This is a genomic window from Nonomuraea sp. NPDC049269, assembly GCF_043197155.1.
Lineage (GTDB): Bacteria > Actinomycetota > Actinomycetes > Streptosporangiales > Streptosporangiaceae > Nonomuraea.
In genome coordinates this window covers 395,996-615,647 of record NZ_JBICSO010000010.1, presented here as the reverse complement: position 1 = coordinate 615,647, position 219,652 = coordinate 395,996, and the positions used below count along the sequence as shown (strand labels likewise).

Annotated in this window: 227 protein-coding genes and 7 pseudogenes (1 of these 234 only partly in view); 120 read left to right on the top strand and 114 right to left on the bottom strand. The window is 69.8% G+C overall.

Features of this window, described 5'->3' with window-relative positions; all coding sequences use genetic code 11:
- From ACGFNP_RS49325 to ACGFNP_RS49310, 4 genes are all read right to left on the bottom strand, one after another.
- A protein-coding gene (locus tag ACGFNP_RS49325; RefSeq protein WP_393330094.1) for a CBS domain-containing protein crosses the window boundary here: on the bottom strand, positions 1 to 491 show its 5' portion. The gene continues 106 nt to the left of window position 1, outside the view; the window shows 491 of its 597 coding nt (coding positions 1–491); the start codon lies at positions 489 to 491; its stop codon lies off the left edge, out of view.
- Between the two features lie 2 nt (positions 492 to 493).
- Complete coding sequence (locus tag ACGFNP_RS49320; RefSeq protein WP_393330091.1) at positions 494 to 1,177, bottom strand: CBS domain-containing protein; 684 nt, start codon at positions 1,175 to 1,177, stop codon at positions 494 to 496.
- A gap of 143 nt (positions 1,178 to 1,320) precedes the next feature.
- Positions 1,321 to 1,962: a response regulator transcription factor gene (locus ACGFNP_RS49315; RefSeq protein WP_358327877.1), complete on the bottom strand. Its 642-nt coding sequence runs from the start codon at positions 1,960 to 1,962 to the stop codon at positions 1,321 to 1,323.
- A 116-nt stretch (positions 1,963 to 2,078) separates the two neighbouring features.
- A complete protein-coding gene (locus ACGFNP_RS49310) occupies positions 2,079 to 2,531 on the bottom strand; it encodes a MarR family winged helix-turn-helix transcriptional regulator (RefSeq protein WP_393330088.1) in 453 nt (150 codons plus the stop codon).
- Positions 2,532 to 2,641: 110 nt separating this feature from the next.
- Here ACGFNP_RS49310 and ACGFNP_RS49305 point away from each other — a divergent pair, with 110 nt between their 5' ends.
- Positions 2,642 to 3,517: an NAD(P)H-binding protein gene (locus ACGFNP_RS49305; protein ID WP_393330085.1), complete on the top strand. Its 876-nt coding sequence runs from the start codon at positions 2,642 to 2,644 to the stop codon at positions 3,515 to 3,517.
- A gap of 6 nt (positions 3,518 to 3,523) precedes the next feature.
- Here ACGFNP_RS49305 and ACGFNP_RS49300 read toward each other — a convergent pair whose 3' ends face one another.
- On the bottom strand, positions 3,524 to 3,703 hold the full coding sequence (locus ACGFNP_RS49300) for a hypothetical protein (protein ID WP_393330082.1): 180 nt from the start codon (positions 3,701 to 3,703) through the stop codon (positions 3,524 to 3,526).
- Between the two features lie 425 nt (positions 3,704 to 4,128).
- On the opposite strand from ACGFNP_RS49300, the gene ACGFNP_RS49295 reads away from it, so the two are divergent.
- Positions 4,129 to 4,830: a universal stress protein gene (locus ACGFNP_RS49295; protein ID WP_393330080.1), complete on the top strand. Its 702-nt coding sequence runs from the start codon at positions 4,129 to 4,131 to the stop codon at positions 4,828 to 4,830.
- Positions 4,831 to 4,884: 54 nt separating this feature from the next.
- Here ACGFNP_RS49295 and ACGFNP_RS49290 read toward each other — a convergent pair whose 3' ends face one another.
- Positions 4,885 to 5,874 (bottom strand): BtrH N-terminal domain-containing protein, encoded by a 990-nt coding sequence (locus tag ACGFNP_RS49290; RefSeq protein WP_393330078.1) that lies wholly within the window; start codon positions 5,872 to 5,874, stop codon positions 4,885 to 4,887.
- Positions 5,875 to 6,099: 225 nt separating this feature from the next.
- Here ACGFNP_RS49290 and ACGFNP_RS49285 point away from each other — a divergent pair, with 225 nt between their 5' ends.
- Together ACGFNP_RS49285 and ACGFNP_RS49280 are read left to right on the top strand one after the other, a co-directional pair.
- Positions 6,100 to 6,750: a glycosyltransferase family 2 protein gene (locus ACGFNP_RS49285; RefSeq protein WP_393330075.1), complete on the top strand. Its 651-nt coding sequence runs from the start codon at positions 6,100 to 6,102 to the stop codon at positions 6,748 to 6,750.
- Between the two features lie 53 nt (positions 6,751 to 6,803).
- The gene (locus ACGFNP_RS49280; protein WP_393330072.1) at positions 6,804 to 7,466 is read left to right on the top strand and encodes a TetR/AcrR family transcriptional regulator; all 663 of its coding nucleotides are present in this window, start codon (positions 6,804 to 6,806) and stop codon (positions 7,464 to 7,466) included.
- 9 nt (positions 7,467 to 7,475) lie between these two features.
- On the opposite strand, the gene ACGFNP_RS49275 is transcribed toward ACGFNP_RS49280, so the two are convergent.
- Complete coding sequence (locus ACGFNP_RS49275; RefSeq protein WP_393330071.1) at positions 7,476 to 8,186, bottom strand: TetR/AcrR family transcriptional regulator; 711 nt, start codon at positions 8,184 to 8,186, stop codon at positions 7,476 to 7,478.
- A gap of 71 nt (positions 8,187 to 8,257) precedes the next feature.
- Between ACGFNP_RS49275 and ACGFNP_RS49270 the strand changes: the two genes are divergently transcribed.
- The 4 genes from ACGFNP_RS49270 to ACGFNP_RS49255 all read left to right on the top strand — a co-directional run bounded on the left by ACGFNP_RS49270 (position 8,258) and on the right by ACGFNP_RS49255 (position 11,642).
- Positions 8,258 to 8,959, top strand: coding sequence for a hypothetical protein (locus ACGFNP_RS49270; protein WP_358327857.1), 702 nt, complete (start codon positions 8,258 to 8,260; stop codon positions 8,957 to 8,959).
- A 435-nt stretch (positions 8,960 to 9,394) separates the two neighbouring features.
- Positions 9,395 to 9,832, top strand: a complete 438-nt coding sequence (locus tag ACGFNP_RS49265) for a hypothetical protein (RefSeq protein WP_358327855.1) — start codon at positions 9,395 to 9,397, stop codon at positions 9,830 to 9,832.
- Complete coding sequence (locus ACGFNP_RS49260) at positions 9,829 to 10,986, top strand: histidine kinase (RefSeq protein ID WP_358327853.1); 1,158 nt, start codon at positions 9,829 to 9,831, stop codon at positions 10,984 to 10,986. The genes ACGFNP_RS49265 and ACGFNP_RS49260 overlap by 4 nt, the downstream gene beginning before the upstream one ends.
- Positions 10,983 to 11,642 carry a response regulator transcription factor gene (locus ACGFNP_RS49255; RefSeq protein WP_358327851.1) on the top strand — a complete coding sequence of 220 codons (660 nt, stop codon included), beginning with the start codon at positions 10,983 to 10,985 and terminating at the stop codon, positions 11,640 to 11,642. The genes ACGFNP_RS49260 and ACGFNP_RS49255 overlap by 4 nt, the downstream gene beginning before the upstream one ends.
- Positions 11,643 to 11,648: 6 nt before the next feature.
- Here ACGFNP_RS49255 and ACGFNP_RS49250 read toward each other — a convergent pair whose 3' ends face one another.
- Positions 11,649 to 12,035, bottom strand: a complete 387-nt coding sequence (locus ACGFNP_RS49250; protein WP_358327849.1) for a PPOX class F420-dependent oxidoreductase — start codon at positions 12,033 to 12,035, stop codon at positions 11,649 to 11,651.
- 46 nt (positions 12,036 to 12,081) lie between these two features.
- Positions 12,082 to 12,675, bottom strand: a complete 594-nt coding sequence (locus ACGFNP_RS49245) for a dihydrofolate reductase family protein (RefSeq protein ID WP_393330067.1) — start codon at positions 12,673 to 12,675, stop codon at positions 12,082 to 12,084.
- 90 nt (positions 12,676 to 12,765) lie between these two features.
- On the opposite strand from ACGFNP_RS49245, the gene ACGFNP_RS49240 reads away from it, so the two are divergent.
- Entirely contained in the window at positions 12,766 to 13,218 is a 453-nt protein-coding gene (locus ACGFNP_RS49240) for a helix-turn-helix domain-containing protein (RefSeq protein WP_358327845.1), read from the top strand.
- 265 nt (positions 13,219 to 13,483) lie between these two features.
- Here the strand turns inward: ACGFNP_RS49240 and ACGFNP_RS49235 are convergent.
- The 4 genes and pseudogenes from ACGFNP_RS49235 to ACGFNP_RS49220 form a co-directional block, all read right to left on the bottom strand.
- Positions 13,484 to 13,753: pseudogene (locus ACGFNP_RS49235) on the bottom strand (hypothetical protein); the annotation flags it as partial.
- Positions 13,754 to 13,789: 36 nt separating this feature from the next.
- The gene (locus tag ACGFNP_RS49230; protein WP_393330066.1) at positions 13,790 to 14,359 is read right to left on the bottom strand and encodes a hypothetical protein; all 570 of its coding nucleotides are present in this window, start codon (positions 14,357 to 14,359) and stop codon (positions 13,790 to 13,792) included.
- Positions 14,360 to 15,086: 727 nt separating this feature from the next.
- Positions 15,087 to 16,676 (bottom strand): ABC transporter permease, encoded by a 1,590-nt coding sequence (locus tag ACGFNP_RS49225; RefSeq protein WP_393330064.1) that lies wholly within the window; start codon positions 16,674 to 16,676, stop codon positions 15,087 to 15,089.
- Entirely contained in the window at positions 16,673 to 17,566 is an 894-nt protein-coding gene (locus ACGFNP_RS49220; protein WP_358327839.1) for an ABC transporter ATP-binding protein, read from the bottom strand. The genes ACGFNP_RS49225 and ACGFNP_RS49220 overlap by 4 nt, the downstream gene beginning before the upstream one ends.
- Before the next feature lie 229 nt (positions 17,567 to 17,795).
- Between ACGFNP_RS49220 and ACGFNP_RS49215 the strand changes: the two genes are divergently transcribed.
- Positions 17,796 to 18,452: a CBS domain-containing protein gene (locus ACGFNP_RS49215; protein ID WP_393330061.1), complete on the top strand. Its 657-nt coding sequence runs from the start codon at positions 17,796 to 17,798 to the stop codon at positions 18,450 to 18,452.
- 119 nt (positions 18,453 to 18,571) lie between these two features.
- Here ACGFNP_RS49215 and ACGFNP_RS49210 read toward each other — a convergent pair whose 3' ends face one another.
- The 3 genes from ACGFNP_RS49210 to ACGFNP_RS49200 all read right to left on the bottom strand — a co-directional run bounded on the left by ACGFNP_RS49210 (position 18,572) and on the right by ACGFNP_RS49200 (position 20,714).
- Positions 18,572 to 19,000, bottom strand: a complete 429-nt coding sequence (locus tag ACGFNP_RS49210) for a YybH family protein (protein WP_393330059.1) — start codon at positions 18,998 to 19,000, stop codon at positions 18,572 to 18,574.
- Positions 19,001 to 19,077: 77 nt separating this feature from the next.
- Positions 19,078 to 19,686: an NAD(P)H:quinone oxidoreductase gene (wrbA, locus tag ACGFNP_RS49205; protein WP_393330058.1), complete on the bottom strand. Its 609-nt coding sequence runs from the start codon at positions 19,684 to 19,686 to the stop codon at positions 19,078 to 19,080.
- A 197-nt stretch (positions 19,687 to 19,883) separates the two neighbouring features.
- Positions 19,884 to 20,714, bottom strand: coding sequence for a helix-turn-helix domain-containing protein (locus tag ACGFNP_RS49200; protein ID WP_393330056.1), 831 nt, complete (start codon positions 20,712 to 20,714; stop codon positions 19,884 to 19,886).
- A 77-nt stretch (positions 20,715 to 20,791) separates the two neighbouring features.
- Here ACGFNP_RS49200 and ACGFNP_RS49195 point away from each other — a divergent pair, with 77 nt between their 5' ends.
- From ACGFNP_RS49195 to ACGFNP_RS49185, 3 genes and pseudogenes are all read left to right on the top strand, one after another.
- Positions 20,792 to 21,661 (top strand): alpha/beta hydrolase, encoded by an 870-nt coding sequence (locus ACGFNP_RS49195; RefSeq protein WP_393330054.1) that lies wholly within the window; start codon positions 20,792 to 20,794, stop codon positions 21,659 to 21,661.
- Between the two features lie 54 nt (positions 21,662 to 21,715).
- A pseudogene (locus ACGFNP_RS49190) lies at positions 21,716 to 21,991 on the top strand (carboxylesterase family protein); the annotation flags it as partial.
- A 3-nt stretch (positions 21,992 to 21,994) separates the two neighbouring features.
- Positions 21,995 to 22,438, top strand: a complete 444-nt coding sequence (locus tag ACGFNP_RS49185; protein WP_393330151.1) for a carboxylesterase family protein — start codon at positions 21,995 to 21,997, stop codon at positions 22,436 to 22,438.
- Positions 22,439 to 22,482: 44 nt separating this feature from the next.
- Here the strand turns inward: ACGFNP_RS49185 and ACGFNP_RS49180 are convergent, their stop codons facing one another.
- From ACGFNP_RS49180 to ACGFNP_RS49155, 6 genes are all read right to left on the bottom strand, one after another.
- Complete coding sequence (locus ACGFNP_RS49180; RefSeq protein WP_358327907.1) at positions 22,483 to 22,647, bottom strand: VOC family protein; 165 nt, start codon at positions 22,645 to 22,647, stop codon at positions 22,483 to 22,485.
- 114 nt (positions 22,648 to 22,761) lie between these two features.
- Positions 22,762 to 24,186: an ankyrin repeat domain-containing protein gene (locus ACGFNP_RS49175; protein WP_393330052.1), complete on the bottom strand. Its 1,425-nt coding sequence runs from the start codon at positions 24,184 to 24,186 to the stop codon at positions 22,762 to 22,764.
- Positions 24,187 to 24,345: 159 nt separating this feature from the next.
- Positions 24,346 to 25,005, bottom strand: coding sequence for a hypothetical protein (locus tag ACGFNP_RS49170; RefSeq protein ID WP_393330050.1), 660 nt, complete (start codon positions 25,003 to 25,005; stop codon positions 24,346 to 24,348).
- A 130-nt stretch (positions 25,006 to 25,135) separates the two neighbouring features.
- The gene (locus ACGFNP_RS49165) at positions 25,136 to 25,273 is read right to left on the bottom strand and encodes a hypothetical protein (RefSeq protein WP_358327824.1); all 138 of its coding nucleotides are present in this window, start codon (positions 25,271 to 25,273) and stop codon (positions 25,136 to 25,138) included.
- Entirely contained in the window at positions 25,270 to 26,775 is a 1,506-nt protein-coding gene (locus ACGFNP_RS49160) for an MFS transporter (protein WP_393330048.1), read from the bottom strand. Before ACGFNP_RS49160 ends, ACGFNP_RS49165 begins: the two co-directional genes overlap by 4 nt.
- Positions 26,776 to 27,036: 261 nt before the next feature.
- A complete protein-coding gene (locus tag ACGFNP_RS49155) occupies positions 27,037 to 27,552 on the bottom strand; it encodes a MarR family transcriptional regulator (protein ID WP_358327820.1) in 516 nt (171 codons plus the stop codon).
- Positions 27,553 to 27,649: 97 nt separating this feature from the next.
- Between ACGFNP_RS49155 and ACGFNP_RS49150 the strand changes: the two genes are divergently transcribed.
- Positions 27,650 to 28,102, top strand: coding sequence for a PPOX class F420-dependent oxidoreductase (locus ACGFNP_RS49150; RefSeq protein WP_393330046.1), 453 nt, complete (start codon positions 27,650 to 27,652; stop codon positions 28,100 to 28,102).
- A gap of 81 nt (positions 28,103 to 28,183) precedes the next feature.
- Here ACGFNP_RS49150 and npdG read toward each other — a convergent pair whose 3' ends face one another.
- From npdG to ACGFNP_RS49135, 3 genes are read right to left on the bottom strand one after another with little or no spacing between them, the layout of a single operon-like run.
- A complete protein-coding gene (gene npdG, locus ACGFNP_RS49145; RefSeq protein ID WP_358327816.1) occupies positions 28,184 to 28,837 on the bottom strand; it encodes an NADPH-dependent F420 reductase in 654 nt (217 codons plus the stop codon).
- A gap of 31 nt (positions 28,838 to 28,868) precedes the next feature.
- Positions 28,869 to 29,495, bottom strand: a complete 627-nt coding sequence (cofC, locus tag ACGFNP_RS49140; protein WP_393330044.1) for a 2-phospho-L-lactate guanylyltransferase — start codon at positions 29,493 to 29,495, stop codon at positions 28,869 to 28,871.
- A gap of 6 nt (positions 29,496 to 29,501) precedes the next feature.
- Positions 29,502 to 32,090, bottom strand: coding sequence for a bifunctional FO biosynthesis protein CofGH (locus ACGFNP_RS49135; RefSeq protein ID WP_393330043.1), 2,589 nt, complete (start codon positions 32,088 to 32,090; stop codon positions 29,502 to 29,504).
- A 128-nt stretch (positions 32,091 to 32,218) separates the two neighbouring features.
- Here ACGFNP_RS49135 and ACGFNP_RS49130 point away from each other — a divergent pair, with 128 nt between their 5' ends.
- From ACGFNP_RS49130 to ACGFNP_RS49115, 4 genes are all read left to right on the top strand, one after another.
- Positions 32,219 to 32,860, top strand: a complete 642-nt coding sequence (locus tag ACGFNP_RS49130) for an NADPH-dependent FMN reductase (protein WP_393330041.1) — start codon at positions 32,219 to 32,221, stop codon at positions 32,858 to 32,860.
- A gap of 142 nt (positions 32,861 to 33,002) precedes the next feature.
- On the top strand, positions 33,003 to 33,155 hold the full coding sequence (locus tag ACGFNP_RS49125) for a nitroreductase/quinone reductase family protein (protein ID WP_358327806.1): 153 nt from the start codon (positions 33,003 to 33,005) through the stop codon (positions 33,153 to 33,155).
- A 28-nt stretch (positions 33,156 to 33,183) separates the two neighbouring features.
- Positions 33,184 to 33,348 (top strand): FCD domain-containing protein, encoded by a 165-nt coding sequence (locus ACGFNP_RS49120; protein ID WP_393330039.1) that lies wholly within the window; start codon positions 33,184 to 33,186, stop codon positions 33,346 to 33,348.
- Between the two features lie 42 nt (positions 33,349 to 33,390).
- Positions 33,391 to 36,054 (top strand): caspase family protein, encoded by a 2,664-nt coding sequence (locus ACGFNP_RS49115; RefSeq protein ID WP_393330037.1) that lies wholly within the window; start codon positions 33,391 to 33,393, stop codon positions 36,052 to 36,054.
- A 4-nt stretch (positions 36,055 to 36,058) separates the two neighbouring features.
- Here the strand turns inward: ACGFNP_RS49115 and ACGFNP_RS49110 are convergent, their stop codons facing one another.
- Complete coding sequence (locus ACGFNP_RS49110; RefSeq protein WP_358327800.1) at positions 36,059 to 36,259, bottom strand: Lrp/AsnC ligand binding domain-containing protein; 201 nt, start codon at positions 36,257 to 36,259, stop codon at positions 36,059 to 36,061.
- Between the two features lie 96 nt (positions 36,260 to 36,355).
- Here ACGFNP_RS49110 and ACGFNP_RS49105 point away from each other — a divergent pair, with 96 nt between their 5' ends.
- From ACGFNP_RS49105 to ACGFNP_RS49090, 4 genes are all read left to right on the top strand, one after another.
- Positions 36,356 to 36,592 carry a hypothetical protein gene (locus ACGFNP_RS49105; protein WP_358327798.1) on the top strand — a complete coding sequence of 79 codons (237 nt, stop codon included), beginning with the start codon at positions 36,356 to 36,358 and terminating at the stop codon, positions 36,590 to 36,592.
- A gap of 6 nt (positions 36,593 to 36,598) precedes the next feature.
- A complete protein-coding gene (locus tag ACGFNP_RS49100) occupies positions 36,599 to 36,925 on the top strand; it encodes an AzlD domain-containing protein (RefSeq protein ID WP_393330035.1) in 327 nt (108 codons plus the stop codon).
- Positions 36,926 to 37,012: 87 nt separating this feature from the next.
- On the top strand, positions 37,013 to 39,286 hold the full coding sequence (locus ACGFNP_RS49095) for a hypothetical protein (RefSeq protein ID WP_393330033.1): 2,274 nt from the start codon (positions 37,013 to 37,015) through the stop codon (positions 39,284 to 39,286).
- A 123-nt stretch (positions 39,287 to 39,409) separates the two neighbouring features.
- Positions 39,410 to 40,204 carry a type II CAAX prenyl endopeptidase Rce1 family protein gene (locus tag ACGFNP_RS49090; RefSeq protein ID WP_393330031.1) on the top strand — a complete coding sequence of 265 codons (795 nt, stop codon included), beginning with the start codon at positions 39,410 to 39,412 and terminating at the stop codon, positions 40,202 to 40,204.
- Here the strand turns inward: ACGFNP_RS49090 and ACGFNP_RS49085 are convergent.
- The 3 genes from ACGFNP_RS49085 to ACGFNP_RS49075 all read right to left on the bottom strand — a co-directional run bounded on the left by ACGFNP_RS49085 (position 40,170) and on the right by ACGFNP_RS49075 (position 42,605).
- Complete coding sequence (locus tag ACGFNP_RS49085) at positions 40,170 to 40,856, bottom strand: response regulator (protein ID WP_393330029.1); 687 nt, start codon at positions 40,854 to 40,856, stop codon at positions 40,170 to 40,172. The genes ACGFNP_RS49090 and ACGFNP_RS49085 overlap by 35 nt on opposite strands.
- Complete coding sequence (locus ACGFNP_RS49080; protein WP_393330028.1) at positions 40,853 to 41,500, bottom strand: sensor histidine kinase; 648 nt, start codon at positions 41,498 to 41,500, stop codon at positions 40,853 to 40,855. The genes ACGFNP_RS49085 and ACGFNP_RS49080 overlap by 4 nt, the downstream gene beginning before the upstream one ends.
- Positions 41,501 to 41,588: 88 nt before the next feature.
- Complete coding sequence (locus ACGFNP_RS49075; protein ID WP_393330026.1) at positions 41,589 to 42,605, bottom strand: LacI family DNA-binding transcriptional regulator; 1,017 nt, start codon at positions 42,603 to 42,605, stop codon at positions 41,589 to 41,591.
- 182 nt (positions 42,606 to 42,787) lie between these two features.
- Between ACGFNP_RS49075 and ACGFNP_RS49070 the strand changes: the two genes are divergently transcribed.
- From ACGFNP_RS49070 to ACGFNP_RS49055, 4 genes are read left to right on the top strand one after another with little or no spacing between them, the layout of a single operon-like run.
- Positions 42,788 to 44,068, top strand: coding sequence for an extracellular solute-binding protein (locus ACGFNP_RS49070; protein ID WP_393330024.1), 1,281 nt, complete (start codon positions 42,788 to 42,790; stop codon positions 44,066 to 44,068).
- A gap of 4 nt (positions 44,069 to 44,072) precedes the next feature.
- The gene (locus ACGFNP_RS49065; RefSeq protein ID WP_358327784.1) at positions 44,073 to 44,969 is read left to right on the top strand and encodes a sugar ABC transporter permease; all 897 of its coding nucleotides are present in this window, start codon (positions 44,073 to 44,075) and stop codon (positions 44,967 to 44,969) included.
- Positions 44,966 to 45,772, top strand: a complete 807-nt coding sequence (locus ACGFNP_RS49060) for a carbohydrate ABC transporter permease (RefSeq protein ID WP_358327782.1) — start codon at positions 44,966 to 44,968, stop codon at positions 45,770 to 45,772. Before ACGFNP_RS49065 ends, ACGFNP_RS49060 begins: the two co-directional genes overlap by 4 nt.
- Before the next feature lie 15 nt (positions 45,773 to 45,787).
- Positions 45,788 to 47,464, top strand: a complete 1,677-nt coding sequence (locus ACGFNP_RS49055) for an amylo-alpha-1,6-glucosidase (protein ID WP_393330022.1) — start codon at positions 45,788 to 45,790, stop codon at positions 47,462 to 47,464.
- Positions 47,465 to 47,643: 179 nt separating this feature from the next.
- Here ACGFNP_RS49055 and ACGFNP_RS49050 read toward each other — a convergent pair whose 3' ends face one another.
- Genes ACGFNP_RS49050 through ACGFNP_RS49030 form a run of 5 tightly spaced genes read right to left on the bottom strand, consistent with a single transcriptional unit; the run spans position 47,644 to position 52,342 of the window.
- Positions 47,644 to 48,717, bottom strand: coding sequence for an adenosine deaminase (locus tag ACGFNP_RS49050; RefSeq protein WP_393330020.1), 1,074 nt, complete (start codon positions 48,715 to 48,717; stop codon positions 47,644 to 47,646).
- Positions 48,714 to 49,766, bottom strand: coding sequence for a polyamine ABC transporter substrate-binding protein (locus ACGFNP_RS49045; RefSeq protein WP_358327776.1), 1,053 nt, complete (start codon positions 49,764 to 49,766; stop codon positions 48,714 to 48,716). The genes ACGFNP_RS49050 and ACGFNP_RS49045 overlap by 4 nt, the downstream gene beginning before the upstream one ends.
- Before the next feature lie 43 nt (positions 49,767 to 49,809).
- A complete protein-coding gene (locus ACGFNP_RS49040) occupies positions 49,810 to 50,787 on the bottom strand; it encodes an ABC transporter ATP-binding protein (protein ID WP_393330018.1) in 978 nt (325 codons plus the stop codon).
- The gene (locus tag ACGFNP_RS49035) at positions 50,784 to 51,575 is read right to left on the bottom strand and encodes an ABC transporter permease (RefSeq protein WP_393330016.1); all 792 of its coding nucleotides are present in this window, start codon (positions 51,573 to 51,575) and stop codon (positions 50,784 to 50,786) included. The genes ACGFNP_RS49040 and ACGFNP_RS49035 overlap by 4 nt, the downstream gene beginning before the upstream one ends.
- A complete protein-coding gene (locus ACGFNP_RS49030; protein WP_358327770.1) occupies positions 51,572 to 52,342 on the bottom strand; it encodes an ABC transporter permease in 771 nt (256 codons plus the stop codon). Before ACGFNP_RS49030 ends, ACGFNP_RS49035 begins: the two co-directional genes overlap by 4 nt.
- 189 nt (positions 52,343 to 52,531) lie before the next feature.
- On the opposite strand from ACGFNP_RS49030, the gene ACGFNP_RS49025 reads away from it, so the two are divergent.
- Positions 52,532 to 53,473 (top strand): LacI family DNA-binding transcriptional regulator, encoded by a 942-nt coding sequence (locus tag ACGFNP_RS49025; RefSeq protein WP_358327768.1) that lies wholly within the window; start codon positions 52,532 to 52,534, stop codon positions 53,471 to 53,473.
- Here ACGFNP_RS49025 and ACGFNP_RS49020 read toward each other — a convergent pair.
- Complete coding sequence (locus tag ACGFNP_RS49020; protein WP_358327766.1) at positions 53,466 to 54,062, bottom strand: XRE family transcriptional regulator; 597 nt, start codon at positions 54,060 to 54,062, stop codon at positions 53,466 to 53,468. The genes ACGFNP_RS49025 and ACGFNP_RS49020 overlap by 8 nt on opposite strands.
- Before the next feature lie 91 nt (positions 54,063 to 54,153).
- Here ACGFNP_RS49020 and ACGFNP_RS49015 point away from each other — a divergent pair, with 91 nt between their 5' ends.
- Positions 54,154 to 54,768: a class I SAM-dependent methyltransferase gene (locus ACGFNP_RS49015; RefSeq protein ID WP_393330013.1), complete on the top strand. Its 615-nt coding sequence runs from the start codon at positions 54,154 to 54,156 to the stop codon at positions 54,766 to 54,768.
- A 9-nt stretch (positions 54,769 to 54,777) separates the two neighbouring features.
- Complete coding sequence (locus ACGFNP_RS49010) at positions 54,778 to 56,307, top strand: MFS transporter (RefSeq protein WP_393330011.1); 1,530 nt, start codon at positions 54,778 to 54,780, stop codon at positions 56,305 to 56,307.
- A 16-nt stretch (positions 56,308 to 56,323) separates the two neighbouring features.
- On the opposite strand, the gene ACGFNP_RS49005 is transcribed toward ACGFNP_RS49010, so the two are convergent.
- The gene (locus ACGFNP_RS49005) at positions 56,324 to 57,043 is read right to left on the bottom strand and encodes a VOC family protein (RefSeq protein WP_393330009.1); all 720 of its coding nucleotides are present in this window, start codon (positions 57,041 to 57,043) and stop codon (positions 56,324 to 56,326) included.
- Between the two features lie 152 nt (positions 57,044 to 57,195).
- Entirely contained in the window at positions 57,196 to 59,385 is a 2,190-nt protein-coding gene (locus ACGFNP_RS49000) for an ATP-binding protein (RefSeq protein WP_393330007.1), read from the bottom strand.
- A gap of 163 nt (positions 59,386 to 59,548) precedes the next feature.
- Here ACGFNP_RS49000 and ACGFNP_RS48995 point away from each other — a divergent pair, with 163 nt between their 5' ends.
- Together ACGFNP_RS48995 and ACGFNP_RS48990 are read left to right on the top strand one after the other, a co-directional pair.
- A complete protein-coding gene (locus ACGFNP_RS48995; protein ID WP_358327756.1) occupies positions 59,549 to 60,688 on the top strand; it encodes a hypothetical protein in 1,140 nt (379 codons plus the stop codon).
- A 31-nt stretch (positions 60,689 to 60,719) separates the two neighbouring features.
- Complete coding sequence (locus tag ACGFNP_RS48990; protein WP_393330006.1) at positions 60,720 to 61,217, top strand: hypothetical protein; 498 nt, start codon at positions 60,720 to 60,722, stop codon at positions 61,215 to 61,217.
- Positions 61,218 to 61,316: 99 nt separating this feature from the next.
- Here ACGFNP_RS48990 and rox read toward each other — a convergent pair whose 3' ends face one another.
- Together rox and ACGFNP_RS48980 are read right to left on the bottom strand one after the other, a co-directional pair.
- On the bottom strand, positions 61,317 to 62,741 hold the full coding sequence (gene rox / locus ACGFNP_RS48985; protein ID WP_393330004.1) for a rifampin monooxygenase: 1,425 nt from the start codon (positions 62,739 to 62,741) through the stop codon (positions 61,317 to 61,319).
- A gap of 179 nt (positions 62,742 to 62,920) precedes the next feature.
- Positions 62,921 to 63,793, bottom strand: coding sequence for a cytochrome P450 (locus ACGFNP_RS48980; protein WP_393330002.1), 873 nt, complete (start codon positions 63,791 to 63,793; stop codon positions 62,921 to 62,923).
- Between the two features lie 138 nt (positions 63,794 to 63,931).
- Between ACGFNP_RS48980 and ACGFNP_RS48975 the strand changes: the two genes are divergently transcribed.
- Positions 63,932 to 64,582, top strand: a complete 651-nt coding sequence (locus ACGFNP_RS48975) for a TetR family transcriptional regulator (protein WP_393330000.1) — start codon at positions 63,932 to 63,934, stop codon at positions 64,580 to 64,582.
- Between the two features lie 38 nt (positions 64,583 to 64,620).
- On the opposite strand, the gene ACGFNP_RS48970 is transcribed toward ACGFNP_RS48975, so the two are convergent.
- On the bottom strand, positions 64,621 to 65,670 hold the full coding sequence (locus ACGFNP_RS48970) for a LacI family DNA-binding transcriptional regulator (protein ID WP_358327748.1): 1,050 nt from the start codon (positions 65,668 to 65,670) through the stop codon (positions 64,621 to 64,623).
- A 147-nt stretch (positions 65,671 to 65,817) separates the two neighbouring features.
- Between ACGFNP_RS48970 and ACGFNP_RS48965 the strand changes: the two genes are divergently transcribed.
- The 4 genes from ACGFNP_RS48965 (at position 65,818) to ACGFNP_RS48950 (ending at position 70,240) form a co-directional block, all read left to right on the top strand.
- Positions 65,818 to 67,179: a hypothetical protein gene (locus ACGFNP_RS48965; RefSeq protein WP_358327746.1), complete on the top strand. Its 1,362-nt coding sequence runs from the start codon at positions 65,818 to 65,820 to the stop codon at positions 67,177 to 67,179.
- An 8-nt stretch (positions 67,180 to 67,187) separates the two neighbouring features.
- Entirely contained in the window at positions 67,188 to 68,114 is a 927-nt protein-coding gene (locus tag ACGFNP_RS48960) for a sugar ABC transporter permease (RefSeq protein WP_358327744.1), read from the top strand.
- Positions 68,111 to 68,935: a carbohydrate ABC transporter permease gene (locus ACGFNP_RS48955; protein ID WP_393329997.1), complete on the top strand. Its 825-nt coding sequence runs from the start codon at positions 68,111 to 68,113 to the stop codon at positions 68,933 to 68,935. Before ACGFNP_RS48960 ends, ACGFNP_RS48955 begins: the two co-directional genes overlap by 4 nt.
- Positions 68,936 to 69,082: 147 nt before the next feature.
- Positions 69,083 to 70,240 carry a glycoside hydrolase family 68 protein gene (locus tag ACGFNP_RS48950; RefSeq protein WP_393329995.1) on the top strand — a complete coding sequence of 386 codons (1,158 nt, stop codon included), beginning with the start codon at positions 69,083 to 69,085 and terminating at the stop codon, positions 70,238 to 70,240.
- Between the two features lie 441 nt (positions 70,241 to 70,681).
- Here ACGFNP_RS48950 and ACGFNP_RS48945 read toward each other — a convergent pair whose 3' ends face one another.
- Positions 70,682 to 71,368, bottom strand: a complete 687-nt coding sequence (locus ACGFNP_RS48945; RefSeq protein WP_393329994.1) for a hypothetical protein — start codon at positions 71,366 to 71,368, stop codon at positions 70,682 to 70,684.
- Positions 71,369 to 71,757: 389 nt separating this feature from the next.
- On the opposite strand from ACGFNP_RS48945, the gene ACGFNP_RS48940 reads away from it, so the two are divergent.
- A complete protein-coding gene (locus ACGFNP_RS48940) occupies positions 71,758 to 72,870 on the top strand; it encodes a CapA family protein (RefSeq protein WP_358327736.1) in 1,113 nt (370 codons plus the stop codon).
- 2 nt (positions 72,871 to 72,872) lie between these two features.
- A complete protein-coding gene (locus ACGFNP_RS48935) occupies positions 72,873 to 73,526 on the top strand; it encodes a protein-L-isoaspartate O-methyltransferase (protein WP_358327734.1) in 654 nt (217 codons plus the stop codon).
- Positions 73,527 to 73,546: 20 nt separating this feature from the next.
- On the opposite strand, the gene ACGFNP_RS48930 is transcribed toward ACGFNP_RS48935, so the two are convergent.
- The gene (locus tag ACGFNP_RS48930) at positions 73,547 to 74,371 is read right to left on the bottom strand and encodes a TetR/AcrR family transcriptional regulator (RefSeq protein WP_393329993.1); all 825 of its coding nucleotides are present in this window, start codon (positions 74,369 to 74,371) and stop codon (positions 73,547 to 73,549) included.
- An 87-nt stretch (positions 74,372 to 74,458) separates the two neighbouring features.
- Here ACGFNP_RS48930 and ACGFNP_RS48925 point away from each other — a divergent pair, with 87 nt between their 5' ends.
- A complete protein-coding gene (locus ACGFNP_RS48925; protein WP_393329992.1) occupies positions 74,459 to 75,619 on the top strand; it encodes an FAD-dependent oxidoreductase in 1,161 nt (386 codons plus the stop codon).
- Between the two features lie 39 nt (positions 75,620 to 75,658).
- Here the strand turns inward: ACGFNP_RS48925 and ACGFNP_RS48920 are convergent, their stop codons facing one another.
- Together ACGFNP_RS48920 and ACGFNP_RS48915 are read right to left on the bottom strand one after the other, a co-directional pair.
- Positions 75,659 to 76,546, bottom strand: coding sequence for an aminoglycoside phosphotransferase family protein (locus ACGFNP_RS48920; RefSeq protein ID WP_393329990.1), 888 nt, complete (start codon positions 76,544 to 76,546; stop codon positions 75,659 to 75,661).
- A 121-nt stretch (positions 76,547 to 76,667) separates the two neighbouring features.
- A complete protein-coding gene (locus tag ACGFNP_RS48915) occupies positions 76,668 to 77,147 on the bottom strand; it encodes a MarR family winged helix-turn-helix transcriptional regulator (protein ID WP_393329989.1) in 480 nt (159 codons plus the stop codon).
- A 107-nt stretch (positions 77,148 to 77,254) separates the two neighbouring features.
- On the opposite strand from ACGFNP_RS48915, the gene ACGFNP_RS48910 reads away from it, so the two are divergent.
- A complete protein-coding gene (locus tag ACGFNP_RS48910; protein ID WP_393330148.1) occupies positions 77,255 to 78,346 on the top strand; it encodes an epoxide hydrolase family protein in 1,092 nt (363 codons plus the stop codon).
- A 92-nt stretch (positions 78,347 to 78,438) separates the two neighbouring features.
- Here ACGFNP_RS48910 and ACGFNP_RS48905 read toward each other — a convergent pair whose 3' ends face one another.
- Entirely contained in the window at positions 78,439 to 80,019 is a 1,581-nt protein-coding gene (locus ACGFNP_RS48905) for a multicopper oxidase family protein (protein ID WP_393329987.1), read from the bottom strand.
- Positions 80,012 to 80,425 (bottom strand): hypothetical protein, encoded by a 414-nt coding sequence (locus ACGFNP_RS48900; protein ID WP_358327723.1) that lies wholly within the window; start codon positions 80,423 to 80,425, stop codon positions 80,012 to 80,014. The genes ACGFNP_RS48905 and ACGFNP_RS48900 overlap by 8 nt, the downstream gene beginning before the upstream one ends.
- A gap of 62 nt (positions 80,426 to 80,487) precedes the next feature.
- Here ACGFNP_RS48900 and ACGFNP_RS48895 point away from each other — a divergent pair, with 62 nt between their 5' ends.
- Together ACGFNP_RS48895 and ACGFNP_RS48890 are read left to right on the top strand one after the other, a co-directional pair.
- The gene (locus ACGFNP_RS48895; protein ID WP_358327721.1) at positions 80,488 to 80,730 is read left to right on the top strand and encodes a hypothetical protein; all 243 of its coding nucleotides are present in this window, start codon (positions 80,488 to 80,490) and stop codon (positions 80,728 to 80,730) included.
- Between the two features lie 90 nt (positions 80,731 to 80,820).
- Positions 80,821 to 81,255 carry an ester cyclase gene (locus tag ACGFNP_RS48890; protein WP_358327719.1) on the top strand — a complete coding sequence of 145 codons (435 nt, stop codon included), beginning with the start codon at positions 80,821 to 80,823 and terminating at the stop codon, positions 81,253 to 81,255.
- Between the two features lie 169 nt (positions 81,256 to 81,424).
- Here ACGFNP_RS48890 and ACGFNP_RS48885 read toward each other — a convergent pair whose 3' ends face one another.
- From ACGFNP_RS48885 to ACGFNP_RS48860, 6 genes are read right to left on the bottom strand one after another with little or no spacing between them, the layout of a single operon-like run.
- Positions 81,425 to 84,304, bottom strand: coding sequence for a discoidin domain-containing protein (locus ACGFNP_RS48885; RefSeq protein WP_393329985.1), 2,880 nt, complete (start codon positions 84,302 to 84,304; stop codon positions 81,425 to 81,427).
- A gap of 28 nt (positions 84,305 to 84,332) precedes the next feature.
- The gene (locus ACGFNP_RS48880) at positions 84,333 to 85,556 is read right to left on the bottom strand and encodes an ABC transporter substrate-binding protein (RefSeq protein ID WP_393329983.1); all 1,224 of its coding nucleotides are present in this window, start codon (positions 85,554 to 85,556) and stop codon (positions 84,333 to 84,335) included.
- Positions 85,553 to 86,365 carry a carbohydrate ABC transporter permease gene (locus tag ACGFNP_RS48875; RefSeq protein ID WP_393329981.1) on the bottom strand — a complete coding sequence of 271 codons (813 nt, stop codon included), beginning with the start codon at positions 86,363 to 86,365 and terminating at the stop codon, positions 85,553 to 85,555. Before ACGFNP_RS48875 ends, ACGFNP_RS48880 begins: the two co-directional genes overlap by 4 nt.
- On the bottom strand, positions 86,362 to 87,324 hold the full coding sequence (locus ACGFNP_RS48870; protein ID WP_358327714.1) for a sugar ABC transporter permease: 963 nt from the start codon (positions 87,322 to 87,324) through the stop codon (positions 86,362 to 86,364). The genes ACGFNP_RS48875 and ACGFNP_RS48870 overlap by 4 nt, the downstream gene beginning before the upstream one ends.
- Positions 87,318 to 88,310 carry a Gfo/Idh/MocA family protein gene (locus ACGFNP_RS48865; protein ID WP_393329980.1) on the bottom strand — a complete coding sequence of 331 codons (993 nt, stop codon included), beginning with the start codon at positions 88,308 to 88,310 and terminating at the stop codon, positions 87,318 to 87,320. Before ACGFNP_RS48865 ends, ACGFNP_RS48870 begins: the two co-directional genes overlap by 7 nt.
- On the bottom strand, positions 88,307 to 89,056 hold the full coding sequence (locus tag ACGFNP_RS48860; RefSeq protein WP_358327712.1) for a ThuA domain-containing protein: 750 nt from the start codon (positions 89,054 to 89,056) through the stop codon (positions 88,307 to 88,309). The genes ACGFNP_RS48865 and ACGFNP_RS48860 overlap by 4 nt, the downstream gene beginning before the upstream one ends.
- A gap of 289 nt (positions 89,057 to 89,345) precedes the next feature.
- Here ACGFNP_RS48860 and ACGFNP_RS48855 point away from each other — a divergent pair, with 289 nt between their 5' ends.
- The 3 genes from ACGFNP_RS48855 to ACGFNP_RS48845 all read left to right on the top strand — a co-directional run bounded on the left by ACGFNP_RS48855 (position 89,346) and on the right by ACGFNP_RS48845 (position 92,176).
- Positions 89,346 to 90,542, top strand: coding sequence for an ROK family protein (locus ACGFNP_RS48855; RefSeq protein WP_393329978.1), 1,197 nt, complete (start codon positions 89,346 to 89,348; stop codon positions 90,540 to 90,542).
- A 178-nt stretch (positions 90,543 to 90,720) separates the two neighbouring features.
- Positions 90,721 to 91,692: a hypothetical protein gene (locus ACGFNP_RS48850; RefSeq protein ID WP_393329976.1), complete on the top strand. Its 972-nt coding sequence runs from the start codon at positions 90,721 to 90,723 to the stop codon at positions 91,690 to 91,692.
- Positions 91,693 to 91,702: 10 nt separating this feature from the next.
- Positions 91,703 to 92,176: a hypothetical protein gene (locus ACGFNP_RS48845; protein ID WP_393329974.1), complete on the top strand. Its 474-nt coding sequence runs from the start codon at positions 91,703 to 91,705 to the stop codon at positions 92,174 to 92,176.
- Positions 92,177 to 92,484: 308 nt separating this feature from the next.
- Here ACGFNP_RS48845 and ACGFNP_RS48840 read toward each other — a convergent pair whose 3' ends face one another.
- Positions 92,485 to 93,729, bottom strand: a complete 1,245-nt coding sequence (locus tag ACGFNP_RS48840; protein WP_393329972.1) for an MFS transporter — start codon at positions 93,727 to 93,729, stop codon at positions 92,485 to 92,487.
- Positions 93,730 to 93,862: 133 nt separating this feature from the next.
- Between ACGFNP_RS48840 and ACGFNP_RS48835 the strand changes: the two genes are divergently transcribed.
- The 4 genes from ACGFNP_RS48835 to ACGFNP_RS48820 all read left to right on the top strand — a co-directional run bounded on the left by ACGFNP_RS48835 (position 93,863) and on the right by ACGFNP_RS48820 (position 96,988).
- A complete protein-coding gene (locus ACGFNP_RS48835) occupies positions 93,863 to 94,798 on the top strand; it encodes a LysR family transcriptional regulator (protein WP_393329971.1) in 936 nt (311 codons plus the stop codon).
- Between the two features lie 353 nt (positions 94,799 to 95,151).
- On the top strand, positions 95,152 to 95,526 hold the full coding sequence (locus tag ACGFNP_RS48830) for an SDR family NAD(P)-dependent oxidoreductase (protein ID WP_393330146.1): 375 nt from the start codon (positions 95,152 to 95,154) through the stop codon (positions 95,524 to 95,526).
- A gap of 49 nt (positions 95,527 to 95,575) precedes the next feature.
- Positions 95,576 to 95,983 (top strand): ABC transporter substrate-binding protein, encoded by a 408-nt coding sequence (locus tag ACGFNP_RS48825; protein WP_393329970.1) that lies wholly within the window; start codon positions 95,576 to 95,578, stop codon positions 95,981 to 95,983.
- Between the two features lie 36 nt (positions 95,984 to 96,019).
- A complete protein-coding gene (locus tag ACGFNP_RS48820) occupies positions 96,020 to 96,988 on the top strand; it encodes a TolB family protein (protein ID WP_393329969.1) in 969 nt (322 codons plus the stop codon).
- A gap of 18 nt (positions 96,989 to 97,006) precedes the next feature.
- Here the strand turns inward: ACGFNP_RS48820 and ACGFNP_RS48815 are convergent, their stop codons facing one another.
- A complete protein-coding gene (locus ACGFNP_RS48815; protein WP_358327701.1) occupies positions 97,007 to 97,246 on the bottom strand; it encodes a hypothetical protein in 240 nt (79 codons plus the stop codon).
- Positions 97,243 to 97,539 (bottom strand): type II toxin-antitoxin system Phd/YefM family antitoxin, encoded by a 297-nt coding sequence (locus ACGFNP_RS48810; RefSeq protein ID WP_358327699.1) that lies wholly within the window; start codon positions 97,537 to 97,539, stop codon positions 97,243 to 97,245. The genes ACGFNP_RS48815 and ACGFNP_RS48810 overlap by 4 nt, the downstream gene beginning before the upstream one ends.
- A gap of 251 nt (positions 97,540 to 97,790) precedes the next feature.
- On the opposite strand from ACGFNP_RS48810, the gene ACGFNP_RS48805 reads away from it, so the two are divergent.
- Positions 97,791 to 99,182: an MFS transporter gene (locus tag ACGFNP_RS48805; RefSeq protein WP_393329968.1), complete on the top strand. Its 1,392-nt coding sequence runs from the start codon at positions 97,791 to 97,793 to the stop codon at positions 99,180 to 99,182.
- Between the two features lie 17 nt (positions 99,183 to 99,199).
- Here ACGFNP_RS48805 and ACGFNP_RS48800 read toward each other — a convergent pair whose 3' ends face one another.
- A complete protein-coding gene (locus ACGFNP_RS48800; RefSeq protein ID WP_393329966.1) occupies positions 99,200 to 100,150 on the bottom strand; it encodes a helix-turn-helix domain-containing protein in 951 nt (316 codons plus the stop codon).
- Between the two features lie 125 nt (positions 100,151 to 100,275).
- On the opposite strand from ACGFNP_RS48800, the gene ACGFNP_RS48795 reads away from it, so the two are divergent.
- The gene (locus ACGFNP_RS48795; protein WP_393329965.1) at positions 100,276 to 102,006 is read left to right on the top strand and encodes a serine hydrolase; all 1,731 of its coding nucleotides are present in this window, start codon (positions 100,276 to 100,278) and stop codon (positions 102,004 to 102,006) included.
- A gap of 93 nt (positions 102,007 to 102,099) precedes the next feature.
- Here ACGFNP_RS48795 and ACGFNP_RS48790 read toward each other — a convergent pair whose 3' ends face one another.
- From ACGFNP_RS48790 to ACGFNP_RS48775, 4 genes are read right to left on the bottom strand one after another with little or no spacing between them, the layout of a single operon-like run.
- Positions 102,100 to 103,104, bottom strand: coding sequence for a HEAT repeat domain-containing protein (locus ACGFNP_RS48790; RefSeq protein WP_393329964.1), 1,005 nt, complete (start codon positions 103,102 to 103,104; stop codon positions 102,100 to 102,102).
- Between the two features lie 6 nt (positions 103,105 to 103,110).
- Positions 103,111 to 103,761, bottom strand: a complete 651-nt coding sequence (locus ACGFNP_RS48785) for a HEAT repeat domain-containing protein (RefSeq protein ID WP_393329963.1) — start codon at positions 103,759 to 103,761, stop codon at positions 103,111 to 103,113.
- 48 nt (positions 103,762 to 103,809) lie between these two features.
- Positions 103,810 to 104,457, bottom strand: coding sequence for a hypothetical protein (locus tag ACGFNP_RS48780; protein ID WP_393329961.1), 648 nt, complete (start codon positions 104,455 to 104,457; stop codon positions 103,810 to 103,812).
- Positions 104,458 to 104,466: 9 nt separating this feature from the next.
- A complete protein-coding gene (locus ACGFNP_RS48775) occupies positions 104,467 to 105,483 on the bottom strand; it encodes an Lrp/AsnC family transcriptional regulator (protein ID WP_358327685.1) in 1,017 nt (338 codons plus the stop codon).
- Positions 105,484 to 105,641: 158 nt separating this feature from the next.
- On the opposite strand from ACGFNP_RS48775, the gene ACGFNP_RS48770 reads away from it, so the two are divergent.
- From ACGFNP_RS48770 to ACGFNP_RS48760, 3 genes are read left to right on the top strand one after another with little or no spacing between them, the layout of a single operon-like run.
- Positions 105,642 to 106,913, top strand: a complete 1,272-nt coding sequence (locus tag ACGFNP_RS48770) for an amidohydrolase family protein (RefSeq protein WP_393329959.1) — start codon at positions 105,642 to 105,644, stop codon at positions 106,911 to 106,913.
- Positions 106,910 to 107,797 (top strand): sugar phosphate isomerase/epimerase, encoded by an 888-nt coding sequence (locus ACGFNP_RS48765; RefSeq protein WP_358327681.1) that lies wholly within the window; start codon positions 106,910 to 106,912, stop codon positions 107,795 to 107,797. Before ACGFNP_RS48770 ends, ACGFNP_RS48765 begins: the two co-directional genes overlap by 4 nt.
- 32 nt (positions 107,798 to 107,829) lie before the next feature.
- Positions 107,830 to 108,441 (top strand): response regulator transcription factor, encoded by a 612-nt coding sequence (locus tag ACGFNP_RS48760; RefSeq protein WP_393329957.1) that lies wholly within the window; start codon positions 107,830 to 107,832, stop codon positions 108,439 to 108,441.
- A gap of 31 nt (positions 108,442 to 108,472) precedes the next feature.
- Here the strand turns inward: ACGFNP_RS48760 and ACGFNP_RS48755 are convergent, their stop codons facing one another.
- Together ACGFNP_RS48755 and ACGFNP_RS48750 are read right to left on the bottom strand one after the other, a co-directional pair.
- Positions 108,473 to 108,970: a flavin reductase gene (locus ACGFNP_RS48755; protein WP_393329955.1), complete on the bottom strand. Its 498-nt coding sequence runs from the start codon at positions 108,968 to 108,970 to the stop codon at positions 108,473 to 108,475.
- A gap of 96 nt (positions 108,971 to 109,066) precedes the next feature.
- Positions 109,067 to 110,563 carry an ATP-binding protein gene (locus tag ACGFNP_RS48750; RefSeq protein ID WP_393329953.1) on the bottom strand — a complete coding sequence of 499 codons (1,497 nt, stop codon included), beginning with the start codon at positions 110,561 to 110,563 and terminating at the stop codon, positions 109,067 to 109,069.
- A 135-nt stretch (positions 110,564 to 110,698) separates the two neighbouring features.
- Between ACGFNP_RS48750 and ACGFNP_RS48745 the strand changes: the two genes are divergently transcribed.
- Positions 110,699 to 111,862 (top strand): acyl-CoA dehydrogenase family protein, encoded by a 1,164-nt coding sequence (locus ACGFNP_RS48745; protein ID WP_358327674.1) that lies wholly within the window; start codon positions 110,699 to 110,701, stop codon positions 111,860 to 111,862.
- A 27-nt stretch (positions 111,863 to 111,889) separates the two neighbouring features.
- Here ACGFNP_RS48745 and ACGFNP_RS48740 read toward each other — a convergent pair whose 3' ends face one another.
- Positions 111,890 to 112,648, bottom strand: a complete 759-nt coding sequence (locus ACGFNP_RS48740; RefSeq protein ID WP_393329951.1) for a class I SAM-dependent methyltransferase — start codon at positions 112,646 to 112,648, stop codon at positions 111,890 to 111,892.
- 194 nt (positions 112,649 to 112,842) lie between these two features.
- Here ACGFNP_RS48740 and ACGFNP_RS48735 point away from each other — a divergent pair, with 194 nt between their 5' ends.
- The 3 genes from ACGFNP_RS48735 to ACGFNP_RS48725 are packed head-to-tail and all read left to right on the top strand — an operon-like array spanning position 112,843 to position 116,431.
- Positions 112,843 to 114,033: an NAD(P)/FAD-dependent oxidoreductase gene (locus ACGFNP_RS48735; RefSeq protein WP_393329949.1), complete on the top strand. Its 1,191-nt coding sequence runs from the start codon at positions 112,843 to 112,845 to the stop codon at positions 114,031 to 114,033.
- A complete protein-coding gene (sigJ, locus tag ACGFNP_RS48730) occupies positions 114,030 to 114,920 on the top strand; it encodes an RNA polymerase sigma factor SigJ (RefSeq protein ID WP_393329947.1) in 891 nt (296 codons plus the stop codon). The genes ACGFNP_RS48735 and sigJ overlap by 4 nt, the downstream gene beginning before the upstream one ends.
- 26 nt (positions 114,921 to 114,946) lie before the next feature.
- Positions 114,947 to 116,431 carry an FAD-dependent monooxygenase gene (locus ACGFNP_RS48725; RefSeq protein ID WP_393329945.1) on the top strand — a complete coding sequence of 495 codons (1,485 nt, stop codon included), beginning with the start codon at positions 114,947 to 114,949 and terminating at the stop codon, positions 116,429 to 116,431.
- A 108-nt stretch (positions 116,432 to 116,539) separates the two neighbouring features.
- Here ACGFNP_RS48725 and ACGFNP_RS48720 read toward each other — a convergent pair whose 3' ends face one another.
- Positions 116,540 to 117,250 carry a class I SAM-dependent methyltransferase gene (locus ACGFNP_RS48720; RefSeq protein WP_393329944.1) on the bottom strand — a complete coding sequence of 237 codons (711 nt, stop codon included), beginning with the start codon at positions 117,248 to 117,250 and terminating at the stop codon, positions 116,540 to 116,542.
- A 229-nt stretch (positions 117,251 to 117,479) separates the two neighbouring features.
- On the opposite strand from ACGFNP_RS48720, the gene ACGFNP_RS48715 reads away from it, so the two are divergent.
- From ACGFNP_RS48715 to ACGFNP_RS48705, 3 genes are read left to right on the top strand one after another with little or no spacing between them, the layout of a single operon-like run.
- Complete coding sequence (locus ACGFNP_RS48715) at positions 117,480 to 118,268, top strand: hypothetical protein (protein WP_393329942.1); 789 nt, start codon at positions 117,480 to 117,482, stop codon at positions 118,266 to 118,268.
- Positions 118,269 to 118,312: 44 nt separating this feature from the next.
- Entirely contained in the window at positions 118,313 to 119,446 is a 1,134-nt protein-coding gene (locus ACGFNP_RS48710; RefSeq protein ID WP_393329941.1) for a histidine kinase, read from the top strand.
- Entirely contained in the window at positions 119,443 to 120,099 is a 657-nt protein-coding gene (locus ACGFNP_RS48705; RefSeq protein WP_358327656.1) for a response regulator transcription factor, read from the top strand. Before ACGFNP_RS48710 ends, ACGFNP_RS48705 begins: the two co-directional genes overlap by 4 nt.
- A 36-nt stretch (positions 120,100 to 120,135) precedes the next feature.
- Here the strand turns inward: ACGFNP_RS48705 and ACGFNP_RS48700 are convergent, their stop codons facing one another.
- Positions 120,136 to 120,540 carry a DUF1048 domain-containing protein gene (locus ACGFNP_RS48700; RefSeq protein ID WP_393329938.1) on the bottom strand — a complete coding sequence of 135 codons (405 nt, stop codon included), beginning with the start codon at positions 120,538 to 120,540 and terminating at the stop codon, positions 120,136 to 120,138.
- A gap of 2 nt (positions 120,541 to 120,542) precedes the next feature.
- Complete coding sequence (locus tag ACGFNP_RS48695; protein ID WP_393329936.1) at positions 120,543 to 120,872, bottom strand: PadR family transcriptional regulator; 330 nt, start codon at positions 120,870 to 120,872, stop codon at positions 120,543 to 120,545.
- A 404-nt stretch (positions 120,873 to 121,276) separates the two neighbouring features.
- Between ACGFNP_RS48695 and ACGFNP_RS48690 the strand changes: the two genes are divergently transcribed.
- From ACGFNP_RS48690 to ACGFNP_RS48675, 4 genes are all read left to right on the top strand, one after another.
- The gene (locus ACGFNP_RS48690) at positions 121,277 to 121,789 is read left to right on the top strand and encodes a flavin reductase family protein (RefSeq protein WP_358327650.1); all 513 of its coding nucleotides are present in this window, start codon (positions 121,277 to 121,279) and stop codon (positions 121,787 to 121,789) included.
- Between the two features lie 14 nt (positions 121,790 to 121,803).
- The gene (locus tag ACGFNP_RS48685; RefSeq protein ID WP_393329934.1) at positions 121,804 to 122,715 is read left to right on the top strand and encodes a glutathione S-transferase C-terminal domain-containing protein; all 912 of its coding nucleotides are present in this window, start codon (positions 121,804 to 121,806) and stop codon (positions 122,713 to 122,715) included.
- A gap of 61 nt (positions 122,716 to 122,776) precedes the next feature.
- Entirely contained in the window at positions 122,777 to 123,397 is a 621-nt protein-coding gene (locus ACGFNP_RS48680; protein ID WP_393329932.1) for a VOC family protein, read from the top strand.
- A 16-nt stretch (positions 123,398 to 123,413) separates the two neighbouring features.
- On the top strand, positions 123,414 to 123,950 hold the full coding sequence (locus tag ACGFNP_RS48675) for an OsmC family protein (protein ID WP_393329930.1): 537 nt from the start codon (positions 123,414 to 123,416) through the stop codon (positions 123,948 to 123,950).
- Positions 123,951 to 123,961: 11 nt separating this feature from the next.
- Here the strand turns inward: ACGFNP_RS48675 and ACGFNP_RS48670 are convergent, their stop codons facing one another.
- The 6 genes from ACGFNP_RS48670 to ACGFNP_RS48645 all read right to left on the bottom strand — a co-directional run bounded on the left by ACGFNP_RS48670 (position 123,962) and on the right by ACGFNP_RS48645 (position 129,381).
- A complete protein-coding gene (locus ACGFNP_RS48670; protein ID WP_393329928.1) occupies positions 123,962 to 124,708 on the bottom strand; it encodes an ABC transporter ATP-binding protein in 747 nt (248 codons plus the stop codon).
- Entirely contained in the window at positions 124,705 to 125,496 is a 792-nt protein-coding gene (locus tag ACGFNP_RS48665) for an ABC transporter ATP-binding protein (protein WP_358327640.1), read from the bottom strand. Before ACGFNP_RS48665 ends, ACGFNP_RS48670 begins: the two co-directional genes overlap by 4 nt.
- The gene (locus ACGFNP_RS48660) at positions 125,493 to 126,287 is read right to left on the bottom strand and encodes an ABC transporter permease (RefSeq protein ID WP_358327638.1); all 795 of its coding nucleotides are present in this window, start codon (positions 126,285 to 126,287) and stop codon (positions 125,493 to 125,495) included. Before ACGFNP_RS48660 ends, ACGFNP_RS48665 begins: the two co-directional genes overlap by 4 nt.
- On the bottom strand, positions 126,284 to 127,243 hold the full coding sequence (locus ACGFNP_RS48655) for an ABC transporter permease (protein WP_358327635.1): 960 nt from the start codon (positions 127,241 to 127,243) through the stop codon (positions 126,284 to 126,286). Before ACGFNP_RS48655 ends, ACGFNP_RS48660 begins: the two co-directional genes overlap by 4 nt.
- On the bottom strand, positions 127,243 to 128,748 hold the full coding sequence (locus ACGFNP_RS48650; RefSeq protein WP_393329925.1) for an ABC transporter substrate-binding protein: 1,506 nt from the start codon (positions 128,746 to 128,748) through the stop codon (positions 127,243 to 127,245). The genes ACGFNP_RS48655 and ACGFNP_RS48650 overlap by 1 nt, the downstream gene beginning before the upstream one ends.
- Positions 128,749 to 128,850: 102 nt before the next feature.
- Positions 128,851 to 129,381, bottom strand: a complete 531-nt coding sequence (locus ACGFNP_RS48645) for an LUD domain-containing protein (protein ID WP_393329923.1) — start codon at positions 129,379 to 129,381, stop codon at positions 128,851 to 128,853.
- Between ACGFNP_RS48645 and ACGFNP_RS48640 the strand changes: the two are divergent.
- The 4 genes and pseudogenes from ACGFNP_RS48640 to ACGFNP_RS48625 form a co-directional block, all read left to right on the top strand.
- A pseudogene (locus tag ACGFNP_RS48640) lies at positions 129,263 to 129,586 on the top strand (ATP-binding cassette domain-containing protein); the annotation flags it as partial. The gene ACGFNP_RS48645 and the pseudogene ACGFNP_RS48640 overlap by 119 nt on opposite strands.
- A 694-nt stretch (positions 129,587 to 130,280) precedes the next feature.
- Positions 130,281 to 130,361 carry a putative leader peptide gene (locus ACGFNP_RS48635; protein ID WP_358327897.1) on the top strand — a complete coding sequence of 27 codons (81 nt, stop codon included), beginning with the start codon at positions 130,281 to 130,283 and terminating at the stop codon, positions 130,359 to 130,361.
- A 144-nt stretch (positions 130,362 to 130,505) separates the two neighbouring features.
- Positions 130,506 to 132,179: an FAD/NAD(P)-binding protein gene (locus ACGFNP_RS48630; RefSeq protein ID WP_393329922.1), complete on the top strand. Its 1,674-nt coding sequence runs from the start codon at positions 130,506 to 130,508 to the stop codon at positions 132,177 to 132,179.
- Positions 132,176 to 133,600 (top strand): MFS transporter, encoded by a 1,425-nt coding sequence (locus tag ACGFNP_RS48625; RefSeq protein WP_358327628.1) that lies wholly within the window; start codon positions 132,176 to 132,178, stop codon positions 133,598 to 133,600. Before ACGFNP_RS48630 ends, ACGFNP_RS48625 begins: the two co-directional genes overlap by 4 nt.
- Before the next feature lie 13 nt (positions 133,601 to 133,613).
- Here ACGFNP_RS48625 and ACGFNP_RS48620 read toward each other — a convergent pair whose 3' ends face one another.
- The 9 genes from ACGFNP_RS48620 to ACGFNP_RS48580 all read right to left on the bottom strand — a co-directional run bounded on the left by ACGFNP_RS48620 (position 133,614) and on the right by ACGFNP_RS48580 (position 141,457).
- Complete coding sequence (locus ACGFNP_RS48620; protein ID WP_393329920.1) at positions 133,614 to 134,633, bottom strand: LLM class flavin-dependent oxidoreductase; 1,020 nt, start codon at positions 134,631 to 134,633, stop codon at positions 133,614 to 133,616.
- 32 nt (positions 134,634 to 134,665) lie between these two features.
- Positions 134,666 to 135,532 (bottom strand): ABC transporter substrate-binding protein, encoded by an 867-nt coding sequence (locus tag ACGFNP_RS48615; protein ID WP_393329918.1) that lies wholly within the window; start codon positions 135,530 to 135,532, stop codon positions 134,666 to 134,668.
- Entirely contained in the window at positions 135,529 to 136,632 is a 1,104-nt protein-coding gene (locus ACGFNP_RS48610; protein WP_393329917.1) for an LLM class flavin-dependent oxidoreductase, read from the bottom strand. Before ACGFNP_RS48610 ends, ACGFNP_RS48615 begins: the two co-directional genes overlap by 4 nt.
- A complete protein-coding gene (locus ACGFNP_RS48605; protein ID WP_393329916.1) occupies positions 136,622 to 137,413 on the bottom strand; it encodes an LLM class flavin-dependent oxidoreductase in 792 nt (263 codons plus the stop codon). The genes ACGFNP_RS48610 and ACGFNP_RS48605 overlap by 11 nt, the downstream gene beginning before the upstream one ends.
- Positions 137,413 to 137,910: an NADPH-dependent FMN reductase gene (gene ssuE / locus ACGFNP_RS48600; RefSeq protein WP_393329915.1), complete on the bottom strand. Its 498-nt coding sequence runs from the start codon at positions 137,908 to 137,910 to the stop codon at positions 137,413 to 137,415. Before ssuE ends, ACGFNP_RS48605 begins: the two co-directional genes overlap by 1 nt.
- Before the next feature lie 68 nt (positions 137,911 to 137,978).
- Positions 137,979 to 138,689: an ABC transporter ATP-binding protein gene (locus tag ACGFNP_RS48595; RefSeq protein WP_393329914.1), complete on the bottom strand. Its 711-nt coding sequence runs from the start codon at positions 138,687 to 138,689 to the stop codon at positions 137,979 to 137,981.
- Positions 138,686 to 139,507: an ABC transporter permease gene (locus tag ACGFNP_RS48590; RefSeq protein ID WP_393329912.1), complete on the bottom strand. Its 822-nt coding sequence runs from the start codon at positions 139,505 to 139,507 to the stop codon at positions 138,686 to 138,688. Before ACGFNP_RS48590 ends, ACGFNP_RS48595 begins: the two co-directional genes overlap by 4 nt.
- Complete coding sequence (locus tag ACGFNP_RS48585) at positions 139,504 to 140,490, bottom strand: ABC transporter substrate-binding protein (RefSeq protein ID WP_358327612.1); 987 nt, start codon at positions 140,488 to 140,490, stop codon at positions 139,504 to 139,506. Before ACGFNP_RS48585 ends, ACGFNP_RS48590 begins: the two co-directional genes overlap by 4 nt.
- Entirely contained in the window at positions 140,483 to 141,457 is a 975-nt protein-coding gene (locus tag ACGFNP_RS48580; RefSeq protein ID WP_358327610.1) for an ABC transporter substrate-binding protein, read from the bottom strand. The genes ACGFNP_RS48585 and ACGFNP_RS48580 overlap by 8 nt, the downstream gene beginning before the upstream one ends.
- A gap of 126 nt (positions 141,458 to 141,583) precedes the next feature.
- On the opposite strand from ACGFNP_RS48580, the gene ACGFNP_RS48575 reads away from it, so the two are divergent.
- On the top strand, positions 141,584 to 142,357 hold the full coding sequence (locus ACGFNP_RS48575) for an IclR family transcriptional regulator (RefSeq protein WP_393329910.1): 774 nt from the start codon (positions 141,584 to 141,586) through the stop codon (positions 142,355 to 142,357).
- A gap of 7 nt (positions 142,358 to 142,364) precedes the next feature.
- On the opposite strand, the gene ACGFNP_RS48570 is transcribed toward ACGFNP_RS48575, so the two are convergent.
- A complete protein-coding gene (locus tag ACGFNP_RS48570; RefSeq protein WP_393329908.1) occupies positions 142,365 to 142,874 on the bottom strand; it encodes a TetR/AcrR family transcriptional regulator in 510 nt (169 codons plus the stop codon).
- Here ACGFNP_RS48570 and ACGFNP_RS48565 point away from each other — a divergent pair.
- The 3 genes from ACGFNP_RS48565 (at position 142,843) to ACGFNP_RS48555 (ending at position 145,673) form a co-directional block, all read left to right on the top strand.
- On the top strand, positions 142,843 to 143,727 hold the full coding sequence (locus tag ACGFNP_RS48565; RefSeq protein ID WP_358327604.1) for an SDR family oxidoreductase: 885 nt from the start codon (positions 142,843 to 142,845) through the stop codon (positions 143,725 to 143,727). The two genes, ACGFNP_RS48570 and ACGFNP_RS48565, sit on opposite strands and share 32 nt — an antisense overlap.
- A gap of 87 nt (positions 143,728 to 143,814) precedes the next feature.
- Positions 143,815 to 144,927 (top strand): LLM class flavin-dependent oxidoreductase, encoded by a 1,113-nt coding sequence (locus ACGFNP_RS48560; RefSeq protein ID WP_358327602.1) that lies wholly within the window; start codon positions 143,815 to 143,817, stop codon positions 144,925 to 144,927.
- Complete coding sequence (locus tag ACGFNP_RS48555; RefSeq protein WP_393329905.1) at positions 144,924 to 145,673, top strand: GNAT family N-acetyltransferase; 750 nt, start codon at positions 144,924 to 144,926, stop codon at positions 145,671 to 145,673. Before ACGFNP_RS48560 ends, ACGFNP_RS48555 begins: the two co-directional genes overlap by 4 nt.
- Here the strand turns inward: ACGFNP_RS48555 and ACGFNP_RS48550 are convergent.
- Complete coding sequence (locus tag ACGFNP_RS48550) at positions 145,630 to 146,688, bottom strand: LLM class flavin-dependent oxidoreductase (RefSeq protein WP_393329903.1); 1,059 nt, start codon at positions 146,686 to 146,688, stop codon at positions 145,630 to 145,632. The genes ACGFNP_RS48555 and ACGFNP_RS48550 overlap by 44 nt on opposite strands.
- A gap of 191 nt (positions 146,689 to 146,879) precedes the next feature.
- Between ACGFNP_RS48550 and ACGFNP_RS48545 the strand changes: the two genes are divergently transcribed.
- Genes ACGFNP_RS48545 through ACGFNP_RS48495 form a run of 11 tightly spaced genes read left to right on the top strand, consistent with a single transcriptional unit; the run spans position 146,880 to position 159,914 of the window.
- Entirely contained in the window at positions 146,880 to 148,595 is a 1,716-nt protein-coding gene (locus ACGFNP_RS48545) for an ABC transporter substrate-binding protein (RefSeq protein ID WP_393329902.1), read from the top strand.
- On the top strand, positions 148,574 to 149,536 hold the full coding sequence (locus ACGFNP_RS48540; protein WP_393329900.1) for an ABC transporter permease: 963 nt from the start codon (positions 148,574 to 148,576) through the stop codon (positions 149,534 to 149,536). Before ACGFNP_RS48545 ends, ACGFNP_RS48540 begins: the two co-directional genes overlap by 22 nt.
- 11 nt (positions 149,537 to 149,547) lie before the next feature.
- Positions 149,548 to 150,405, top strand: a complete 858-nt coding sequence (locus ACGFNP_RS48535; protein WP_393329899.1) for an ABC transporter permease — start codon at positions 149,548 to 149,550, stop codon at positions 150,403 to 150,405.
- Positions 150,402 to 152,045: a dipeptide ABC transporter ATP-binding protein gene (locus ACGFNP_RS48530; protein ID WP_393329898.1), complete on the top strand. Its 1,644-nt coding sequence runs from the start codon at positions 150,402 to 150,404 to the stop codon at positions 152,043 to 152,045. The genes ACGFNP_RS48535 and ACGFNP_RS48530 overlap by 4 nt, the downstream gene beginning before the upstream one ends.
- A 23-nt stretch (positions 152,046 to 152,068) precedes the next feature.
- Positions 152,069 to 153,298 carry an LLM class flavin-dependent oxidoreductase gene (locus ACGFNP_RS48525; RefSeq protein ID WP_358327588.1) on the top strand — a complete coding sequence of 410 codons (1,230 nt, stop codon included), beginning with the start codon at positions 152,069 to 152,071 and terminating at the stop codon, positions 153,296 to 153,298.
- Positions 153,295 to 154,257 (top strand): hypothetical protein, encoded by a 963-nt coding sequence (locus ACGFNP_RS48520; RefSeq protein WP_358327586.1) that lies wholly within the window; start codon positions 153,295 to 153,297, stop codon positions 154,255 to 154,257. The genes ACGFNP_RS48525 and ACGFNP_RS48520 overlap by 4 nt, the downstream gene beginning before the upstream one ends.
- Positions 154,254 to 155,444, top strand: coding sequence for an acyl-CoA dehydrogenase family protein (locus ACGFNP_RS48515; protein ID WP_393329897.1), 1,191 nt, complete (start codon positions 154,254 to 154,256; stop codon positions 155,442 to 155,444). The genes ACGFNP_RS48520 and ACGFNP_RS48515 overlap by 4 nt, the downstream gene beginning before the upstream one ends.
- An 11-nt stretch (positions 155,445 to 155,455) precedes the next feature.
- Entirely contained in the window at positions 155,456 to 156,481 is a 1,026-nt protein-coding gene (locus tag ACGFNP_RS48510; protein WP_358327582.1) for an aldo/keto reductase, read from the top strand.
- The gene (locus ACGFNP_RS48505; RefSeq protein WP_393329896.1) at positions 156,478 to 157,470 is read left to right on the top strand and encodes an aldo/keto reductase; all 993 of its coding nucleotides are present in this window, start codon (positions 156,478 to 156,480) and stop codon (positions 157,468 to 157,470) included. The genes ACGFNP_RS48510 and ACGFNP_RS48505 overlap by 4 nt, the downstream gene beginning before the upstream one ends.
- A gap of 1 nt (position 157,471) precedes the next feature.
- Complete coding sequence (locus tag ACGFNP_RS48500) at positions 157,472 to 158,533, top strand: LLM class flavin-dependent oxidoreductase (RefSeq protein ID WP_393329894.1); 1,062 nt, start codon at positions 157,472 to 157,474, stop codon at positions 158,531 to 158,533.
- A gap of 43 nt (positions 158,534 to 158,576) precedes the next feature.
- On the top strand, positions 158,577 to 159,914 hold the full coding sequence (locus ACGFNP_RS48495; protein ID WP_393329892.1) for a lanthionine synthetase LanC family protein: 1,338 nt from the start codon (positions 158,577 to 158,579) through the stop codon (positions 159,912 to 159,914).
- 6 nt (positions 159,915 to 159,920) lie between these two features.
- Here the strand turns inward: ACGFNP_RS48495 and ACGFNP_RS48490 are convergent, their stop codons facing one another.
- The 3 genes from ACGFNP_RS48490 to ACGFNP_RS48480 all read right to left on the bottom strand — a co-directional run bounded on the left by ACGFNP_RS48490 (position 159,921) and on the right by ACGFNP_RS48480 (position 162,150).
- Positions 159,921 to 160,847, bottom strand: coding sequence for an NBR1-Ig-like domain-containing protein (locus ACGFNP_RS48490; RefSeq protein WP_393329890.1), 927 nt, complete (start codon positions 160,845 to 160,847; stop codon positions 159,921 to 159,923).
- 169 nt (positions 160,848 to 161,016) lie between these two features.
- On the bottom strand, positions 161,017 to 161,532 hold the full coding sequence (locus tag ACGFNP_RS48485) for a hypothetical protein (protein WP_393329888.1): 516 nt from the start codon (positions 161,530 to 161,532) through the stop codon (positions 161,017 to 161,019).
- A 96-nt stretch (positions 161,533 to 161,628) separates the two neighbouring features.
- The gene (locus tag ACGFNP_RS48480) at positions 161,629 to 162,150 is read right to left on the bottom strand and encodes a hypothetical protein (RefSeq protein WP_393329886.1); all 522 of its coding nucleotides are present in this window, start codon (positions 162,148 to 162,150) and stop codon (positions 161,629 to 161,631) included.
- 408 nt (positions 162,151 to 162,558) lie between these two features.
- On the opposite strand from ACGFNP_RS48480, the gene trpB reads away from it, so the two are divergent.
- Genes trpB through ACGFNP_RS48465 form a run of 3 tightly spaced genes read left to right on the top strand, consistent with a single transcriptional unit; the run spans position 162,559 to position 165,313 of the window.
- The gene (gene trpB / locus ACGFNP_RS48475; protein ID WP_358327568.1) at positions 162,559 to 163,764 is read left to right on the top strand and encodes a tryptophan synthase subunit beta; all 1,206 of its coding nucleotides are present in this window, start codon (positions 162,559 to 162,561) and stop codon (positions 163,762 to 163,764) included.
- Positions 163,761 to 164,561: a tryptophan synthase subunit alpha gene (gene trpA / locus ACGFNP_RS48470; protein WP_358327566.1), complete on the top strand. Its 801-nt coding sequence runs from the start codon at positions 163,761 to 163,763 to the stop codon at positions 164,559 to 164,561. The genes trpB and trpA overlap by 4 nt, the downstream gene beginning before the upstream one ends.
- Positions 164,558 to 165,313 (top strand): GntR family transcriptional regulator, encoded by a 756-nt coding sequence (locus tag ACGFNP_RS48465; RefSeq protein ID WP_358327565.1) that lies wholly within the window; start codon positions 164,558 to 164,560, stop codon positions 165,311 to 165,313. Before trpA ends, ACGFNP_RS48465 begins: the two co-directional genes overlap by 4 nt.
- A gap of 51 nt (positions 165,314 to 165,364) precedes the next feature.
- Here the strand turns inward: ACGFNP_RS48465 and ACGFNP_RS48460 are convergent, their stop codons facing one another.
- The 3 genes and pseudogenes from ACGFNP_RS48460 to ACGFNP_RS48450 form a co-directional block, all read right to left on the bottom strand.
- Positions 165,365 to 166,357, bottom strand: coding sequence for a hypothetical protein (locus ACGFNP_RS48460; protein ID WP_393329884.1), 993 nt, complete (start codon positions 166,355 to 166,357; stop codon positions 165,365 to 165,367).
- Positions 166,358 to 166,361: 4 nt separating this feature from the next.
- Positions 166,362 to 166,859 carry a SigE family RNA polymerase sigma factor gene (locus tag ACGFNP_RS48455; protein ID WP_393329882.1) on the bottom strand — a complete coding sequence of 166 codons (498 nt, stop codon included), beginning with the start codon at positions 166,857 to 166,859 and terminating at the stop codon, positions 166,362 to 166,364.
- Between the two features lie 959 nt (positions 166,860 to 167,818).
- Positions 167,819 to 168,772 (bottom strand): annotated as a pseudogene (locus tag ACGFNP_RS48450) (LysR family transcriptional regulator).
- A gap of 109 nt (positions 168,773 to 168,881) precedes the next feature.
- Between ACGFNP_RS48450 and ACGFNP_RS48445 the strand changes: the two are divergent.
- Positions 168,882 to 169,505 (top strand): LysE family translocator, encoded by a 624-nt coding sequence (locus tag ACGFNP_RS48445; RefSeq protein WP_358327558.1) that lies wholly within the window; start codon positions 168,882 to 168,884, stop codon positions 169,503 to 169,505.
- 200 nt (positions 169,506 to 169,705) lie between these two features.
- Here the strand turns inward: ACGFNP_RS48445 and ACGFNP_RS48440 are convergent, their stop codons facing one another.
- Positions 169,706 to 170,524 (bottom strand): MBL fold metallo-hydrolase, encoded by an 819-nt coding sequence (locus tag ACGFNP_RS48440; protein WP_358327556.1) that lies wholly within the window; start codon positions 170,522 to 170,524, stop codon positions 169,706 to 169,708.
- A gap of 102 nt (positions 170,525 to 170,626) precedes the next feature.
- Here ACGFNP_RS48440 and ACGFNP_RS48435 point away from each other — a divergent pair, with 102 nt between their 5' ends.
- Positions 170,627 to 171,238: an XRE family transcriptional regulator gene (locus ACGFNP_RS48435; protein ID WP_358327554.1), complete on the top strand. Its 612-nt coding sequence runs from the start codon at positions 170,627 to 170,629 to the stop codon at positions 171,236 to 171,238.
- A gap of 132 nt (positions 171,239 to 171,370) precedes the next feature.
- Here the strand turns inward: ACGFNP_RS48435 and ACGFNP_RS48430 are convergent, their stop codons facing one another.
- Genes ACGFNP_RS48430 through ACGFNP_RS48420 form a run of 3 tightly spaced genes read right to left on the bottom strand, consistent with a single transcriptional unit; the run spans position 171,371 to position 173,837 of the window.
- Positions 171,371 to 172,681 carry an FAD-binding protein gene (locus tag ACGFNP_RS48430; protein ID WP_393329879.1) on the bottom strand — a complete coding sequence of 437 codons (1,311 nt, stop codon included), beginning with the start codon at positions 172,679 to 172,681 and terminating at the stop codon, positions 171,371 to 171,373.
- A 52-nt stretch (positions 172,682 to 172,733) separates the two neighbouring features.
- Positions 172,734 to 173,162, bottom strand: coding sequence for a DUF4267 domain-containing protein (locus ACGFNP_RS48425; protein ID WP_393329877.1), 429 nt, complete (start codon positions 173,160 to 173,162; stop codon positions 172,734 to 172,736).
- A 36-nt stretch (positions 173,163 to 173,198) separates the two neighbouring features.
- Positions 173,199 to 173,837 carry a hemerythrin domain-containing protein gene (locus tag ACGFNP_RS48420; protein WP_358327548.1) on the bottom strand — a complete coding sequence of 213 codons (639 nt, stop codon included), beginning with the start codon at positions 173,835 to 173,837 and terminating at the stop codon, positions 173,199 to 173,201.
- 87 nt (positions 173,838 to 173,924) lie between these two features.
- On the opposite strand from ACGFNP_RS48420, the gene ACGFNP_RS48415 reads away from it, so the two are divergent.
- Positions 173,925 to 177,167: a BTAD domain-containing putative transcriptional regulator gene (locus tag ACGFNP_RS48415; protein ID WP_393329875.1), complete on the top strand. Its 3,243-nt coding sequence runs from the start codon at positions 173,925 to 173,927 to the stop codon at positions 177,165 to 177,167.
- A gap of 77 nt (positions 177,168 to 177,244) precedes the next feature.
- Positions 177,245 to 177,634 (top strand): hypothetical protein, encoded by a 390-nt coding sequence (locus tag ACGFNP_RS48410; protein WP_393329874.1) that lies wholly within the window; start codon positions 177,245 to 177,247, stop codon positions 177,632 to 177,634.
- A 277-nt stretch (positions 177,635 to 177,911) separates the two neighbouring features.
- Here ACGFNP_RS48410 and ACGFNP_RS48405 read toward each other — a convergent pair whose 3' ends face one another.
- From ACGFNP_RS48405 to ACGFNP_RS48390, 4 genes are all read right to left on the bottom strand, one after another.
- A complete protein-coding gene (locus ACGFNP_RS48405; RefSeq protein WP_393329872.1) occupies positions 177,912 to 178,649 on the bottom strand; it encodes a class I SAM-dependent methyltransferase in 738 nt (245 codons plus the stop codon).
- Positions 178,650 to 179,284: 635 nt separating this feature from the next.
- On the bottom strand, positions 179,285 to 180,682 hold the full coding sequence (locus ACGFNP_RS48400; protein ID WP_393329870.1) for an MFS transporter: 1,398 nt from the start codon (positions 180,680 to 180,682) through the stop codon (positions 179,285 to 179,287).
- A gap of 311 nt (positions 180,683 to 180,993) precedes the next feature.
- Complete coding sequence (locus ACGFNP_RS48395; protein ID WP_393329868.1) at positions 180,994 to 181,830, bottom strand: LLM class flavin-dependent oxidoreductase; 837 nt, start codon at positions 181,828 to 181,830, stop codon at positions 180,994 to 180,996.
- A 406-nt stretch (positions 181,831 to 182,236) separates the two neighbouring features.
- Complete coding sequence (locus ACGFNP_RS48390) at positions 182,237 to 182,845, bottom strand: TetR/AcrR family transcriptional regulator (protein ID WP_358327536.1); 609 nt, start codon at positions 182,843 to 182,845, stop codon at positions 182,237 to 182,239.
- 217 nt (positions 182,846 to 183,062) lie between these two features.
- On the opposite strand from ACGFNP_RS48390, the gene ACGFNP_RS48385 reads away from it, so the two are divergent.
- From ACGFNP_RS48385 to boxB, 5 genes are all read left to right on the top strand, one after another.
- A complete protein-coding gene (locus ACGFNP_RS48385; protein WP_393329866.1) occupies positions 183,063 to 183,623 on the top strand; it encodes a hypothetical protein in 561 nt (186 codons plus the stop codon).
- Between the two features lies 1 nt (position 183,624).
- Positions 183,625 to 183,762, top strand: a complete 138-nt coding sequence (locus ACGFNP_RS48380; RefSeq protein ID WP_358327532.1) for a hypothetical protein — start codon at positions 183,625 to 183,627, stop codon at positions 183,760 to 183,762.
- Positions 183,763 to 183,906: 144 nt separating this feature from the next.
- On the top strand, positions 183,907 to 184,791 hold the full coding sequence (locus ACGFNP_RS48375; RefSeq protein ID WP_358327530.1) for a 3-hydroxyacyl-CoA dehydrogenase family protein: 885 nt from the start codon (positions 183,907 to 183,909) through the stop codon (positions 184,789 to 184,791).
- On the top strand, positions 184,791 to 186,338 hold the full coding sequence (gene paaZ / locus ACGFNP_RS48370; protein WP_358327528.1) for a phenylacetic acid degradation bifunctional protein PaaZ: 1,548 nt from the start codon (positions 184,791 to 184,793) through the stop codon (positions 186,336 to 186,338). Before ACGFNP_RS48375 ends, paaZ begins: the two co-directional genes overlap by 1 nt.
- A 2-nt stretch (positions 186,339 to 186,340) precedes the next feature.
- A complete protein-coding gene (gene boxB, locus ACGFNP_RS48365; RefSeq protein ID WP_393329863.1) occupies positions 186,341 to 187,819 on the top strand; it encodes a benzoyl-CoA 2,3-epoxidase subunit BoxB in 1,479 nt (492 codons plus the stop codon).
- On the opposite strand, the gene ACGFNP_RS48360 is transcribed toward boxB, so the two are convergent.
- Entirely contained in the window at positions 187,816 to 188,697 is an 882-nt protein-coding gene (locus ACGFNP_RS48360) for a PaaX family transcriptional regulator C-terminal domain-containing protein (protein WP_358327524.1), read from the bottom strand. The genes boxB and ACGFNP_RS48360 overlap by 4 nt on opposite strands.
- Before the next feature lie 161 nt (positions 188,698 to 188,858).
- Here ACGFNP_RS48360 and boxC point away from each other — a divergent pair, with 161 nt between their 5' ends.
- Genes boxC through ACGFNP_RS48325 form a run of 7 tightly spaced genes read left to right on the top strand, consistent with a single transcriptional unit; the run spans position 188,859 to position 195,365 of the window.
- A complete protein-coding gene (boxC, locus tag ACGFNP_RS48355) occupies positions 188,859 to 190,541 on the top strand; it encodes a 2,3-epoxybenzoyl-CoA dihydrolase (protein WP_393329861.1) in 1,683 nt (560 codons plus the stop codon).
- A 3-nt stretch (positions 190,542 to 190,544) separates the two neighbouring features.
- Positions 190,545 to 192,101 (top strand): benzoate-CoA ligase family protein, encoded by a 1,557-nt coding sequence (locus ACGFNP_RS48350; RefSeq protein ID WP_393329859.1) that lies wholly within the window; start codon positions 190,545 to 190,547, stop codon positions 192,099 to 192,101.
- Positions 192,094 to 193,071 (top strand): NAD(P)/FAD-dependent oxidoreductase, encoded by a 978-nt coding sequence (locus ACGFNP_RS48345; RefSeq protein WP_393329857.1) that lies wholly within the window; start codon positions 192,094 to 192,096, stop codon positions 193,069 to 193,071. Before ACGFNP_RS48350 ends, ACGFNP_RS48345 begins: the two co-directional genes overlap by 8 nt.
- 16 nt (positions 193,072 to 193,087) lie before the next feature.
- The gene (gene fdxA, locus ACGFNP_RS48340; protein WP_214633959.1) at positions 193,088 to 193,420 is read left to right on the top strand and encodes a ferredoxin; all 333 of its coding nucleotides are present in this window, start codon (positions 193,088 to 193,090) and stop codon (positions 193,418 to 193,420) included.
- A complete protein-coding gene (locus ACGFNP_RS48335) occupies positions 193,417 to 194,286 on the top strand; it encodes an amidohydrolase family protein (RefSeq protein ID WP_393329855.1) in 870 nt (289 codons plus the stop codon). The genes fdxA and ACGFNP_RS48335 overlap by 4 nt, the downstream gene beginning before the upstream one ends.
- Before the next feature lie 3 nt (positions 194,287 to 194,289).
- A complete protein-coding gene (locus tag ACGFNP_RS48330; protein ID WP_393329853.1) occupies positions 194,290 to 194,817 on the top strand; it encodes a gamma carbonic anhydrase family protein in 528 nt (175 codons plus the stop codon).
- 11 nt (positions 194,818 to 194,828) lie between these two features.
- Entirely contained in the window at positions 194,829 to 195,365 is a 537-nt protein-coding gene (locus ACGFNP_RS48325; RefSeq protein WP_393329851.1) for a DUF6158 family protein, read from the top strand.
- An 18-nt stretch (positions 195,366 to 195,383) separates the two neighbouring features.
- Here the strand turns inward: ACGFNP_RS48325 and ACGFNP_RS48320 are convergent, their stop codons facing one another.
- The 3 genes from ACGFNP_RS48320 to ACGFNP_RS48310 all read right to left on the bottom strand — a co-directional run bounded on the left by ACGFNP_RS48320 (position 195,384) and on the right by ACGFNP_RS48310 (position 196,678).
- A complete protein-coding gene (locus ACGFNP_RS48320) occupies positions 195,384 to 196,118 on the bottom strand; it encodes an enoyl-CoA hydratase/isomerase family protein (protein WP_393329849.1) in 735 nt (244 codons plus the stop codon).
- Between the two features lie 94 nt (positions 196,119 to 196,212).
- Positions 196,213 to 196,407, bottom strand: a complete 195-nt coding sequence (locus tag ACGFNP_RS48315) for a hypothetical protein (protein WP_358327507.1) — start codon at positions 196,405 to 196,407, stop codon at positions 196,213 to 196,215.
- A 130-nt stretch (positions 196,408 to 196,537) separates the two neighbouring features.
- Positions 196,538 to 196,678 carry a hypothetical protein gene (locus tag ACGFNP_RS48310; protein ID WP_393329847.1) on the bottom strand — a complete coding sequence of 47 codons (141 nt, stop codon included), beginning with the start codon at positions 196,676 to 196,678 and terminating at the stop codon, positions 196,538 to 196,540.
- A 203-nt stretch (positions 196,679 to 196,881) separates the two neighbouring features.
- Here ACGFNP_RS48310 and ACGFNP_RS48305 point away from each other — a divergent pair, with 203 nt between their 5' ends.
- From ACGFNP_RS48305 to ACGFNP_RS48280, 6 genes are all read left to right on the top strand, one after another.
- Positions 196,882 to 197,202 carry a hypothetical protein gene (locus ACGFNP_RS48305; RefSeq protein ID WP_393329845.1) on the top strand — a complete coding sequence of 107 codons (321 nt, stop codon included), beginning with the start codon at positions 196,882 to 196,884 and terminating at the stop codon, positions 197,200 to 197,202.
- Positions 197,203 to 197,235: 33 nt separating this feature from the next.
- Positions 197,236 to 197,691 (top strand): GbsR/MarR family transcriptional regulator, encoded by a 456-nt coding sequence (locus ACGFNP_RS48300; RefSeq protein ID WP_393329843.1) that lies wholly within the window; start codon positions 197,236 to 197,238, stop codon positions 197,689 to 197,691.
- 12 nt (positions 197,692 to 197,703) lie between these two features.
- The gene (locus ACGFNP_RS48295) at positions 197,704 to 198,516 is read left to right on the top strand and encodes a class I SAM-dependent methyltransferase (RefSeq protein WP_393329841.1); all 813 of its coding nucleotides are present in this window, start codon (positions 197,704 to 197,706) and stop codon (positions 198,514 to 198,516) included.
- 417 nt (positions 198,517 to 198,933) lie between these two features.
- The gene (locus ACGFNP_RS48290; RefSeq protein ID WP_393329839.1) at positions 198,934 to 199,200 is read left to right on the top strand and encodes a hypothetical protein; all 267 of its coding nucleotides are present in this window, start codon (positions 198,934 to 198,936) and stop codon (positions 199,198 to 199,200) included.
- 326 nt (positions 199,201 to 199,526) lie between these two features.
- Complete coding sequence (locus ACGFNP_RS48285; protein ID WP_393330143.1) at positions 199,527 to 200,090, top strand: DUF3887 domain-containing protein; 564 nt, start codon at positions 199,527 to 199,529, stop codon at positions 200,088 to 200,090.
- Positions 200,091 to 200,143: 53 nt separating this feature from the next.
- Positions 200,144 to 201,049, top strand: a complete 906-nt coding sequence (locus ACGFNP_RS48280) for a CPBP family intramembrane glutamic endopeptidase (RefSeq protein ID WP_195897281.1) — start codon at positions 200,144 to 200,146, stop codon at positions 201,047 to 201,049.
- Between the two features lie 375 nt (positions 201,050 to 201,424).
- Here the strand turns inward: ACGFNP_RS48280 and ACGFNP_RS48275 are convergent, their stop codons facing one another.
- Complete coding sequence (locus ACGFNP_RS48275; protein WP_393329837.1) at positions 201,425 to 202,339, bottom strand: DUF4158 domain-containing protein; 915 nt, start codon at positions 202,337 to 202,339, stop codon at positions 201,425 to 201,427.
- Between the two features lie 8 nt (positions 202,340 to 202,347).
- Positions 202,348 to 202,467, bottom strand: a pseudogene (locus tag ACGFNP_RS48270) (hypothetical protein); the annotation flags it as partial.
- Between the two features lie 192 nt (positions 202,468 to 202,659).
- On the opposite strand from ACGFNP_RS48270, the gene ACGFNP_RS48265 reads away from it, so the two are divergent.
- Complete coding sequence (locus tag ACGFNP_RS48265) at positions 202,660 to 202,983, top strand: hypothetical protein (protein ID WP_393329835.1); 324 nt, start codon at positions 202,660 to 202,662, stop codon at positions 202,981 to 202,983.
- 401 nt (positions 202,984 to 203,384) lie between these two features.
- Here ACGFNP_RS48265 and ACGFNP_RS48260 read toward each other — a convergent pair whose 3' ends face one another.
- Together ACGFNP_RS48260 and ACGFNP_RS48255 are read right to left on the bottom strand one after the other, a co-directional pair.
- A complete protein-coding gene (locus tag ACGFNP_RS48260) occupies positions 203,385 to 203,513 on the bottom strand; it encodes a hypothetical protein (protein WP_393330158.1) in 129 nt (42 codons plus the stop codon).
- Positions 203,514 to 203,590: 77 nt separating this feature from the next.
- A pseudogene (locus ACGFNP_RS48255) lies at positions 203,591 to 203,770 on the bottom strand (GntR family transcriptional regulator); the annotation flags it as partial.
- Positions 203,771 to 204,032: 262 nt separating this feature from the next.
- Between ACGFNP_RS48255 and ACGFNP_RS48250 the strand changes: the two are divergent.
- Entirely contained in the window at positions 204,033 to 204,155 is a 123-nt protein-coding gene (locus ACGFNP_RS48250) for a hypothetical protein (RefSeq protein WP_393329833.1), read from the top strand.
- Here ACGFNP_RS48250 and ACGFNP_RS48245 read toward each other — a convergent pair.
- Both ACGFNP_RS48245 and ACGFNP_RS48240 read right to left on the bottom strand, forming a co-directional pair.
- Complete coding sequence (locus tag ACGFNP_RS48245; RefSeq protein WP_393329831.1) at positions 204,143 to 204,553, bottom strand: DUF1801 domain-containing protein; 411 nt, start codon at positions 204,551 to 204,553, stop codon at positions 204,143 to 204,145. The two genes, ACGFNP_RS48250 and ACGFNP_RS48245, sit on opposite strands and share 13 nt — an antisense overlap.
- The gene (locus tag ACGFNP_RS48240) at positions 204,550 to 204,942 is read right to left on the bottom strand and encodes a DUF1761 domain-containing protein (protein ID WP_393329830.1); all 393 of its coding nucleotides are present in this window, start codon (positions 204,940 to 204,942) and stop codon (positions 204,550 to 204,552) included. The genes ACGFNP_RS48245 and ACGFNP_RS48240 overlap by 4 nt, the downstream gene beginning before the upstream one ends.
- A gap of 85 nt (positions 204,943 to 205,027) precedes the next feature.
- Between ACGFNP_RS48240 and ACGFNP_RS48235 the strand changes: the two genes are divergently transcribed.
- A complete protein-coding gene (locus ACGFNP_RS48235) occupies positions 205,028 to 205,663 on the top strand; it encodes a TetR/AcrR family transcriptional regulator (RefSeq protein WP_358327486.1) in 636 nt (211 codons plus the stop codon).
- Positions 205,664 to 205,735: 72 nt separating this feature from the next.
- Positions 205,736 to 206,161: pseudogene (locus tag ACGFNP_RS48230) on the top strand (SDR family oxidoreductase); the annotation flags it as partial.
- A 304-nt stretch (positions 206,162 to 206,465) separates the two neighbouring features.
- Here ACGFNP_RS48230 and ACGFNP_RS48225 read toward each other — a convergent pair.
- The 3 genes from ACGFNP_RS48225 to ACGFNP_RS48215 form a co-directional block, all read right to left on the bottom strand.
- On the bottom strand, positions 206,466 to 207,185 hold the full coding sequence (locus ACGFNP_RS48225; protein ID WP_358327484.1) for a hypothetical protein: 720 nt from the start codon (positions 207,183 to 207,185) through the stop codon (positions 206,466 to 206,468).
- Entirely contained in the window at positions 207,178 to 207,714 is a 537-nt protein-coding gene (locus tag ACGFNP_RS48220; RefSeq protein ID WP_358327482.1) for an RNA polymerase sigma factor, read from the bottom strand. Before ACGFNP_RS48220 ends, ACGFNP_RS48225 begins: the two co-directional genes overlap by 8 nt.
- 383 nt (positions 207,715 to 208,097) lie before the next feature.
- Entirely contained in the window at positions 208,098 to 208,595 is a 498-nt protein-coding gene (locus ACGFNP_RS48215; protein WP_393329828.1) for a hypothetical protein, read from the bottom strand.
- On the opposite strand from ACGFNP_RS48215, the gene ACGFNP_RS48210 reads away from it, so the two are divergent.
- The 3 genes from ACGFNP_RS48210 to ACGFNP_RS48200 are packed head-to-tail and all read left to right on the top strand — an operon-like array spanning position 208,594 to position 210,388.
- Entirely contained in the window at positions 208,594 to 208,851 is a 258-nt protein-coding gene (locus ACGFNP_RS48210; protein WP_393329826.1) for a DUF4158 domain-containing protein, read from the top strand. The genes ACGFNP_RS48215 and ACGFNP_RS48210 overlap by 2 nt on opposite strands.
- Positions 208,848 to 209,102: a hypothetical protein gene (locus ACGFNP_RS48205; protein WP_393329824.1), complete on the top strand. Its 255-nt coding sequence runs from the start codon at positions 208,848 to 208,850 to the stop codon at positions 209,100 to 209,102. The genes ACGFNP_RS48210 and ACGFNP_RS48205 overlap by 4 nt, the downstream gene beginning before the upstream one ends.
- Positions 209,103 to 209,137: 35 nt before the next feature.
- Positions 209,138 to 210,388: an acyltransferase family protein gene (locus ACGFNP_RS48200; protein WP_393329822.1), complete on the top strand. Its 1,251-nt coding sequence runs from the start codon at positions 209,138 to 209,140 to the stop codon at positions 210,386 to 210,388.
- A gap of 52 nt (positions 210,389 to 210,440) precedes the next feature.
- Here ACGFNP_RS48200 and ACGFNP_RS48195 read toward each other — a convergent pair whose 3' ends face one another.
- Positions 210,441 to 210,905 carry a tetratricopeptide repeat protein gene (locus tag ACGFNP_RS48195; RefSeq protein ID WP_393329820.1) on the bottom strand — a complete coding sequence of 155 codons (465 nt, stop codon included), beginning with the start codon at positions 210,903 to 210,905 and terminating at the stop codon, positions 210,441 to 210,443.
- 449 nt (positions 210,906 to 211,354) lie between these two features.
- Positions 211,355 to 211,543: a hypothetical protein gene (locus ACGFNP_RS48190; protein WP_358327470.1), complete on the bottom strand. Its 189-nt coding sequence runs from the start codon at positions 211,541 to 211,543 to the stop codon at positions 211,355 to 211,357.
- A gap of 137 nt (positions 211,544 to 211,680) precedes the next feature.
- Between ACGFNP_RS48190 and ACGFNP_RS48185 the strand changes: the two genes are divergently transcribed.
- Together ACGFNP_RS48185 and ACGFNP_RS48180 are read left to right on the top strand one after the other, a co-directional pair.
- Positions 211,681 to 211,812, top strand: coding sequence for a hypothetical protein (locus tag ACGFNP_RS48185; RefSeq protein ID WP_393329818.1), 132 nt, complete (start codon positions 211,681 to 211,683; stop codon positions 211,810 to 211,812).
- A 105-nt stretch (positions 211,813 to 211,917) separates the two neighbouring features.
- Positions 211,918 to 213,165 carry a tetratricopeptide repeat protein gene (locus ACGFNP_RS48180; protein WP_393329816.1) on the top strand — a complete coding sequence of 416 codons (1,248 nt, stop codon included), beginning with the start codon at positions 211,918 to 211,920 and terminating at the stop codon, positions 213,163 to 213,165.
- Between the two features lie 466 nt (positions 213,166 to 213,631).
- Here ACGFNP_RS48180 and ACGFNP_RS48175 read toward each other — a convergent pair whose 3' ends face one another.
- The gene (locus ACGFNP_RS48175) at positions 213,632 to 214,786 is read right to left on the bottom strand and encodes a macrolide family glycosyltransferase (RefSeq protein ID WP_393329814.1); all 1,155 of its coding nucleotides are present in this window, start codon (positions 214,784 to 214,786) and stop codon (positions 213,632 to 213,634) included.
- Positions 214,787 to 214,815: 29 nt separating this feature from the next.
- A complete protein-coding gene (locus ACGFNP_RS48170; RefSeq protein WP_358327463.1) occupies positions 214,816 to 216,279 on the bottom strand; it encodes an MFS transporter in 1,464 nt (487 codons plus the stop codon).
- A 171-nt stretch (positions 216,280 to 216,450) separates the two neighbouring features.
- Here ACGFNP_RS48170 and ACGFNP_RS48165 point away from each other — a divergent pair, with 171 nt between their 5' ends.
- Positions 216,451 to 216,909: a TetR family transcriptional regulator gene (locus ACGFNP_RS48165; RefSeq protein ID WP_358327461.1), complete on the top strand. Its 459-nt coding sequence runs from the start codon at positions 216,451 to 216,453 to the stop codon at positions 216,907 to 216,909.
- A gap of 408 nt (positions 216,910 to 217,317) precedes the next feature.
- On the top strand, positions 217,318 to 218,874 hold the full coding sequence (locus ACGFNP_RS48160) for an amidase (protein ID WP_393329811.1): 1,557 nt from the start codon (positions 217,318 to 217,320) through the stop codon (positions 218,872 to 218,874).
- The last annotated feature ends 778 nt before the right edge of the window (positions 218,875 to 219,652 follow it).

Genomic DNA, 219,652 nt, shown 5'->3' with positions numbered 1-219,652 from the left:
TCGTGGACGGTGACGTCCCAGCTGGGGCCGAAGGGGTAGTGCTCGCGCAGCGCGGCGATCACGTCCTGCCGCAGTTGCTCGTCAGGGCGGGCGAGCATGGCCAGCAGGTCGCGGCGGCTGACCATGCCCACGATCCGGTCCCCCTGGACGACGGGCAGGCTCTTGATCCGCTTGCCGACCATGAGGTCGATGGCCTTGGTGACGTCGGTGGTCTCGGTCACCGTGACGGCCTCGCGGGTCATGACCTCCATGACCCGGCGGGGCGGTGGTTCGGCAGCCGGGCCGACGGGTCGTACCGAGGCGCGGGGGTCGGGGTCGAACTCGCCGCGCAGCAGGTCGAGCTCGCTGACCACGCCGACGAGCCGGTCAGCGTCGTCCACGACGGGGGCGGCGGTGATGTCATGGCCGTGCAGCGTCCGGATGGCCTGCCGTACCGGGTCGGTGCGGCGGACGGTGATGGGCGGGCTGCTCATGACCTCGCGCACGAGCATGGCTATCGGGCCTCCCACGTGGAGTCGTCGTGCTTCCAGGTGAGCTCGTCGATGACGTCGACCACACCGTCGACCCGGCCGGCCATCCGTACGGCGATCGCGGTCTCGGTCTTGCGGTCCATCTGGCCGCTCAAGGTCACCACGCCCTGGCGTACCTGGACGGTGACGCCGGAGGTGTCCACCCACAGCCCCCGGTCGAGGACGTCCTCGCGCACCTCGGCGGCGATGTCGTCGTCGCCGCGCAGGAACACCTTGATCAGGTCGCGGCGGCTCACGATGCCCGCCAGATGGCCGTCCGCATCGACGACCGCGAGCCGCTTGACGTCGTGGGCGTCCATCAGCCGGGCGGCCGAGACGGCCGAGGCCTCGGGCGAGACGGTGATCGGCGGGCTCGTCATCAGCTCACCCGCGGTGTCACCAGTGGCCTTCTTCCCGCCTTTGGGGTGACGCAGCCGGGCGCGCAGCGGCGGCCGGTAGCCCTCACGGTAGAACTGCTCGCGGAACTCCTCCTTACGCAGCAGGTCGGCCTCCGACACCATGCCGACGACGTGGCCGCCCTCGTCGACCACCGGGACGGCGCTGATGCCGCCGGCGATCAAGGTCTCGGCGATGTCCTTGAACGGGGTCTTCGCGGTAACCGTGATGACCTTGGCGGTCATCACGTCGGCGACGGTCCTGCGCTTCACGGGTCAGCCCTTCTCGTCTGCTGCTGTCATACCTTCATCACAGCCCCGCAGCTGGGCGCCTGGTAGGGCCGGAAGTCCCGAACGGGGTGGTCGTTGGTCAGCGCAGGCGGAGCAGCAGACAGTTGCCGGCCGAGCCGCTCCCCTCATTCCCGCCGATCCGCCCGCAAGCGTGCCGAGAGCGCCGCGGCCTGGGTACGGCGCTGCATGTCGAGCTTGGACAGCAGGTTGGACACGTAGTTCTTGACCGTCTTCTCGGCCAGGAACATGCGCTCGCCGATCTGCCGGTTGGTCAGCCCTTCACCGATCAGGTCCAGGATGTGCCGCTCCTGCTCCGACAGCGCCGCCAGCGGGTCCTTCCTGGCGGCGTGCTCCCGTAGCCGCTGCAGCATCGCCGCCGTGGTCTGCGGATCGAGCAGCGACTGCCCCGAGGCGACCGTACGCACGGCGCCCACCAGGTCGGAGCCGTGGATCTGCTTGAGCACGTACCCGGACGCGCCCGCCATCACCGCGTCGAACAACGCGTCGTCGTCGGCGAAGGACGTCAGCATCAGGCACGCCAGCTCCGGCAGCCTGGAGCGGGCCTCGCGGCACACGTCCACGCCATTGCCGTCGGGCAGCCGCACGTCCAGCACCGCCACGTCCGGCTTGAGCGCCGGAATGCGGGCGATCGCCGACTCCGCCGTCCCGGCCTCGCCGATCACCTCGATGTCCTCTTCGGAGCCCAGCAGGGCGGCCACGCCCCGCCGTACCACCTCATGGTCGTCGACGAGAAACACACGAATCATGCTTTGACGCTAACCGGCCGCGGCCAGCACAGAAAAGGGGCGAAAGTCCCTAAGCGGATTCGCCGGTCCAGCCGCCGCGGGCGAAGTCAGGAGCTCGGCGGCTGCGGGATGGTGCGTCAGGTGGCCGGGTCGCGCTGATCACCGGGGGTGTCGAGCAGGGCGTTCGCCGAGCGATGGATCTTCCTCAGCGCGCTGAGGAGATGTTCGCGTTCGGCCTCGGTGAGGTCGGCGGTGACCTTCTCTTCGAGGAACTGCCGTTCCTTCTCGATGGGTGCTTGCAGGGCGCGCCCGGCGTCGGTGAGCCACAGCCGGACCAGACGGTTGTCCCGGTCGTCGCGGCGCCTGGTGAGCAGGCCGGCCGCGGTCATCCGGGTGGCCGCCTTGACCACGTTGGGGGTGGTGACGTTCAGTGCGGCGGCGACCTCGCCCGGGGTGCGGCCGTCCTGCCGCCACAGCACCGCGAGCAGGTGATCTTGTCCCAGGTGCAGCCCATGGCGCCGCACAGCCGCGTCGGCCGCCGCCCGCAGCACCTTCGACGCCTTGCTGTGCATGTCCAGGAATTCGGGCACGTCGAGGCCTCCGGTGATGTCGCGAACGCAGCATGGAGCGATTGACAGCAAATCGTGAACCGGTTAGCGTTCTCCTCGATCACTAACCGGTACACGATCTAGGGGTCCTCATGATACTGGTCACCGGCGCCACTGGGAATGTCGGCCGCGAGCTCGTCCGCCAGCTGGACGAGACCGGCGCTCCCTTCCGCATCCTGATCCGCGACCCGGCCCGCGCCGCCTCATTGCCCGAGCGGGCCGAACGGGTCGTGGCGGACCTGAACGACCCGGCGACGCTGCCGCCCGCCTTCGCCGGAGTCGACCGGCTGTTCCTGCTCACCCCCGGCATCGGCCTCGACCACACCCGGCACGCCGTCGCCGCCGCCCAGTCCGCGGGGGTGCGCCACATCGTGCACCTGTCCTCGTTCAACGTGCTCGGCGACCCCATGCCCGCCATGGGTCGCTGGCACCACGAACGCGAGCAGGCCATCCGAGCGTCCGGCGTCCCGGCTACCTTCCTGCGACCCGGCGGCTTCATGACCAACGCCTTCGACTGGCTGCCCACCATCCGCCAGGCGGGCTATGTCCTCGATCCGGTCGGCCCCGGCCGATACGCGCCGATCGATCCCGCTGACATCGCCGCCGTCGCCGCCCTGGCTCTTTCCGAGGACGGCCACGCGGGCCAGGAATACGTCGTCACCGGCGAGGAGCTGTTCACCATCGCCGAACAGGTCAAGATCCTCGCTGCGGCGGCCGGCCGGGATCTCGCGATCCGGGAGGTGGCCACCGCGGAGGAGGCCGTCGCCTCCCGATTCCCCAACGGGGCACCCCCGGCGCTGGCCGAGGCCATCATCGAGGGGTTCCACCTCATGCGGGCCGACACCGCCGGGTTCCGTACCGACACCGTGGAGCGCCTGCTCCAGCGCAAGCCCCGCACCTTCGCCGCCTGGTGCGCACGCAACGCCGACGCCTTCCGGACCACCGGCTACGGGGGCGAGAGGGGATAGGGTGCCTCAGTCGCCAGGAGCCAGGCTGGCCGAGGTGCGGTGAAGGTTCTCCACGGCTCGGACGAGTGAGAGGTTCGCGGCGGTCAGCGTGCGGACCAGCTCCTCCAGCTTGTCAACCCGCCTCTTCAGCGACAGCAACTCGACTTCGAGCACCGACGACTCCATGATCATTCGCCCGCCGATCATGATCGACTCACCTCCAAGAAAACAGTTCAAGCACATGGTGGGTGTCTGCGGAGGCCGCGCGACAGCGACGAACGTCCCCGGTCGGCAGGACCAAAGACACTGACCGCGCAGGACCGGTGGGCGGATGTTCCGGCGCTGGCGGTGCTGTTCTACGGGGGCTTCGGCTCACGCGCGCCCGGCGAAACAGGGCCGATCGCCCTTGAGGGGAGGGACTTCGGCCTCTAGGGCGGGGGCAGTCCCAGGCGTGTCCTGAAGGTGTGGGAATCGGAACCACACAAGGAGGCTGTGATGAACCTGCCAGAGCGTAGGGACATCAGAGGACTACGTCGCCGACGGCCGGTACGTGCTGCGCGCTGAGCTGCCCGGGATCGACCCCGACAAGGATGGGTGACGGCACCGCCGCCGTCTGGGAGGAGGCAACTGCCATGAACCACATCGTCCTCGGCTACGACGGCTCGGACTTCTCCGTACAGGCCCTGGACTGGGCGCTGGACGAGGCCGAGCTCAGAAAGCTTCCGCTGACCATCGCCCACGCCTGGCAGTGGCCGTACGGCGAAGCCGACGAGGAGGCCAAGGACCATCTGCGTAAGGCAGCCGATCACGTGCTGTGGCACGGCGCCGACTGCGCCCGCTCGACCAGCTCGGTCCTCGGCATCGAGACTGACCTGTACGAGGGCCCGGCGGCACAGCGGCTCGTCGAACTGTCCAGCGGCGCCGCCCTCGTCGTGGTCGGCTCGCGAGGGCTGCACGGGTTGCCCGGGGCCCTCGTGGGGTCGGTGGCCCGATATGTTGCCGCGCATGCCGAGTGCCCGGTGATCGTGGTACGCGGACCAGGGCCGCTGCCCGCCCTCGCGCATCCAGGGCCGATCGTGGTCGCCGACAAGGAGCCGACCGCCTCAGTCCTGGAGTTCGCCGCCGATGAGGCGGACATGCGCCGGCTCGCCCTGGTTACCACCGCCGAGCCCGGGGCCTGGCAGGAGAGCCATCCGAGCGTCGTCCCCATGGTTCAGGAGGGGCACAAGACACCGACGCTCATCGTGGCGGGTCGCAAGCGGGCCGACCACCTCGGAACGATCGCCCCGCTCCTCCAGCACGCCCCGTCCCCGGTCGCCGTAGTGGGAGCCTAGGACTTCTCCTGCGGCCGGCCCGGGCGGCTTCCGAAAGCCGTCTGTACCTGGGTCTCACTCTTCCAGGCGGTTCAGTGCCTGCATGGCCTCGTACTCAATGCGTGAAAGATCGCTGAGCATGGTGCCTGCCTGCACGAGGCACTGCGGATCGCCCGATTCACCGGCCTTTGTGATCAGTGCTGCGGCTGCCGTCCACAGGCTGGCTGCCTCGCCGTACAGTTCGTGGCCGGTGCGCAGGTGGCTGCTGTCGAGCAGCTCGATGCATTCGGCGAGGAAGTCGCGGTAGAGGTTGCGGAACAGGGCGCCGCCGGTGCCGGCCTTCTCCATCAGGAGGGCGGCCTGCGGCAGGTCCCGTCGCGGGTTGTCAGTGCGCTGGAGCCAGGTGCGTACCAGCTTGGCGGCCTTGTCGATGCCTCGGTGGCCGAGGTTGGCGATGGGCGGGTTGAGGAAGGCCTCGGCGCAGGCGGTGATGGCGGGAATGATCCGGCTCCGTGGGTCGGGCAGGTTCCTCGGAACGGTGAGGGTGAAGGAGCGGTGCTTGGCGGTCATCGGGCCGCGCGCGGCCCGGGCCTGGGCGAGGCTGGCCAGGCTGGTGGATACCGCTCCGCCTTGCTGGTCGGTGTCCACCAGGTGGGCGTCGTGGTCGTCATAGCCGTACATAGCGACGAAATGACCGCCGAAGTGCACCTTCGACCCGAAGTAGTCCAGGTAGTAGCTGTCGAGTTGCAGTCCGACGGGGTGGCCGGCGTCGATGGGGGCTACTGCGTTCTCCCATGCCTTGCGGGGCGAGCTGGTTTCCTGGACCAGGAGTTCCAGCTTGAGGCTGGTGGCCAGGTTTCTGGTGAGGTCGAAAGGCCTGACCCGTCCGCCGAGGAAGGGGAAGTCCATGTTCTTGCTGTCCCAGTAGATGAAGGACAGGCCGGAGCCGAGGCCGAAGAGCATGGGCTCGGACAGATCGAGCCCTTGGTGCCGCAGCAGCACTCCCAGCGTTGTCGTCTCGCAGTGCTGCGTACCGCGGACATCGATGTCTGGTGCCGTGGTCATGCCATGCTCTCCTGAACGGGGAGGATCATCCGGGTCATCTGCACGCCATCATGGTGGACTCTCCCACTGTGGGAGAGTCCAACCCCGTACCTCGGCGTCCGTTCAGGGGCAGGCCGAGCGTATGTGCGACCAGGCCCCGCCGGGCCCTGGGAACTGGCGATTTCCCTGAAGGCACGTGACCCTCTCATGGGGATCGAGCGCGTCCTGTGGCTCTAGCGTCGATCTATGAAGCTCGATGTGGTGCTGCCCTGCCTGAACGAGGAGGCGGCCCTGCCCTGGGTGCTCGGGCGTATGCCGGACGGCTTCCATCCGATCGTGGTCGACAACGGCTCGACCGATGGATCCGCCCGGGTCGCCGCCAAGCTTGGTGCCACGGTGGTGATCGAGCCGCGGCGCGGGTTCGGTGCCGCCTGCCATGCCGGGCTGATGGCCGCGACCACGGATGTGGTCTGCTTCATGGACGCCGACGCGTCACTGGACCCCGGACAGTTGCCGCTGGTGGCGGGGCCTGTCCTGGGCGGTGAGGCGGAGTTGGTCCTCGGCCGTCGCATTCTCGGCCCCGGAGTGTCGTGGCCGACGCATGCCCGGATCGGCAACGCCCTGCTGGCCAGGAGGCTGCGGCGCCGGACCGGCGCCCTCCTGCACGATCTCGGGCCGATGCGGGCGTGCCGGCGCGCCGACCTGCTGGCGCTGAGACTGGCCGACCGGCGCGGCGGCTATCCCCTGGAGATGGTCCTGCGCGCGGCCTCCGCGGGCTGGCGGATAGGCGAGGTCGAGGTGAACCACCTGGCCCGGGCAGGCCGGTCGAAGATGACCGGCACCGTGCGCGGCACGCTGCGGGCCATCGGCGACATGCGCCGCGTCCTGGCCGGCTGAGAGAGAGCCGGCTCAACGGAATGCGGCCACCGCGACCGGCTGCCACTTCCGCCATGTGGCCAGCCGTTCCTCGTACTCGGCCGCGACAGGCTCGTAAGAAGCGGCAGACCCGTGAACGGATCCAGACTTCGGCGCTGGAGCTCTTCACGTCGCACGGCTACCGCAACGCGACCATCGCGGCGATCGCCGAACACGCGGACGTCGCGACACGGACCGTCACGCTGCACTTCCCCACCAAGGAAGACCTGCTGTTCGCGGACGACCCGTTCGCCCCGGAATCATTGGCCGCCCGCCTCGACACCCGTCCCGGCGCCGCTCTCGACGCCGTCGGCGAGTGGATGCGCGACACGATGCGCGCCCTCGACGAGCGCGACGCCGACCAGGGTCGCAAGCCCGGCGAGACCTGGTCCCTCCGCGTCAAGCGCGCCACTCTGATAGCCGGGGACGAGGACCTCCGCGGTAGCGCCCGCGCGAGCTACTACGAACTGGAACGCCTGATCGCCGCCGCCATCGGCGAGGACCTGGGCCTGCCGCCCACCGCGCTGGCCCCGCGCCTGACCGCGTACACCGTGGTGGGCGGCCTGCGCGAGCTGTACATGACCCACGAGGCCCACCACCGCGACATCGCTACCGAGGAACTTCTTCCCCTGGTCGACCGCGTACTCGACGTCGCCCGCGCGGGCCTGGCCGAGCTCGCGGCTCGACGCGGCCCCTGACGCGAATGGTCACCTCAGCCGGGCTTCGATGGCGTCCAGCAGCGCGGCCAGGCCGAACTCGAACTCCTCGTGGCTGCCCATGCGGGACAGCTCGTCGGCATGGGCGACCAGGATGGGGTACCGGTCAGGGTCCAAGCCCTCGTAGAGTCTGCGGCGCAGCCGTTGCTCCATCGGGCTCGCGGTGTCCACGCCCAGGTTGAACTGCACCGAGCCGACCACGAAGGTGGCGAACGCCGACGCCGTCGCGTAGGCCTCCCGGACGCTCAGCCCGATGTCGATGAACTGCCCGAGCGAGTGCTCCATCCCGCTCAGTGAGCTCGGGCTCAGGCGTTCGGTGCCGCGCAGGAACGGGACCAGCCCCGGATGCGCGAGCAGGAAATCGCGGAACGAGTGCGCCTGCCATTCCACGGACTGCCGCCAGCCCAGATCCTCCGGCGGCGGATGCAGGCCCTGCCCCACGGCCCGATCCATGGCGAGGACCATGAGTTCGTCCCGGCTGGTGACGTGCCGATACAGCGACGCCTGACTGCACCGGAGCTGCTGGGCGAGACGGCGCATGGTCAGCGCCTCCGCGCCTTCGGTGTCCAGCACGGACAGCGCGGTGTCGGCGATCAGATCGAGTGACAGCATCCGCCGACGCCGCGGGCGATCGTCGGCGTTCTCGGTCCGGGCCAGCCACCAGGCTGCCGTGCCTGCCCGGATCGGCGTGGCGTCATCCATGCGTACCTATCCCTTGACTACGGCGCACTGCCCCAGGCAGTCCATGACACCTACTACTTGAGGAAGGGCCGATGGAAATCAGCGCAGCCGTGGTCAGCTCGTTCGACCACCCGCCCCGCTACGAGTCGTACGATCTTCCCGCACCCGGCACCGAGGACGAGGTGGTCCTCGACGTGCTCGCGGTCGGGCTGCACCCTCGGGTGCGCACCGGAGCCTCCGGCCGGCACTACACCAGCACCGGCAAGCTGCCGATGGTCCCCGGCGTGGACGGCGTCGGCCGGCTCCCGGACGGCCGCCTGGTCTACTTCGTGGCCGACGACGAGCTGACCGGGCTGTCCACCCTGCTGCTTGACGAGGCCGAGCGCCGCAGGATGCGCCGCGGCCGTGAGGCGCGACAGCTCGACCTCGGATACCCCCAGTCACCGCTCAACGGCCCCGGCGACCTGTCCGGGTACCGGGCGCCCGACGCGCCGCTCACCGGCGCTGGTGAGCAGTCCGTGCGGCTGTTCCAGCTGCTGGCCGGTCCGCAGTGGACGCTGATCGGGTACGAGGTATCGGGCGCTCTGGAGCCGCGCGCCGGAGTGCGCATCCACACCACGGGAGTCCGCGGCGACATCGTGGACCGCGCCGGCCACCTGCGGGACGCGTACGACCTGTCACCCGGCGACTGGGTCCTGATCCGGCCGGACGGATACGTCGCCCTGGTCACCGCCGATCGCACCACCGTCGAGTCCTACCTGGACCAGGCCGGGTTACACCGGCCGCAAAGCTGAGGGGAGGCGCCCCGATGTCCGTCGACTACACCGCACCGCACGGTGATACCCCGACGACGGATCAGGACCTGGTTCTGCACGGTCTGGATTCCGCGGCGCACTGCTCACTCCATCTTCGTGCGCTCCAAGCGCGGCCGCGGCTTCTGCGTCGTTACCCCGGCGGGGTTCGAGAAGTTCTTCGAGGAGCCCGGGCATGCCGACGCGCCGGACCTGCGACCCGTCGGTCGAGGAGTTGCTGGCCGGCTCCCAGGCGATGGGTTCGTGGCGTCGCGACCACGCCGGCTGCCCGGCTGACGGCCGGAGCGGTCGAGCACAGTGTCCCCCGTGCGAGCTACCCGCAGGTGTCCACCGTGTGGTGACGATCGCGGGCCGCCGGATCCGTAGCGTTCGAGGCGGTCGCGGCGCTCCGGTCGCGGATCTGACGGAGGATTCTTCATGAGACTCGTGTGGCAGCTCCTGGCCGTCGCCGCGGTCGCCTTCATCGGCGGCCAGGGCGTCGCCGCGATGCGGGGGAACCCGTGGCTCACGCTCGCCCTCGGCGTCTTGACGGCCGTGCTCGCGGTGCTCGTCCACGGGTGGGTGGTGCGGCGGACCGAGCACCGCCCGGTCACGGAGGTGGCCCGGAAGGGCGCCGGGACCGCGATCACCCGGGGGGTGCTCATCGGCGTCGCGTTGTTCGGGGCCGTCACCGTGAACATCTACTTCCTCGGGTACGACAAGGTGCACGGCCCGGGCTCACGTCTGTTCGGCTGCATGCTCGCCGCCGCCTACGTCGCCACCCGCAACCTGTGGGTGCGGATCGGCGTGCACGTCGGCCGGCGCGGCAATGTGGTGCCCCGCTGCCGGCACGCCGCCACTACACTCTCCCGGTGATCGCTTTGGCGCGGGTCCCGGAGCTGTGGCGCCGCATTGACGTCACGCTCCGATACCTTCTGGCCGGACTGCTGCTCTTTGCCGCATCGCTCATGCCGGCGTTCCAGACCTACGGGACGCAGCTCGGCGGCCTGCCCGCCCGCCCGTATGACGTGCTCGCCGTCGTGGCCGTCGCGCTGCAGTGCCTCCCGCTCGCCGGGCTGGGGCGGTGGCCGGTCAGCTGTCTCGCCCTGGTGTCGCTCGGCTTCGCCGTCGACCAGCTCCGCGGCTACCACTCGCTCGCGGGCACCGCGCTGGCCATCGCGCTGCTGGGCGTGGGCTACCGTCTGGAACGGCACCGGCGCGCCACGGCGCTGGCCTTCTCCGCAGCTTACGTGCCGCTGGCGGTCGCGCTTTTCCTGCTCGGTTCGGGCGCCGAATCGCCGGGTGGATTCGTGCTGTTCTACCTATGCCTGGTCCTCGCGTGGGGCATCGGGGCGTGGCTGCGCTCCGTCCGGGCCGCGGAGGCCGAACGCCGCCGTCGCGTCGCCGAGGACACCCGCGCCGCCGAACGTACCCGTATCGCCCGCGAGCTCCACGACGTCGTGACCCACCATGTGACGGCGATGGTCGTGCAGGCCGAGGCGGCCCGCTATCTGACCGCCGCGCCCGATCGCCTCGACCAGACCCTGACCGCCGTCACCGACACCGGCCGGCGGGCCATCACCGACCTGCGGCACCTGCTCGACCTGCTCAACCCCGACCACGGCACCGAGGCCAGAACGCCGCCCATCGGCAGACTGCTCACCCTCGTCGAGCAGACGCGTCAGGCCGGGCAGCCGGTGGACTTCACCGAGGAGGGCACGCCCGCGGAGTTGACTGGCAGCGCCGACCTCGTGGCCTACCGGGTCGTGCAGGAGGCCCTGACGAACGCTCTCAAGTACGCCCACGGCAGCCGTACCTCGGTGCGGGTGCGCCACGGCGAAAAGGAGATCACCGTGGAGGTCAGCACGGACGGTTCCGGCTCGAAGGCCGGGTCCCCCGGCGGGGGCGGGAAGGGCCTGGCCGGTCTCCGCGAACGGGTCGACGTTCTGGGCGGCGACTTCAGCGCGGATCGGCGGACGGGCGGCGGTTTCGTCGTGCGGGCGCGCATCCCCGCGGGAAGCCCGTCGTGACCGCGCCGATCCGCGTCCTGATCTGCGACGACCAGGCGCTGATCCGCACCGGGTTCGCAACGATCATCGACGCGCAGCCCGATCTTGAGGCGGTCGGCGAGTGCGGGGACGGGCAGGCCGCGGTCGACCTCGCCGGCCGGCTGCGCCCGGACGTGGTGGTGATGGACGTCCGCATGCCCGTGCTCGACGGCATCGAGGCGACCCGCCTCCTGGCCGGTGCCGAGGTGGCGCAGCCCGTCAAGGTGCTCGTGGTGACGACGTTCAACCTGGACAAGTACGTGTACGAGGCGCTGCGCGCGGGGGCGAGCGGGTTCCTGCTCAAGGACGCCCCACCGGCGCAGCTGCTGAACGGCATCCGTACCGTCGCCTCCGGCGCCGCGCTGCTGGCACCCGAGGTGACGCGGCAGCTCGTCGGCAGGTACGCGGCGCGGATCCGTCCCGCCGAGGGCACACCGGACGACGTCGCCCTGACCCCGCGCGAACTGGAGGTGCTGCGCCTCATGGCCGACGGCAGGTCCAACAGCGAGATCGCCGCGACGCTGGTGATCAGCCAGGAGACCGTCAAGACGTACGTGTCGCGCATCCTCACCAAGCTCGACCTGCGGGACCGCGTGCAGGCGGTGGTCTACGCCTACCGCAGGGGCCTGGTGACCTGAGACGTCTCAGCCCATGCTCTGTCGATCGAGCTCGATGAGCGCGACGTGCCGCTCGGCGTCGCGGGAGTAGGGGCCGCCGATGTACTTCGCGGCGATCCGGTCGACGATCTCCCAGGCGGCGTCGCCCTCGACCCACTCGACGACCCTGCCGTGGAGGATGACCGGCTGGAACGGGTTGTCGACCGGCGTCAGGGAGACCGCGACCCGCGGGTCGCGCCGCAGGTTGCGCGCCTTGAGGGTATGCGGGCCGGTGAGGATCACGACGTGGTCGCCCTCCGTGCCGATCCAGACGGGAACGGAGTGGGGAGCCCCGTCGGGGAGGATGGTGGCGAGGTGGGCGATCGAGGTGCCGTCGAGAACGCGGCGGATGTCGGGGTTGAGCATCGGGATCATCTCCTGGGATGAAGTCTGTGCTGGGTGGGTTTGTAGGTGATGGGGGTCAGCGCTCGACCGCGTAGCGGAGATGGGTGACGCCCGGTGCCGGGACGGCTTCGACCAGGCGCAGGCGTACGTGCTCGGGCAGAGTCTGGAAGAAGGGGCGGCCGCCGCCGAGCAGGATCGGCACCTGGTGGAGGATCACCTCGTCGACCAGCCCCGCCTTCAGGGCCTCGGTCGCGACGCCGCCGCCCATGAGGCCGACGTCCTTGCCATCGGCGGTCTCGCGCGCCGCCGCGACGGCGTCCTCGATGCCGGTGGTGACCAGGGTCTGCCGCTCGGTCATCTCCGGCGCCGCCCGATGGCTGAGGACGAACAGCCGGGCCTTCGGGTGTGGGCTGCCGCCTCCGAAGTGGTCGGAGTCCTCATAGGTGTTGCGCCCCGCCACGATCGCACCCACGCGTCCGGCGAGGGCGTCGAAGACGCGGGCACTGGGCTCGCTCAGCCGGAACCCGTCGAACACCTGACTGGGCGTGTCGCCATCGAAGTACCAGTCGAACAGCATCGTTCCGTCGCCCAGCCCGCGCCCGGCGCCCGGGTCGCGACCGGTGAGGTAACCGTCGACCGACACCGCGTGGGCGCTGATGACCTTGCTCATCTACGTGATCCTTTCGGAGTTCCTTGAGGAGACTCCGTTACCGTAACACTGGAAGTTCCGTAAGGGAACCCCAATGGGTAGACTGGTCTCATGCAACGCACGAAGTTCGGGGACATGGCCTGCTCCATCGCGCGCACCCTCGACGTGATCGGAGAGCCGTGGTCGCCGCTGATCCTGCGTGACGTATGGGTGGGCCTGAGTCGCTTCGACCAGCTCCAGGCCGACCTCGGGATCTCGCGCAAGGTGCTGACCGAGCGGCTCAACCACCTCGTCGACCAGGGCGTCCTTGAGCGCCATCCGTACGACAACCGGCCGCGCTACGAGTACCGCCTGACGGAGAAGGGTGCCGAGCTCGTCGACCTGCTCATGGTCATGACCGGCTGGGGGGACAAGTGGCTCGCCGGCGAGGCCGGCCCGCCCGTGCTCTACCGCCATCACGCCTGCGGCGAGATCAGCCACGTCGACCTGCGCTGCGCCCACTGCGGCGAGCCGATGCACGCGAGCGACATCGACCCGCTACCAGGCCCAGGCGCAGCCGCGTGATCGAGAGGGCGTGAACCATGCAGATCATCAAAAAGCCCAGCTTGCCCACCGGGCTGCGCCGCAGGCTGTGGCGGCTCCCCATCCGGCTGTACCGGCCAATCTAGGGCTGGGCCCGCTGCTGGGGCGCCGGATCGTGCTGCTCGCCCACATCGGCCGCGTCTCCGGCCGGCGGCGCCAGGCCGTCAGCGAGGTCATCAACGCGGAGAGCACGGCTACGTGGCCGCCTCCGGATTCGGGCCGAAGGCCGACTGGTACCAGAACATCATCAACTACCGCCGGTTGAAGTTGGTGGTTTGCTCTCACGGTCCCGTCTGGCTGGGGGGAGGCCGGTAGCGTGTGGCTGGTTGATGGCGGCCCAGCCCGCTGCGCCGTGTGTGGCGATGTTGCGGGCTGCGATGTGGTCGGCGTGCCCAGCGAGGCCACACCGGGTGCAGAGGAACCGGCCCCGCGCCGGCTGGTTCGCCCTGGCCACTCCGGACAGGCCTGCGACGTGTAGGCGGGGGTCGACCAGCAGAAACGCGACCCCGGCGCGGGCGGCTTTGTAGCGGGTGAACGCGGTCTGCTGGGGTCATCATCCGGTGCTCACGCCCGGACAGGCGGCGCAGCACTCGCCGCGCCGCCGACGTTCCCTTCTTCTGCAGGCGGCGGCGTTGCCGGTGCCGCCGCTCCCGCAGCGTGCGGACGTGGCCGTTGCCGCCGATTGGTCCAGCCAGGGCGGGACCAGGCAGTGCTGCGCCGTCGCAGGTGACCGCCAGGTTCGCCACCCCTTGATCCACCCCCCCACAAAGCCACCGACCGGCTCACGCACCGCCGGCTTGGGGAGAGTGAGGGTGACCTGGAGCAGCCACACCCCGCGCCGGCAGATCAGATCGGCTTCCCCCATCGGCAGCGTGTCGATGGCTTTGAGGTCTTCTGGCCGACCCGCATAGGGGACGGTGACGCGGCCGGTGGGAGTCCACAGCGACACCGTGCGGGCGTCGCGATTCCAGCTCATCAGCCGGGCGTCGTAGGGGACGGCGCCGTGCGGCCGGAAGATGTGACCCCGTTTCTTGCTGGCGCGCCGGTTGGCGTAGGCACCGGCGACCCGGGCGATCGCCCGCACCGCCGCCTGCGCACCCAGCCCGGCCACCTGCGCCCGCACCGCGTAATAGGCCAGCCAGGTGCAGCTCCATCACAGTGAACGTACGGTACTGCCAGGCCAGCCGGGACACGACGGTGGCCGCCTCATTACACAACAGCACGGCTGCGGCCAGCGCGTTGGCTTGGGCCGGGGCGGGTGTGAGCCGCAGTTGCACGACGCTGGGCAGGCCGTGGCGTTTGGTGGCGGAGCGGCGGATTGCCATCAAGCGTACCTCCTGTCACAGCGTCCTCACCCACCGCACGCATTACCGAGTGTGACCAAGGCTTTCCATACTGTTTTTGTAAGGAGGGGTGGCGCTTCCTCCCGACCCTGAAAGGACCAGGTCTCCGCACACAATTCAGGAAGACCCCGACGTCACCATCCAGACCGCTCGCCCAGACCCTCCAGGTGACCGCCACCCCGCTCCCCGCCGACGAAGGCGCGGAAATCATTGTTCGGTACGCGCCCCCGTCACCCGGCAGCCGCCCGCCAGCCGTACAAGATCATGGGCTTCGAGTCAACGGCAGCGTGGATCCCAGAGACGAGACCTGACACAGTCCCGTCTCGGCAGCGAAGAGCGCAGGTGCTGGTGACGGCGGTGCCGGGGATGTGGTGGCCAGGGGCGCCTCGGCGGTCGACTGCGTGGCGGCACGGTGATCACGCGCATCGGTCCTCGGGGAGCCGGAACAGTCAAGCATGAGCGTCAGAAGAGCGGCCATCGGCACACGGCAGCGCATCTCCCGACAAGTCAGTTACCGGCCAGGTCACGCCGCTGGAAGGCGGCGACACCGGCCAGGACGAGCGCCATCGCGACGGCGGTCAACCAGAGCAGCGGCGCCGCGCTCACCTCGCCGCCGGGCACCTGGGGGAGGTGGGCGAAGGGCGACAGGTTCCTGATCCAGTCATCGAGCTGGAGCAGCTCGCCGAGCTGGCCGAGCAGGGCGAAGGCCACCAGAGCCGCCCAGGCCAGGGCGGTGAGCCGGGGCAGTAGGCCGAACAACAGCATCGCGATCCCGGCCAGCACCCACGCCGCGGGCACCTGGACCCAGGCCGCGCCCAGCAGCCGGGGGACCTGCTCGCCGACCTCGCCCGTTCGCACGCCGTGAGCCAGCCCGGCCGCCAGGCCGCCGGCCGTGATGACGAGCGGAGTGCCGCCCACAGCGATGACCAGGTGGCTGAGCGTCCACCGCCAGCGGGGCACGGCCGCCGCCAGCACGGGCTCGGCGCGTGCGCCGGCCTCTTCGCCCTGCAACCGCAGCGTGGCCTGTACGGCGAAACCGCCCACGGCCAGGCCGAGCAGCCCCATCACGGCGGCCAGGAAGGTGTCCACCAGCGCCCCCGCGCCGCCGAGCCGCTGCAGGATCGCGGCGAGCTGAGGGTTGTCGTTGACGATGTCGCCCACGCTCTGGGCCAGCGAGCCGAACATGGCTCCGGCGATCGCGAACCCGATCATCCAGCCCAGCAGCCCGCCCCGCTGCAACCGCCACGCCAGCGCCGGCGCACCGGCCAGGCTCGGCGCGGCGTCCGACGGGCCCAGCCGGGGCGGCAGCAGTCCGGCGCCCACATCTCGCCGCCTGGCCAGTAGCGCGGCCAGCCCGACCAGGATGAGTCCGGCCAGCGCCAGCAGGCCGGCCACCCACCAGCGTTCGCCGGCGAAAGCTCGTACCCGCTGAGCCCAGCCCAACGGCGACAGCCACGCCAGCGCCTCGACACCGGCGGCGTCACCCGAAGCCCGCAGCAGGTAGGCCAGGCCGAGTACCGAGACGGCCAGGCCGTTGGCGGTGCGGGCGTGCTCGGTCACCTGCGCGGCCACCACGGCGATGCCGGTGAACACCCACCCGGTCCCGCCCACCGCGAGCCCGAACCCGAGCGCGCCCGAGCCGGGAAGTCCCTGGCCGGTCAGCGCCACGGTGAGGAGGAGCGCGAGGAGGAGGTTGGCGCCACCTGCCACGAGCACCGCGGCCGCCGGGATCGCGTGGCGGCCGACCGCGCAGGCCCCGATCAGCTCGGCGCGGCCGGTTTCCTCCTCCGCGCGGGTGTGCCTGGTCACCACCATGATGCTCATCAAGGCGGCCAGGCTGGTGGCGAGGGTGGTCGCACGCCAGGCGGTCAGACCACCCACCGATGTCGCGTCGAAGACCGGGCCGGTGAGCGCCTGCAGCGCGGGGGTCGAGCCGATGGTGACGCCCAGGGCGAGACGTTGTGCCATGCCGGGGTAGAGCTCGCCGATCGCCGAGGCGGTGGCCGCGATGGCACCTGTGATCACCACGATCCAGACCGGCAGGAGCAGGCGGTCACGGCGCAACGCCAGCCGTACCAGCGCGAACGTGCCCGTCATGACGTGCTCTGATAGTGCCGCAGGAACAGCTCTTCCAGGGTGGGCGGCTGGCAGGTGAGGCTGCGTACGCCCGCGTCGGTGAGCAGTCGCAGCGCGCCGCCGAGCCGGGCCGCCTCGACCTCGAAGCGCACGCGGGAGCCGCTGACGGCCAGCTCGTGCACGCCCGCCAGCTCGGCCAGGCCGTCGGGGATCCGGTCGAGCTCGGCGGTGATGGAGCTGCGGGTCAGGTGGCGTAACTGCGCCAGGGTGCCGCTCTCGACGGCTCGGCCGTCGCGGACGATGGTGACCCGGTCGCACAGGGCCTCGACCTCGGACAAGATGTGGCTGGACAGCAGCACCGTACGGCCGTTGCCGCGCTCCTCGGTGACGCACTGGCGGAAGGCGGCCTCCATCAGCGGGTCGAGCCCGGCGGTCGGCTCGTCCAGCAGCAGTAGTTCCACATCGGAGGCCAGGGCCGCGACGAGGGCCACCTTCTGCCGGTTGCCTTTGGAGTAGGCGCGGCCCTTCTTGGTCGGGTCGAGGTCGAAGAGCTCCAGCAGCGCCTTCTTGCGCCGCTGGTCGAGCCCGCCGCGCAGGCGCCCGAGCAGGTCGATGGCCTCGCCGCCGGACAGCGTCGGCCAGAGCACGACGTCGCCGGGTACGTAGGCCAGGCGCCGGTGCAGCTCGACCGCGTCGCGCCATGGGTTGCCACCGAGGAGTTCGGCGTGGCCGGAGCCGGCCCGCAGCAGGCCGAGCAGGATGCGCAGGGTGGTGGTCTTGCCCGCGCCGTTCGGGCCGAGGAAGCCGTGGACCTCGCCCGTGTCCACGGTGAGATCGAGCCCGTCCAGGGCGCGCACGCGCCCGAAGGACTTGGTCAGCCCGCTGATGAGGATGGCAGGTTCGCCCCGCATGGGCGCCTCCTTGAAGCCGGTCCGATATGACGTTGCCGACCAGGCTTCCCGGCGCTCCAGGATCGACGGTAACAGCACCGACCCCTCCACACCAGACCCACCAAACTGGCGCGAGCCGAGGGTTTCTGCCGAACCGGGACCAAAGACTCGGCGACGAGGGACGTTCGCCCCATGCCGCTCATGTCGCCCGAAGAGCATCGTTGCGGGGGAGAGGTGAGAGGAGACCGCCATGTCCATCAAGGTCAGGGACGTCATGAGGAACGTCGCCATCGCGGTTCTGGAGGACGCGTCGTTCGCCGAGATCGTACGCACGATGCGGCGATACGCCGTCGGAGCGGTCAGTGTGGTCGACGCCGATTGCCGGCCTCTGGGGGTCGTCTCCGAAGACGATCTGCTGCTCAAGGAGGTGAACCCGGCACGGCACGGCGTCTCGATCTTCGAGAGCCGCAAGCGGCGCGAGGAGCACGAGAAGGCAGCCGCGGTCACCGCCTCCGCGCTCATGAGCACGCCCGCGATCACCGTGACCCCGGGAGCCCCGGTACGCGACGCGGCGCGGTCGATGCACGAGAGGCGGATCAAGCAGCTGCCGGTGATCGACGCGGTCTCCGGGCGCATCATCGGCACCCTGCACCAGTCGGACGTGCTGCGTGTCTTCACCCGGTCCGCGGGTCAGTTGGAGAGCGAGGTCAAAGCGGTGCTCGGTGACCTGACACCGGTGTCCGTCAGCGTCTCCGGCGGAGTGGTGACGATCAGCGGCCGGGTGGCGCGCGGTTCCCAGGCCGCTCGGCTGGTGGAGGAGATCCGCCGGGTGGAGGGCGTGATCGACGTCGTCTCGGAGCTCACCTACGACAAAGCCGACCTCCTCATCGTCCCGCCGCTCTTGTAGGCGCCGGGGTCCAGCCGTCCAGCCCGGGGTCGAGGCGGCCGTCACCGAGCGTCGTGGTGACGGCGGTCGTGCCCTGGGGCGCCGCAACCAGCGCGGCACCCCAAAACGATCAGACCGGCTCACATCCCCGGCGGAAACCAGGCTTGGAGGTTCTGAGGGTTGATCGGCACCGAGATATGTTCGTGCGTGATCAACCACTGGTCATTTGATCGTCGGCAACAAACGGTCGATCGTACCCATATCGCGCTCTGGAGCCCGTTCTTCCGCGTTCCGCTGTCCAGATGAAGCATGTGCGCGAACGCGACATCTGCGCTGGTCACAACGGTAAGGTCGTGCGTTTCCAGGCCAATGGGGCCGTCGTATTCATCGAACCACCGCACAAAGTTGCCACGGACTTCATCGGATCCCGCGAACTGGAGCGGGGGAACGACATCGTAATAAACGATGTCGGCAGAATAATGTGACATGAGTCGATCAATGTCCTTTGTCTGACAGGCAGCGACTCGGCTCTCCAAGAACGCCCTGACCTCGGCATCGTTCGTCGTCATCGCATCCTCCGTTCAAGAAATCTGACCGCGACCAGCTCACCTGGCGACGGCCCTCGTGGTCGGTGTTCCGTGCTGGATCAGGCGGCGCGGCCGGCCTTGAGCGCGGCCGCGGTGTCGACGACGCGGCGGGCCTGGTGACGGGCCGCCTGCAAGATCACCTCGCTGGGCGGGCCGTCGCCGACCACGTGGGAGGTGCCGTAGGGGTTGCCTGACTGGAACTGGATGGGGTCGGTGTAGCCGGGCGGCACGATGATGCCGCCCCAGTGGTAGAAGGTGTTGCCCAGCGCCAGGAGGGTGGATTCCTGTCCGCCGTGGGCGGTGTTGGAGGCGGCGAACGCCGAGTACACCTTGTCCGCGAGCTTGCCCTGGAACCACAGGGGACCGGTGGTGTCGATGAACGCCCTGAGCTGGTTGGCCGGGTTGCCGAACCGGGTGGGAGTGCCGAACAGCACCGCGTCGGCCCACTCCAGGTCGTCGTGGCCGGCCTCGGCGATGTCGGCGGTGTCCCGCAGGTGCCCGGCCCACTCCGCCCTGGCGTTGACCGCTTCCGGCGGGGCCGTTTCGGCGACCTTGCGCAGTCGGACGTCGGCGCCGGCCTTCTCCGCGCCCTCGGCGAGGGCTTGCGCCAAGGCATGCACGGTGCCTGTCGCACTGTAGTAAATGATCGCGACCTTCACGGGTTCCATGATCGGTTTCCTTCTTTCGCGTGCGGTTCGTCGGTACGACGACACAGCCGTGCGAAATGTGAGGCGACGCGCCGACCGGGTACCGCGCGCTCCCCGGCAAACGCGACAGGGAACCGCCGCCACCGTGCCCCTCGCCGTCGCGTCAGGACCTCGGAAGGTCAGGCGCGGCGATCAGGTGCAGATCCTTGACAGGGTGTTCAGTGACCGGCCCATGCGATGTCGTCAACTGCCAGAAACGGCTCGCCGGCCACGTTCGCGGGGGTCACTCCGGTGAACGCCACGACGTCCCGATGCAGGTGGGACTGGTCGGTGTAGCCGCCGTCGGCCGCGACCCTGGCCACGCCTTCACCCGCGACCAGGCGGTGGGCGGCATGGTCGAAGCGGACCAGCTTCACGGCGCGCTTGGGCGGCAGGCCGAGCTGCGACCGGAACCGGGACCACAGCCGCTTACGGCTCCATCCGACCTCGCCCGCGAGTCCGTCGACCCGGACCAGGCCGCGGTCGCCGACGATCCGGTCCCAGGCCCAAGCCACCTCCGGGTCTACCGGCGGCCCCGCCTCGTACCGGCGGGCGAGGAGCGCGTCCGTCAACGCGAAGCGGTCCTGCCACGACGAGACCTCGCCCAGCCGCTCACGGATCCGTGCCGCCTCCCGGCCCCACAGGTCGTCGAGGGCCACCACGGCACCGTCGAGGTCGGCGGGGGAGGCGCCCAGCACCGCGCGTGCGATCACCGGGGACAGACGCACCTGCACGCACTCGACATTCTCCCCCCGCGCCCAGACCGCGCCGCCGGCCCCGATCCCGGGCCCGGCGACGACACTTCCCCGCTGCTGCCGCCCGGCGGCATAGTCGACGACGGGCGAACCGGTGCCGAACTCCAGCAGCAGTGTCACGGCCGGATGCGGGACCATCCGAAGCGCGTCCAGGTCACGGACGCGGAACCCGGCCATGGTGACACCGGCCACCCGGCTGGGCCGCTGCGGGCGCGCGACATCCCACACAGCCCCACCGTGCACGAACGTTCGCACCGCCCCATGCTACGCGAGCCGACCGAGGGGAACATTTGTCCAATCCACCACCGCGCACCGGCGGCGACAGTGGGCTCATGACCATTTCTGACAGCGGACCGCACGTGAAAGACGCCACCGAGGGTACGACCCTGTCCCTGGACGACGGCGACATCTTCGTGTGCCAGGACGGCCCCCGCGACGCCCCCGCACTGCTGCTCATCCACGGGTCCGCGTCCTCGGCCCGCTCGTGGGACGCGCTGGTTCCGCTGCTGACCAGATCCCATCGCGTCATCCGGATCGACCTGCTCGGGCACGGCCGGTCGGCCAAACCGGCCGACCGTAGCTACGCGACCCCGGACCAGGGACACCGGGTCGGCGTGGCCCTGGACCGGCTCGGCGTCGAGCACGCGACGGTCGTCGGCCATTCCAGCGGCGGAGTGGTCGCCACCGCCCTCGCCGAACAGCGATCCGACCTCGTGACCGCGCTCGCGCTCATCAACACCGGACCCAGCCTGGGCGCCTTCATCCCCTCGGCGGCCGCCGCGATCGACCCCGCGCAGTGGCCGCCGACCGACGAGCAGCTCCGCCAGTTCGCGAGCACCGGTTTCAGCCGCGCGGGCTACCAGATCCCGCAGGAGCTCCTGGACGAGGTGCGCGCCATGACCTTCCACTCGCTCACCGCGACGATGCAGGCCACCGTCGGCTACCTTCAGGAGCAGGCGCTCCCGGATCGGCTGATGACCCTCGGCAAGCCGCTACTGGTGATCTTCGGCGAGGACGACCGCAGATGGCGATCCTCATCCGCCGCCGACTACCGCACCGTGCCGGGCGCGAACATCGAGTTGCTGCCCGGTCTCGGACACTCACCCATACTCGAGGATCCGCCGCGCACCGCCGAACTCCTCCTGGCCTTCGCCGCGATCCACGCCACCAGGTCGGCGGGACACCCGGCGGACGGCGGATGACGTCGGGCCGGCAGTACGTACCCCTCCCAAAACAGGTCCAGCGAACATCGCACAGGAGCCACCAGCTACGGCCCGACGGCGCCCAAGGGCGACTACCCGCCCCAGTACGCCCCGCTCTTCCCAGAAGTGGTGATCCCCGGCGAGGACTTCCTGAACCTCAACGTCTGGACACCCGACCCGGACACGACCGGGTTGCCGGTGCTGGTCTGGATTCACGGCGGCTCGTTCACCAACGGATCCGGGTCGGTCGGCGAGTACGACGGCAGCGCGTTCGCGCGTGACGGCGTCGTATGCGTGACCATCAACTACCGGCTGGCCGCCGATGGCTAGTCGCTGGCCGCCTACCGCGCCAACCGGCCGGGAGCCGGTCCGGGCGACCTGCTGGCCGCCGTCGTCACCGACTGGTTCTACGCCGTCCCGTCGATCCGGATCGCCGAAGCCCGCGCTCGTCAGGGGACGGCGAACACCTGGACCTACCGGTTCGACCACCCCGATCCCGAGGAGAACAACCGGCTGGGCGCGTGCCATGGCGCGGAAGTGCCGTACGTGTTCGGCACCATCGGCCGCGATGACGTCCGGCCGCGCCTGGGCGCCGCGCCGTCGCAGGCCGTCTCCGACCAGGCGCACAAGGTGTGGGTGGACTTCATCACCCGCGGCGACCCGGGATGGCCGGCCTACGACACCAGCCGCCGCGCCACCGGCCTGATCTCCGATCACATCACCGTCGTCGACGACCCGGCGGCGGCCGAGCGCACCTGCTGGGACCGCATCCGGTAACGGTACGCTCGTCGCGACCAGGTCGTGTGAACGGAACCGCAGGCTCAGCGAAGCTCGCCGGTGATGATCCACAGGTGGCCGAAGGGGTCACGGATGCGGCCCGAGCGCTTGCCGTAGGGCCGGTTCTCGATCGGCACGACCACCTCGGCGCCGTGGGCGATCATGCGTTCGCCGACCGCGTCCGGGTCGTCCACCTCGATCTCGAGCAGGACCGCGGAGCCGCCGAGATCACTCGGTGAGAGCCACCCCCACGGTGACGGGCGCCGACGGGGTCTTGAACATCTGGGAACGACCCGCGCCCGGCAGAGTCAGCCAGCCGGTCGCTACTGACTCAAGAGCTCCGCCACCTCCGCCTGGCCGGCGGACTGGGCCCACTCCAGCGGCGTGGCATCGTAATCGTGATCGCGTAGTGACCGGTCAGCTCCCAGCTCCAACAGCGCTCGTACCATCGGCAGGTGACCTGCCCGCGCCGCCTTGTGCAACGCCGCCGACGGAAGGCGTGCGTTCACGTCGAAGCCCAGCGCGCAGGCCAGCCGTACGGCAGGCACCCGGCCGTACTCCGCTGCCTTGATGAGCAGGTCCCGCCGTTTTGTCAGCAGGCGCCGGACCAGTGTGCGGTCGCCGCTCATCAGGCGTTCGAGCTCCCCGCGATCCCCTCGCATGACAGCCGCTTCCACGACATCCAGCCCACGTAGCGTGCCGGAGGCCTCCGCGTCGGCCAGGATCCGCGCGACCTCCGTATGCCCGCCCAGCAATGCCAGCTCCAGGGCCGTGTGCCCGCCGAAGGACGGGTGCCCGTCGCCCTTGGCGTCGGCGGGCGCGCCGTGCGCGAGCAGGCACCGTATCCGGCTTGCCCGGCCACGCGACGCGGCGGTCAGCAGCGTGTTCTTCAGCATGCGGGCCGGCGAGTCCTGCACCTGGCCCAGCCTGGCCCGCCAAGGCCCGCCGCCCCCGCGGCCGAGCCCGAACTCGAGCAGCAACTCCAGATAGCCGGTGTCATCACCCAGGAGTCCGCGGTTGTACAGGGCCTTGCCGTCGTTGGCGTCCGCCCCCGCCCTCAGCAGCACCCGGGCCAGCTCCAGGTCCCGCGGGTGCGGCGGTTGCCCCAGCTCTCCTCCGCCCAGCGCCCCGGCCAACGCGGTGAACGGCGGCGCCAGCCCTTCAGGCAGGTAGCCGGCATTCGGATCGGCGCCCGCCGTCAGCAGGACCAGCGCCGTCCCCACGGCGTCGGCCTGCGTCACCCGTGAACAGGTCAGGTACAGCAGCGGCTGCCAGCCGAACGGGCCGCCGTGTGCCCGGGCCGACGCGGGATCGGCCGCCACCGCGCGTGCCACCCCGGCGGCGTCGCCGACCGCCGCCATCGTCCACACCGACGCGTCGCCTGTCTGCGGATGGGCGGCCAGCAGCCGCGCCGCGGCCTCGGTGCTCGCGGGTGCGTGGTAGGTCAGGCAGGCCAGCCGCAAGAACTCAGTCGCGGAGTCGGCCGACGGGCCCACCTCGTGTGGCCGGCGCGCGAACTCGCCCACCATCGCCAAGTGCGCGCGCAGCTGCGGCCAGCTCGTGAAGCCGTACTTGCGGGCCACCACCAGTTGGGCGCCGGCCAACCGCAGTTCGGACAGCTCTCCTGGATACCACCCGCCCGCCGTCGCGAGCGCGCGGATCTCGCCCGTACGTACGCCGCGCAGCAGTTGCTTGGCCTCGTTCTTCAGGTGGTCGAGACTGGGGTTTTCGGGCAGACGGTTGGTCACGAAGACCTCCCTTTCGGATATGCCCGACGTCCGCATCTTCGGGCCGAAAAGGAGGAATGACGCAAGAAACGTACTGAGGATCGAGTGGGCTGAGCCCTTCCCGCGGACCGGTCGCGCCCCGAAACGCGAACCTGAGGGTAACCCAATCGCCGCCTGCTTTCAAAGGGTTCTAACCCCGCACGGCCAGGCATTCGGCGCGCAGCCACTCGGTGGGCGTACACCCGGCCATGGCCCGCCACTCCCGGGTGAGGTGCGCCTGATCGGCGAATCCCGGCCGAGCAGCTGAGCGGCCTCCTGCACTCGGGTGGTCCCGGACGGGGCCGCGAGCGTGGTCCGCAGTTTGTCGTGATTGGCCGGTTCGCGGTGCCGGGCCAGGCCGGTGAGCAGGGAGTGTTCGACGAGGGCGCGACGTTGCGGCCAGAACCGGCAGGCCGTCAGACGCTCGGGCAGGTCCGCCATCGCCGGGACGACGTCGGCGAGGTCGGCGATGTGCCCGGCCAGCGCCGACGCCGGGACTCCCAGCAGCGCGCCGGCACCCATCGGGCTGAGCGTCAACCACACGCCGCGCGTACACCCTTCTTGCCGCAGCTCAGCCGCGTTCAGATGGAGCCCGGCCACAACAGCCCGGAGCCGTCTGCGCGAGCCGGGCCGCCCGACCCACGCGATCTCGAGCGAGTCCTCCTCGGGGATCGTGATCGACACCGTGGAGGAGGGAAGCCCGCGATGAACGCCGGCCGAGCCGGGCCCAAGATCGTACGCATCCAGCCTCGCCACGAACGGCGCCAGGGCGGCGGACAGTTGATCGGCAGGCGCGCTCACCCTGTCACAGTATGGGGGCTGGGAGTGCTTGCGCAGGATGGTCACGACCGGGTCAGAGTGATCGCCAAGACCGGGCAGATCTGCTCGGCCTCACGAACATCATCGTGCGTTCGCGGGGCCGGGCTCTCGTTCAGCAGCACGACGATGCGCGGATCGCGGCCAATTGCCGCGAAACCGGCGCCTGCTCGCTGCGGCGGCTCAGCTCCGGCGGCGGATCGAACGGGCATCCCGCCGCACGGGCCATCGGGAACGACAAGGTGTCCGTCATGACATCTCCTTCGCATCGAACACGGTCACGGTGCGCGCTGATACAGAACGGCTACGGCTCGCCGCTCGCGCGGTGAAGGCGCCGACCGCGCAGATGATCGCGAATCCGAACAGCGTGTAGCGGGCCGAGTCGAGCATCGAGCGGCCGCCTAGGTTGACCAGGACGCCGGCGACCGCCGTACCGAACGCGATCGACAAGCTCGTCACCGTGGCGATCGCGGCGGCCGCCCGCCGTCCCTCCTCCGGATCCTGGGTGCTGGACATCACCGCGACGGCCAGGTGCGGATAGGCCAGCCCGATGCCGGCACCCGCGACGAACAACACCGGCACCCAGACGACCACCAGCCAGACCGGCGCGTCCTGGCGCTGCAGCAGCCCCTGAACGAGGAAGCCGAGCGCCAGCAGCAGCGGCCCGATGATCCGCAACCGGCGAATCGTCCGCTCCTTGACCGCCGACGAGCTGACCAACTGGGTCGACGACCACCCCAGCGAGATCGCCGCCCCGAAGAACCCGGCCACGACCGGGGCCAGCCCGCCCAACCGCTGACCGAACAGCGGCACGAACGACTCCACCGCCACGCCGAAGGCCAGCAGCGCCAGTGTCAGATACACCCATTTCAACGGCGAACCCGGCTGGTAGGTCGTACGCGGGAAGACTCGCACCTCGCTCCGCCGCTCATGGACGACGAATCCGGCCACCAGCAGCAGCGCCACCACGATGCCGGACGCGATGGCCATGGCGCCGGGCAGCACCCCCGCCAGACTGACCGCCGCCGTGGCCGCGGTGACCAGTAGCAGCGACACAAGCGGGACGGGTGCCCGTGCATCGCCGCGTTCGCCACGCGGCAGCACCCGCGGGACGAACAGGCCGCACACCGCCGCGATCACCGCCATCGCCACGAACGCCGGCCGCCACGCGCCGAACTGAGCGAACAGGCCGCCAAGCGCCGGACCGACGAAGTTGCCGACGCCGTACATCGCCGACATCAGCGCATTGCCGCGCGCCCACAGCCGCTCCGGCAGAGCCGACCGAACGGCGGCGAAGCCTAACCCGGACAGCAGCCCCGCCCCCAACCCCTGGACGGCGCGGCCGACCAGCAGCAGCGGCATCACCGGACTCACCGCGCAGGCCAGCGAGCCCACCAGGAACGCGCCGAAGCCGAGCAGGTAGGCACCCACGTTGCCCCAGCGGCCCGAGAGCTGACTGACCAGCATCGTCGCGACCACCATGGCGACCAGGTAGATCGTCATGTTCCACGCGTAGAAGCCGCTGCCGCCGATGTCGGCCACCACGGTCGGCAGCAGGCTGGAGGCCAGATAGATGTTGACCGCGCCGACCAGCACCCCGACGGCCGGCACGATCGCCGCGCCGGCATGCTCCGGGCCCAGCAACTCCCGCCACGACGCCGTCACCGCCGTCCGCTTGCCGGACGCGGCGCGCCGTTCCGCGAGGTCGGGCCCGCCCGCGATGGCGGTCGCTTCGTTGTTGTCATGAACACTCATGACGTCAAGCCTGTCGTTGAACAAGTCCCGGAGACTTCTGGCCTTCTGCCACAGGACGGCCGACGAAAAGTCTCAAACCGGGGTGGAATCCCGCCTTGCTCGCCTCCCAAGCACTCGGGCCGGTCATGTCAGTCGAGCAGGGAGACAAGCGCGGTCATAGCCCTCGGCCATGTGGGACGCGCCCTCGACGTGGCGGGCCAGAGTGTGGGCGATCTCGCCGTCACGCCGCAAGGCCGCGTAGAACGGCCGGAACGCTCGTAGTCAGCACGTGTCCGAGAGGGACGATGTCCTGCACCTGGTGATGATCTCGGCCGTGGTGCTGCGGAACAGTTCGCGGTCGTGGGGTGTGAGCTGCGAGGTGAGACGGCCCAGTTCCGTGCTCACCTCGGTGTGGAAGGCGATCGCCGCCTGGCGGCCGGCGTCGGTCAGCGTCACCCGCACCGCGCGCCGGTCGCCGGGTACCGATGATCGCTGGGCGAGGCCGCGCCGTTCGGCACGGTTCATGAGGCCGGTGAGCGCGGCCTTCTCCACGCCGAAGCAGCGGGCGAGTTCGGCCATGCCTCTGGGGCCGCCGAGCAGGACGCACAGGAGCTTGGCCTGGACGGGGGTCAGATCGTGGCGTTCGGAGATGCGTGTGTAGATGCCCTGTACCAGCCCGGTGAGCTGCACCAGCCCGGTGACGACGTCCATCTGCGCGTCGTGCGCGCCATCCGTGATTACGCACCCCTGCTCGGCGACCACCGCCGTGGCCACCATCGCTTGCGCCGTCTCATCCACGGCACTACGGTACAGTACGCATATAGTTAATGGAGCATACAGTCTGTGGTGTTAACTTTCGCCGCCGTGCGCGGATCATCACATGAGGAGGCCCCAGGTGTCTTTCAACGAAGAAGAGCTCGCCTACCTGCGATCCCAGCGACTGGTCCGGCTCGCCACCGTCTCGGCCGACGATCAGCCGGACGTGGTGCCGGTGGGGTTCGAGTTCGACGGCACGTACCTGTACGTGGGCGGCTTCGATCCAGACAAGACGCGGAAATTCCGCAACGTGCGGGACGGGAACACCAAGGTCGCGCTCGTCATCGACGACCTGCCGTCGGCGGATCCGTGGACGCCGCGCTACCTGCGGATCTACGGCGACGCCGAACTCGTCGAACGCCCTGGCCAGTTCGGGCCCGCGTCCTACATGCGGATCACCCCCGCCGTGTCGTGGAGCTTCAACCTGGAGGGGCTGCCGTTCACCCATGACAGCGAGGTCCACGTCCAGCGCACCGTGCATCAAGCCCCGGGCGCGCAGCCGGACAACTCCGGTGCGGGCCACCCATCGTAAAAAGCCGACGTTCGCCACCGTCTCGCCGAGCGGCACGGCGCTCGTGAACCGACGCTCGGTGAGACGGTGGCGGCGGGATCATCACACGTCGGTGATGCGGATTCCCGCGTGTGCCTTGTGGCGGCGGTTGATCGCGATCAGGTTGGCGGTCAGCGCCTCCACCTGGTGGGCGTTGCGCAGCCGCCCGCCGTACACGCCCCGCATGCCCGGCACCGCGTCGGCCAGCGCGCGCACCAGGTCGGTGGCCTCGCGATCGTCGCCCAGCACGAGCACGTCGGTGCGCAGTTCGGGGATCGACAGGTCGGCGAGGTGCACCGCCGACACGTGGTGGAACGCGGCCGTCACCCGGGACTCCGGCAGCAGCTTCTCGGCCTGCTGAGCGGCGCTCCCCTCCTCGACGGGGAGCGCGAACGGGCCCTGCTTGTCGAAGCCGAGCGGGTTCACGCAGTCGATGACGATCTTGCCGGCGAGCTGGTCCCGCAGCGAGGCCAGCAGCTCACCGTGGCCCTCCCATGGCACCGCTACGAGCACCACGTCCGCCATGGCGGCCGTGTCCTGGTTGTCCATGCCGGTCACGCCGTCACCCAGTTCGGCGGCGGCCGCCTCGGCGCGCTCGGCACTTCGCGAGCCGATGATCACCTTGATGCCGGCCGCGGCCCAGCGCAGTGCGAGGCCCTTTCCCTGTGGGCCGGTGCCGCCGAGCACGCCCACGGTCACACCTGTCACGTCGATCAACGTTTCCTCCTGTGGTTAATCGGTCATTCGCTCATCCGCTGGATGCGGCGGTCGTACGGGCGAGGGTGAACTTGCCGAGTCCGATTCCGGCCGCGACGGCGAGATCGGACTCGGTGTCCACGTCGCAGCGCAGTGACGCCAGCGATCCGCCGACCCGCACGGCGCCGGTGGCGACGTGCGCGTCGGCGGAGCGCCGGCCGAAGCGCGGGCGGAGCGGCTCCCCGGGTGCGGCCAGCAGCAGCGTGGTCCCGGTGCCCGGCCGGTCCGCACAGTACGCCCGCCGCCCGGCGGCCTCCTCGATCGCCGCGGACAGGTCCGCCGGGCGTAGCGCGGGCAGATCGGCCTGCAGCGCGCCGACCGTGCTGTTCGGCGCGCACAGGTACTCCGCGGCGAACGCCAGGGCCGCGTTCAGGCCGGGAAGGCCGCGTTCGTCGACGCACTCCACGCCGGTGCCGGCCAGTGCCGCCGGGATCCGCTCGTCCTCGCAGACCACGAGGACCCGCCGCACCCCGCCGGCCTGCGCGGCCGCTGTCACGGTGTCCAGCAGCAGCGCCAGCACGAGATCGGCGTGCTCGGACGCCGGCACGGCGCCGCGCAGCCGCGACTTCGCCCGGTCCAGTCTCTTGATCGGGACGACCAGGTCCACTTCATACCCCACCCGAAGTCACCCCCTGACCAGCGGTAGCAGGTTCGGCCGCCAAACGCCGTCGTGCTCGCGGCCCGCCGCCAGGCGTTCCGCGGAGACCTCGCCGTACGTGGTCGTTCGCTGGCGGGCCGGGCGGCCGGCGGCGTGCGCCAGGGCCGTGAGGTCGGCGATCGTCTTGTAGCTGCCGTTCTCCGAGCCCGCCATGCGGCTGATGGTCTCCTCCATCAGCGTGCCGCCCAGGTCGTTCACGCCGCCGCGGAGCACGTCGACCACCCCCGCCGGGCCCAGTTTCACCCAACTCGTCTGGATGTTCGGGATCCGGCCGTGCAGCAGCAGCCGGGCCAGGGCGTGCACGGCCCGGTTCTCCACGTGCGTGGGGCCTGGGCGGGCGATGCCGGCCAGGTAGAGCGGTGCGTTCGTGTGGACGAAGGGCAGCAGCACGAACTCGGTGAACCCACCCGTTCGCGCCTGGAGGTCTCTGATCAGCTTGATGTGGGCCACCCAGTGCGCCGGGTTGTCGACGTGGCCGTACATCATCGTCGACGTCGTCGGGAGGCCCAGCTCGTGGGCCGTGGTCACGACCTCGATCCAGGACGCCGTCGGAAGCTTGCCCTTGGTCAGGATCCAGCGGACGTCGTCGTCGAGGATCTCGGCCGCGGTGCCGGGCAGGGAGTCCACCCCGGCCTCCTTCGCCGCGGTCAGCCAGTCGCGAATGGAGAGGTTGGTGCGCGATGCGCCGTTCACCACCTCCATGGGGGAGAAGGCGTGCACGTGCAGCCCCGGCGCGCGCTTCTTCACCTCGGCGGCGAGGTCGAAATACGCCGTTCCGGGCAGGTCGGGGTGGATGCCGCCCTGCATGCACACCTCGGTCGCGCCGACCGACCACGCCTGCTCCGCCCGCTGCCCGACCTGCTCCAGCGACAGCGTGTACGCGTCGCTGTCCGTGCGCCTCTGCGCGAACGCGCAGAACCGGCAGCCGGTGTAGCAGACGTTGGTGAAGTTGATGTTCCGCGTGACCACATAGGTCACCTCGTCGCCGACGGTGCTCCTGCGGACGTCGTCGGCCAGCGCGGCGAGCGCCGAGATCTCGGGGCCCTCGCCGGCCGACAGCAGCATGAGGCTGTCCTCGTCGGACAGGCCACTCGGGTCGGACTCGGCACGCAGCAGCGCGGCGGAGAACTCCCGGCGAATCCCGCCTGCCGGGCCGGACGACCTCGCGGACGGCATCGCCGCCACCTGGTTCCGCAGGGTCTCCCAGTCCCCGTACACGGAGTCGAAGTCGTCTCGCCGATCCGACGTGCGGCCTTCGGTGTCGATCGACGCGTTCAGGTCGGTCCGCCCGGACGAGATCAGCGCGACCTCCGGCTCCTGCCACGGCAGCCCGACCGGCCGGACGTCCGGCGCGGCCAGACCTGTTGCCGGGTCGGCGAGCGCGGCGACGTGCGCGGCGACCCGTGGATCCAGCCACGGCTCCCCGCGAAGCACGTACTCCGGGTAGATCGGCAGCCGCTCCGCGAGCGAGAATCCCGCCCGCGCGGTGTGCTCGGCCAGCGTCTCCTCCTGCGGCCACGGCCGCTCGGGGTTCACGTGGTCGGGCGTCAGCGGCGACACCCCGCCCCAGTCGTCGATCCCCGCCCGCAGCAGCAGCTCGAACTCGCCGGCGATCAGGTTCGGTGGCGCCTGGATGCGCATCTTCGGCCCCAGCACCAGGCGGGCGACCGCGACCGTCGCGGCGAGCTCGTCGAGCGTGGCGTCGGCCAGGCCGGCCATCGCGGTGTCGGGCTTGGCGCGGAAGTTCTGCACGATGACTTCCTGGATGCCGCCGTACCGCCGGGCCACGTCGCGGATCGCGAACAGGGAGTCGACCCGCTCGGCGAGGGTCTCGCCGATGCCGATCAGGATCCCGGTGGTGAACGGCACCGAGCTGCGCCCGGCGTCCTCGAGCACGCGCAGCCGGACGGCCGGCTCCTTGTCGGGCGAGCCGTAGTGCGGGCCGCCCTTCTCCGACCACAGCCGGGTCGCGGTCGTCTCCAGCATCATGCCCATCGACGCCGACACCGGCTTGAGCCGCTGGAAGTCGGTCCAGGTCAGCACACCTGGGTTGAGGTGCGGCAGTACCCCGGTCTCCTCCAGCACCTTGATCGACATCGCCCGCACGTAGGAGAGCGTGTCCGGGTAACCGGCCTCTTCGAGCCACTCGCGGGCCGCGGTCCATCTGTCCTCCGGCCGGTCGCCGAGCGTGAACAGGACCTCCTTGCAGCCCAGCTCGGCGCCCCGCCGGACGATGTCGAGCACCTCGTCCTCGCTGAGGAACGCCGCCGGCGTCCGCCCAGGGACCGTGGCGAACGTGCAGTAATGGCAGCGGTCCCGGCAGAGCTTGGTCAGCGGCACGAACACGCTGCGGGAATAGGTGATCACCCCTGGCCGGCCCGCCTCGATGAGCCCGGCGTCGCGCACCCGGGACGCGGCGGCCAGCAACTGCTCCAGCTGGTCACCGCGGGCGTGCAGCAGCGTCTCGGCCTCGGTCCTGTCGAGGGTGACGCCGTCCCTGGCTCGACGCAGCGCCCGGCGGACGGCCGACTCGCCGGGCACGATACCCGGGCTCACAGCCACCCCTCCTGCTCGGTCCGCATGCCGTTGTCGGTGGACAAGCTCATGAATCTCCCCTGTGCGAATATAGTTAATGACATGTACAGTATGCGTCGATAACAATAGCGCTCACGAGAGAGCACCACATGCCGAAACTTCTTGTCATCGTCGGAAGCACGCGCCCCACCCGGGCGGCGGACCGTGTCCTGCCCTGGGTCCTGTCGCGGGTCCGTGCGCACGGCGGCTTCGAGGTCGAGCTCGCCGATCTGCGGGACTGGCCGCTGCCGATCTTCGCCGAGCACATGGGGACGATCGGCGACCTGAGCGACCCGACGTACTCCGAGCCGATCGTGCGGGCCTGGAACCAGAAGGTGAAGCAGGCCGACGCCTTCGTCGTCATCACCCCGGAGTACAACCACAGTGTTCCCGGCGGGCTGAAGAACGCCATCGACAGCGTGTGGATGTCGTTCGGGTTCCGCAACAAGCCGGTGGCGGCCGTCGGCTACAGCGGTGGCGTCGGGGGAGGGATCCGCGCGATCGAGCATCTGGCGCACATGTTCGTCGAGGCCGAGGCCGTTCCGCTGCGCAACACCGTGGTGATCCCGTACGTGCAGGCGGCCTTCGACGACCAGGACGAGCCGGTCAGCGCCGCGACGGACATCAGCCTGCAGATCACGCTCGACGACCTGGCCTGGTGGTCCTCCGTGCTGAACCAGGCCCGCACCGAAGGAGAGCTGATCCCCGGCGTCATCCGGGCCCGAGCCGCGATGGCCGCCGCCCAGGCATAGGAGGAAGCGACATGAGCTTCAACACACGTGCGGGAACGCGCGGCGCTCAAGGCGGATCCGCCGCAAGGGGGGCGGCACATTCCTGGGTTTCAATGCCCTGGTCCTGACGACCATCGGTGCCAAGAGCGGACTGAAGATAGCCGTGGTCGCCGAGCAGCTGCACGGGGTCGAGCGCGCGGACGCCTGGCAGCAGATCGTGGGCGCCGCGCCCCGCTTCGCCCAATATCAGGTAAAGACCGACCGGGAACTGCCGATCGTCCGCCTGGTTCCCCGATCCGGTCAGAGCACCGCGTGAACGCCGTATCCGGCGGGCACCAGCCGACGTGACCGTCGACCTCGACGACTTCCTCGAGGCCGATCGCGCGTTCCACACGGTGCTGGTGAAAGTCGCGGCGAATCCGATCCTGGACTCGGTGTACGGCTCTCTGCGCGACCGGCAGGGCCCCCAGAGCGCGGGAGGTGACGCCATCGAGATGAATCCCGGTTAGGCTCCACTCGACGCAGCCCGGATCCTTCCCTTGGGAGCTGCCATGGCGGGTGGGACGAACCAGCTCAATCTATGGGTGGTCGACGATTCGGCGGAGCCGCAGGAGCTGGATGAGCTGACCGCCACGCTCCGCGCCGAACTGCTCGACCTGGATGTCGTGGTCGGCCTCTCCCAGGCGGGCGCGACGCCGGAAGGCAGCAAGGCGATCCTGTCCTTCGCCATCGGCGGCCTGACGGTCGCGCTGGCGGGCACCGAGTTGCTCGGCGCCCTCGTGGACGCGGTGACCGCCTGGCTGACGCGGCACCGGGATCGTTCGGTGAAGATGAGCCTCGACGGCGACCTGCTCGAGGTGACGGGCGTGGCCTCGCCGGATCAGCGCCGGCTGATCGATGCGTGGCTGGCCCGCCGCCGTTCGCCGCAGGAGCTCACCGAGGCCACGCCCCGCGGCGGCCGGCGGGTGGCGCTGATCGTGGCCTGCGACGACTACCGCGACTCGGGGCTGCGCAAGCTGCGCGCGCCCGCCATGGACGCCGACGCGCTGACCCGGGTGCTGGGCGATCCGGCGATCGGCGATTTCGAGGTACGTACGCTGGTCAACGAGCCCACACCCGTCGTCACCGAGGCGATCGAGGGCTTCTTCGCCGACCGCGCCCCCGATGACCTGCTCCTGCTGCACTTTTCCGGGCACGGTGTGAAGGACGACAGTGGGCAGCTGTACTTCGCGACCTCCAGCACCAAGCTCAACCTGCTCGCCGCGACGGCGATCTCGGCCGGCTTCGTCAACCAGGCGATGAGCCGCAGCCGCTGCCGCCGCATCGTCCTGCTGCTCGACTGCTGTTACGCGGGTGCCTTCGCGCGCGGCGCGATGCCGCGGGCCGGGTTCAGTACGCACGTCGAGGACCAGTTCGGCGGCCGCGGTCGCATCGTCATCACCGCGTCCAACGCGCTGGAATACGCCTTCGACGGCATTGACCTGGCCGATGACCAGCAGCCCACTCCGTCCGTGTTCACCGGTGTGCTCGTCGAAGGGTTGGAGACCGGCGAGGCCGACCTCAATCAGGACGGGTACGTGGGCATCAACGAACTGTACGACTTCGTCTACGAACGGGTGCGAACGATCACCCCCAAGCAGACGCCGGGCAAGTGGACGTTCGAGGTACAAGGCGATCTGATCGTCGCCCGGCGCGCCCGCCCGGTCGAGCGGCCCAGCGAACTGCCCGCCGAGCTGCGCGAAACGCTCCATCATCCGCTTCCCACAGTGCGCGCCGCCATTGTCGGGGATCTGGAACGCCTGCTGCGCGGCCCACATGCGGGGCTCGCCCTGGCCGCGCGGATCGCCCTGCGGGAACTGGCCGACGACGACAGCCGCATGGTCTCCGCCGCCGCTGCCCAAGCTTTCGCCGGACTGGAAACCACCGCTCAACCCACCCTCCCCGCCGAGCCCGAACCTGCCGTTAAGCCCGAACCTGCCGTTAAGCCCAAACCCACGGCCGAGCCTGTCACCGAGTCCCAGCCCGCCTCTGCCACACCGGTCCAGCCTTCTACCCCGCCTCAAGCGACCAGCCCAGCTCAGCAGCCCGACACTCCGAAGGCACCTGCCATCACAGGTTCGATCGGCGTGACATGGCGGCGCTGGCGGTTACGGACCCGGATCGCCCTCCTGGCGGGGCTGGCAATGGCTGTGGCAGCGGCGGCCATCACCACCGTGATCATGAACGGATCAAAACACGACAGCGACAGCGGCAGCAGCAGGGGCGAGGCGCCGATGACGTCGGTGGCGTTCAGCCCGGATGGCAAGACCGTCGCGATGGCGAGCTACCTCAGAAGCGAGGTCTGGCTACGCGACGCGTCAACCGGAGCCGCCCTGTCCACGCTCACCTCCTCCGGCAACACCAATGGCCTCTACGGCCTGACCTTCAGCCCGGACGGCAAGAAGATCGCCGCGAGCCGCGGCGACAACTCGATCCACCTCTGGGACGCCCGCACCGGCGAATCGATCACCGATCTCACCGGTCACACCGAGGGCCCGCTGGTCAACGGCAGTCGTGCCAGTGTCGTCCGAGCCCTCGCCTTCAGCCCGGACGGCAAGACCCTCGCCAGCGGCGGCATCGATCAGACCATCCGCCTCTGGGACGTGGCAGGCGGCCGTACCCGAACCGTGATCACCGGTCACACGGGTGAGGTGTCGGCGCTGGCCTTCACACCCGACGGCAAGACCCTGGCCAGCGCCAGTGAGGACAGGACCATCGGCCTGTGGAACCCGGCGAACGGCCATGCCAGGAGCACCCTCACCGGCGCCCAGGACGGCATCCACTACCTGGCCATCAGCTCGGACGGGAAGACCCTGGCCGGCTCAAGCGGCGTCGCGTACACCATCCAGCTCTGGGACCTGACGACCCGTACCAGCAAGGACCTCAAGCCCGGACACACCGACGGGGTCGGCCCGCTGGCGTTCAGCCCGGACGGCACGACGCTGGCCACCGGCAGCTTCGACACGACGATCGTGCTGACGGATGTCGCCACCACGCGCCCGATCGGCACACTGACCGGACACAACGGTCAGATCGCCGCCCTGGCCTTCAGCCCGGACGGCAGGTCCTTGGTCAGCGGCTCCTTCGACGGTACGGCGCGCCTCTGGGATGTCGCGACCCGTCGCTCCCTCGCCACCATGGCCGTTTTGCCCACCCCGACCAGCTCCAGCAGCTGAGCGGTCAATCTTTGATGCGTTTCATGGTGAGATGGGAGTCGACGCGGGAGACCGCGGGCAGCGGCAGGATCTGCCGGCTGAGGAAGGCCTCGTAGGCGATCGGGTCGGCGACCGCCACCCGGATGTAGTAGTCCGGACGGCTGAACATGCGCCTGAACTCCACGACCTCCTCCAGCGCCGCGACCCGGGACTCGAAGTCCTCCACGGTCTGCAGGTCGTTGACCGCGATCCACCGAGAGGACCACCTCCAGAGAACGGCCCAGGGCCGCGGGGCCTGGACTTCGCCCTGACCGCCCTGTCTGTGGTCCTGACGATCGACGCCTGGCGCGCCCAGCGGGATCTGCCCGCCCCCCTGCTGGCCGCGGCCGGCTTCGCCGTCGCCGTGCTCCTGACTCCCGGGCAGGTGCTGCCGACCGCGATGGCCCTGTTCACCGCGGGCCTGCTGATCCGCTACGCCTCCGGCCGCCGCCGTCGCAGTGCCGCACCCGATCACATCCGCCCTGCGCTCCCCGCCGCCGTCTCAGTCAGGGAAGGGTGAACACCCATGCCCAGCCCGCTCTACCTGGCCGCCGCCGTGGCCGTCAGCGCCGGCGTCACCTGGGGTCTGCGCGCCCTGCCGTTCGCCGTCCTGACCCCGCTGCGCCGCTCGGCCGTCCTGCGCTACCTCGCCTGCCAGATGCCCACCGGCATCATGCTGATCCTCACCTTGTACTCCCTGCGCGCGGTCCGCCCCGCCGGGCCGGCCGTCGTGCCCGCCGCCCTGGCCCTGGCCGTCGCGATCGGGCTGCACCTGAAAACCCGCAACGCCGTGATCAGCGTCCTGGGCGCGACCGCCGTGCACGCGGTGCTGTCCGCCCTCTGGCAGATCTGACGGGCGGCACTTGATCATTTCGGTGGTGGCTCGCTAGGGTTGGGCGCCTTTGCCTGATCCCCTCCACTCGTGCCCAAGGGTGTTCCCATGCGCCGTTACCGTTTCGGCAGAATCGCCGCGCTGTTCGCCGCCATCTATGTGGTCGCGGTCGTCCTGTCCGGCGTCCTCGCGCTGGCCACCGGCGACCCCGCGCTGCTCCGCGAGATCGTCACCGGCGGGTGGGACACGGACTTCATGCCCTACACCTGGTGGGTGGAGCTCCTCATGGTCGCGGGCGGAATCCTGCAGGGCTGGGCCTACTGGCAGGTGCTGCGCGGGCGGCCGATCGGCGCGGCGGCGGTCAACGAGAGGCCCGTCCGGTTGTTACGGGCGGCCATGTACCTCAGCGTCGCCTGCACGCTGCTGTATCGGCTGCCGATCCCGTACCAGTGGTGGTTCGGCCTGCCTTCCGACCTGCTCCAGGTCGCCATCGTCGGGCTGTTCTTCGTGGTACTCGCCGGGAGCCTGCCTCGATGGCTGCGGCTGCTCGGGCTCGTGGCGGGGCTGGCGAACGCCGCCATGGGCCTGGCCGCCACTTTCGCCTACGGCCTCGGCCAGTACGACATCGTGCCGTTCGTCTCTCCGTACCGGCTCGGCAACGTCGTCTACCTGCTGTGGCTGGTGCCGGTCCTGGCCGGCCAGGCCAGAGACACGCGCTGGACCCGAGGCACCGTGCGGATGGGCGGGGCCGCGGCGGCGCTGTCGCTGCTGTCGTCGGGTGGCAGTTCGATCGTCTCATTCGGCGGTTCCGGCGTTGACTACGATCTGTTGCTGCTCATGGTCCTGAGCATCCTGGGTGTCCTCGGGACGGTGTGGCAGGCCCGCTCCGCCCACGACCTGGGCGGCCCGATCCCCGTGCCGTCCCCGGCGCCTCCGGTCCAGGTCGCACCCGCGCGGGCGTGGCCCCTCGCCGCCGTGGCCGTGGTGCTCCCGGTGATCCCCGCGGCCGTCAACCTCGCGGACGGCATGCCCGTGTGGATCGGCCCCAGGGGCGCGGTCGACGACCTGTTCCACGGGCACGTGAGCTACCCGGCGACGGTGCTCTGGGTCGCCGTGGACCTGCTCGTCGGGGTCGGCGCCCCGGCCGTACTGGTCCTGGTCGCGGTCGTACGCAGGACCAGGCGGTTGCTGCGTGCCACGATGCTGCTCCTGGCCCTCGCCGCGGCGGCGGGGGTCGTCACCGCGCTCACCACGAAGTCCGAGGCGGACTGGCGGATCATCCCCGACATGACCGAGGAGCGGCTGGCCCTGTACCCGGACGGGCTGTTCGAGCCGGACGAGAAGGGCGACATCCTCTTCGGACTCTCCCCGCTGTGGTACAGCCTCGCGCTCGCCGCCTCCGCCTTCGTCCTGCTCGCCCTGTACGGCGCCCCGCCCGCCGCCCGCCTGCGCCACCACGTGCTCGTGACGGCCCTGGCCACCTCCGTGGTCCTGTGCTTCCTGCCGGCCGCCGACCAGTCACGCGGCCCGATCACCACGGCCGCGAGCTGTTCACCGCCCGAACCCTGGGAGAACGGAGTGGCCGAGGAGGAGCCCGCGCCGCTGACCGGTGTACGCGCCTTCATCTGCGCGGTACGTCAGCACAACGCCTTCGATTTCGCCGCCACCACGCCCGACCAGGTGCTGCTCGCCCACGGCCGTCGCCTGTGCGCCGCCTACACCCGCGACGACCCGCGCGAACTGGCCCGGCTGCAGGACACGGAAGGGGAGAACGTCCGTGACCTGAGCTGGGTGCTCGCCGGGATCTGCCCGGCCGCGAACGCGAAGGTCACGGCTGAAGCGGCCGCCGAGGATCGCGAATTCGACGAGACGATGGCCGAGGAGCGCCGCAAATGCGACGCCACCCCGAGTCACCGCCCCCTCATCAAGCCCGCCAAGGCGATCCGCCTCAAGGAGCCGGAGTGGCCCGAGGTGGGGCTGGACCTGTACGACGAATTCGCCGGCGAGGGCAAGAGCACGACAGCCGGCCCGGTCACCGCCGAGCCCGGCAGGGTGACGGTGAGCACGGATTCCGACCTGCACGTCTGTGTCACGCTGGAGACCTACCCGCGCCGCCCACCGGTCGAGACCAAGGGCTGGCAGGATGTGGTCGAGGTCGGCTACGCCAACCAGAGCGGCGAGATGAGCTTCATGGACGGCCTGAGCGGCACCGTCCTGCCCGACCTGTCGCTCAACGGCCGCAAGGGGCACTACCGGATCCGCGTGCACTTCGCCTGGTCTCCCTGGAAGGGCGAGAAGTACGGCACCCAGCGGCTGCTGATCATGGCGTACCCGGGACCGGGCGACCAGGTCACCACCTATCGCAAACCGCCGAAGCGCTGAATGCTGCTGGAGTACTAGTCCCAGGAGGGGAGAGCCGGACGAAGTACGGACCGTGGGTGGATGGCGGCGGGCGCGCGTTCTTGAACACTGGGCCAGGCCAATTCCCTGAAAGAAGGTCTGTCCGTGTTCGAACAGCTCTCCGATCGCACTTCGTCGATCGTTTTCATCGTCCTGACGCTCACGATCTCTCTGGGCACCGCCAACATCGCCGGAGGGCTCATCCTCGCCGTATCGCCGTTGCTCGTCGTGCTGGCGATGCTGCTCGTCATCACGCGAGAGGGCTATTCCCGGCCGGGGTGGCGCCGACTCGGCATGGGGCGGCTCGGCCTGCGGACCTGGCCGCTCGCGGTCGCCACCACCGCCGGCGTCTGCCTGCTCGCCACCGCGGGCGCCGTCGTGCTCGGCTTCGGCCGGTTCTCCGCGCCGCAGGGCGACTGGCCGCAGTCGGTGATCGCTCTGTCCATCACCGGGCCGATCCTGGCGTTCGCCGAGGAGATCGGCTGGCGGGGCTACCTGCAGCCACGGCTCGCGTTCTTGGGCGAGCGCTCGGCGATGCTGGTCGTCGGGCTGGTCTGGATCGCCTGGCACCTGCCGTACATCCTGCTCACGCCGTACTACCACAGCGAAGGGACCCGCAGCCTGGTGCTGCTGCTGTTCGGTGGCTCGGTGATCGCGTTCTCGTTCCTCTTCGGGTACCTGCGCGTCCTGTCCGGCAGCGTGTGGCCGGTCGTGCTGGCCCACTTCGCGCACAACGCCACTTTCGCCCTGCTGCTGGAGTACGCGGTCTCGACCGAGCAGCCTGTGGTGGTGCGTGAATACCTGGCTGGTGACACCGGGTTGTTCGTGCTCGCCGGCACGGCGGCCTGCGCCCTCGCGATCGGGATCAGTCGGTCAGTCCCTGTGCCTGCGCGAGGATGACCGCTTGCACCCGGTCACGTAGCTCGAGCTTGCGCAGCACCGAGCCGAGATGCGTCTTGACGGTCGATTCGGCCAGCTGCAGCCGCGCGGCGATCTCCGCGTTGGTGAGTCCCAGGCCGACCGAGGCGAGGATCTCGCGTTCGCGGGTGGTGAGACGCCCCAGCCTGGACTCGGCGGCGGGCGAGTGCTCGGCGGATGTGGTCACCGGCGGCGCGAGGACGAACGAGTCGATCAGGCGGCGTACGAGCCTCGGCGCGACAGGCGCCTCCCCGGCGGCGGCGGCCCGGATCGCCGCCAGCAGTTCCGCCGCGCCCGCGTCCTTGAGCAGGTAGCCGGCCGCGCCCGCTCGAAGGGCGGCGATGAGCAGCTCGTCGTCGTCGAACGTCGTCAGCATGACGACGTGTGGCGGGTCGGGTGTGGCCAGCAGCCGCCGGGTGGTCTCCACACCATCGAGACCTGGCATGCGAACGTCCATCAGGACGACGTCCGCACGGTGCTCGGGCCGCCGCAGGGCGTCGAGGGCCGTCTGCCCGTCGCCGGCCGATCCGACGACCCGCAGATCCGGGGTGGCGTCGAGGATCATCGCGAATCCGGTGCGTACCAGCTCCTGGTCGTCCACCAAGAAGACGCGGATGAGGTGCTGGGGAGTCATGGACTGGCGAGGCTCACAGGGCGCAGCGCGGGGACGGGGATCGTGGCGTCGACCACGAATCCGCGGCCAGGGCGTGGGCCCGCCTCCAGTGCTCCGCCCATGGCGCGCAAGCGCTCGCGCATTCCGTCGAGACCGTAGCCAGGTGGGGAGGCGGTCGCGTCGGCGCGACGGCTGCTGACGCCGTCGTCCTCGGCTCGAACCATGATCCCCCCTTGTGTCCTGGCGACGGTCACGTGCGCTGTGGCGTGCGGGCCGGCGTGCTTCAACACGTTCGTCAGTGCTTCCCGTACGACACGGAGCACAGTGAACCGTATCGCGGAGGGAACGTCGTCGAACACGGCCGGCTCGGCCTCCACATCCACGGCGAGTCCCGTCGCCCGTACCGAGTCCACGAGCTGCCGGAGCTCGGTGATCCCTAGCCGGGCCCCGTGCGGCTCGTCCGTCCCGTCGGCGTCGCGGAGCACCTCGATGACGCCACGCACCTCGGCCAGGGCCGACCGCGCGGTACGCCCGATGGTGGCGAAGACGCTTCCCGCGTCCCCGCGGTCCCAGGGCCGCGCGTGCTCGGCGGCGTACTCGGCACCGTCCGCCTGCACGATCACCACGGTGAGACAGCGTGCCCGCCGGGACGAGGGTTCAGCCATGCGCCTTTCCCGTTTCGGGAGAGTTGGGGGATGTCGAATCGATTCGACCTGGACGATAGGCGTCTCCTCGTCCGATGGTCAAGAGCCGTCAGGCGCGTGGCCGGGCGGGCCCGGTCGTGCCGCGGAGCGAGATCGGCGGGGCGGCCAGGAGGTGGCGGTGCGGGGTGCCGGGGTCGGCGATGCGCTGGATGAGCAGCTCGACGGCGCGGGCGCCCATCTCGTTCGCGGGTACGTCGGCGGCGGTCAGCGGGGGGTGCAGGCTCTCGGCCCAGTGCTGGGCGGCGACGCCGGCGATGGAGAAGTTCCCGGGCACGGTCAGGCCCGCTTCGTCCAGTGCGCGGTACATGCCGAAGACCGCCGCCTCGTTGATGGTGGCGATGGCGGTCAACTCCGGGTGCTCGTCGAGGAGTTGCCGAAGGCAGGACTGTCCGGCCTGGGCGTCGTCGCCGCAGCAGACCCGCACACCGTTCAGCCCGCGTTCGGCGACGGCCCGGTCGAAGCCGGCCTGCGCGCGGTGGCCGGGGCCGTACCCGGCGGCGACCAGTTCGGCGCTGCGATTGACCAGCGCCACCTGCCGGTGGCCGAGGTCGGCCAGGTGGTGGACGCATTTGGCGATGAGCGTCTCGTAGTCGATGTCCACCCAGGACATGTCCTCCGGGCGGCGGGTACGGCCGATGCCGACGAACGGCAGACCACTCCGCAGCAGCCGGGCGACCCGGTCGTCCTCCAGCCGGATCTCCATGAGGATGACGCCGTCCACGCGCCGGCCGGTGACGACGCGCTCGAAGGAGCGGTCGTGCTCGCCGCCCGAAGGTGACAGCAGAACGTCCAGGTCGGCGCGGGCGGCGGCGTCGACCACGCTGGCCACGAAGCCGAGCTGCATGTCGGTCAGGCGCTGGCTGGCCGGCGGGATGACCAGGCCGATGGTACGGGTGCGGCCCTCCTTCAGCGCCCTGGCGGCGGCGTTGGGCCGGTAGCCCAGCTCGTCGATGACCGTCTGGATGCGGCGCTTGGTCTCCTCCGACACCGGGCGCTTGCCGGTGAGCGCGTAGGAGACGGTGCTGCGCGACACGCCGGCCCGCTTGGCGATCTCTCCGATGTTCACCCGTGCTCCTCATCCGATCCGCCGGTCGGCGACCATCGTAGGTCGAATCGGTTCATGACGTGGTGCTCCGTGCCGCGGATGTGCCGCCTCGCACATCCCCATTGACTCGCGCGATGGAGCAGGCCTATGTTCGGTCGAACCGATTCGGCGAATCGATTCGACTTCGTTCGGAGGTCAGCTCAATGAGATCAGCGGCAAGGAGCCGGCGTGCGGCCGGCGTGGGTCTGGCGGTCCTGGCCGCCCTGGGCGGGCCGGTCGCCTGCTCGTCATCGTCCGGCGGCGTCGGCAGCGGTGCTTCGACGAGCGCGAGCCAGGCCGCCGGGGCCGGGACCTACACGATCTGGGACCCGTACCCGCAGTACGACAAGAGCTCGGAGTGGGTGAAGCTGCTGGACAAGTGCGGTAGCGACGCCGGGGTGAAGGTGGAGCGCACCGGTTACGACACCAGCGACCTGACGAACAAGGCGCTGCTGGCGGCCCAGCAGGGCAACTCGCCGGACGTGCTGATCGTGGACAATCCGGTGGTCTCCACGCTGGCCGAGGCCGGGGTGCTCACCACCACCGAGGAGAACAAGCTCGACGTCTCGGCGATCGCGCCGAACCTGCTGGCGGCCGGCCAGAGCGGCGGCAAGACCTACGGCGTCCCGATCGGTGCCAACACCCTCGCCCTGTACTACAACAAGGACGTGCTGAAGAAGGCCGGGGTGGACATCGCCTCGGTGAAGGACTGGGCCTCGCTGACGGCGGCGCTGGCGAAGGTGAAAGCGGCCGGCAAGAAGGGCATCACCTTCTCGGCGATCGGCACCGAGGAGGGCAGCTTCCAGTTCCTGCCCTGGTTCTGGGGCTCGGGCGCGAACCTCACCAAGCTGGACTCGCCTGAGGGCGTCTCGGCGGTCGCGCTGTGGGCGGACTGGCTCAAGAAGGGCTACGCCCCCAACTCCGTCATCAACAACACCCAGACGACCAGCTGGCAGGAGTTCGCCACCGGCGACTTCGCCTTCGCCGAGAACGGCACCTGGCAGCTCGCCAACGCCAAGAAGGCCGGCTTCGGCTACGGCATCGTCCCGGTTCCCGGCAAGGACGGCGGCACCGCGCCCGCTCCCACCGGCGGCGAGTTCGTCAGCATTCCCGTGCAGTCCGACACCGGCCGCTACACCACCGCCCAGAAGCTGGTGACCTGCCTGACCAGCGCCGACAACTCGCTCACCACGACGACCACCCTGTCCTACATCGCGCCCACCGAACAGGTGCAGGCCAAGCAGGTGGCGGCCACGCCCGACCTGCGGGTGTGGGTGGAGGCGGTCAAGGCGGCCAAGGGACGCACCAGCGACGACCTCGGCACCAAGTACCCGAAGATCTCCGAGCCCCTGTGGGGCGCGGTGCAGGCGGCGCTGAGCGGATCCAAGTCTCCTCAGGAGGCCATGGCCGCGGCGCAGTCGGCCGCGGCGAGCGCGATCCAGTAGCAGCATGAACCGAACCACACAGCGGTCCAGCCAGTGGGCGGCATGGGCGTTTCTCGCCCCGGTCGTGCTCTACCTGCTGGTGTTCTACGCCTATCCGCTCTACCGCAACGTCGAGCTGAGCCTGCGCGACTACACCGTGCGCTCCTTCGTGCGGGGCGACGCCCCGTTCGCCGGGTTCGCCAACTACGCCAAAGTGTTCGCCGATGCCACCTTCTGGCCCGCGCTGTGGCACACGGCGGTGTTCACCCTGGTCTCGCTGGCCTTCCAGTTCACCATCGGGCTCGCGCTGGCGTTGTTCTTCCTGACGAACTTCCGGCTGTCGGCCACGCTCAGGGGGTTGTTCCTGGTGCCGTGGCTGCTGCCGTTGATCGTGTCCGCCTCCACCTGGTCGTGGCTGCTCAACAGCGACTCCGGCGTGGTCAACGCGGTGCTGTCGGGGCTCGGGATCGGCCCGGTGAACTGGCTGACCTCGCCGGACTGGTCGCTGTGGTCGGTCATCATCGCCAACATCTGGATCGGCATCCCGTTCAACCTCGTCGTGCTGTACTCCGGGCTGCGGGCGATCTCGCCGGCCATCTACGAGGCCGCCGCGCTGGACGGGGCCAACGGCTGGCAGCGGTTCTGGCGGGTCACCTTCCCGCTGCTGCGCCCCGTGTCGGCGATCACGCTGCTGCTCGGCCTGGTCTACACGCTGAAGGTGTTCGACATCATCTGGATCATGACCAAGGGCGGGCCGAGCGGGGCCTCCACCACGTTCGCCACCTGGTCCTACCGGCTCGGGTTCGGCAACCTCGTGCCCTCGTTCGGGCCCGGAGCCGCCGTCGGGAACCTGCTCATCGTGGCGGCGCTGGTCTTCGGGCTGATCTACATCCGCGCGCAGCGCAGGCAGGCTCTGGCATGAGGCGCCTCAAGAGCGCGATCGGCCTGGTGCTCACGGCGGTGATGCTGTTCCCGATCTACTGGATGATCAACGTCTCGTTCACCCGCGATCAGGACATGCGTAAGACCCCGCCGAGCTGGTTCCCGGTCAACGGCACCCTGGACGGCTACCGGGCGGTGCTGGACCAGCAACTGCCCTACCTGGGCGTGAGTCTGGTCGTCGGGCTCGGCACGGTGGCGCTGACCCTGCTGCTCGCGGCGCCGGCGGCGTACTCGCTGGCCAAGCTGCGCCCACGTGGCGGTGGGGCATTAGGCTTCGTGCTGCTCATCGCGCAGATGATCCCCGGGATCATCATGGCGATGGGTTTCTACGCCATCTTCCTCACCACCGGCGTGCTCAACACCGTTCCCGGGCTGATCGTGGCCGACTCCACCCTCGCCGTGCCGTTCGCGGTGCTCATCCTGACCGCGTTCATGTCCGGCATCCCCGAGGAACTGCTGCAGGCGGCCCGCACCGACGGCGCCGGCGTGGTGCGCACGTTCACCTCGATCGTGCTGCCGGTCAGCCGCAACTCGATCATCACGGTGTCGCTGTTCGCCTTCCTGTGGGCGTGGTCGGACTTCATCTTCGCCAGCACCCTCGACCAGGGCGGCGACCACCAGCCCATCACGCTGGGCATCTACCACTACATCGGCAACAACAACCAGGAGTGGAACGCCATCATGGCCACCGCCGTGATCGCCTCCATCCCGGCCACCATCCTGCTCGTCGTCGCCCAGCGCTACGTCGCGGCAGGCGTCACCGCCGGTGCCGTAAAAGACTGAAGGGACCCTCACTTCATGACCGTCGCCGCTTCGGGCCCGGTGTTCTCCCTGCGGGAAATCCCGTTCAGCTACCGCGGATCCTGGTTCGGGTTCTCGCCCGTGGTGGCGGAGCAGACCTATGCCGAGGACGTGCATCTGGTCTCGCACCAGACCGGCATGCACGCGGTTCTGCGGCTGATCCCCGCCGTCGAGACCACCATCACCGCTACCCCGCACCAGCTCACCTGGAGCCGCGACGACGGCCGGATCGACCTGGTCTACGACAACGCCGACACCGTACGCGTCAAAGGCCGCGGCCTCGGGCTCCGCCTGCTGGCCGCCGACCCCGTACTGACGCCGTTCAGCGGCCCGTACTTCTACCAGGACCCCCGCGACGACTCCTACGTCTTCACCGTCTACCAGACCGGCCGCCGCTACCGGATCACCCTCGTCAGCGGGCGCGCCGACCACCTCGGCGCCCAGGCGCTCGGCACCGCCGAGCGCGGCGTCGTCCTGCCGGCCGACGAGACGTGGGAGATCGCCATCGAGGAGTACGAGACCGCGCGCGCCCCCTACGCGAGCACGGATGCCTTCGAACAGGTGGCCAAGGCGGCGCGGGCCGAGTTCGAGGCGTTCGTCGCGGCGGTCGCGCCCTGGCGCGGCGACCGCACTCCCGCCGCCGAACTGGCCGCCTACGTGCTGTGGTCGGCCACCGTGCGCCCCGCCGGGTTCGTCACCCGGCCGGCCGTGCTCATGTCCAAGCACTGGATGGACAAGGTGTGGAGCTGGGACCACTGCTTCAATGCCCTCGCCCTCGCCGACGGCCTGCCCGAGCTGGCCTGGGACCAGTTCCGGCTGCCCTTCGACCACCAGGACGCCGCGGGCGCGCTGCCCGACTCCATCACCCACTCCGAGATCCTCTACAACTTCGTCAAGCCGCCCATCCACGGCTGGGCCCTGCGCCACCTCCCGCCCGCGCCCGATCCGGGCGAGACCTATCGGCTGCTGGAACGCTGGACCACGTTCTGGCTCGACGCCCGCCGCGCCCCCGGGCGGGAGCTGCCGCACTACCAGCACGGCAACGACAGCGGCTGGGACAACGCCACCACCTTCGACCACGAGCGGGTCGTCGAGACCGCCGACCTGGCCTGTTTTCTCGTGCTGCAGCTGCGCCAGCTGGCCCGCCTGGCCACCGACCCGGACACGTCCGCCCGATGGAGCGAGCAGGCCGACCGGATGCGCGACGCCCTCCTCGCCGAGCTGTGGGACGGCGAACGATTCCGCGCACGGGGCGTGCGCTCCGGACGTACCCGGTCCAGCTCCAGCCTGCTCGACCTCATGCCGATCGCGCTGGGGGAGGAGCTGCCGAGACCCGTCCGTACGGCGCTGGCCGCCCGGATCGAGCAGCACCTGACCGCGTTCGGTCCCGCCACCGAGCTGCCCGCCTCCGAGCACTACCAGGACGACGGCTACTGGCGCGGCCCCATCTGGGCGCCCTCGACCGTACTGATCGAAGACGGCTTGCGTCGCGCCGGATACCCGGACCTGGCCGACGAGATCAGCGCCCGCTTCCGCGCGCTGTGCGAGAAGTCAGGCTTCGCCGAGAACTTCGACGCCCGCACCGGCGAGGGCCTGCGCGACCGCGCCTACACCTGGACGGCCAGCGCCTACCTCATCCTCGCCGCCGCCCACGAAAGGCGAACCAGACCGTGATCCGGCTTTGACAGGTCAGGGTCGAATGCGGGGCTGCGCCTGGGCGAGACGATCTGTGTGCCCGGCCTGGAGAATCGCACGGCCGCGCTCGATGCCCTCCTGGCCGCGGAAACCGTCCTCCTGGTGGGAGGCAACCGCATGCGCGGGTCAGCGCCTCGTGGCCGAACGCAGCATGCCGACTACTCCGCGCTCGCGAGTTCGCTCTCAAAGCGCTTGCGCAGCCCGTCCTTCTCGGGCTCGGGCAGCCAGCACGCCTCCACCCCGGCCAGCGCCATCGCGCGCAACCGCTCATCCGGTACGGCGAGCTGATCGGACAGGATCCGATACTCGTTCGCCAGCGACGTCGGGAACATCCCGGGATCGTCGGAAGCGGGAATGACGTTCAGCCCGGCCTCGAGCATCGCCGCGATCGACGCCCGCCGCCACGGCCGCCACGAGCGCCGCGAGGTGGTCGAGATGACGGTGAACGGGATCTGCTCGTCCCTGGCCCTGGCGACGACCTCGTCGTCCTCGAGTACGAAGTAGCCGTGGTCGATCCGGTCGCACCCGAGCACGTCGAGACAGGTGACCGTGTTGACGGCGACGGGCGCGTGCTCGGAGGAGTGAGCGGTACGGCGGAGCCCGGCCTCACCGGCCAGCCGGAAGGCGGCCTCGAACCGCTCGGGAGGCCCGGCGGTCTCCAGGTTGTCCAGCCCGATCCCCGCCACGTAGTCGTGCGGGTTGTCCACGACCGTGCGGATCCAGGAGAGCGCTTCTTCACCCGACGTGCTCCGGTCGACGGCCGCGATGAGCCGGCCCGACATGCCGAAGTCGCGTTCCGCCATCTTGATGCCCTCGGCGTACGCCTCGATCACCGTGGCGTAGCCGAGCTTCTCCTGATGCCCGGTCAGCGCGTCGAAGGAGAGCTCGAGATGCCTGGTCGCACTGGTCCGGTGGGCGTTCTCGAACGCCTCGTAGGTGATCCTGGTGAGATCGTCCGCCTCGCGCAGGACCTGCAGAACCCACGAGGACACCTGGAACAGCGAGTAGGAGACCTCGGGCTCGTCCGCGCTCCTGCCCTGCGGCACCGGGATCCGGGTGTTCAGGTAGAGCGCCGGGTCCGGCGGAAGCGAGTTCACATCCGCGTAGATCCGCTCGGGCGTGTCGGGCAGGTCGAGCCCCTCCCGCCTGGCCAGCTCGGCGAAGGTGGCGGCGCGTACGGTGCCGATGAGGTGGCAGTGCAGATCGACCTTGGGCATCCGGTCAAGGTTCACTTGCCGGCCACCTCGCGGGTGAAGCGGTCGACCCAGGTGGTGCGGGTGTCGACGAGCTGGGCGGGGTCGAGGGTCTTGAACCCGGCGGCCACGGGGTCCTTCGCCGCCTCGCCCGTCACCTTGGCGATGTCGGCCGGGATCTCGGCCTTCAGGTTCGTGGGCAGGTCACCGACGGCCTTCGCCATGGCGCTCTGCGTCTCGGCCGACAGCATGTAGTCGATGAACTTCGCCGCTCCCTGCTGGTTGCGCGCGCCCTTGGGGATCATCGCCCGGTTGGTGGCCATGTAGCGGCCCTTGGCGGGAGCCGTCCAGGCGATCGGCTCGCCCGAGGTGGCGAGCTTGGTGGCGAAGCCGCTCAGCGCGTCGGCGGCGACGATCTCGCCTTGGTTCAGCAGGTTCGTGACCTCGGTCGAGGAGGTGTAGAACTGCAGGACGTTCGGCGCCCAACCGGCCAGGGTCTTCAACGACGTGTCGATGTCGTAGGGGCCCTTGCCGTACGACTCACCCACCCCCGAGATCATGAGTTGCCCGGCGGTCACTGAAATATCGGGAAGCGCGACCTTTCCCTTGTTCGCCGGGTTCGCGAACAACGCCCAGTCGGCGGCCTGCTTCTGACTGAGCTTGCCGGTGTTGTAGATGATCCCGTTGAGCTGGTGGGTGTAGGCCGGCCCCTCGTACGCGCCCTCAGTCGCGAACGGCGCGAGCTCCTTGATGTTGGGCACATCGACCTTCTGGAAGAGGCCGTCCTTCTGCCCGAGCGCGGCGAAGTAGTCGGAGATCAGCACCACGTCCGCCTCCGGCTTGCCCTTGGTGAGCTTCAGCTTCGACAGCCGGTCGGAGTTGGACCCGGTGTCCAGCTCGACCTTGATCCCCGTCTGCTTGGTGAACGGAGTGACGACCGCCTGCTCGAACTCCTTCACCCCGAAGGGGAAGGTGCTGACGACGATGGTGTTCTGATCGGCCTGCTTCTCACCGGACCCGGAGCCGGAGCATCCGGCTGCGGCGAGCACTGTCAGGGCAGCGGCCAGTACGGCACGGCGCGTGGGCATGGGGTTCCTTCTTTCAGCGGAAATCGGCGGAGTTCAGCGGCGTTCAGCGGGGGAGGGGGACCAGATGGTCGTCCGGCGCGAGCACCGTGACGCTCGATCCGGGTGTCAGGGCGGTGCCGCTGCGTACGTCGGCGAGCAGCCTGACGGTCGCGCCCGACGGGTCGACCACGTCGAGGGAGACCAGCAGGTCGACGCCGCGGAAGGCCACGTCGACCACCGTGGCGTCCAGGCCGTGACCTTCCTCGGCGAGGCGCAGATGCTCGGGCCGGATGGTCAGCGGGGTGCCGTCGGCCGCGGTGAGGAAGTTCTCGTAGCCGAGGAACTCGGCGACGAAGCGGTCAGCCGGACGGGGGAAGACCTGCTGGGGAGAGCCCTGCTGCACGATCCTGCCCTCGTTCATGATGACCATCTCGTCGGACATCTCCAGCGCCTCGTCCTGGTCATGGGTGACGAGGATGACGGTCAGCTTGGTCTCCGCCTGGATGCGCCTGATCTCGGCCCGCATCTGGACGCGCAGGCGGGCGTCGAGGTTGGACAGCGGCTCGTCGAGCAGCAGGAGCTTGGGCCTGATCGCGATCGCCCTGGCCAGTGCCACCCGCTGCTGCTGCCCGCCAGAGAGCTTTTTCGGCTTGCGGTCGGCCAGGTGCGCGAGCCCGACGAGCTCGAGCGTCTCCATGACCCGTGACCGTCTCTCCGCGGCCGGCACCTTGCGCAGCTTGAGCCCGTAGCCGACGTTGTCGGCCACCGTCATGTGCGGGAACAGCGCGTACGACTGGAAGACCATCCCCAGATCCCGCTTCTCCGGCGGCGTGCGCGTGCTGTCGACCCCGTCGATGCGGATCGTCCCCGACGTCGGTGCCGAGTAGCCCGCGATCATCCTGAGCGTGGTGGTCTTACCGCAGCCGCTCGGCCCCAGCAGCGTCGTCAGCTTCCCCGATGGCACGGCGAGGTCGATCTCATCGACGGCGGTGAAGGAGCCGAACCTCTGGGTGACTCCGATCAGCTCGGCGGCGGCGGTCATTGGTTGATCCCTCCGAAGATCTTGGCGAATCCGACCGTGCGCTCGGCGATCACCGCGATGACCACGGTGGCGGCCAGGATGAGGGTGGAAGCGGCGGCGACCATCGGGTCATAGGACTGCTGCACGTAGTCGAGCATCGTCACCGGCAGCGTCCGGAAGTCGCGTCCCTGCAGCAGGAGCGACAGCGGCACGTTGTTGACGGACGTGACCATGCTGAGCAGCCCGGCGGAGAAGATCCCCGGCCGCAGGACCGGCAGCGTCACGTTGAAGAACGCCCGCAGCGGCGAGGCGCCGAGTCCCCGGGCGGCCTCCTCCAGCACGGGGTCGGCCAGCGCGAGCGAGGCGCCGGTCACGCGTACCGCATAAGGCAGCATCAGCGCCGTGTGCCCGACCAGCAGGGTGCTGAAGTTGTCCAGGTCCAGGCCGACCATCAGCTGCTGGAACAGCGCGAGGCCGACGACCAGCTCAGGGACGATGAGCGGCGACAGGAACAACCCCTCGACCAGGCCCTTACCGGGCAGCTTGCCACGGTGGACGGCGAGCGTGACCGGCACGCCGAGCAGCAGCGCGAGCACCGTGGCGAGGACGGCGAGCTCCAAGCTGGAGATCGCGGCCTCGATGAACGGCTCGTAGCCGAGCGCCTCGTCGAACCAGCGCAGCGAGATCCCGTCGGGCGGGAACCTCAGGGTGCTTCCCGCCGTGAAGGCGGTGGCGACCACGAAGATGATCGGCACGATCATGATGACGTAGCCGATGACCGCGAGCGCCGCCGTGATCGGCCGCTTCATGAGGTGGCCCCCTTCCGCCCGATCAGCGAGGACAGCCCGGAGACCAGGAAGACCAGGACCGTCATGATGAGCGCCGTCGCCGAGGCGGAGGCCCAGTCGACCGTGGTGCTGGCGTAGTTGAACAGCTGCGTGGAGAGCATCCGCTGGCTGGAGCCGCCGAGCAGATAGGGCGTGGTGTAAGCGGTGACGGAGCCCGCGAAGACCAGGGTGGCGGCCACCACGATGCCCGGCATGGTCAGCGGGATGACGATGTTCCACATCGTGCGGATCCTGCTCCCGCCGAGCCCGCGCGAGGCGTCGTCCAGGCCGGGATCGACCTGGGCGACGGCCGAGTAGCAGGAGATGATCGCCAGCGGCAGGAACAGCTGGGTGAGACCGAGGACGATCGCCAGCTTGGTGTAGAGCAGCTGCGGCGCCACGTCGACTATGCCGAGCTGGACGAGCAACTGGCCGAGCGCCCCCTTGGAGCCGAGGATCACCAGCCAGCCGAACGTCCGCACCACGTTGCTCAGCATCAGTGGGAAGATCGCCACTGCCAGGAAGACCCCGCTCCAGCGGGACGGCGAGCGGGCGAGCCAGTAGGCGATGGGAAAGCCGAGGACGACGCAGATGATCGTGACAGCCAGGGCCAGCCCGACCGTGCGCCCGATCACCTCAAGATCGTAGGGATCCGTGAGCATCTCGCCCAGGCGTGCGAAGATCTGGCTGGTCGGCACGTCCGGCGGCGCGAAGAGCATCGCGGCGGAGGGGATGAGGAAACCTGCCACGAGAAGGACGAGACCAGGCACCAGTAGAAAGGCCGATGTGCGGGAGATGTCGGCGTCCTTTCTCAGTGGCGTACGCTTGTCTGGAACCGGTTGCGGAACCGGTTCCATGAAGCCTGACCATAGATTATGAGCGGCCCCGCGCACAAACCCCCGCCGTGAATTCCGTGTAACGACGACTAAGGAGCATCAGTGCCGACACTCGCGGACGTCGCCGCGCTGGCCGGGGTCTCCAAGGCGACGGCCTCCCGCGCCCTGGGCCGGCCGGACCTGGCCGCCCCGGAAACGGTGGCCCGCGTCCGCGCAGCCGCTGAGCAGCTCGGATTCGTCCCCAACCGGGCGGCCACCCAGCTGGCCCGGGGGAGGACCGGCGTGGTCGCCATCGTCGTGCCCACGCTCGACAACACCTTCTTCACCCCGATCATCGGTGGTGCCCAGGCGCGCGCGGCCGACTCGGGCATGCAGCTGACCATCGCGGTGCACTCTCTGGAGCACGCGGCCCAGCTCGCCTCGGTCGAGCAACTCGCGCACCAGGTCGACGGCTTCCTGCTGACCGCGCCCCGAGGTTCGGACGAGATCGTCCGCGCCGCCGCGTCGTACAAGCCGACCGTGCTCATCGACCGCGAGATCGACGGCATGACCTCGGCGGTCGCCGACACGGCCACCGCCTTCGGCGCGCTCGTCACCTGGTTCGCCGAGAAGGGCCACGAACGCATCATCTACATCGGCGGCCCGGCGGGCTCCTGGCAGGATCGCCAGCGCCAGGCGGTCATCCGCGCCGCGGCCGAGTCGAGCGGCGCGACGCTGACCATGCTCGGCCCCTACCCCTCGACGTTCGCCGCCGGAGTGGAGACGGCGGAGGCCGTGGTGGCCGCCGGCGCCACCGCCGTGGTCCCCTACGCGACCTCGATCGGCCTTGGTGTCATGTTCTCCCTGCTCAACCGCGGGATCCGCGATGTCGTGGTCAGCTCGGAGCGCATGATCGTCGAGAGCCTCGGCCTGGGCGACGTCCCCTCGATCGACGTGGACGGCGAAAAGCTCGGCGAGGTGGCCATGGACCAGCTCATGACCCTGCTCGGCGAGCGCAAGGAGCAACCACCCAGCAGACGCCGCCTCACCGTCCCGATCAGCTAGCCGGGCCAGGTCTCGGTGCCGCACGGACGTGCGCGCGCTCGCCTTGTTTCCCGATGAGGCTCAGGAACTCGACGGGGCCGGCGCTGGTGGCCCCGAACCAGTGCGGGGTGCGCGTGTCGAACTCCGCGGCCTCCCCCGGCTTGAGGATGAGGTCGTGTTCACCGAGCACGAGGCGGAGCGTTCCGTTGAGGACGTAGGCCCAGTCGTAGCCCTCGTGGGTGCGCAGGTCGGGCTCGGCGTCGTCGCTTCCGGTCGGGAGGACGAACTTGTACGCCTGGATTCCTCCGGGCCTGCGGGTCAGCGGCAGGATGACCGAGCCGTCGCCGCAGGGGATGGGACGCAGGTTGACGCGGGGGTCGCCGGTCGGCGGCGCGTCGACGAGGTCGTCGAGCGTGACCCCGTAGGCGCGAGCGAGCGGAAGCAGCTGCTCGAGCGTGGGACGTCGCAGGCCCGCCTCGAGCCGGGACAAGGTGCTGATGGAGATGCCGGTCTCCGCCGCGAGGCCGGCGAGCGTGACCTCGCGATGCAGCCTCAGTCGTTTCAACCTCGGTCCGACAGCGTCAAGAGTGCGGTCTATGGTTTCGTCCACCCTTCCATTTTGCCATTCGGCAACGACGTTTGCACATCTGCTTCCTCGATCAGCACCATGAAGCACGAACCGCGAACGAAGGGGACGACCTATGACGCACGGATTCGACAAGGACTTCTGGGAGCGGCACTGGCAACAGGGTCCAGGATCCATGGGCGGCAACCCGCCGAACCCGTACCTCGCTCGTGAGACCAGCGGCCTGACACCGGGCACGGCTCTGGACGCGGGGTGCGGCGGCGGCGCCGAGGCGATCTGGCTCGCCTCCCACGGCTGGCACGTCACCGCGGCCGACATCTCCTCCGAGGCCCTCGCTCGCGCTGCCGAGCGCGCGGCGACGAGCGGGGCGCCCGAGCGCTTGCGGTGGGTCGAGGCGGATCTGAGCGCCTGGAGCCCGGGCGAGCGGTTCGACCTGGTCACGACGCACTACGCCCACCCGGTGATGCCCCAACTGGAGTTCTACGACCGCATCGCCGGATGGGTGGCTCCCGGCGGCACGCTGCTCATCGTGGGGCACCTGCACACCCCGGGCTCAACCGGCCACGGACACCACCCGCCTGCCGAGGCGTCGGTCACCTCCGCGGCCATCACCGCGCGCATGGACGGCGCGGAGTGGGAGATCGTCACAGCGGAAGAGCACCTCCGTACGGTCACCGGCCGAGCGGTCCCTCTCCACGATGTCGTCGTGCGCGCCACCCGCCGCCGGTAAAGGAATCTCATGCGTACGAACCCGTCCGCAGACGCGGAAGCCCCCGATCCGACCATCCACGACCCACGACGACGACGTACGATCTTGGTCGCGGTCTGCATCGCGCTCATGGCGGTCATCGCTTCGGTGTCCGGGCTGAACGTCGCCCAGCCGGAGCTCACCGTCGCGTTCGACGCCTCGCAAAGCGAGGTCTTGTGGTTCATCAACATCTACACCATCACTCTGGCCGCGGCGCTCCTGCCGCTCGGCGCGATGAGCGACCGGTGGGGCCGCAGGCCGGTGCTGCTGGCCGGCCTGCTCGTCTTCGGAACAGCGAGTGCGGCGGCCGGCCTTGCCACGTCATCCGAGCTCATGCTCGCCGCGCGTTTCCTGAGCGGCGTCGGCGCAGCGATGATCATGCCGGTCACCCTCGCCGTCATCACCTCGACCTTCCCGGACGAGGAACGCTCCAAGGCGATCGGCGTGTGGACCGGCGTCGCCGGCGGTGGGGGCATCTTGGGGATGTACCTGTCGGCCGTCCTGGTCGACGTGGCGAGCTGGCGGTGGCTCTTCGTCCTGCCGGTCGTGCTCGTCGTCGTCGCCGTCGTCATGGCGCTGCGATCCATCCCGGACTCACGCGAGGAGTCAGGGCACGGGTTCGACGTCGTCGGTTCGCTGTCGTCCGTGGTCGCGGTGGTCGGGCTCGTCCTGTTCCTTCACGAGGGCCCCGAACGAGGCTGGACCGCGCCCGCGACGCTCCTGAGCCTCCTGGCCGGCGTCATCGCCGCTGCCGGGTTCGTGGCCTGGGAGCTGCGCCGGCAGGCTCCGCTCCTCGACGTCCGCCTGTTCCGCGAGCGAGGTCTCGCGAGCGGCTCCGTGTCGCTCCTGGCGGTCTTCGGCGTGCAGGCAGGGATCTTCGTGGTCCTCTTCCCGTACTTCCAGGCGGTCCTCGGCTGGTCCGGCCTTCGCTCCACCCTGGCGCTCATGCCGATGGCGCTGCTGATGATGTTCGCCTCCGGCCTCGCCCCGCGGGTGGCCGCGCGCATCGGCAGCCGCTCGACGATGGCCTCAGGGATCTTCCTGGGCGGCGCCGGGCTGGCCCTCATGGCCACCTCCGTCTCCGTCGACGGCGGCTATCTCTCGATCCTGCCCGGCATGCTCGCCATGGGACTCGGCATGGGTGTGACGATGACACCCTCCACCGAGGCCATCACCACCGCCTTGCCACGCGCGCGTCAAGGTGTCGCGTCCGCGCTCAACGACGTCACCCGGGAGTTCGGCAGCGCGCTCGGTGTCGCGCTGCTCGGGGCGGTCCTGACCGCCGGCTATCGCGGCGCCATCGACTCCCGGCTCGACGGAGTGCCGTACGACGCCGCCGCCACCGCCCGCGAGGGCGTCGCCAACGCCCTCGCGGCCGCCGACAGGGTCGGCCCTCAGGCGCGGGCGCTGACCCGAGCCGCCCAAGAATCCTTCGTCGACGGCTGGCAGCAGGCCATGTGGGCAGGCGCGGTGGTGATGGCGGTCCTGTTCGTCTACGTTCTGGCGCGGGGTCCGCGGTAACGGACCCAGGGTCGCGCTATCGAGGGGGCAACACACAGAACTCATTACCGTCGGGATCGGCCATCACCACGTGACCGGCCCCGTGCCGGCCGAGGTCGATCTGAGTCGCCCCGAGGGAGACGAGCCGGTCGACCTCCGCTTGCTGATCGCCGTCCGCAGGTGGAGCGAGGTCGAAGTGCAGCCGGTTCTTTCCGGTCTTCGGCCTCACCGGCGGGCCGCCCCACGTGATCTTCGGACCGCCGTGCGGTGAACGGATCGCGGTCTCCTGATCCTGGTCCCAGACCAACGGCCAGCCCAGCGCTTCGCTCCAGAAGTAGCCGACCTCCTGCGAACCGTCGGACGCGAGCGCCCCGATGAATCCGCAGTCGGCGAGGAAGTTGTTGCCCGGCGGGATGACGCAGAACTCGTTGCCCTCGGGGTCGGCGAGCACCACATGACCCTCCTCCGGCAGTTGCCCGACGTCGATGTGCTGGGCGCCGAGTGCGAGCGCCCTCGCCACCGTCTGCTCCTGGGCCTCGTAGTTGCTCGTCAGATCGAAGTGGATCTGGTTCGGTTCGGTCTTCTTCTCCTCGGTCGGAAGACAACGGATCCGGAACCCGGTGTCATCGTTCGGCAGGAGCGTGATGCCCTCGTGGGGGTCGTCGGCCATCTCCCAGCCCAGGACTCCGGCCCAGAAGCGCGCGAGACCGAGGGGATCGTTCGCATCGAAGCAGAGCGCGACAAGCTGCGAAGTCATAGAGCATCTCCAATCCGCTGACCCACCCGCGCAGACAGGACACGTCCTCCTGGCGCATAACGCGGCAACGCTAGCCCGCTCATTGACGGCGACGCCAACGATTTTGCGGCAGACGGCGATGCTTCCGGCCGTAAGCCGCAGGCAGGCCCGGACTACGACGACGGGCCGGGCGACTGAAGCTTGCGGCGCAGGTCGCCCGTCTGGGGGTGGCCGAGCTCGCGGAGGATCTCGTACGCCTCCAGCCAGCGTTCGCGGGCGGTCTGCCAGTCGCCGATGGCCTCGCTCACGTCGCCGAGATGCCCGAGCAACTGGGCGCGCAACCCCGGGCTCTCCATCGTGCCGATCCGGCGCAGACCGCTCTCGTAGTGCCTGATCGCCGACTCCGGATCGCCCAGCCGCTGGTGGAGCACGCCCAGCGTGTCCCAGGTGACCACTTCGTTGGCCAGGTCGCCCGCCCGTTGTTGCAGTTCGAGCGCTCGTTCGTGGTACGACAGGGCCTCCTGGCAGGCGCCGATCTCGGAGAGGTACCAGCCCACGGCGAGACTGGCCTTGCCCGCCCAGAGCGGGTCGTCGAGCTCGGTGAAGAGCGACAACGCCTGCTCGGCCTGGTTGAGCGCCTGCTCACGGTCCCCCTGCAGCCAATAGACGTAGGACAGCACGAAACGGCTCTCCGCCTCGCCTGCCCGGTGTCCGGCGGCGAGGCTCAGGTCGAGCGCCTGCCGCATGTGGTCGTGCGCGTCGTCGAACCGGTCGAGGCGGCCGTGCACCGCACTCAGGAAGCGGTGCGCGTGCGCCGCCGCGGGCCGGTCGGTCAGAGCGGTCGCCGCGCGCAGCGCCACCGCCCACGCCGCGCCCTCGTCCTGCCAGCGCCGCTGGTCGTTCAGGAACGTGTCCAGCGCCCAGCTCAACTGCCAGGCGTGCCGATGCATACCCTCCTCCTCGGCCTGCCGCAGCGCGGTGAGCAGGACCGCCTGTTCGGTTCTCAGCCAGTCCAGAGCGGCGGGCAGGTCGAACGCGCGTTTCGGCTCGACGCCGTCCGTGGGCTCGGCGAGGGTCATCGGGATGGGCGCGCGCACCGGGTTCAGCACCAGCTCGGCGTGGTACGCGGTGTGCGTGTAGTGGTCGAGCAGCCGGGTCAGCGCCGCCTGCCGCGCGGCCTCGGACTCCTCGGCCATGGCACGTTCACGGGCGTAGGCGTGCAGCAGGTCGTGCGTCCGGTAGCGGCCGGGCGCGTGCTCGATGACCAGGCTGGCGTGGGTCAGTTCGGCCAGCGTCCGCCGGACCTCGGACAGCGCCCGTCCGTCCAGCGCGGCCACCGCCGCCACCGCGATGTCGGCGCTGGTGGCGAGCCCGAGCAGCCGGAACAGCCGGGCGGCGGCCGGGCTCAGCGCGTCGTAGGACCAGGAGAACACGGCGTCGATCTCCAGGGCCGCGAGCCGGCCGCCCGGGTGGCGCAGCTCGGCGGCGATCGCCGAGGGCGGGAAGCCGGTCAGCCGTGCCCGCGCGCCGACCAGCGCCAGCGCCAGCGGGAGCCGTCCGCACGCGGCCACGATCGCCGTCACGCCCGCGGGATCGGTGCCCGTGCCCAGCCGGCGGCTGAGCAGTTCGACCGCCTCTTCGACCTCCGGTACGTCCAGGCGCAGCGCGGTGGCGCCGGTCTCGGCGACCAGGGCGGTGAGCTGATGGCGGCTGGTGACGACCGTACGGGCGGCGGGGCCCCCGGGCAGCAGCGGCCGGACCTGGTCGGCGTCGCGGGCGTTGTCGAGCACGACCAGCAGGCGGCGGCCGACGGACCGGCTGCGGTAGAGCGCCGCCTGCGCGTCGAAGCCGGACGGGATGCGGTCGGGCGGCACCCCGAGCGCGTCCAGGAATCCGCGGATCACCTCGGCGGGATCGACCGTCGTGTGGTGGGAGAAGCCGCGCAGGTCCACGTAGAGCTGGCCGTCGGGATAACGCGGCGCCGCCAGGCGGGACCAGTGCACGGCGAGCGAGGTCTTGCCCACGCCCGCCGGCCCGGAGACGGTGACCACCGCCGCCGTGGCGGCGTCGAGGGCACGCAGCGCCGCGGCACGGCCGGTGAAACCGTCGACGTCGCCGGGTAACTGCGCGGGCGCCGGCGGATGACCGGCGTCCGGTTGCGCGGCGAGCTGGAAGGCGGCGCGGTCCGCCGGGGACAGTTTCAGGGTGTCGGCCAGCACCCGGACAGTGCTGGCCCGGGGAACCGTGACGCGGCCGGACTCGATCTCACGAATCTGCCGCTCGCTGACGCCGGACAGCGCGGCCAGTTCCTCCTGTGTGAGCAGCGCCTGAACCCGGAACTCGCGCAGCGCGTCGCCGAACATCGATCCCCTTCCGGCCGGTTCACAGTACGCGATCATGTCCGCGCGCCCGCAGCCTAACCGCCGGTCAACCGCCGGTCGAGCGCCTGCCGTCCGGACTGCCGCGACTGGTTCCCTGAGGGGGTCTCACCCACCGGCCTGACGGGATGCCATGGGCACTATTCGGATGAGAACCATCACGCTTCTGCTCCTGTTCATGTGCGCGTTGCTCGCGGCACCGGGCGCCGACGCGTACGCCACCACCCCGACGAAGACGGACAACGGCTGCGACCGCATCAGGCACCGATTACCGTCACTCGCCCGCCAGGGCAAGAAGAAGGCCCTGTGCGTCGCACCGGTGACCCAACCGCCCTCCACGTCGGCCCTGACCACGGCGAGCGTCGCCGCCACCCCGCCACCCCTGCCCGCCTGGTGCATCGACCCCCCTGACGACCAGACGAAGAGCGCGTGGAAGACCAGGCGATTCGCCTCCTGCCTGATCAACTACGCGACGGTCAGCCTCTACGACACCGCGACAGGGGCCCTGCTCGGCCGCACCACCTTGAACTACATCCATTACATCGCCATGTTCTACGACAGCCTCGAACTCACCGACGTCTTCGCGATCGTGCGCTTCAACTCCCAAGGCGCGCTGACCTCGGATGACGCCATCGGTTTCCGTCTGGCGGTCAGTTGCTCCTACGGCTGCACGGCGGGCGACTTCGGCCCGGCGATCACGCTGCCGGAGAACTCCCCGCAATACCTGACCCCGCCCGTACCCCATCTGGTGAACGTGCCCGGGAACGGGGAACGCACCATTCACACCACCTACGATCCGCAGGTGACGCATCCGGGCGGCGACACGGAGGTTGTCAACGTCTTCCCGCCCGAGAAGGGCCCCTACCCCTCGCCGGACATTCGCTGCGACAGGATTCTCAGCGGCGCCGGCTGCGTCATACCGACCTTCCTCCCCACGCTCAGCGGGCTGACTGACTACCCGCAGGTCAGGGCGCACATCAGGACGGCGCAGGCTGGCGGGCTCCCCGGAGCCCCGGGGACCACCCCGCTCCACCGGCTGGCCAACGAGGACAAGGCCGACGAGAACCGGCGAATCGCCTGCCCCGACTGGCGGCCCCGTCCCACGGGATACACCTGCGACGAATACCCCATGGCGCGTACGTGGGAGGGCGCCTCGACGAGCGGCGGCGCGTTCAGCTGGGCCATGGTCCCCAGGGACGAGAACGAGGGCGCCGGAGGGAAGTACGGATCCCTCGTCCGCTATCAGCGACTGCTGGACCACGACGGCTTCTGGGTCGATCCCAACTGATCACGCACATTTCGCCAATGAAGGGACAGTCATGAGTGCTGGAAAGTCAACGACCTCCAACCGGTTCGTGAAGATCATCCTCGCCGTGATCATCGGCGCGGCGGCCGGGGCCGTCGTTCCGGTCTCCGCCGCGAGCGCCACCCCGTCCGAGTGCGACCAGTCCGGGATCCCCGACTACTACCAGGTCGTCGTCGGCTCAAGCCCCGATCTGGGCGACCGCAGACTCCAACTGTGGAACGGCGGCGCCTTCAACTACAGCTACGCCAGGCTCTCACCCCGCTATTCGGGCGAGCAGGTCTGGGCGGACCGCAGTCTGCAGGGAATGCCCAGCAGCCTGCCCATGCATCCCACCACCGAACAGGTCAACGCGAACGGCGGCTGGAAGCAGTGCGGCCCCTTCTCCAGTTCGGAGAGCAGCCTCGTCCTGAACTGGAACACCAGCCAGCAGCGGCACTACGCGGTCCGGGCCTGCGCGCGCACCGCGATACTCGGTAGCTTCTGCGGCAACTGGTACATCGACCGGAGCTGACCGGCCGGCCCCGGTCACCTGACTCGTCTTGCTCCACGGCCCCGTTCCCGCTCTGGGAACGGGGCCCTCCCGTTAGTGGCCGGGCGCCTGCCGCGGCGCTCAGCCGACGGCAGCGCCGAACCACTTGGGCAACTGGCCGAGCAGCCCCTGCTGATCGTCACCGACCCAGGCCACGTGACCGTCCGGCCGCAGCAGCACCGCGGGCACATCCAGTTCGTCACTGACGTCGACGACGTGGTCGACCCGGTCCGCCCAGCCCGCCACCGAGAGCCGGCCGGTCTGGTCGAGCAGCAGCCCGCGGCCGCCGTGCATCAACGCGTAGAGGCGCCCTCGCTTCAGCTCCACGTCCCGCATCCGCCGGCCGAGCAGTTCGTGCCCCTCGCCGAAGTCGTAGCGCACCCCGATCCCAGTGATCTTCTCGACCAGGTACCGGTTCACCTCCTCGAAGTCCATCAGTTCCGACAACAGCCGGCGCACCGACTGGGGGCCCGGCTCCAGGGACAGCAGCTCCATCCCCGCGCGGGTGTTGTTCAGCACGTCGGCGGCCACCGGGTGCCGTTCGGTGTGGTAGCTGTCCAGCAGCCCCTCCGGTGCCCACCCGCCGACCTCGGCGGCCAGTTTCCAGCCGAGGTTGAACGCGTCCTGGATGCCGAGGTTGAGCCCCTGCCCGCCGACCGGCGGGTGGGTGTGCGCCGCGTCGCCGGCCAGCAGCACCCGACCGGTCCGGTAGCGCTCGGCCAGCCGGGTGGCGTCGCCGAAGCGGGAGAGCCAGCGCGGTGAGTGCGCGCCGAAGTCGGTGCCCGCGGTGGCCCGCAACTGCTGCTTGAACTCCTCGAGGGTCGGCGGAACCGCGCGGTCCTCGGCCACCCCATCGGCGGGCACGACGACGCGGTACACCCCGTCCCCGAGAGGTCCGGCGCCGAACCGCAGCTGGGTCTTGCGGACCTCCGCGACGATGGCGGCGACCGTCGCCGGATCCTCGGTCAGCTCCATCTCGCCCAGCAGCGTCTCGACCTTGGTGGGCTCGCCGGGGAAGCCGACGCCGAGCAGCTTGCGCACCGTGCTGCGGCCGCCGTCGCAACCGACGAGGTAACGCGCGCGCAACCGCGTGCCGTCGGCCGGCTCGACGGTCACCCCGTGCTCGTCCTGGCTCAGCCCGACCAGCTCGCAGCCGCGCCGGATCTCGACACCGACCTCGGTGGCGTGTTCGGTCAGCAGGCGCTCGGTGGTGGTCTGCGGGATGCCGAGGGTGTACGGATGCGCGGTGTCCAACCGGTCGGGCCACGGCTTGGCGATGCCGGCGAAACCACCGCCCGTGAACTGCTTACCGAGGGCGAGGAACCGCTCCAGCAGACCGCGCTGGTCCATTACCTCGATGCTGCGTATGTGCAGACCGAGCGCGCGGACGTACCCGGTCGGCTCCGTGTCCTTCTCCAGCACGAGCGCGTGTACGCCGTGCAGCCGCAACTCGCTGGCCAGCATCAGGCCGGTCGGTCCGCCGCCGGCGACGATCACGTCAATCATGAACCCCCCACTCCACGAGGTCGCATTCCGGCCGGCTGCTCCGCGCGGTCCGGATTTCCGCAGGTTCTGGCCTCGGCCGCCGATTCTGCAGCACGACCCGGGCCTTGCCGCAAGCCCCCCGGTGCGCTATAGGTTGAGAGTGGCAGGGAGTTGCGTAACTCCTTTTTTCAGGAGGAATGTCACCAGGTGACGGGTAACTCGTAGGCCCCGCAGACGAATCCGTCGTGCTTGAAGGGGATCTGCTCCACCTCGGTGGCGAGCGCCAGGGTGGGGAGCCGCCGTAGGAGCGCGGGGTAGGCGACTTGCAGTTCCATCCGCGCCAGGGGTTGTCCCAGGCACTGGTGCACCCCGTACCCGAAACTCACGTGGAGCCGGGCGTTGCGCTGGAGGTCCAGCAGGTCCGGGTCGGGGAAGACGGACGGGTCTCGGTTGGCGGTCTCGTTGACGATGATGATCCCCTCGCCGGCCCGGATGACCTGGCCGGCGATCTCGATGTCCTCCAGCGCCACCCGCCGCAACCCGCCGTGGGTGATCGGCCGGGACAGCTCACCGGCCTTGACCCGCTCGACCAGCCCGGAGAGCAGGTCGTCGCCGGGCTTGGCGAGCTTCTCGCCGATCAGCTCGTCCGCGATCCGCTGGGTGGCCGGCCGCATCGCCTCCACCCGCTTGATGGTGAACGCGGAGGTGACCATGCGGTGCAGCCGGGCATGATCGGGATCGTCCATCATGATGAAGCCGATGCCGCCCGAGCCCTCCTTCGCCATGCTCTCCGCCAGCAGGGTGAGGCTGATCAGCAGCATGCGCCGCTTGCCGTACATGTCGCCCAGTCGCCCCACCACGGGGGTGGCGATGGCGGCGGCGAGCAGAGTGGCGGTCACCGCCCAGGAGGCGGAGGCGCCCAGGAGCGAGGGGAGCCTGGGGACCAGCGGGATCACCAAGGTCTGCATCGACGCCGTCACGATCCCGGCGAAGGCCAGGACCGCCACGATCGCGCCCGACCGCGGCGGGGCGGATGTCCTGGAATCAGCGGGTCCGGCAAGGACTTGGGACACGGGGGAAGCCTCCAGTTAGGTGAGAGCAGCCGACATCAAAGTAAACCGCACGATTGATTTAATTAAACCGTATGATTGATTTGGGTGGGTGCGACGGTTCCCTACGATGCGGTGAGGGTCGAGATCGAGGAGACGGTGATGGCGGGTAGGACGGTACGGCCCGAGCGGGGCGGGGCGACCCGGGAGTTGATCCTGGCCACGGCGGAGCGGTTGTTCGCCGAACACGGTGTACACGCGGTGTCGAACCGCCAGATCAGTGAGGCGGCGGGTCAGGGCAACAGTGCCGCGGTGGGCTACCACTTCGGCACGAAGGCGGATCTGGTCCGTGCGATCGCCCGCAAACACGCCGACCAGATGGAGGAGCTGCGGGTGTGGATGGTGGCCGACGCCGCCGGCTCCACGGATGTCCGCGATTGGGTGGACTGTCTGGTGCGCCCGTTCATCCGGCATCTGGCGGCCCAGGGCAGTCCCACCTGGTACGCGCGGTTCCGTGCCCAGGTGATGGCCGATCCGGCGCTCTATCAGATCACGGTCGAGGAGTCGCTCCCGTCGCCCTCGCTACGGCTGCTCGTGGACGGCCTGAACCGGTGTATTTCCGATCTGCCGCCCGCCGTGCGCGAGGCACGCTGGGCCATGGCGCGTCATGTGATCGTGCACATGTGCGTCGAGCGGGAACGTGCCCTCGCCGAGGGCACATCCACCCTCCAGCCGAGCTGGGACGACCTCGCCGCCAGTCTGATCGACGCGATCGTCGGACTGTTGCAGGCTCCGGTGACGCGTCACTCGTGATCGGGGGAGGGGAGAAGGGGCCTCTCTGAGCTTGTGATTCAACCCGGCGCGACGGACTCGCGGTTGCGGACGGGCATCGGAACCCGGTGCACCTGGCCCGCCTCGGTGTCCGCGGGGTCGCGCTCGATCTGGGTGAACAGCACGTCCACCGCCTTGCGGCCCAGCTCGTAATGGGGCAGCGCCACGGTGGTCAGCTGCGGCCGCACCCACGAGGCGAGGGGATGGTCGTCGAAGGAGACGACGGAGACATCGGCGGGCACCTTGAGCCCGAAGTCGTCGAGCGCCTGGTAAGCACCCATCGCGATCCGGTCATTGAAGCAGATCAGCGCATGCGGCTGGGCGGTCCGCAGGAGGTCCCGCGTCGCGGCGAGGCCGTACTCCGGCTGCCAATCGGGGCAGGTGCGAGCGCCCGCCACCTTGACGCCCGCCTCGCCGAGCGCCTCACGGATGCCGACGAGCCGTTCCACCGCCGCGAGGCTTTCGGCGGGCACATCGCGCAGGCCCGGACCGGCGCCGATCAGGTAGATGCCGTCACGGTGGCCGGCGTCGAGCAGAACGCGGGCCGCACGGCGGCCGGCCTCGACCTCGTCGGGCAGGACGGCGGGCAAATGGGTGGGCTGCTTGGGCAGCGCGTTGAGCAACACGGCGGGCACGGCCGTCACGGCCTTGGGTATCTTGATGGTGCGGGTGAACATCGAGGCCAGGATGAGCCCGTCGACCTGGCGGTCGTGCATGGCCTGGAGCAGGAGGCGTTCAAGCTCGGCGTCGCCTTCGGTCTCACCGATGAACAACATGAAACCGCGCTCACGGGCGGCCTCTAGCGCTCCCTTGATCATGTCACCGGCCAGCCGCGAGGTGGCGACGGTGTCCGAGACGAAGCCGATCGTCCGGGAACTGCCCGTACGCAGCCCGACGGAGACGATGTTGGGCCGGTACTGCAACTCCTCGGCGGCCCGCAGCACACGCTCCTCGACATCCTGAGAGATGCGCAGTTCACGGCCGCGGCCTGACAGCACGAGCGAGGCTGTCGGGCGGGAGACACCGGCGGCCTTGGCCACATCGGCCAGCGTGACCCGTCGTGGGCTCACCCAAAATCTCCGATCGTCAAGAGTGTGTTACGGGGGGTTGACATCGTACGACGCGCATGGTGAGACTATCGGGCGCTAACCCGATTTAGCAACGGAGTCGGGACATCAGCCAGGTGCCGATTGTCCCAAGCAGCAGAGGAGATGCACATGGCTCGTCGAGTCCGCCCCGGCAGGTCCGGTGCCGCGCTTGTGATCGCCATGGGGACGCTGACCGCCGCCTGCGCGGCTCCCGGCAGCAACAGCCCGCAGCCCAAGGCCACCAGCACGTCGTCGATGTCCGCGGCGCCCACCTGCGGCTCGGCGCCGATCAAGCTCAACGGCTACTTCGAGACCGGCTTCCCGCTGCCCAAGACGCTGACCACCGAGTTCACCAAACAGCACCCGAACGTCACCTGGGATATCCGCGAGGACCAGTTCGCGGTCATCACGCAGAATGCCCCGCGGGTGCTGGCGGACAACCCGCCCGACCTGATGCGCCTGCCCCAGGTGTCCGAGCTGGTCAAGGACAACCTGCTGAAGAACCTGGACGGTTATGCGACGGCGTTCGGCTGGGACAAGTGGCCGGCCTCGCAGCTTCAGCAGCTGCGCCTGGGTCCGGGCGGGCGGCCGCGGGGTGAGGGCTCGTTGTACGCCCTGGGGCTCAACTTCAGCATGACCGGCGTCTTCTACAACAAGAAACTCGCCGCCCAGATCGGGATGTCCACGCCGCCCACCACGCTGGCGGAGCTCGACCAAGTGCTGGACAAGGCCAAGGGCGCGGGCATCACGCCCATCCTGCAGTTCAACGGCGGCGCCACCGGCGGCCTGGCATTCCCGCTGCAAAACCTCATGGCCTCTTACGGCCCTGCCGGGCCCGTCAACGACTGGATCTTCCAGAAGCCCGGCGCCACCATCGATACCCCGTCGAACCTGCGGGCCGCCCAGCACCTGGACAAATGGGTCAAGGCAGGCTACTTCCCGAAGGACGTCAACGCGCTCGACTACGCGACCATGATGAGCCGCTTCATCGACGGCCAGGGCCTGTTCATGTTCAACGGCGACTGGGAGTCGGGCAACCTCGACAAGCAGATGCCGGGAAACGTGGGTTTCCTGCTGATGCCGCCGGCGCAGCAGGGCGGCAAGCTCGCCGCCATGTCGGCACCTCTCACCTTCGGGATCGCCGCGAACGCCAAGAACGCCGACTGCGCCGCCTTCTTCCTCAACTGGGTCGCCACCGACAAGCGGGCTCGCGAGATCGGCGTCGAGGTCGGCGGATCGCGTCCGATGGGACCGGCTGAGGCGTACATGCCGGCCGTGGCAGCGGACAAGGTCACGGCGAGCACTCTGGCGGCCGGGGCGGACATCGCCAAGGACAACGGCGCGATGGACTTCATCGCCAACGCCACCGGCGCCATCTACGCCAAGAGCTGGACGCCGCAGCTGCAGAAGCTGGTGGCCGGGCAGCAGAGTCCGCAGGAGCTGCTGAAGACGGTCCAGGCCGACTACGCCGGCCAGCTCGAAGGGAACTGAGGCAGTTGATGACCCGCTCCGCCGGCTCCCGATCCGCGCACCGGCGGCCGGTCGCGACCAGGCTGCGCGACGCGCGCGGCTTGGTCGGCTGGCTGTTCGTCGCCCCGGCGCTCGTGTTCTACGCGGTGTTCGTCCTTCGCCCGATCACCCTGACCTTCCAGTACTCGCTGTACGAGTGGAACGGCATCGGCGCCTCCACCTGGGTGGGGCTGGCCAACTACGGCAAGGTCTTCACCGATCCGGACCTGTCCGACTCGCTGGTGAATGCTTTCCAGCTGATCGTGTTCTTCAGCGTGATCCCGGTCGTGCTGGGCCTGGCCATCGCCGCGACGATCCGGCGGATCGCCGCAAGCAGGCTTGCCCTCGTGGCCCGGACCGTGCTCTTCCTGCCGCAGGTCATCCCGCTGGTGGCGGCCGGCATCGCGTGGAGCTGGCTGCTGGCCTCCACCGGAGTGATCAACCAGTTGCTCTCGCTCATCGGCCTCGGCGGGGTGACCCGGGCCTGGCTGGGCGACTTCGCCACCGCTCTGCCGGCGGTCGGCATGATCGGCGCATGGGTGCTGCTCGGCCTGTGCACGCTCCTGCTGCTGGCCGGCATGAGCAAGATCGACCCGGCCCTCTATGAGGCCGCCCGGCTGGACGGCGCCGGAGCATGGCGGGAGTTCGTCTCCATCACGGTGCCCAGCCTGCGCCAGGAGATCGCGGTCTGCGTCACTGTGACCGTGATCGCGGCTCTGGCCAGCTTCGACATCATCTACATCTCCACCCAGGGCGGCCCCGGCAACACGACCATGGTTCCCGGCTTGCAGATCTTCTACCTGGCCTTCTCCGAACGCGAGGTGGGCCTGGCCTCGGCCCTGGCCGTGGTGCTCATGGTCCTCGTGATCGCCTGCGCCCTTCCCATCCAGTGGTTCGCAAAGGACGGCAACCGATGATCATCGCAGGGCGGGAGGCCTGGACCGGCCGGCTGCTGCTCATCCTCATGATGGCGGTCACGCTCCTGCCGTTCCTCAGCCTGTTCGTCACCGCCCTGCACCCCTCGGGCACCTACCCGGCCGGGTTGGCCTGGCCCGACGACCCGCAGTGGGGCAACTTCCTGCGGGCCTTCGAGGTCGCGAACATGGGCGAACTGCTGAAGTCGAGCGTCCTCATCGTGCTGGGCGTGGTACCGATCTCGATCCTGCTGGGCACCATGGCCGGCTTCGCCATCGGCCACCTGCGCGTGATCGGCGGCCGCGTCATCTTCCTGCTGTTCGTGCTCGGTCTGACCCTCCCCTTCGAGGGCATCATCACGCCGCTGTACTACCAGGTCCGCGACATGGGGCTGTTGAACACGCGCTGGGCCATCATTCTGCCGCTCATCGGCCTGTTCATGCCGTTCTCCGTCTTCTGGATGCGCGCCCATTTCGTCAACATGCCCGGCGAGCTGTCCGAGAGCGCACGGATGGACGGCGCCAACGTGTGGCAGCTGTTCCGGCGCATCCACGTCCCCCTGGCCATGCCGGCGATCTCGTCCCTGGGCATCCTGCTGTTCCTGTGGACCTGGAACCAGTTCCTGCTGGCCATCGTCCTGGTGGACGACCCCACCAAGCGCACCATGTCCGGCGCCTTGGGCGCCTTCCAGGGCCAGTGGGGCACCGACATCCCGCTGCTGTGCGCCGGATCGCTGCTGATCCTGACGCCCACGCTCGTGATCTTCCTCATCTTTCAGCGCCACTTCGTCAAGGCCCTGCTCCAGGGCTCCCTGAAGGGCTGACGACCGGTAGGCCCCAGCTGGCTCAATCACCTCCCACGAGTGTAAGAAGAGGTCATCCATGGTTCAACGAGGACGGCCAGGAGCGGCGACCGGATCCCGCGTGCTTCAGAGACCGGCCGGTGGTCACCGCCGCCGGCAGGGTGCCACGTGAGCGGTGGCCGACCGGCGCGCTGGACCCGCCGGCACCTCGATCTGCTTGCCGAGAGCGGCGTGACCACGGCGCCCGTCATCGACCCGGCGGCCGTACCGCGGATCCTGCCTGACCACGACCTCTGGGACCTGTGGCCGGTCCAGGAGGAGGACGGCTCGACGAGCGTGACCGGCGGCTACGAGCTGTGGATGGCCCTGTCGGCGCCCGCCCTCGGGCACCCCGAGAAGCGCCACGATCAGGCCCGGATCCGCCTGCTCGGCAAGAACGGTGGGCAGTGGAAAGACCTGGGCGACGCCTTCGCCGACGGCGCCTCGCCCGGCAGCCGCGAATGGTCAGGATCGGCGGTCCGCCGGTCCGACGGCACCGTGTCGGTGTTCTACACGGCCGCCGGACGGCGCGGCGAAGCACGCCCGACGTATCAGCAGAGCGTCATCGAGACCCAACCCGTCCTGATCGCCGACGACCGCGGCCGGATCCTGCTGCGACAAGACGCCGGGCATCGAGAGGTCCTGCGCTCCGACGGCCGGATGTACCTGCCGGCCGACGAGGCCGACGGGGCGCCGGGCCGTATCAGGGCCTTCCGTGATCCCGGCTGGTTCCGGGACCCGGCTGACGGGCGCGACTATCTGCTCGTCGCCGCATCCACCGCCTGGAAGGATGGCTTCACCGGTGCGATCGCCCTCGCCGAGTCACGGGGCGACGCCTGGTCGCTGCTCCCGCCCCTCCTCGTCGCCGAAGGCGTCAACCACGAGCTCGAACGACCGCACGTCATCGTCCACGACTCCTGGTACTACCTCTTCTTCTGCGCCCAGCGCCACACCTTCCACCCGGCCGGCCGTGCGCCCACCGGGCTGTACGGCTTCGCCGCGCCCAGCCTGACCGGACCGTACGAACCGCTCAACGGATCCGGGCTCGTGCTTCAGAATCCCTCTGTCGAACCCGACCAGGCCTACGCCTGGCTGGTGCTGCCGGACCGCCACGTGGTCAGCTTCGCCAACTACCGCTCCCACCAGGGCATGGACCTCCGATACGCGGGTGCAGCGCAGGCACGGGCCGGCTTCGGCGGCACCATCGCCCCGATGCTCAGACTCACCCTGGACGGCATGAGCGCCTCTGTCGTCCCAGCCGCGACGGATTCGCGGAACGGTTCTTGACGTAGGCACCCCGAGGGCGCCGTCGCAGGGCGGCGGGCGATCCGGCCCTCGGAGCGTGGCGGAACGGAAACGTACTGAAGGTGCGCGATGTGCGGGCGGCCGGATCGACGGTGCGACGGCGGTGATTCCGCAACGGCCGCGGCGTGGTTCGAGGCAGGTGGGACCTACGGACGACTGACCCGGTCCACCCATACGCGAGCCCACCTGGGATCAGCATGGCGACACGCGGGAACCTCCGTCCGTCCAGCTATCTGAGTAAATCATGTGATTTATATTTAGGGGAGTACGGGCCCGCTGAGGAGGGGACCTGAGAAGGAGTCCTGATGAGGTGATGGCGATGGTCGGCAAGACGATCCGGTCGGAACGGGGCAGCGCGACGCGAGACGTGATCCTGGCCACGGTGGAGCGGCGTCCACCAACTCCCTGTCACCTGGTGACCCGTCAACCATCGCGGAGCAACTGCGCGGGTTCCGGTCCGGCGCTCGCGTGGTACGCGGCAGCACCCGCGAACGCCGCCGCGATCAACAACATCACCAAGAACGCCGGCCCAGTCGGCACCAGCGCGAAGTTGTGGATCAAGCCCGCGATCGCCATGAACTGGACGCCGGCCAGCAGTTCCAGCCGGTCGTGCGTCACCTGGGACTCAACGACGAGCAACACCAGCAGCACCGGTAGATAGGCGGGTACCCACGAACTTCCAGGACCGCTGCCGTTCTGGAGGTTGAGGACGCCGATGGTGACCAGAACCGTGGCCGTCATACCGAGCACGATCGGCCGCCAGGCTATCTGTCTCCCCGGGTCCAGGCCCACGCGGAAAATGAGCGCGCCGATGAGGACCAAGACTGTCATCAACACGATTGTCGGGCCGTCCACCTCAGCCACCGGGATGGGAATCGCCAGGTCGATGACCATCGCTGTCACTGCCAGCAGGCCGGTGACGGCCGCGACGACCCTGGCCGGGCCCTCCAGGGCCAGGGCCATCTCCACGAGCACCACCAGCAGGATGAGCACGATGCCGGTGAGGGTCAGCAGCGCCTCGAACGGGGCATGGAGGCGATTGACCGCGATGATGTGGGCGAACAGGCCCACGTGGAGCGCGCGTCCGCGCCGAGCTGCTCGCGCACCCACGGGCGGAGCGGACCGAGCCGGAAGCCGAGGATGATCTGGATCGTTCCATGACTGCGGCGGTGGCCTGATGACCTTCATGCCGGGCGCGGGACGGCGGACAGCGGGCTTTGGCCGATCCACGAGGGGATGGCCCGGCGTACATCGGCGGGACCGGAGACCGCGACGCCGCCAGGCGGTGCACGGCAGCCCGCAGGTGCGCGACGCCTCGACGTTGTGGGCGGCACCGCCTTCTTTCGGACCTCGCCGCTGGAGCGGGCCTACCGCGACGTCCGCGGGGGCCCTTCCATCCGATCAACCCGGAGGCGACCCTGGCCATGGCCGGGACCGGCGCCCTGGCGGACGCCAAGCGCGTGTCTCGGTGAACCGACCTGGCCGCCTAGCATGGAGGCATGGGCGCTGACCTGGTGACCCTGTTCCTCGGCGGCGACGTCATGCTCGGCCGCGGTGTGGACCAGGTGCTCCCGCATCCCGGTGATCCCGCCCTGCGTGAGCCGCACATCGACGACGCGCGCACCTACGTCGAGCTCGCCGAGGCGGTCAACGGGCCGATTCCGCGTCCGGTCGACTTCTCCTGGCCCTGGGGCGACGCGCTGTCGGTCCTCGACGCGTACGCGCGGGACGTCCGGGTGGTGAACCTGGAGACGAGCGTGACCAAGAGCGATGCGTTCGCTCCGGGCAAGGCGGTCCACTACCGCATGAACCCCGACAACCTTCCGTGCCTGGCCATGGTGCGGCCCGACGCCTGCGCACTGGCGAACAATCACCTGCTGGACTTCGGGCGCGCCGGGCTCACCGAGACGCTCGACGCGCTGGCCTCGGCCGGGCTCGCGGCGGCCGGGGCGGGGCGGGACCTGGACGAGGCGCGTCGCCCGGCGACCGTGCCCCTGCCAGGAGGCGGGCGCGTGCTGGTGTTCTCGTTCGGCATGCCCTCCAGCGGCGTGCCACCGGACTGGGCGGCGGCCGCGGACCGCTCCGGCGTCGACTTCGTCCCGGAGCCGTCGCCGGCCGCCGCGGCCGCGATCGTCGAGCGGGTACGGGAGGCGAAGCGACCGGGGGACATCGTGGTGGCCTCCATCCACTGGGGCTCCAACTGGGGGTATTGGGTCGCCCGGGAACAGGTCCTCTTCGCGCACGCGCTCATCGACGGGGGCGTCGATGCGGTGCACGGGCACTCCTCGCACCATCCGCGCCCGATCGAGGTGTACCGCGGCCGGCTGGTCCTCTACGGCTGCGGCGACCTGGTCGACGACTACGAGGGGATCAGCGGGTACGAGGAGTACCGCGACGACCTGCGGCTGCTCTACCTCGCCTCACTCGATCCGGACACCGGACGGCTCGCCGCCCTGCGCATGGCGCCCGTGCGGGCCCGGCGCATGCGGCTCTGCCACGCCGACCCCGGCGACGCCGAGTGGCTGCGCGCGACCCTCGACGAGGCCGGACGCGGTTTCGGGCGGCGGATCCGCGGCGAGCCCGGCGGCATGCTCGTCCTGGCGGAGGCCTGATTGTGGCGGGCTCCCCGCGGACCCTGGCGCGCGACCTCCAGGCAGCGGGCGTCCGCGACGAGCGCCTGCTTGAGGCGGTGCGGACGACACCGAGGGCGGACTTCGTGCCCGCCGACGCGATCGGCACGGCCTACCAGGACGCCCCGCTGCCGATCGGGCATGACCAGGTGACCACCCAGCCCTCGCTCACGGCCAGGATGATCGAGGGGCTGGCTCTGTCCGGCGACGAGCACGTGCTGGAGGTCGGCACGGGGCTCGGCTTCCAGACGGCGCTGCTCGCGCGCCTGGCCGCCGACGTCGTGTCCGTCGAGCTGTGGCCCTGCTTCTCCGAGCAGGCCCGGCATAATCTCGCCCGCCACGGCATCGGCAACGTGGAGCTGCTCGTCGGGGACGGCAGCGGCGGCGTGCCACAGCGTGCCCCGTACGACGCCGTCCTCGTGTCGGCCGCCTTCCCGCGGGTCCCGGCGCCGCTGGTCGAGCAGCTCGGGGTCGGCGGGCGCCTGGTGCAGCCGATCGGCCCAGGGGGACGGGAGGAGGTCGTGCTGTTCGAGCGGGTGGCCGCCGGGCTGGAGCGCCGCGAGATCCTCACCCTGGCCCACTTCGTCCGCCTCCGCGGCTCGTACGGCTATCCGCTCTCCTCCGCCCCGCGCTATTAATCTACAATGTAAAGGCGAACTCAACTGCCGGGCCGGTGTCCCTCGGCATGCCCAGCCGGGTCGATGGCGTCGAGTAGCAGGTCGAGGCCGGTGTCGAAGGTGGCGGCCGGGCTGGGGTGGGTGGCGTCGTCGACGACCCAGGCCAGGGTGGGATAGCGGCCGGTGGCGAACATGCGGGTGAGATACGGGCGGGTGGCGTGCTGCCACTCGCGCTCGGTCATGCCGTCGGCGCGTTCGACACGCCGCTCGGCGATCTCCATGCGGATCGCGCCTACCAGGTAGGCGCGGACGGCGCCGACCGCGTCGCGGACGGTGTCGGGGTCGTCGAACCCGGGGGAGCCATGCAGTGCGGCCATAGATGCCTCCAGGTGGGCGAGCGCGTACGGGCCGAGGTGCGGGCGGCCGCCGAGCAGGTCGGCGAACCACTCGTGACGCAGCGCGGCCTGCCGGGTGCGGCGCGCCAGGGTCCGCAGCGCGGCCCGCCAGTCGTCGCCAGGACCGGGCGGGTGGATCTCCGCGTACACGGCGTCGACCATGAGGTCGAGCAGTTCCTCCTTGGTGGCCACATAGCGGTACAGGCGCATCGGGCCCGCGTCGAGCTTGGCGGCGACCTTGCGCACTGACACCGCGGCCAGCCCGTCGGCGTCCGCGAGCGCGATCGCCGCGCGCACGATCCGGTCCCGGTCGAGCCAGATCGGCACCGCCCGATCGGTAGGCTCCGGCCGCTCCCACACCAGCAGCGGCTCACCCGCCGCATCCCGTACGTCATCGGCCTCGTGCTGGTCCGCTTCCCGTGCGGCGTCCTCCGCAGGGTGGCGGCCTGCCGCCCCGTCTCGTTCGACCATTGCGCTCTCCATCTATCGGTTAATACAGTATCTTTGCTCGATACAGTGTATCGAGCCATACGGTGTATCACGAAGGGTTGGTTGACCATGAGTACGGAAATCTCCGGGCGTCCCCCGCGGATCGCGATCGTCGGAGCCGGGCCCGGCGGGCTGGTGCTGGCGCGCGTGCTGCACGTGCACGGCATCGGGGCGACCGTGTACGAGCGGGAACCGTCGCGGGCCGCGCGTGGTCAGGGCGGCATGCTCGACCTGCGCGCCGACACGGGGCAGTGGGCGCTGCAGGAGGCCGGCCTGACCGAGGGCTTCCGCGCGATCGCCCGTTCCGAGGGTCAGGATCTGCGACTGCTGGACGAGAACGGCACGCTGCTGCTGCGCTTCGACACCCCGGACGACGCGCCGCTCGCCAAGCCCGAGGTCGACCGCGCCGACCTGCGCGACCTGCTGCTCGGCTCGCTGCCCGGCGACGCCGTCGCGTGGGGGCACGCGTACCGGTCCGCGGAAGCGCTGCCCGAGGGCGGGTGGCGGTTGCGCTTCGCCGACGGGACGAGCGCCGACTGCGACCTGCTGGTCGGCGCGGACGGCGCGAACTCCCGCGTCCGCCCGCTGCTCACCGACGCCCGGCCCGCGCACATCGGCCTCAACACGCTGGAAGGCGTCATAGCCGACGTGGACCGCACCCATCCCGAGATCGCGGCCCGCCTCGGGCGCGGGAACTACTGGGCCCTCGGCCCGGACCGGGGGGTATCCGCGCAACGCAACGGCGACGGCCGGGTCCGCGTCTACCTGAGCCTGCACACCGCCGAAGACTGGTTCGCCACCTGCGGTATCCCGTACGACGATCCCGCCCGTGCCGGTACGGAGCTCGCGAAGCTGTTCACCGAATGGGCGCCGGAGATCACCGCGCTGATCGCCGCCTGCGACGGGCCGTTCACGCCCCGCGCGATCACCTCGCTGCCGGTCGGCCTGAGCTGGGCAGGCGTCCCCGGAGTGACGCTGCTCGGCGATGCCGCGCACCTGATGCCGCCGGTCGGGATCGGCGCCAACCTGGCCATGGTCGACGGCGCGGAACTGGCGCTCGCGCTGGCCGCGTGTCCGGACGACCTGGACGCGGCGGTGCGCGCGTACGAGGAGACGATGTTCGTCCGCGGCGCCGAGGCGGCTCGGCACTCCGAGGCGGTCCAGAAGACGGTCATGTCGGGTGCGCGCGGGGTGCTGGAGTTCTTCCAGAGCCGTGGGGCGTCCGCGTGAGCTGGTCAGCTACGGCTGTGCCTTCCACCGAAGTCTGATCTAGCCGATGAGGGCCTCGGTGATCTGACGGGTGGTCTGCGCGGCGACCCTCGGGTTGACGGCGGCATAGGCGGTGTAGGCGTTCAGGCCGGTGGCGAGGGCCCAGCCGCGACCGCGGGTCCAGGTGGCGTCGTCCACGCCGAGCGTGGCCCGGAAGACGGCCCGGCTCTCGGCCGACATCAGGGTGAAGGCGATGGTCAGGTCACAGGCCGGATCGCCGATGCCGAGCTCGCCGAAGTCGATGACCGCGCCGAGACGGCCGTCGATGGTCAGCAGGTTGCCGGTGTGGAAGTCGCCGTGGAACCAGACCGGAGGGCGATCCCATCCGGGGGCGTTCAGGGCCGCGTTCCACAGTTCGGTCATGGCGGTGGTGTCGAACACGCCGCCGACCTCTGCGATCGCGGCCCGCGTCGCGCGATCCCGGGCGGCCAACGGCCGGCCGGTGAGGTCCTCGCGAGCCTCCGGCGACTGAACGTCCTCGGGCCTGAACCGCTGAAGGGCGGCCAGGAACTCCGCCAATGCGACGGCGGCCGCGGACGAGCCGGCCAGTGCCTCGACGGTCGCCACCTCGCCCTCCAGCCAGCGGGACACCGCCCATCGCCACGGATAGCCGAAGTCGGGCTCGCCTACTCCCACCGGTACCGGGATGGCCAGGGGCAGCCGCGGGCCGAGCCGGGGGAGCCACTCGAGTTCCTTCGCGGCCTGTCCGACGGCGCCGGCGTGGCGGGGCAGCCGGACGGACAACTGCTCGCCGAGCCGGTAGATCACATGGTCCGAGCCGGCCGGATCGAGCAGTTCCAGAGGCAACGCGGCCCACTGCGGGAACTGCGTATCGACCAGCCTCCTGACCAGTGGGGCATTGATCGTGGGGCGGATGGAGGTCGCCAAGAGCAACTCCTGCGATAGGCCCGCTCCGTGCGGCGGGCGGCCGGACCATCACAGTGCACCGTGGGTTCGCCTGTCGACCGGATTTCCGGCCAGTCGTCAGGGCCACGCGCTGGTGCAATCTTCAGCGCCACGGCTCTTCGGGGGTGCCGGTTCGTCGGTTGTGGTGGTCCAGCAGCTTGGACAGCAGCTCGGTCAGCCGCTGTCGTTCATCGGGTGACAGCGGAGCCAGTAGTTCGTCCTGGCTTTCGGCCAGCCGCTTCTCCAGTCGCCGCAGTTGCCGCTGGCCCGCTGAGGTCAGCGAGATGATGTTGCGCCGTCGATCGGCGGGGTCCGGGGCGCGCTCGACGAGTTGGTGATCGGCGAGCTCGTTGATCGTCGCGACCATGTCGCTGAGGTGGATGCCACTACGGCGGCCCAGCGCGGCCTGGCTGGCCGGGCCGAGCTCCTCCAGCGTCGCCAGCAGGCGGTAGTGGTAGCCACGGGCGCCGACGGACGAGAACCCGTCGCCCACCAGGCGGTGCGCGTGGTTGGCGGTCTGGTTGAGCAGCCAGCTGGGCAGGCTCTCCCACCTGGTGGGCGTCTTTTCGGCTGGGTTCTCCATGGGGGAAGTCTAACGAATCGTTTGGAGCGCTAATGAATGTGCTATCGTTTGGCGAGTAAACGTTAGCCATACGAACGTTTGGACATCGAATGAGTTCCTCCGAGACCATGATCAAGCCGTTCCGCATCGACATCCCCCAGGCCGATCTCGACGATCTGACCGACCGGCTCTCCCGCACTCGCTGGCCCAACGAGGTCGCCGACGCCGGGTGGGACTACGGGTTCCCGCTGGCGCGGCTCAAGGAACTGGCCGAATACTGGCGTACCGGCTACGACTGGCGTGCGCACGAGGCCAAGCTCAACGAGCTTCCGCACTTCACCACCGAGATCGAGGGCCAGAACATCCACTTCGTCCACGTCCGCTCTTCGAAGCCGGACGCGCTCGCGCTGGTCCTCACCCACGGCTGGCCCGGTTCGTTCCTGGAGTTCCTCGATGTGATCGAGCCGTTGTCGCGCGATTTTCACCTGGTGATCCCGTCCATTCCGGGCTACGGCTTCTCCGGGCCGACCCACGAGCGCGGCTGGGACGCCGTCCGGATCGCGCGGGCGTGGGCCGAGCTGATGCGGCGTCTCGGATACGAGCGCTACGGCGCGCAGGGCGGCGACTTCGGCGCGGGCATCTCCTTGGCGCTCGGCGCGGTGGCGCCGGAGCAGGTCGTCGGGGTGCACATCAACTACCTGCCGACCCGGCCGGACCCGGACGCCGGCATCGAGCTGTCCGAAACGGATGAAGCCCGGCTGGACAAGGTCCGGCAGCTGATGGCCAACCGTCCGCCGTTCCAGGCTCTGCTGGCCCTCACCCCGCAGACCATCGGATACGCGCTGACCGACTCGCCGGTCGGGCAGCTGGTCTGGATCGCCGAGCGCTTCGCACAGTGGACCGACCCGCGCACGCCGGTCAGCGACGATCGGATGCTCACCGACATCTCGCTGTACTGGCTGACCGCGACCGCGGCTTCCTCGGGGCGGCTGCACCACGATGTTCCCCGCGGGCAGGGCGTGCCCTGCGCGGTGCCTGTTGGCGTGGCGGTGTTCCCGCACGACATCACGCAGTCGGTGCGACCGCTGGCCGAGCGGCTGTACGACATCAGGCACTGGTCGGAGTTCGAACGCGGCGGCCACTTCGCCGCGATGGAGGTGCCGGAGCTGCTCGCCGAGGACGTCCGGGACTTCTTCACCACCCACATCGCCACCCGCTAGAAGACGCTGTTGGCCGCGGACTTCCGGGCACCCCGGAGTTCCGCGGCCAACAGGCCGTTCACCTTCGCCGAGTCCAGCCGCACCGCGAAATGTCAGATGATCTCGAGGTTGGCCATCATGCCCATGTCCTCGTGCTCGGCGTTGTGACAGTGGAAGAGGTATCGGCCGCGGTAACCGTCGAACCGGGTGATGATCTCCACCGACTCGCCCGGCCGCAAGGAGACGGTGTCCTTGAGGCCCGCGTCGTGCGGCAGCGGCGGCCGGCCGCTGCGCGAGAGCACCCGGAAGCCGACCAGGTGCAGGTGGACGGGGTGATGGACGTCGGCGACCAGCCGCCACACCTCGACATTGCCCAACCCGACGGTGACATCGGAGCGGCCGGGGTCGAACGGCAGCCCGCCGATCAGCCACCCGTGACCACCGTGCATCCGCCCGGTGCGGAAGGAGAACTCGCGCACCCTGACGGCATCCGACCTGCGCCAGTCCGGCAGATCGTCTGAGAGCGTGCGCGGGATACGGCTGCTGTCGGTGGCGTCGCGCGCGATGCGGAAGGCCATCACGTCGCGGGTACGGCCGGAGCCGAGCCGGTTGACGACCCGGACGCGGCTGCCGATCGCGACACCGGAGAAGTCGATGATCACGTCGTAGCGTTCGGCCGGCGCGATCGGCAGGACGCGGTGGGTGACCGGCGCCGCGAGCAGTCCCTGGTCGGCGCCGATCTGGACGAGGTCGAGCCGGTGGCCGTCGTCGGTGACCGCTTCGAGTTCGTAGTGGCGGGCGTTGGAGGCGTTCAGGATGCGCAGCCGGTAGCGGGCGGCGTCGGCCTCGTACACGGGCCAGGGGGCGCCGTTGACCAGGATCACGTCGCCGAGGACGCCGGCGAGGTACGGGTCGGTCACGCCCGGCCGCTCCCGCAGGGTGGGGTCGAGGGCGGGGTAGGCGAGGCCGCCGTCGGCGGCGAACGCCCGGTCGGCGATCATCAGGGGCAGTTCGCGCCGCCCAGCGGGCAGGCCGAGCGCGTCCTCGGCGTCGTCGCGGACGATGTGCAGTCCGGCCAGGCCGCGCCAGATCGCGGGTGCGGTGAAGTCCATCCGGTGGTCGTGGTACCACAGCAGCGTCGGCCGCTGGTCCAGCGGGAAGGTGTAGTCCCGTGTCAGCCTGGTGACCACCGCACGCGGATCGTGCATGCCGTGCCCCATGTGCATGGCGGCCTCCTGCCAGCCCTCGGGCAGGAGGAGGTCGGTCGGGTAGCCGTCGGAAGCCGCCGGGGTCCGTCCGCCGTGCAGGTGCACGACGGTCGGCACAGGCAGCTCGTTGCGGTGCGTCACGGTGACCGGCCGGCCGCGGCGCGACTCGATCGTCGGCCCCGGGAAGGTGCCGTCATAGGTCCACAGCGGCGTCCTGACACCGGGCAGGATCTCCACGCTCGCTTCGCGCTGAGTGATCGCGTAACGGTCGGCGCCGCCCGAGGTGCTGACCGGCGCCAGCACGGAAGGAATCGGCAGCGGCACCTGGAAAGGCGGCGGCAGCGGTACGGCGCTGCGCAACTCGGCGCCGGTGATCGACGGCCTGCGCGCCAGCGCCGCCGAGGCCGACAGTCCGGTGGCCGTCAGCAGCCCGAGCGCCCCGCCGATGCCCAGCACCTGCCGCCTGGTCATGTCACGCTCACGCATCGCGGGCCTCTCGCGGCCGCCGGAGCATGGGTTGGCGCCAGACCGCGATGAACAGCACGACGAGCGCGACGACGGTCATCACCCCCAACGGGATGTGCAACCACAGCGCGCCGTCCAATCCGGCGAAGTACTGCACGGTCTCGGCCGCCACCACCGCCATCGTGGCAAGCGACGGCCAGACCTGACGCAGCCGGACCCACACCACGATCGCCACGATCACTTGCAGGTAGCCGATGGAGGTGACCACGTCGGCGCCGACCGCGTGCCGGCGCAGGCTGTCGAAGTCACCGGTCAGGTACGCCCCGGCGAACACCGGCTGGCCGACGATCGCCACCACGTGCGCGCTGACGACGGCCCGAAGTGTCCACCCCGCAGGGGTCGTCCGATACGCGGCAACGGTAAGCATGCAGGATCCTCCTCACTCTGTCTCCTTCGCAAACGCCTCGACACTATGGCCTATTAGCTATCTTGCCTAAGATCAATATTGCTATGGTGTTATGTACTGAGAGGCATGATGGACCTGCACACGCTCAGGCAGTTCTTGGTGGTGGCGCGGCGTTTGATCGGAGCGCCTGGATCGCCGTCGACAGCCCCGACTGCCGTCGCGCGCTCACCCTGTTGTGGGGCGCCGACAGCAACCTGTCAACCGCCGCCCGCCTGATGCGTACCACGATCACCGGCTGGAACTGGATCACCGGCGAACCGCAGTGATCGTCCCGGTGGCGCCGCCTCACAATCCAGGGGGCTGTCTGGTCGTAACTACCGGGACGCTGCTTTCACCACGATCTAAGGAGAGACGTCATGTCAGCAGGCCAGGAAGTACGCAACAAGGAGACGTACCACCGCTTCCACGACGCGGTCAACAGCGGCGATCTGGAGATCATCTCGAAGGCGATCGACGAGTTCATTCACCCGGACGGGCGCTTCCACACGGCGGAGCCGACCGACACGACCGCGGTGCAGGCGCAGAAGCGCATTTGGGCGGTGCTCCTGCGCGCGTTCCCCGACATTCACGTGACGATGGAGGACCTGCTCGCCGACGGAGACAAGATCGTCGCTCGGCAGACGGTCACCGGGACCAACTCCGGTGAATACCGCGGCATGCCCCCGACCGGCAGATCCGTCACCTACCAGGAGATCTTCATCGCCCGCTTCGCCGACGGCCAGATCATCGACATCTGGGGAGTGGTCGACATCTACTCACAGCTGCGGCAACTGGGCCTCATCCCGGCGTAGCACCTCGCCGGGCCACCGGTGTGGATGCTGCTGTCGCCCGTCCGCCACCTGCGCACCGCTATGGACGCCCGTCCGCGCGAGGCCGAAGTCAGCGCCGGAACGCATCGTCCCGACCAGGTCGCGGTGCGCGGCATCGACCGCCTCGTGCGACGGGCGTCCACCTGAACCGTCAGCCCAGGGAGATGCGATCGAGGTCAGGCCCCGGGGTCGTGTCGTTGTGGAATTTGATGGTGTTGGGGCCGGCCTTGAGGGCGACGGGGATGCTGACGGTGTACGGGGTGTTGTTGCCCACACCGTTCACCTTCACCTCGATCGGCGTCCCGCCGTTGACGGTCACGAAGAAGGACCGGTTGCCGTTGACCGTGAAGTCGATGTCCAGCGTGTACGTCCGCGCCTCCGGGACAGTGACATCCTCGAACAGCACGTACGCGTCCGGCACGCTGCCCTGGTCCGGTCCGCCGCCGATGTTGCGTACCTTCTGCCCGCCCGAGCAGGCCGCGCAGGCGGTGATACCCGCCTCGCCGATCTTGTTGCGTGAGTCCTCGGCCTCCCGCATGAACACCCGGCCGGCGGGACGCGGTCGCACCCCCAGGGGGCTCGTGACCGTGTTCTGGCGGCCGAGCGACCGGAAGGCGGCCGTGATCGGGATGTCGGTCGCGCTCACCTCCTTTCCGGGCGGCGACGTGAGCGTCCAGGAGCCGGCCAGCGTCTGACCGAGCCGCATCGTGGCCGACGTGGCCGCCTCGCCCTCGATCGTCCAGCCCTCGGGCGCGACCGGGGCCAGGGTGACCTGGTCGAGCGCGTCGTCGTCGTCCAGGCGCAGCGTGGCCGACACCTTCAGAGACTGCCGGCCGGAGCCGACCCACTGCAGGCCCGACGGGTCGACGGTCATGGTGGTCTTGGGCACGGAGGAGGCGGGCGGCATGGGGGCGATCGCGAGGCGGTCCACTCCCGCGCCTCCGGACAGGGTGATCGTGTTGGCGCCCGCGCGCAGGGTGACCGGCAGGGCGGTGGACTGGGGCACGGCCTTGTTGTCGCCGGGCACCTGGACCGTGACCGGGGCCGCGCCGTTGACGGCGACCGACAGGGACGTGGGTGCGGCGGCGGTGTGGTCGATCCGCAGGCGGTACTCGCCCGCCGCCGGGACCGTCACGTCGCGGTAGGTGAGGGTGCCCTCCCGCAGCCCGGTGACCTGGGCCGAGCCCGAGCAGGCGGTGCATCTCTCGACGCGGGCCTTGCCCGTCCGCTGCTGCGCCTCGGCCTCGAGCGGCAAGGCGTCATGGGAGGTCGGGTACGAGCTCGCCACCTGGATCTCGTCGATCCGGAGCCGGTGGTAGAAGCGCGGCGCCTGCGGCCCCGACCAGGTGCTCCGCACCTCCAGTTTCACGTAGCGGGCGCGCTGCTCGCCCAGATCGATCACCTGCGTGCCGCGCGCGCTGGGCATGGCGGCGGCACGTACGGGCTTGCCCCAGTGCTTGCCGTCGTCGCTGACGTAGACGCGGTAGTCCTTGATCCGGGCGGAGTCCTCCGGCCGGCCGAAGGTCGACCTGGCATAGGTGGGAGACCATTCGCGCTGATTGATCGCCAGGTACGAGATCTTGTCCGGCTTGCCGAGATCCAGCGTCATCGACACCGGCACCCGGCCGTCCGAGTCCCAGTAGTTCTCGAACCCGCCGTCCACCAGCGCGGCGGCCGGATGGCCGTCCCCTTCGGCGGACGCCGTGGCCTTGAGCGAGCCGTAGAAGCCCTGACGGCCGGCCGTCTCGACCTTGAACACCGTGTCGTAGTCGTCCCACCGCGTGATCCCGAGGACGGTCAGGTAGCCGCCGGACTGGCTGAAGCGCAGCCGCTCGCCGGTGCGCAGGTCGCTCACCTTCGTGACGCGGTAGCCGTTGTCGCGCAGCCGCACGTGATCGGTGCTGGGCTTGGTGATCACGTGGAGGTACTGGACGTTCCCGGTGCGCGGCAGGGTGATCACACCGTGGGCGCCGTCGTTCCAGCGTCCGGGCTGCATGCCGCCGTACAGGTAGCCGCCGCCCTCGGTGGCCTGCAGCGACTCCTTGATCGGCGGGACCCAGGTGGACATGAAGGTGTTGAAGGCCTCCTGTTGCGGCGGGAACCTGCCGTTCACCATCGCGGTCTCGGCCATGAGCGACTTCATCGACGAGCCGGCGTTGGTGATGTAGCGGCCGGTGGACAGGCGGGCGTCGACGGGGTGGTCGGCGCCGTCGTACCACCAGTCGCCGGTGGTGGGCAGCTTGTAGTCGGCCTCGGTCAGGCGCGGCATCGGGGTGAAGGCGGCCTGTGGGTAGTCGTAGGCCGGGATCATGCCGGTCTTCTGCTCATTGCTGACCGTGTCCATGATCGGGGTGTCGGTGTTGTTGTTGCTCAGCAGCCAGGACGGCCGCTTCTCCCGGACCTTCTCGTACAGGCCGTTCTGCTGCCAGTACTCGTTCTCGTTGTCGATCCAGAACCCGGCCAGGTCCGGATATTTCTCCATAACCTCAAGGAACAGGTCGTAGCTGAACTGGCCGAATCCGGGCCGGGTGGTCAGGTCGACCTGCTTGCCCTTGTAGGCGGAGTAGGCGGCCGAGTCGAGCATCTCGACGCCGGTGTTGTTGTGCCACTGTGGGTCGTCGGTCATGTAGAGCATGATCCGTACGTTCTTCGCCCGCCCGGCCTTCACCAGCTCGCCGAGGAAGTCACGGCTGGTGGAGCAGCTTCCCGGGATCGCGGACGGCCAGGGGCGGGCGTAGCCCAGGGCGCTGTGGAAGGTGGCCAGGACGATGTACGAGGCGCCGAGGTCACGGGCCTGGTCGATCCAGTAGTCGGGACTCCACCCGCCTTCGGTGACGTCCTTCTCCCATTGCGCGCAGTCCAGATGCCTGGGGGCGGTGAACATGCCCCAGTGCAGGAACAGGCCCGCCGTGGAGTCTCTTAACCATTGCTGGCGCGGGTGAACGACTTCGGCGCGGGCCGGCACCGCCGTGAGCAGGCCGGTCAGCAGCACGAGGACGAGGGCAAGGATGGGGGTGGCACGCAGGCGCATGCGGTTTTCTCCCTCGGAGAGTGATGTGCTACTTGGCGGCGCGCTGGACGGCGGCCACTGCGGTGGTGGCGGCGTCCTTGGGGGAGGACTGTCCCGCGATCACGGCGCTCCACGCCTCGGCCACCGGCTTGCGCATCTGCGTCAGCTCGGTGCCGAACCCCGGCAGCAGGTACGGCACGCCGTTCTGCAGGGCCTTGCGGAACTGGCTGTAGATCGGGTCCTGCATGCCCTTGGTGTCGGCCAGGTCCTTGCGTATCGGCATGCTGCCCGCCTCCAGGGCGGCGAGTTCGCCGTCCTTGCCGAGGAACAGGGTGGCGATGGCGTTGAAGGCGGCGTCCTTGTCCTTGGTGAAGGCGCTGATGTGGACGTTGTCGCCGAACTGGTAGACCTTGGCCGGGGCGCTCCCGTTGGGCACGGGCACGACACCGTACTTGAACGAGGCGGTCTTCTTGGCGTTGCCGTACTGCCAGTTGCCGCCGAGCACGAACGCCATGCCGCCGGCGGCGAACTTCTGGAAGGCGACGTCGGGGGTCCAGGTGGCGGCGTCCCGGGGCACGTACCCCTTGTCGGCCCAGCCGCCGACCAGCTTGAAGGCGTTCTCCAGGGCGGCGGCGTCGGGCTTGGCGTAGTCGAAGCCGTAGGCGGTGATGAAGGAGAAGGCGTTGACGTCCTGATCGCCCTGGCCGGGAAGGCCGATGCCGACGTACTTCTTTCCGATCTTGGCGAGGTCGGCGCTCAGCTCGTCCATCGTGGTCGGCGGCGTGATGCCGAACTCGTCAAGGATCGCCTGGTTGTACCAGAGGGCGGTGGTGTTGCTGAAGCCCTGCACCCCGTACACCTTGCCGTCCTGCTTGATGACGGCCGTGTCGGGGATCTGGGCCTTGTCCTTGAACGCCTCGTACTGCGCGGTGAAGTCGGTGATCGCGCCGGCCTTGACGAGCTGGAGCAGGTCGGCGCCGCCCTGGACGAAGACGTCGGGGCCCTGTTTGCTGGCCGCCGCGGCGATCACCTTCTGGGTGAGCTGCTCGCCGGGCACGTACACGCTGTTCAGTGGCTTGGGCAGCTTGGCCTTGGCGTAGACGTCGTTCAGGTCCTTGGTGAACTTCGCGGTGGCGGGGACGCCCTGGGCGTAGTAGTGCCAGAACGTGACCTGGTTGACGTTGCCCGAACCGCCGGAACCGGAGGTCCCGCAGGCGGCCAGGGCGCACAGGGCCGCCGCGGCGGCGAGGCCGCGGAGTTTCGCAGAAATCAACGGACGCTTCCCATCGTGATGCCGCCGACCAGCAGACGCTGCCCGAACAGATAGATCAGTACGGTCGGGACCGAGACCAGGACGGAGACCGCCATGAGGCCCGGCCAGTTCACCCCGTAGGAGGACATTTGCTGCGCGAGCAGCGCGCTGACCGGGTAGAGGCCCGGGTCGTTGAGAAAGGTGATCGCGTACAGGAACTCGCCCCACGCGCCGATGAAGGTGAGGGTCGCCACGGTGGCGATCCCGTTGCGGGTGATCGGCAGCACGATCTTCACGAACCGCTGCCATCTGTTCGCGCCGTCGCTGGCGGCGGCCTCCTCGATGGCGATCGGCACCCCGGTGAAGAACGGCCGCAGCAGCAGGATGCTGAACGGCAGGTTGGTCGCCGCGATCGCGATCGCCACGCCGTACAGGTTGCCGGTGAGGCCCCACTGGGCCAGCAGCCTGTTCAGCGGGATGAGGGTCGAGGTCGCCGGGACCATCTGCAGGATGATCAGTACGGCCAGCGCGCCCGTCACCACGGCCCCGTTGAGCCGGGCCAGGCCGTAGGAGGTGGGCACGGCGATGGCGAGCACGATGACCGTGGTCGACACGGCGATGATCACCGAGTTGACCGCCGAGGCGGCGAAGCCGCCGTTCCACACCTCCACGTACGCCTGCACGGTGGGGGTGAAGATCACCGCCGCCGATTCGGCGAACACGTCCTTGAGGCTCTTGAACGACGTGGCGACCAGCCAGTACAGCGGCAGGGCGTAGATCGCCAGCAGCCCGGCGCAGCCGAGCACGCTGAGCGCGGTGGTGCGTCTCACGGCTGCTCCCTCCGGTTCATCCTGAGGTAGAAGCCGCCCAGGAAGAGCACGATGACCAGCGACAACGTCGCGGTGAAGGAGCCCTGGCCGAACTCGTAGAACTTGAACGCCTGCTGGTAGCCGAGGTACGGCAGCGTGGTGGTGGAGGTGCCGGGCCCACCGCTGGTCATCACGAAGATGAGGTCGAACGAGCGGAAGGCGTTGATCACGACGAGCACCCCGAGGATGGAGATGACGGGACGCAGCAGCGGCAGCACGATGTGCCTGGTCGCCTTCCAGCCGTCCGCGCCGTCGAGCGCGGCGGCCTCCAGCAGCTCCTGGGAGACGTCGAGCAGCGCCGCGCGCAGGACCAGTGCGCAGAACGGCACCACCATCCAGGCGTTGACCAGCCCCAGCACCACGATCGCCAGCGTGCCGTTGGCGAGCCAGGGGATCGGCTGCTGGACCACGTGCAGCCAGAGCAGTACGGAATTGGCCGGCCCGCCCGACTCCAGCAGAAATTTCCACAGATTCCCGGCGACCACGGCGGGCAGCGTCCACACGAACACCATCACGCCGAGCGTCAGGCTGCTCAGGCGGGTACGCGGGCGCAGCACCAGCGCGGCGGCGAACCCGCCGGCCAGCCCGACGACGAGCACGATCGCGACGATGGCCAGCGTATGCAGCACCACGTCACCGAAGGCCGGGTCCTCGATGACCCGCCACATGTTGTCGAGCCCGGTGAAGGGCCGCTCGCCCAGCAGGTTCGCCGCGGTCACGTCGGAGAAGGCCGTACGGAACAGGTCGATGAGCGGGTAGACCGACAGCACCGCGAGGTAGACCGCTCCCGGCAGCAGGAACAGCATCGTCTTGCGGCCGAACAGCGTGCTGCCCCCACCGCTTTGCCGCCGTGTGCTCCGTCGCCGTGTGCTCTGTCGCTGTTCGCGCGCCGCGGCCCGGTCGGCCACGGCCGTCACCACCGCTCGACCCTCGTGCGCTCCCCGGTGCGGGCCGAGGTCAGCGCGGCCTCCAGCATCGCGACGCTGTGCGCGTTGTCGGCGGCGGGTGAGGTCGGCACGCCCGTGCCCTCGACCGCGTCGATGAACGCCCGCAGCACCCCGGCCCGCTCGAACAGCGGCAGCTCGGGCACCTCGACCGGGGTCACGTTCCCGTCCCCGTCGGTGATCGACACGGCCCGGTGGTCGTCCGGCGCGGCCCCCCACCTGAGCAGCCCGTCGTCACCGGAGATCCGCCACACCCCGGGCCACGGCGTCTGCGCGTCGACTCCCTGACTCGACAGCACGTAGTCGATCGTGATCCCGCCGTCCAGTTCGACGAGAAGGCTCGCTCCCGGCGTACGGTCCTGGGCCGAACGCACCGGCGTCACCGGCACGCAGGTGATCGCCACTCCGTCGCGCCCGAACAGGTGGCGCATCAGGTCGAAATGGTGGATGGCCAGCTCGATCAGCGCGTTGGAGTCCCTGACACCCTGGTGGATGCGGTGCCATTCGAGCGAGACCCGCCGGATGGTTCCGACGGCCCGCCGTTCGATCAGGTCACGGACGATCGGGACGCCGGGGAAGATCCGGTAGTTCTGGTCGATGCCGAAGACCAGGCCGCGCTCGGCCGCGAGGCCGGCCAGCTCGCGGGCGGTGGCCGCGTCCAGCGCGAACGGCTTCTCCAGCAGCAGATGGGCGCCGGCCTCCAGCACCTGCCTGGCGACGGCCACGTGCGCGCCGATCGCGACCGGCGCGATCGCGGCCACGGCCCCGGTCGCCTCCAGCGCCTCCTCAACGGTGGCGAACACGGTGCCCGGGTCGGCGCCGGTCGCGGCGACGAACGCCGTACGCGCGTCGGGGGAGGCGTCCACCCAGCCGGTCACGTTGGCGTCGGCGAGCCGCGGGAGGATCTTGGTGGCCCAATCGGTCCCCCACGGGCCCAGGCCGATCTGGATCAGGTCCGTCATGCCTGGACCCACCAGTTCTTCGGGTACTCGCCCTGCCTGGCGGCCTTCGGCTGGGGCTGGGTGGGCGGGGCCGCCCACCGTACGGCGTTGGCCAGGATACGCCTGATCTCGGGCTGGAAGTAGATCGGGGACTCCTCGTGCCCCGGGGCGAAGAAGAAGATCCGGCCCCTGCCCCGGTGGAAGCCGCAGCCGCTGCGCAGCACCTCGCCGCCCTGGTAGGAGCTGATGAAGACGAGCTCGTCCGGCGCGGGGATGTCGAGCGGTTCGCCGTACATCTCGCCCGCGGGGATGACGACGGGGTTGGGGACGCCGCTGACGATCTCGTGGCCCGGCAGGATCGTCCAGAGCAGCTCGCTGTCGCCGTGACGCCAGCCGGTCATCTGGCCGGACGTGCCGAGCAGGGCCTTGGCGATCTTCGACCCGATGGCGGAGTGGAGGATGAGCAGGCCCATGCCGTCGAGTACGCGCCGCTTGACCCGTTCGACCACCTCGTCGCCGACCTCGTCGTCCTTGAGATGGCTCCACCACAGCAGCACGTCGGTGGCGTCCAGCACCGCCTCGCTGAGACCGTGCTCGGGCTGCTCCTGAAGCGCGACGCGTACGTCGGCCTCGGGGCCGAGGTGTTCGACCAGCGCCTGTTCGAGCACCACGTGCAGGCCGTCGGGATACACCGACGAGACGCTGGGAAACTTCTTCTCCTCGTAGAACTCGTTCCACACGGTCACGTTCATCGTTCTCGCACCCATCGGATGTATTGCAGGGGGTTGCGCTCACTTATGTAAGCTCTATCCACAATAGGAGGCGATCTCACAGAAGACAATGGGTGGCTGTCAGCAGGGAAATGCGTCCCAGATGGTGAGATTCTGAGGGCACTGCGAGGGTCTCCGACTGCGATACTCTTCGCTTGAGACATCCGATGACAGCTCGAGGAGGTTCAGGATGACGAAGTCCTCCGACGTCGCGCGGCGCGTCGTTCGGCTGCGAGTCGCCGGTGTTCGGTCCAAGCTGTAGGTAACGAAGCAGAAAGCGAAACGGATGACCTCGTTCATGGTTCGGTCGGCGACGCAGCTCAGCGGCGACACATCCGTGGTCCGCCTGCTCAACCTGCGGTCTGTCCTGCGCGAGCTCTACGGGGGCGGCAGCCACACGATCACCGCGCTCGCGGCCGCGGCCAAGATCTCCCGCCCGACCGCCAGTCAGGCGATCTCCGACCTGCTCGAGGCGGGCTGGATCCAGAGCTCCGACCGGACCGTCGACAAGAAGGACCGGGTGGGGAGGCCGGCGCAGCGCTTCGAGTTCCGCCCCGCCGCCGGCCACGTGCTCGGTGTCGACATCGGCGGCCACAAGGTGCTCGTACTGGTCAGCGACCTGTCCGGGGAGATCGTCGCCGAACGCCGCGAGACCCTCCGCCCGACCTCCTCCAGGGCCAGACGCCTGACGATCATGAACCAGGCGATCACCGCGGCCCTGAACGCGGCCGGCCTGTCCGCCGCCGACATCATGTGCGCGGCCGTCGCAACCCCTGGCGTCGTCGGCCCTGACGGCAAGGTCGCCCACGCCCCGGCCATCCCCGAGTGGGACGGCGTCGACCTGGGCAACCACCTCCACCGCCACTTCCGCATCCCGACCCAGGTGTTCAACGACATGCGGATGGCCGCCCTGGCCGAACACTGGAAGGGCGTGGCCCGCGACGCCTCCGACGTGGTGTACGTCCACGTCGGCCGCCGCATGGGCACCGGCCTGCTGGTCGCGGGCAGGCCGCACGCCGGCGGGCACGGCGCCGCGGCGGAGATCGGCCTCTGGCGCGGGCTGCCGTGGGCGCACGCGTACGAACGACTGCTGGAACTGGCGCCCAGAGCCCTGGCCGGACGGAGCGCCGACCAGGGCGACGCGATCCAGGCCATCTTCGACGCGGCCAAGGCGGGCGACACGGCCGCCCAGGCGGGCATCGACGGGTTCGCCGACCTGCTCGTCCAGGGCCTCGCGCCGGTCATGGTGACGATCGACCCCGAACTGATCATCATCGGGGGCGGCATCTCGGCCGCCGGCGAGGCCATCCGTGAGCCGGTGCGCGTCCGCGTCGAACGCGAGACGGCCTTCCCGCCGACGGTCGTCTGCTCGGTCATGGGCGACCACTCGTCCGCGATCGGCGCCGTACGCAGCGCCCTCGACGTCGCCGAGGAACGCCTTTTCACCAACCTCTCTCCGACTCCCAAACCGGCCACGGTCTGACTGCCTGCCTTCGCCGGTTTCGATCGCGTCGGTCTCGGTGATGGAGCCGACGGCTTCTGTCGGGGACGATCTCTATGGTCTGCGTCATGACCACTGCCGTGCCGGCGCCTGGCGGCGCCCGCCTCCTCACCCCGCACCCCCGCGCCCCTCGGCGCGACGGCCTCGCGGGGGTGGGCGCGTGAGCGGGTGGGAGCACGTGGCGCAGGCCATCGCCGCAGGTGACGCGTCCAGGACGGCTGACGAGGTGTTACGCCTGGATACGGCCGGATGCCACGAGACGGCCCGTCGGCTGCCCCGCCACATAGGCCCTGCCCGGCAGGCCACGCAGGAGCACTTCGACCGGCTGCGGGCACAGATCACAACCGAGAACGAACACCATCGCAAGACGTTCATCGACGCCGAGGTGGCCCGCGGCCTGTCCGAGGACGAGGCGTTTCACCGGTGGTGGTCGACCGGCTCCTATCGGGCCCACCACCACGACGTCGACTGGACGATGCGCGACGACTGGATCGCCCCCATGCTGGTCGCGGGCGCGGGCACCCTGGGTGGCGCGGCCGCGGTCGCCACCTGGATCTTCCGGCGCGACTTCGCCGGCCGGAACGGAGACCTCCACCTGGAGCCGCTGCTGCGGGTCATCGCCGCGCGCCCACCCGAATGGCAGGCCGACCTTGCCGTACGCGTGGCAGGACGCCTGCGCGGCACCAGCCGGCAGCGGGCGGACGGCACCGTCGCGCTGGCGCTGGAACTGCTGCGCCGTACCGGAGCCCCGCTTCCCGACCATGAGCCGCTGGTGGCCGCCTGGGCGTCCACACCGCCCGACCTCGACGACGATCCGCTGGCCGAGCACCTGATTCCGCGCCTGTTCGAAGCCGAACGCGTGGGCCGGTTGCTGCGCGACGACCGAGGCGCGGAGGGGCAGGACGGCCGCCGGTCCTGGCTGCACGCGCTGCGCGACCTGGCCGCGGCCGGGCGTATTGAGCGGGAGGCGCTGGTCGACGGGTGCGTACGCCGGTTCCTGCGTGGCGGCAGCACGACGGACCTGCGGTTCTTCGTCCGCCTGCACGATCTGCTGGAGCCCCGGCCCCGAAGGCAAGCTCGTACGTGCCGGGCTCACCCTGCTCGACCAGGCCGCCCGTGCGGACGGCGATGACCTCGACCATTTGGCGCCCGCCCTGGCCTCGGCGTTCCTGTGCGAGTCCTACGAGGTCAGGCAGCGGTCGGTCCGGCTGGCGGTCAAGCACGCGCGACGGTTCACGCCGGCCGGAGCCGAGGCGGTGCGGGAGGCGGCGGACGCGCTGCCCCCGGACCTGGCGGCCCTCCTGGCCGAGGCCTACGGCGCCACCACGACGCCGCCCAGCCCCTCCGATCCCGGCGGCTTCGAGGCCGTCGAGCTGCCGGCGTTCAGCGCGCCGGGCCGCCGGCCCTTCCCCGGCCCGATCAAAGACCTCGCCGACACCTTCGACCAGCTCCACCACGAATACTCACTCGATCGGTGGCTCGACGGCTTCGTCCGTAATCCGCACAACAGGAAGCATCCACAAGCCCTACAACGTCACCCTCGACTTCACCGACATGAACCTCTACATCGCCCGCGGCAAGGCCACCTGATCACCGCGACCGCACGGCCGTCATAGGAGTTGCCGGCTCCTACGGGCGGCGGGGTAAGGGCGAACCAGACGCCCTTACCCCGCCGCCCGTTGCCGTACCAGGTAGGCTTCCGGGCGCCGCAGTAGCCATGCGCGGCCGGAGCCCAGCGGGTCGCGTCCCAGCTCAGGCGCGGTTTGGCGGCTCATCGCACGGTTCTTGACGGCACCCCGACTCCCACAAGACGATTCCGTCCTCGTGGCATCGGACGCGGGAGCGGACGGCGGAAGTAGGTGCCGATCACAGCGCTCCGAACAAGGGCGGCGCACCCCGATCGCGGTGACAGCCTTGGCGCCGTTCAGGTGCGGCTCGGTGTCGGCTCCGGGTCGGGGAGAAGGGCGGCCGGGCGGTGGGGGAGCAGCAGCGGGGTCGCCAGCAGGAGCACGCCGGCCAGGCCGATGGCCGTACGCGGGCCGAGCAGGCCGCCCAGAACGCCCCAGACGGCTGTCAGGAGCGCGGCCGAGGCCTTGGTCGTCACCGCCCAGGCGGACAGCGTTCGGGCGACCCGGTCGGTCGCGGTGCGCTCGAGGCGGTAAGTGGCGCTGACAGGGTTGAAGACCCCGCAGCAGAAGATGAGCCCGAGCTCGACGCCCATCACCAGGAACAGCCCTCCGGTGCCCGGCCCCAGGAAGGCCAGGCCGATGGGCCAGAGCGCGCGCAGCGCCCCGGCCACGACCAGGACCCGGTGCTGCCCGAACCACGTGACGAGCGGCCGGGCCAGTCGCGAACCGAGCAGCCCACCGATCGAGGGCGCGGCGAAGGCGAGGCCGTACTCCCACGGTGTGAACCCGAGCTGACCGAACATCAGGACGGCCAGCAGCGGCTGGGTGGCCATCACCAGGCCGTTGAACAGGGCGGTGTTGAACAACAGCCGACGCAGCGCCGCATCGGCGAGGATGTACCGCCAACCGTCGACCAGGTCCCCGGCCCGCAGGCGCGCGGCCGCCCGGCGCTCGGGCCGCGGCTCGTGCCCGCCCATCGCGCCGATGCCCAAGGCCGAGAGCAGGTAGCTGACCGCATCGGCCACCACCGTCGCCACCGGACCGAGGAGCCCGATCGCCGCGCCACCCAGCGGCGGTCCGATGATCGTGGTCGTCCAGGTCGTGGACTCGAATCGGGCGTTGGCGACCAGCAGGTCCTCGGCCCGCAGCAGCGTCTTCAGGTACGCGCCGGAGGCGGCGCGGAAGGTGATGTCGGCCGCCGCGACGACGACCGAGACCAGCAGGAGCTGGAGGAAGGTGAGCACGCCGAGCGCGAACGCGGTGGGGATCGTCAGCAGCGCCGCGAACCGTACCAGGTCCATCGCGATCAGCACCGGCCGCTTGCGGCGGAACTCCACCCACGGCCCGAGCGGCACCGCCACCGCCGCACCCACCAAAGCCCCCACGCAGGAGAGCGCGGCGACCTCGGCCGGTCCGGCGTGCAACACCTGGACGGCGATCAACGGGAACGCCCCGAAGGCGAGCCACGTACCGAGCGCGCTGGTCCCATACGCTCCCCAGAGCCACCCGAACCGCCGTCCCAGCCGGTGCCTGTTCCTCATGCCCGATGCTCCTCGTCACTCATCCGTACAACCGATCGGCGATCGAAGGCATCAAAGCGCGCGCCATACCAGGAGATCAAACAACTGCAGGGCTGTCGGCCACAACCAACGGTTGTTCCCGTAGGGTGTCGGCATGGACCTCGACACCGTCCGGACCTTCGTCGCCGCCGCCGACGCGGGGCAGTTTCAGGAGGCCGCCGCCGAGCTGGCGGTCACCCAGCAGGCTGTCTCCAAGCGCATCGCCGCGCTGGAGCGCAACCTCGGCGTGCGGCTGTTCACCCGCACCGCGCGCGGCGCCGAGCTCAGCATCGATGGGCAGGCGTTCCTGCCCCACGCGCGCGAGCTGCTGCGCGTCGCCGAGCGCGCGGTCGCGTCCGTACGCACCGGCCGCCGTCCGCTGCGCGTCGACATGATCGCCTCGCGCAGCGCGGCGTCGGGCCTGATGCGCGGCTTCCACCGCGCGCACCCCGAGATCGAGCTCGACGTGGTGATGCTGTTCGACGTCGAGACGGCCCTGGCCGCCATTCGGTCCGGGACGATCGACGCGTCCTTCCGCGCCGTCGGCGTGCCCGGCCGGCCCCTTCCCGAGGACATCGAATCCGTCCGGGTGCTCGACGAGGCGCTCCAGCTCCTCACCGGACCCGCCCACGCGCTGGCCGGCGCCCGGTCGGTGACCGTCGCTCAGCTGGCCGGGCACCGGATCTGGATGCCCGGCATCGTTCCCGGCACCGAGTGGGCCGCCTACTACGACGATCTCGTCGCCGAGTTCGGCCTCACCATCGAGGCGACCGGCCCCAACTTCGGCTCCGACGCGCTCCTCGACACCATCGCCGACACCCCGGCCTTGGCCACGTTCATGGGCGAGCGGACCCGCCTGGTCTGGCCCGCCGACCACGGCCTGCGCCGCATCCCGGTGACCGGCCCGACGCCCGTCTACCCGCACTCGCTCCTATGGCACCGCGACAGCCCCCATCCAGCGCTGGCCACCCTCCGCGCGCACCTCGCCGCCACAACGGCCGGCCACGACGCCGCCGGGACCTGGGTACCGGAGTGGGTGCTGCCGCGCTGAACGCCGCCGCGTCCGCGGTCATCGTGGCCGGATCGACCGACGGTGACTCAAGGCAGGCATGGGCATCGACACACTCCGCACACCTCATTCGTCCGCTGTATCCGAAGCTTCCGTGGAGGCGGTTACCGGCCGGTCGGAGTGGGTGGGACACCACACCCGACCGCGCCGCTCATCGTGCTCAGCCACCGGCCGCTTCCGGCCGCTTCCGGCGGCGCACGACCGCCAGACGCTGGTCACCACCGGGATCGAGGATCGCACGGCAGGCCGCCGACAGGAAGGATGCCGCGCTCATGGGAGCGCTCGGCGTCACCCGCCTGCACAACGAAGTGACGATCCTCGTGACTTAGGCCGTCCTGCCCGCCATGCTCGAACAGGGCTGGGGACGCATCATCTATCTCGGTACCGGCCTCAGCCGCGCGCCCCGGGAGGGCATGATCGCCCTGGGCACGGCCAAGGCCGCATTGGCGCAGTTCGCCCGATACCTCGCCCAGGAACTGGGCCCGCGGGGCATCACGGTCAACATCGTCGAGCCCGGCCCGGTGGAGGACACCCGCATGGCGAGTGTGATCGACGAGGAGCACAAGCGGCGGCAGGTGGCCGTCATCCCTCTGGGCCGCCTGGCATACCCGGGCGACGTCGCCCAAGTGGTCGCCTTCTACGCCAGTGAGGACAACGCCTTCATGACCGGCACCTCAGCCGCGGTCAATGGCGGGATGTCCATGTACTGACGCATACGCGCGCGGGTGCGCGGCGGTGACACGATCAAGGAAAACGTTCATGTACACGATCGATCTCGCCTACGTGGGACGGGGCCTGCACGAGGAACTGGCCGCCTACATCGCCGACCAGCAGGACTTCTACGCCGAGGAGGGCGTCCACGTCACGCTGCGCGACGGCTGCGTCTGGGACGAGGAGCGGCTGCGCCGCGGCGCCACCATCGGGCTCGGCCGGGCGCTGCTGTCCCGGCTGACCGATGGCACCCCCTGGGTCGCGCTCAATGTCAACACCGACCGCCCGCTGTTCTGGTTCCTCGCCCGTTCCGACCTGACCTCCCTGGCCGACCTGGCGGGCCGGCGGCTGGCGGTGCACGCCCCCCACACCGCACCCGGGTGCTTCACCCGGCGTCCCCGCCACCTTCACCGCAGCCGAGTACTACCGCATCCCGGCTTCCTCGTGATCTTGTAGGATCCGCTGACGCACCCGAGCCTGTCAGGAGCAGACATGATCATGAATTTAGCCGCCGCTCTGGCCATGACCGCCACGCTCGGCACCGCCCCCGCCCAGCCGCCGGTCGGCAAGCTGCCGGGCACCTCGGCCAAGGTCGTGGCCAAGATGGCCGGTCGGCCGATCCAGCTCACCTCCTACTCGACGCCGTCGACCAGGCCGCCCTTCAGCAAGCGGGTCTGGGATCCGGTCAAGCGCGCGTTCGTGGAGACCGAGGGGGAGGTCGCCGTGTCGCCCGACGAGCGCTGGACGGCGACCCTCGCCGAGACCAGGCCCCCCGGCAAGCCGACGATGACGTTCGTGGACCGCCAGTCCGGCGACAGGACGAACGTGGAGCTGCCCGTCCCGGCCGACCCCGAGCAGGAGGGCCAGTACCTGCACACGCTCTGGCCCACATGGTCCCCGGACGGCCGCCACCTGCTGCTCAACGTGTTCGAGGCGGGGTTCGAGCCCCGTTCCGAGGGCATCGTCCTGATCGACGTGCCCACGCTGAAAGCCCGCTTCGTCCGCATCGAGAAGGCCCTCATCACCGTCGGCGGCTTCCAGTGGACCCGCGACGGCAAGGGTGTCGTGGTGCGCTGGGGCAAGAACGGAAAATCCTCCATCCGCCAGTACGACCTCACCGGCGCCGTCAAGCGGACCTGGCACGTACGCGGACGCCCGGCGGCCCAGGGACAGGGGACGTTCACCCCGTCGGGCCGCCGCTTCGTCACCGCCTGCATGTCGCTGGAGAAGTCCGCCTGCGTGTGGGACACGGCCACCGGCAAGGCCGTCACCAGGATCAAGCTGGCCTTCAGCCCCGTCTGGAGTCCCGTGCTGGGCTGGTACGACGAGAGCCATCTGCTCGCGCCGACCCCCGAGGGCGTGGGCGTCGTGGACCTCAAGGGCAAGGTCGTCGAGACCCTGCTCAAGGTGCCGAAGAAGCAGGGCCTCTACCTCCGGTTCGAGGCGCGCGGTAAGGGCTGACGACCCTCGCGTCCGGGCTCAGGTGTTGATCTGGAGGACCCAGATGGAGACGTGATCCGCGTTGTGGGTGTAGATCACGCGGAAGGTGTCGGTACGTAACTCCAACGCGCTGGGAATGCCGCCATACGGTACGGCCGCGAGCGGCTCAGGATCCTCGGCGAGGTCGAACAGGGTGTCCGCGATGATGGAACGCAGGCCGGGCGCGGCACGGCTCAGGATCTCGCGGACCGGGACATCAACGTGGAGGAGTCGTTTCAAGACCGCTCGCCGGGGGCTGGTAGGTCAAGGTCGGCGTACAGGGCGGCCTTGCTGTCGTACGTGATCATCTCGCGCTCGCCTCGCTCATTGGCGGCGATCGCTTCCGCCACGCGCCCGGCCTCCAGTTCGCGGTGGGCGCGTAGTAGTTCCTGGTAATCCTGCTCGGAGACGAGGACGGCGCGCTCGCTGCTGGAACGGCGGATGGTGGTGGGCTGGTGGCCGTGTACGGCGCGTGATACCAGGGTGCCGAGTTGGGAGCGGGCTTCGGCGATGCCCAGCGCCTCGATGGTCATGTGGATCCTCTCCCGCTTCGCTCTGCCCGAACGGTTCTACGATACGCGGCTGGCACTGAAAAATTGTACAACCTGAGCAACTTGTACAACTTGTACAACTTTACCCGATTCGCAGCTGACTGCTTTTGAGCCGTAGCCGATCCGAAGGAATCCATAAGTCCGTCGCACGAGTGTGAGGGGCAACCGTTCACCGCGCCGCGGTGTTCTTGCCGACGTTCTTGCCCCCACCTTCCTCGGTCTTCGGAGCCCTCATGACCACCCGCCGCTGGACGGCTCTACCCGTGTTGCTGGTCGCGGTGTTCGTGACCACGCTGGACTTCTTCGTCGCGAACCTGGCCCTCCCGTCCATCCGCGCCGACCTGCGGGCGGGCGACGCCTCTGTGCAGTTCGTGATCGCCGGGTACGGGCTGGCGTACGCGGCCGGGCTGATCGCCTCCGGGCGGCTCGGCGACCTGTACGGGCATCGACGGGTGTTCCGTACCGGGCTGGCGCTGTTCACACTGGCGTCGGCGGAGTGCGGGCTCGCGGGCGGGGCGGCTTGGCTGGTGGCCGGCAGGATCGCGCAGGGCGTCGCGGCGGCGCTGCTCGCACCGCAGGTCCTCACGCTGCTCGGGGAGCTCTACCGGGGCGCCGACCGGGCCACGGCCTTCCGCTGGTACGGCACGGTCGTCGGCCTGGCCGGGGTGAGCGGCCAGGTGATCGGCGGTGCGCTGGTGGCCGCCGAGCACCTGGGGCTGGGCTGGCGGGGCTGCTTCCTGGTGAACGTGCCCATCGGCGTCGTGGCGCTGGCCATGACCGGACGCGTGCTCCCTGCGCCCGTGCCGTCACCGTTACGGCGGGCCGGGCTCGACGTGGGCGGAGCCGGGCTCGTGGCCGCCGGGCTGGTGGCGGTGGTGCTGCCGCTGGTCGAGGGCCGTGAACAGGGCTGGCCGCCGTGGGCCTGGTGGTGCCTGGCCGCCTCTGGTCCGATCCTGGTCACGTTCGTCCGCCGGCAGCGGCGGCTGGTGCACGCGAGGCGGACCCCGCTGCTCGACCTCGACGTGTTCACCGACAGGACGTTCGCCTGGGGCCTGGTCGCCGTGGCGCTGCTCTTCGGCACCTCGGCCGGGTTGTCGTTCGTGCTCGCCCTCTACTTGCAGGACGGCCTCGGCCTCGGCCCGCTCGCTGCCGGAGCCGTGTGCACCGCGCTCAACGCGGGCTTCTTCGCCGCCTCGCTCCGCCCGGGACGCTTCGGCGCACCCGTGCTGCTGCTCGGGCTGTGCCTCCTGTACGAGGTCGTGGCGCGTGCGGCGCAGCCGTACCAGGTGGCCATGGCCCTTGTCGTGGTCGGCGCCGGGATGGGGCTGCTCATGTCGCCGCTGCTCTCCTCGGTGCTGTCAGCCGTACGCCCCGAGCGGGCGGGAGCCGCGGCCGGGGTGCTCGGGACCGTTCAGGAGACCGGGGGAGTGCTCGGCGCAACGATCACCGGCACCGTCTTCTTCGGCACGCTGGACGGCGGCGACTGGCGGGCCGCGATGCTGGCCGGGCTGTCCGTGCTGGTCGCGGGCGCGTTGGGCGTGCTGGCCCATGCCATGATGCGTCCGCCCGCACGTACCCCGGTGGCGGCGAGAGCATGCGTGCAGCAGGATGGCGGGACATGCTGATGCTGTGACCGGCTTCGTCATTGTCGAGTCCCTCGGGTCGAGCGTGGACTGACGATCAGGGCGTCGCGTTGTGCGGAGCTCAGGCGGTCAGGCCTCGGGGTGATGCCGTACGCGCCGCGCCCGACCTGCTCCACGGTGAGCGGGTCGGAGAGGATCGGACGACGGCTGATCGTGTCCAGGGCGTCGGCCGCCCGCTGGATGGGCCAGTTCAGTGCCGTGGCGAGTTCGTCCACGGTGAGTGGCCGAGCGGCGTACACCAGCGCGGCCAGCACCGTCAGCGCGTCGCGCACGACGGCGTCGGTGAGGCCGCTGCCGTTCATCTGCTCGCTGATCCAGGTGAAGAACTGAGCCATCTGGCCCAGCCGGGTGCCGGCGGGCGTGCCGGCGCCGAAGATCTCGATCCCGTGCCGCGCGGCCGCCGCGACCTCGGCGTGTGCCCCGGTGTCGGCTTTGAACGCCCGGAGCCAGACGTCGTCGTCGATGACGTACCGCTCGCGGCGGCCGGCCTCCTGCATGCGCCTGACCAGCTCGATCGCCTCGAGGTAGCCGATGGCCTTGGACACCGACGCCGGGCTGACCTGCAGCCGGCGTACGAGCTCGGCGGACGTCAGGCCCCCGGAGTCGGAGGTGAGCAGGCAGACGAACACGCGAGCGGGCATCCGGGGAAGGCCGGTCTCGACCAGCAGCGTCGCGAACCGCTCCACGAAACCGCGTACGGACGCGTCCGGCCGCCCGTCGGCCGGTGGCTCCGGGACCTGAACCGGTCTGCGGCGGCGGGCGCGCTGCCCGGCGGCCTGCTGGGCGCGGTCGGCCAGATATCCGTCGCGCGCGCTGTTGCGTGCCACTTCGCGGCTGATCGTGGACGTGGGCCTGCCCAGCCGCCGGGCGATCTCGGCATATCCCAGCCCGTCGGCCAGCCAGATCGCGATCTGCCGGCGATTCTCGTGGGTCAGCCTGCCTCCGGGCATGGGCCCGCCCTCCTGTCAGTTGTGCGTTCACCAACAGTACATTGCAACGGCTGGTCGGCGTGGGTTGCATTTATCGACAATGCTGTTGCAACGATCTGCGCGAATGACCAGTATGAAGGCGCATCATGGGGAATTTCTCGTTGACTGCATTTGAAATGCAACGTAGCCTTTTCTCGCTTGGAAAGAAACGAGGAGCACCTATGACAAGAGCGTTGGATGTGCCCCGGATGCGAGCTCGCGTGTCCGAGCTGCTCGCGGAATACCGGATCCCGAGCGCCGTGATCGGCGTCCTCCGCGACGGAGAGATCACCGACTTCGCTGTCGGCGTCAAGAACATCTCCACGCGGGAGCCCGCGACGACCGACACCATCTACCAGTGCGGCTCCGTATCCAAGACGTGGACCGCCCTCGCCTTCATGCAGCTCGTCGACGAGGGGAAAGTCGCCCTGGACGAGCCGGTGCGGACCTATCTCCCTGATTTCCGGGTCGCCGACCCCGATGTCAGCGCCAAGGTCACACCCCGCCATCTCCTCAACCACACCAACGGCATCGAGGAGAGCTACGGAGATCCGGGGGAGGACGACGACGTGTACGAGCGCATGGTGGCGAACATCGCCGGCGCAAGCCAGGTCCACCCCTTGGGCCACACGCACGGCTACAGCGCGGCCCTGGGCTACGCGATCCTCGCCCGCATCATGGAGGTGATCGACGGCAAGCGGTGGGACGACATCATGAAGGACCGCCTGTTCGACCCCTTGGGACTGACCTCGACGAGCAGCCGGCATGAGCACGCGGACCAGAACCGGGCCGCGACCGGATACCTGATCCGATCCCTCGAAGAGGGCCCCATCCTCTCGCCGCTGGATCACCTGCCGCGCTCCTTCGGCCCCGGAGGCAACGTCAACACGACAGCCCGCGAACTGCTCACAATGGCGTACGTCTTCCTCAACGAAGGAAAGGCGCCGAACGGGACCAGAATCGTCTCACCCGGCATCATCCGCGAGATGACGGAATCGCGGGTCCCCATACCTGACCCGTACATGTTCGGGCCGGAATGGGCACTCGGCCTCATCGTGTGCGACTGGCACGGCCAAACCGTCTACGCCCACGACGGCAGCGCGGTCAGCCAGAGCGCCCGCCTGCGGATCCTGCCGGAATCGAACATCGCCGTCTCGATGCTGGCGAACGCCGGGCCGCGCGACAGCTTCTACCGGAAGGTGTTCAACGAAATCCTGGCCGACCTCGGCGCGGTCACGATCCCCGACCTGCCGGAGCCCGACCCGACCCTGGCCCTCGATCTGTCCAGGTACGAAGGCTCCTACGAGCGTCCCGGCACCCGCTACGAAGTGGCGGCCGAACACGGAAAACTCCACCTCAGGTTCACCCTGAACCCCATGGAGGCGCAACTCCTCGATAAACCAGAACAGCTCGACTACGAACTTCTCCCGATCAGCGAGACCCACTTCTTGATGCCTTCGAACGATCCGCTCGAAGACCCGCAGACCGTCGCGATCTACGACTTCAAGAATGGTGCCGCACAGTATCTTCACCTCAATTGCCGAGTAAATCCGAGAGTTAATGAGGAGGGTGCCACGATGCATGTCATGGCTGTTTCCACGATTTCCGACACCGACGGTTTCTGGGATTGCCTGAAGACGGCGTACGGCCGGCTTCCCAAGGGTGCCAAGTGGACGCTGGCGGTGGCGAGCACCGACGGGACCAAGGCGGTGAACGTCATCGTCCATGACTCGATCGACGGCGTCAGGACCTTCTTCGAGGATCACGCCGGCGCCTTCGCCACGACGGATTACTTCGAGGCCGACGCGTCAAACGCGGTCGGCCTCCCGACGACGTAACCGCTCCTCGCACTGCCGTCCGCCCGAGCAGCATTCGACACCGCCAAGACCCCATCTGCTTACGGGACGACTTTGCCGGCCAGGAAAGATCCGTCATCGTGCGTCGCGTATCCCGAGAATGTAGATCGCGGTGAGCGCGACGGCACGGTTTTCGTCATGTGACAGATCTGCGAGGGCTCGTGACGCCGTGGTTCCCGGGATGTCCGCGAGCGCCTGTGTCAGCCGTAGACGTGCGGACGGTTCAACGGTGGCGTGGGCGAGGCGATCAACGAGCCTGGTAGCGATCTGATCCGCCAACGCGGGACGACTAGCCAGCGCGCTCAGGGCGTCGGCCGCGTCGACGTCATTCGTCCCCTCGACGACGATGTCGATGAGCGTCGGGATCGCGTCGACCACTCCACGTGCCCCGAGCGTCAGAGCCGCATATCTGCGGACCACGATGTCGGGGCTCGTGAGGGCGTCCTGCAGCAGTGTGGTCGCCGCACCGTTCGGAATCTCGGCGATGGCCTGGACGGCACGTTTGCGCACCTCGGCCACTGGTGAGCCGAGGCCCTCCGCCAGCAGCGCGAATCCGTCATCGCCTGATTGCGCCAAAGCCCATCGAAGGGCTCCGGCGACGTTCGGGTTCGTCTCGCTCAGCACTGCCTCGACCAGTGCTTCCACCGGCATCGGCGCCTCTCCGACTGAGGACAAGGCCGCGCGCTGACGCTTGTCGGCGCTGTTCGACCCCAACGCCTGCAGGAGTGCGACGATCTGGAGGACGTCCTCCCAGCCGGTGGGTTCTACGGCGTCGATCCGGCGCAGTCGCGTGAGCAGCTCCGTCTCCGCCGCGATGCGTTCTCGTGTCTGGCGGATGAGGTCGTCGACGAGCTCTGAGGGCGTGAAGTCGGGATCATCGAGTGCGCGCCTGACTTCACGCAGCGACAGCCCCAATGACCGCAGGCTCTCGATCTGGAAGATCCGCCGGATGTCCTCGCTGGAGTACTCGCGATAGCCCGCCTCGGTACGGCCCGTTGGCCGCACCAGGCCGAGCGAGTCGTAATGCCTGAGCATGCGGGCGCTGACCCCGGACCGCCGGGCCACATCACCGATCAACACGGCCCATCACTCCTCCTTGCTGGTAGTGCCGAGAGCCACCACGCGCTTCGCCTCCTCGATCGCGAACTCGAATGCGGCATCCGGGTCGTTCAACAGCCGTTCCGTGGCGATCGCGTGGGCGCGTACGCGTGGGTCGAGATCCGTCATCGCAGCGTGCAGCGTGGGCACGATCACCTCACCGAGCGCGACCAGCGCTCGGCTGAGGCTCAGCTGCATCTCACGTGCGCCGCGCCCGAGTTGTGTCGACAGCACCGCGGCCAACTCGGGCTCCTCACCTTCGGGCACGAGCACGACCGCCGCCCGCCAAGCGCTCCGCGCCACCTCGTCGTCGGCGTCGGACAGAAGCGCCCGGGTGATCGCCGGCCAGGCTTGCCGATCCCCGATCTTGGACAGCGTATGCAGTGCCTGGCTTCGTGCCTGCCCGCGCTCCGAGTGGAGTTCCTTGAGAACCTCTGGAACCGTCATGGATGGTGAGTGGCGGGTGAGTGCCCAGGTCAGCATATCGCGCACATGGAATTCGGGTTCGATCGCGCATCGTTCGATGAGCTTGTCGATGAACCGCGGGTCAGGGGCCGTACCGACCGCCATCGCAGCCCGCAGCCGCACTGACGAGTCGCTGTCCTCCAGCCCCTCGAAAGCTGGTTTCTGCATGGTCATCGGGACCACCTCCTTGGCAACAGTGAAGGCCTTGTCACTGTGTCAAGGTCAAGCGGGATCACCAGGCACCCTGCCCGAGTGGACCGAGGTGAAGGAGTCCAGTTCGTCTGCTCGCCGGAGGTCCTTGGGGCGGCCTATGGCGCGACGCATCCGGATGAGGTCTCTTCGGGAGGCGTAGTGAACTTCCAGGCCGCCCGGGTCGACCGCGGTGATCGCGTGGTCGAGGAAGTCTTGGACTCGAAGGTCGCCCCAGGGGAGCGCCGGGGTGCAGCAGTCGCCGCTGGCTCCGGGTGAGGTGAACAGCGCTTTGGGGCGGAGAAAGGACTCCGGGTGAGGTGCTACGGGGATGCCCTTTTCGTCGATCAGTTGGGCATTGACGGAGGTGAAGGCGGCCGCCAGGGCTGGGGCGTGCGCCGGGGCGCCATCCCAGAGCAGGTCCAGATCACCGGTCAGTTCGGTGGATCCATGCATGATGCCGGCGACCTGCCCGATCACCACGGCTCGGACGCCGCTGTGATGGAGGGCTTCGAGCAGCGGGAACGGGTCGAACCCGATGGCATCGTCCGTGCCGATCGTGCCGACGACGTCGGCGTCCTGGTGGCTCAGGCCGGTGCTCGCCCGGTTCAGGGCCAGTTCGCGGGTGCGTCGGGCGGCGGCGCGGAGTCGGTCCAGCGGTTCGTCGATCATCTGATTCATGTAACACCATCAGCGGTGCTGGGGCATCGCCGAGAACGGGGGAACGGTGTTCACGCATCGGCCCGCCGCGTCGAGGATCCGTCCGCTGTGCTTGATGACGCGCAGGGTGATGGCGCGGTCGTCGACTGTCATGCGGGGCAGGCGGGCGGTGAGCCGCTCCTCGAAGCGCACCACGTCCGACGTCGTACGCAACCATGCCTCCAGATACAGGTTCTGCGGCCCGGCGGTGAGAAAGGCGACCCGGACCTCGGGGATGGCGGCCAGTTCCTTGTTCGTCTCGGCCAGTGAGTCCATCGGCACCCGCGCCCAGAAGCAAGCGGTGACCGGCCAGCCCGACAGCGTCCGCGCCATGTCGCAGCGCAGCGTCAACTGACCGCTGCCCAGCAGCGCGTTCATCCGGCGGCGGGCGGTGGCGAGGCTGGTGCCGATCTCCGCGGCGAGTTCGGCCAGGCCCAGCCTGCCGTCCCTGGCCAGCGCGCCGGCCAGGGCATGGTCCACTTCTCGCAGCACGAGGGGCGGCGCCGGTCGCGGGCGCGCCGCCTCGCTGAGGCGAGTCACCGCGGCGGGCTCCAGGTTGCGCAGCCGCCAGCGGCTGCTGGCCCGTGCGTCACCGACCATCAGGTAGCTGCCCATGCGCGCCACGCCAGGTAGCCGACCGGGTCGTTCCAGCAGGTAGTGCGAGAGTTCCTCCAGGTTCCGCGCCACGACCAACGCGACCAGGTCCCGGCGACCACTCATCAGCTTGATGCCGTAGGCCTGCGGATCCGCCGACAGGGTCTCGGCGACCTCGACGACGCGTCCTGGATGGCAGTTGATCTCCAGGATCGCCCCGCATTCCTGCGTGAACCCGTTGGTGAGGAAGCCGGTCACCCAGGCATGGTTGGCGGACCGCATCCGGCGCCAGCGCCGTGACGCCGTGGCCGGGTCGACCTGCAGAACCTCGCCGACGAGTGACCACGGGGCTCGGGGGTGGATCTGCAGGGCGTTGACGATCGCCAGGTCGAGTTCGTCGGGCAGCTCGGCCATGTCACATCCCTGCATGTCTATGTTGCACGGAATCCGGCATTCAGCCGACCGTGGTGAAAAAATCCGGCGATTTCGCTGAGTGCGGTGAATGCCGTACCGAGACTACCGGCCTAAGGGCTCCACGCCACCGGCGCGAACTCACTCCCTGGAGACAGCCAATGACCTGGGCTCCGGCCTGCGACACCTCCCTGCGGTTCGAAGGCGCCGTGCTGATCGACGGCTCCGGCGCCCCGCCCGTTCCGAACGCCACGGTCATCGCCGATGAGGGCGGCCGGATCCGCTACGCCGGCTCGGCCGCCGAGGCGCCGGCCACCTCCGAGGCGGTCGTGATCGACGTGACCGGGCATACCCTGCTGCCAGGGTTCTTCGACTGTCATGTCCACATGGCCATGACTCCCGGCCGTCGGCCGGCCGAGGGGCTCGGCGCCGACCCGGTGGTGGACGTCATCGCCACCGCCGGTCGGCTGCGCGAGACCCTGCACGCGGGGGTCACCACGGTCCGCGATCTGGGCGGCACCCCCGCCGGATTCCGTACGGCCATCGAGCAAGGCCTCATCGAAGGACCTCGCCTGCAGGTCGCCGTCAAGGTCATCGGGCATACCGGCGGCCACGCGGACTGCTCGCTGTCCAGCGGGATCAACGCCGCTCCCTGGCTCACCGAGCTCGCCGACACCCCTGATGAAGTACGCGTGGCCGCTCGCCGGATGTTCCGGGACGGTGCCGATGTGATCAAGGTGTGCGCCACCGGGGGCATGGGCAGCCCACACGACGATCCCGATGACGAGGGGCTGACCATAGAGGAGATGCGGGCGGCGGTCACCGAGGGACGCCGCCACCGTGGCCGCAAGGTCGCCGCCCACGCGCAGGGAGCCGCCGGAATCCGCAACGCTCTGCTCAGCGGAGTCGCCAGCGTCGAGCACGCCTACGGCATCACCGATGAGCTGTGCGACCTCGCTCGTCAGCAGGACGCGTTCCTGGTGCCGACCCTGGCGACCGCGTTCCGGCCGCTCGATCCGGTCGGCATGCCCGAATACCACTTTCGCAAGAAGTCCCGCTGGGCGGGCGTGACCAAGGAGAACATCGCCCGCGCCATCTCCCATGGCGTCAAGATCGCCGTAGGCACCGACGCGGGAGTGACACCCCATGGGTTCAACCTGCGGGAACTGTCCTACCTCGTCGAACTCGGCATGGAGCCGATGGCGGCCATCATCGCCGGCACCCGCACCTCGGCGGAGTTGCTCGGCCTCGCCGACACCCTCGGCACCGTCGAGGCAGGCAAGATCGCCGATCTCGTCGTCGTGGCCGGCGACCCACTCGCCGACATCTCCCTCCTCGGCAGTCCGCGGAGCGTCGTCCTGGTGGCTCAGGCCGGAGTCATCCGTAAGAACCTGCTGCTACACCCGCTGACTACCGGAAAGGAACAGCTATGAAGATCAGCCGAACTCGCATCGCCATCAACCCCCTGCAGTGGGTGGCCAGTCCTGATGGCTGGATCGACCCTTCGCTCGCGCCGTCGTTGGACGCGCAGCTCAGGACGATCCGTGAGGCCGGACTCATGGCCGTGCACAGCTCCGTACCCGCCGGTGTGACGGTAGAGGACTACGCGAAGTCGCTCGCCGATCACGGGCTGAGTGCCGCGCCGGGGTACCTCCCGGTTCGGCTCAGCGACGACGCGACCGAGAAGGCGCAGGCACTGGAGAGCGCCGCCCGCGCAGCCGAGCAACACGCGGTGCTGGGCGTGCCGACGATGTTCCTGGCCATGGGCATGGCCAAGGACGCGCCACGCGTGGCCCGGCCGGCGGTCGGTCACCTGGCCGACCAAGACCGTCTGGAACGGGTGCGGGACCTGCTGGCCGAGGTGGCCGGCGTCATCGGGGCCGGCGGGATCACTCCGGCCTTTCACCCGCACGTGGGCACCTGGGCCGAGACGGAGGAGGAGACCCGGTTCGTCTTGGACACCGTGGACGCGTCGGTGCTCGCCTTCGGCCCGGACATGGGCCACCTGGCCTGGGCCGGCGCGGATGCCGCACAGCTCGTCCGCGACTACGCCGACCGGGTGGCGAGCGTCCACATCAAGGACCTCCGGCTGACGCTCGCGGAGCGGGCCAGGAGCGAGGGCTGGGACTACCGCCGGACCGTCCTGGCCGGCCTGTGGTCCGAACCGGGCCATGGCGACGCGGATGTCGACGGTTTCCTGCGGGCGCTGCCGGAGGACTTCGACGGCTGGCTGATCATCGAGGTCGACCGCGGCGCCCAGGCGACGCCGGAGGACAGCGTCCGGTTGTGCGGAGCATGGGCGGCCGCGCACACGTAAAGGTTCCTGCGGCCGGAGCACGAGGAGCAATGATGAGCGGCCCGGTCGTGCACATCGTCGATGACGACCACGACCTGAGACAGTCGCTGGCCTTTCTCTTTGAGAGCGTCGGCATCCAAGCGCTCACGTACCCCGACGCCGTGACGTTCCTCGCCGAGTACGACCCGGCCGAGCCGGCCGTGCTGATCGTCGACGTCCGGATGCCTGGCGTGAGTGGGTTCGAGCTGCAGGAGCGGCTGCTCGGGCTCGACTATCCCGCCCCGATCATCTTCTGCTCCGCTCACGGTGACATCTCGATGTCGGTACGGGCGCTGAGACGGGGGGCGGTCAACTTCCTGGAGAAGCCGTACAAGCCGCAGCAGATGCTCGAAGTCGTTCAGGAGCAGTTGCGGGAAGCCGGGCGGCGCTTCAGCGAGCACGCTCACCGGCAGACCGTCCGTGAACGGGTCGAGTCGCTCACCGCGCGGGAGCTCGAGGTGCTCAGGCTTGTCGTCGACGGCCTGCCCAGCCGGCTCATCGCCCGCCGGCTCGGCACCAGCGTGAAGACCGTCGATGTGCACCGCGCCCGGATCAAGGCCAAGACCGGCGCCGAGAGCCTGGGGGCGCTGGTGCGTGATGTGCTCCAGAACCGGATCGAGCCGTGACGGCCCGGTGGCGTCACGAGGATATGACCGGTCAGGCGCTGAGAGCGTGGAAGCGGCGCTGGAAGTAGACCAGGGCGCCGCCGTCCGCACGTGCGGTGACCGCGTCGATCTCGACGAAGGCCACCGTGTGCGAGCCCTGCGTACGCCTGGTGACGATGCGTCCGACGATCGAGGCGAGCGCGTCGCGCAGGACGGGTACACCATGGGTGTCGAAGTCCCAGGAGCCCGCGCCGAAGCGCTCGGCGGTCGGCACGTTCGTCGCGCCGGCGAAGTGCATCGCCAGCTCTTCCTGGTCGGTGCCGAGGACATTGACGCAGACGCGCCCGTTGGCGAGGACGATGTCGTGCGAGCTGCTGGACCGGTTGACGCAGACCAGCATGGTGGGCGGGGTGTCGGTGACGGAGCACGCCGCGCTCACCGTCACGCCCGCTCGGCCGTGCCGGCCGTCGGTGGTGACGACGTTGACGGCGGCGGACAGGTTCGCCATCGCGGTACGGAAACCGCGCTGGGCCTCGGTCTGGTCGTCCACGGCTGCCTCCTGATGGTGAGCGGGTGCTTCCGAAGCTAGGCCGCGACCCTTGGGCGCCGATAGTGAGACTTCATCCGCACCGGCTGAAGGTTTCCCCTACTCGCCGATGGGTCGCTCCGGTTGCGCGAGCGGCAGTGTGAACCCGAACCGCGACCCGCCCCCGTCCCGTTTCGCCGCCCAGATCGTGCCGTGCTGACGGGTGATGATCCGGTAGCTGAGCGCCAGGCCGATTCCGCTGCCGTGTTCCTTGGAGGTGAACGACTCCGCGAACGGGTCGCGCGGCAGGCCCCGGCCCCGGTCGTCCACGGTGAAGGTGCCGTCAGCGGACGTGGCGATGACGATCGACTTCGCCGCGGACGGTGACTGCGCCATCTCGTCGACGGCGTTGAAGGCGAGGTTGAGCACCACCTGGCCGGTCAGCACCCGTTCGCAGCGCACCAGCACCGGCTCGGGACAGAGCCGGACCTGGACCTCGACGCCGAGCGGCGCCGCTCGCAGCCGCACGAAATAGCGGCATTCTTCGACGATGTCGTTGAGGTCGGCCACCTGTTCCACCTGCTCCAGATGGCCGACGAAGGCACGCACCGAGCTCACGATCGCGGAGGCGCGGTCGATCTGGTCGACCGCACCGGTGATGCCGTGGGTCAGCCACTCGCGCTGCTCCAACCGGTCGGCCCGGTGGCGCACCCCGGCCAGGAAGTTGGCGGCGGCGGCCAGCGGCTGGCCGAGCTCGTGGGCGATCGCCATGGCCATGTCGCCCATGGCGTTGTAGCGGGCCAGGTGGTTCTCCCGGTGCAGCTCGCGGGTGCGGCGGACGTGATCCTGGACCCGGTCGGAGACGTCGTGCAGGATCATCAGCAGGGCGTCGCTGTCTTCCTCACGCAGCCGTTCCAGCGACCCTTCCAGCCACACCCGCTCGCCATGGGGGTGGCACACCTCCAGCTGGACCGACGTGACCGGGGTGGCGCGAGTGAGGACGTCCTGCCAGCTCGCCTCGCGGCCGTCGAGCCGCAGCCGGGCGAACGCGGTCAGCGGCCGCATCGGCTCGTCCGCCTGCTCGTTCACCGGTGCGCCGATCGCGCTGAGCGCGGTGTCGGTCGCGAAACGGATCATCCCCGTCGCGTCCAGCATCAGCGCGAGGGTGGAGGTGTAGTGGGCCAGCGCGTCGACGTACGACGTGGTGAGCCGCAGCTCGCGCTCGACCCGCTGCTCGCGCTCGATGTCGCGGAACTGCACCATGACCGCCGGCCCCTGCGCGAGCTCGACCCGCACCGCGAGGGCGTCTGTCGGGATGACCCGCCCGGACTTGGAGCGGTAGTGCCATTCGATCCGGCTCGCGCCCTTGTCCACGGCGTCCTGCAGCCAGTCCCGGCCGATGATCCGGTCGTACTGCTGTGCCGAGCTGCTCATGTGGTTGGCCTTGAGCGGCCGGATCTCGTTCAGCGTGAATTCCAGCAGTTCGCAGGCGGCCGGGTTGGCCCACAGGATGTTCTTGGTCGCCGCGTCGTGAACGAGCACGCACATCCGGGAGGCGTTCATCATCGCCACGAAGTCGTCGGTGACGAGCTCGGGAGCCCGCGGATCTACTGGCATCACCACAGCGTAGGTCCCGGGCCGGAGAACGGGTGTTAAAGAAATCCCCTACGCCGGCCCGAGGAAATGACGACTGACGGATCGGTGGCGCTCTTCTTACGCTGGAGCACATACCGAACCTCATGAGGAGCTGTGATGGCGCAGAGTCAGGGGACCGAGGCCGAACGCGCGGCGCGAAACAGTGCCGCCGCGTTCGACGAGATGCTCGCCGAGCTGGCCGAGCGTCGACAGGAGTTCCGCGAGCAGCGCTACGTCTCCAAGGACTTCGTCCACCGGCTCAAGGGGCTCGGCTTGTACCGTTCCGCCACGCCGGAGCGGTTCGGCGGGCAGACGATGCCGCCCGCGGAGTTCCTCAAGAAGATCGAGCGGATCTCGGCCGTCGACGGCTCCACCGGCTGGGTCGCGAGCTTCGGCTCCCAGCTGGTCTATCTGGGCTCGCTGCCGCTGGAGACCCAGGCCAAGCTGTACGCCGACGGCCCTGACGTCGTCTTCGCCGGGGCGCTGTTCCCGATCCAGCAGGCCACCCCCACCGAACGCGGCTTCCTGGTCAACGGCCGGTGGAAGTTCGCCAGCGGCTGCATGGCCGCCGACATCATCTGTGTCGGCATCCCCGGCGACGACTCGACCTCCGGCAAGCCCCGTGGGGCTCTGGTGAATCCGGCGGATCTGGAGATCGTGCGGGACTGGGACGTCGTCGGCATGCGGGGCACCGGCTCCTTCGATCTGCTCGCCGACAATGTCGAGGTGGATCGCGAGTGGACCTTCATCCGCGGTGGGGAGCCGGTGGTGGACGAGCCGCTCTACCGCTACCCCGCGATCACGTACGCCGCCCAGTCGCTCTCCGTCGTCTCCGCCGGCGTCGCCCGGGCCGCCCTCGACTTCGCCAAGGAGGTCGGCAGCGGCCGGGGCAGCATCACCGGCGCCCCGAAACTCGCCGACCGCGCCTACTACCGCGCCGGCATCGCCGAGTCCGAGGCCGTGCTCCGCTCCGCGCGCGCCTACTTCTACGAGGCCGCCGACGAGGCCTGGCAGACGCTCGTCGCCGGCGGCCTGGTCAGCGACGAACAGAACGCGCATCTGCGACTGTCCGCCGCCTACCTCGCCCGGACCTCCTCGGAGGTGGTCCACAAGGTCGTCTCCCTCTCCGGCACCGCCGCGATCTACCGCGATCACCCGCTGCAGGCCCTGCTCGGCGACGCGCTGGTGCCGCAGGAGCACGCCTTCCTCAGCCCGGCGATGTACGACGCCGCGGGCGCCGTCTTCATGGGCCGGCCACCAACCGTCCCCGCCTTCCGCTGAGCGACGGAGACACATCGAAATACGCGTCTAGCGTCGTTCGAGCGTGAGCAGCGGCTCAGAGAACACCGGCGCCGGCGCTCCGGGATCCGCGGCGACAGCCTGCTCCAGGCGGCGGAAGCCGGCCTCCAGTTCGTCGGGACTCAGCTGAGCGAAGAACGAAAGGGTGCGCAGGCGCAGCCGTTCGAGCATGTCAGCGCGAGTACCGGAGGACGGCTCGGTAACCGTGCCGAAGCCGGTGACGCGCCAGCCTTCCGAGGTGAACATCGCGATGGCCTCGTGCAGCGGCTGAAACAGCGAGGCGTCCACCTCGTAGCCGCGGGGGAAGTGCGCCAGCCACCACGGCCTGGGATGGTGGTCGCTGAAATTCGCGCGCAGTAGCAGCCGCCCGCCGGGCCTGAGCACCCTGGCCAGCTCCCGCACCGCCCGCGGCTTGTCCTGGACGTGGTGCCAGGACAGGAACATGAGAGCGTAGTCGGCGCTGCCGGACGGCACCGGCATGTCCTCGGCGGAGCCTGCCAGGTACCGCACACCGGGATGCGGGGACTGCGCCTGAGCTGTCTCACGCATACGGACCGACGGCTCGACCCCGGTGACCGGCCCGAACGCTCGCGCCAGCGCGGGGGTGAACCTGCCGGTCCCTGAACCGACGTCCAGCCCCGCCAGCGGACGCCGCTCGGGCAGCACCGCTCCGAAGGCACTGATCCACGTCTGCAACTGCTGCTCGGCAAGCGCACGGCCACGCGCGTAGTCCTGGTACTGCTCCGTGTCGTAATCGATCCGCCTCATCGCACCTCCCGCGTCCAGTCGGGCTGGGCAAACTAACGGCCCGATATATCGGCTTGATACATCGTCACGATATGCAGCGTCGTGTCATGCCGCAAGGCGGGCATTGCGGTCACGTGTCCCCGGGTTCCTGAGTGGAGTGACGCACGTCACGTCGCGTCATGTCACGTCTCAGCGATCAGCGGTGTCCTGAGGGCATGACCGAACACAACACATCCCACAAGGTCGTGGTCATCGGCGGCGGTTACGCCGGAACGCTCGCGGCCAACCGTCTGCGGATGCGCGACGACGTCGACATCACTCTGGTCAATCCGCGCCCGGAGTTCGTCGAACGCATCCGGCTGCACCAGTTCGTGGCCCGTACCGGCGACGCCACGATCGCCTACGGTACGCTCCTCGGCGAGGGCATCCAGCTGGTCGTCGACAGCGTCACGCGCATCGACACCGCCGCCCGCACCGTGCGGCTGGCGTCGGGCCGCGCCCTGGACTACGACTACGTCATCTACGCGGTCGGCAGCATCGCGGCGACACCGTCATCGGTGCCCGGCGCGGTCGAATTCGCTCTGCCCATCGCTGAATTCGAGTCCGCGCAGCAGCTGCGCGCCAGACTGGAGGAGTTGCCCCTTGACGCTCCGGTCACCGTGGTCGGCGGCGGATTGACCGGCATCGAGACGGCCGCCGAACTGGCCGAACAAGGACGCGCGGTCACACTGGTGTGCGGCCGGACCCTGGCGCCCTACATGAGTGCGTCGGGGCGCCGATACATCGCCAAGTGGCTGAACCGGCACGGTGTCGCCGTGCTCGAGGCCGGTGTGGTGACCGAGGTACGGCAGGATGAGGTCGTCCTTGCCGGCGGTGCGGTGCGTCCGAGCGCGCTGACCATCTGGACGGCCGGTTTCGGTGTGCCGGGGCTGGCGGCGGCGAGCGGGCTGCGCACCGACGCGCTCGGCCGGCTGCTCGCCGACGAGACGCTGACCAGCGTCGACGACGACCGCATCGTCGCGGCCGGCGACGCCGCCGCACCATCGGGCCAGGCGCTGCGGATGAGCGGCTACGCCGCCGGGCCGCTCGGGGCACAGGCCGCCGACACCGTGCTGAGCCGCATCGCGGGAACCGAACCGGCGGTGATCAACCTGGCCTTCACGGGGGCGTGCGTCAGCCTCGGCCGGCACGCGGGCATCCGGCAGCTCGCCCGCAAGGACGACACGACGGTGAACGTCTACATCGGCGGCCGCATGGGCGCGGCGATCAAGGAGGTGACCTGCAAGTTCGTGGTGTCGAAGAGGATTCGCGGTGAGGCCCGCAAGCCGGGTTCCATGGGCTGGCCCAGGGGCGGCCCGCGTCCCGAGCAGTCGGCCTCCGCCGCGCGGGTGGTCACCTCCCCGTGAGCGCCGACGAGCATGCCGAGCGGTTCACCCTGTTGCGGCCGCTGCTGTTCACGATCGTCTACGAGATACTCGGCTCGGTAACCGAATCCGACGACGTGCTGCAGGACAGCTACCTGCGGTGGGCCGACGTGGACCTCGCGACCGTACGGGACACCAAGTCGTATCTGGCACAGCTGGTGACCCGTCAGGCGCTCAACGCCTTGCGGGCGGGCGCGCGGCGGCGCGAGGACTACGTCGGTTCGTGGCTGCCCGAGCCGCTGCTGCTCGCCGAAAGCGATGCCTCGGCCGATGTGCTGCTCGCCGAGTCAGTGTCGATGGCGATGCTCGTGCTGCTCGAAACACTCACCCCCGACGAGCGTGCGGTGTTCGTGCTGCGTGAGGTGTTCGGCTTCGGCTACCACGACATCGCCACAGCGGTGGGCAAATCCGTGGCGACGGTGCGCCAGGTGGCGCACCGTGCCCGCGAGCACGTACAGGCGCGGCGCAAGCGCTTCGAGCCCGTCGACGCCCCGACGACCGCGCGGATCACCGAGCAGTTCATGACCGCGGCGGCCAGCGGTGACCTGGAAGGGCTGCTCTCGCTGCTCGCGCCGGACGTCACCTGGACCGCCGACAGCGGCGGCAAGGCCACCGCGGCACGCCGGCCGGTGGTGGGCGCGGAGAAGGTGGCCGCGGTCCTCATGAGCTTGTTCCGCCTGGGGCGGCTGGATGACCTGCGGATCGAAATGGTCAACTGCAACAGCGCGCCCGCGATAGTGCTCAGCGGCGAGCGCCTGGAAGGCGTCTTCCTGATCGAGATCGCCGATGGGCAGATCACCAACTTCTATGCCATCCGCAACCCGGACAAACTTCTCGCGGTGTCGGTTCCGCGTCAGATCAGCCGGTAGGGGGAACGATGACCAAGGAGTCGACCATGACCGACACCCAGGTAGTGATCGCTGGTGCGGGGCCGACGGGGTTGATGCTCGCGTGCGAGCTGCGGCTCGCCGGGGTCGATGTGCTCGTGCTCGAGCGTCTCCCGGAGCCTCGAACGGTGGAATCACGGGCCGGTGGTCTGCACATCCGCACGATGGAGACGCTCGATCAGCGGGGCTTGCTCGACCGGTTTCTCGAGCGCGGACGCCCGAGGCAGGAGGTGCACTTCTCCGGACTCGGTCTCGACCTATCCGATATGGCGACGCGATATCCGTACGCTCTGCTCATCTTGCAGGCCGAGGTGGAACGGCTGCTGGAGGAGCGCGCGGCGCAGTTGGGGGTACGGCTGCGCCGCGACGCCGAGGTGAGGGGGTTCACCCAGGATGAAACGGGTGTCATGGTGGAGCTCGCGGACGGGTCGCGCGTCCGGGCGGACTACCTCGTCGGCTGCGACGGCGGCCGCAGCATCGTGCGTGGGCTCGCCGGCATCGAGTTCCCCGGCACCCCGGCCACGATGACCGCGAGGCTCGGCGACGTCGAGCTCGCCGAGCCGCCCGCGGCCGACATCTTCCAGGAGCGGCGCGAGCACGGCAGGTTCTCGGTGCTGTCGTACGGCTCGGACTGGTACCGGGTGCTGACCAACGAGTTCGATCACGTCGCCGACCGGGACGAACCGATGACCCTGGAGACCCTCCGCAAGTCCTTGCTCAAGATCGCCGGGACGGATTACGGGATGCACTCACCGCGCTGGCTCTCCCGGCACGGCGACGCGGCGCGTCAGGCCGACCGTTACCGCGTGGGCCGGGTTCTCCTCGCCGGCGACGCCGCGCACATCCACTTCCCAGCGGGCGGTCAGGGCCTGAACACCGGCGTGCAGGACGCGGTCAACCTCGGCTGGAAGCTCGCCGCCGTCGTCCGCGGCCAGAGTCCGGACCTGCTGCTCGACACCTACCAGGCCGAACGCCACCCGGTCGCCGCCCGCGTCCTGCAGAACACCCGCGCCCAGACCGCCCTCTGGCGGGTGGACGATCACACCTCCGCTCTGCGCGAGGTGCTGGACGATCTCATCGGCATCGACGAGGTACGGCTGCGCCTGGCCGGCATGATCACGGCGACCGACATCAGGTACCCGATGGAGGGGACGGATGACCTCCTCGGCCGGCGGATTCCGGATCTCGACATCGGACACGGCCGCATCTACGAGCTGCTGCACCGCGCCCGTGCGGTTCTGCTGGATCTTGGTGGTCTTCCGCCGCTCGACGCCGTCGTGACCGGCTGGTCGGACCGGGTCGATCTCGTCCGCGCCCGTCCTGCCGAGGGCTCCGATCTCGGCGCGGACGCGGTACTCATCCGTCCCGACGGACATGTCGCCTGGGTCACCCGCGCCGGCGAGCGGCCAGACCTGGACGCTCTCCGGACCACCCTCACGACGTGGCTCGGCCCGACCGGTCTTCATGGCACGCACGTACGCCCGCGCAGCTGATGGAGATGTTCATGATCGGTGCGCCGTCCTCCCGAGCGGAAATCCGCCCGTGACCGAGCTTGACCGACGTGATCGGCGGCGGCGCCCGTATCGAGTTCGCCAGTACCTTTACGTCTTGCGCGCGAGGACGAGCCGGCACTTCGGGCTGCCGTCCTCGCGTCGGCCCAGGGCGGTCAAGGGGGCCGTCGTCACGGTGAATCCGGCTGCTGCCAGGTCGTCCCGGACCGCGTGCAGCGGGCAGGTGCCGTAGTACATGACGAAGGGGGGACGCCACACGGCATTCCGCACCCGCATGGCCAGGTCGAATCCGCGCAGCGTCCAGTACTGGCCCGACGTGATGGGCGGTGGCGCGCCGATGGGGAAGGCGAAGAGCCCGTTCGGCCGTAGTGCGCGATACACCCCGGCGAAGAGCGAGGACCGTTCGGCGGGCAGGAAGTGTCCGAGCGCGCCGAAGCTGACCGCGAGGTCGAAGGCCTCGGCGAAGGGCAGGGCTAGAACGTCGGCCTGTGCCCACTCGGCGTCCGGGTGCGCTCGGCGCGCCTGCGCGAGCATGCCGGTGCTGAAGTCGACGCCCGTGATCCGTCCTTGGCACAGGGGTTCGAGGGTCCGCATGCCCGCTCCGGTGCCGCAGCACACGTCCAGTCCCCGCTCGAACGGCCCGAGCGGCCGCAGGGCGTCGGTGGTCGCGTCAAGAACGCTGTCGGGGGTGCGAAACGGCGTGTGGTCGAACTTCGGGGCGAGCAGGTCGTAGCCGCGCTCGACCGAGGACAGCGCCTGGACCACCAGCTCACGCAGCGACGGGCCTTGAGGCGAGAACATCAGTCAAGGGTACTTTCTCCGGTGCCGCCTCGAGATCCGGCGCGTGCCTAAGAAATCTACATTGTAAAGGCGGGCCCTGGAAATGGAAGATCCAGTGGCCCCTGGACCGCTGGGGGCAGGGGAGGTACGAGCTGAGCCGGCCGGGTTGCGGCAGCACGCAACTAAAGAGACATCCGTACGTGCCGAACGGCAGGTGTGGTGGCCTTCTCCCGCACGCCAGGGTGATGGCATGTCGCTGATCAACATCGCTCCCGCGTCGGTTCACCACAACGCCTGGTTTCCCGGGCGGTTCCTCGGTGGCGGCGCCCTGGTGCTCGGGCCGCTCCTGTGGTTCGCCGGGCTGACGCTGCGCCACCTGGCGGTGAGCACCGCGGAGTTCACGCCGGAGCAGCGTGCGCATTTCGCCACGCAGCCGTTCGCCGCGCCCGAGCAACTGGCCGCTTACACCGTGAACCCGGGGCTGGCCACAGCCGGCTACGCCTGTTACACGGCGGGAGCCATCGTGCTGTGCCTGGCCATCGTCGTCCTGGCCCGGGTGGCTGCCGCGCGCTCACCCTGGCTGGCCCGCCTGGGCGGCGCGATGGTGGTCGTGGGGTTGTTCTCGCGCCTGTACTGGGCGGGTGTGGACGAGACGGCCCTGCGGCTCATCGGGACGCTTGGGCTGGAGCGGACGACCGAGATCGTGATGAACCTGTACGTGGACATTTCCTACGGGCCCTGGCGGGTGCCGGTTTCGGCGGCCTTCGGTCTCTATATCGGGACACTGCTCCTCGGCCTGGCCGCCTTCCGCTCGGGCACGTTCGGCACCGGGCGGCTGGTGCTGTTCCTGTTCTCGGGATGGATGTGGACCGGTGTGCTGAAGAGAAGCGAGCTGATCGACGGGGTCCTGTCGGGCGCTGCCCTGTGCCTGGTGCTCGTGCCGCTCGGGATCAAGCTGCTGCGCGATGCCATGCCGGAGTTGCGCACACAAGCTCAGCCTGCGGGGGACAGGGCGTCATCGCGGGTGCTCAGCTGGTGACACGCCGCTCCGGGCACCGCTTGGCGGTGTCTACGCTGTCGTGGGTGAGGGATGTGCGGGCCGGGGTCTTGTCGTGGGTGCTGCCCGCGGCCGCCTTCTGCGGGGCCTTCGTGCCGGCGGCACTGCCCGGCGCGCGGGCGTTCGGGTACGCGGCAACGCTGGCCGGGCTGCCGGCCGGCGGTGGGCTGACCGCCTACGTTCCCGCCGCCGTGGTGGGGCTGCTGGCCGCGGCGGCGGCCAGGGTCGCCCCCGGCCGGCCGTGGCTGTTGCCGGTGCTCGCACTGGTGGACGCGGTGCTTCGCGCGCCGGGGCTACTGCTGGCCGTGGCCTCGTACGTCGCCGCGACCACCTTGCGGCGCCCGGCGCCGCTCGCGCTGTACGCGGTGCCGGCCAGTCTGGTCGCGGTCATCCCGCAGCCCGGCGTCGGACTGGTCTCCGCTCTCGGCGGCGCGCCCCTGTTCGCCTGGCTCCCACTGGCGCTCGGACTGTGGGCCGGCGCCCGCCGGCAAGTGGTCGACGGGCTGCGTGAGCGCGCCCGGCGGCTGGAGCGCGAGCAGTCGGCGCGAACCGAGCAGGCGCGCGCGCAGGAGCGCGCCCGGATCGCGCGCGAGATGCACGATGTGGTGACGCACCGGGTCTCGCTCATGGTCCTGCGGGCGGGAGCGCTGGAAATCAACGCCACCGACGAGAAGACCGCGGCGGAGGCGGAGCTGATTCGCGCAACGGGCAAGGACGCGCTCACCGAGCTCAGAGCGGTGCTGGGGGTCCTCGACGAGGAGGACGGGGATTACCACCCGCGGCCGACACTGGCCGAGCTCGACTGGCTCCTGGAGCAGTCCCGCTCGGCCGGCGTACCGGTGGAACGGCACGAGGAGGGCGATCCTGGCGCGCTGCCCGTCATGGTCCAGCACACCGCCTACCGCGTCGTCCAGGAGGCCCTCACGAACATCCACAAACACGCGGGCCGAGCCGCGACCCAGGTCGTCCTGCGTCACCTGCCCGCCGCGCTGCACATTGACGTGCGCAACGCCGCCCCGCCGAGCCCGGCCCTGGACCTGCCCGGCGGCGGGTCCGGGCTGCTGGGGCTGCGCGAGCGCGTGGAACTGCTGGGGGGAGAGTTCACGGCCGGGGCGGAACCCGACGGCGGATTCCTGGTCAGCGTCAGGCTACCGACATGATCAAAGTGCTGATCGCGGACGACGAGGCACTGGTGCGTACGGGCCTGCGCGCGATCCTGGAGGCCGCCGACGACATCGAGGTGATCGCCGAGGCGCCGAACGGGGCCGAGGCGGTGACCGAGGCCGCCCGCTACCGGCCGCACGTCGTCCTCATGGATGTGCGGATGCCCGTCATGGACGGCGTGACGGCTCTCAGGGAGATCAACCGCTCCCTCCAGCCGCCCAAGGTGGTCATGCTCACCACCTTCGACCGCGACGAGTACGTCTACAGCGCCCTGCGGGCCAGGGCGGCGGGCTTCCTGCTGAAGGACACCGCGCCTCGCGACCTGATCGCCGCCGTGCGCGCGGTGGCGCAAGGCAATGCCATGCTCTCACCGACTGTGACCAAGCGCATGCTCGATGCCTTCGCCAGGTGGGAAACCCCCGACGCGGCCGCCGCCAGGAAGCGTCTGTCCAGGCTCACCGAGCGCGAGCGCCAAGTCGCGCGGGTGGTGGCTCGGGGGCTGTCCAACACCGAGATCGCCCGCGAGCTGAACATGACCGAGACCACGGTCAAGGCGCACGTCAGCCGTACGCTGGCCAAGTTGGGCCTGGCCAACCGGGTGCAGATCGCGCTGCTCGTCCGCGACGCAGGCGGGAACGACCCACCCTGAGCCCCTCGCGGTCCTGGCTCTACAACGGTATGAGGTTCAGCAGGAGGGCGATGACGCCGCCCGTCGACAGAAGGAAAGTCGTGCCGGCGTGCATCCCGATCGACGCTCCCGGCGGATCCACTGGCCCTCCGGGTAGTTCGCGAGAAACGCCTCGACGAACTCCACGGGGTCTTGCCCGACGATCTCGCGGATCGGGGTGCCGTCCGTCGCGCTCTGCTCGAACAGATCGGCGAGGTCCTCGTGCATCGAAACCACGTCGTCCCCCGGTCCGAAGTGCATCAGGTAGCGCTCCAGCGCTTCGACCGCCGTGCGATAGTTCTCGGGAAGCTCTTTGATGCGCGCCTTGTACTGCCGCCAGCGCTTCTTCTCCTCGAGCGACCCTGTGACCGCCTCCAAATACTGCAGGTAGCGCCTCTTCGGCTCGCCCGGCCCTGTGGTCATGGCTACTTGCCTCCTTCGCGGAGCTGTTCGAGCCGTTCTGCGAGGAAGCTCCAGGTCCTCCAGAATTCGGCGAGATATTCCTGGCCCTGGGCGTTGAGGGTGTACACCTTGCGCGGCGGTCCCTTCTCCGACGGGACCTTCTGCACGTCGACGAAGCCGCGCTGCTCGATCCGGACCAGCAGCGCGTAGATGGTGCCCTCGGCGATGTCGGAGAAGCCCTGATCCCGCAGCCACGCCGTGATCTCGTAGCCGTACGCGGGCCGGCCGGACAGGATCGCCAGGACGATGCCCTCCAGCGTTCCCTTGAGCAGCTCCGTCGCCAGCTTGCCCATGTACGCCACCTTCGGCTACCCAGTAATGCTGACTACCAGTAGCTAGCAACACCGAATAGCCGCGCAATTACCCTATAAACCAGTAGGAAATATTGACTTATTGGGGGATCGCGGCTTAGTTTCGTTGGTATGAGCCAGGGCTTTCTGCTGACCAGGCGCTCTCACGTGGATTTCTGCCACGTCGCCAGCGCGCAGTGTCGTTGATCACGGACCCGTAGCCGCCGCATCCCACCCTCGTGCTCCTGGCGTGGCGGGCGCCGCCCACGCCGCCGCCGACTCCTCTTCTCCGCGGCGCCCCGGCAGCCGCGTGAGCATGCCTTCTCCGTGAGGAACCTTCTCGTGATCATGCAATCACCCACATCCGGCCACCCCGCCGGCCGCCCGCACCGGAACGGGACACCCGCATGACCGACACACTGCCCGATCGGGCCATCGCAGCCGACCAGTTCAGGCGGGCACTCGCCGTGCACGCCAGCGGCGTCGTGGTCATCACCGCGCAGAGCGACGGCATTCCCGTGGGCCTCACCGCCACGTCCTTCTCCTCGGTCAGCCTGGAGCCGCCCTTGGTCTCCTTCTACGTGGACCGTTCCTCGACCACCTGGCCCCAGTTGAGCGGCGCCGACCACTTCGCGGTCAACATCCTGACCAGCGACCAGGCCGAGCTGGCGGCCCGCTTCGCCCGCAAGAGCATCGACCGGTTCGCCGCGCCCACCCGCTGGCGCCCAGGACCGCTGGGCGCTCCGTTGCTGCAGGACGTCTCGGCGCACCTTGTCTGCCTGCCCTACGAGCGGGCCGTGGTCGGCGACCACATCCTGGTGGTCGGCCTGGTCGCCGAGGCGGACGTGCAGCGGCCCGGCCGCCCGCTGCTCTACCACCAGGGCCGCTTCGGCCGCTTCCTGGCCCACCCCGACTCCTGAACCCCGGAGGACCCGTGTCCATCTCCACGCAGACGGCGCTCTACGCGACCCCTGTCGACCTCGCCGCGTACGGCCACTACGGCCCGGGCCGGCTGCACCTGTCGCCGGACTGGAACCGTCCGGTCTACCCGTTCCAGGGCCGGATCACCGCCGACGGCTCCAGCGGCTTCCGCGCCGAACCTGGCCGCTACCACCTCTACCTCGCCTGGGTCTGCCCGTACGCCCACCGCGCCGCCATCGTCCGCAAGCTCAAAGGACTGGAGGACGTGGTCACACTGTCGTACGTGGACGACGACCGCGACGGCCGCGGATGGGCGTTCAGGGAGCACCGCGGCGCCGACCCGGTCAACGGCTTCACCCTGCTGGAGCAGGCCTACGAGGCGACCGAGAAGGGGTACGGCGGCCACATCTCGGTCCCCGTCCTCTGGGACCGGCGGACCGGCGCGATCGTCAGCAACAACTTCCCCGACATCACGATCGACCTGGCCACCCAGTTCGAACCGTGGGCCGACACCTCCGTCGACCTCTACCCCGGCAAGCTGCGCCCGGAGATCAACAAGCTGAACGGGTGGATCTACTTCGACGTCAACACCGGCGTCTCCCGCGTGGCCCGCGCCGCTACCGAGGACGAGCGCGAGCAGGAGCGCCACCGGGTCGTCTCCGCGCTGGAGCGGCTGGACGAACGCCTGGCCGAGCGGCGGTTCCTGACCGGCGACACGATCACCGAGGCGGACGTGCGGCTGTGGGTGACGCTGGCCAGGTTCGACTCCGGTGACAACCGCGGCCACCTCATCAGTGAGCGGGAGCTGTCCGACTTCGAACACCTCTGGCCGTACGCCCGCGACCTGTACCAGCGCCCCGCCTTCCGGGAGACGACCGAGGGCCTGCCGGCGACGTGGGACGCGCCGCACGGGCGGGGGCTATGACGCGCAAGCAACCCCACCCGGCTCATGCTCTCGCTCGGCGAACCACCCTGAAGGCGGACCAGTGACAGAACCACAGCTCGACCACCTCGTGTACGCGGTGTCCGACCTCGCCGCGGGAGTCGCCGAGTTCGCCGAGCGAACCGGAGTCCGCCCGGTGGCCGGAGGCAGCCATCCTGGAGGCACCGCCAATCACCTCGTCCGCTTCGGCCCCACCTCCTACCTGGAGATCATCGGGCCCGACCCTGAGGCGTCCGTACGGCCGCGGGCCTTCGGCCTGGAAACCCTCACCGAGCCGCGGCTCGCCGCCTGGGCCGTACGCCCGGACGACCTCGACAAGGCGGTGCGGCGGGCCCGCGAGCAGGGCTACGACCCCGGCGACGTACAACCTCTGTCCAGGCGCACCCCGGCGGGCGAGCTGCTGGAGTGGCGGCTCACCCGGCGTGCGGACCCGGCGGCGGTCAGGCCGGTGCCGTTCCTCATCGACTGGGGCGCCACACCCCACCCGGCGGACTCGGACCTGCCTCTGGTGAGCCTGACCTCCTTCTCCGTCGTGCACCCGGCCCCGGACGCGCTGCGGGGCGACCTGGCCGCCCTCGGCGTCCGGCTCGACATCTCACAAGGACCCGAAACGGTGCTGCGCGCCGTGATCGACACCCCACTCGGCCCCGTGGCCCTGCGCTGACCAGGAAGAGAAGACCATGAGCACCCTACGCGAGTACCTGTCGCACAAGCGCACGGCCCTGCTGGCCCGCCGGCAGGCGCCCGCCGCCGGACCGGTCCCGCTGCACGCCCACGTCACCGCCGAGGGCCGCAGCGGAATCCGGCGGGTCAGGATCCGCGACTTCCAGATCATCAGCGACAGCGGCCCCGACTTCGCCGGCTACGACCTCGGCCCCACTTCCCCCGAGCTCCAGGCCGGTGTGCTCGGCAGTTGCGTCACCCACATCTTCCTCATCAAGGCGGCCGAACTGGCGGTGCCGATCGACGCGCTCGAGGTGGACGTGCACGCCGAGTACGACCCTCGAGCCCAGCAGCCGGGCGACAGCGGCATCCCGGTCCACCCGCACAACTTCCGCTACGAGGTGCTGATCGACTCGCCCGCCGCGGACGATGAACTGGCCAGACTGCATGCCGAGGTGGAGCGGGTGTGCCCGATACTCAACCTGATCCGCAATCCACAGCCGGTCAGCGGAACGGTGGTCCGGACCCGACGCAGCTCGGCAGCCGTCAGCTGACGCCCACGTGGTCAGCTCCGGCGCAGCCGTGGCACGCTCGCGACGAGCCGGCGTGTGTGGGGATGGCCCGGTGAGCCGAGTACGTCGGCGCTCGCCCCCCGCTCCACGATCCGCCCCCGGTCGAGTACGGCGATCTCGTCGCACAGGGCGGCGACCACGGCCAGGTCGTGCGAGATCATCACCACCGTCAGGTCCCTGGCGGTGTTCAGCTCGCGCAGCAACTCCACCAGGCGCACGCGGGTGGTGACGTCCAGCGCGCTGACTGGCTCGTCGGCCAGCAGGATCCGCGGCTCGCACACGATGGCCCTGGCGATCGCGATGCGCTGCCGCTGTCCGCCGGAGAACTCGTGCGGATAGCGGCGGGCGGCGTCCGCGGGCAGGCCGACGGCCCGCAGCGTCCGCACCACCCGGTCGCCGATCTCGTCGCGGGCGCCGATCCGCATCGCGCGCAGCGGCTCCGACACGATGCGGTCCACCCGTTGCCGGGGATCCAGCGAGGAGTACGGATCCTGGAACACCGGCTGGACGCTGCGCCGGAACTCGCGGTCCGGGCGCAGGGGACGGCCGTCGAAGAGCACCTCGCCGCTGCTCGGCCTGGCCAGGCCCAGCAGCAGCCGCAGCAGCGTCGTCTTGCCCGCGCCCGACTCGCCCACCAGCGCCAGATTGCGCCCCGGCGACACGGCGACCGAGACGTCGGAGAGCACAGGCGCTCCGCCCCGGTAGGCGTACCCGGCCGACCGGGTCTCCAGGATGGTCACGGCGCCAGCCGATCGAGCTCGGCCTCGAACTCCCACGCGCTGTCCACCAGCGACCGCGTGTAGGTGTGCCGCGGCTCCCTCACGATGTCCTCCGTCCTTCCCGACTCCACCGCCGAGCCGTCCCTGAGTACGATCAACCGGTCCGCCACGCCGGCGACCACGGCGAGGTCGTGGCCGATGAACAGCAGCGCCATCCCCTTCTCGGTGACCAGGCCGTCGAGCAGCGCCAGCACGTCGGCCTGCACGCTCACGTCGAGCGCCGTGGTCGGCTCGTCGGCGATCAGCAGGTCCGGCTCACAGGCCAGCGCCATGGCGATGGCCGCGCGCTGCCGCTGGCCGCCGGAGACCTCGTGCGGGTACGCGCTCGCGATCCGTTCCGGCAGGCGTACCTCCTCCAACGCCGTCAGGACGGCGGTCCGCAACGCCGCGCCCCGCAGTCCGCGCCGGCGCCGGATGGGCCCGGCGACCTGCCTGCCGATGCGCATCAGCGGGTCCAGCGCCATCAGCGGCTCCTGGAACACCGCGCTCACGGCCCGGCCGCGGACGCGGTCCAGCCGCCGGTCCGCCGCGCCGACGACCTGCGTACCGGACACCAGCACGCTGCCCTGCGCGGTCAGGCCCGCGGGAAGCAGGCTCAGAACGGCCAGCGCGGTCAGCGACTTGCCCGAGCCGGATTCGCCGATCAGGCCCAGCCGCTCGCCGGGCGCCAGCGTGAACGACAGGCCGTGGAGCAGCTCGTGGCCGTCGGCCCGGCGCACCGACAGGTCGTCGACGTCCAGTAGCGTCATCGGCTCCTCCCCGGTGCGAGGTCGCGCAGGCCGTCGGCGACCAGGTTCACGCCGACGACGAGCACGACCAGCAGTATGCCCGGCGCTATGGCGCCGACCGGCGCGGTGAGCACGGTGGCCTGGGCCTCGTGCAGCAGCCGGCCCCAGGAGGCGTTCGGCGGGGGCGGGCCGAGGCCGAGGTAGGACAGCGACGCCTCGGCCAGCACCGCCAGACCGAACTGGAGGGCCAGGTTGACCAGGAGCGTCGGCCAGATGTTCGGCAGCACATGCTCGACGATCACCCGGGGCCACGAGCTGCCCGACGTGCGGGCCGCCGTGATGTAGTCCTGCGCGAGCACCCGTTTGACCAGGATCCTGGTCAAACGGGCCACCACCGCCGACATGGCCAACCCGATCGCCAGCACCGCCGAGCCGAGCGACGCCTCGCGCACCGCCACCACCAGCATGGCCAGCAGCAGCGTCGGGAAGGCGATGAGCGCGTCGAGCGCCGCCGCCAGCGCGTCGTCCAGCCACCGCGTCGCGAACCCGGCGGCCAGCCCCGCCGCCACCCCGAGTACACCCCCGAGCAGCACGGACCCGGCCCCGGCCGTCAGCGCGATGCGGGCGCCGATCATGAGGTGGGTGAACAGATCACGGCCCAGCTTGTCGGTGCCCAGCAGGTGCGCTCCGCCCGGCGGCACCAGCCGGCCGCCCGAGGTGTCGGCCGGATCGTACGGCAGCCACACCAGCGACACGGCGGCCACGGCGAGCACCACCCCGACCAGCACACAACCCGCGACGAACCCCTTCACGGCCGCCCCAGCCGGGTGCGCAGGCGGGGATCGACCAGGCGTTGCGCCACGTCGGCGGCGAACCCGATCACCAGGACCGCGAACGTGCTGACCGCGAGCACGCCCTGGATCACCGGATAGTCGTGCTCGGCGATGCCCTTGACCAGCAGGGCGCCGAGCCCTGGCAACGCGAACACGCTCTCCACCACCACCGCGCCGAGGAACGTGGTGGCCAGCTCGATGCCGAGGATCGAGATGACGGGCGCCGCCGCGCTGCGCAGGCCGTGCCGCCACATCGCGCCGGCGAACGACTCGCCCAGCGCCCGCGCGGTACGCAGGTGGTCGCTGCCCAGCACGTCCAGCGTGGCCGAGCGGACGTACCTGATGAGCGAGGCCGACATGACCAGCGCGATGGTGACGACCGGCAGCACCAGCGCCGCCAGCGCGCGACCCGGCTCGGCCCAGTCCTCGCGCGGGAACCCGCCAGCCGGCAGCAGCCGAAGCCGCAGCGCGAACACCGTCACCAGCAGCATGCCGATCCAGAACACCGGCACCGCGATGCCGAACTGCGCGAACCCGCTGAGCAGCGGCCCGTACCAGCGCCCGGCCCGACGGGCGGCCAGGAAGCCGACCGGCACCGCCACCGCCACGGCCAGGACGAAGGCCAGCAGCGTCAGCGGCACGGTGACCGCCAGCCGGGCGGCGATCTCGCCCCCGACTGGCAGTCTGCTGACGTAGGAGGTGCCAAGGTCGAGCCGGACGAGCCCGCCCAGCCAGGCGGCGTACTGCGCGGGCAGCGGCAGGTCCGAGCCGGTCTGGCGGCGCGCCGACGCGATCTGCTCCGGCGTCGCGCCCATGGGCAGCAACGCGTTCGACGGATCGCCGGGCAGCAGCCGCAGCAGCACGAACAGCAGCGAGGCCGCCAGCAGCAGCGAACCCAGCAGGAAGGCGGTGCGGCGCAGCAGGTAGCGCGCCATCAGCCCTTCTTGATCCCGTACGCGTAGAACTGCGAGTTCAGGCCGTTGACCGGATAGCCCGACAGCTTCGACGAGGCCACGACGATCTGCGGATACAGGTAGAGCCAGTCACTGGCCGCGTCCTCGGCGATCTGCCTGTTGGCCTTCTTCAGCAGCCCGGTCTGCTCCTCGGCGGTCTTCGCCTGCTCCGCCTGCTTGATCCACTCGGTGACCTGCTTGTTGTCGTAACCCCAGTAGAAGTCCGGATTGCCGTACCAGACCACGTCGCGGTCGTTGACGTGCTCCTGCAAGGTGGCGGCGAAGTCGTGGTTCTTGAACACCTTGCTGTACCACTCGTCGGCGGTGATCACGTTGATGTCGACGGTGATGCCGACCTTGGCCAGCTCGCTCTTGATGAACGTGGCCGCCGTCGGGTGCGGGTCGTAGTTGGGCGTGTCGAGGGTGAAGCGGAAGCCCTTCGCGTACCCCGCCTCGGCGAGCTGCCGCTTGGCCAGTTCCACGTCGTACGGGTCGATCGAGGTCAGGTCCTCGTACCACGGGTCCGTGGGCGGCACCATCGAGCCGATCAGGCTGCCGTGGCCCGCCCAGATCGACTCCAGCAGCTTGGCGTCGTCGATCGCGGCGGAGACGGCCTTGCGCACCAGCGGCTTGTCGAACGGCGCCTTCCTGTCGTTGAAGGCGAGCAGCAGCTTGGTCGTGGAGTGGCCCTCGCTGACCTTGTAGTCGGCGTTGCCGGTGAACTGGCTCAGCGCGTCCGGGCTCTGCTCGCTGGTGACGATGTCCACGGCGCCGGTCAGCAACGCGTTGTTGAGCGCGGTGGCCTCGGTGAAGTAGTGGAACACCACGCCGCCGTTGGCCGGCCGCGGCCCCCAGTAGCCGGGGAAGGGCTCGAGGCTGAGCGTGGAGCCGCGCTTCCAAGCCCCCAGCTTGTACGGTCCCGTGCCGTCTTCGCCCGTCGCCAGGTTCTTGGCGTCGGCGTTGACGATCGACACGTAGCTGAGGTTGTACACCAGGGAGATCGACCTGCTCGCCAGCGTGACCACCACGGTGCGGTCGTCGGGCGCGGCCACGGACTTGATCACCTCGAGCTGGCTCTTGCGCGCCGACTGGGAGTCCTCGGCGGTGACCCGCTCGATGCTGTGCTTCACGTCCGCGGCGGTCAGCGCCTTGCCCGAGTGGAACTTCACGCCTTGGCGCAGCTTGAACGTGTAGGTGAGGCCGTCGCCGGACACCTCCTGGCTCTCCGCCAGGAGGTTCTCCACCTTGCCCGCGTCGGTGAGCTTGAACAGGCCCTCGTAGACGTTGCCGTTGAACGCCTCCGTCACGCCTTGGCCGCCGCCGCCCGTGTTGTCGAGGTTCTGCGGTTCGTACAGGGAACCGATCTCGATCGTGGCGGCGGCCGTGCCGCTGCTCGGGCCCTTCTGGGGCGCGGCCGCCGGTCCCGATCCGCATGCGGCGAGAGCGAGGGCCAATGCGACCGCGACACCGGCGAACTTCCTGGTCAACGTAACTCCTGAGCAAAGCGGCCACCACGCGGGGCGCTTCTATGTATATCCGGTAGGTAAGGTTTATTATAGGTGACCACCCCACCCCTCGACGTCGGCCCGTCAGAAGCCGATCTCCTCGCGGACCAGCACCACGGTGCCGCGTTCCGGGAGGGCCTCGCGTTCCACGATGAGGATCTTGCCGATGAAGGACGACTGACCGACCGCCCGCAGCCGGAGGTCCTCCCGCGGCAGGCTGTAGGAGCGCACCCGGCGCAGGCCGGTCTCCAGGTCCGGGACCACCTTCTGGGCGCCGACCACCCAGATGACCTTGCGGGCGCCGGAGGCGTACGGCGCGAGCTGACTGCCGCTCGCGGAGGCGACGACCAGGCGCCCGCCCTCCGTCACCGCGTGTACGCTGCCGACCACCACATCGGGAGTGGCGCCCAGGCGGATATGGGCGTCGACGTCGCTCCCGAGGTCGCCGGCCCGCGCGCGGACCGACACGAAGTCACCCGACTCGTCGATGTCGGCGGCGATGCCGGACAGCCGCAAGGTCTCACTGGAGGTGGTGAACACGCTCCGGTCCCGCGGCAGGAGCTCGATGACGAGCGCGCGTACGCTGTCCGGCGGCCAGCAGCAGCGCGTCGCCATCGCCAGGGCGCTGGCGCTGGAGCCCAAGTTGCTGCTGTTCGACGAGCCGACCTCCGCGCTGGACCCTGAGCTGGTAGGGGAGGTGCTGGACGTCATCAAGGACCTCGCCCGCGGCGGCACCACGATGATCGTGGTCACTCATGAGATCGGGTTCGCCCGCGAGGTGGCCGACACCGTGGTCTTCATGGACGCCGGCCGCATCGTCGCCAAGTACGAGATCGTCTTCAACAACGTCACGGGCACCGAGGAACGCAAGGACACCTACGACTTCGCGACATACCGGATCGACCAGCTCGGCTGGCAGGTCCCCGACAACAGCCCGATCAAGAAGATCGCCAAGCCCGCCGACATCGCCGGGCTGCGCGTCTCGGTGGGCTCCGGCACGAACCAGGAGAAGATCCTGCTCGACTGGGACAAGCAGAACAAGGCCGCCGGGCTGAAGCCGGTCGAGATCCTCTACTACGAGAAGTACGGCGACGTACTGCTGGGGCTCAAGTCCGGCCGCGTCCAGGCGTACTTCGGCCCGAACCCGTCCATCGCCTACAACATCGCCGTCAGCGGCGGATCCAGGATCGTCGGCACGTTCTCCGGTGCCGGGCCGGACCTGCAGGGACTCATCGCGGCCATGACCAAGAAGGGCAACGGCCTGGAGTACACCTCTCGCTACGGCTCCAACGATGAGCTCGCGAGGTATCCGGAGGCCGAGTTCGCGCCGCCGCACGGCGCGTTCCGCCGCTACGACGCGGCGACCGCCGAGCTCAAGCGCGTCTGGACGCGTCCGCATCACCGGGGGGCCGGGCTCGGCCGCCTCGTCGTGCGCGAGTTGGAGCGGGGTGGCCTTCGCCAGGAACCTAATTCCATGTATATCCAGTAGGCAATAGCGATTATGTGGTAGCTTCATGTTCATGATCCACGGTCTTCTCCTGACGACCCGCCCGCACGTGGACTTCGCCCGCGTCGCCAGCGCGCAGTGTCGCTGACCGCCTCACCTGTACGCATCCTGGCGGCATCTCCGGCAGGGCAGGCCGTCTTGATCGATCCGGGCGCGGACTCCGGTGTGCGTTCTTCCCGGCGTCCGACGACCTGAGTGGCAGCGGGAACCGACATATGCGGGGAGGACGCGCATGAGCGCGGTCGTGGTGGTCGGCGCGGGTCCGGCCGGAACGTGCCTGATGGAGCGGATCTGCGCCAACGCCGCGCGGATCGGCCGGGGAGGTGTGCTGGACCTGCACATCGTGGACCCGTATCCGCCGGGTGCGGGCCGCCGATGGCGGATCGGGCAGCCCGACGCGCTGAAAGCCGACTCGGCGACCGAGGATCTCACCCTCTTCCCCGATGGCGCGGGTCCGTCGCTGGCGGACTGGCTCGGTGGCGGGTCCGGGCACTCTGCCTCGCGGTCCCAGGTCGGCGGGTATCTGGCGGACGCGTTCGAGCGCACGGTACGCCTCGCACCCGGCGATGTCCGTGTAAGCGTGCACGAGGCCAGGGCGGTCGGCCTCACCGAGTCGGCGGGACGGCAACGGGTGGCGCTGTCCACCGGCGGGTCGCTGGAGGCCGACGCGGTGGTGCTGGCGCACGGGCAGCCCGAGGTGCCGCCCTCGACGGCGGAGACGGCGGAGATCGCCTTCGCCGCCCGGCACGGGCTGGCCTACCTGCCTGCCGGTCATGCCGCCGACCTCGATCCGGACGTCGTCCCGGCCGGTCGGCCGGTGCTGGCGCGCGGCACGGGACGGGCGTTCGCCGACCTGGTGGCGCTGCTCACCGTCGGGCGTGGCGGACGGTTCATCGAAGGAGACCGGGGTGAGCCGGTCTACCTGCCGAGCGGCCACGAGCCGCTGCTGCACGTGGGCTCGCGACGCGGCGTGCCGCACCACGCCCGGCCCGGCTACCGCCTCGCGGGCCCACCTCCCGGCCTGGAACGGCTCCCGACCAGCGGGGGGCAGGACGCGGCCAAGATACTGGCGTACGCGTACTACCACGAGCTGTTCACCCGACATCCAAGCCGTACCCGGACGACGTGGACCGCGTTCGAGAGCGCCTTCGAGGCGGCCGAGTGGGGTGGCAAGGAGATGCGCGCCCTGGTCACCAAGTCCGTGCCGCGCTTCGCCGACCGCCTGCGCCTCGACCGGCTGGAACGCCCGCTGCACGGCATGCGTTTCGGCGACCTCGCCGGTCTGCAGCGGTGGATGCACGGCTATCTCGCGGCCGACCTGGAGCGGGGCGCCGACCCGGCCTTCAGCGCCGACCTGGCGATGATCCACTGGCTGCTCTCCGCGCGCACCACCCTGGCGGACGACCCCTGGGTCCAGGGGCTGGTCGGCCTGCTCGCCGGTGGCCCGTCGCTCGCCCGCCAGGCCGAACTGCGCGCGCTCGCCCGGGCGGGCATCGTCACCTTCCTGGGCGCCGACCTGCGCATCCACCAGGATGAAAAGTCCGGAACGTGGCGCGCGACCAGCCCCACCGTGCCCGGCTCCACCGCGGCGCGAACGCTTCTCGAGGCCCGGCGGCCCGTGCCCGGCGTGCGCCGCGGCTCCGACCCCCTGATCGCCGGGCTGTACGCCGGCGGCGAGTGCCGGGAGACGGCGGGCCTGCTGGACGTGCGTCTCCCGGACCGGCGGCTGGTGACCCGGACCGGCGCCGTGCACGACCGCCGGTTCGCCCTCGGCTCCTGGACCGGCGGCGGCGCCCCCGGTTTCGACCGCCCCGGCGGCCCGGGGGAACTGCTGCTACAGGCTGACGCGCTGGCCCGCACCGTGCTGGCCCAGGTCGCCGGATCCTGGCTGCACGCCGCCGCATGACCAACACCAACGCGGCCACCAGTCCGCCGGAGTTGACCAGGAGCTTCGACCCCGCCGGGCGCCGGGTGATGGTCGTCTGCGCCGCCGGCGGATTCACCACCTTGCTCGACCAATCCGTGCTGAACATCGCCATCCCGGCGCTGCGCGACTCGCTGCACGCGGACGTCACGCAGGTGCAGTGGATGGTGGCCGGATACTCCCTGGCCTTCGGCCTGGCCCTCGTGCCCGGCGGGCGGCTCGGCGACATCCGGGGCAGGAAGCCGTTCTTCCTCGCCGGAGTGGCGATCTTCACGCTGGGAGCGGCGCTGGCCGGGTCGTCCCCTCACCCGTGGGCGCTCGTCGCGGCGCGGCTGCTCCAAGGGCTCGGCGGCGGGCTGGTCAACTCCCAGATGATCGGCACCATTCAGGACGTGTTCACCGGCCACGCCAGGACGCGCGCCCTCGGCCTGTACGCGGTGACCGGCGGCGTGGCGGGCGGGCTCGGGCCGCCGCTCGGCGGGGCCGTCATCGCGGTCGCGGGACCCGGCGTGGGCTGGCGGCTCGTCCTCCTTCTCGCGGTGCCGTTCGGTCTGGTCACGCTGATGCTCGCGGCCCGTCACCTGCCTCCGGCGCGGGGCCGCGTGGGCTCGCCGGACCTCGACGTCGTCGGCCTGCTGCTGATGGGCGGTCTGACGGTGGCGATGATGCTGCCGTTCGTCCAGCCCTCGGCCGGCTCGGCCTGGGGCCTCTGGGCCGCCATGGTGTCTGTGCCGGCCGGGGCGTTCGTGTGGTGGCAGCGGCGCTACGCTCGTTCCGGTCGGCGGCCGCTGGTGCATCCGGCGCTGATGCGTTCGCTGCCGTTCGCGTCGGGGGCGGTGACGGCGATGGGATATTTCGGCTCCGGGCTGGCGTCGTCGCTGGTCCTGGTCATGTTCCTGCAAGAGGGCCTCGGGCTGTCGGCGATCGCGGCGGCGGCCGTCACGCTGCCCTCGGCGGCGGCCATGGCGGCGAGTTCCGCGCTGGCCTGGCGCGTGGCGCGGCGCTTCGGGCGCCACACGGTCTCGGCGGGGCTCGCGCTGTCGGCCTGTGCCATGGTGGCCAGCGGCCTCGTCGGTCTGCTCGCCCCTCGGGCCGGCCAGCCCCTGCTGCTGGGGGTGTGCGCCATGTGCGCCGGCGCCGCCTCTGGGCTGGTCATCGCGCCGCTCCAGGCGTCGGTGCTCCAGCACGCGCCGCCGGAGGCGGCCGGAGTGGCGGGCGGCATCCTTCAGATGGCGCAGCGCATCTCGGCCGCGATCTGCATCTCGGCGGTGTCGGGCGTCTACCTGAACGCTGCCGAGCCCGGCGGGTACGGCCCGGCGTACTTACACGCGACGCTCGCCTGCGCGGGCGTCGCCGCCTCCGCGATGATCGTCTCGCTCCTCGGGACCCGGACGAGAAGATGAGCCCGTCGACGGTCTAGGGACGGGGCCGCCAGCCCAGCTCAGGGCCGAGGCGGGTGGCGATGTCGGTGAGGATCTGTACGTAGTCCTCATGCTCGAACGTGAACGGCAGCGCGAACGCGACCTCGTCGATCTCCTGGAAGGCGGCATGGGCGTAGAGCCGTTCGGCGATCTCGGCGGAGTCGCCGACGAGATCGGGCGCGAACATCATCCGCGCCGGCCCCTGGGGTACGGCGGTCCTGGGCGTACGCTTTTCGGCGAACTCCTTGTACCTGGCGCGCTGCTCGGACGAGGCCGTGTCGGTGGGGATGACCACGAGCCCCTGGGAGACGCGGGCGCGGTCGCCGTCGGGGTGGTGCGCGCGGAACTCCCGTATGTGGGAGAGCTGAATCTCGGCGAACTCCTCAGACTTCTCCGCCTTCACAACACTGCTGGTCAGGAAGTTCATGGCGTTCTCGCCCGCCCACCGGGCCGAGCGCAGGCTGCCGCCGCCGTACCACATCCGGCTGCCGAGGCCGGGGGAGTGGGGCTGGACCCGATGGGAGAAGACCTCGAAGCCCTCGACCCCGCTGAAGTCGGTGGCCGGCTCGCCGCGGACGAAGCTCAGCAGCCGCCGCACGCGTTCGTAGCCGAAGTCCTCAAGGTCACCGGTGCTGGGATAGAGCGCGTCCTTGACCTGGTCGTAGTGCATCGGCGGGCCGACGCTGACGCCCGGGTTGAGCCGGCCTCCGGACAGGACGTCCACCGTCGCCAGGTCCTCGGCCAGACGCAGCGGATTCTCCCAGCCCACAGGGATGACCGCCGTGCCCAGCTCGATGCGGCTGGTCCGCTGTGAGGCCGCCGCCAGAACGGCGACCGGTGAGGAGATGCCGTACTGCAGATGGCGGTGCCGCACCCACGCGCTGTCGAAACCCAGCCGCTCACCCAGCTCGATGACGCCGAGCGTCGACTCGTGGCCGCGGCCAGGATCAGCCTCGTCGAACAGCCCGATCGTCAGGAAACCCAGCTTGCGCAACGGTTGCGAGGGCAGCGGCATATGCGGTACTCCTTCGGCTACGTTCAGAAAAGTCATGGTATTGCGACGTCAGGGAGTACGGCGTCCGCCACGGTGATCTTCCGCTGGATCAGCCCGTTGGCGTGGAACAGGTCGGCGGCGTGCTGTTGCTCGGCGACGAACTCCTCGCTCACCGGATGCAGGCCCCACGGCCGGGTGCGCAGCGCGTGCTCCCACGCGTCGAGGTCGCCGTCGAACAGGGCCGCCGCCTCGCGCGGGTGCTCCTCGGTCCACCGGTCGGCCCGCTGCAGCGCGGCGACGATCCTGGCCAGCTCCTCGGGCTGCTCCCGCGCGAAGTCGCGGCGGGTGAACCACAGCGAGCGGTGGCTGAACAGCCCGTCCGTCTCCACGAGGGTCCTGGTGCGCGATTCGACCGGCGTCAGGTACGGATACGAGCCCACCCAGGCGTCCACGTCGCCGTTGACCAGCAGTTCGGCGGCGTTGCCGTAGGCGTCGACGGGGACGATGTCACCCCAGCCGAGCCCGGCCCGCTCCAGTGCCAGCAACAGCAGGGTGGTCTGCCATGAGCCGTGGCCGAGCGCGACCCTCTTGCCCTTCAGCTCCTCCACCGAGCCGATCGGCGAGTCCTCCCGGACCACCAGACGCCCGTTCTCGACGCGGGGCCCGGAGATCGCCACGTACACGATGTCGTGCCCCTTGGCCTGGGCGGTGACCGGGGGAGTGGAGCCGGTGCCGATGAAGTCGTACCCGCCGTCGAACAGGTGGTCTCCGTGCGAGGACGGCAGGGCCCTGGTGGGATCGACCCGCTCGCCCCGGCCCAGGGCGTTCAGGTCCACCCACTCCACATCGGGCAGCAGGTCGCGGTGGCGGGCCACCCACAGCGTGTTGTTCTGCGGGAAGAATCCGACTCGGGTGGTCATGAGGTGCGTCCTTTCAAGAGCGGCAACACGTGGCGGCCCACACGGCGGGCCTCTTCGAGATGGGGGACCCCGGCCAGGATGAAGGCGTCCACGCCGAGGTCGAGAAGCTGGTCGAGGCGTTCGGCCACCTGGTGGTAGTCGCCGACCAGGCCGAAGGCGGGGCCGTCGCGGAGCGCGCTGAACCCACCCCACACATTCGGCGCGGCCTCCAGACGGCGGTAGTCGTCACCCGCCTCGGCGAGGAAGGAGCGGCTGCGCCGCACACCGACCGAGTCGCCCCGCCCGGCGTGACCCTCCCCGGCGGCGCGGGCCTGCCAGCCCTGCCTGATCTCCTCCCACGCCTCCTCCTCGCTCTCGCGGGCGAGCAGGTCCACGCGTACGGCGAACCGGGGCGGGGTGTCGCTGTGCGCGCGCACGGCGTCGAACTTCTCCGCCAGCGCCTCGAACGGCTCCAGCCACGACAGGTAGCAGTCGGCGTGCCGGCCGGCGGCGTCGATGGCGGCGGGGGAGGAGCCGGAGAAGAAGATCTCCGGGAACGGCTGCCCCGCCAGTTCCTCGGGCAGTCCCGCGTCCTCGACCTGGTAGAAGCGGCCGTGGTGGGTGTGGCCGCCCGCCCAGACGCCCTTGAGCACGTCCAGGAACTCGGAGGTACGGGCGTAGCGGTCGTCGTGGTCCACCTTGTCGCCCCACCACAGCTGCGCGGGACCGCCGCCGCCGGAGATGACGTTGTAGACGATCCGGCCGCCGGTCGCCTGCTGGAGCGTGGCCGTCATCCGGGCGGCCTGCACCGGATGCAGGAAGCCGGGCTGGAAGGCGACCATGAACCGGTAGGACGTGGTCTCGCGGGCCAGCGTCGCGGCAGCCGCCCATGGGTCGTCGGTGTGCGGGAAGTTCGGCAGCAGCCCGCCGACGAAGCCCGACTCCTCGGCGGCCCTTGCCACCTCGGCCATGTAGTCGGCGTGGCTGTAGCCGTCGTCCAGGCCGTCTCGCGTGCCGGGCGCGGTCCCGCCAGGGGTGAAGCCGCCACGGCTGCGGACCCGGCGGCGCAGCGAGGGCTGGTCGCCCTCCATGTGGATGCGCCAATAGATGTCAACCGGCAAGAGACCGCTCCTTCACGTGCTCGCCGAGGTGGTAGACGTCCTCGGTCTGGAGGAAGAACTCGGTGACACCCCGCGCGGCGTACTCGCCGACGGCGTCGAGGGAGGGCAGGCGCAGGCCGTACCGCAGACCGGGCAGCTCGGGGATCAGCGTGCCCAGATCGTCGTCGGCGGAGAAGACGTGCACGTCCGCGTGGCGCCGTGACAGGGCCAGAGCCTGCGGCGAGGTCCCCGACAGGTACATCTCCGGGAAGGGCGGCGCCGACAGCGGCGGCGCGACACCGCCCCCCGCCACCTCGTAGAAGTCGCCGTGGAAGTCGAAGGCGCCCTGCCAGACGCCCTTGGCGACGGTCAGGAACTCCGCCGCGCGGGCGTAACGGTCGTCGCCGGTCAGGAAGTCGCCCTGCGCCCTGGCCACGGCCGCGTCCAGATCCACCGCCACCTGCCAGCCGAGCCGGCCGGCGGCGAAGCGCTGCAGGGAGGCCGAGAGTTTGGCCGCGTACACGGGCGTGGCGACACCGGGGTGGAACTCGGCGACGACGCGCAGGTGGCGGGTGCGGCGCAGAACGTTCGCCGCGACGGTCAGCGACTCCTGCCCTCCGGGGTCGAAGGGCACCAGCGCGCCGGCGAGCCCGGCCAGGTCGGCGGCCACGGCGGTCCGCCCGGCCGGGTCGGCGAGCGCGGGGCGCACGTCGCTGACGAAGGCGGGCAACTCCGCACGGACGGGGCTCCTCGTGGGCAGGATCACATGGAAGCGGGGCGGGCTCGTGGTGTCGCGGGCCATCACGCCACCGCCGCCATGGGCAGCTCTTCCAGGAGCGCGTCGATGCGCGGGCGCAGCTCCTCGGCGAGCGGGTCGATCTGCGTGTCCAGGACGAACAGCCCGCGCGTGACGTGCCGCGCGCCCAGCACGCTCAGCACCGGGCGCAGGGCATAGTCCACGGCCAGCAGATGCGCGACCGTCCCGCCCGTGGCCACCGGCACGACCGTCTTGCCGGCGAAGGCCCCCTGCGGCAGCACGTCCAGAAAGGCCTTCAGCAGGCCGGTGTAGGCCGCCTTGTAAATAGGGGTGGCGACGACGATCACGTCGGCCACCGCCACCTGGCGCGCGGCCTCCTCCAGCTCCGGGTGGACGGCGTCGCCGCGCAACAGCGCCTCGGCGGGCAGCTCGCGCAGCCGCAGGACCCTGGCCGGCCGGTCCACCCGACCGGCCAGATGGTCGAGCAGGCGACCGGTACGTGAGACGGCGGAGGGACTCCCCGAGATGAACAAGACGGTCATGTCACATCTTTCCTAGAGGTTCAGCGGAGACGGGCGGCAGGCCGCCGCGCCCGCGTCGATGCGTGTCGTCACGGCGCCGCTCCGGCGTGCGTGTCCACGCCCAGGTCGGCCAGGAGCCTGCGGCGCAGCTCGACGAACTCCTGGTCGGTGCGGTCGCGCGGCCGATCCAGGCTCACGGTCAGGTCGGTGACGAACCGACCTTCGCGCAGCACCGCGATCCGGTCGGCGAGCAGGATCGCCTCCTCGACGTCATGGGTGACCAGCACCACGGCAGGGCGGTGCCGGGCGCACAGCTCGGCGATCAGGTCCTGCATGTGCAACCGGGTCAGCGCGTCAAGGGCGGCGAACGGCTCGTCGAGCAGGAGCAGCTCCGGCTCGCGTACCAGGGCCCTGGCCAGCGCCACCCGCTGGGCCTCACCCCCTGACAGCGTCGCGGGCCAGGCGTCGGCGTGCCCGCCCAGCCCCACCTCGGCGAGCGCCGCCAGCCCTTTGGCCCGGGCGGCACGGCCCTGCCCGATGATGACGTTGGCGAGGGCGCGCTTGGAGGGGACGAGCCGCGGCTCCTGGAACACCACCGTGCGCACCGGCGGCACCAGCACGCTTCCGCCGGTCGCGGCGTCCAGACCGGCGAGAATGCGCAACAGCGTGGTCTTGCCGGTGCCGCTCGCGCCGAGCAGCGCCAGGAACTCCCCGCGCCGCACCTCCAGGTCCACCCCGTCCAGCACGGCGCGCTCGCCGAAGACCTTGCGCAGCCCCGTCGTGCGTACGGCCAGGCTCATCGCAGCGTCACCGCCTTGCGCCAGGGCATCGTGGCCCGTTCGGCCAGCCGCAGCGCCAGGTCGGCCAGCAGCCCGATCACGGCGTACAGCAGCACGCACAGCGCCAGGATGTCGGTGCGCAGGTAGTCGGTGGCCCTGGCCATGAGATAGCCGAGCCCGGCCGTCACGTTGATCTCCTCGGCGGCGATGAGCGCGATCACGCTCAGCGTGGTGGACAGGCGCAGCCCGGCGAAGATCGACGGCAGCGCGCCGGGCAGCACCACCTCGCGGGCGATCGCCAGGCGGCCGAGCCCGAACGAGCGGGCCGCCTCGACGACCTTGCGGTCCACGTTGCGTACGCCGCTGGAGACGTTGACGTACATGGGGAACGTGCAGGCCACCCCGATCAGCAGGATCTTGGACGCCTCCTCGATGCCGAACCAGACGATGAACAGCGAGGTCAGCGCCAGGAACGGGATGGCGCGCAGCGCCTGCATCGAGGAGTCCACCAGCTCCTCGCCCAGCCTGGTGAACCCGGAGACGACACCGAGCAGCAGCCCGGTGGACGCGCCCAGCACCAGGCCGAGGCCCGCCCTGGTGACCGACACGCGCAGCGCCTCCTGCAGCTGGCCGTCCGCCCACAGCTCGCCGAAGGTCGCGACGACGTCCTGGGGGCCGGCGAGCACGTCCTTGGTGAGCGCGCCCGACGTTGTGGCCGCGTACCAGGCCGCGAGCAGGAGCACGGGGCCGATGATCCGCAGCGCGAACGTCAGCCCGGGCGGCCGCCCGGCGGTGCGGGGCGGGTTCGGCGCGACGAGCCCTTCGAAGGTCGTGCTCATTGCTTCGGGTTCCCGAGCGTCGTCACGTCCACGACGTGCTGGGAGACGTCCAGCGGCGCGGTGAGCACCTTCTGGTCGAGAAAGAACTTCGCCACGTCCTGATATTTCGCGATCTCGCTAGCGGTGACCGCCTGAGCGGGTTTGCCCTTCTTCTGGATGTCCACCACCAGGTCCTTCTGCGCGCCCTGTACGGCCTGCGGGCCCGCCTGGGTGAAGACGTTCAGGTACGCGGCCGGATCGGCGATCTCCTTGGCGCTGCCGTCACGGATGAACGCGAACAGGGCCTTGACCACCTCCGGGTGCTCGTCGAGGAGCTTGTTCGCGGCCACGTAGATCACGTAGTTGTCGGACTTGATCGCCTCGCCGTCGGCCAGGATCCGGGCGTCCAGATCCGTGACGGCGGGGATGAGGAACGTGGAGAACGTCGACCACGCGTCCACCTTGCCCGAGCCGAACACCGGCGCGGTCTGCGGCGGCGGCAGGTAGACGCGCTTGACCTTGTCCACCGGGACCTTGAACGTCTGCAGCGCCTTGAGCAGCAAATACTCGCTGGTGCCGCCGTGGCCGACGGCCACGCTGCGCCCGGCCAGGTCGGCGACCGACTTGATCGGCGAGCCCGTCTTGACCACGATCCCCTCGCCCGCCAGGTCGGGCGGCACGGTGGCGAAGATCTTGAAGCTGGGTTTGACGGCCAGGGCGGTGACCCCGGCGGTGATCGAGCCGGTGGCGACGTCGAGCGAGCCGGCGTTGATCGCCTGGGCGGCCGGGGCGAACACGGAGAAGTCGCCGGCCCACTTGATCTTCGCGTTGACCTTGGCCAGGGCGGCGTCCAGGCTGCCGTCCTTCTTCGCGACGGCCAGGAAGCCGCTGTTGCCGGGGTCCGCCATCCTGACGACGACCTGCTCCTGCGCGCCGGTGGCTGTTGTGCCGCCGCAGGCCGCTGTCAGCAGGACAAGGGGGACGGCGAGCAGCAGCTTACGCATCGGTGACTCCTTGCAAAGGGGTGTGATCGGCCCAGGCCGCGACGTCCACGGGTGATTCGAGGAAGCCGTGGCCGCGCAGGAAACGCTCCTGCTCGGCCAGCAGGTCGAGACGTTCGGGGGAGAGGTCGAGGTGGAGTGAGGCGCCGGGGACGTAGGCGGCGGTCACGCCCGCCGTGCCCGCGCCGGTCTCGGCGCCGAGGATCCTGGCCACCTCCGCCGGATGCTCCGTGGCCCAGTCGGCGGCGCGCAGCAGGACGCCCAGGAAGCGGGCGACCACGTCGGGATGCTCGTCCAGGAGCCGCTGGTGCACGGTGATCGGACGGGGGGTGCCGTTGTTGATCCTCGCCCGACGGTCCGGTACGGCGTCCAGGTCGATTCCCACCTCCGCGCCATGACGCAGAGCGGCCTCGACGGCGAGCGCGCCCTTGACGTAGACCGCGTCCACGTCGCCGGCGGCCAGCGCGGCCAGTTCGGACTCCCACTGGCCACCGCCCGGCTCGGCCTCGACGTCGACCAGCTCCGCGTCGCCCAGGCCGAGCCCGGCCAGTGACAGCGCGCCGTGGAAGCCGTGCAGCGCCATGGCCCGCCAGAAGTCGATCGCGATGCGGTGCCGAGGTACGGCCAGACGCCGGCCTTTGAGCTGCTCGGGGCGCTCCAGGCCCGTGCCGCCGCGCACCAGGATGGCCTGCCGCTCCTCGATCCAGGTGAGTCCGATGAGCCGGGTGGCCTCGCCGCGGGAGCGCGCCCACAGCGCGGGCACGTTGCCGCCCTCGCGGAACAGGCCGGTCAGCGCGTGGGTGTAGTGCGTCTCGCGGGGGACGCCGGGCGCGTCGTCCTGCAGGGACCTGACCTCGATCCCGTCGGCGGCGAACTCCCCGGCCAGCCAGCCCTGGTCGGCCGCGATGCCGGTCGCGGTCGGCACGGGACAGCGGGTGAACCAGAGGGTGTCGAGTGCGGCTGTGGTCATGCGGGAGAGTTTGCTAGTAAATTGGTAGGAAATGCAAAGAATATCCCGCGATGCGGGAAGATCTTTTCGCCGAAACGGCTCTCACCTGGGCTCGGCTCTCCCTACTCGGAACTCGGAGATTCCCGCATGGCAGCAGAAGGTGGCGTTCAGGCCGTACACAGGGCGATCAGCATGCTCGGCTGCTTCGGTGGCGGGGATCCCTCGCTCAGCCTGTCGGACCTGTCGCGCAGGATGGAGCTGCCCACCTCCACCACGCACCGCCTGGCCAGGACCCTGGCCGGCGCGGGGTTTCTCGAACAGGAGGCGTGGACCGGCCGTTACCGGCTCGGGCCGTCGATCACCGAGCTGGGGCAGCTCTCCTTCCACCGCCGCGGCCTGCACAGGATCGCGCCGGAACTCGCCGAGCTGGCCCGTGTCACCTCCGCGACCGTGGACCTCGCCGTACGCAACGGCAGGTACGCGGTCATCCTGAGTGGCGGCTCGCTCAACCCCGACAGCGGTGTCGGCCTGCGCCGGCCCCTGCACTCCACGGCGCTGGGCAAGGTGCTGCTGGCCTGGGCGCCGGAGGGCAGGGCGGACCTGGAGGCGCTCGGGCCCCTGCGGGCGCTGACCGGTCGCACGATCGTGGACCACGCCGAGCTGCGTGCCGAGCTGGGCAAGGCTCGCGAAGCCGGCTACGCGCTCAACGACGGGGAGTCCTACGACGGCATCCGGACGGTCGCGGTGCCGGTGCTCGACCGGCTCGATCACGTGCGCTACGCGCTCGCGGTGCGCTCCACCCCGCGCGTGATGAGCGACGCGCGGATCGGCTGGTTCGTCACGCACGCGCGGGCCTGCGCCCGGGCGCTGGAAGTGCTACTGCTCCCGCCCGCCGAACGCAGGCCGAGCGCGTCCGAGTGAGGTCGGCCTACAACGGGAAGTGCGGCTCCCGGTGAGTGCGAAGCACCGCGTCGAGCTGGCTGCGGACGAGGCCGTCGAGGGTGAGGGTGATGAGGCGTTCGCCGATGTCGGCCATGCGCAGGCAGGAGGCATGGAGTTCTGAGGCTTCGTCGTCCAGGCCGCCGGCGAGCATGGCGGCCAGGCCGCTGTAGGTCGCGGCGTGCTCGGTGACCGCCCGTACCCAGGTGCCCAGCGCGGCCGGCCCCGCCTCGGCGGTGAGGCCGTCGCCGAGCTCGAACAGGGCCTCGTTCCGCTCGCGCAGCAGCGCGCCGACCAGCGAGCGGCGGCTGGGGAAGTGGCCGTAGAGCGTACCGATGGCCACGCCCGCGGCGCGCGCGATGCTCTCCAGGCTGGCCTCGACGCCCCGTTCCCGGAAGGCGGCGTCGGCCTCGGTCAGGAGGCGCTCGTAGTTGCGGCGGGCGTCGGCCCGGGGGCGGCGGGCGCACATGATCCTGGTCACCGGAGCCACCGGCTCCATCGGCACGCACCTCGTCCGCTTCCTGCTCGATCGCGGCGTCCCCTTCAGGGCGCTGGTCCGTGACGAGTCCAAGGGACGGGCCCTGGGCTGCGAGTTCGTGGTGGGCGACTTCGACGACCCCGGCTCGCTCGCCGCCGCGATGCGGGGCGTGGACCGGTTGTTTCTCAACGCCGGCGGCGCCCAGCCGGTGGACGGCGAGCAGCCGATGATCCGCCAGCAGCGCGCCGCCATCGACGCGGCCCGCGCCGCCGGCGTGTCCCGGGTGGTGAAGATCTCGGTCTGGCACGCCCATCGGGGCGGACGGCTGGCCGAGGGTGCGCACTGGGAGATCGAGGAGCACCTCAAGGCGTCGGGACTGCCCTGGTCGATCCTGCAGCCCAGCGGGTTCATGCAGAACTTCGTCACCGGGACCGGCGCCTTCACTGCCGACGGCAGGCTGGTCGGCCCGTACGGGAACGCGGGGGTGTCTAATGTCGACTGCCACGACATCGCCGCGTGCGCGGCCGCACTCCTGACCGGGTCGACCGGCCTCGGCCAGACGTACGTGGTGACGGGCCCGCGGGCGCTCACCCATGCCGACATCGGCCGGGAGCTGTCCGCGGCGCTGGGCCGGACCGTCGGGCAGGTCGAGCTGTCGCCGGAGGAGTTGGCCGCGGCGCTGCGCGCGCAGGGGCTGCCGGCGCGGTTCGCCGACGACATCGCCGAGCTGTCCCGGCAGGTGGCGACCGGCTCGCTGGAGGCGACGACGGCCACGGTGCGGGCGCTGACCGGCCGCGAGCCCCGCACCTTCACGGAGTTCTTGGCGGCCAACGCCCGGGCGCTCCGGGCCGGCCTGGCCGCCACCATGAGCTAAAACCTACTAAACCAGTAGGTCTTGACGGCTTTAGGGTGGGCGTGTTGAGCTGAGATTCGCTGACGAACATCAGAAAGGCCTCGGCTCATGCCTGTGGAGTTCCTTGGGATCGGCGGGACCAACGACGGCTCGGAGACCTCTCCGCGCTCCGGTCTCTCCTTCGACAAGCAGTACACGCTGCGGCTCGCGCGTGCTCACCAGGAGTACGGCTGGGACCGGGTGCTGTTCGCCTACGGCTCGGGCTCGCCCGAGCCGGCGCAGGTGGCGGCCTATGTGGCGGCCAGGGTCGAGGATCTGCAGATCCTCCTGGCGCACCGGCCGAACGTCTCCTACCCGACGTACGCGCTCAAGACCTTCGCCACCCTCGACCTGATCAGCGACGGGCGGCTGACGGTGCACTTCATCACCGGCGGCAACGACCACGAGCAAGGCAGGGAGGGCGACGTCCTGACCAAGGACGAGCGCTACTCCAGGACCAGGGAGTACATCCAGATCGTCAAGAAGGGGTGGACGTCGAAGGAGCCGTTCGACCACGAGGGCGAGCACTACTCGTTCAAGGATTTCGTCTCGGACGTGTTCCCGGCGCAGCATCCGCGGCCGAGGGTGTCCTTCGGCGGTTCGTCGGAGGCCGCCTACACGGCCGGCGGGGCGGAGGCCGACATCTACTGCCTGTGGGGGGAGCCGCTGGCCGAGACAGCACAGCAGATCGCCTCCGTCGAACAGGCGGCGAAGCAGGCGGGGCGCGCTGACGTACCCACATTCCAGGTGGCGTTCCGGCCGATCATCGCGCCGACCGAGGAACTGGCGTGGGAGAAGGCGCGGCGCATCCTGGGCGACCTGCACCAGGCGAAGGGGAACCGGCGCCGGCTGTCCGGCCCGCCGCAGAACGCCGGCTCGCAGCGGCTGCTCGCGGTCGCGGCCAAGGGCGAACTGCACGACCGCGCGCTGTGGACGCCGACCGCTGCGGCCACGGGCGGAGGGGGCAACTCGACGGCGCTGGTCGGCACCCCCGAAACCGTCGCGGAGGCCCTGCTGGACTACTACGACCTGGGCGTCGAGATCCTCTCGGCCCGTGGCTACGCCATCCTGGACGACGCCATCGACTTCGGGCGGTACGTGATCCCGCTGGTCCGCGAGGGGGTCGCCGAACGGGACCGGCAGCGGGCGGCCCGGGCACCGCTGCGCCCGGTCGCGCCGTGACCATATCCTTCGCCGTCCTGGACGACCCGATACGTGCCTCGCTCCTCGGCGCGCACGCCCACCTCGCCGAACGGCGCGGCCGCGTGCTGCGTTATCCACCCGACGTCGCGCCGTTCCTGTCGATGCCGCCCGACCCCGGCCCGGCCGACTGGGACGATGTCGCCGCGCTGGCGGGACCCGGCCGGAAGGTGTCCCTGCCCGGTGCGGTGGCGGCGCCGCCGGCCGGCTGGGAGGAGGTGGCGAACATTCCGGGGGTCCAGCTCACCGGTGAGCTCGTTCCGGGTGCGTACGACACCGACGCGGTCCGGCTGGGCCCGGCGGACGTGCCGGAGATGCTGGATCTCGTCGAGCGGACAAAGCCGGGCCCGTTCCTGCCGCGTACTGTCGAGCTCGGCGTCTACCTCGGCCTCCGGTTCGGCGGCGTGCTGGTGGCGATGGCCGGCGAACGCCTGCACCCGCCGGGCTGGACCGAGATCAGCGCCGTCTGCACCGACCCCGCCTACCACGGTCGCGGATTGGCGACCAGGCTGGTGCTCGCCGTCGCCGCGGGCATCCGGGGCCGGGGCGAGACGCCGTTCCTGCACGCGTCGGCCGCCAATGTCGGCGCGATCCGCCTGTACGAGCGGCTCGGCTTCCGCCTGCGCCGCACCACGAACTTCCGCACCGTAGGCGTCCCGGCGCGGATCGTCGAGCGCGCTGCTCTCACCCTCGCAACAGCGGGAGAAGCTGATCGCCCTGACGCTTGATCTCCGGCAGGTAGGGAGTGTCGGAGAGCACGAAGTGGGTGACGCCGAGCGCCTGGTATTTGCGCAGCGACTTCGCCACATCCTCGGCCGAGCCGACCAGCCAGGTGGTGCCCGCGCCGCCGCCGCCGAACTTGCCCGGGGCGGTGTAGAGGTTGTCGTCGAGCACTTCACCCCGCGCGGCCAGGTCGAGCAGCCGCTGCTGGCCGACGGCGGCGTGCCGGTTCGGGTCGCGCGAGATGTCACCTCTCGCCATCTCCGCCACCTTGGCCTCGGCGTCGGCCCAGGCCTGTTCGGTGGTGTCCCGTACCAGCGTGGTGATCCGCAGCCCGAACTCCAGCGGAGCGTGCTCGCGTCCGAGCTTCTCGCCGAGACGCCTGAGCCGCTCGATCCGCTCGCCGACGCCGTCGAGTGGCTCGCCCCAGAAGAGCTGGACATCGGCCTCGGTGGCGGCCACCTGCTCGGCGGCTTCGGAGGCGCCGCCGAAGTAGAGCCGGGGATGCGGGCGTCCGTCCCGGACGGCTGTCGGCGGCACGACGGTGGAGCCGGTGACGCTGAAGTGTTCGCCGTGGTAGGTGACGTTCTCCTCGCTCCACAGCTTGCGCACGATCTGGATGAACTCCTTGGTACGGGCGTAGCGGTGGGCCTGGTCGCCTTCGCTGTCGCCGTACGCCGCCAGGTTGTCCTTGCCCGACACGATGTTGACCAGCACCCGCCCCCCGGTGAGATGGTCCAGGGTGGCGGCGGCGGAGGCGAACTTGGCCGGGTGCCAGTAGCCGGGCCGGACCGCGATCAGCGGCTGGAACGTCGTCGTCCGCGCGGCCAGCGCGGCGGCGACCGTGAACGTGTCGGGCCGTCCCCAGCCGGTGCCGATGAGCGCCCCACCCCACCCGTGCTCCTCAAGAGCCTTGGCGTGGCCGGCGAGCGTTTCCAGGCTGTTGTGGTCCGTGACGACGTCGTCACCGCGGTGCCCGGGGTGCGCCTGATTCGGGATGTACCAGAGGAACTCGAGGCTCATCAAACGGGTCCTTCCTGACTTGTGACTCAGATTACCTTTAAAACCTACTGTTCATGTAGGTAAAGTGTAGATTGTGACGACGTTGCTTCGGTACTCCAGGCGCGAGATTGACTTCGCTTTCTTCGCCGGCGCGCTGTGTCCGCGCTGATCGGCTCTCTCACACCGTCCGCATCGAGCAACGAGGAACGTTCATGTCAGACCTTCGCAGTTCCATCGAGCGCGCCGCTCCCCGGCGCAAGACATGGCCCTGGGCCGCCGGTGCCGTCGCCGTCCTCCTCCTCGCCGGCGGCGGGTTCGCCGTCACCCGCGGTGGCGGCTCCGTCGGCGCGGCCACCGGTGGCGGCGCGCCCGTCCGTGGCGGCACGCTGCAGTTCGCGCTGATCGACTATCAGCGCAGCCCCGACCCGCAATGGGGCACCAACTACGCCGAGTCGCTCATCGGCAACAACATCACCGACAAGCTGACCTGGCAGGACCCCAAGACCGGCGAGATCACGCCGTGGCTGGCGCGGTCGTGGGAGTACAACAAGGACCTGACCGACTTCACCTTCCACCTGCGCAAGGACGTCACGTTCAGCGACGGCAGCCCGTTCGACGCCGAGGCGGTCAAGGCGAACTTCGACCAGTATGTGCACGGCGACCAGAAGCTGGGCATCAACCCCAACGGCGCCGCCCTGCTGTCCGGCTACATCGAGACGCGGACCCCGGACCCGTACACCGCCGTCGTCCGCTTCAAGAAGCCGCTCGCGAGCTTCCTGCAGGCCTCCTCCTTCACCGCCAACGCGCAGCCCGGCTTCCTGTCGCTCTCGACGCTGCGGCTCAGCGCGAAGGAGCGCAACGCCCCGAAGAAGGTGATCGGCACCGGTCCCTTCGTGTACGACTCGTGGGAGCCGCAGGTCAAGACCGTCCTGGTCCGGCGCAAGGGCTACACCTGGTCCCCGCCGGCGCTCAAGCACGAGGGCGAGGCGTACCTGGACAAGGTCGTGTTCAACACGATCCCGGAGGCCAGCGTCCGGACCGGCTCGCTGGCGTCCGGCGCGATCGACGCCACGCTGGACGTGGGCACCACGGACGAGAAGTCGCTGGCCGACCAGGGCTTCACGATCATCCACCGAGCCGTCTCCGGTACCGCCATCCTCTTCAACTTCAACTCCCAGCTGTTCCCGACCAACGACATCGCGGTGCGCAAGGCGATCCAGCTCGGCTGGGACCGTGAGGCGATCAGGAAGACGGTGCTCACCGACTCCTACTCCACCGCCACCTCGATCCTCGAACCGTCGGTCTCCGGGTACGCGGACTACAGCGGCTCGGTCCTGAAGTACGACCCCGAGAAGGCCAAGGAACTCCTCCAGGAGGCCGGCTGGAGCGAGGGCCCCGACGGGATCCGCGTCAAGGACGGCAAGAAGCTCGTGGTCAAGCTGCTCGGCATCAGCAACCTGGTGGTGAACAAGCCGGCCTACGAGTCGATCCAGCAGGACCTGAAGAAGATCGGCATCGACCTGCAGCTCACCGTCGTCCCCATCCCGGACTACACGGCCAACCTGGCCAAGGCGAAGACCGACTGGAACGTCACCGCGTCCAACCGCTCGCGTAACGACCCCGCGGTCCTCAACCTCCAGTACAGCCCCCTGCTCGGCAACGTCACCTACCTCGCCAAGGAGTCCACGGGGGTCGACGTGGACGAGGTCACCCGGACCGTGGGCAAGCTCGACCAGACGCTCGACCCCGCCGCGCGCGAGCAGTACGCCAAGGCGGCGCAGGACCTCCTGCTCGACAAGTACGCGCTGGTCAACCCGGTCTACAACCCGGCGCAGGTGATCGCCCACGCGAGCTACGTCCACGGGATCGTCTTCGACGCCCAGTCCCGCAACCACTTCGTGGACGCGTGGAAGAGCAACGGGAAGTGACGCGCTACCTGGCGCTGAAGGCCGGCCGGGCGTTGTTCGTGGTCTGGGCCGCGTTCACCTTGACCTTCGTCCTGCTGTTCGTGCTGCCGGCCGACCCGGCCGATCTGCTCTTCGACCCCGCCGAGATCAACAGCATTCCGCCGCAGGTCCGCGAGCAGGTGGCGGAGAGCTACGGCTTCGACAAGCCGGTGTTCCTGCAGTACTTCGACCGGCTGGGACACGCGCTGACCGGCGACTTCGGCAACTCGGTGCAGTCGGGGCGGCCGGTCACCGACACGATCCTGGACGCGCTGCCGAGCACTCTCGTCCTCGCCTCCGGCGCTCTGGTGCTGGCGCTGCTCATCGCCTTCGTGATCGCGCTCGTGACGACCTCGACCCGCCGTCCATGGGTGCGCGACCTGGTCGAGGCCCTGCCGTCGGGCGCGGTCTCGGTGCCGGTCTTCCTGTCCGGCATCCTGATGCTGCAGATCTTCTCCTTCCGGCTGGGCTGGTTCCCGGCCTTCGGAGACAGCGGCGCGGGCAGCATCGTCCTGCCGTTGATCACGCTGGCCGTCCCGGTGTCGGGTCCGATCGCGCAGCTCCTCGTCCGCAGCTTCGCCACCGAGTTCCGCTCCGGCTACGTCACGACGAGCTATGCGAAGGGCGGCACGCGCAACGGCATCATCATCCGCGACGTCTTCCGCAACGCCGGCCTGCCGGCGCTCACCATCGCCGGCATCACGTTCGGCAACCTGATCGCCGGCTCGGTCATCACCGAGACCGTCTTCGCCCGCAAGGGCATCGGCCGGCTGACCCAGGCCGCGATCAACACGCTGGACGTCCCGCTGGTGCAGGGGATCGTCGTGCTGGTGGCGGCCAGCTTCGCGCTGATCAACCTGATCGTCGACCTGATCTACCCGCTGCTGGATCCGCGGCTGCGGGCCACGCTCGCCGTCGCCTGAGGAGGATCGTGATGACCGTCCAACTCGCCGCCCCCGCCCTCGCGAACCCGCTGGTCAAGCGCCTCGGTGAGCTCACGCGGCAGCCGATCCTCGTGGGGTCGTGGATCGTCGTGCTGGTCGTGATCGGCTGGGCCGTCGCCCCCGGTCTCTTCACCTCCTACAGCCCCTACGACGGCGACACCGGCGCGAGCTTCGCGCCGCCGAGCGCGGAGCACTGGTTCGGCACCGACCGGCTGGGCCGGGATCTGTTCGCGCGCAGCGTGTACGGAGCGCACACGACCCTGACCGCGACCCTGCTGGCCGTCCTCATCGCCTTCGGCGTCGGCACGCTCATCGGGCTGCTCGCCGGCTTCGTCGGAGGGATCATCGACACCGCGGTCATGCGGGTGGTCGACGTGTTCCTGGCGATCCCGAGCCTGCTGCTCGCGATGGTGGTGGTCTCGGTCCTGGGCTACTCCACGCAGAACATCGCCCTGGCGGTCGGCATCTCCTCCATCGCCTCGTTCGCGCGGGTGATGAGAGCCCAGGTGCTGGCGGTCGTGACCCAGGACTACGTCAAGGCGGCGTACGGGCTCGGTGTCGGCCGGCTCGGGGTGATGGTCCGGCATGTCGTTCCCAACTCGCTCAGCTCGGTGATCGCGCTGGCCGCACTCGAGGTCGGAACGGCCGTGCTCGCCGTCGCCTCGCTCGGCTTCCTCGGCTACGGCGCGCCGCCGCCGCAGCCGGAGTGGGGCCTGCTGGTGGCCGAGGGCCGGGACTACGTCGCGGTCCACCCCTGGGCCTCGATCCTGCCCGGCGTGGCGCTCGCGATCGTCGTCATCGCCACCCACCGCATCAGCACCTCGTACCGGAAGGAGCACCGCCGATGACCGACCCGCCTGAGGATCCGCTGCTGCGGATCACCGGCCTGGCGATCGACTATCGGTCGGGACGCCGCGAGTGGACGCCCGCCGTCCGAGGCGCCGGCCTCCACGTGGAGCCGGGTGAGTTCGTCTCGCTCGTGGGGGAGTCCGGCTCCGGCAAGACCACCCTGGTCCAAGGGGCGCTCGGCCTGCTGCCCGCCGCCGCGCGGATCCGCGGCGGCTCGATCGCCTACTCCGGCGTCGACGTCACCGGCTGGAACGACCGGCGGATGGCGCTGGTACGGGGCAACTACGTGGGTTTCATCCCGCAGGACCCCAACACCTCGCTCAACCCGGTCAAGAGGATCGGGCAGCAGGTGATCGAGGCGGTCCGGTTCAACGAGCCCGAGGCCCGCAAGGCGGCCCAGCACACGGCGGCCACGCTGGAGAGCCTGCGCACAGCCGGGCTCAAGGACGCCGAGCGGGTCTTCCACCAGTACCCCCACGAGCTCAGCGGCGGCATGAAGCAGCGTGCGCTCATCGCGATCGCGCTGGCGGGCAAACCGAAGATCATCGTGGCCGACGAGCCCACGAGCGCGCTCGACGTCACCGTCCAGAAGGTCATCCTCGACCACCTGGCACGGCTGCGCGAGGAGCTCGGCATCGGCATTCTCCTGGTCACCCATGACCTCGGCGTCGCGCTGGACCGCTCCGACCGGATCCTCGTCATGCGCGACGGCGAGATCGTGGAGGAAGGCCCGGTACGCCAGGTGCTGGAGAACGCGGCCGACGACTACACCCGCCGGCTGCTCGACGCGGCCCCCGCCCGGCACACCGGCCGGCTCCGGCCCGCGTCAGGCGCGCGGCCGGACCCCGCCACCGCGCCGGCGGTGCTGCGGGCACACGCGCTCACCAAGACCTACCACCTGCGCGGCCGAGGGCGGAGACGTGAGCTGCGCGCGCTCGACGGCGCCGACCTGATCGTCCGCAAGGGCACCACGCACGCCATCGTCGGCGAGTCCGGCGCGGGCAAATCGACGCTGGCGAGCATCCTGGTCCGCTTCACCACCGCCGACAGCGGCACGGTGCACGTCGGCGATCGGGAACTGACCGGCCTCAGGCGCGGGCAGCTGCGGGAGCTCCGCCGGGACCTGCAGTTCGTGTTCCAGAACCCGTTCACCTCGCTCGACCCGCGGTTCACCGTCGGCAAGACCATCGCTGAGCCGCTGCACGCCTTCGGCGTGGCTTCCGGCAGGGCGCGGGTGGTCGAGCTGCTGGAGGCGGTGGCGCTGGACGAGAGCTTCCTGCACCGGCTCCCGAGCCAGCTCTCCGGCGGTCAGCGGCAGCGGGTCGCGATCGCGCGGGCGCTCGCGCTCAACCCCGAGATCCTGGTGCTCGACGAGGCGGTGAGCGCGCTCGACGTGTCGGTCCAGGCCCAGATCCTGCAGTTGCTGGTCGACCTGCAGGCCGCGCTCGGGCTCAGCTACGTGTTCGTGACCCACGATCTGGGCGTCGTACGCCTGATCGGCGACGACGTCACGGTGATGAAGGACGGCGCCGTGGTCGAGACCGGCCCGGTCGAGCAGGTGTTCGGCTCGCCGCGGCATGACTACACCCGGGAACTGCTGGACGCGATCCCAGGAAACCGGCTCGCCGTCGCACGTTAAGGAGAGACGTCAAGGAGAAGATCGTGCTGCACATCAACGTCAACATTCTCAACGCGGGCGTCTTCGGCGGCTCGTGGCGGTTCCCGGGCACCGACGGCACCGCCGCCTACACGATCGAGCACTACACCTCGATCGCGAAGAAGGCCGAGGAAGCCAAGCTGGACGCGGTGTTCCTGGCGGACGGCCCGTTGCTCGACCCGTCCATCAGGCACCGCCCTGGCAACAACCTGGAGCCCACGACGGTACTGGCGCGGATCGCCGCCCAGACCGAGCGGATCGGCCTGATCGGGACGTTGTCATCGTCCTACAACGACCCGGTCGAGCTGGCCCGCAGGCTCGGCGACCTCGACTACGTCAGCGGCGGTCGCTTCGGCTGGAACGTCGTGACCACCGCCGGGCCGGTCGCGGCGCGCAACTTCGGCCGCGCCGGCGAGCCCGAGCACGCGTTGCGCTACCGCCGCGCCGCCGCGTTCACCGAGCAGGTCGTCGCCGGCTGGGCGGCCCGGACAGAGCTCGTCTCCCCGCAGGGCCGGCCGGTCGTGGTCCAGGCCGGCGGCTCCAGCGACGGCCGCAGGCTCGCCTCCCGGGTCGGGGAGGTGATCTTCTCCGCAGACCAGGATCTCGACCATGCCCGCGCGTTCCGCGCCGAGATCCGGGCCGGCGCGGCCGGGTTCGGGCGGCGTCCCGAGGAGATCGTGGTCCTGCCCGGACTGTCCACCGTCGTGGGCGGCACCGAGGCCGAGGCCAAGGCCCGGCGTGAGCTGCTGGACGAGATCCTTCCCGACGCCTACGCCCGGGCCCGGCTCGCCGGTCAGCTCGGGATCTCCCTCGACGGGCTGTCCGACGACGAACCGATCCCGGCCGAGCTGCTCGTCGATCCCGACGAGGCCGGCGGTTCACAGACCTTCTACCGGGTCGTCAAGGCGATCATCGACGCGGAGCGGCCGACGCTCGGCCGGCTGCTGAAGAAGCTCTCCGGCGGCGGGGGGCACCGGATCGTCGTGGGGACGCCGGAGCAGATCGCCGACGACATCGAGCTGTGGTTCCGCGCGGGTGCGGCGGACGGCTTCAACGTGATGCCCGACGTGCTGCCGTCCGGTTTCGCCGACTTCGCCGACCAGGTGGTTCCCGAGCTGCGGCGTCGTGGCCTGTTCCGCACCGAATACGACGGGACGACCCTCCGCGACCATCTCGGACTCGGCCTGCCCGCGGTGCCGGGCCGGGTCCCTCAACCGGAAGTGATCTCCTCATGAGTACAGTCATCCAGCTCGCGCTCGCGGTCGGGGAGCCGACCGGCCACCCCGCTCCGGTGTCGCTCGCGGACGCCGTCGCCATCGCGGCGGTGGCCGAGGAGACCGGGATCGCGGCGATCCGGCTCCTGGACGGCCGGGCGCTCGACCCGACCGTGGTGGGCGCCTACCTCGCCGGCATCCACGGTGACGTCGGTTACGTCGCCGAGCTGCCCACGACCCACAACGCTCCGTACAACGCCGCACGGCGCGTGCTCTCCCTCGACCGGGCGACCGGCGGCCGGAGCGGCGTCGCGCTGCGGGCGGGCGGGGGAGACGAGGTGAGCCAGGCGACCGCTCCGGACCCCGGCGCGACCGATCCCGCCCGGCGCTGGACGGAGTACGCCCACGTGCTGGCCCGGCTGTGGGAGTCGTTCCCGCGCGCGGCGCTGATCGGCGACCAGGAGGCGGGGATCCTCGTCGAGGACGCGCGCATCAAGCCGATCGGCCACGAGGGCTCCTTCTACCGGGTCGCCGGTCCGCTGGACGGGCCGTCGTCGGTGCAGGGACGCCCGGTCGTCGTCGCCGACCTGGGCGCCCTTGACGCGGCGGCGGTCGCGGAGTCCGCGGACGTCGTCGTGGTCGAGCCGGAGCAGGCCGCCGGTGCGGACGCCGCGCTGACGCGGGCGCTGCGGCGAGCCGGTCGTTCCCGGGCGGACATCGTGCTGCTCGGCCGGGTCGAGGTCGTGGTGGAAGACCCGGCCGCCGGGCCCGCCATCGCCGCGGCTGCCGCTGAGGATCTTCGTACCTGGGGTGAAGCGCACCGGTTGGATGGATTCGAGCTGGTGCCCACAGGTGACACCGCGGCGGTGGTCAGCCTGCTGCGGGCGTTGGTGCCACGGCTGGCGGACGCGGCCGGCTCGTCGCCCCCGACCCTGCGGGCCGCGTTCGGCCTGCCCGAGCTCGCGGCGGTGCCGGCATGATCGGCATCGAGCACTACACCGTTGAGGGCATCCGCGCCGCCGTCTCCCCGATCTTGGAGCGCCTCCGTACCGGTGCCCATCAGCGCGAGCTCGCCCGCGAGTACGCCTTCGACGACGTCCGGGCGCTCGCCGGGCAGCGGATCACGCTGGTCGGCATCGCCCAGGAGGACGGCGGCGCCGGCGGCTCGCAGCGGGACGTGATCGACCTGGTCGTCGCCATCGCCCGGGCCGACTCCAACGTGGCCCAGGCGCTGCGCGGCAGCTTCCTCACCGCCAATCAGGTGGCGAGCCGCCGCGACCTGCCCCACCGGGCGTCGACGCTACGGCGGCTGCGCGCCGGCGACCTGTTCGCCGGCACCGCCAACGAGCGTACCGGCGGCGCCAGCGGGTCCGTCAGCACCACCATCCGGCGGGACGGCGACGGGTACGTCATCGACGGCGAGAAGTACTACTCGACCGGCGCCCTGTACGCCTCATGGTTCTCGGGCCTGGCCCAGGACGAGGACGGGACCCTGCTGGGCTTCACGGTGCCGGTGGATCGCGAGGGCGTGGAGCGGCTCGACGACTTCGACGCGGTCGGCCAGCGGCTGACCGCGAGCGGCACCACGCGGCTGAAGAACGTGCGGGCGCACGAGCACGAGGTCGTGGCCCGCGACAACACCCGGCTGGACAACCCCTGGCTGGGCTCGTTCGCCCAGCTCTACCTGGCGGCGGTCGAGGCCGGCATCGCCGCCGCGGCGCTCGACGACGCGATCTGGTTCGCCCGGGAGAAGGCCCGGCCGATCAAGCACAGTACGGCGGGCAGGAGCATCGAGGACCCGTACGTGCGCGAGACCGTGGGCGAGATCGCCGCCCGGGCCCAGGCCGCCCGATCGGCGGTGCTGCTCGCCGCCGAAGCGCTGGAGAGCGTGCGCGGCCTGTCGGGTCAGCGGGCGCGTGCCGCCGGCGCGGAGGCGGCGGTCACCGTGGCGCAGACCGGCGTGATCGCCATCGAGTCCGCGCTGCGGGCCGCCGAGCTGCTCTTCGACGTCGCGGGCGGCTCGATCACCAACCGTGACCTGGGCTTCGACCGGCACTGGCGCAACGCCCGCACGGTCGCCAACCACAACCCCAGGCAGTGGAAGGCGGCGGTGGCGGGGGCGTACCACCTGACCGGCGAGGACCCGCCGACGACCGGTCTGTTCTAGAGAGGAATTCCATGACCGACCGCATACTGGGCCGCACCGGCGTCCTGGTCAGCCCGCTCACCCTCGGCACCATGAACTTCGGCCGGTGGCAGGAGGAGGGTGAGAGCATCAGGATCATCCAGACCGCCCTCGACGCCGGCATCACGGCCCTCGACACCGCTGACGTCTACGCCCAGGGCGTGTCGGAGGAGATCGTCGGCAAGGCGATCAAGGGCCGCCGCGACGACGTCTTCCTGGCCACCAAGTTCCACGGGCAGATCGGCGACAACCCCCGGCACGCCGGCAACTCGCGCCGCTGGATCATCCGCGCCGTGGAGGACAGCCTGCGCCGGCTCGGCACCGACCACATCGACCTCTACCAGGCGCACCGGCCCGACCCGCACACCGACCTGCTGGAGACGCTGCGGACGCTCGACGACCTGATCCGCCAGGGCAAGATCAGCTACTACGGCACCTCGGTCTTCCCGGCGCACCAGCTCGTCGAGGCGCAGTGGCTGGCCGGCAAGCACGGGCTCATCGCCCCGCACACCGAGCAGTTGCCGTACTCGCTGCTCGTCCGCAGCGCCGAACGGGAGGTCTTCCCCGTCGCGCGCAAGTACGGCGTCGGCGTTCTCAGCTACGGCCCGCTGGCCGCCGGCTGGCTGTCCGGCAAGTACCGACTCGACGGCGAACAGCCGGAGTCGGCGCGCGCCGATCTCATCCCCGGCCGGTTCGACATCGGTGCCGAACGCAACCGGCGCAAGCTGGCCGCCGCCGACGCGCTGGCCCGGCTCGCCGAGGACACCGGCCTGACGCTGGTCGACCTGGCCCTGGCGTTCGCGCTCAACCACCCGGCGGTCAGCAGCGTGATCATCGGCCCGCGCACGCTCGACCACCTGGAGAGTTACCTCAAAGCGGCCACCGTCAGGCTCAGCGAGGACGTCCTCGACCGCGTCGACGAGATCGTCGACCCGGGCACCCACTTCCTCGAACGCGACACCGGCCGGGACACCCCGTCCCTCCAGCCGGCCGCCCTCCGCCGGGGGAACCGCTCATGAGCCGCTACGAGAAGATGGAGTACCGGCGCGCCGGGCACTCGGGTCTCGACCTGCCGGCCTTCTCCTTCGGCCTGTGGCAGAAGTTCGGCACCGACCACCCGTACGAGACGCAGCGCGACATCCTGCTGCACGCCTTCGACCTGGGCATCACCCACTTCGACAACGCCGACCGGTACGGCCCGCCGCACCGCGCCGCGCAGCAGGTCTTCGGGCAGGTGCTCAAGCGGGACCTGGCCCCGTACCGGGACGAGCTCATCCTCTCCACCAAAGCCGGCAACCCCATCGGCCCCAGCCCGTACCTGAAGGGCGGATCACGCAAGTCGCTGCTCACCTCGCTGGAGCACAGCCTGCGCGACCTGGGCACCGACCACGTCGACATCTTCTACAGCCACCGCGCCGACCCGACCACGCCGCTGGAGGAGACCGTCGGCGCCCTCGTCAGCGCCGTCGAGCAGGGCAAGGCGCTGTACGCGGGCATCTCCAACTACGCCCCCGAGCGGGCACACGAGGCGGCCGAGCTGCTGCGCCGGGCCGGGGTGCCGCTGCTGGTCCACCAGCCGCGGTACTCGATCTTCGATCGCCGGCCCGAGCTCGACGGCCTGCTCAAGCTGGCGGCCGAGGACGGGTTCGGCCTGATCGTCTACTCGCCGCTGGCGCAGGGCCTGCTCACGAACAAGTACCTCGACGGCATCCCGGCGGGAGCGCGCGCGGAGAACAGCGCGTTCCTGTCGCCCGACGTCATCGACGACACCTACCGGCAGCGGGCCGCCGCGCTCGACCGGATCGCCGAGCGGCGCGGCCAGTCTCTGGCGCAGCTGGCCCTTCAATGGGTGCTCCGGCAGCCGCAGGTGACCTCGGCACTCATCGGAGCCAGCTCGACGGCGCAGCTGGACCACAACGTCAAGGCGCTCGACTTCCCGCCGCTGACGGAGGAGGAGCTGGCGCTGATCGACGAGCACGGCGTGCACGGGACCGGAGTGAGGCTCTGACATGGCTGACCTGATCGGGGCGGGTGTCGAGGACGGCCGGCCCTTCCGCCTGGGATTCCTGCTGCACCTCGACAGCGACCTGCCACCGGCCCGGGCCTACCGGGAGGCGATCGACCTGTTCGTGGCCGCGGAGGAGCTGGGCTACGACTCGGGATGGGTCATCCAACGGCACTTCCGCCAAGGCAAGGAGCACGTCTCCGCGCCGCTGGTAGTGCTCGCCGCGATCGCCCAGCACACTACGCGGATCCGGCTGGGCACCGGCGTCGTGGTGCTTCCCCTGGAGGATCCCCTCAAGGTCGCCGAGGACGCGGCGACGCTCGACGAGCTCAGCGGCGGCCGACTGGAGCTGGGAGTGGGGTCGGGGCCCTTCCCGGGAGCTTGGGAGGCGTTCGGGAAGGACCTGGCCGACCGGCACAAGCTCTTCGAGGCTTCGGTGGCGCGGCTCCACGAGGTGCTGGAGGGCGTGGCGCTCAACAGCCTCGGCGAGGTGCTCCATCCGCCCGGGGCCGGTGTACGTTCGCGGCTGTGGCAGGCCACCACCGGCGACCCGTCACTGGCGGTCTCGGCGGCGGCCGCCGCGGGCCGTGCCGGCGACGGGCTGCAGCTCTCCCGCGCCACCGGCTGGCGCGGCACCACCGTGCGCGAGGCCCAGCAGCAGCAGGCCGAGTGGATCGCGGCCTACCGCGCGGCGGCCCGTCAGCCCCGGGTGCAGGTCTCCCGGGCCGTCTACCCCCATCCCGACCGGGCGGAGGCGATCCGTTCGGTCACGCCCGGCGCCCGCCGTTGGCAGGGCTGGCTGTCCGCCAAGCGCGACGTTTCGGGGCTCAGCGTCGAGGAGTACCTGGAGGCCGACCGCGCGCTGCTCGGGCCACCGGAGGCGCTCGCCGCCGAGCTGGCCGCCGATCCGGCGTTGCGGCAGATCACCGACCTGCTGGTGAGCTTCGTCCCCGGCGTACCCGAGTTCGACGAGCACGTCCGCCTGCTCACCGCCGTCGTGCGGGAGCTGGCACCGCAGCTTGGCTGGCGCCCTGCACCCTCCGCAAAATCCCTATCAAATAACTAGGAAAGGCATGAAATCGGATAAGGGATGTGCCATAGTCCCGGCCATGAGCTTGGACGAGATCCGCCCGAAGAGCGCTCGTGCCGCCTCTCCGCTGACCGCCGCCGTCTCGACGGCGCGCTGGATCAGATCCGCTGGGGTCGATGGCGAGCACGGCCGACACTGGGTGGCCAACCCCGACCCGCACGGCAGATCGGCGGTCGGATCGCAGCCTCGATCCCTGTATTCGGGGGCGGCCGGAGTCGTGCTGTTCTTCCTGGAACTGGCCGTCGCCACCGGGCAGGAGGCGTACCTGGAGGACGCGCGGGGCGGGGCCGAGTGGCTCGCGGCCACCTGGCGGCGGGACGACGATCTGTCGCTCTACCACGGGCTGACCGGCACGATGATCGCGCTGATGGAGGCCGGGTGGGTGCTCGGCGACGACCGGCTCACCGCCGAGGCGGCGGCCGTCGCCGAGTTGATCGTCAGCAGCGGGCGCACCGGCGCGGACGGCTTCGGCTGGACGCACGACCCGACGCAGCGCGGCGACGGCGGCATCATCCTGGGCCTGCTGCGCGCCGCCACCCAGCTGGGGATGCCCGCCTACGAGGCGGCGGCGGTGGAGGCGGGCCTGCGCATCGCCCGATTGCCCGTTCCCGGCCACCGTCTCGGCGACGTCGACGGCGCGCCGCCGGACGCGATCACGCCCGGATTCCTCGCCGGCACCGCCGGCACGGTGTTTCTCCTCGCCCGCCTGTACGGAGTGACCGGCGACGAGCGCTTCCTGCGCACCGCGCGCAGCGGGGCCGGCTTCGTCCGCGAGGTCAGCGTGCTCGGCGACCGATCGGCGATGGTCCCGCATCACGTGCCGCAGGCGCGCGAACTGCACTACGCCGGCTTCTGCTCGGGCGCGGCCGGGGTGGCCAGGATGTTCTACGAGCTGTACCGGGTGACAGGCGATCCCGGCGACCTGGACTGGATGGAACGGCTGGCGCACGGCGTGGTCGACAGCGCCGCCCCGCCGCGCAGGACGGACGGCTACTGGAACGTGGCTTGCCAGTGTTGCGGCACGGCCGGCCTGGTGGAGCTGTTCGTCGGGCTGTGGGCGGTCACCGGGAGGGCGTCCTGCCTGGAGTTCGCCCGTACTCTCGCCGCGGACCTGGTCGCCCGCGCCACCGACCACGAGAGACGCGGCTACCGCTGGTACCAGGCGTACCGGCGGTTGCGGCCCGGCGAGGTGAGCGCGGACACCGGCTACATGGTCGGCGCGGCGGGCATCGGCGCGGCCCTGCTCCACCTGGACGCGGCCGGGCAGCCGGACCGGCCGCGCCGGGTCCTGCTCCTGCCCGACAACCCTTTCCCCGCGATCCCCGTACCGCCGACCGCGCTTGTCCAGACCCCATGACCTGCGTTATTCCGTGCGGCCGACGACCACGTCCAGGAAGATCGGCTTCTTGGACGACAGCAGCTGGGTCCCGGCCTCGTCGGTCATCTTCCAGTAGATCTTGCATCTGCCGGGGGAGTCCGACGCGTGGACGCGTACCGCGATGTCGACGGACTCGCCCGGCTGGACCGCGCGGATCTCGACCCGTTTGGGGGCGCGGCACGGGGTGTCGTTCAGCCGGGTGAGATAGCGTCCCCGCCACGGGATGGTGCCGGTGTTCCTGATCCGCCAGATCTTCGTGAACTCCGTCCCCGTCTTCACCACCGTGCCGTCCGGATGGGTGACGTCCTGCTCGAAGGCCGAATCGTCGTAGGGGGAGGCGGCCCGAGCCGGGGTGTCCCGCGCGGCGGGCTCGTCCTTTCCGGAGAGCGGGGCGAGCCAGGTGAAGAGGGCGGCACCGGCGGCGGCGGTCGCGACCGCCGCGATCACGGCCGGCCTGGTCAGGGGAGACCGGGCTCGTCGTGCGGGGTGCTCCGCCGAACGGACCTCTGCCTCGATGTGCCCGGCGCGGGTCTCGTCGTGGTCCGTACGGCCCTCGGTGGTCTCGCTACATACGACGGCGCTGGCGGCCCGCTCCCAGTGGGCTCGCCACTCGCGCCTGGCCTCCTCGGGGTCCTGGCTCAGCCGGTCGACGGCGAGGACCCGGACGAACTCCCACGTCGTCTCCCAGGTCGGCAGCACCTGCCCCCGGGCGGCGGCCGCCAGCGAGGACTTCGAGGCCGCCGCGCCCATACGGGTCGCCATCTCCGCGAAGGACGGGTCGCCCGCCTCCGCCTTGAGCTCCCACAGCCGATACGCGAGGGCCGCCACCGGGCCCGCGCCCGGTTCTGGCCGGACCGGCTTTCGCCCGGGCCGCGCTCCCCTGCCCGTCCACTGCGGGTCAGGCTCGTCCACCTGCGAGCCTGATGTCCCGGATAATTCCGGCATCTTCACCTGCCCTGTCCGGCACCGTCATCCAGCCGTGCCGACGACCCTGGCATGGCCTGTGCCACCTGAGAGCAAATGAGATTACCTGAATTGTCCTAATACGTCTGGAATTCTGCGGTTTGCTCGGACGTCGTGGTCATTCACCCGCGCATGCCCGGAAGCCGTACTCCGCCGCGAAGGACCGCAGCGCCTTCTCGTTCTCGTCCGGTTCCAAGGACTGTTCCACCGCCTTCTTCGCCTCGCCCTCCCTGCCCGCGCGCAGCGCCGCCTCCGCGCTTGCGCTGAGCTGACGCAGGGTCGCGGTCAGTGCCCTGGCGGGCACGAAGAACCTCTCCCGCACCCGCGGGACGTCACCGCCGGGCGGCGCGATCGCTTCTATCGCGGCGATGGTGCCGGCCATCGACTCCGACGCGCGGCGGAGTTCGTCCACCTCCTCGCGCAGGTTCGCGGGTGGTTCCTCGCGGAGATCCGACTGCCGGGACGCTTCCTCGCACACCGCGTCCACGGCGGCGATGTACTGCCTTTTGACGTCTTCGTACGGTGCCTCCTCCGCCACCGAGACCGTCGCCCACAGCACGAAGGCCAGGGCCGGCACAACCCCGCCGACGATCACACTCCACACCGGGACATGCCTTCTCGCACGCGATCCCATCCGCCGCTCACTCCTTCGGAAGAAAACGCCCTTGGCGCTCTCGCGAGCGCCAAGGGCTGAAGTCCGGCCGAGCTACGTCCCCGTCCCAGCCCGGGATCAACACCGGATCCGGCGCTCCTGCGTCCGCTTGTACAGGGTGGCCACTTCGCTGCCACGCAGGACGGAGTAGAGATGCACCTTCGTCTGGTTGCGGTAGAGCTGGCTACCGCCGGAGCACTTCCACGAAGGGGTCGTCGTCACGGTGAACGCCGCCCTTCCCTTCTTCACCTCCGAGGTGGCCTTCGTCCGCCAGAAGCCGAGGCCGCGATACTGCTGGAGAGTCGTCTTGACCACGGCCCGGCGGCCCCACTCGCCTTTCTCGCAGTGGACCTGCCTGCTGGTCGTGATGCGGTCGCCGCTCTTGTACGGCGTGATTATCCGCTGCCAGCCCTTGCAGCGGTCGTGGTACCCGATCCCCAGGTAGGCCTTCGCCGACCAGCCCGGCGCCAGGACGGCCGAGCCGTCCGAGACGGCGGTGACGCCCAGCCCCGCCTGCGCTGACGCCGACGACCCCGCCATGAGCCCGGCCGTCAGGCCGACGACGAGCGCCGCTCCTGTAATCCCTTTTCGTCCGACCATCGGATCTCCTTTCAAAGAAATCCTCTGCACTATCCGACTCGGGAGTCCCCGACCAACCGCGCACAGCGATTCAGCGGAATATCCGCACGCTGCCAATGGCGCCGATATCGAACACCGGCACTGGGAACGGCAACACTCTGACCGCCCATGCCGGAAAACGGCAAGCGATCTGCCCCGTCCGATCATCCAGATGTTGTCCAGAGCTATTAGGACAATCAAATTCGCAGGTCAGGAACTTGCTACAGGGATTCGACCCACGCACCAGGGATCCCGTGCCCGCCGCTTCGTCACGCCAAGGGGCCCTCCCGGCTGCCGTGCCGAGCGCCGGTGGTGGCGCGTCCACGCCGTCCGTGCCACACTCACTGTTATAGAACTCATCGATGAGTTATAGAACGATCGGAGGATGGCATGCGCAACCTGTTGCCGTGGCGTGAGCCGGTCCCGCTGGACGGGACGATGGGCGAGCCCCGAGCGCGGGGCCGGTTCGGCGAGTACGGCGGACGGTACGCGCCGGAGTCCCTGGTGGAGGCGTGCCGCGAGGTGGACGAGGCGTTCCGGGAGGCCTGGGCGGATCCGGGGTTCCGCGGCGCCCTGGCGCGGCTGCTCGCCGTGCACGTCGGGCGGCCGACCCCGCTCACACCGGTCCGCCGGCTGTCGGAGGCGCTGGGCGTGCGGCTGTACCTCAAGCGCGAGGATCTCACCCACACCGGATCCCACAAGATCAACAACGTGCTGGGCCAGGCCCTGCTGGCCACCCGGATGGGACGGCGCAGACTGATCGCCGAGACGGGCGCGGGCCAGCACGGGGTGGCCACCGCGACCGCCGCCGCGCTGCTCGGGCTGGAGGCCACGGTGTTCATGGGCGAGCGCGACATCGAGCGGCAGGCGCTGAACGTCTTCCGGATGCGCATGCTGGGCGCCGAGGTGGTCCCGGTGACCACGGGCAGCCGTACCCTCAAGGACGCGACCAGCGAGGCCATGCGGCACTGGGTGGGCGCGACCGGCGACTCCCACTACTGCATCGGCTCGGTCGTCGGGCCGGATCCCTACCCTTGGATGGTCAGGGAGTTCCAGCGGGTCATCGGTGACGAGGCCCGCGGGCAGTGCGCCGCCGAGCTGCGGACCGGCGTCCCGGACTATGTGGTCGCGTGCGTCGGCGGCGGCTCCAACGCGGCCGGCACGTTCGCCGGATTCGCCGACACCCCGGCGCGCCTGGTCGGTGTCGAGGCCGAGGGTGGCGCCGGGGCGGCCCGCGGCCGGCTCGGCGTCCTGCACGGCTGCCGCTCGCTGTTCCTGCAGGACGACGACGGGCAGATCACCCAGGCGCACTCCATCGCCGCCGGGCTCGACTACCCGGGAGTCGGCCCGGAGCACGCCCACCTGCGCGACCTGGGCCGGGCCCGCTACATGACGGTGACCGACGACGAGGCGGTCGACGCGGCGGTACGGCTGGCGCGTACCGAAGGCATCGTCCCCGCGCTCGAATCGGCGCACGCCCTCGCCTGGGTGATCCGCGCGGCGGGCGCCGGTGACCTGCCCGCAGGATCGACGGTGCTGATGACGTTGTCCGGCCGAGGCGACAAGGACGTCTCGACCCTGAAGGAGCTGCTGTGAACGCCACCCAGGTAGAGCGCCACCTCCGTGCCCGCCGGGACACCGGCAGAGGCCTGCTCATGCCGTACGTCACCGGGGGGATCACGCCCGGCTGGACGGACTATCTGCGGGCCTTCGCCGCCGCCGGGGCGGACGCGATCGAGGTCGGCCTGCCCTTCTCCGACCCCACGCTGGACGGCGTCACCATCCAGCAGGCCGGCGACACGGCACTGGCCCGGGGGGCGAGCGCCCGCCGGATCCTCGCCGACCTGTCCGGCCTGCCGGACCTGGGCGTGCCGCTGGTCGTCAGCACCTACTACAACCTGGTGCTGAACGACGGCCCCGAGGCGTTCTGCGCCGCGCTGCGCCGGGCCGGCGTCGGCGGCCTGATCGTGCCCGACCTGCCGATGCACGAGGCGGACGAGCTGACGGACGTGGCCGCCACCGCCGGGATCGAGCTGGTCCTGCTGGCGTCCCCGGCGACGCCGCAGCCGCGGCTGGCGGAGATCTCGGGCCGCAGCCGCGGATTCGTCTACGCGGTGTCGCTGATGGGCACCACCGGTGAGCGGGCCGGCCTCGCCGCTTCGGCGGCGGAGCTCACCGAGCGGATCAGGCGCGTCACCGACCGGCCGGTCTTGCTAGGATTTGGCATCTCCACCCCGGACCAGGCACGCGAAGCCCGCCGGCACGCCGACGGCGTGGTGGTCGGCGCCGCGGTCATGCGGCGGGTGCTCGACGGGGCTGGGCCGGACGACCTGCGGGCCTTCCTCGCGACCCTGCGGCAAGCCCTCGACCAGGAGTGTGACCGACCACGATGACCCTCGACGCCGGACACGAGGCGAGATATCGCGCCATCGCCGCCGACCTCGCCGCGAAGATCCGGTCGGGACACTACGCCCCCGGTGCGGCCCTGCCGCCGCAACGGGAGCTGAGCGCCTCCTACGGGGTGACCCTCATGACGCTGCGCCAGGCGCTGCGGGAGCTCAGCGACGAGAAGCTGATCGTGCAGCAGCCCGGCAGGGGCACGTTCGTCGCCCCGCCGCACCTGGCGTACCAGCTCGACTCGCTCCGCAGCCTGGTCGACGACCTGCGGAAACAGGGCCACGACGTGCGCACCGCGGTGGCCGGGCGGGCGGTGCGCCGGGTCCCCGCCCGGATCGCCGCGGAGCTGCGGCTGCCTCCCGGCGACACCGCCCTGCGGCTGGAGCGGGTCCGTGAGTTCGCGGGACGTCCCGCCGTACACCAGGTGTCCTGGGTCCGCCGGCCGGTGGCCGACCAGATCCGCGACCGCGACTTCACCGCCGTCTCCCTCTACACGGCCCTCGCCGACGCGGGAGTGACGGTCGCCCAGGCGTCCGAGGTGGTCCGGCCCGGTCTGCTCGACCCCGCGGCCGCCCGCCACCTCCACGAGCCGCAGGGCAGCCCGGTGCTCGTCAGCACCCGGATCACCTACACGCTCGACGCCACGCCCGTCGTGTCCGACCATGCCACCATCCTCGGCAGCATGATGGAGATCCGCACCGAACGCGCCGCCACCGGCCTCTCTCTCACCTGGGGCGCCACCAGCTGAGAGCCTGTGTGCGGTCCATCCCACCGTGGCGACGAGCAGGATCACGCCCCGTCATAGGTCGTAGTCATAAACGGCCAATGTCAGCGTTCCGGGGCGCTGCAGGTACTCGGGGATGGACGTCTCCAGCCGGACCCTGATCGTTGTCGTCTTCTCACTGCGCGGCCGTTTGCCCATGTCGAGGTAGCCGGCTCCGCTGGTGGTCGGCGGGGCGGAGCAGTCGATGGAGCCCTTGACCGGGCGCCCGTTCACCCACAGCTTCTGGTTGAGCCGCTCGGCGAGGCCGTCCCCGCAGTAGGTGACGATGGCCAGGCCGCGGCCCCTGTTCGGCACGGTGAGTGTCACCTCGCGGGTGCCGGGCCAGGTGGTGCTGCCCTTGGTGACCAGGCTGAGGTCCTTCCCGATCTTCGCGGGCGGGTCGACCGGGGGCGAGGCGGTTTTTATTGTGGTCGGCGGCGTCCACTCATACACGCCGAACCGCCATTTTCCCGGAAGCGTGCTCCCAGGGTAGGGCTTGACGGTGAATCTCACCGTCCGCGTCCCGGCGGGGAAGGGCTGCATGTCGGCCGCTTTGCCCCGCGCGCACGAGTTCATCAGAAACAGCGGCAAGTCCTTGTTCAGGCCCGGCACCCGGGCTCTGACCTGCGGTGGCGCCGCTTTGGGGGACGGGCAGTCGGGCAGGATGGCCACCGGCTTCCCGCTCACCTCCACTTGGAACGTCCTCGATTCTTCGCGCGACGGGTCGAAGGTCGCCGTGGCGAGCCTGCGGTAGAGGGTGCCGTCGGACTCCTCGTACTGGATCGGGAGCTTCTCGGTCACGTTCGCGGTGGTCGGCTGATCGACTTGGTCCGGCCCGCGCAGGCTGACGACAGTTCCCGCGGCGACGACCGCGACGGCGACAGTGACAGCGGCAGTGACGGCCGACAACCGGCGCCGCCGCGCGCCGCGCGTCCCGGCCCGCAGTGAGTGCCACGGGATCGGGCGGTCGAGCGCGGGACGGCTGCGCTCGTCCAGCAGGTCGCGGAGTTCTCCCTGGTCGATATGCATGGCGCTACCCCCTCCTGTCGTACGCGAACGACTCGTCCACCCGAAGCTTGGCCAGCGCCCTGCTCGCCTGACTCTTGACCGTCCCGACGCTGCAGCCGAGCGTCGAAGCGGTCTGGGCCTCGGTCAGGTCCTCGAAATACCGCAGCACAACGACGGCCCGTTGCCGGGCGGGCAAGCGGCCGAGTGCCTGCCAGACAAGTTCGCGGTCGTCGGCCTGTCCCATGTGGTCGGCCGCCCGCGCCTGGTCGGGCGGCGACTCGCTGGTCAGCTCGGCCTGTCTCCAGCGGCGCCGCCACCAGGAGACGTGCAGGTTCACGATGATCTTGCGGACGTACGCCTCACGCTCCTCGCCCAGGCGTGGCCAGGCCTGCCACGCCTTGAGCAGCGCTGTCTGCACCAGGTCCTCGGCCGCTCCCCAGTCACGGGCGAGCAGGTAGGCGGTGCGGAGCAGCCGGTGCCACGACGCCTCGACGAACGCGTCGTACTCCGATCCATCCGCCATGTACGGTCCTTCCTCAGGCGACAGTCACCCGCCCTTACGCCGCCGGAGGCACAGAAGGTTGCTCAGTCTCAAGAAGTAGTTCATGATCGTTCTCGCTCTGATTTCCCAGTTGCCGGAGGGCGAGTTGCGCGGCGGCGATTCCGACCTCGGCCAGCAGTCCGGGCGCGGCGGATTGGTCTGTGGCCACGGTGAGGGTGCCGCCGCGGCTGATGGCCGGGCGGTCGTGCCAGGTTGTCCCGGGCAGGTCGATGGCTCCGGTGCAGTGTGTGCGAAGGGCGCTGCGGTGCCACTGCACCGCGGCGCGCCAGCCGGGCCATGACGGGTCAAGAAGATGCTGTACACGGCGTTCGGCGTCGGTTTTTCGCTCGTTTGGGGCGCATGCGGCGGAGATCTGGATGAGTTCGTGCCCGGGCGGGGCCAATGTGGGGTCGGCGAGGCTGTAGCGGGCGGCGTAGATTCGGTCATCGAGGTCCAGTACCCGGAACCAGTCGGGACCGCTGCCGGCGCGTGCGGACCCCGGCGCCCGGCCCGAGCGGGTCGCAGTCCCGCCGCGCCGCCCTCGCGAAAATCGACCAGGAACTCCACACCATCGAAAACCTCGCTACCCACTATGAGCCCTGAGTTAAAGCACCGCGTCCGCGGGTGGAGAGCATGAGGGCGGCGACGACGAGCGTGCCCGCGCAGATCCAGATCGCCGCACCGACGGGAGTTGCCGTGAGGTGGCCGCATCATCTTGGTCGCGTCCGTTGTGACTGTGGCGGAGGTCGGGGGCGAACCGGTCAGGCTTCGCGCTGCTGCTGAAGTTCTTCGAGGTGGATGCCCGGTTCCCTGAATTGCTTGCGGTGGCGTACGTGGCCCAACAGGTCAATGACCGCATCGAGCCTCCGACCCCGAGCCGGCTGCCGGCGTCGATGGTCGGTCGGAGCGGGGCCGGCCGCTCCGGACCAGGTGGTGTCGATTCAGAACGGTTGTTCTTCATGCAGGGGAGCCTCCCAGGCGGCGGTGATGTCGCGTGCGACATCATGGAGGAGGTCGATGAGCAGGTCTGCGAGTGGTGTGAGGCTGGCGTCTGTTTTGGTCACGGCGTAGAGCCGGCGGTAGGGCCTGGGGTGGGCCAGTTCGCGATGGGTGGTGCCAGGCGCATGGGTCAGGGCCAGGCGCGAGACCAGGGCCACTGCGATGCCGGTGCCGACGAGGGCCTGGGCGACGTCGTAGGACTCGGTCTCGAACCGCACCGTGGGAGTGAAGCCGGCCGCGCGGGCAGCGTCGTGGAACTATCCGCGGGCGGCATGGCCGGCCAGGATGGAAACCCACGATTCGTCGCACAGTTGTTCCAGGTGAAGTTCGCTGTCCGCGGGCTGCCCGGTGGCCAGTGGATGGTCATCGGGGAGAACCACGACCATCGGGTCCAACAGGAGCGAGTGGGCCCGTACGTGTGGGGGCGGCGCGAGCGGCGTGCCCCAGGACGCGACGATGGCCACGTCCAGGCGCCCCGCGCTGATCTCGTCCGTTCCGCGTCCGGACACCACGTCTACGACCGAGACGTCGGCGTCCGGATGGCGGTGGCGCAGCGCCGTCAGGGCCGGTGGCAGCAGGTGCAGGGCAGCCGCCTGGAACGTCCCGATCCGCAGACGGAGCGAGAGGTGACCGAGCAGTGCGGCCAGTTCCGCCTCGGCCCTGTCCGATGCCTCCTCCACAGTTCGACCGTGGGAGGCCAGCAGCGCACCGGCCGCGGTGAGCGTTGCCCCGCGAGGACCACGGATGACCAGCGGCACCTGCCAGTCGCGCTCGGCCTTGACCACCTGCTGTGTGACCGCCGCGGGCGTGAGCCGGAGTGCGTGAGCCGCCGCCGTCAAGGAGCCGTGCCGCTCGATCAACGCGAGAAGGCGCAGCTGTCCCGGATCCACCACCATTCACTAATTCTAATGCTGCACCCTCCTGTTTTAACTTGTCTTAGGGGTGCGGGACGGGAAGCCTGATGGGGCACCCATCGGCCGCAATCCCCGGAAGGGGTTCTTTCCCATGCCCACGCATGTGCCCGTTTTCATCGCCACCACCTTGCTGCTGGCGATGCTGCCAGGCGCGAGTCAAGCCCTGATGATCCGGCAGGTTCTGGAAGGTGGCCAACGTACGCTCCGAGGCACGCTCGCGGGCAATGCCAGCGGCTTCCTGCTGTGGTCCACGGCCGCCGCGGCCGGGCTGTCCGCCGTCCTGCTGGCCAGCCCCACCGCGTACGCGGTGCTCCGAATCGCAGGCGGCATCGTGCTGATGATCCTCGGGGTGAAGACGCTACGGACCGCGCTCACCAGCGTCTCCACCCGCCCGCCCCGCGAGGGCGGGCGGCGCACTGGATTCGCGGGCGGATATCTCACCGGCCTGAGCACCAACCTCGGCAACCCCAAGGCGGGCGTGTTCGCCGTCTCGGTGCTGCCTCAGTTCGTGACCGCGAACGGCCCGGTGTTCCTGTCGACCGTCGCCCTGGGAGCCCTGTGGGCGCTCGTCAGCGCCTCCTGGTACATGTTGCTCACCTGGGCCGTCGGCCGAGGGCGCGCCCTGATATCGCAGCCGACCGTCCTGCGGGGACTCAGCGTGACCACCGGCGTCGTCCTGCTGGGGCTGGGCGCCGCGGTGGCGGCAGGCTTCTGAGCCGGTACAGGTCGCCGGGCGGTGCCCGTAGATCCGCGGCTGGCCGATGCCGCGGTATTCCTCGCTGGAGGCCGTCGCGCATGCGGCTGGTGTGGAGGCGGCCGTCCAGGTGGTCGAGTTCGTGGGCGACCAGCCGGGCCAGACGAGCTTGCTCTCCTTGGCCGCCATCGCGAGCGCGGCCCGGAGCCGACAGGCCCGAATCAGCCGATCGGTGGTGCGAGGTATTCCAGCGCATAACCGTCGCCGGAGGGGGTTACGCGGGCGATGCCGGGTGAGTCGAGGTGGGCGCCGGCCACGAAGTGGTGTGGTTGGGTCAGTTGTTCGAGGAGGGCCGCTCGCGCGGCGCGGGCCTGGGACTGGTTGCCGTCGAGCTCCCAGGAGACGTTCGGCTGATCGAATTGGAGCGTGGGAACGTGAACGGTGTCGCCCCAGACGAGAAGGTGGCCGGTGCCGCTCCTGACGTCGTAGACGGTGTGACCGGGTGTGTGGCCCGGTGCCGGGATCGCGGTGGTCCAGTCGTTGATCGCGATCTTCTCCGACACGGGTACGACCCGGTCGCGGATCGGCTCGAGCCGCCCCGTGAACACCGAGGTGTCGCCCGCGCCGATCCACACGCGCTCGAGCTCGGTGAACGCCTCTGAACCGTCCGGCGCGATCAGGCCGCTCACGTGGTCTTCGTGCTTGTGGGTGATGGCCACATCGGTGACCTGCGCGCGGTCGATTCCCGCTTCGTCGAGCGCGTCGTAGATCAATCCCATGGTGGGGTCGTGCCAGGCGTTGGACGCGCCGGTGTCGATGAGAAGCGACCGCGTGCCGTCGGTGACGAAGAAGGCGTTGACCGACAGCCGCAAGTTGTCGCCGGCCAGCGGGACGGCGGCCGGCAACTCATCGAGCGTGCGCCCATCCTCGTCGCGGAGCCGTGTCGGCGGCATGTCGATGTACCCGTCTCGCAATGAGATCACCTGCAGCTCGCCGAATTCGAACGTGGCATGGTGCTGGCCACTCGAGATCAAACGCATGGAACCTCCGTCGTGTGCGCGTGTCTTCGATAGAAGACCATATCTTCTTTAGGAGAAACCCTACACTGTGGGCAGCGAGATACCCATCGATCGAGGAGCACGGTGGTCGAGCAAGACGGAAACGCGGCGGCCGAACCACAGCACGGTGACGACCTGGCCGGCGCGTTCGGCGGTAACGTGCGGCGACGCCGCGAGGAGGCGGGCCTGACGCTGGAGCAGCTGTCCACACAGTCGTCGGTCAGCCGGGCGATGCTGTCCAAGGTCGAACGCGGTGAGAAGAGCCCGACGATCGGCGTCGCGTCCAGGATCGCCCACGCGCTCGACGCGTCGCTCTCGGACCTGATCGGTGCGCCCGCTGCTGCCGCGTCTGGTGTGGCCATTGTCATGCGAAAGAACGATCGCCCCGTTTTCCGTGACCCGGAAACCGGCTTCGAGCGGCACATGGTGTCAGCGGCCCCGGGCGCGGGAGAAGCCGAGATGGTCGTCCACTACCTCCCCGCGCAGGTCTCTACCGGGCTGCTGCCCGCGTATCCGCCGGGTACGGAGAAACAACTCGTGGTGCTCGAAGGCACCCTCACCGTCGCGATCGGCGGGATCAGCGAGACCCTGAACACTGGCGACTCCCTGTTCTTCCAGGCCGACGCGGACCACGGCTTCGCCAACCGAACGAACGCTCCCTGCGAATACATCATGGTCATCTCGCGCAGAACCTGAGCGGCGTGTCGGTCCGATGCACTCCCCGTTCGTCCACCGCATTTCCCGGCGATGTCCGAACGGGGAAGGCGCCTGCCTGCGACCCCGGCACGGCCGATGGAGGCCACCCGGAGAATCGGGCCACGTGCCGATCTATCCGAGCACCGGGTAGTTCGCGCGGAACACGTTGTGCGGGTCACGGGCCCGCTTGATCTCCCGCAGCCGCGCGAGCGCGCTGCCGGAGAAGGACTTCGCCGCCGTTTCACCGGGGGACAGCAGGGTGTACGGCTTGCGGCCGCTGATGTAGGCCTTCAGGTCGGCCACGACCTCGGCCTGCTTGGCGCGCGTCGCATCGGCCACGTGCGGCAGGCCGAGACCCAGCAGGCCGAGCAGGTACGGCTCAGCCACCGCGCCGCTCGCACCGGCCCCGCCGCCCGGCTCGGCGAGCGCCCCGCCCAGGTGCCTGATCTGCACGTTGATGAGCGGTTCGACCGGCTTGGCCAGCAGGAGCTCCACCGCGTCCGCGTCCAGGCCGGTGAGCAGCTCCGCACGAGCGATGGATGGGGCCGGATCGGTGGGCTCGGCGGTGATGTCACCCAGGTCGGCAACGGAGACGACACCGCGGCTGTCGGAGATCGCGCCCCCGATCTTGTCGATGCGCACCAGCAGGTCCTCCCCCTGAGCCGCCTCACCCAGGTAGGCCAGATCCAGCGTCACCATCGGCGACGCGCCGGGTGGCTGGAGCCGGTTGATCCAGACACTGAGCTCACGTGGCGCCTCGGCGGTGATCTCCAGGAACGCGTCGTACACCTCCCTGGTCCGGTGCTCCGGCCAGATCACGCGCCCGCCGTACAGAACCGGCGCGGGATACAGCTCGAGTTCGAGGGCGGTCACCACCGCGAAGTCCCCGCCACCGCCGCGCAGCGCCCAGAACAGCTCGGGATCGGACTCGGCGGTCACCCGGCCCGGCTCGCCATCGGCGTCCACGATGTCGATAGCCCGCACACTGTCGGAGGCGAAGCCGTACTTGCGGCTGAACCAGCCGACCCCACCGCCCAGGGTGTAGCCGGTCACGCTGACCCCCGGCGCGCTGCCGGACAGGCCGGTCAGACCCAGCGGACCGGCCGCCGCCAGCACCTGCCCCCACTTCACGCCCGCGCCCACCCGGACCACGCGCTCCTCCGCGCGTACCTCCACCGCGTTCAGCAGGCCGGTACGCAACAGGATCAGGCCTTCCACATCACCCGAGGCGCCATGCCCGCTCGGCTGCGCGGTCACCGTCATACCCGCCCGCCGCGCGTAACGCACGAGCGCCGCCACGTCATCGGCATCCGCGGCCTCCGCCACGGCCGCCACGGGCTGCCTGACAGTCAGATTCCACGCGGTGGCCGCCTGTTCAAAGCCGTCGTCACCGGGCAGGAGCACGCGCCCCTTGAGGACACCGCGCAGATCGTTGATCGTCATCGTCGTCTCCCTTTTCGAGTTGTCAGAAAAACCGTGCTGCACTGCGAGGACGTCAGGCGGGCTGCGTGGCGGGCGCTGGGGTGGCGGTCTCCTGGGCCTTGCGCGCCTTGCTGGTCTCGCGGAGGGTCAGCAACCCCGTGACCGCGATCAGCGCCGAGGTCAGGCCGTGGATGCCGAACGCGGCGGCCGTGGATCCGTGGTGGGCCAGGACGTTGACCATGTCGCCGAACGGGGCGACGGCCACCATCAGCAGGACCCAGCCCAACGGGCGGCGGTGGCCCGTCACCAGCAGGATGCCCATGGCCAGGCCCATCGCGATCTCGCGGCTGCCCTTCACGATGGAGAAGCCGCTGCCGTCAGAGGGCCAGTTCGCCAGCCCCGGGAAGGTGGTCCCGAGGGGCAGGACGAAGGACAACCCGAGGTAGAGGGTGAACAGGACGACGACGGTGGCCAGGACGGTGTTGAGCTTCTTCAGCGACATGGTTCTTCTCCTTTGATGTTCAGACTGGGCAGGGGTTCAGCCGCGGACACGGCGGATGTGGCGGGCGTAGCGAGGGCGGCCGATGACGTGCCAGATGGCGCGGACCGGGGTGGGGAGTCCGCTGAGGACGATGGCGCGCTCGGCCGGGTTCGCGTCTTCCAGGACGGCGCCGAAGAGCGTGAGCAGGGTGAGTTTGGGGGTGTTGTTCACCAGGTGGTCGCCCAGAGAGGCCCACTCCTGTTCGGTGATGTGCTTGGCCGCGAGTGGGAGGAGGGTGGCCTCCTCGTCGTCGAGGTGTTCCATCAGGACCGCGCGGTGCTCGGTGAGGGCGGCCACGAGGGTGTCGCGTTCGTCGGCGCCCGCGGTGGCCTCCCATGCGGGGACCGCGGCGTCCAGCCTGGTCAGGGTGACCGCGATGCGTTCGTGCTGGGCCTGCATGCGCAGGACGATGTCGGCCTCCAGATCCACCCGGGAAAGGAGCGGCGGCCACAGCAGCTCGTCCTCGCCCTCGTGATGGTTGTGCAGGCCCATGCGGTAGACGCGGAAGTGGTCGGCGATCACCTCGGCGCGAGCGGTGTCACCCGGGGTGACGGCCGCGACGAGCTCCACCAGCAGCCGTGACTCACGGCGGAGCACGCGGTGGACGATCTCCATGTCCTGGGTGTTGACGCTCATCTGTTCCTGCCTCTGCTGGATTGCGACCGGGGCGGTTGCGATGCGTTCAGACTGCTCCGGGGTATTTGGAGGGGACTTGGAGCCGACTTGGAACCGTCCACGTATGATGTGCGGATCATGGTCTTCATCCGGGTGCTGGGCCCGTTCGCAGCCGAGGTGAACGGTGAGACCGTCCACCTCGGCGGGCCGCGGCAGCGGGGCGTGCTGGCGTTGCTGGTGGCGGCGCGTGGGCATCTCGTGCCGGTCGACCGGATGATCGAGAACCTGTGGCGCGGGGAGCCGCCCGCGCGGGCGCTGATGTCCTTGCAGGCGTACGTGTCCAACCTGCGCCGGCTGCTGGAGCCCGGACGTCCGCCGCGCACACCGGCCCGGCTGCTGGTGAGCGCGCCGCCCGGTTACGCGCTGCGGCTGCCGCCGGAGTCGGTGGACGCGTGGCGGTTCGAGGACCTGCTCGACCAGTCCCGTACGGACACCGACCCGCGCGTCGCCCAGGCTCGGCTCGCCGAGGCGCTCGGACTGTGGCAGGGACCGGCGTTCGCCGAGGTCGCCGACGAGCCGTGGGCCGCCGCCGAGACGGCCCGGCTGAACGAGCTGCGCCTGGTCGCCACCGAACTACACGTCGCGGCGGGTCTGCGAATCGGCGACCCCGCCGCGGTGGTCCCCGAGGCCGAGCGGCTCACCCGCGACGAGCCCCTACGCGAGGAAGGCTGGCGGCTGCACGCCCTGGCACTGTGGAGCAGCGGCCGCCAAGCCGACGCGCTGGCGACGCTCCGCCGCGCCCGCGGCATCCTCGCCGAGGAGCTCGGGCTCGACCCTGGCCCGGACCTGACGGCCTTGGAGGAGGCGATCCTCACCCAGCGCACGGACGTCATGCGCGAGACCGTGCCCCCGCGACCGCCGACCGCACCGCTGCCGCGGCCGGCGCCGATCATCGAGGCGCCGTTCTTCGGACGCGAGGCACAGCTGTCGGCACTGGTCACGGCCGCCACCGAGGCCGCCACCGACGGCGCCCGCATCGCCCTTGTCACCGGCGAGGCCGGGCTCGGCAAGTCGACGCTGCTGGACCACCTCGGCAGGCGGCTCGAACGTGACGGGTGGCTGGTCGCCGTCGGCCGCTGCCCCGAGATCGACAGCGCGCCGCCCGCGTGGGCCTGGACTGAGGTGCTGAGAGCCGCCGCCGCGACCACGTCCCCGGGCGAGTTCGCGGACGACCTCGCGCCGCTGCTCACCGACACCGGACCGGCGGACGACGACGCCACCGCCGGACGGTTCCGGCTGCGCCAAGCCGTGTGGATGTGGCTCGCGGCGGTCGCCACGGAACGCCCGGTCGCCGTCGTGCTGGACGACCTGCACTGGGCGGACGCCGCCACGCTGGAACTGCTCGGCGGCGGCCTCGGCATGCGGGCCCCGATCCTGGTCGTCGCCGCGTACCGCGCGGACGAGAGCGGGCACCTCACCGAAACGCTGGCCTCCCTCGCGCGCGCCACGCCCCTCCGCCTGGCGCTGCCGGGGCTGAACGACGAGGCCGTCGCGGAGCTCGTACGGACCGAATGCGAGGCCGACGAGGAGACCATCGCAGGGATCGCCGAGCGCACCGGCGGCAACCCGTTCTACGTGCGCGAAAGCGCCCGGCTGCTGAACGGCGAAGGCGCGCTGGTCGCCCTCTCCGAGGTCCCCGAAGGCGTACGGGACGTCCTCCGCCGCCGGCTCGCGCGCCTGCCCGAAGGCGGCGTGTCCATCCTCCGGCTCGCCGCGGTCGCAGGCCGGGAAAGCTCAGTGGACGTTCTCGTCAAGGCCGCCGACACCGACGAGGACGGCGTGATGGACGCGCTGGACGCGGGCGTCATCGCCGGGCTCCTCGACGAGCCCGGCCCAGGCCTCATCCGCTTCGTCCACGCCCTCGTCAGGGACACCCTCGTCGCCGACCTCAGCCGCCTCCGCACAGCCCGCATGCACGCCCGGATCGCCGCCGCTCTTGAAGGCACCGACGACATCGCGGCGCTGGCCCACCACTACGCGCGCGCCGGCTCACCGAAGGCCGTCGGCTACTGCGTCCAGGCCGCCGAGCTTGCCGAGGCCCGCTACGCCCACGACGTGGCGGCCGACCTCCTCACCGACGCCGTCACCAACTCGACCGGACCGGACGAACGCGTCGAACTGCTCGGCAGGCTCTTGCGCGCGCAGATCCGGGCGGGAGCCGTCGGAGCCGCCCGCGAGACACGCCGTGAAGCCGTGGAGTACGCGGAGTCCCTGGGCCGCGACGACCTGATGATCGCCGCATTCACCGCGTGGACAGAGCCGACCCCCTGGCAGGCCCGTACGTACGGCACAGTGGACCGGCCCATCGTCGACCGCCTGAGCCGCCTGCTGAAGCGCGAACTGACCCCTTCGGTGCGGTCCCGGCTCCTGACGGCGTACGCGCACGAACTGATCGGCGAGGACGACCCGACCGTTCTGGAGGCAGCGCAGGAGGCACTCGACCTCGCCACCGGACCCCGGCTGCGGGCCGCGGCACTCGAGATCCTGGCGGAAGTCCACGGCGACGCCGAGCTCTGCCGGGAGCTCGTGGAGATCGGCACCGAGCACGACTTGCCGGTCTACCGCGTCAGCGGGCTGCTCAACCATGCCAACGTCGCCGCCGCCGCCAACGACCCGGTGACCATGCACCAGGTGACCACCGAGGTCCTGGAGCTCGCGCGCACTTACCGAATGCGCGAGGCGGTCGCCGTCGCCGAGATCATGCTGGCGACCCTGGCGCTCATCGAAGGCCGATTCGCCGACGCCGAACTCCTCTACATCAAGGCCGACGAGGGCATGCGCCGCGCCGGATCGGTGCACACGGGCTTTCTCCAACTCGCCCTGGCCACGATCTGGCTGAACGACGGCACACTCGGTGCGCACCTGGACGACGTTCGCGCCCTCCACGCCGCGCTCGGCCCCATGACCTCCGACCTGCTCGCGCTCGCCCTCCACGCCAACGGCCTGGACGCCGAAGCCCGCGAGGTCCGCGCGTCACCCAGCCCGATCCGCCCCGACTTCTTCTTCACCTTCCTCACAACGTTGCGCGCGATGGCCATCGTCGCCTTGAACGACCGCGACGCCGCCGAGGAGATCTACGCGACGCTGCTTCCGCACCGCAACGGCCCCCCGGCGGGCGCCACGAGCCTGTCGGTGGCGCTGCGCCCGGTCGCCCACACCCTCGGCGAGCTGGCCGTCCTCCTCGGCCGCGACCACGAGGCCGCCGCTCACTTCACCCGGGCCGCCACCATCGCCGACCACTGGAACGCACCCCTCTGGGCCGCCGAGGCCCGGTTGCGAACGACCACCTAGCCTCTGCCCATGGTGCCGCACAGCTGTGACACAGAATCTGCATTCTCTGTCACGAGTCGAGAAGGTGGCCAGCGGAGATGGACCAGTGGGCTCGCGCCGGAGAGGTCCTCTCCCTCAACATCGAAGACCTCGACCTCGAGTTCCGGCGCGCCCGCATCACCTCCAAGGGCGGCGCAATCGAGCACGTCCACTGGCATCCGGTACCGCCCGCCTGCTGCGCGGCCGTACCAGCGGCCAGGTCTTCCTCGCCGACTGTCGCGCTTCCACCTTCGGATCGCGCGCTCCCGCTGTCGCGGACATCTGCTCTGCGGCACCTGGCCGCCGATGGACGGACCGCTCCCGAACCGCAGGCCAAATCCCGCCACCAGCACCTCGGAAGCCTGGGCCGCTGCGTCCGGCTCGGCGAGGAGACCTCCGCCCGTGTCACCGCCGAAGCCGACCCAGCCGCCCGCCGTCGCACACGCTAACGACCATTCCAAACGTCAAGATCATTCTCAGCGCTAGCGGCTGTACCACTGTGCCTCAACCCCGTAGTCGCCGGGGCGAAGCGGTTCGTGGCGTTGACAAGGGCGATGAACGTCGCCAGTGCGGTGAGCTGTTCGTCGTCGTAGTGTTTGGCGGCGTTGGCCCAGGCCTCGTCGGACGCTGTCGGCGATGCGGGTGCCCTGTTCGGTCCCCTCAGACGCCAGATCTCCCGCTGAATCGCCGTCAACACGTTGGCCGCGACCCGGCACTATGGCGGGATCAGGCGATGAGCAGGCGCAGGCCGAGCTCTGCCGCGTCGAGGCCGGAGAGGTCGCGGTTGCGCGCGGCCCACCGGCCGGATGCGAGGTCATCACGCAGACTGTGCACTGCCCGCTGCTCGGCGTCCGGGCCGACCCTGGCCCAGATCGACATGCCGCGGCGGACATGCTCGTCCAGGTATGCCTCGGGCCGGCGCCAGAAGGCGTGGTAGAAGCCGTCAGCGCAGTCCCACGGAACGAGCACCGGTTCGGTCCGAGCTCCGATCGCACCGACCAGTTCGGTCAGCGAAGGCCGGCCAGCCCAGAGGCCGGCGAACTCCGGCAGGTGGTCACGATTCAGCCAGAAGAGATCGGCGTCACTGGCGTCGCAGGTGAACACGACCACGCGGCGAGCGACGCGGCGCATCTCGCGCAGGCCCGCGATCGGGTCCTGCCAGTGATCGATGGTAGCGAAAGCCATCGCGGCGTCGAAGGACTGGTCCTCGAACGGGAGACTCTCCGCGGTGGCATCGACGCATGGCGCCGCGCCTGCGGGGCGCTGCGCCCGCATGACCGCCGATGGCTCTACCGCAGTCACGTCGAGGCCGGGAGGCTCATAGGACCCGGTGCCGGCCCCAACGTTCAGCACGGTCCGCGCATCGCCGAGCGCGGTCCAGATCTGCTCGGCGATCCGCGGCTCGGTGCGCCGCGTCACGGTGTAGGCAGCGCCGATGGCGTCATACAACTGCGCGCTGGACATCAGACTGCCTCCATCTCCGTCAGCAGATCTTGAGTCGATATATCGAAAAGTTATGATGCAACGCCGTTCAGACACCAGATCTTCCGCTGAATCACCGTCAACACGTTGATCCAACAGGGAAGACATCGACCCGTTCGTGACGGAACGCGCGGCACGTTTCCTGGCCGAGACCGGCTACGGGCACGTCCAGGTCGTGCTCGGCGATGTCGAGCACGTGGTGTCCCCGCCCCAGAAGGGCAGGATCTTCATCAAGCGTCACACGCAGCTGATCCTTTCCTGGGACCGAAACACGACACCCGCTCAACTGCAGTCGGCACGCCCCCGGAGGCGTGCCTCTGTGACAACCACTGCGGTTCGGTTCCAAGAAAGCCTGGGCCGTTGTGCTGGGCAACCAGGTCCTCCCTCGGCGCGGAGTCGGTCGGTGAGGAGGCGCCGGAGACGGCGGGCGCACGGTCTGGGCCAGCGTGATCGGCACCACGCCCGGCCTCATTGGCGCCCTCAGGGTGAAGCGGGTGGGCTCGAGCGCGTCCGGCCGCGGCCATGAGTCCGGCGGCTCTGGAAACGGACATGGCGGCGGCTGAATCCACGTCTTCAGCGCGACGACTGACAGCATCCCACTCCCAGCCCCGATCACGTTAGTCGCTGACCTCTTCGCGGGCGGCGTCCAGGACCCGTTGGGCGTCGCGCTCGAAGAAGCCTCGCGCCGCCAGGCACAGCAGGCCGCCGAGCACCATCGGCACGATCAGGACGTACATGGCCGTCACCAGCGACCCGCTGCGGTCGGAGGAGATGCCCACCAGCAGCGGCCCGAACGCGGCGCCCGCCGTGATGAGCAGCTGGAGCACTGCGAAGCCGAGCCCGCGCGAGTCGGCGCCGACCACGTCGGCGAGGGAGGCGGTCATGTTGGGGATGGCCGTCGCCGAGAGCAGCGACGAGACCAGCAGCAGAGCGACGAGCGAGGTCAGCGAATCCATGGAGAGGGCCACGGCCTGGGCCAGCGAGCCCAGCGTGATGCCGGTGCCGCCGACCAGGAGCCTGCCGCCCCTGCGGGTGGCGTGCATGCGGCGGCCGAGCCACGCCCCGATGAGTGTGCCGCCCACGACGCCGATGACGCTGATCATGCCGGACAGCGAAGCTGCGGCCCCGGCGCTGACTCCGTAGTTCCTGACCATGAGGCTGGGCATCCAGAACGCGATCCCGGCCAGGCCGAGGGTGAGTGCCATCAGCCCGACGCAGACCATGGTGAGGGTGGGGATCTTCAGGACCTCGCGGAACTGCCTGCCGAACCGCAGGCGGCCGGTCAGCCTGGCGGCGAGATGCGTCACCTGCCCCGGACGCGGCCCGGCGGCTTCGGGCACGGGCTGCGGCTGATCGGAGCCATGGGCGATCACCCGGTCGAGGAAGCCGCGCGCCGGCTCCCTGAGCCACCAGACGACCAGAGCCGTGAGCACACCCGGAATCGCCATGAACATGAACGTGGCACGCCAGCCCATGGCCTGGCCCAGCACGCCGCCGAGCGCGGTGCCGATCCCGCCGAGGTAGGTGGTGATGCGCACCAGACCGTAGGCCTTGGCGCGGGTGAGCGGGGGATAGTAGTCAGCCAGCAGGCTGCCCGAGGCGGGATTGTCGATGTTCTCCGCCGCCGCGAGGAGTACGCGCATCGCGAAGAACATGGCGAACCCGGTGGCCAGTCCCGAGCCGAGGGTCGTCAGGCCCCAGCAGAAGACGACAATGGCGATGATGCGGGTGCGGTTGTAACGGTCGGCCAGGTATCCGGCGGGCAGGGCGACGGCCGCCGCGGCGGCCGCGGCCGCTGTGGGAATGGCCCCGGCGGCCGTGTCGCTGATTCCCCACTCTCGCTGGAGCAGCGGCAGCACTCCGGACAGGAGGTTGGCCTCGATCCGGTCGACCAACCCGACCAGGAACAGAACCACCAGGGGCGCCCACCCGTAGGGGGCGAGGTCCTTCGCGCTGATTCCCCGGCTCAGCGGCGTTCCAAGGCGCCGACGCCGCTCCGCAACGACCTCGGCCATCGCACTCTCCTCCGCTGTACCGCCGGGAACAAGCTAGAAGCAATTTCTAAAATCCGGTTCTAGCTGAGTGTGAGGTAAATGACAACCCTCCTTCACGATCGTTGACTCGGGGGCCAGGTGGGTGGCCGAGGTCACGGCCGTACTCGTGAACGCGCCCACTAGCGTGTCACCGCACAGACGACGCCCACATCGCCGACACGAATTCCTCCAGCGGCTTCAGGAAGGGTTCAGATCAAGGTGCCGCTGCGGGCGCAGGTCCTCACCAGCCGCCGGGGCCCGCGGAATATGACGAGTTGGTGTTGGTGGATCGCTCACAGGACCGCCGCCAGCGAATCCAGTGACACCAGGTAGTCGGTGCCTACCGGCGTGAGGACGGCGCTGGTGACGCCTGCGTCGAACAAGTCCGCCAACCTGGACCGCGCCTGCTGCGGCGTGCCTGCCACGGCGAGCTGACGTACCCACTCGTCTGGCAGGGCGTGGGCGAACTCCTGAGGGCCGTCGCAGCGCGAGCGAAGGGTGACAAGATCGTCGTGGAAGGGCAGCGGGGCGATGTGGGGGCGCCAGTCCATTTCGCCGACCACTTCGAGGGCTGGGCGGACAACTGCCAGTGCGGCAGAGGCGTCGTCGTCGACTGCCGCGATGTTGTAGGCGACCAGACGGTGAGGGCGGGTGGGGGCGATCTGCCGGAGAGCCTCTCGCACGTAGGCGGGTGTCACCGGTTCCGCGAGGAGCGTGCCGTCAGCCACGTGACCGGACAGGGCCAGGGACTTGGGGCCGCGCACGCCGGCCAGGACCGCAGGGGCTGCCGCCGGTGCGGCGCTCTCGTGCAGTCGCATTCCGTCGATGCGTACGTACCGCCCGTCGTGATGAACGAGTTTGCCGCTCAGCAGGGACTTCAGGAGGGTGATGTACTCGGTCAGAAGGGTGAGGGGGCTTTTGGGCCATGCGCCGACGCTGCGCATCCAGGACGGCATGCCGTGGCCGACGGCGATGTCGATGCGGTGGGGATGCAGCTGAGCGAGGCTTGCGATCTCCATCGCGGCGAAGGCCACGTTGCGGGCGGCGGCCGGCAGCAGTCCCACGCCGACGCGGATCCGCGTTGTGGCGGCGAGGACGGTGGCTGCCTGCACCAGTCCTCCTCCGCTCACGATGTCATCCTCGGCCAGCCACTCCGGCAGAGGCGGCCGGTCCGAGATCGTGGAGGTCGGCTGCCTGGCGCGCTCTCGACCCCACGGCAACCATGGAGCCGGGACTGGCAGTTGTTTAAGAGCCACATTTCAGCAATTGGCTCTCGCTCGGTAGTCACGGACGATCGGGTATGAGGAGCCCCTGGCCACCGGCGACAGCGATTGGCGGCCTCCCGAACCTGACGAACGCACGACCGCGCTGGTGACCTGCACCAGCGGCACCAAGCGGCGCCCCAACGGCGTCGAGGTCTCCCACCAGGTCAGCCAGAACGGCTGTGCGGAAAATACCGCCGCCGCACCGTGGGATCCGGCCGGCAACCGCCGTCAGGGGCTCGACCGCTTCATTCCTGAGCGGAGGCCCGCGCTTTCAGGCGCCCGCCGGTCCGCTGTAGTCGGTGGCGGCATAAACCTGCAGAAGCCTCTCGACTCCGTGCTGGAAGGTCTCGCAGATCAGCGCCGGGTCGAACAGGCAGCCGGCGGCCATGGCGCCGTCGCGCATCATCACGAAGTGGCGGGCGGCGGGCTCGGCGCCGGTCTCCTGGATCTGCGTCAGCAGTTCCGTGACGGTTTCCAGGAACCATTGGCGGTGGGCGAGCACGGCCTTGCGCACTGGGGACTCGGGGTCGGGATACTCGGCGGCAGCGTTGAGGAAGGCGCATCCCCGGAAGCCGGGGGACTGGATGCTTTGGGCGATGGAGTTGCTGAGGGCCCGGATGGTGTCGGCGGCCGGTAGCCCGGCGGCGACGGCCTCGTCCGCCTGACCCCGCATGGCCTGGTCGACCTCGTTCAAGTAGGCGAGGACAAGGTCTTCCTTGCCGGGGAAGTGCCGGTAGAGGGTGGCCCGCGTCACCTGCGCTTCGGCGACGATGCGATCGATGCCGACGACGTGGATGCCTTCCGCGTAGAAGAGCCGGGTGGCCGTGTTGAGCAGCCGGGACCGCGCTTCGGACGGCCGACCTACGGATTGGCTGGACATACCCACCACCCTAGCGGATAGAACGTTCGGTCTTGACAGACTTCGCCGCAGGTTGCCATGCTGTGCCGCGACAGAACGTTCGGTCTACTCGGGGCCGTCCTGGTACCTGGTCAGCAGGCAGGACCAGGCCATCGCTGGTCGCCCACCTGATGGAGAAGGCCCACCACGGGCCGCGCTGAACCGCTCTCCACATCGCTCATCCACCGAAAGGATCATCATGAGCACTATCGCTGCTTCGCCCGATATTTCCGGGACCGCGTCCGCACTGCGGCGGCTGTACTTCGTCCGGTTCGCGTTCGCCATCGTCTGGGCCCTCGTGATGTTCACGACCGCCTCGAACCTGGGTCCGCTCGCGGTCGCTCTGCTCGTGCTCTACCCGCTGTTCGACGTGGCCGCCGCCATCATCGACGCCCGCGCGTCGCGCACCACCGGATCACCTGCCCTGCTGTACGTGAACATCGCGGTCAGCCTGATCACCGCCATCGGCGTGGCCATCGCCTGCGCATCCGGTATCCCGGCGGTGCTGCGCGTGTGGGGCGCCTGGGCGGTCGTGGCCGGGCTGGTCCAGCTGATCGTGGGCGTCACCCGCCGCAAGATGGGCGGCCAGTGGCCGATGATCATCAGCGGCGGCATCTCCGTACTCGCCGGTGCGTCGTTCATCGTCGGCGCCTCCGCGGACAGCCCGACGCTGATCAACGCGGCCGGCTACGCCATCCCTGGCGGCATCTTCTTCCTCATCTCGGCCTTCCGTCTCGGCCGCGCCGCGAAGGGAAACTGACATGGACGGCAACACTTACGACGTCGTCGTCCTCAAGGTCGGCCCGGTCGGGGAGAACGTCGCCGACCGGGTGGTGCAGGGCGGGCTCAGCGCCGCCATTGTCGAGCGCGAGCTCGTCAGTGGGGAATGCTCATGCTGAGGCTGCTCCACAGCGGCCGCCGTCCGTGACTGTAGCCGAACCTCGGCTCGTCGCAGGCGCTGACCTGCGACTTCCGCTCCACTCCACAAGAACTTGCTACACAAGTCTTCCGAATCACAATAAAAGTGTGGCATTTTGAGGAGCGTGTACACGGAGAAGCGAGAAGCACCTCCTGAGAGTTCCGCACTCCCAGGGCTGGCAGGCGTGGTGGGCGGCGGCCGCATGGGCGCCGGCATCGCCCACGCCCTGCTGCTGGCCGGAAGCGCGGTCACGCTGGTCGAACGCGACGAGCAGGCCGCGGCCGGCGCCCGTGACCGGGTGGCCCGAGCGATGGCGGACAGCGCACGGCGCGGCCTGGTCACGAACACCGACGAGATACTCACCCGGCTGGCCATCGTCACCAGTCCCGCCGAACTGCGGGACGTGGGGCTGGTCATCGAGGCGGTGCCCGAGAACCTCGATCTCAAGCTCGTGACGCTGCGAGCCGTCGAGGAGGCGATCGCGCCCGACGCGACCATCGCCTCCAACACCAGCAGCATCTCCCTCGACACGCTGGCCGAGGCCCTCGGCAGGCCCGAACGCCTTCTCGGGCTGCACTTCTTCAACCCCGTCCCGGCGAGCAAACTCGTCGAGGTGGTCATCGCGACCGCCACCGCACCGGCCCTCCAGAAGCACGCCGTCGCCTGGGTCGAGGCGCTCGGCAAGACGGCCGTGATCGTCAGGGACGCTCCCGGCTTCGCCAGCAGCAGGCTCGGTGTCCTGCTCGGTCTGGAGGCGATCCGCATGGTCGAGTCCGGGGTGGCCTCGCCCGCCGACATCGACGCCGCCATGACTCTCGGCTACGGCCACCCGACCGGCCCGCTGCGCCTGACCGACCTCGTCGGCCTGGACGTGCGACTGGGGATCGCCCGCTATCTCGAAAGCGAGCTCGGTCCCCGTTTCACCCCACCGGACCTGCTGATCCGGCTCGTTGAGCAGGGCCACCTGGGACGCAAGACCGGCAAGGGCTTCTACGACTGGAGCGAATGATGAACACGGTGCAGAGCTACCTGGAAGGGTCCTGGCGAGCCGGCCGCGGCGAAGGCGTCCCCGTCGCCGACGCGGTGACCGGACAGCTGGTGGCCCGGGTCAGCGGCGAAGGGCTCGACCTCGCCGCCGTCGTGGCCTACGCCCGCCGTACCGGCTTGGCCGCGCTCGGCGAGCTGACCTTCCCGCAGCGGGCCGCCGCGCTCAAGGCAGTCGCCCAGACGTTGCAGGAACGCAGGCAGGAGCTGTACGACCTGTCCGCGCGGGCCGGCGCCACCAGGAGTGACGCCGCCGTTGACGTGGACGGCGGCATCGGCACCGCCCTCGTCTATGCGAGCCTGGCCCGCAAGAACCTGCCCGACCACACGCTCATCGTCGAGGACGACCCGATCCCGCTCGGCAAGGGCGGCACGTTCGCCGGCCGTCACCTCCTCACCACGCCCCGCGGGATCGCTCTGCAGATCAACGCGTTCAACTTCCCCGTCTGGGGCATGCTGGAGAAGCTCGCGCCCGCGCTCCTGGCCGGGGTGCCCACCATCGTCAAACCGGCCACCCCGACCGCGTACATCGCCGCGCACGCCGTGCGGATCATCGCCGATGCGCTCCCGCCGGGTGCGATCCAGCTCGTCGCGGGGAGCATCCCCGGCCTGTTCGACCTACTCGGCGGGCAGGACCACATCGGCTTCACCGGCTCGGCCGCCACGGCTGCGCGGCTGCGCTCCGACCCGGCGGTCACGCGCCGCTCGGCGCGCTTCAACGCCGAGGCCGACTCGCTGAACTGCTCCGTGCTTGGGCCGGACGCCGTCCCCGGGCAGCCGGAGTTCGACCTGTTCGCCGATGCCCTGGTCACCGAGATGACCGTCAAAGCCGGACAGAAGTGCACCGCCATCCGGCGCGCGTTCGTCCCGGAGCAGCTCATCGACGCGGTGTCAGAGGCGGTCGAGGCCAGGCTCGACCGGGTCGTCGTGGGCGCGCCCGGCGCCCCAGGCGTGACGATGGGTGCGCTCGTCGGTCTCGCCCAGCGTGACGACGTGCGCGCCGCGGTCGCCCGGCTGGCCGCGGCCGGGTCGATCGTGTGGGGCGACCCGGCCAAGGTCGAGGTGGTCGGAGCCGACGCCGAGCGCGGCGCGTTCCTGTCGCCGCTGCTGCTGCGCGCCGACGACACCGGCCGCACGGAACCCCACGAAGTGGAGGCGTTCGGCCCGGTCAGCACGCTGCTGCCCTATCGCGACCTCGAACAGCTTCACGAGCTGATCGCACGCGGAGAGGGCTCCCTGGCGGGCTCGGTCGTCTCACACGACCGTGACTTCGTGCGGCAGGTGGTGCTGGGCGCGGCCGCCTACCACGGCCGCATCCTGGTGCTCGACCGCGACAGCGCGGGCGAGTCCACCGGCCACGGCACGCCCATGCCTCAGCTCGTTCACGGAGGGCCCGGCCGTGCGGGCGGCGGCGAGGAGGAGGCCGGGCTGCGCGCCGTCCACGCCCACCTGCAACGCACCGCCATCCAGGGCCATCCGGCAACGCTCGACACCATCATCAGCAAGGAGTAGCCATGACCACCGACTCCCGTACCGGCGCCGCTCCCGCGCCCTCCGGCCCGCTCAACCGCGTGGACTACAGTGAGCGCATCCCCAACAATGTCGACCTGGCGAGCGACCGCCGCCTGCAGCGTGCGCTGGAGAGCTGGCAGCCCAAGTTCCTGGACTGGTGGAGGCAGCTCGGTCCCGCCCTGCCGACCAAGGACGTCTACCTGCGCACCGCGGTCGCCGTGGGCCGCGATGGGTGGGCGCACTTCGAGCACGTCCCCATGGAGGAGTACCGCTGGGGCATCTTCCTGGCCGAGCGCGACCCCGACCGCACGGTTAACTTCGGCAAGCACAAGGGCGAGCCCGCCTGGCAGGAGGTGCCCGGCGAGCATCGCGCCGACCTGATGCGGCTCATCGTCGTGCAGGGTGACACCGAGCCGGCCTCGGTCGAGCAGCAGCGTGTCCTCGGCAACACCGCGCCCAGCATCTACGACCTGCGCAATCTCTTCCAGGTCAACGTGGAGGAGGGCCGCCACCTGTGGGCCATGGTCTACCTGCTGCACGCCTACTTCGGCAGGGAGGGCCGTGAGGAGGCCGAGCAGCTGCTCAAGCGCAACTCCGGCGACCTCGACGCGCCGCGCATCCTCGGCGCTTTCAACGAGGAGACCACCGACTGGCTGCAGTTCTTCATGTTCACCTACTTCACCGACCGCGACGGCAAGTACCAGCTCGGCACGCTCAAGGAGTCGGCGTTCGACCCCCTCGCCCGTACGTGTGAGTTCATGCTCAAGGAGGAGGCCCACCACATGTTCGTGGGCACCACCGGCGTGCAGCGGATCCTGGAGCGCACCGCCGAGCTCATGAAGGAGCACGGCGCGGCCGAGATCTTCCCGCACGGCGGTATCCCGCTGGACGTCATCCAGAAATACCTGAACTTCCAGTTCTCGGTCTCGATGGACCTGTTCGGCTCCGAGCAGTCGACCAACGCCGGCAACTACTTCAGCTCCGGGCTCAAGGGCCGCTGGATGGAGACCCGGCGCAAGGACGACCACGTGCTCCTCGACGCGACCCGCGAGGTGCGCTACATCGAGGACGGCCGGATCGCGACCAAGACCGTGCCGATGCTCAGCGCGCTCAACCTCGACCTGCGCGACGAGTACGTCGCCGACTGTGCCAACGGCGTGCGCCGCTGGAACCAGGCGCTGGAGGACGCCGGGCTGGAGGAGCGGCTGTACCTGCCGCACGAGGGCTTCAACCGTAAGGTCGGCGGGTACGCGGGGCACCACGTCACCCCGCAGGGCGATGTCGTCGACGAGGCCGCCTGGCAGGCCCGCGCCGCCGAGTGGCTGCCCACGCCCGAGGACCGCGAGCAGGTCGCGGCGCTCATGGTGCCCGAGTACGAGTACGGCAAGTTCGCCGGCTGGATCGCCCCGCCGAAGACCGGCATCAACGACCAGCCGGTCGAGTTCGACTACGTGCACCTCGCCGACGAAGGACTCGTCTAGTGCCGCGTGGCGGCGCCGGAGTCCATGAGGTCCCACTCGGCCTGGGCGCGCCTGCGCCACCGGTCGCGCAGGTCGTGGAAGACGGTCGCCGCCCGGGGCCCCGGCCAGTCGTGGTCGAGCAGCTCGGCGGGCAGGTCGGGGTCGAGGAACGGGAAGCGCCGCCATTCCTGGATGAGCAGCACCTGATGGACGAACGCCTCCCGGTCGGTGGAGACCACGCGGCCCTCGAAGCGTTCGATGAAGTCCAGGTAGCGCTTCTCGACGTCGTCGAGGTCCCAGGCGGCGTTGATCAGCTGGGTGATGTCGCCGATGTCGCTCGCCGGGCCGATCCAGGCGTGGGCCCGGTCGCCGAGGTCCAGCTCGCGGACGACGTCACGGACCGCGGCCTCCTTGGAGGCGTCGGGAATGACCCAGAGCGTGGGGGAGGGCGACCCGAGGCCGAGCCAGGTGAGCTTGGTGCGCAGCCGGTGACGGAGCCGGCGCTGGGTCTCCGGCACGCCGGCGGTGAGCACGAGCCAACGGCCGTCCCACGCGTGCGGCCTGCGCATGAAGCCGTAGATCCGCTCGGTGCCCTCGCGCAGCAGCCGTTCGCCGGCCTCGGTGAGGTTCCAGCGCACCTTGCGGCCGTGCCGCACCGAGGCCAGCAGGCCTTCGGCGCAGGTGCGCGACAGGGCCTGGCGCGCGGACTTCTCCTCGACGCCGAGGGCGCCGAGCGCGTCGATCAACGTGCCCGTCCAGACCTCGCCCCGGCGCGGCAGGACGAACTCACCGAGAACCGTCAGCAGCAGCGAGCGGGCGCTGGCCGAGGTCTTCCCGGGCTCGTGCCCGGCGGGCTCCGCCGCCTGACCGATGTCCGTGCGCGGTTCGCGCGGGGTCACGTGGCCCTCCTGTCATTCGACGCGTCGATGACGCGCATTCTGCCAGGTCGGGCATGCGGACACGGGAACGCCAGACGATCCAGCAAAAACTACAAACTCTTGACGACACGTTTTGAAAACGTGGAGTATTGAGAGCATCCTCTCGTTCAACGGAGCACACATTGACTGTCACCGCTGAAACCGCGCATCCGGCTCCGCCGGTGGTCCGCTTCGCCACCTCCCCGGACCGCTACCGCCACTGGAAGCTCGAGGTGGACGGGGCGGTGGCCACCGTCACGTTGTGCGTCGACGAGCACGGGGGCCTCGTCCCGGGCTACGAGCTGAAGATGAACTCCTACGACCTCGGTGTCGACATCGAGCTGTACGACCTCGTCCAGCGGCTCCGCTTCGAGCACCCGGAGGTGAAGGCTGTCGTCATGACCGGCGGCCTGGACCGGATGTTCTGCGCGGGGGCCAACATCCGCATGCTCGCCCAGTCCACGCACGCCTGGAAGGTGAACTTCTGCAAGTTCACCAACGAGACCCGCAACGGCATCGAGGACGCCACCGCGCACTCCGGCCAGACCTGGATCGCCGCGCTCAACGGCACCGCCGCCGGCGGTGGCTACGAGCTCGCGCTCGCCTGCGACCAGATCGTCCTCATCGACGACGGGTCCTCGGCCGTCTCCCTGCCCGAGGTGCCGCTGCTCGGCGTACTCCCCGGCACCGGTGGCCTGACCCGCGTCGTGGACAAGCGGCACGTGCGCAAGGACCGCGCAGACCTGTTCGCCACCAAGTCCGAGGGCTACCGCGGCCGCATCGCGGTCGAGTGGGGCCTGGTCGACGCCGCTGTGCCGCGCAACGCCCTGAACGGTGAGGTGGCCAGACGCGCTCAGGAGGCTGCGGCGACGTCCAAGCGGCCGTCGGACGCCACGGGCGTGAGCCTGACGCCGCTCGACCGCAAGGATGACGGCGACGCCATCGCCTATCCCTACGTGTCCGCGAGGATCGACCGGGCGAACCACCGCGTCGAGATCACCGTCTCCGGCCCCCACGACGCACCACCCGCCGAGCCCGCCGCCCAGGGCTGCGACTACTGGCCGCTCGCCGTGACCCGCGCGCTGGACGACCTCATCCTGCACCTGCGCACCAACGAGCTGGATCTCGGCATCTGGGTGCTGCGCGCCGCGGGGGACCCCGAGCGTGTCCTGGCCTACGACGCGCAGCTCCGTACGGTGGACGACTGGTTCGTCAACGAGGTCCGCCACTACTACAAGCGCACGCTCAAGCGCCTCGACGTCACCAGCCGCAGCCTCATCGCCGTCATAGAGCCGGGCACCTCCTTCGCCGGGTTGCTGGCCGAGCTGGCGCTGGCCGCCGACCGGCAGTACATGCTGGCGGGCGTCTACGAGGACCGCGACGACGACGCGGAGCCTGCCACCGTCGTCCTCACCCCGTCCAACGACGGCGACTACCCGATGGGCAACGGCCTGTCCCGGGTGGAGTCCCGCTTCTGGGGCCACGACGAGGACCTCGCCGCCGTCCGCGCCAGGCTCGGCGAACCCCTGGACGCCGCCGCCGCGCAGGAGCTCGGCCTGGTCACCATGGCCCTGGATGACATCGACTTCGAGGAAGAGCTGCGCATCGTCCTGGAGGAACGCGCCTCGCTGTCGCCCGACGCGCTGACCGGCATGGAGGCCAACCACCGCTTCGTCGGCCCGGAGACCCTGGAAACCAAGATCTTCGGACGGCTCACCGCCTGGCAGAACTGGATCTTCATCCGCCCGAACGCCTCCGGTCCCGACGGTGCCCTGCGCCGCTACGGCAGCGGCCGCAAGGGCGACTACGACCTCGGGCGGGTGTGAAGCATGACCATGTTCAACGCCGGTACGTGGCTCGTCCACCGCCACGTGCGGGAGGGCCGTGGGGAGCGGGTGGCGGTGCGACGTGGCGGGGCCACGCTCACCTACGCCGAACTGTCGGAGCTGGTCGGAGCCGTCACCGCGGCCCTGCGCGGACTCGGGCTGCGCCGCGACGACCGGGTCGTGTTCGTCGCCAACGACGACGTGCCCATGTTCGCCGGCATTCTCGCGGCCTTCTGCGGCGGGTTCGTCGCCGTTCCGGTCTCCACCATGCTGAGCGCCAAGGAACTCGGCACGATCATCACCGACTCGGGCGCGAGTGTGGTGGTGGCGAGCGCCGAGTACGGGCCCCAGGTCAGTGACGCCCTCACCATGGCGCCCGAGGTGCGCCATCTGGTGTGTGACGGCGACGCGGCGCTGCCGGCCCCCGCCGGAATCACCTCACTGATCTGGGCGGAGCTGCTCAAGGCAGGCGCCGGTGAGTCGCGTGACCCAGCCACCACCGTGGAGGACTCCTGGGCGCTGTGGCTCTACACCTCCGGCACCACCGGCGCCCCCAAGGGCGCGATGCACCGCCACGCCAACATCCGGCACGTCTGCGAGACCTACGGCGACCTGGTGCTCGGCATCGAACCGGACGACGTCTGCTTCTCCGTCGCCAAGCTCTTCTTCGCCTACGGCATCGGCAACTCCATGTTCTTCCCCCTCTCCGCCGGAGCCGCGACGGTGCTGGAGCCCCGCCGCCCCGCCCCCGCCGTGATCGCCGAGCGCATGGCCGCCGACCACCCGACGTTGTTCTTCGGCGTCCCCACCTTCTACGCCACGCTGCTCGCCGCCGACCTGCCGGAGGACACCTTCACGTCGGTACGGCGGGGCGCTTCGGCGGGGGAGGCCCTGCCCGCTCCGCTCCAGGAGAGATTCACCGGGCGCTTCGGCGTGGAGATCATCGACGGCATCGGATCCACCGAGGCGCTGCACATCTTCCTGTCCAACCGGCCCGGCGACATCCGCCCCGGCACCACGGGCCGCCCGGTACCCGGCTACGACATCGAGATCCGCGACGTGGACGGGTCGCCGATGCCCGACGGGCAGCCCGGTTCCCTGCACGTGAAGGGCGAGTCCATCGCCCTGGGCTACTGGCGGCGGACCGGGGCCAGCCGCACCGTGTTCGCGGGGGAGTGGCTCAACACCGGCGACACCTACGTACGCTCGCCGGACGGCTACTACACGTGCCTGGGCCGCAGCAACGACCAGCTCAAGGCGGGCGGCATCTGGGTCTCGCCCGTGGAGGTCGAGAGCCGCCTGCTGGAGCACCCTCGGGTGGAGGAGGCCGCCGTGGTCGGTCTGGCCGACGAGCACGGGCTGGACAAACCGGTCGCCTGCGTCGTCGCCCGGGGTGAGGTCACCGCCGAGGAGCTCATCCAGTGGTGCCGCGATGGTCTGGCCGCGTTCAAACGCCCCAGGCAGGTGGTCTTCCTCGACCGGCTGCCCAAGACCGCGACCGGCAAGATCCAGCGCTTCAAGATCCGCGAGCTCCTCGCGGAGGGGGCAGCCCATGAGTGATCTCGACGTCGACGTGCTGGTCGTCGGGGCGGGGCCCGTCGGCCTCTTCGGCGCCTACTACGCCGGGGCGCGCGGCCTGCGCACGGCGGTCGTCGACTCGCTGAGCCAGGTCGGCGGGCAGGTCGCCGCCATGTATCCGGAGAAACAGATCTACGACATCGCCGGGTTCCCCTCCGTCTCCGGCCGGCGACTCATCGCCAACCTGGTCGAGCAGGCGGCGCCGTACGAGCCGGCATACCTGCTCGGCCAGGAGGCGCAACGGCTCGAACGCTCCCCCCAAGGCCGGCTCCAGGTGAAGACCAGCACCGGAACCGACATCAGCGCCGGGGCCGTCATCGTGACCGGGGGCATCGGCACCTTCACGCCCCGGCCGCTCCCGGCCGGGGAGGAGTTCCTCGGCAGGGGCCTGGCCTATTTCGTCCCCGACAGTGCGGAGTACGCGGGCCGGGACGTGGTCGTCGTCGGCGGTGGCGACAGCGCCGTGGACTGGGTCCTGATGCTCCATCCCGTCGCGCGGAGCGTCACGCTGGTGCACCGCCGCGCCGCCTTCCGCGCCCACCAGGGCTCGATGGCGCAGCTCACCGCCTCGCCGGTCGAGATCATCACCAACGCGCAGGTCACCGCCACCACCGGCGGTGACCGGCTGGAACGGATCGAGCTGAGCACCGGGCAGACCCTCCCGTGCCAGCGGCTCGTCGCCGCACTGGGCTTCGTCGCCAACCTCGGCCCGCTCCGCGAATGGGGGCTCGACCTGCACGACAACCGCCACCTCGTCGTCGACTCGGCGATGCGCACCAACGTGCCCGGTATCTTCGCCGCCGGCGACATCGCCGACTACGACGGAAAGGTCCGCCTGATCGCGACCGGCTTCGGCGAGGTGGCGACGGCCGTCAACAACGCCGCCGTGTACCTCGATCCCGGCGCCCAGCTCTTCCCGGGGCACTCCACCGACCAACCCGCCCCCGTCTGATCAGGAGTCTTTCAGCATGCCGTACGTCATCGCCGCGCCCTGCATCGACGTCATGGACAAGTCGTGCGTCGAGGAGTGTCCGGTCGACTGCATCTACGAGGGGGACCGCAAGCTCTACATCAACCCCAAGGAGTGCATCGACTGCGGCGCCTGCGAGCCCGTCTGTCCCGTCGAGGCGATCAGCCAGGACCGGCGCGTCCCCGACGAGCACGCCGAGTTCGTCGAGGACAACCGCCGCTTCTTCGCCGAAATCCTGCCGGGACGCGACGCGCCGCTCGGCGCGCCCGGGGGCTCGCACAAGACAGGCCGCATCGGCACGGACACCTCGATGGTCACGGACCAGCCGTGATCGACGGCATCCCGCTCATCGACGCGCACGTCCACGTGCCGCTGCTCGGCACCGTCAAACCGGCCTGGCGGCGGTGGGCCGACGACTTCGGCGCGGACGGCGTCATGGAGGACGCCTGGGACCGTGAGGGCAGGCCGCGTCCGGCCCGTCTGGACGAGATCTTCGCTGCCCAGGGCGTGGACGTCGCGCTGCTGTTCTGCGAGTACAGCCCCAAGGCCACCGGCACGCAGGCGTTCGAGGACCTGCTGCCCATCGTCGAGCACAACCCCGACAGGTTCCGCCCCGTCGCCAACGTCAACCCGCACCTGCACTTCCCGATCGCCGCCGAGGTGCGGCGGCAACTCGACCTCGGAGCCGCCGCGCTCAAGCTGCATCCTGTGCACGGCGGGTTCCGCTGCGACGACGCGGCCCTGTACCCGGCGTACCACGTGCTCGAAGAACGCGGCGTCCCGCTCGTCGTCCACTGCGGCACCAGTTCCTTCCCCGGTGCCGCCAACGAGAACGCCGACCCACGCTTCCTCATCCCCGTCGTCCGGGACTTCCCCAAGCTCAACGTCGTGCTCGCGCACGGCGGACGCGGCTGGTGGTACGACGCCGCCGCCTTCCTCGCCCTGTCCCACGACACCGTGTGGCTGGAACTGTCCGGCCTGCCACCCAAACGGCTGCCCGAGTACTACGCCAGATTCGACCTCGTCCGCCTTGCCGGCAGATGGATCTTCGGCACCGACTGGCCGGGCGTGCCCGGCATCGCCGCCAACGCGCGCGCCGTCGCCGGGCTGGTGCCGGATGAGGTGGCCGCGGCCGTCCTCGCGGGGAACGCCAGGAACGTGTACGCCGGCCTGCCTCCGATCCAGAAGCAGGAGTGACCCATGCCCATCTACGCTCTCGGCGACCAAGAGCCCCGGATTCGCCCGGATGCCTACATCCATCCCGACGCCGTCGTCATCGGCAGCGTCGTCATCGGCGCCGAGTCGTCGGTCTGGCCGGCCGCCGTCCTGCGGGCCGACTTCGGCCGCATCGAGATCGGCGACCGCACCTCCATCCAGGACGGCACCATCGTGCACACCACCGAGCAGTGGCCGACCGTGATCGGCAGCGACTGCGTGGTCGGGCACAACGCCCACCTCGAAGGCTGCACCATCGAGGACCGCTGCCTCGTCGGCTCGGGCTCGGTCGTCCTGAACCGCGCGGTCGTCCGCACCGGCTCGGTGGTCGGTGCCCAGGCGCTCGTACCCGAAGGCCTGGAGATCCCGGTGGGCCACCTGGCCCTTGGTGTGCCGGCTCGGCCCCGACCGATGCAGGACGACGTACAGAAGGCATGGATCGACTATGGCGTGAACAACTACCTCGCCAACTCCACGCGCTACCGGCACGAACTACGCAGGCTCGACGGCTGAGGAAAGAGACCATGACCGACATTCACGGCCGGCCGGCCACCGAGCTCAGCGACGAAGAGCTGGAAGAGCAGGGCGCCCAGGCGCACGCCACGCGCAACTGGGTCTTCCTGCACGGCAGCGCCGAGCAGTTCGCCCGCCACACCACTCGCATGCTCGAACTCGAACGAGAGTACCTGCGCCGTCATCCGAAGCGGACCTGGCAGGGATCGGGCGGCGCCGGAGGGGACCGTACGGTGACGGCCGACGCCTGGCGCGAGACGGTGCTCGGCATCATCGAGCAGCTCACCATGATGCTGAAGCGGCCCGACCCGCACCATGATGGCCTCCCGGACACAGCCGACCCGGTACGGGCGTTCCTGCGGCGCATCGCCGACGGTGGCGGCCGCCTGCACAAGCTCGAGGCCCACCAGGCCGCTCGCGAGGTCGGGCTGGACCGCGCATCGGTGGCCGACCTCTACAAGGCCCATCCGCCGCTGATCAGCACCGAAGGACACGACAGGGTGCTGACGGAGGCCGGCCGCGCCCACCTCACCGCGGACCCCGCCTGACCGCCGGCAGAGCGGGCATCAGCGGCGCCGCTCCAGAAAGGCCGTCATACGCTCCTGCTTCTCCTCGGTTTCGAACAGCACGGCCTGCGCGACGTCGTCGAAGCGGGGGTGGGCGCCTGGAGGCGCGGCCAGGGCGAGCTTGGTCAGGCGCAGCGCCAGCGGTGCGTTCTTGGCCATGCGAGCGGCCAGCCGGTCCGCCGCGGCCATCAACTCGTCCTCGGGCACCAGTTCGTTCACCAGCCTGACCGCCAGAGCCTCCGCTGCGAACACCACCCGGCCGGCGAGCAGGATCTCCTTGGCGAGGGGCTCGCCGACCAGTTCCCGCAGCCGCCAGCAGGCGCCGGCCGCCGCCATGATGCCGAGCTCGGCCTCTGGATTGCCGAACCTGGCCCGCGGGGTCGCGATGCGGAAGTCACAGGCGTAGGCCAGCTCGGCGCCCCCGCCGAGGGCAGGACCGTCGATCGCGGCGATCGTGGGCATCGGCAGCCGGGCGATCCGGTCGAACAGGCCGGAGTTGATACCCGCCAACGCGTCCTCACGGCGGCGCTCCCGCAACTGCCGAATGTCCGCGCCAGCGGCGAAGACGCCGTCGGTCCCGGTGATCACAAGGATCCGAGGTCGGCTCTCCAGACCGGCGCACACCTCGTGCAAATCGGCCACCATCGCAGCGTCGATCGCGTTACGCACGTGCGGCCGGTCCATCCGGACGAGCACCCGATCCGGCCCGTCCTCGATCTTCAGGGTGTCGCTCACCGGGCGCTTCCTCTCCTTACGTTCTACATATTTCATACGATTCGACTGGATATTGTAGACTAAATCCTGGCCTGGGCGTCTTGTGCGGCAGCCGTCACTGACCGGCCCGATTCCACTGAACGGTGATGAGGCCATCCGACGCCGGAGGATGGTCAACAGGCGGGTCGCGCTGCGGATGCCCCTGGACGTGATCAAGGCCAAAGCCGCCAAGCAGAAAGCCCTGGCCAGTGGAACCGACTGCACCATCGTCGCGACCTGCGGAGACGTCTTCCGGCTCCATCGGCGTCATGGAGATCTCTATTCAAGACCCTCATGCAGCTGCTGGTTATTAATCTACAATGTAAAGGCGGTCCTCATCGGGTTCGCGGGCGATATCGCCGATGACGTCGGCGGCGGCGTGGATGGCGGGCAGGTCCATCTCATCGAGGGCGGCGCGGATGTCGCCGTCGGGAATCGGCGACCGAGCGGATCTTCAGCCAGACCTCGCGCAGCACAATCGCCGCAGTGCCGAGGTCCCTGAGGGTGCGCATCCGCTCCTTGTCCGCTTTGAACGCCGTCATTCAGATTGACATTGCTAGCCATTTCAGTCATGTTTGAAATAACTGGCACTCTTGTATGGAGCGAACCATGGAACATGTGACCTTCAACAGCCTCGGCACCCGCTGCGCGGGTGACCTCTACCTGCCGGAGACGAGCGACCCGGTCCCCGAGCCACCTGCAGACCCGTCCCGAAGTGCAGCCGGAGCGGATCGGGGTGTGGGGGGTGAGCATCGGCGGCTCGGTGGCGGCCCAGGCCTCCGTGCTCGATCGGCGCATCAAGTGCGTTGTGGTGCAGAGCCCCAGCGTGTGGAACGGATGGCGCTACCTGGAATGCCTCCTGGGCCGTGCCGGTGTCCACGCGCTGCGCGATCAGCTGCAGCAGGACTGGCAGCGGCGCTACGAAGGCGGGCAGAGCGCTCGCGTGCCGCATCTGACGCTGGAGGGCGACAGCGTGAAGGACACCCCGGACATGTCGACCCGCCTGTTTCCCACCTACCGCAACGAGAAGCACCTGCTCACCTTCGCCCCGGAGTTGGCACAGTGAACCGGCACACGATCAACAACGGAGGATGCGACGATGAGCACTGAGGAACAGCGGGACCGCCTGCTTCGCTGGGTAGAACGGGTGGCCGCCTTCTGCGTCGAGGAGTGGGGGCTACCGCCCATCACCGGACGCATCCTCGGCTGGCTCATGATCTGCGATCCGGCCGAGCAGTCCGCCGGCCAGATCGCGGACGTCATCCAGGCCAGCCGGGCCTCGCTCACCTCGAACATGCGGTTTCTCACGGCCATCGGCCTGGTCAAGAAAGCGAGAAGGCCCGGTGACCGCACCTCCTACTACCGCATCGAAGACGACGCCTGGCAGAAGGTCATCCAGCGCAAGCTCGAAAGCCTGAGCGCGTTCGGCGAGATCGCCGACGAAGGGCTCGACATCGCGGGCGGCGAGGGGCACCGCACCGAGCGCATCAAGGCCGCCCACGACTCCCTGACCTGGCTGCAGGACCTCGCAGCCCGCCATCCACTACGCCGTTAAGGAAAACCTGTCATGCACCGCTGGCAACCCAAACTCGGGCTGATCCAGGAAACGCTGCTGCTCACTCTCCACGCCAGAGCCCTGGACGCCCGGCTGCCCAGCCCGATCCTCGGCGACACGCTCTCCGCCGACCTGGCCGGCAGAATCGATTACGACTTCGGCAAGCTGAAGCTCAAGCCCAACCTCGTCCTCACCACGGCACTGCGCGCCAAGAAGCTGGATGACGTCGTTCGCGCCTACATCGCCGCTCATCCCGAATGCGTGGTGCTCGACCTGGGCTGCGGCCTGGACACCCGGATGTCCCGCTGTGATCCCCCGCTGGGCGTCGACTGGTACGACATCGACTTCCCGGAAGTGGTGCACCTGCGATCCGAATGTCTGCCCGACCCTTCCCACCTGGTCGAGGCAGACCTCACCAGATCCAGCTGGCTCACCGCCATCCCCCGTGACCGGCCAGCGATGATCGTCGCCGAGGGGCTGCTGCCCTTCATGCCCGGCGACTCCTTCCAGACGATGACCCGCGCGCTGGCCGGCCACTTCCCTTCGGGCGAGCTCGCACTCAACGGCTATACCACCTTCGCCGCCTGGGCCATGAAATACCACCCGACCATCAAGGCACTCGGCATCAAAGCCGCCCAGGGCTTCGATGACCCACACGAACCAGAGTCCTGGGACGCCGGCCTCGAACTGATCGAGGAGCAGATCCTCACCCGCGCACCGGAAATAGCCCAGTTCCCCCAACCGCTTCGCGCGCTGACCCGTCTCACCGCCCACAGCACAGCCTTGTCGCGACAGGGAGCGCGCATTCTCCGCTACCGGTTCTGACCAGCCCCAGCGGCAGTGGCGACAAACATCGTCCTAAAGCTCGTGAACGTGCCGCCGAAGACAGCTGGGGCGAGAAAACGGAAACCAAGGTCCGCTTCTCACAAACGCTGGACTATCTCGTGGCGCGCTCCCTGGACCGGCCCTGCCGATCGAACAACTCACGGTGCCAGCCGAGATGTTAGAAGCGGGAAGCTGATTACGCACTCAGGACATCAATGGCAATCGGCTTGCGCCTCGAGCGGCTTGAGGTACCGCAGTGGCCCCATGAACGACTACGAGCTGTACCCCATCGGAGACGCAGCGGCCTGAGCGTGAGCGCTGTCCGGTTCTACGTCGACACCGGGCTGATCGAGCCCACGGACCTGAACGAGGCTTAGGACCCTGATCAAACAGGGCGGCACCGCTCAGGCCGACCTGATGCACAAGCTCGTCTGGATGACCGACGAGGAACGCGAACAGACCATCGACGATTTCTGGAACGACGTCGGCGAGGACCTGGACGTCCCCGAGAGCGTCGTCGACCGGTTGCGGACGATGCGCCCAGTCCTGCCCGCGGACCCCACGGCCGCCCAGCTCGAGGCGTGGATCGACCTGGCCGACCTGGTGTCAAACCCGGTGTTCCGCGACGCGGTCCGTACCTACCTGCAAGACATCTGGTCCACACCGGAGACCCGGTCCTGGTGACCGAGCCGTTTCAGGACTTCATGCACGTGAGTGGGGCCCGGCTCGTAGAGGAACTCCTCGCCGCGTACCGCGCCGGAGAGTCTCCCTGGTCCCCTTGGGCCCAGCAGGCCGTCACACGCTTCATGGAAGCGGCCACCGCGCTGTCCGACACACCGCTCACCCCCGAAGTCCGAAGGTCAAGGCTCTGAGCTGCGAAAACGCTCGCTAGCGTTCGATTCCAGCCAGATGGTCCCAGCAATCCCTCTTGACGCACAGCCGATTTGTAAAGGTATGGTTTACAAATGCAAGAAACGTTGACGGAGGCGCTGCAGGCCTTGAAAGCACGTATGGAGGCGTTCCTCGCCGCACGTGTTCTGACGAGGAGCGACGACTGGACCGACTCGATAGGGCGCGCCGTGAGCATGCAGGCGGCCGCCGATGACGTCGTGCGTGCTGTCGTGCAGCAGGCACGACAGCACGGCGCCACGTGGCAGGTCATCGGTGATGCGCTCGGCGTGAGCCGGCAGGCGGCGTTTCAGCGCTATGGCAAACCGATCGATCCAAGAACAGGAGAACCCATGAACACCACGCCGCTACCCGGCGTCGCCGAACTGGCCGCCTCGGTGATCGAGGACCTCGCATCCGGGCAATGGACGCGTGTCACCGAGCAGTTCGATCCGAGCATGCGCGATGGCTTGTCGGAGGATGCGCTCGCGGCCGCGTGGGCGCAGATCGTCGGCCTGTCGGGAGCTTTCGAGGGGCTTGGAGAGCCTGAGATCACCCGGGCCGGCGACCTGACGATCACGAACACGCCGCTCTCGTTGGAGGCGGGCGACTACACGGCACGGATCGCGTTCCGCGACGACCGCACCATCGCCGGTCTGCACATCCTCGAAAGGCAGACGTCGTGACCATCGAATCTCCGGGCGGATCGAAGACGGCCACGACCCGAGGCGGACCCCGCATGAGCAGCCGTGATCTGCGATCCATCGGCGTGTTCACCACCTTGGCGTTCGGGCTCGCCTGGCTTCTCGCGCTTCCGCTCTGGTTCGGTGACGGACTCGCCAGCTCCTGGTTCACCGTCGTGGCCGCCGCCACGATGATGACCCCCGCGATCGCCGCCCTTGTGGTCGTGTTCTTCGTGGAGCGGCCGCAGCAGAAGGTGTGGACGCTCGGGCTGTGGCCGTTACGACCGGTCCGGAGACTGCTCGGCTACGGGGCGGTGGGGATCATCGTGTCCATCGCGCTCGTCCTGGTGGCGCTCCCGGTCGGTGCGCTGCTGGGTGTCTTTCCGGCCGATTTTGTGAACTTCTCCGCGTTCCAGCAGGTTCTCGACGAGCAAGCGGGCGCCGCGGGAGTGGCCGAAGTCCCGATACCGATCGGCGCGCTCATCGCTATCCAGCTCGCCGCACTCCCTTTGGCGGCGTTCATCAACCTCATCCCGGCGCTGGGGGAGGAACTCGGATGGCGAGGGTGGCTGCTGCCGAAACTGATGCCGCTCGGTACACTCCCAGCCCTCCTGATCTCGGGCGTGATCTGGGGCCTTTGGCACGCTCCGCTCATCCTCCTCGGGTACAACTACCCGGATGCGCCGGGCTGGCTCGGCGTGACCGCGATGGTCGGCATGTGCATCCTGGTCGGCGCGGTCTTCGGCTGGCTGCGGCTCCGATCGGGGTCCGTGTGGCCCGCGGCCCTCGCGCATGCCGCGTTCAATGGGGCGGGCGGGACCTACCTCCTCTTCGCCAAGGCCGGCGAGCACGTCGACACCACGCAGGCGACGATCCTCGGCTGGAGCGGGTGGATCGTGCCGCTCGCGCTCGTCGTGATCCTGATCGCCACGGGACAGTTCGCTTCCGCGAAGCACCCATGACCGTGAAGCTCGTCTCACTGAAGCCACAGGCTGACCAGGAAACCCTGGGCCCCCTGCCCCACGGGACCCTAACTCCCGGACAGTGATCTTTCCCTGGTCACGAATCTCCTGCAGCGCGGGGAGCGTGCTCCCGCTCTCTGCAAGCAGACGGTTTCAAGGTCGCGGCAGGTTGACGGGCATCTCATCACGCTCTTTGACGCTAGAGCTGCCGAGTCCTGCACCTTCTTCGTCACCACCATCGAGTTCCGGCCGACCCTTGAACGTCAGCGGAAGACGCGACGGCGAAGGGGCAGGTCGCCCGAAAACAGGTCTTCGACGGTCTCCATCGTTATCAACCGGCTGGATGAACAAGCTGGATGAACCTCTCTCAGCGCGTCAGCGGGACGTCCATCCTTGCTCCGGCAGTTGCGTCCGGACCAGCTCGACGAGGGCGCGATCTGCTTCGAGGTCGACCTGCACCAGCCGCGTACGGCTGATCTGGCCGCGCTCCTGCCCGGCGTCATCAGGAGCGGGCGCACCGCCGCCTTCGACGCCGAGTCCATGACGGCCGCCTACGGCATACTCCAAGTCGAACAGGGCCACCACCTCATCCAGCTGGTCGACCGCGGCCTGGGCCACGAACGCCAGCAGGATCGGGAACTTACGCTCCTTGCGCCGCTCCAGCCCCTGGTTGGTCGAGCGCCGTGCGACCTGGGCCAGGAACCGGCGGCGCTCATTCGGCAGCACCGACACATCCATCTGGTGGGCGTCAATCGCGCGCAGCCAGGTCAGCTTGTCGATCGCGGTCTTCAGCGAGGTCGCCGACGCGTCCCGGGCCGGGCTGACCTGCCACTCCAGCCGGGTCATCCGCAGCCCCGCATCCACCACCAGCATCCGCTCCAGATCGGCACGGAGCTCCGCCGTCAGCAGGTGGCCCACCCGCTGCGAGGTCAGATCGGAGGCGCCCTTGCGGGCCGTGCCGACCATCTTGGCCAAGATGAGCGCGCCGGGCCGGATCACCTTGGCCGCCCTCAGGTACTCGCGCGCCAGGTTGAACAGCAGCGTGGGCGAGTCGTGCTCCATCGCCCGGTCCAGCAGGAACTGCTCCAGCTCCGTCATCGCCTGGCTGCCCGCCAGGGCGGTCTGCCACTCCAGATGCTTGGCGATCAGGCCCAGATGGTCCGAGCGGGTCTGCTCACGCTCGGCCGTACAGCCGCAGTGCCGCCGACGCCACGCCCAGTCGCTCCGCGATCCGGACCCACGGCCGCTGGCGGTGCCGAGGCCACATCGTCGGGCACGAACCCGAGCCACGGCAGCGTGCAGAGCTGGACCAGCATGCCCAGCCGGTCGACAGGGCCTCGCCCGCCGGGACTCACGAACGCCACGTCAGCCGACGTCGGCGTGAAATATCTCTGACAACGCACCACTCCACGTGCCATACCGGACAAAACCGGAACGACCGTAGCGGCAGTGATCATCAACCCGCCACAGGAGGTCAACTCCTACGTTTCCGCAGGTCGGGCGTAGAACGACATTCTGTCATTACAGATAGTAGCTATATGATTACAATAAGTTAATGATCGGTTCGTGGCGGCATCCGCCACACCCGCATCCCAGAAGGGAAACCGATCATGCGACGCACACTGACTGCACTGGCCACCCTCGCCGCCGCCGGCGCGATGGTGGTGATCCCGCTCACCACGGCTCACGCCGCCGGCGCCGTCCCGCACAACGCACCTACAGCGCGCTCCGGCGAGGTCATTGCATGCCAGCAGGTTTCCGCAGAACTGCCCACCGTCTTCGGGCAAAACTGCGATACCAGCCACTGGGGCCCCCTATCCGACTTCGTCATCGTCGACCCCAGCAGCAGGGTCAGCTACCGCTGCGAGAGCGGCTGGGCCGAAGGCAGCTTGTGGGTGAGGGGCCAGGACTGCCAGCGGGCCGCCAGCTCCTGACGTCGTCGTCCAGGCCGTACTCGCCCCCCACGACCAGTACTCGCGTCGACGCTGGCACCCTGAGTTCGATGACGGCCCTCCGCCCCCGAGCGTGTCCCCAGCCGCCAGGTAGCGGAGTGAGAGATCACGATTGTGGTTCGTGATCGTGTCGGCCCTGGCTTTCGGCTGCGCCTCGCCGACCAGGCGGCCTCGCTCGCCGTACCTGCGGACGATCTCCGCGCAGGCGCGGGCAGGGCAACATGGACGGCGGGGCGGGCGTCCCGTACGCCGAAGCGGGCCGCGCCGGGCTCCCCAGGACCAGCCCGCCACCGAGCATGAGGGTATGGCGCATCGTCAAGGATTTCATGATCGAGAAATCCCCGGCGGCCCCAACTTGGAGGCAAGCCGGGATCAATGATTCTTCAGCGGCCCGCGACCGCCTCCAGGGCCAGCCCGGCCTGCTGCAACGCGCGGGTGGCGTCGACGCCGAGCTGCCGCGCCTGGATGGCGAACGCCTGCTCCGCCTCGGCCAGGCGCTGCTCGGCGTCCACGGCCGGGGCGGACCCGGAAGCCTCGCAGATGTAGATGCCATGCTGCCCGCGGGTCTCGATGACGCCGTTTCGCGCTCGAGCTCGCGGAAGGCGCGCGCGACCGTCGCTGTGGCCAGGCCCAGGTGCCGGGCGAGCTGCCGGGTGCTGGGCAGGCGGGTCAGCGGCGTCAGTACGCCGGTTGCGGCCATGGTGGCGATCTGCGCCCGCAACTGCTCGTACGGAGGGAGGGGCGAGGCGGGGTCGAGATGGAGGATCATGTCGCCGTCCGGTCGGCTGTGTCCGCCCGCGGGGCCGCCTCCGCTGGGCCTGACCCTCGATGCCGCCTCCAATGGAGAAGAGCTCGGGGAGCTATCGACATCGGAACGGTGGATGGCGGCAACTCCGACCGATCCGGCTCGCTAACGCCACTGACCGTTCCAGTCTCAAACCCCGGGGCCAGTTGGGGCGCGATGACTGGCCAATCCGGGGGCGCAAGTTCGGCCCGGACTAAACATCACCGTCCTGCTGGCGGAGCACGACATGGCCTTCGTCATGGACATCTGCGACCGCCTGCTTGTCGTGGACCTCGGGGGAGTCATCGCCCCCGGCGCCTCTGGACAGATCCGCGACAACCCCGCCGTCCACGCCGCTTACCTGGGCTGATTCTTGAGCTTGCGCCACCCGCCGGCTCGGTTGTTGGCGATGATCTGCCGGAACATAGCAATGAGGGCAGGAGCGTTGATGGTTTCTCCTTCGCGGAAAGCCACCGTACGGGCGGTCTTGTTGTGGTGGCCGACCGTGATGATGCCTTCGGGGTCGGGGACGATGGCGCCGTCGTACAGGAACACGTTGACGTGGTCCTTGGCGGCGAGCAGCGCGCACACGTTGCCCTTGAGCACGAAGTAGGGCCGGACGGTTCGCTTGATGGTCTCGGTGACCTCGGGGTCAGCGGCGTGGATCAGGTCTCGGACCTGCCGGCAGATGTCCTGTTGCCACTTGGGCAGAGCCCCGATGTAGTCGTCCACGCGTGGGTCGGTCCCATAGGGTCGTACGTCATTCACAGCCAGGCACCCACGATCGCTGAGGTGGCGAGAATTTTGATCAGCCAGTCGCCGGCGTGCAGCGCTGCGGTGACGGCGGGTGTCTTCTCCCACATCATGGACCCGGTCAGCAGCACGGCCGGGAACCCGACCCAGAGCACCAGGCCGAGTACCACCGCCGACCTCACGTCGGTGAGGCCGGCGTACCGGGCCAAGCCCGAGATCACCGCGGCGACCACGAGGCTGCGCGCCAGCTCCAGGAGGATCTTCAGCGGTGGCGGCCGATCGCCCCGGTCCGGGGCGCGCTCACCCAGCAGACGTTTCTCGGTCGGGGTGAGCAGGGCGTAGTAGGCCGAACTAAGCACGAATACCACGATCGACGCGACGACGACGGAGATCACGCTAGCCACTTTTTACCTCCAAGTAAACTAAACGGTACCGTGTAGTCGAGTGAAAACTAAACCGGGTAGTGTTCTCTGTCAAGGAGGTAGTTCGTTGACCGCTTCGACACGGGCTGATGCCCGCTCGGCCCGCAAGCGCCAGGAGATCCTCACGGCCGCGCGGTCGGTGTTCACCGCCCACGGCTACGTCGGCACCAGCATGGATGCGGTGGCCGCCGCGGCAGGCGCCTCGAAGCGGACGGTGTACCAGTACTTCGCCGACAAGGAGAAACTGTTCGCCGGCGTCGTATTGGACACAGTCGATCGCGGTTATGAGTACTTCAAGCCCGCAATCCGCACGCTCGCGGAGGCGGACGACCTCGAGACCGCCTTGCGGGACCACGCTCGGATGACGCTCGCAGGGTTGATGAACCGGGAGATACTACAGATGCGACGCCTCGTCATCGCCGAGGCGGAGCGCTTCCCGGCCATTGGACGCGAGTACTTCGAGCGGAGTTGGGGGCGCACCCTGAAACTCCTCGCGGAGACCTTCGCGAAGCTCACCGAGCGTGGCCTGCTGAACACCCCCGACCCCGAGCGCGCCGCCTATATGTTCACCTGGCTGATCGTCTCGATCCCCACCAACCGAGTCGCCTTCCTGGGCGACGCGGCCGTCGGCTCTCCCGAGGAACTGACCGACCTGGCTGACGAGGGCACCCGCGTCTTTCTCGCCGCTTTCGCCCGCCGGTAGCTCGGAGAGCGGCTCACCCGGCCTGCGCACGACCTACCGGCAAGGGCGAACAGCAGCCAGCGGCGGCCCTACGATGCGCAGGCCGCGTACGGGCAGTCGAAAACCGCCAACGCGCTGTTCGCTGTCGAAGCCGCGCGGCGGTGGGCCGGTGATGGCATCGCCGTCAACGCCGTCATGCCCGGCGTGGTCCGCACCGGCCTGATGCGCCACGTCGACCGTGACCTGCTGGCACGGTTCGAGGCGAGCGGAGCCCCCGCACTGCCGTGGAAGACGGTAGAACAAGGAGCGGCAACCTCGATTCTGCTCGCGGGAATCAGCGCGCTATTTCGAAGACTGCAACGAGGCCGAACCACTACGCGCGGACAGCCCCCACGGAGGCGTCGCCGCCTACGCGCTAGACCCCGGCCAGGCCGCACGCCTTTGGCGGCTGTCCACCGAGTCGCTCGCCGGGCGTGGTGGCGCTGCGCGGGCCGGCGGTCTCCGACCCGAGCCGCGTGACCGGTTCCTCGAGCTCACAGTCGAAGCCGACAACGGCGGGGAGTTGAGCGATCCATCGGCCCCAGCGATGGACATCCGCACGAGCCACGGGCGCGGTGCCGGGGGACGGCGACCCGTTCCTGACCCCGTGCCCGTGAAGACGCTTCAGAGCGACGCGAGGATCTCGGTGCTGAGCCGGTGGTGGTCACGGACCAAACGCGAAGAAGACGCGTCAGCCCAGGTCGCGACGCTTGCTGGCCATCCTTATGTCAGCCCGGCTTCTGGGCGTTACTTGGCGGCTAAGGTCGCGTTCGGGGGAACACTCCTAATTGGCGGATGAGACCGTAGGCGCGGCCGGGACGTCGTATGCCGCGACCGACCAGGCTCCGGGACGCTTACCCAGTTTGGCGGCCAGCCGGTCGGCTGTCTTCGGGCTGGACAGGTCGTGCTTCTGCTCGCATGCACCCTTGGGCGGGCACGAACTGCGTCCGCGCGCGACGGGCGCATCGGGCGGGAAGAGCCAGAACGTGATTTTATGCTCGCGCCCGAGCCAGCCCGGCTCGTGCGCCTTGTCCGCGAGCATGCTGAGCCCACCGTCCGGGCCGCACACGCCGCCGGCGCTGCTCCCTCCCTCATTGCTGAAGAAGATCGAGCCGGGCGTCTGGCAGAAGATCACGATCGCGATCTTCTCGCTTGTGGGACGGAATCGGAGGCTCACTTTCGTCGCGGACTGCGGCATCCTGGCTCCCGCCAGACGGTCCAGCCCCTTGTAGACGGGCGGTGCCTGCTCGAAGGGAGGGGAGGCCGCGGGCGGCGGCGCGGGATCGGAGACGCCGGCCAGGTTCGACACCAGCATGGCCACTGTCGTGACGACCACCATGGTGGCGACGGCTGCGCCTGCCGTCCAGCCCCAGTGCCGGCGCGTGCGGGGTCGCCGTACGGGAGCATGGCGGGTGGCCAGCCGCGCGCGGGCCCTGGCCACGGTCTCGGCTGACGGTGGCGGCACGTCCGGTACCGCCTGGGCGAGCAGCGTGACCTCATCCATCGTGCGCCTCCTTCAGCGGGTTGACGTCGCCTAGCGCCTTGCGAAGCTGCTTACGTGCTCGGTTGAGCCGGGACGCGACCGTGCCGTAGGGGATCTCCAGGGCGGCGGCGACCTCCTGGTGGGTCAATCCGCCCAGCGCCACCAGCAGTACCACGTCCCGGTCGCCGCGGTTCAGACCGGCAAGCGCCCCCGCGAGCCTGCCGTTGAGATTTCCGGCCGCGACACGAGTGAGCGTCGCGTCCTCGTGGCTTTGCGCCTCGCGTTCGGATGTCCGGCTGAGCGCTTTCCACCTGCGGATCTCGCTACGGCGGTGCCTGGAGACGAGATTCGTGGCGATGCCGTACAGCCAGGGCCTGATCTGACCGAGCGAGGATTCGTATCCGCCTCTGGCCGCGACGAGGAAGACCTCGGCCGCCAGGTCGTCGGCGTCGTCTATGGAAAGCCGGCGGGCGATGTAGCGGTGGATCTCGGCGAAGTGCGCGTCGAAGATCCGATCGAGGTCGATGCCCAGATGGGTCGGAACGCTCATGCCACCTGCCCCGCTGGCATCCGTAATTGGGTCACGCACTGCTCTCCATCCGATTCGGAAAGGCGGTCACCTCTGTTTGCCCGATGGGCCGGAATGGTTTCACGCACTCTCCGAACGTTCCGGATGAGGTCCGGATCCGGCGGGGGACGGATGATGGCACCGCTGACCGCGGCCGTGCGGGATGCCCGAGATCGCCTCGACCTCTGCCGACCGCAGTCATCCGCGACCTGGGCTGACACGCCTTCTTCGCGTTATCGCCGCTTGGCTGCGGTGGCCTAGCTTTTGGCTGGGGTCGCATTCGGAAGAACACTCCCGAGAAATCCGGACCCTCTGCGGCGCCACGTTCAATCGTCATGGCTGACCTGCGGAAGAGACCCGCTGTTTCACCAGCAGCGCATGTCCGACATGGCGCCGTCGTACATGCCGTCCAGGTCGATGATGAGCGAGTCTGTGGCAGAGGTTTCGTCTGCCTGGACGCCAGGCTCGTCGAACGGCGTCCAGGCCAAAATCTCGTAGTCGCCGAGGTCTCCGTCAGGGTCCTCGATCTTGGTCTGGCGGTAGTAGTTCAGCACCTCTTGGACGGGCCGGTCGGTGAACAGGTCGAAACGGATGGTGTACCAGCAGTCGCCGGAGTCGCCGCTCACCTCGACTTGGGGGTCGAAGTACCCGAAGTCCGTTCCGGGCGGCAACGGATACTCCTTGATGCGGTCCACCATGCGCGCCAGCCGAAAGTCGCTGATCCAGACGGGCGCCATGACGATCACCCCGAGCAGCACGAACGGCACCAACAGCAAGGCCAGGCAGCCGAAACGGCGAGCTAATCGTGAAGGTCCGGACTTTTCCGGTAACGCGGGCTCGGGCGTGTCTTGGAGGGTCGACATGGGTCACATGATCGCGTACCGCGCGGTGCCATCGCGATGGGGTGCCGTTAAGAAACGTGTCGCCCGTCAGATCAGGACACCGGCCAGCATATTGGGCCTTTATGGGTGGTCGGGGCGGACGATCGAGCGGCACCGCCGGGAGATCCGCGATCATCTCGGATTTCGGGAATGCTCGGTCCCCGATGCCGACAAGTTGACGGATTGGCTGGCTGTCAACGTCGCCCAGGCCGTGCGCCAGTCGGGAGCGAGTGCGTGAGGAACTACTCAAGCGCTGCCGGTCCGAACGGATCGAGCCCCGCCGACCTCTTCGCCGACGTGGCGCCGAAGGTGCTGGCCGGGTGGCGGTTCCGGGCCGCAGTGGAATCGCCGTCGCACCTGCGTACGCGAGCCCGTACGATGCCGGATGCCACCATCACCCTGCTGGCGGCGTTGCTGGCCGCGCCGGACGGCACGGTGCGCGAGGTGGTCTTCCCCGCGGTGCGGGGCGGCGAGCAGACGATGATCTAAGCACTGTAAATGATGTTTTTCACTACGATGTCCTGATGGTTTCTGCTCCCCTCGCTGCCGCCGACCCGGCTCCGCCGCATACCCAGCGTCTGGCCTGGTTAGACGCGCTGCGCGGACTGGCCGCGATGGTGGTGGTTTTCGAGCATGCGCTTCAGCCGCTGTGGCCGGAGGCGCGGCTGCCGATCAAGGCTGTCTTCGATCCCGGCTGGTACGGCGTGTTGGTGTTCTTCTTGGTCAGTGGCTACATCGTGCCGGCGTCGCTGGAGCGCAGGGGCAGCGTGCGGGCCTTTTGGATCTCGCGGTTCTTTCGACTGTGGCCGCTGTTCACCGTGTGCGTGGCCGGCATGCTGCTGCTGGCGGCGGTCGGCTGGGACGGCTTGCACACCTGGTGGGGCAGTCGGCCGGTGGCGCTGGCCCTGGCGCACGCCAGCATGCTGCAGAACCTGATGTACGTGCCGAACGTGGCCAATGTGCTGTGGACACTGTCTTACGAGATGGCCTTCTACCTGCTGCTGACGGCGATGTTCACCCTGGGTGTGCACCGGCGCAGTACCGCGGCCGCGCTCGCGTTCGCGGCGGCCGCTGTGCTGGGCGCCGGGCTGCTGCCGGCGGCACTCCTGTCGGCCGGCGGGGCGGGCCGCATGCTCACGGTCGTGGTCGTAGTGACCGCCGTGCTGGCTGCCGGACTGGCCGCGGTGCTGCGCGGCGGCAGGCGGGTACAGCAGGTGGGAGCCGTGGCCATTGCGGGCGTGATCCTCCTGCTGCTGGCGGTCAACCAGAGCTACCCCGGACCGTGGCAGGGGCTGTTCATCTTGGCGACCATGTTCGCTGGCACCGCGCTGTATCGAGTCGATATCGGCCAGTTCAGTCACCGGCACATCGCTTGGGTGGCGCTGATACCACTGGCGGGATTGTGGCTCGCGCGCGCCGAGTTGGGAGTGCAGTTGGCGATCGCAGCGGCCTGGCTGACGTTCGCCGCCGGAATGGCACTGCGCCACCGCACGATGCCGTCGTGGCTGACGTGGCTGGGGCTGGTGTCCTACTCGATCTACCTGTTGCATCCGCTGCTGCTGGAGAGCGTGGAATTCTTCCTGCCGGACCCGCCGGCCGTACCGGTGGCAGCGCGCCTGACGCTGCTGGTGGCGGTGTACACGGTGCTGTTTGGGCTGTGTGCGCTGACCTGGCGATGGGTGGAGATGCCGGCGCAGCGGCTGGGCAGGCGCCTGATCAGTCAGGCCGAACCCCGTCGGGCAGAGTCCAGCCTGGAGAGGGCAGCCAGCGGGTGAGACCATTGCGACGAAGCGCAACCCGTCCACGAAGAAGATCAACGGCTCGCAGTCAGGTGGCGTCACCCAACTGTTCGGCCAGCCGCTCCAGGCCACCCTTGATGAGCTGCCCATATTCGTCATCGCCCAGTGCGCCGATCTGGGCCCGCGCCTGCTGCAGGTGCTCACGGGCGCGATCGAGATCGCCCAGCTTGCGATAGCACTCACTCAAGTTCAGGTGCAACGACGGATACAGGCCCGCCACCGAAAGCGGCACCCCAGCCTGCGCTACCCGTTCATCAGTGACCAGGCCGACGGCGGCAAGCGCCCGCAGATCCCATTCCAACTCCTGGTGCACGTCGTCCTGCACATCGGCCATCGAGTGGGCAAGAACACAAACATGCAGCGGGTCGCCTGCCTCGCCGCCGATGTCGTCCCAGATCTGCGCGAACAACTCGCGAGCTGCTTCTCGCTGACCTTGGTGGTGATTTAACTCCACCCCCTGGCTGATCCGGGTGAACGTCGGGTCGGTGATCATTAGCAGCCCCTTCGCCGGCGCGGTAGTCGGAGGCCAGCCTACTTGCCGGATGTGCCTTAACAACCTTCAACCAGCTGACCAGCTAGTTCGCTTGACAACCCCAGACAGCGATCGAAGCTGCACTCGGAACCGCCCGCTGACGGCGTCGGCTTGGAACTCAGGCGAGTGGCCCTTCATGTCCACGAGGAACTCCATGATCCGAGATTCAAGGTGTCCACATCTCGGGGGAGGGGGCCAGGACCTGACCGCCGTCGCGTGGCGTCTGCCGGCGCGTTCCAATCGTCTCAGCATCAGGTCTATGGCGGCCGGGCGGAGCGATCGCAGGCTCCAGTTGGGTGGTTGGCCAGCTCGTCGGTGAGCGACTGCCAAACATCTGCTGACCGGTTACGTTGTAATTAATCTACAATGTAAAGGCGACGGGCGAGTGCAATTCACAAAGCTAAAAATCTTCAAACAAACAGCCAGCAAGGTCGACCCGGGTATCCCTCGGCAGCGCGTTGGGCAATGGCGAGGGCTGCGGTGATCGCCTTGTTGCTCATTCCCTTGGCAATCAGCTCCGCGATCCTGCCCGACAGGTACGCCTGGCGCGGCGTGATCCGCTCGACCAGGACCAGCCGCGGTTTCTCGACGGCTGCCATCGTCGGTTGCGGGCGTGACACGACCATGACAGGGCGCGGACGAGGCGGGGACACGGCTGGCCGACAGTGGATGGGGTCGGCGGGCGAAATGCGGGTGAGTTAACGAGCGTGCGGCGAAACCCGGCGGCGTGTCGTGCGTGTTGGCGATCCAGGTGGCCCTGCCCGGCGCGAGGCCACCGATCTGGGCCGTCCGCATCGGGTCGATGTTGTGCGGGCCCGGCGACTGCGGCGTCGCTCTCATCAAGCAGGGCCAGACGAACCTGCTTTGACCGTCCACTGGGACAGAACGTTACGACGAAGGTGATCGCGAAAAGGAGAAGGCATTGGTTTATGACGGAGAATGGGACCGGCGTTCGCTGTTGCGGGGCGCCGCCGTGGTGGCCGGTGCCGTCGCGACGGCTCCGCTGCTGGGCGGCGCGGCCGCGGCGTTGGCCGGCAGCGGTGACGCCGACGCGCTGTTCAAAGCTGGGAAGTTCGAGCAGGCCGGCCGGGCGTACGAGGAGATCCTGAAGAAGGACCCTAAGAACGTGAATGCGGCCCGCCGGCGCGGCTATGTCGGGCTGCTGGCCAACCGGTTCCCCGACGCCGAGAAATACCTCAAGATGGCCGTCGAACTGGCGCCCGATGACAAGGACGCCAACTATTTCCTGGCCGATTGCTACATTCGGCAGGACAAATTCGCCCTGTCCGCACCACACTGGCAGGCGGCCGGCGAGGAAGCCTACGCCAAATGGTTCGCGGCAGTCCGCGGCGATGCCTATCAGATCCACGGCGACATCGCGCAGGTGCCGTGGCTGCAGATGGACCCGATTCCGCTGGTGGAGGCCTCGGTCAATGGCGGACCGCCGAAGCGCTTCACGTTCTATACCGGCGCCCCGAATCTGGGCTTGACCTCGTCGGTGGCCAAGGAGGCCGGGCTGAGCCCTGTCGCCAGTCAGAAGATCGATTTTGAGAACGGCGTCATTTGGGCGCACTACGGGGTGCTGGACTCCTTCAAGCTGGGGGGCATCGAGCTGCGCAACGTCCCCGTGGGCTGGTCGGCGACGGAGTCGGGTGAAGATGTCGACAGTGACAGCGACGGCATGATCGGCACGTGGGTCTTCTACCACCTGCTGACCACCTTCGACTACGCGGGCCGGCAGCTGATCCTGCGCCGCGGCACCCCCGAAACGGCCAGGAAGGCACGCGCCGCCGCCCAACGGGCGGGCGCCAAGTCCCTGCCGCTGTGGCTGGCCCGTGAGCAATATCTGCACAGCAGGGGCAGCGTCGCCGGCTCCGGCTCAAGGGTGGTGGGGGTGAACTTCGGCGGAAGGGGCGAGACCGCCGCGGTCGTGTTCGGGGACACTGCCGAGCAGTTGGGAATCCGTACTGACTACGACCGCCCGATCGGGACTTTTGCCCATAGCCACCCAGCCGTCACCTACCCCTGCTACCCGAAGGAGATCCGCCTCGGCGACGCCACCGCCAAGGAGGTCTACTGCGAGACGCACCCAGGGGCCGCGCTCGCCTCCTTGGGGTTCGACGTGCCAGCCGCCTTCTTCCACTGCTTCTACAAGCCCTACAACATCACCCTCGACTTCACCGACATGAACCTCTACATCGCCCGCGGCAAGGCCACCTGATCACCGAGACCGCACGGCCGTCATGAGAGCTGCCGGCGCCGGTTGATGCTTGGGTTAACGAACGTGCTTCCAATGGAGGCGTGGCCGAGTGTTCTGCTCGAAGATCTCTTCGGCTTGGTGGTAGGAGAGCTGGGCCCGCCCGGTCTCGGGGCACCCGTCGAGCGTCGGCGTTCCGGCTGGGGCCTTGCGGTCGGTGACGTTCAGGCACAGCATCTCCACGTTGTCAGCGAGATCCGGTAGATCCGCGCGGAGGACTTCGCGATGTCCGCACCGGTGAGGTACCGCTCGACCGTCGCGGCGTACGACGGGGGAGGGGCACCACCGGGGCGCGCGGCAGCCGAAGCGCGCCCCGTCCCCGAGTTCGGTCACTGGTTCTGTTGCCACGCCCGCCCCACCCTCCCGTGCCCTGCCGCAGTAAATCCGGTATTTACTGCGGCAGGGGTTGGGCGGGTGTCCGGCCGCGACCTCACTTGGGCAGGCGGGCCTCGATCGCGTCGGCGGCGTGGAGCGCGCCGCCCGCCGCGCGCAGGTCGTCCTGCATGGCGCGTAGCCGCTGCCGGGTGCCGGGGTCGTCGAGCAGGCCGCGGACGGCTTCGCGCACGCGTTCGGCGGTGGCGTCGGTGGGGGCGAGGGTCGAGCCGAGGCCGAGGGCGACGACTCGGTCGGCGGTGGTCTGCTGTTCGGGGGTGTGGGGTATGGCCACCATCGGCACGGCCGCTGCCAGGGCCTCCATCGTGGAGTTCATGCCGGTGTGGGTGACGAAGGCGTCGGCGTGTGCGAGCACGGCGGGTTGTGGGACGTGCTGGTGGGCCTCGATGTTCGCGGGCAGCGGCCCGAGATCGGCGGGACTGATGCCGTGGCCCACGGACATCACGACGTGGTAGGGCTCGTCGGCGAACGCCTGGATGCAGGTGTGGAAGAAGTCCGGGCGGCTGATGATCGTACCCAGCGAGACCAGAACCAGCGGATGTCCGGGGGGCGTCCAGTCCTGCGGGGCGGGCAGCCGGGTGGGGCCGACGAACGCGTAGCGGTCATCGAAGGTCTCGTTGTGCACGTGGAAGGACTTGGGCTGGTAGACGAGGTTGAACTCGGCGGGCTTGTAGAAATCATGCAGCTGGAGTGGGGGGATGCCGTGCCGGCTGAGGATGGCGGCGAACAGGGTGTCGAACTCGGCCTTGACGGGGCTGGTGGCGAACATGTCGACGATGAACTTCCCGAAGTCGTAGCCCTCGCTGGCGGCGTGGGCGGACCAGGACTGGATCCTGGGGAGACGCCACTTGGCGGCGAGCATCGGGCCGGCCCAGGCGAGCCAGTCGTTGACGATCAGATCCGGCCGGTCGTCGGCGTATCCGGTCTCGATCTGCGGCAGAACATGCTCCAGTTGCTGGAGCAGGGCGAGGGTGGCGCGTGCGGCGGCGTCCATGCCGTCGATCACGATGGTCTCGGCGGGGCGGGGTTCATAGGAGATGATCTCGGCTCCGGTCGGGCTGATGCGTTCGGCCATCGACTGATCGGCGGGAAAGGTGACGCGGTGGCCGCGCTCGACCAGTTCCCGGGCGATCGGCAGGAGGGGGTTGAGGTGACCGGACTCGGTGAGGCTCATGAAGGCGAGGTGGGCCATGACGGATCTCCTTGACAGTGAGGGTGGGGTCAGGCGGGGTCGAGGGCGCTTGAGCTGTCGGTGAGGCGGCGGGTGAGGTTCTTGCCGGGCAGGCCCAGGCAGAGCACGGCACAGATGAGGAAGGTGCCGATCGCCCAGGGGGCCGCGTGGGTGATGGCACCGGTCAGGCCCCGGCTCGCGTGGGTGAAGAAGAGGTTGCCGATGATGGCGACGCCCAAAGCGCCGCCGAACTGCTGGGCGGTGGAGAAGATGCCGGAGGCGCCGCCCGCGAGGTGCTCGGGTACCGCGGTGAGGACGATGTTGACCAGCGGCACGACCACGAAGCCGAGGCCGATGCCGGCGACGAGCAGGCCGGGCACGAGCGGCCAGGCCCCGGTGTGCTGGGGGGCCGCGTCGTTCAGGGCGCACTGGACCCAGAGCAGCCCGCCGGCCATCAGCAGGTTCCCGACGACCAGGATGTTGCGGCCGATCTTGGCGACCAAGGTGACGACGACGGGGGCGGAGATGAAGGCGCCGGCGCTCATGGCCATCATCAGCACACCGGCCTGGCTCGGTGTGTAGCCCTGGCCGGTCTGCAGCCAGATGGTGAAGACCAGGAAGAAGCCGGACATGCCTGCACCGAACAGCAGCTGGATCAGCAGGCCTGAGCCGAAAGCCGGCCGCTTGAAGAGCGCGGCGGGCAGCAGCGGGTGCTCGATCCTGCGCCAGGACTCATAGTTCACCAGGGCGGCAAGGGCCAGGACACCGCCGGCCAGGCAGATCCAGCCCCACAGCGGCCAGCCGTTCGAGCGGCCCTCCACCAGCGGTAGCACGATCGCCACCAGGCATAACGCGAGGATCAGGTTGCCGGCCACATCGATGCGTCCGCCGGTGCGTTCCCGTGAGGTGGGGATCCACTTCGCGCCCAGCAGCAGGGTCCCGGCGGCGATGGGAATGTTCACGGCGAAGATGGTGCGCCAGCCCCAGCCGAACAGGTCCCAGTCGGTCAGCACCCCGCCGAGTAGCACGCCCGCGGCGTTCGCGACGCCCGCCGTGACCCCGAACAGGGCGAAGACCTTGCCGCGCTCCGCGCCGTCGAACATGATGCGCAGCGAACCGAGCACCTGCGGCAGCAGGGCCGCGGCGGCCACCCCCTGCACCGCACGGGCGGCGATCAGCTGGCTCGGGTCGGAGGCGATGGCGCTGCCCGCGGACGCCAGGGCGAAGCAGGCCACGCCGGTCAGGAACAGCCCTTTGCGGCCGAACCGGTCGCCCAGATGTCCCGCGATGATCAGCGTTGCGGCGAACCCGAGCATGTAGGCGGATACCGTCCACTCCAGCTCCGCCGGCGAGGCGTGCAGGCTACGGCCGATGGACGGCAGGGCGGTGTTCACTATCGAGGCGTCGATCAGATCCAGCAGCGCCGCGATCATCATGACGATCGCGGCGGCCCACCGCTTCGGATACGCCGCCGGCGCTATGGCCGCGGCCCCTCGGTCATCCACACGGGACATGACCACTCCCTTTGAAGACACCGCCTGGCTCTCGGGCGGAAGCGCCGAAGCCATCCGGCGCGGAGGGCACACCGTCGGATCAGCGGCCCGGGAAGCAGTATCAATCTCTCGCATAAAATAGTCAAATATCTATTTGATTCACTCGTGCGAACGCATGACAGAATCAAGATCATGGCCACCCGGCGCACGCCCCAGGACCAGGAACCGGCCGGGCGGCAGCGGACCAGGCGCTCGCCCGCCCCACACGAGCGGCAGCGCGATGCTGAGCGCACCAAGGCGCGCATCCTCGATGCCGCCGTGGAGGTGTTCTCCGCCAAGGGCTTCGACCGTGCTCGGGTCACCGACATCGCCGAACGCGCTGGTGTGAACCAGCAGCTCATCTCCTACTACTTCAACGGCAAGCGGGGCCTGTTCCGGGAGATCGGCCGCCGCTGGCGGGCCTACGAGGCCGAGACGATCCGCATCGGCCTGCGCGGGCAACGCTCTCGCGGTCTACCCACACCTGGCCCGCGGCCTGTTCGGCACCGACATGGTTTCCCTCGAGCTGGTCGAACACTACGCCGAACAACTTGCCCAGGTGATCAGCTGCCGGGAGCAGTTCCACCCAGCGTGCCGGACTCTCGCAAATGAAGTCCCGCCCCGCGCGGACCGTCGTGACAGCCGTACTTCGCCACTTCCGAGTCGCTCAAGAAGTCGAACGGCGGGCTGACGCCCTGAGCCGCCCCGGCGCGAGCCTCGGTCTGCGGTGATGGCCGACGTGGCGCGGCGGGTGGATGAGCCGGCCGCGCCCGCTTCGAAGGCCGCCCGACCCTCAGCCACCTCGATAGAACAAATTTAAAATGAGTTACCCCGTTTACTGGACAATCCCCGCGCACTATGGCTAACGGTCGAGAGAATAGTCAGTGGCCGGAGAGAGATAGGATGAGCATTGAGACATCTATCTCGTTGCGCGAAGCTTAATTTCATGCCCCTGCCAGTGGATTCGACCCGCCCCCGACCCTGCTGACCTGGGGTGGGCCATCTTGGGCGGCAGAATGAGTGCGCGACTTTGGCCCAGCGAAGGCAGCCGTTTCGACTTTTCCGGCGGATGCGGGCGACTTGTGTGGGGACGAGCGTCTGCAGCAGGCCGTTAGAGTCGAATTTATGGAATGGAATTTTCAGGCGGCCGAAGATCTCGCAGCCGCATTGCGTGCCGGTGAAGTGAGCTCGGTGGAACTGACCGACGAGGCGATCGCCCGTATCGAGCGGGACGACAAGGCGATCAACGCGATTTGCGTGCCGGACTTCGACCGTGCGCGGGCCGCCGCGCGCGGTGCCGACCAGGCGCGCGCCCGCGGCGAGGACCGGCCGCTGCTCGGCATTCCAGTGACGGTCAAAGAGTCCTACAACATCGCCGGGCTGCCCACGACCTGGGGTATGACGCCGCAGGCGAACTTCATGCCGGCTGAGGACGCGGTCCAGGTGTCGCGGCTGAAGGCCGCGGGCGCGGTGGTGCTCGGTAAGACCAATGTGCCGGTGGGGCTGCAAGATATCCAGAGCTTCAACGAGATCTACGGCACCACCAACAACCCGTGGGATCACGGTCGCACGTCGGGTGGGTCCTCGGGCGGATCAGCGGCGGCTCTGGCGTCCGGGTTCGGCGCGCTGTCCATCGGCTCCGACCTCGCCGGCTCGTTGCGCACCCCCGCGCATTTCTGCGGCGTCTACGCGCACAAGCCGACGCTCGGGCTGGCGGCGACCCGCGGCATGGTCGCGCCGCCGGCGCCGCCGTTGCCGGTCGACCTCGATCTGGCCGTCGTCGGTCCGATGGCGCGCACGGCCCGCGACCTCACGCTCCTGCTCGACGTCATGGCCGGACCGGACCCGCTGACGTACGGTGTGGCGTACGACGTGACGCTGCCGCCCGCGCGCCACGAGCGGCTCTGCGACTTCCGAGTCCTGGTGCTCGAGGAGCATCCGTTCATTCCGACCGGGGCCGCTGTGCGGGCGGGCGTGAACCGGGTGGCCGACGCGCTTGTCGACGGCGGTGCCCGCGTCGAACGGCACAGTCCGCTGCTGCCCGATCTGACCGAAGCCGGGCTGCTCTACACGCAGCTGCTTTTTTCGGGGTCCGTTGCCCGTTTTCCCGTCGAAGCGTACGAGCAGCTGCAGACCCGCGCCGCCGAACTGAGCGCGGACGACCAGAGCCTCGACGCGACGCGGCTGCGCGCCATGGTGTTCAGCCACCGCGACTGGATCGAGACGAACAACCGTCGCGAACTCCACCGCCACGGCTGGCGGCAGCTGTTCGCCGAGTTCGATGTCGTGGTCTGTCCGATCACGCCCACTCCCGCGTTCGGCCATGACCACAACCCCAATCCGCTGGAACGCCGGCTCGACATCGACGGTGTCGAGTACCCGTACTTCGACCAGCTCGTCTGGGCCGGTCTGGCCACCATGCCCGGCCTGCCCGCCACCGCCGTACCAGCGGGCCGGTCCCCCGAGGGCCTGCCGGTGGGAGTGCAGCTCATCGGCCCGATGTTCGAGGACCGCACCCCGCTGCGGCTGGCCGAACTGCTCGAGCAGAAGATCGGCGGCTTCCAGGCACCGAGATAGGGCGTATTGCCGGGTATCCGTCGAGGACGAGGTGCGAATCAGTCGCCTCCGGGCAAAGGAGCCGGCCGTCCGGCGCCGGCACTCCCGATGATGCCCGCCATCGCGCCCCGCGCCGGCCATCAACAGCGGACGGGCTAGGTGAGGGGTGAGATCGCGTCGGGCGCGATGGCGGACCCAGCCCATCATCGCGGCCGCCCGTCTGCTGGACGACACTAGCGGGCGGCCAAGCCTGCGCGAATCCATCCGGCGTGGTGTTCGCCGTGTTCGCGGCCTATCCGGGATGGAACGCGAATACACCCGCGACCCCACCCTGGAAGGCCACGAGAGCACCCGCAAGAACAGCAAGGCCATCGGCGGCGCCACCGTCACCGATGAGGCCATGCTGTCCATGGCCCTGCATCAACGCGACCAAGACCTCAGCCTGCGCGAGATCTCCTCCCGCCTGGCACCCCTCCCCGGCCACCGTCATGCGCATGCTCCGCGACCACGACACCGGCATCGCCGAGCTGAATGTAGGAGCGGACGATGCGAAGCAACGGCCGTAGTTTCCTGGCCGGTACCCGAGCCGCGAACTGTCCTTGGTCATGATCCAACACCGTGATCAAACCGAGACGCCGCTCCGAGACTCCTGCGTTATCGCAGGTCAGATGCAAGTTCGTTGAAAATTTCTGCATTGCTACTGGGACCCCGGAAGGCGTCAGGTCCTCGCGGGCGGCTGGGTGTTCGGCCTCGACCCAGGCGTGCTGGGTGCGCATGGTGGCGGCGTCGGGCTGGTCGA

Coding starts and splice junctions, on each gene's coding strand:
- ACGFNP_RS49315 (WP_358327877.1), bottom strand. CDS start 1,962: ATGATTCGTGTGTTTCTCGTCGACGACCATGAGGTGGTACGGCGGGGC.
- ACGFNP_RS49305 (WP_393330085.1), top strand. CDS start 2,642: ATGATACTGGTCACCGGCGCCACTGGGAATGTCGGCCGCGAGCTCGTC.
- ACGFNP_RS49300 (WP_393330082.1), bottom strand. CDS start 3,703: ATGATCGGCGGGCGAATGATCATGGAGTCGTCGGTGCTCGAAGTCGAG.
- ACGFNP_RS49295 (WP_393330080.1), top strand. CDS start 4,129: ATGAACCACATCGTCCTCGGCTACGACGGCTCGGACTTCTCCGTACAG.
- ACGFNP_RS49290 (WP_393330078.1), bottom strand. CDS start 5,874: ATGACCACGGCACCAGACATCGATGTCCGCGGTACGCAGCACTGCGAG.
- ACGFNP_RS49285 (WP_393330075.1), top strand. CDS start 6,100: ATGAAGCTCGATGTGGTGCTGCCCTGCCTGAACGAGGAGGCGGCCCTG.
- ACGFNP_RS49280 (WP_393330072.1), top strand. CDS start 6,804: ATGTGGCCAGCCGTTCCTCGTACTCGGCCGCGACAGGCTCGTAAGAAG.
- ACGFNP_RS49275 (WP_393330071.1), bottom strand. CDS start 8,186: ATGGATGACGCCACGCCGATCCGGGCAGGCACGGCAGCCTGGTGGCTG.
- ACGFNP_RS49270 (WP_358327857.1), top strand. CDS start 8,258: ATGGAAATCAGCGCAGCCGTGGTCAGCTCGTTCGACCACCCGCCCCGC.
- ACGFNP_RS49265 (WP_358327855.1), top strand. CDS start 9,395: ATGAGACTCGTGTGGCAGCTCCTGGCCGTCGCCGCGGTCGCCTTCATC.
- ACGFNP_RS49250 (WP_358327849.1), bottom strand. CDS start 12,035: ATGATCCCGATGCTCAACCCCGACATCCGCCGCGTTCTCGACGGCACC.
- ACGFNP_RS49245 (WP_393330067.1), bottom strand. CDS start 12,675: ATGAGCAAGGTCATCAGCGCCCACGCGGTGTCGGTCGACGGTTACCTC.
- ACGFNP_RS49240 (WP_358327845.1), top strand. CDS start 12,766: ATGCAACGCACGAAGTTCGGGGACATGGCCTGCTCCATCGCGCGCACC.
- ACGFNP_RS49225 (WP_393330064.1), bottom strand. CDS start 16,676: ATGACGGGCACGTTCGCGCTGGTACGGCTGGCGTTGCGCCGTGACCGC.
- ACGFNP_RS49220 (WP_358327839.1), bottom strand. CDS start 17,566: ATGCGGGGCGAACCTGCCATCCTCATCAGCGGGCTGACCAAGTCCTTC.
- ACGFNP_RS49215 (WP_393330061.1), top strand. CDS start 17,796: ATGTCCATCAAGGTCAGGGACGTCATGAGGAACGTCGCCATCGCGGTT.
- ACGFNP_RS49210 (WP_393330059.1), bottom strand. CDS start 19,000: ATGACGACGAACGATGCCGAGGTCAGGGCGTTCTTGGAGAGCCGAGTC.
- wrbA (WP_393330058.1), bottom strand. CDS start 19,686: ATGGAACCCGTGAAGGTCGCGATCATTTACTACAGTGCGACAGGCACC.
- ACGFNP_RS49195 (WP_393330054.1), top strand. CDS start 20,792: ATGACCATTTCTGACAGCGGACCGCACGTGAAAGACGCCACCGAGGGT.
- ACGFNP_RS49165 (WP_358327824.1), bottom strand. CDS start 25,273: ATGACGGACACCTTGTCGTTCCCGATGGCCCGTGCGGCGGGATGCCCG.
- ACGFNP_RS49160 (WP_393330048.1), bottom strand. CDS start 26,775: ATGAGTGTTCATGACAACAACGAAGCGACCGCCATCGCGGGCGGGCCC.
- ACGFNP_RS49130 (WP_393330041.1), top strand. CDS start 32,219: ATGCCGAAACTTCTTGTCATCGTCGGAAGCACGCGCCCCACCCGGGCG.
- ACGFNP_RS49115 (WP_393330037.1), top strand. CDS start 33,391: ATGGCGGGTGGGACGAACCAGCTCAATCTATGGGTGGTCGACGATTCG.
- ACGFNP_RS49100 (WP_393330035.1), top strand. CDS start 36,599: ATGCCCAGCCCGCTCTACCTGGCCGCCGCCGTGGCCGTCAGCGCCGGC.
- ACGFNP_RS49095 (WP_393330033.1), top strand. CDS start 37,013: ATGCGCCGTTACCGTTTCGGCAGAATCGCCGCGCTGTTCGCCGCCATC.
- ACGFNP_RS49085 (WP_393330029.1), bottom strand. CDS start 40,856: ATGACTCCCCAGCACCTCATCCGCGTCTTCTTGGTGGACGACCAGGAG.
- ACGFNP_RS49080 (WP_393330028.1), bottom strand. CDS start 41,500: ATGGCTGAACCCTCGTCCCGGCGGGCACGCTGTCTCACCGTGGTGATC.
- ACGFNP_RS49070 (WP_393330024.1), top strand. CDS start 42,788: ATGAGATCAGCGGCAAGGAGCCGGCGTGCGGCCGGCGTGGGTCTGGCG.
- ACGFNP_RS49065 (WP_358327784.1), top strand. CDS start 44,073: ATGAACCGAACCACACAGCGGTCCAGCCAGTGGGCGGCATGGGCGTTT.
- ACGFNP_RS49060 (WP_358327782.1), top strand. CDS start 44,966: ATGAGGCGCCTCAAGAGCGCGATCGGCCTGGTGCTCACGGCGGTGATG.
- ACGFNP_RS49055 (WP_393330022.1), top strand. CDS start 45,788: ATGACCGTCGCCGCTTCGGGCCCGGTGTTCTCCCTGCGGGAAATCCCG.
- ACGFNP_RS49045 (WP_358327776.1), bottom strand. CDS start 49,766: ATGCCCACGCGCCGTGCCGTACTGGCCGCTGCCCTGACAGTGCTCGCC.
- ACGFNP_RS49040 (WP_393330018.1), bottom strand. CDS start 50,787: ATGACCGCCGCCGCCGAGCTGATCGGAGTCACCCAGAGGTTCGGCTCC.
- ACGFNP_RS49035 (WP_393330016.1), bottom strand. CDS start 51,575: ATGAAGCGGCCGATCACGGCGGCGCTCGCGGTCATCGGCTACGTCATC.
- ACGFNP_RS49015 (WP_393330013.1), top strand. CDS start 54,154: ATGACGCACGGATTCGACAAGGACTTCTGGGAGCGGCACTGGCAACAG.
- ACGFNP_RS49010 (WP_393330011.1), top strand. CDS start 54,778: ATGCGTACGAACCCGTCCGCAGACGCGGAAGCCCCCGATCCGACCATC.
- ACGFNP_RS49005 (WP_393330009.1), bottom strand. CDS start 57,043: ATGACTTCGCAGCTTGTCGCGCTCTGCTTCGATGCGAACGATCCCCTC.
- ACGFNP_RS49000 (WP_393330007.1), bottom strand. CDS start 59,385: ATGTTCGGCGACGCGCTGCGCGAGTTCCGGGTTCAGGCGCTGCTCACA.
- ACGFNP_RS48995 (WP_358327756.1), top strand. CDS start 59,549: ATGAGAACCATCACGCTTCTGCTCCTGTTCATGTGCGCGTTGCTCGCG.
- ACGFNP_RS48990 (WP_393330006.1), top strand. CDS start 60,720: ATGAGTGCTGGAAAGTCAACGACCTCCAACCGGTTCGTGAAGATCATC.
- rox (WP_393330004.1), bottom strand. CDS start 62,741: ATGATTGACGTGATCGTCGCCGGCGGCGGACCGACCGGCCTGATGCTG.
- ACGFNP_RS48975 (WP_393330000.1), top strand. CDS start 63,932: ATGGCGGGTAGGACGGTACGGCCCGAGCGGGGCGGGGCGACCCGGGAG.
- ACGFNP_RS48965 (WP_358327746.1), top strand. CDS start 65,818: ATGGCTCGTCGAGTCCGCCCCGGCAGGTCCGGTGCCGCGCTTGTGATC.
- ACGFNP_RS48960 (WP_358327744.1), top strand. CDS start 67,188: ATGACCCGCTCCGCCGGCTCCCGATCCGCGCACCGGCGGCCGGTCGCG.
- ACGFNP_RS48955 (WP_393329997.1), top strand. CDS start 68,111: ATGATCATCGCAGGGCGGGAGGCCTGGACCGGCCGGCTGCTGCTCATC.
- ACGFNP_RS48940 (WP_358327736.1), top strand. CDS start 71,758: ATGGGCGCTGACCTGGTGACCCTGTTCCTCGGCGGCGACGTCATGCTC.
- ACGFNP_RS48930 (WP_393329993.1), bottom strand. CDS start 74,371: ATGGTCGAACGAGACGGGGCGGCAGGCCGCCACCCTGCGGAGGACGCC.
- ACGFNP_RS48925 (WP_393329992.1), top strand. CDS start 74,459: ATGAGTACGGAAATCTCCGGGCGTCCCCCGCGGATCGCGATCGTCGGA.
- ACGFNP_RS48915 (WP_393329989.1), bottom strand. CDS start 77,147: ATGGAGAACCCAGCCGAAAAGACGCCCACCAGGTGGGAGAGCCTGCCC.
- ACGFNP_RS48910 (WP_393330148.1), top strand. CDS start 77,255: ATGATCAAGCCGTTCCGCATCGACATCCCCCAGGCCGATCTCGACGAT.
- ACGFNP_RS48905 (WP_393329987.1), bottom strand. CDS start 80,019: ATGCGTGAGCGTGACATGACCAGGCGGCAGGTGCTGGGCATCGGCGGG.
- ACGFNP_RS48900 (WP_358327723.1), bottom strand. CDS start 80,425: ATGCTTACCGTTGCCGCGTATCGGACGACCCCTGCGGGGTGGACACTT.
- ACGFNP_RS48890 (WP_358327719.1), top strand. CDS start 80,821: ATGTCAGCAGGCCAGGAAGTACGCAACAAGGAGACGTACCACCGCTTC.
- ACGFNP_RS48885 (WP_393329985.1), bottom strand. CDS start 84,304: ATGCGCCTGCGTGCCACCCCCATCCTTGCCCTCGTCCTCGTGCTGCTG.
- ACGFNP_RS48865 (WP_393329980.1), bottom strand. CDS start 88,310: ATGACGGACCTGATCCAGATCGGCCTGGGCCCGTGGGGGACCGATTGG.
- ACGFNP_RS48860 (WP_358327712.1), bottom strand. CDS start 89,056: ATGGGTGCGAGAACGATGAACGTGACCGTGTGGAACGAGTTCTACGAG.
- ACGFNP_RS48855 (WP_393329978.1), top strand. CDS start 89,346: ATGACCTCGTTCATGGTTCGGTCGGCGACGCAGCTCAGCGGCGACACA.
- ACGFNP_RS48840 (WP_393329972.1), bottom strand. CDS start 93,729: ATGAGGAACAGGCACCGGCTGGGACGGCGGTTCGGGTGGCTCTGGGGA.
- ACGFNP_RS48835 (WP_393329971.1), top strand. CDS start 93,863: ATGGACCTCGACACCGTCCGGACCTTCGTCGCCGCCGCCGACGCGGGG.
- ACGFNP_RS48825 (WP_393329970.1), top strand. CDS start 95,576: ATGTACACGATCGATCTCGCCTACGTGGGACGGGGCCTGCACGAGGAA.
- ACGFNP_RS48820 (WP_393329969.1), top strand. CDS start 96,020: ATGATCATGAATTTAGCCGCCGCTCTGGCCATGACCGCCACGCTCGGC.
- ACGFNP_RS48810 (WP_358327699.1), bottom strand. CDS start 97,539: ATGACCATCGAGGCGCTGGGCATCGCCGAAGCCCGCTCCCAACTCGGC.
- ACGFNP_RS48805 (WP_393329968.1), top strand. CDS start 97,791: ATGACCACCCGCCGCTGGACGGCTCTACCCGTGTTGCTGGTCGCGGTG.
- ACGFNP_RS48800 (WP_393329966.1), bottom strand. CDS start 100,150: ATGCCCGGAGGCAGGCTGACCCACGAGAATCGCCGGCAGATCGCGATC.
- ACGFNP_RS48795 (WP_393329965.1), top strand. CDS start 100,276: ATGGGGAATTTCTCGTTGACTGCATTTGAAATGCAACGTAGCCTTTTC.
- ACGFNP_RS48785 (WP_393329963.1), bottom strand. CDS start 103,761: ATGACCATGCAGAAACCAGCTTTCGAGGGGCTGGAGGACAGCGACTCG.
- ACGFNP_RS48780 (WP_393329961.1), bottom strand. CDS start 104,457: ATGAATCAGATGATCGACGAACCGCTGGACCGACTCCGCGCCGCCGCC.
- ACGFNP_RS48775 (WP_358327685.1), bottom strand. CDS start 105,483: ATGGCCGAGCTGCCCGACGAACTCGACCTGGCGATCGTCAACGCCCTG.
- ACGFNP_RS48770 (WP_393329959.1), top strand. CDS start 105,642: ATGACCTGGGCTCCGGCCTGCGACACCTCCCTGCGGTTCGAAGGCGCC.
- ACGFNP_RS48765 (WP_358327681.1), top strand. CDS start 106,910: ATGAAGATCAGCCGAACTCGCATCGCCATCAACCCCCTGCAGTGGGTG.
- ACGFNP_RS48760 (WP_393329957.1), top strand. CDS start 107,830: ATGAGCGGCCCGGTCGTGCACATCGTCGATGACGACCACGACCTGAGA.
- ACGFNP_RS48750 (WP_393329953.1), bottom strand. CDS start 110,563: ATGCCAGTAGATCCGCGGGCTCCCGAGCTCGTCACCGACGACTTCGTG.
- ACGFNP_RS48745 (WP_358327674.1), top strand. CDS start 110,699: ATGGCGCAGAGTCAGGGGACCGAGGCCGAACGCGCGGCGCGAAACAGT.
- ACGFNP_RS48740 (WP_393329951.1), bottom strand. CDS start 112,648: ATGAGGCGGATCGATTACGACACGGAGCAGTACCAGGACTACGCGCGT.
- ACGFNP_RS48735 (WP_393329949.1), top strand. CDS start 112,843: ATGACCGAACACAACACATCCCACAAGGTCGTGGTCATCGGCGGCGGT.
- ACGFNP_RS48725 (WP_393329945.1), top strand. CDS start 114,947: ATGACCGACACCCAGGTAGTGATCGCTGGTGCGGGGCCGACGGGGTTG.
- ACGFNP_RS48720 (WP_393329944.1), bottom strand. CDS start 117,250: ATGTTCTCGCCTCAAGGCCCGTCGCTGCGTGAGCTGGTGGTCCAGGCG.
- ACGFNP_RS48715 (WP_393329942.1), top strand. CDS start 117,480: ATGTCGCTGATCAACATCGCTCCCGCGTCGGTTCACCACAACGCCTGG.
- ACGFNP_RS48705 (WP_358327656.1), top strand. CDS start 119,443: ATGATCAAAGTGCTGATCGCGGACGACGAGGCACTGGTGCGTACGGGC.
- ACGFNP_RS48700 (WP_393329938.1), bottom strand. CDS start 120,540: ATGACCACAGGGCCGGGCGAGCCGAAGAGGCGCTACCTGCAGTATTTG.
- ACGFNP_RS48695 (WP_393329936.1), bottom strand. CDS start 120,872: ATGGGCAAGCTGGCGACGGAGCTGCTCAAGGGAACGCTGGAGGGCATC.
- ACGFNP_RS48690 (WP_358327650.1), top strand. CDS start 121,277: ATGACCGACACACTGCCCGATCGGGCCATCGCAGCCGACCAGTTCAGG.
- ACGFNP_RS48675 (WP_393329930.1), top strand. CDS start 123,414: ATGAGCACCCTACGCGAGTACCTGTCGCACAAGCGCACGGCCCTGCTG.
- ACGFNP_RS48665 (WP_358327640.1), bottom strand. CDS start 125,496: ATGACGCTACTGGACGTCGACGACCTGTCGGTGCGCCGGGCCGACGGC.
- ACGFNP_RS48655 (WP_358327635.1), bottom strand. CDS start 127,243: ATGGCGCGCTACCTGCTGCGCCGCACCGCCTTCCTGCTGGGTTCGCTG.
- ACGFNP_RS48645 (WP_393329923.1), bottom strand. CDS start 129,381: ATGGCGACGCGCTGCTGCTGGCCGCCGGACAGCGTACGCGCGCTCGTC.
- ACGFNP_RS48635 (WP_358327897.1), top strand. CDS start 130,281: ATGTTCATGATCCACGGTCTTCTCCTGACGACCCGCCCGCACGTGGAC.
- ACGFNP_RS48630 (WP_393329922.1), top strand. CDS start 130,506: ATGAGCGCGGTCGTGGTGGTCGGCGCGGGTCCGGCCGGAACGTGCCTG.
- ACGFNP_RS48625 (WP_358327628.1), top strand. CDS start 132,176: ATGACCAACACCAACGCGGCCACCAGTCCGCCGGAGTTGACCAGGAGC.
- ACGFNP_RS48620 (WP_393329920.1), bottom strand. CDS start 134,633: ATGCCGCTGCCCTCGCAACCGTTGCGCAAGCTGGGTTTCCTGACGATC.
- ACGFNP_RS48615 (WP_393329918.1), bottom strand. CDS start 135,532: ATGACCACCCGAGTCGGATTCTTCCCGCAGAACAACACGCTGTGGGTG.
- ACGFNP_RS48605 (WP_393329916.1), bottom strand. CDS start 137,413: ATGGCCCGCGACACCACGAGCCCGCCCCGCTTCCATGTGATCCTGCCC.
- ssuE (WP_393329915.1), bottom strand. CDS start 137,910: ATGACCGTCTTGTTCATCTCGGGGAGTCCCTCCGCCGTCTCACGTACC.
- ACGFNP_RS48595 (WP_393329914.1), bottom strand. CDS start 138,689: ATGAGCCTGGCCGTACGCACGACGGGGCTGCGCAAGGTCTTCGGCGAG.
- ACGFNP_RS48590 (WP_393329912.1), bottom strand. CDS start 139,507: ATGAGCACGACCTTCGAAGGGCTCGTCGCGCCGAACCCGCCCCGCACC.
- ACGFNP_RS48585 (WP_358327612.1), bottom strand. CDS start 140,490: ATGCGTAAGCTGCTGCTCGCCGTCCCCCTTGTCCTGCTGACAGCGGCC.
- ACGFNP_RS48580 (WP_358327610.1), bottom strand. CDS start 141,457: ATGACCACAGCCGCACTCGACACCCTCTGGTTCACCCGCTGTCCCGTG.
- ACGFNP_RS48575 (WP_393329910.1), top strand. CDS start 141,584: ATGGCAGCAGAAGGTGGCGTTCAGGCCGTACACAGGGCGATCAGCATG.
- ACGFNP_RS48565 (WP_358327604.1), top strand. CDS start 142,843: ATGATCCTGGTCACCGGAGCCACCGGCTCCATCGGCACGCACCTCGTC.
- ACGFNP_RS48570 (WP_393329908.1), bottom strand. CDS start 142,874: ATGGAGCCGGTGGCTCCGGTGACCAGGATCATGTGCGCCCGCCGCCCC.
- ACGFNP_RS48560 (WP_358327602.1), top strand. CDS start 143,815: ATGCCTGTGGAGTTCCTTGGGATCGGCGGGACCAACGACGGCTCGGAG.
- ACGFNP_RS48550 (WP_393329903.1), bottom strand. CDS start 146,688: ATGAGCCTCGAGTTCCTCTGGTACATCCCGAATCAGGCGCACCCCGGG.
- ACGFNP_RS48545 (WP_393329902.1), top strand. CDS start 146,880: ATGTCAGACCTTCGCAGTTCCATCGAGCGCGCCGCTCCCCGGCGCAAG.
- ACGFNP_RS48535 (WP_393329899.1), top strand. CDS start 149,548: ATGACCGTCCAACTCGCCGCCCCCGCCCTCGCGAACCCGCTGGTCAAG.
- ACGFNP_RS48530 (WP_393329898.1), top strand. CDS start 150,402: ATGACCGACCCGCCTGAGGATCCGCTGCTGCGGATCACCGGCCTGGCG.
- ACGFNP_RS48520 (WP_358327586.1), top strand. CDS start 153,295: ATGAGTACAGTCATCCAGCTCGCGCTCGCGGTCGGGGAGCCGACCGGC.
- ACGFNP_RS48515 (WP_393329897.1), top strand. CDS start 154,254: ATGATCGGCATCGAGCACTACACCGTTGAGGGCATCCGCGCCGCCGTC.
- ACGFNP_RS48510 (WP_358327582.1), top strand. CDS start 155,456: ATGACCGACCGCATACTGGGCCGCACCGGCGTCCTGGTCAGCCCGCTC.
- ACGFNP_RS48505 (WP_393329896.1), top strand. CDS start 156,478: ATGAGCCGCTACGAGAAGATGGAGTACCGGCGCGCCGGGCACTCGGGT.
- ACGFNP_RS48500 (WP_393329894.1), top strand. CDS start 157,472: ATGGCTGACCTGATCGGGGCGGGTGTCGAGGACGGCCGGCCCTTCCGC.
- ACGFNP_RS48495 (WP_393329892.1), top strand. CDS start 158,577: ATGAGCTTGGACGAGATCCGCCCGAAGAGCGCTCGTGCCGCCTCTCCG.
- ACGFNP_RS48485 (WP_393329888.1), bottom strand. CDS start 161,532: ATGGGATCGCGTGCGAGAAGGCATGTCCCGGTGTGGAGTGTGATCGTC.
- ACGFNP_RS48480 (WP_393329886.1), bottom strand. CDS start 162,150: ATGGTCGGACGAAAAGGGATTACAGGAGCGGCGCTCGTCGTCGGCCTG.
- trpB (WP_358327568.1), top strand. CDS start 162,559: ATGCGCAACCTGTTGCCGTGGCGTGAGCCGGTCCCGCTGGACGGGACG.
- ACGFNP_RS48465 (WP_358327565.1), top strand. CDS start 164,558: ATGACCCTCGACGCCGGACACGAGGCGAGATATCGCGCCATCGCCGCC.
- ACGFNP_RS48460 (WP_393329884.1), bottom strand. CDS start 166,357: ATGCATATCGACCAGGGAGAACTCCGCGACCTGCTGGACGAGCGCAGC.
- ACGFNP_RS48455 (WP_393329882.1), bottom strand. CDS start 166,859: ATGGCGGATGGATCGGAGTACGACGCGTTCGTCGAGGCGTCGTGGCAC.
- ACGFNP_RS48445 (WP_358327558.1), top strand. CDS start 168,882: ATGCCCACGCATGTGCCCGTTTTCATCGCCACCACCTTGCTGCTGGCG.
- ACGFNP_RS48440 (WP_358327556.1), bottom strand. CDS start 170,524: ATGCGTTTGATCTCGAGTGGCCAGCACCATGCCACGTTCGAATTCGGC.
- ACGFNP_RS48430 (WP_393329879.1), bottom strand. CDS start 172,681: ATGACGATCAACGATCTGCGCGGTGTCCTCAAGGGGCGCGTGCTCCTG.
- ACGFNP_RS48425 (WP_393329877.1), bottom strand. CDS start 173,162: ATGTCGCTGAAGAAGCTCAACACCGTCCTGGCCACCGTCGTCGTCCTG.
- ACGFNP_RS48420 (WP_358327548.1), bottom strand. CDS start 173,837: ATGAGCGTCAACACCCAGGACATGGAGATCGTCCACCGCGTGCTCCGC.
- ACGFNP_RS48410 (WP_393329874.1), top strand. CDS start 177,245: ATGGACCAGTGGGCTCGCGCCGGAGAGGTCCTCTCCCTCAACATCGAA.
- ACGFNP_RS48405 (WP_393329872.1), bottom strand. CDS start 178,649: ATGTCCAGCGCGCAGTTGTATGACGCCATCGGCGCTGCCTACACCGTG.
- ACGFNP_RS48400 (WP_393329870.1), bottom strand. CDS start 180,682: ATGGCCGAGGTCGTTGCGGAGCGGCGTCGGCGCCTTGGAACGCCGCTG.
- ACGFNP_RS48390 (WP_358327536.1), bottom strand. CDS start 182,845: ATGTCCAGCCAATCCGTAGGTCGGCCGTCCGAAGCGCGGTCCCGGCTG.
- ACGFNP_RS48385 (WP_393329866.1), top strand. CDS start 183,063: ATGAGCACTATCGCTGCTTCGCCCGATATTTCCGGGACCGCGTCCGCA.
- ACGFNP_RS48380 (WP_358327532.1), top strand. CDS start 183,625: ATGGACGGCAACACTTACGACGTCGTCGTCCTCAAGGTCGGCCCGGTC.
- paaZ (WP_358327528.1), top strand. CDS start 184,791: ATGAACACGGTGCAGAGCTACCTGGAAGGGTCCTGGCGAGCCGGCCGC.
- boxB (WP_393329863.1), top strand. CDS start 186,341: ATGACCACCGACTCCCGTACCGGCGCCGCTCCCGCGCCCTCCGGCCCG.
- ACGFNP_RS48350 (WP_393329859.1), top strand. CDS start 190,545: ATGACCATGTTCAACGCCGGTACGTGGCTCGTCCACCGCCACGTGCGG.
- ACGFNP_RS48345 (WP_393329857.1), top strand. CDS start 192,094: ATGAGTGATCTCGACGTCGACGTGCTGGTCGTCGGGGCGGGGCCCGTC.
- fdxA (WP_214633959.1), top strand. CDS start 193,088: ATGCCGTACGTCATCGCCGCGCCCTGCATCGACGTCATGGACAAGTCG.
- ACGFNP_RS48330 (WP_393329853.1), top strand. CDS start 194,290: ATGCCCATCTACGCTCTCGGCGACCAAGAGCCCCGGATTCGCCCGGAT.
- ACGFNP_RS48325 (WP_393329851.1), top strand. CDS start 194,829: ATGACCGACATTCACGGCCGGCCGGCCACCGAGCTCAGCGACGAAGAG.
- ACGFNP_RS48315 (WP_358327507.1), bottom strand. CDS start 196,407: ATGACGCCGATGGAGCCGGAAGACGTCTCCGCAGGTCGCGACGATGGT.
- ACGFNP_RS48310 (WP_393329847.1), bottom strand. CDS start 196,678: ATGACGGCGTTCAAAGCGGACAAGGAGCGGATGCGCACCCTCAGGGAC.
- ACGFNP_RS48300 (WP_393329843.1), top strand. CDS start 197,236: ATGAGCACTGAGGAACAGCGGGACCGCCTGCTTCGCTGGGTAGAACGG.
- ACGFNP_RS48295 (WP_393329841.1), top strand. CDS start 197,704: ATGCACCGCTGGCAACCCAAACTCGGGCTGATCCAGGAAACGCTGCTG.
- ACGFNP_RS48290 (WP_393329839.1), top strand. CDS start 198,934: ATGCACAAGCTCGTCTGGATGACCGACGAGGAACGCGAACAGACCATC.
- ACGFNP_RS48285 (WP_393330143.1), top strand. CDS start 199,527: ATGGAGGCGTTCCTCGCCGCACGTGTTCTGACGAGGAGCGACGACTGG.
- ACGFNP_RS48280 (WP_195897281.1), top strand. CDS start 200,144: ATGAGCAGCCGTGATCTGCGATCCATCGGCGTGTTCACCACCTTGGCG.
- ACGFNP_RS48265 (WP_393329835.1), top strand. CDS start 202,660: ATGCGACGCACACTGACTGCACTGGCCACCCTCGCCGCCGCCGGCGCG.
- ACGFNP_RS48250 (WP_393329833.1), top strand. CDS start 204,033: ATGGCCTTCGTCATGGACATCTGCGACCGCCTGCTTGTCGTGGACCTC.
- ACGFNP_RS48225 (WP_358327484.1), bottom strand. CDS start 207,185: ATGGATGAGGTCACGCTGCTCGCCCAGGCGGTACCGGACGTGCCGCCA.
- ACGFNP_RS48220 (WP_358327482.1), bottom strand. CDS start 207,714: ATGAGCGTTCCGACCCATCTGGGCATCGACCTCGATCGGATCTTCGAC.
- ACGFNP_RS48210 (WP_393329826.1), top strand. CDS start 208,594: ATGGGTCACATGATCGCGTACCGCGCGGTGCCATCGCGATGGGGTGCC.
- ACGFNP_RS48215 (WP_393329828.1), bottom strand. CDS start 208,595: ATGTCGACCCTCCAAGACACGCCCGAGCCCGCGTTACCGGAAAAGTCC.
- ACGFNP_RS48200 (WP_393329822.1), top strand. CDS start 209,138: ATGGTTTCTGCTCCCCTCGCTGCCGCCGACCCGGCTCCGCCGCATACC.
- ACGFNP_RS48195 (WP_393329820.1), bottom strand. CDS start 210,905: ATGATCACCGACCCGACGTTCACCCGGATCAGCCAGGGGGTGGAGTTA.
- ACGFNP_RS48190 (WP_358327470.1), bottom strand. CDS start 211,543: ATGGCAGCCGTCGAGAAACCGCGGCTGGTCCTGGTCGAGCGGATCACG.
- ACGFNP_RS48175 (WP_393329814.1), bottom strand. CDS start 214,786: ATGGCCCACCTCGCCTTCATGAGCCTCACCGAGTCCGGTCACCTCAAC.
- ACGFNP_RS48170 (WP_358327463.1), bottom strand. CDS start 216,279: ATGTCCCGTGTGGATGACCGAGGGGCCGCGGCCATAGCGCCGGCGGCG.
- ACGFNP_RS48165 (WP_358327461.1), top strand. CDS start 216,451: ATGGCCACCCGGCGCACGCCCCAGGACCAGGAACCGGCCGGGCGGCAG.